This is a genomic window from Aquipseudomonas alcaligenes NBRC 14159 (assembly GCF_000467105.1).
In the GTDB taxonomy this organism is placed as follows: domain Bacteria; phylum Pseudomonadota; class Gammaproteobacteria; order Pseudomonadales; family Pseudomonadaceae; genus Aquipseudomonas; species Aquipseudomonas alcaligenes.
Map to the genome: position 1 here is coordinate 1 of NZ_BATI01000007.1, position 212,302 is coordinate 212,302.

A 212,302-nucleotide genomic window follows, 5' to 3' on the forward strand; every position below is an offset into this window, starting at 1 on the left:
ACCCTTCTGAGAAGACGCCTTCTATTCAGCCAGCGCAGCTTTCTGAAAGCGTAGCCGGGATGCAAAAAAGTCCTAGCGATGCGCAAAAAACTCCTAACCCTAGTTTTCGACCTCCTCTAGCGTGAATCCCATGCCGGGCCTCAAAACCGGCATGTGGCTTGGGCAAACATTCGTGCGAGGTGGGCAAAATGAAATTCGAAACCATCAAGGCCGCAGTGGCCAAGTTCGTGAAAGATGAAGATGGCCTGACTACCGTGGAGTACGCGGTGGCCGGTGGTCTGATCGTGGCGGCACTGGTAACGGCCTTTACTAACTTGGGAACGGCGGTTGGTACGGAAATTCAAGGCATTATTACTGTCCTTACTGCACCGTAGCTGTAGGCGCGGCAATGCACGCCTCGGCGCAGTTTTACATGGCCTTGATCTTGGTCTTCATGCTGGTAGTCGCTTCTGCATGGGACCTGCGTGGTCATCGCATCCCTAACTGGCTGGTCCTGCTGGGGATGCTGGTCGGACTGTCGCTGCAGACCATGGTTGCCGGGCTGCAAGGGCTCGGACAGGGGCTTCAGGGCGCCTTGGTCGGTTTCGCCATTTTCCTGCCTCTGCACATCGCCGGTGGCATGGCCGCCGGCGATGTGAAACTGATGGCCATGGCCGGCGCCTTTCTGGATCCCTTCAGTGCCGCACTGGCCAGTGTCTGCAGCCTGCTGTTCGGCAGCCTTGGCGGGCTGCTCATCGTCATCTGGCGTGGCCAGCTCGGCCGCTTCTTGGGGCGCTACCGTCTGATGCTTATCAGCCGCACCTACATAGCTCCCGAGCAGGGCGACGTGGCGGCTCAGGCATTTCCCTATGCACTGGCGGTGCTCTGCGGAACATCGACGGTTCTCCTGGTGGGAGGAAGCTGATCATGTATGCCGTCAGCGACAGCGATGCCTACCCCAGCGAGCGGGAAGCGGTGCAGAAACTGGCGCCGCAGCCCAAGAACATCCAGGAGACCGGGCTGAGCGAGAATTTTCTTGGCGACCTGCTGTGCAAGCATCTGCACGACACCGGCGTTCTCGATCTGTCGCGCCTGGCCGAGCGGATGGCCCTGACCGGGGCGGTGGTGGAGGAGGTCTTGCAGTTCCTGCGCAAACACGGCCGGGTCGAGGTCCTCGGCCAGGCCGGTGGGCAGGCACTGCGCTACGGCCTCACCGAGCGTGGCCGCACGGCCGCGCGGGATGCCCTGGCGCGCAGCGGCTACCTGGGCGCCACGCCTTTTCCGGTCAGCGCCTATCGTTCGCTGCTGAAGATCCAGACCATCCACCACGGGCGTATCAGCGCCCGCGACATGCGCTCGGCCTTCGGCGGAGTGGTGCTGCCGGAGGGCATGCTTGATCAGCTGGGCGTCGCCCTGAACTCGGGGCGGGCCATCATGATTTACGGGCCGGCGGGCACCGGCAAGACCTACATCAGCAGTCGTCTGATCCGCCTGTTCGCCGAGGCGATCTGGGTGCCCTACGCCATCGCCATCAACGAGTCGGTGGTGGAGGTCTACGACCCGCAGGTGCACCAGGGATTGGACGAAGAACGGCAGAACCCGCTGCTGCTCGACGAGGGCATCGACCGCCGCCTGCGCTGCTGCAAGAGGCCGATCGTGATCACCGGCGGCGAGCTCAGCATGGAGCAGCTGGACATTCGCTACGACCCCTACAGCCGTCAGTACCAGGCGCCGCTGCAGCTCAAGGCCAGCAACGGCCTGTTCATCATCGACGACATGGGGCGCCAGCGCATGGCGCCGGGCGACCTGCTCAATCGCTGGATAGTGCCGATGGAGGAGAAGCGCGACTTCCTCAATCTCGGCGGTGGGCGGCACTGCGAGCTGCCCTTCGACCTGGTGCTGGTGTTCTCCACCAACCTCAACCCGCTGGAGCTGGCCGACGAGGCCTTCCTCCGGCGCATCGGCTACAAGCTGCACTTCAACTACCTCAAGGCGGACGACTACGAGCGCATCTGGCGCCAGGAGTGCGAACGTCTGGGGCTGGCCTATGACCCCGTGCTGCTGCGCTATGTGTTGCAGGGGCTGTACGAGAGCGAAGGCATGCCGCTGGTGCCCTGTCATCCGCGCGATCTGCTGAGCATGGCGCTGGATCGTCAGCGCTATCTGGGTGGATCGGGACCGCTATCCCCGCTCGAGCTGGCGTGGGCCTGGCAGAACTACTTCGTCCAGCTCGATTTCAATGGATAGGGAGACGCGGACATGAGCGTACGAACCCTGAGTTTGGTCGTTCTATCGCTGGTGCTGGGGCTAGGGGCGGCCTGGATGGCTAACAACTGGCTGAACCGCAAGCTGAGCGCCAGTACCGACAGCAACATGCAGGGCGTGGTGGTGGCCGCAGTGGAGATTCCCTTCGGCACCATGATCGAGGCCCAGCACGTGACCCTGATCGCGATGCCCAAGGGCACGGCGCCGGACGACAGCTTCGACAGCGCGGAGAAGGCGGTCGGCAAGATCGCCACCTTCCCGCTGCTGCGTGGCGACATCCTGCGTGGCGCCCGTCTGGCCGAGCACCTGGGCGGCAGCACGCTGGCCTCGCTGATCGCCTCCGAGAAGAGGGCGATCTCGGTGCGGGTGGACGATGTGGTGGGTGTCGCCGGCTTCCTGCTGCCGGGCAACCGGGTCGACGTACTGGCCACCAAGCGTCTCGGCAACAGCAACAACGACGCCGAGTCCAAGACCATCCTCGAGGACCTGCGGGTGCTGGCCGTCGACCAGACCTCCAGCACCGACAAGACCCAGCCGGTGGTGGTGCGTGCCGTGACCCTGGAGATGACGCCGGAAGAGGCGGAGGTCCTGGTCAAGGCGATGACCGAAGGGCGCCTGCAACTGGCCCTGCGCAATCCCCTGGATGATCAGAAGAAACCCAAGGAGCCAGTGCCCGTCGCGGAAAAAAAGCCGCTACCGGCTCCTGAACCGCCGAAGCCCGTGGTCCGGCGCTCCAGTGGCGGTACCGGAGTGACCATCATCCGGGGTACGGAAGTGAATGTGGCGAAGGTGCAGCTCTAGCCGGAGCTGTCGTGATTCGTTCGAACCTGCCTGGCTGGATGGCCGAGGAGAGGGACATGCAAAGCATTCGAGTGATGGGTTCCGCGTTGCTGCTGGGGCTGTGCCTGCTGCTGCCGAGGATCCTGCTGGCCGAGCCCGAGCCATCGGTAACTCCGGTGGCTGCGAGCAACACCGGCAATATCCAGGTGCCCATCTACAAGTCGCGCGTGCTCAGTACGCGGGCAGCGGTCAAGCGCATCTCGGTGGGCAACCCGGAGATCGCCGACATCCTTATCACCAGCCCGCGCCAGCTTTACCTGCTGGGGCGCTCGCTGGGCAGCACCAACGTGCTGCTGTGGGACGGCAACAACAAGCTGATCGACAGCCTGGACCTCGAAGTGGTGCATGACCTCAGTGGCCTGAAGGGCAAGCTGCACCAGCTGATGCCCAACGAGACCATCGAGGTGTTCAGCGCGCAGGGCTCGCTGGTGCTGCGCGGCCAGGTCAGTAGCGCGGCGGTGATGGATACGGCGGTCAAGGTGGCCAAGAGCTACGTGGCCCAGACCGCCAGCGTGGTGCAGGGCGAGGGCGAGGAGGCCAAGGCCGGCCCCACCAAGTCCCTGGACATCATCAACCTGCTCACCGTGGGCGGCAGCCAGCAGGTCATGCTCGAGGTCAAGGTGGCGGAGATGCAGCGCAACCTGGTCAAGCGCCTCGGTGTGCGTTTCCTGGCCATAGGTTCTTCGGGTAACTGGGACCTGGGCGGATTCAACAACGGCTCTTCGCTGCTGGACGATGGTCTGGTCAGCGGTGGCAAGGGGCTGTTGGCGCAGTTCGCCTCCGGCAGCTTCCTCTTCGACATGGTGCTTGAAGCTGCCAAGGAAGATGGTTCGGCCAAGGTGCTGGCCGAGCCGACGCTGGTCACCCTGACCGGGCAGCAGGCCGAGTTCATCTCCGGCGGCGAGTTCCCGATTCCGATCACCGAGGACGACGGCATCACCATCGAGTACAAGGAATTCGGCGTCGGCGTACGCTTCCTGCCGGTGGTGCTGGATGCCGGGCGCATCAACCTCAACCTGAATGTCGAGGTCAGCGAGATCTCCAACGTCAACTCGCTGCTGCTCGATACCGGGCTGGACAGCGTGCTGGGCGATGGCGTGGCGCAGTTCATCCCCTCCCTGACCAAGCGCAGCGCCCAGTCCACGGTCGAGCTCGGCGACGGGCAGACCATCGCCATCGCCGGCCTGATCAACGAGACCACTCGCGACAACCTCAGCCGCTTCCCCGGGCTCGGCGACATCGCGGTACTCGGGCACCTGTTCCGCAGCCAGGAGTTCATCAAGGGTGAGACCGAGCTGGTGATCCTGGTGACACCGCACCTGGCCAAGCCGGTGGATGCCAACCTGGTCCGCCTGCCGACCGAGAACTTCGTCGAGCCGGCCGATCTGGATTTCTACCTGCTGGGCAAGACCAAGGGGGACCAGGCCGGGCGCCCCGTACCGGTCAGCCTCGGGGTAACCGGCAGCAGTTTCGGTCACGATCTCAGATAGGAGGCTCGCACATGAACAGCTGGATTGCCCTTGTTCTCCTCGCCCTGGCCCTGGGTGGTTGCATGACCTACGACGAGGGGCGCGTCGGTTCGCTCGGGCAGAGCGTCTACGCCACCCACTACGAGCAGATCGCCAACAAGGAGCTGGCCGCCAAGCCCGGCACCGAGCCACCTGCCGCAGGTGTCGACGGCCCTCTGACGGAAAAGGTGCTGGACGGCTATCGCGGCAAGACCGGCGACGCCCAGCAGGTCGGCCAGCCGATCCAGATCAACATCGGCCAGTAAGAGGAGCATCGCGATGAACGTCTTCTGCTCCTGTCGCTCCGGGGCGCTGCCCAGGCGCCAGGGCGGAGCCGTGGCCGCGCTGATCGTCATCGCGCTGGCGGCCATCATGCTGATGGCTGCGCTGGCACTGGATGGCAGCCACATGCTGCTCAACAAGACGCGCCTGCAGGGGGCTGTCGATGCTGCCGCGTTGAGCGGGGCCAAGACGCTGGGCGAGGTGAGCGGCACTCTCAACGCATCCACCCTGGCGCGCGATGCAGCCCTGCAGACCCTGAGCCTGAATGCTGCCGCCGCCGGCAATGGCGAGCTGGCCGATGCCATGGCCGATATCGGCGCGGGGTTTGCCAACGTGGAGATGGCTTCCAGCGTCTACGGGCCATTCTCCTTCCCCGGGCCCAGTGGCGCCCGCTATGTGCGCGTCAGTGTGCCGGAGTATCCCTTGGCGGGATTCTTCTGGGGCGTGGTGCAGGCCTTCCTGACTGATCCGGCGCAGGAAAAGTCGGTGGCCGCGGTGGCCACGGCCGGGCCCAGCCCGACCAGCCCCTGCGACCTGGCTCCGGTCATGGTCTGCGGGCAGTCGGTGCCCAACACCTTCTTCGGCTTCAGCTTCGGCGGCCTGCAGGTGCTCAAGTCGGCCACCAACAACAGCTCGGGTATAGGACCGGGCAACTTCCAGCTGCTGGACTTCGGCTCGGGCGGCAAGACGGTGCGCGAGCTCATGGCCGGTGGCGGCACCATCTGCCCGCTGGTCGGCGACAATGTGCAGACCAAGCCGGGCAATACCGTGGGGCCTTCCATCCAGGGGCTCAATACCCGTTTCGGCGAGTACGGTGGTGGCCTCAGCAGCACCAGCTACCCGCCGGACCTGATCACCAACTACAGCCAGGTCAGCGGCCAGGGAGCCCTCAGCCTGGATGGCAGCGGCACCATCGTCTATGGCAAGAGCAACGGCAAGGGTGGTGGTACCGAATCGGTCTCTGCCGATGCCAACGGCAACATCACCACCGGTGGTGGCACGGCTCTTTTCGACTACAACGACTGGCAGCAGCGCTCCGCCGAGTGCGTGGCGGGTAGCGGCAGTGGCTGCCAGGCCGGCGGGGTGTTCCAGCGGCGCATCCTGCGCGTGGTGATCGGCCAGTGCAGCGGCACAGACGGCGGCACCGCGAGCGTGCCGGTGCTGGGTTTCGGCTGCTTCTATGTGCTGCAGCCGGCCGAGCAGAAGGGCAACGAGTCGCAGATCTTCGGCCAGTTCGTGCGTGACTGCGAGGGTGACAGCGTGCCCGGCCCCAACCCGGTCGATGACCAGGGGCCGCAGATCATCCAGCTGTACAAGACCTATATCGACAACAGCCAGACGCCGAGTACCGACTCCTAGGAGGCGCCATGAGCAAGCAGCGAATGAATGCCTGCGGGCAGCGCGGCCTGGCCATGGTCGAGTTCGCCATCGCCTTGCCGTTGCTGGTGCTGATGCTGTTGGGGATCGCCGAGTTCGGTCGCCTGCTGTACCAGTACAACACCCTGCTGCAGGCCAGCCGCGATGCCGGCCGTTACGCCGCCGGGGAGGCCTGGAACGCGACGCTGGGCCAGGTGGAGCTGGGCAGCACGCTACAGACCAGGATCAAGAACGTGGCGCTCTATGGGGCGCCGAGCAACACGGGCAGCCCGGTGGTGGCGGGGCTGGATGCCGACGATGTGAGCGTTGTCGCTGTGGGCACCAATCATGTGCGGGTCAGCATCACCTACGTGTTCCAGCCGGCGATCGGCAATGCGCTGGTCAATCCGTTCGGCGCTGACATACCGCTGAACCTGACGCTGACTTCCAGCGTCGTGATGAGGGCTCTGTAATGAACGGCAGACGCATGCGAGGCCTGTACACGGTGGAGTTCGCCATAGTCGGACTGCTGCTGTTCATCCTGCTGTTCAGCGTCATCGAGCTGGGCCGCCTGTATTTCACCGTCAATACCCTGAACGAAACGGTACGGCGTGGCGCACGGCTGGCCGCGGTATGCGACATCAGCGATCCGGTGATCCTGCGCCGCGCCATCTTCAATGCGGCTGGGGACTCGGGGGCCAGCAGCCTGATCACCAATCTGGATACCGCCGACCTGACCCTCACCTACCTGGACGAGGATGGCAATCAGGTCGCGGCGCCGGCCGATACCACAGGCGCCGATGGCTTCCGGGCGATTCGCTATGTGCGCCTGCGCCTGGAGAATTTCACCTTCGACCTGATGATCCCCGTGCTGGGGCAGCAGATAACCCTGCCCGACTTCCAGGCGACGCTGCCGCGCGAGAGTCTCGGCCGGCATGCCGAGGCCGGTGTGGCGCCGGAGATCACACCATGCTGAAGAACCGAGACCAAGGCCCCCAGTTGCTGATCAGCAGCCGTGACCGGGCTGCCCTGGGGCGGATGCAGGAGATCTGCCAGCGCCTGCCGGGGCTGCAGGTGCTGACCAGACTGGTCAGCAACGGTCATACCGATCCGCTCTACGGCCTGGAGCAGATGCCGGACTTCCTGCTGCTCTGGGTCAGCCATCTGTGGCGCGAAGAGCTGTCGGCGCTGCTGCAGCGTCCTGCTTCCGAGCGTCCGCCACTGCTGGTCTGCGGCCCGCTGGAGCAGCAGGAGGGCATGCGCATGGCCATGCAGGCCGGTGCCCGTGATTTCCTGGCAGAACCGGTCGACGAGGCGGAGCTGCTGGGGGCCTTGCGGCGCATGATGCAGGAACGCCAGGTCGGCTCACCGAGCCAGAATGGCGGCCGGCTGGTGGCGGTGATGAATGCCAAGGGTGGCTCCGGCGCGACCATGCTGGCCTGCAATCTGGCCCATCAGCTGAGCGCTGAAGGAGCAAGCACGCTGCTGCTCGACCTGGACCTGCAGTTTGGTACCGTCGCCCACTGTCTGGACCTGGCGCCCAGCCACAGCCATGTGGAGGTGATGCAGCAGGTCGAGGATCTGGACAGCGTTGCCCTACGCGGCTTCTGCAGCCATTTCAGCCCGACCCTGCACGTTCTCGGCGGGCGCTCCAATGACCTGTGCCTGACCCAGGACCTGCGCATGGAGCAGCTGGAGTCCCTGCTGCACCTGGCGCGCAGCAGTTACGACTGGGTGGTGGTGGACCTGCCCAGGCAGATCGACCATCTCACCGGGGTGACGCTGGAACAGGCCGATCACTGCTTCATCCTGCTGCAGCAGAGCCTGAGCCACCTCAAGGATGCCAGCCGCCTGCTGCACATCCTGCACAACGACCTGGGCGTGCAGGACAACCGCCTGCACCTGGTGGTGAACCGCTACAGCAAGGTCTCGCCCATCACCCTGCAGGACATCACCGAGGCCCTGCGCTGCCGGAGCCTGCAGCGCCTGCCGAACGACTACGCCATTGTCAGCGAAAGCCAGAACAGCGGCGTTCCACTCGGGCTGCATGCGCCGCGCGCGCCCATCACGCAGGCAGTGAGGCAGCTTCGTCAGGAGCTGGCCGGTGCCGATGCCCAGGCGCAGGGGCTGTTGCAGCGCACCCTGGGCCGCTTGTTCAGGGGGTAAGCCATGCTCAGCGAATTTCGTAATCGCCTGCGCCAGCAGGCTGCCGGGGACAGCGAACAGGCCCGGGAACAGGCCACCGAAGGGCAGCCTGGAGTCATGGCTTGGGAGCACTCCGCTCCTGCCGAGGTCTACGAGACCCGCACCCAGCTCAACCCGGTGGAGTGCGAGTGGCGGGAAAAGATCTATCAGCAACTGCTCAAGGTGATGGACCTGTCGCTGCTCGATTCGCTCGAGCCCGCAGAGGCCGCCCGGCAGATCCGCGAGCTCTGCCAGCGCCTGCTGGACGAACATTCGGCGCCGGTCTCCACGCCCAGTCGCCAGCTGATCATCAAGCAGATCGGCGACGAGGTGCTGGGCCTCGGACCGTTGGAGCCGCTGCTGGCCGACCCCAGCGTTTCGGACATCCTGGTCAACGGCCATGCCTCGGTCTACGTTGAGCGCTTCGGCAAGCTGCAGCGTACCGACGTGCGTTTTCGCGACGACCAGCATCTGCTCAACATCATCGACCGCATCGTCTCCAACCTGGGCCGGCGCATCGACGAATCCTCGCCGCTGGTGGACGCGCGCCTGAAGGATGGTTCGCGGGTCAACGCCATCATCCCGCCGCTGGCCATCGATGGGCCGAGCATGTCGATCCGGCGTTTCGCCGTGGACCTGCTCAATACCGACAGCCTGGTGCAGATGGGCACGCTCACGCCGGCCATGGCGCTGATGATCAAGGCCATAGTGCGCGGCCGCCTGAATGTGCTGGTGTCGGGCGGTACCGGTACCGGCAAGACCACCATGCTCAACGTGCTGTCCAGCTTCATCCCGGACAACGAGCGCATCGTCACCATCGAGGACTCGGCTGAGCTGCAGCTGCAGCAGCCGCATGTGGTACGCCTGGAAACCCGGCCTCCGAACATCGAGGGACGTGGCGAGGTGAACCAGCGCGAGCTGGTGCGCAACAGCCTGCGCATGCGCCCTGACCGCATCGTCATCGGCGAGGTGCGCGGTGCCGAGGCGCTGGACATGCTGACGGCGATGAACACCGGCCACGACGGCTCGCTGACCACCATCCATGCCAACACCCCGCGCGATGCCCTGGGGCGGATCGAGAACATGGTGTCGATGACCGGCGCGACTTTCCCGATCAAGGCGCTGCGCCAGCAGATCGCCTCGGCCATCGACGTGGTGATCCAGCTGGAGCGTCAGGAGGATGGCAAGCGCCGCCTGGTCAGCGTGCAGGAGATCAACGGCATGGAGGGCGAGATGATCACCATGACCGAGATCTTCACCTTCGAGCGCCGGGGTATCGGCGAGCAGGGCGAGGTGCTTGGCGACTACCGCCCCAGCGGCATGGTGCCGACCTTCCGCGAAACCCTGGCCAAGCGCGGCATCGAGTTGCCGCTCAGCCTGTTCCGCCCGGACTGGATGGAGGCACTGCAGCCATGAGCCAGATACCCAGCGAGTACATCTTCGTCTTCCTCGGCATGGTCTTCGCTGCAGTATTCCTGCTCAGCCAGGGCGTGGTGGTGCCGGTGTTCGGCGAGGCCGGGCGCATGCGCAAGCGGATCCGTGGCCGGCTGCACCTGCTGGAGCGGGCCAACAGCCTGCCGAACATGCAGACGGTACTGCGGCAGAAATACCTCAAGCGGCTCTCGCCGCTGGAGGCGACCCTGGAGCAGATGCCACTGCTGGAGACCCTGGGGCAGCTGATCGAGCAGGCCGGGCATCACTACCGTGCCTACCGGGTGGTGCTGTTCGCCCTGTTGCTGGCTGGCGCCGTCGGGGCTGGCGTCTGGTTCATGCTCAAGCTCTGGTGGGCGGCGCTGATCCTGGGGGCGATGGCCTCCTGCATTCCCTTCCTGAAGATTTCCAGCGACCGCGGCAAGCGCTTCGCCGCCTTCGAGGAGGGCCTGCCGGATGCGCTGGACGCCATTTGCCGTGCGCTGCGCGCCGGCCACCCATTCGCCGAGGCGCTGCGCCTGGTGGCCGAGGAGCACAAGGGGCCGGTGGCCCAGGAGTTCGGCCTGACCTTCGCCGACATCAACTACGGCAATGATGTGCGCCGGGCCATGCTCGGGCTACTTGAGCGGGTGCCGAGCATGACGGTGATGATGCTGGTCACCTCGATCCTCATCCACCGCGAGACCGGCGGCAACCTGACCGAGGTGCTAGAGCGCATCAGCAGCGTGATCCGCGGGCGCTTTCGCTTTCAACGCAAGGTCAAGACGCTCTCTGCCGAGGGACGGATGTCCGCCTGGGTACTGGTCTCCGTCCCCTTCGTGCTGACCGGCCTGATCGCAGTCACCACGCCCAGCTACATGCCGATGCTGATCAACGATCCCTTCGGTCGCGAGCTGATCGTCGCTGCATTCATCGCCATGTTGCTGGGCATCTTCTGGATTCGCCGGATCATTCGCATCGAGGTCTAGTCATGGACTATCTGCTGGGGCTGATAAACCGTGTGGTGGGCAACGAGGAGCTGGCCAGGCTGCTGTTTGTGGCTGCGATCGGGCTCAGCGTGGTGTTGCTGGTCGCTACGGTGTTGATGCTGCTGACCGGGCTGCAGGATCCGGTGCAGCGCCGTCTCAGCCTGATCAAGCGGGGCCACACCGGAGCAGCTGCCAGTTATGGCACGCCGAACGGCCTGCAGCTGTTGCTGGAGCAGGTCGGCCAGCGCTTCGTCAGTAGCGAAAAGCGTGAGCGCTCGCCGATGCGCAGCCTGCTGATCCATGCCGGTTACAGGTCTCCCTCGGCCGTGCAGGTGTACTGGGCAATCCGCCTGTTGCTGCCGATGCTGTTATTGGGTGGCACGCTGCTGGCGATGCCCTTTGTTCCCAAGCTCTCCTCGAACATGGCCATTCTATGGGTTGCTGCCTCGGTGGGTGTCGGCTGGTTGTTGCCGGCGATCTATGTCGATAAACGCAAGGAGGCGCGCACGCACAGGTTGCGTGTCGCGTTTCCCGATGCGCTGGACCTGATGGTGGTCTGTGTCGAGTCGGGCTTGGCCCTGCCGCAAGCCATGGAGCGGGTAGCCGAGGAGATGTTCGTCAGCCAGCCGCTGCTGGCCGAGGAACTGGCGCTGGTGAACAGCGAGATACGCGCCGGTATTCCGAGTACCCAGGCGCTCAAGCACCTGGCCGAGCGTACCGGCCTGGAGGATGTGCAAGGGCTGGTCAGCCTGCTCGGGCAGAGCATCCGCTTCGGCTCCAGTGTCGCCGATACGCTTCGCGTCTATTCGGAGGAGTTTCGTGACCGGAGGAGCCAGGCCGCCGAGGAGCAGGCGGCGAAGGTGGGAACCAAGCTGATGTTCCCGCTGACCTTCTGCCTCTGGCCGAGCTTCTTTCTAGTCGCAATAGGCCCCGTGATCGTCGGGATACTCAGAACTTTCGGGAAGCTATGACATGAACAGGAACGCTCTTGTTTTGCTGTTGCCGTTGGTATTGGCCGGCTGCCAGACCACAGGGCCGGTGCTTGGCGGGTTTCAGCCGAAATCCGTCTACGGTGGCAAGGATTCCGTCCTGTACCAGGTACAGGAGCAGGCCGACTCGCCCGATCAGGCTATGCGCATGGGTGAAGCGGCCTATCGCGGGGGCGCGCTGGACCAGGCGCTGTACCAGTATCTGCGTGTCCTGGAGTTGGACCCCGGACGCTATGAGGCGCTGGTGTGGATCGGGCGCATTCACCGCGAGCGCGGTAACAATCATCTGGCCGAGCTGGCCTTCACCGATGTGCTGCAGAGCCAGCCGGAGAACCCTCAGGCACTTGCAGAGATGGGTTTGCTGCAACTGGCCATGCGCCGCCCCGACAGCGCGCGTGAGCTACTTGGCAAAGCCATGGCAGCTGACCAGCAGCGTCTGGGGGGCGCTGGCGAGAGTTTGAGGGTGGATAGCGCTTCGCCACTCAAGGTGTACAACGGGCTGGGCGTGTTGGCAGACCTGAACAACGATTTCGAGCGCGCTTCACAGTTTTACGCACTGGCCCAGCAGATCGACCCGCGCTCGGCGCTGGTAGCCAACAGCCAGGCCTACTCCTTTTATCTGGCCGGCAAATGGCATGAAGCGGAGATGCAGTACCGTCGCGGCATCAGCTTCGATAGCCGCTATGAGCCATTGTGGCGTAACTATGGCCTGCTACTGGCTCGTACGGGTCGATACGAGGAGGCCCTGTCGGCCTTCGAGCAGGTCGAGGGGCGCGCCGAGGCGAGTAATGATGTGGGTTATATCTGCCTGATCGAAGGCAAACTGGACGTAGCCGAGCAGTTCTTTCGCAGTGCTATCGACCAATCGCCGGCACACTTCGAGATGGCCTGGGAGAACCTGCGGCGCGTGGAGCAGATCCGTCGGTTGCGTCAGGAGGGGGTAGGGCGGGAAGACTCCGCAGCTGTCGAAGCCTTCGCCGTAGTGCCCAGCGGGAAGCTGCAGGCCTCGCCCTGAAAAGCCCTGTGTTTGTCAGGCCTGATTGAGGCCGTCAGTCAGTGCCTTTGCCGGCACCAGTTTGACTGCTTTCTTCGCCGCGATCTGGATCGCCTTGCCGGTGGCCGGGTTGCGGCCGGTACGGGCCGGGCGTTCGTTGACCTTGAGCTTGCCGATGCCCGGCAGGCTGATCTCGCCATCGTTCTCCAGGGCATCGGCAACGATTTCACCGAGCTGGTCGAGCAGGGCGCGCACGTCGCTCTTCTGCAGGTCGCAGGCTTCGGCGAGGTCGGAAATCAGCTGGTCTTTGGTGATGGCCATGGGGCGCTCCGGTCGGTGTGTGTGGGCGGGCAAGCTAGCACAAAACGCCGTAACTCTCTGCGTCTGTCATTCGATGCACAGGCGGACCTGTCGCTGCTGCTGGTCGAGGCATTCGCGCGGCGCCGACTGCGTGTCGAGAAAGAGCGTGAGCAGGTAGAGCGCGAGACTGCAGAACAGCACCAGCGCAATGAGCAAGCTCGCGCGCAGAGGGTTGGGAAGCGGCGGGGCTCTCAGCAGCAGGGGCGATGTCAGCAGGAGGCTGGCTACCCCCAGGCTCCACAACTCGTCACGGCTCGGCGACAGGAGTAGCTGCCCATGTCGATCATCCGGATACAGCAGCCACTGGACGATGGCCGCCATGGCCATGGCGCAGCCCATACTCAGGCCTGCAGGGCGTACGAAACGCAGGCCGGCCAGCCAGGCCAGAGCGAGCAGCGTCCAGGCCAGCAGCAACAGATAAAGGCCATATTCGCCTCCCATGCCGCCCAGCAATGTGCCGCCGTTGTCGCGTACCGGCAGGCGCAGGGCGCCGCCCAGCATAGCCAGGCCGGCTGCCGTCGACAGGCATATCAGGCTGGTTAGATTGCCGAGCCCGCGAGTCAGTGATGAAGGCATTGCGATCCTTTAATCGGAAAGGGGGGCAGATTAGAGCACTGTTGGGCTCTCGCTGGCGCCAAGGTGTTCGCAAGATGACCTGACTCCCCAGTTGCCCGGCGCTGGCTATGCTTAGTGCAAACAACAACATTGGTAATGTGTGGAGTCCCATCATGTTGCGTCTATTTGCCGACCTCGGTTTTCGCTGGAAGATTGCCCTGCCAATCCTGCTGCTTGCTGGTCTGCTGGTGCTCATCGGCAGCCTCGGCGTCCAGGGTATCGGTCAGGTGGCCGACTCCAGCACTCGCCTGACCAATCGCTATCTGCCGGCTATCAGCCTGCTGTTGAACGCGGATCGGGACCTCTACCAGGCCTTCGTGGCCGAGCGCAGCCTGCTCGACGAAGCGGCTGGCGAGTTTGCCCAGAGCCTGCGCGACTCCCATGCGGAGAACCTGCAGCAGGCCTACGAGCGCGTGCACAAGTATGCCGATATGCAGCCGGGTGCCGAGGCCAAGGCCCTGGTGGCCAAGTTCGACGCAGGCTTTGCGCAATGGAAGAGCACCTCCGACAAGGTGCTGGCGCTGACTGAATCGGACCCCGCTGCAGCGTCTGCGCTCAGTTATGGCGACAGCGAGGCGCAGTTCGAGGCGATGCGCGATGCCATCGACAAGCTCGGTGAGATGGAGGACAACGAAGCCAATGCCGAAGGCAAGGCAGCTATGGCCCTAGGTGAGGAGCGCAGCTGACAACAGGGGCTGATCATCGCCATCGGCTTGCTGATCTGTACCGTGCTGGTACTGGGCTTCCCGCTGCTGGTGACCCGCCCCCTGCACAATCTGCTGAACCGCATCGAGCAGATCGCCGAGGGTGATGGCGATCTGCGCGTGCGCCTGGAAGTGCTTTCGCGCGACGAGCTGGGCAAGCTCAGCGACGCCTTCAATCGTTTCCTCGACAAGCTGCAGCCGTTGATTCGCGAGGTTGGTCGGGTGACGGGCGAAGTCGCCGAATCGGCGCAGACGTTGGCCGGCATGGCGGCGGCCAACGACCGACTTATCACCAGTGAGCATGCGGCGGTCGACCAGGTCAGCACCGCCGCCACCGAGATGAGCGCAGCCGTGCACGAGGTGGCGCGCAATGCGCAGAACGCCGCCGATGCGGCGCGCAGTGCCGAGGTGCAGTCGCGTGAGGGCGCCGAGGTGGTAGGGGCTACCATCCATGCCATCCGCCAGCTGGCCCATGAGGTGGAGAGTGCCTCCGACACCATCCAGACCCTGGAGCAGGAAACGGCCAACATCGGTGCCGTTCTGGCGGTGATCAAGGGGATCGCCGAGCAGACCAACCTGCTGGCACTTAACGCTGCCATCGAAGCAGCGCGCGCCGGCGAGCAGGGGCGCGGCTTTGCCGTGGTGGCCGACGAGGTGCGGGCGCTGGCCGCGCGCACCCAGGATTCCACCAAGGACATCCAGCAGATGATCGAGCGCCTGCAGGGTGGCGTGCAGAATGCGGTCAAGGCCATGCATGTCGGCAGCGAAAAAGCGCGCTTCAGCGTCGAGCGGGCTGCCGGCGTGGACGGCGCGCTGTCTGCCACCGGTGACTCGGTGGCACGGATCAACGATATGGCCGCGCAGATCGCCACCGCCTGCGAGGAGCAGAGCAGCGTGACCGAGGAGATCGCACGCAACATCAGCGACATCCGCGACCTCTCCAACGAGGCGGCCCAGACCTCCGAACAAAGCACTCAGGCCAGTGCCCGCCTGTCCGAGCTGTCGCATGGCCTGGCCCAGCTGGTGGGCCGTTTCCGTGTGTAAGTGATTGAAGCGGTTGTAACTTCCCGGTTTACCAGTACAATGGCGCGGCCCGTCGTTCGACGGGCTTCGTTATGGTGGTCCCATCGGTCCCCCCGCAACGATTACCCGTCAACCTGGTCAGGTCCGGAAGGAAGCAGCCATAGCGGGAACATCGTGTGCCGGGGTGTGGCTGGTGGGGCCGCCTCCAAATCTCCATGAATGCCGACGATCCTTGCCTTGGTCACCCAGGTGATCCAAAAGGTGATCCATCGCTGCGCTTCTGCAAATCAGTGCTGTCCTCTACCGCTCCTTCTCGGGCTTAGCGGAAATCCCGGCTGCGTACATCCAGGCCCTCGAGCAGTGGCGTGAGGTCGTGCAGGCGCCCGGCGATGACGTGGCGTACGCCGCTCTTTTCTTCCAGATGGCCGTCCACCTGCATCAGTTGTGCGCTGACCAGCACCCGGCGCTGACGCTCGGCCAGTTCGTGGCGGACCACTACGTTGACCATGCCATGTTCGTCCTCGAGTGTGACGAAGGTGATGCCGCTGGCGGTCTGCGGACGCTGACGGCCTCTGACCAGGCCGGCGATCTTGACCAGGCGGCCGTTGCCGATCTGCAGCAGCTCCGCCGCGCTGCGGCAGCGGCGTGACTGCAGCTCCGCGCGCAGCAGGCTGAGCGGGTGCGGGCCGAGTGTCGTGCCGCTGGTGGCGTAGTCGCCGAGTACATCTTCGCCGATGCTGGGCGCTGGCAGCTGCACGGCGATTTCGGCCTCCGCTGGCAGGCTCGCGAACAGTGGCGCCTGTTCCTCCACGCCGGCTACCGCCCAGCGCGCCTGGTGGCGGTTGCCGGCCAGGCCCTGCAGGGCTCCGGCATCTGCGAGCAGGGCGCGGCAGCGCGAATCCAGGCCGGCGCGCAGGCACAGGTCGGCGATATCGGAGAAGGGCTGCTGCTGCCGTGCAGCCATCAGGCGCTGCATATCTGCCTGGTGCAGCCCGCGGATCAGGCGCAGACCCAGGCGGATGGCGGGTTGTGCTCCCGCGGCTGGCTCCAGGCTGCAGTCCCAGGTGCTGTGCCGCACATCCAGCGGGCGCACTTCGACAGCATGGCGGCGAGCGTCCTGCAGCAGCTGGTCGGGGCTGTAGAAACCCATCGGCCAGCTGTTGATCAGGGCGCAGGCGAAGGCGGCGGGCTCATGGCACTTCAACCAGCTGCTGGCGTAAGTCAGCAGGGCGAAGCTGGCGGCATGTGATTCGGGGAAACCGTAGTCGCCGAAGCCCTTGATCTGCTCGAAGATGCGCGCGGCAAACTCGGGGCTGTAGCCACGTTCCAGCATGCCCTGGGTGAGTTTTTGCCGGTGCGGCTCCAGGCCGCCGCGGCGCTTCCACGCGGCCATGCAGCGGCGCAGGTCGTCCGCTTCGCCTGGCGTGTAGCCGGCGGCAACCACCGCCAGCTCCATGACCTGTTCCTGAAACAGGGGAATGCCCAGGGTGCGCTCGAATACGGGCTTGAGTTCAGCGCTGGGGTAGGTGACCGCTTCTTCATGATTGCGGCGTCGCAGATAGGGATGAACCATGTCGCCCTGGATCGGGCCGGGGCGGACGATGGCTACCTCGATGACCAGGTCGTAGTAACACTGCGGGCGCAGGCGCGGCAGCATGGCCATCTGTGCGCGTGATTCGATCTGGAACACGCCGATGGTGTCGGCGCGGCTGATCATCTGGTAGGTGGCCCGGTCTTCCTGGGGTAGCGTCGCCAGGGTCCAGCGCTGGCCGCGGTAGTGGGCGATCAGGTCGAAGCAGCGGCGCAGGGCGGTGAGCATGCCCAGAGCCAGCACATCGACCTTGAGCAGGCCGACTTCGTCCAGGTCGTCCTTGTCCCACTGGATCACCGTGCGCTCGGCCATGGCGGCGTTCTCCACCGGCACCAGCTCGCACAGCGGCTGCTCGGAGATGACGAAGCCGCCGGGGTGCTGCGACAGGTGGCGGGGAAAGCCGATCAGCGCCTCGGTCAGCGCCAGGACCCGACGCAGCGCGGGGCTGTCCGGGTCGAAGCCGGCCTCGCGCAGGCGCTCGGGCGGTGGCAAGCGATCGGTCCAGCGGCCACAGCAGTCGGCCAGGGCACCTTGCTGCTGCGCCGGCAGGCCGAGGGCTTTGGCCACGTCACGGATGGCGCCGGCGCCATGATAGGTGTTGACCACGGCGGTGAGGGCAGCGCGGTCGCGGCCATAGCGGCGGAACACGTACTGGATGACCTCCTCGCGGCGCTCGTGCTCGAAATCCACGTCGATGTCCGGCGGCTCGTTGCGCTCGCGCGACAGGAAGCGCTCGAACAGCAGGTTGCTGCGACTGGGGTCGAGCTCGGTGATGCCGAGCACGAAGCACACCGCCGAGTTGGCCGCAGAACCCCGGCCCTGGCAGAGGATGTGCTGGCTACGGGCGTAGGCGACGATGTCGTGCACGGTGAGGAAGTAGCTCTCGTAGCCCAGTTCGGCGATCAGCTGCAGCTCTTTCTCCAGCTGATCGCGCACCTTCTGTGTCGCTCCATCCGGCCAGCGCTTGCGCATGCCTTGCTCGACCAGGTGGCGCAGCCAGCTGGTCGGCGTCTCGCCCTTGGGCACCACTTCATGCGGGTACTGGTAGCGCAGTTCGCTCAGGTCGAAATGGCAGCGCTCGGCGATCTGCAGGCTTTCTTCGAGCAGCTGCGGCGGGTACAGCGTGCACAGCTCCGCCACAGTACGCAGATGGCGCTCGCCGTTGCTGAATAGATGCTGGCCGGCCTCGGCCACGCACAGGTGATGGCGGATGGCGGTCATGCAGTCCTGCAGGGCGCGGCGGCCACGGGCGTGCATATGCACATCGCCGCAGGCCACGGCGGGAATGCCGGTTTGCTCGGCCAGTGCCAGTAACTCGGCCAGGCGCCCGGCATCGTCCGGGCCGCGGTGTAGCTCCACGCCCAGCCACAGGCGCTGGGGGAGCAGCGTGTGCAGCCAGCGGCCGTCCTGTGCGTTCCGTTGCTCGGGCAGCCACAGCGCCAGCAGGCCCTCCAGCGGCGCCGACAGGTCCTCGCGCAGCAGGCGATAGCTGCCCTTGTCGGCACGCCGGCGGGCGCGGGTGATCAGCTGGCACAGGCGCTGGTAACCGGCCAGGTTCTCCACCAGCAGAACCAGCTTGGGGCCGTTGTCGATGCGCAGCTCGCAGCCGACGATCAGCGGCAAACCGCTTTCCTTGGCCGCCTGCCAGGCGCGCACGATGCCGGCCAGGCTGCATTCGTCGGTGATCGCCAGGGCGCGGTAGCCCAGGCGCCGGGCGCGCTCGAACAGCTCCTGGGCGCTGGAGGCACCGCGCTGGAAGCTGAAGTTGGACAGGCAGTGCAGCTCGGCATAAGCGCTCATGCGAACCACCCGTGCAGCTGGAACGGCTCGTCCGTGCCGACGCTGCGGAACACCCAGGCGCGCTGGCCGTTGCGGGTTTCCACCAGATAGTAGTCGCGGCGCAGATCGCCGCCGTCCCACCAGCCGGATTCGATGCGCTCCGGGCCGGCGAGGATGCGCGCCAGTGGTTCGCGCAGCGGCTGTGGCTCGTGCAGCAGCCAGCCCGGACGCGGCCGATCGGCGAGAGGCATGGCCTTGCCGGGGAAGGGGCGCCAGGCGCATTCGGGGCGTGGGTCGGCGTGGGCGTTGAGGCCGTGCAGGGCGTCGTCGCCGAGACGGGCGCGCAGGCGTTCGCGCAGCTGCTCCCAGCTCTGCTTCTGCTGGGGGCGTGGATCGAACAGCTCACGGCATTCGGGGACGAAGGCCGGCAGGTCGCGGGCCGTCAGCGCCAGGGCCAGCACCGGCGCGGGCAGTTGCAGCTGCTCCAGGCGCACGCGGGTCAGCTCGAAGAGCAGGCCGGCGTCGCGTTCGGCGGCGAGCAGGCCGACCTTGAGCTCGGTGGCCACGCCGCTGCGGTGCTCCAGGGCCAGGCTGAAGCGCTGCACACCACCGTCGCGGCTGGCCAGGTAGGCCGCCAGGTCGCCCAGGGCGCGGCGCAGCGGAAACAGCAGGGCCTGATGCGAGGCGACCTCGAAGTTCAGCTCGATGCGCGTGCTGAACTCGTCCGGCGGCAGGTAGAAGTCCAGCCCCAGCGGGCGGTGGCCGAGCAACTGGTCCAGGTGCTCCAGCAGCTTGGGTGGAAAGCGCCTGGCCAGGCCTTCGCGCGGCAACTCCAGCACCTGGCTCAGCTGGCGCAGGCCCATGCGTGTCAGGGCACCGACCATCTCACCGGGCAGGCCGGCGCGGTTGATCGGTAGCTGAGCGATGGCCTGGGGCAGTTCCCGCTCGCCGACGGCCAGCTCGGCGTGGGCATTGGCCAGGGCGCGCGCGGCGGCCGGATTGGGTGCTAGGACGATGCGATGGCGATAGCCCAGGGCATCCAGCTCCGTGCGCAGCCGTTGCTCCAGGCGGGGCCAGGGGCCGAGCAGGGCCAGGCTGGAATGCACCTCCAGCAGCAGGGCGCGCGGATAGTGCAGGCTGACCTGCGAGCTGAAGCGGTAGGCCCAGGCGGCGAGGAACTGCTGGCAGCGCTCCACGGCGGCCAGGTCGTAGTCGGCAGTGGCGAAATCGCGACTGAGCAACTGGGCGGCGTTCAGCGCCATGCCGGGGCGCAGGCCGAGTTCACGCGCCGCCGGGTTGAGCGCCTGCAGCACGCGGCGATTGGCCGGCCCGCTGAGCAGTACCAGCGGGGCCTGCGGGTCGTCGCGCTGGCGCAGTGCGTGGTCCAGCGCCAGTTGCGGCAGGAGAATGCAGGCCCAGCGCATCTCGGCCTCAGAGTGCGATGGCGCGCGCCGGCGCCAGGCCGCCGCGGCATTTGAGCACGCGCACTTGCGCCGGCCCTTCCAGCAGCAGGCGCAGGGCGGCAGGCGAGGGGTTATGCGCGGCACTGGCCGGGCGATAGGCGAAGCCCAGGGTCTGGCCGGTTTCGGCGGCTACCTGCAGGCGGCGCAGGGCGCGGTCGCTGGCGTGTTCCGGCCAGCACAGTACGGCGCCACAGCTGCCGGAGCGCAGGCACTGCTCGGCGGCCCACAGGGCGTCTTCCTCATTGGCGTGCACGATCTCCAGGCAGTGCAGGTCGATACCAGCCAGCTGCCAGGCCGGCGCGTAGGGCAGGAAGGGTGGGGCGATCAGAAGCAGACGCTCGCCGGCCTGGCTCAGCCGTGCCAGGGTCGGCCACAACAGCTGCAGCTCGCCCAGGCCGGGCCTGGGCAGGAGAATTTCGCTGAGCGCCGCCTCTGGCCAGCCGCCACTGGGCAGAGAGGCATCCAAGCGGCTATGGCCACTGGGTTGCGAGCTGCTTGGCGTTTTCTGGGCTTGTCCCTTCCAGACGCGGCGCTCGTCGAGCAGGCGATCGAGGGCGATGACCGATGCATTCATGAGTGGCACCGGTAATGAAGGACTGAGAGGGTTGGCATGGTTGGGGCCGCTAAAATACTGTATATAAAAACAGTATTTGATAAGTCGCACCTCTACAAGTCCACTCCGATGAGGGGTGCTGTCCACGGCGGATGCAATTTGCCTGGTGCTCCGCTAGGATTAGCCACTTCCGCTTTCCCAGCCGCGACGGTTTTTCATGAGTTATCAGGTTCTTGCACGTAAATGGCGCCCGCGCAGCTTCCGCGAGATGGTTGGCCAGACCCATGTGCTCAAGGCCCTGATCAACGCCCTGGACAGCCAGCGCCTGCACCACGCCTACCTGTTCACCGGTACCCGCGGCGTGGGCAAGACCACCATCGCGCGGATCATCGCCAAGTGCCTGAACTGCGAAACCGGCATCAGCTCCACGCCTTGTGGCACCTGCTCGGTCTGCCGCGAGATCGACGAGGGCCGCTTCGTCGACCTGATCGAAGTGGACGCCGCGAGCCGCACCAAGGTCGAGGACACCCGCGAGCTGCTGGAGAACGTGCAGTACGCACCGAGCCGCGGGCGCTACAAGGTCTACCTGATCGACGAAGTGCACATGCTCTCCACACACTCGTTCAACGCGCTGCTCAAGACCCTTGAAGAGCCGCCACCCCACGTCAAATTCCTGCTCGCCACCACCGACCCGCAGAAGCTGCCGGTGACCATCCTCTCGCGCTGCCTGCAGTTCTCCCTGAAGAACATGCCGCCGGAGCGAGTGGTCGAGCACCTGACCCATGTACTGACCGCCGAGAGCATTCCGTTCGAGGAAGACGCCCTGTGGCTGCTCGGCCGCGCCGCCGACGGCTCGATGCGCGACGCCATGAGCCTGACCGACCAGGCCATCGCCTTCGGTGAGGGCAAGGTGCTGGCCGCCGATGTGCGCTCGATGCTCGGCACCCTCGATCACGGCCAGGTCTACGGCGTGCTGCATGCACTGCTGGAAGGCGATGCCCGTGCGCTGCTCGAAGCGGTGCGCCACCTGGCCGAGCAAGGCCCGGACTGGAATGGCGTGCTCTCGGAAATGCTCAACGTGCTGCACCGCGTGGCCATCGCCCAGGCGCTGCCGGAAGCGGTGGACAACGGCCAGGGCGACCGCGACAAGGTACTCGCGCTGGCCCAGGCGCTACCGGCCGAGGACGTGCAGTTCTACTACCAGATGGGCCTGATCGGCCGCCGCGACCTGCCGCTGGCGCCGGACCCGCGCGGCGGCTTCGAGATGGTGCTGCTGCGCATGCTGGCGTTCCGCCCGGCGGATGCCGACGGGGCGCCGAGGTCACCTTTAAAGGATCTGGGGATCAGCAAGGCCACCGCTGATTCCAGCCAGACCCCGGTGGCCGGTGTGGCCCCCGTGGCTGCGCCGGCCGCTATCGTTGCTCCGGTTGTGGCGCAACCTGCGCCAGTGGCCGAGCCTGTGGCGGCTCCGGCTCCGGCTCCGGCTCCGGCTCCGGCTCCGAGTGAAGTTGCCACTTCTGCAGCCGCACCGACCGTGGTTGCTGCACCTGCACCTGCACCTGTCGAACTGCCTGCGCCAGTGGTCGAGGCAGCGCCGGTCGATCTGCCCTGGGAAGCGCCCGCAACACAATCGCCCGTACAGGTTGCCGAGCCGGTCGCGCAGGTTGCTGCAAGCGTTCCGGAAGCCACTGCCGCTGTGCAGCCCGAGCCGGCACCGGTTGCCTCGGCCCCGAGCGCTGCGGCAGCGCCGGTCGAGGAGGGCGATGACGATGAGCCGCCGCCCGGTGACTACGACTACTACGAGGCCGATGCCGACAGCCTCGATTACGACTTCGACGCGCCCGCGGCGGCGCCGGTCGAGCCCGAGCCGCTGCCGGCAGCGCAGCCGGCCACCGGCCTGGCCGCCGAGTGGCTGGACCTGTTTCCGCGCCTGGGCCTGTCCGGTATGACCGGCAGTATCGGCGCCAACTGCACCCTGGTCGAGGCCAACGGTGACGACTGGCTGCTGCACCTGGACCCGGCGCACAGTGCGCTGTTCAATGCCACCCAGCAGCGCCGGTTGAACGAGGCGCTCAATCAGCACCTGGGGCGCAGCCTGAACCTGCGCATCGAGCTGCTGCGTCCCGGGCAGGAAACTCCGGCCCAGGCCGCCGCTCGCAAGCGCGCCGAGCGTCAGCGCCTGGCCGAGCAGTCGATCCACGACGACCCGCTGGTGCAGCAGATGATTCAACAGTTCGGGGCGAGCATTCGTCCCGACTCCATCGAACCCCTGACTCCCTGAGTCGATTAGCCGAGGAACACCATCATGATGAAAGGCGGCATGGCAGGCCTGATGAAACAGGCGCAGCAGATGCAGGAAAAAATGCAGAAGATGCAGGAAGAGCTGGCCAACGCCGAAGTCACCGGCCAGTCCGGCGCCGGCCTGGTGAGCGTGGTGATGACCGGTCGCCACGACGTCAAGCGCATCACCCTGGACGACAGTCTGATGCAGGAAGACAAGGAAGTGCTGGAAGACCTGATCGCCGCGGCGGTGAACGATGCCGTGCGCAAGGTCGAGCAGAACAGCCAGGAGAAGATGTCCGGCATGACCGCAGGTATGCAGCTGCCCCCCGGCTTCAAAATGCCGTTCTAAACCGGGCCGCCCAGTCGACGCACATGGCTGCGTTGCTCAAAGGCGCGGGCATCCTCATTTACGTCAGTAAACTCCGGTGCCCACGCCTTCTCGCGCCTTGCCCTGCACGCCGCCTGAACGCCCCCTTACTCCGTGCTGCTCCTTTCTCATAGCGACACTTATCCATGAGCTTCAGCCCCCTGATCCGCCAACTGATCGATTCGCTGCGTCTTCTCCCCGGTGTCGGGCAGAAGACCGCGCAGCGCATGGCGCTGCAGTTGCTGGAGCGCGACCGTAGTGGCGGCATGCGCCTGTCGCAGGCGCTGGCGGCGGCGATGGAGGGGGTGGGGCACTGCAAGCGTTGCCGCACCCTGAGCGAGGACGAGCTGTGCCCGCAGTGCAGCGACCCGCGCCGCGACGACGCGCTGCTGTGCGTGGTCGAGGGGCCGCTGGACGTGTTCGCGGTGGAGCAGACCGGCTATCGCGGGCGCTACTTCGTGCTCAAGGGCCATCTCTCCCCGCTGGACGGCCTGGGCCCGGAAGCCATCGGCATTCCCGAGCTGCTGGCGCATATCGGCGCCAGCCAGTACGGCGAAGTGATCCTCGCCACCAACCCGACGGTGGAAGGCGAGGCCACCGCCCACTACATCGCGCAGATGTTGGGCGGCAAGGGCATCGTCCTGTCGCGCATCGCCCATGGCGTGCCGCTGGGGGGCGAGCTGGAGCTGGTGGACGGCGGCACCCTGGCCCATGCCCTGGCCGGGCGCCGGCCGATCTCCGGCTGATTCAGCCGCGCGCCAGTCTCTGCAGCGCGGTGTCATCCATCTCGTAGGCGATCCATTTCCGTACCGGGCGCCCGCCCAGGCGCTGGTAGAAGCTTTCCGCGCGCGTATTGCCGGCCAGAACGTCCCAGTGCAGGCGTCCGGCGCCTTGTCCGAGGGCCCAGTTCGCCAGCTCCACCAGCAACCGCCGGCCCAGCCCTGACGAGCGCTGGGCGGGGCGCACGTACAGCTCCTTGAGCCGGGCCGTGGGTCGCAGGTCGTAGGTGAACGGAATCAGCAGCGCCAGCGCATAACCGAGCAGCTCGCCCTCGGCCTCGGCGACGAACACCTGGCACTGTGCGGCGGGGCCGAAGGCGCGCTGGCGCAGCGCCTGTTCGTCCACGGCGAACTCCGTCAGGTAGTCCTCGAACGCCGCCAGTTCGCGCATCAGTTCCAGCAGCATGGGCACGTCCGCTAAGCCAGCGGCACGTACCCGCACGGGGCTCAGCATGCGCAGCTGACGCTCTGCGGTTGGGCATCGCCGCCGACTAGGCTCAGGCCCTCGTCGAGCCAGCCGGTGACGCCGCCGATCATCTCCTTCACCGCGTAGCCGAGGTTGGCCAGGCGCACGGCGGCGCGGTGCACGCCGTTGCAGTGCGGGCCGGCGCAATAGACGACGAACAGGGTGTTGCGCGGGAACTCGGCCATGCGCTCGGCGCTCATCAGGCGGTGCGGCAGGTTGAGCGCGCCCGGTACGTGGCCGGCGGCGTAGGCGGCCTCGCCGCGCACGTCGAGCAGGACGAAGTCGACCTGGCCCTCCTGCTGGCTGTGGTGGACGTCCGAGCAATCGGTCTCGAAGCTCAGGCGCTGGCTGAAGTGCATCAGGGCAACGGCGGAAGGGGCGGCGGGGAACTGACTGACCAGGCTCATGGTGGAACTCCTCGTGGTGGGGGATGGCGCCACTGTATGAGTCGCCGCCACTCGGCTACAGTGGCGGCTCGGACAGCTATCGGAAATTTTCCGCCAATGCGCAACGACCCCGGCCTGGTGGCCATCCTCGCCTACGACGGCCTGTGCACCTTCGAATTCGGCATCGCCGTGGAGATCTTCGGCCTGGCGCGGCCGGAGTTCGATTTCCCCTGGTATCGCCATCGCATCGTCGGCCTCGACGAGGGGCCGATGCGCGCCATGGGTGGCATCCGGGTGCTGGCCGATGCCGGCCTGGAAGTCCTGGCCGAGGCGCGCACCATCGTCATTCCCGGCTGGCGCGACCGTGCCGAGCTGCCGCCGCCGGCGTTGCTGGATGCCCTGCGCGAGGCCCACGGGCGCGGCGCGCGACTGCTGTCGATCTGCTCCGGGGTATTCGTGCTGGCGGCCAGCGGTTTGCTCGATGGCCAGCGCGCCACCACCCACTGGCGCTACACGGATGAACTGGCGCAGCGCTACCCGGCCATCGAAGTGGACCCGCAGGTGCTGTATGTCGACGCCGGCCAGCTGATCACCTCGGCCGGCAGCGCCGCCGGCATCGATGCCTGCCTGCACCTGGTGGCGCGCGACTTCGGCAACCAGGTGGCCAACCGCGTGGCCCAGCGCCTGGTAATGGCGCCGCAGCGGGCCGGCGGCCAGGCCCAGTTCATTCCCGCACCGGTGGCGCATTCGGCGCGCCACGATCTGTCCGGCCTGCTGGAGTGGGTGCGCCAGCGCCTCGACCAGCCGCTGGAGGTCAGCCAGCTGGCGGCGCGGGTGGCGATGAGCGAGCGTACCTTCCTGCGCCGCTTCGGCGCGGCCACCGGCATGACGCCCAAGGCCTGGCTGCAGCACGAGCGCCTGGCCCGTGCCCGCGAGCTGCTGGAGAGTAGCGGGCAGAGCGTCGAGCGCATCGCCGAGCAGTGTGGCTATCGCACCGTGGAGAGCTTCCGCATCGCCTTCCGCAACCACCTGGGATTGCCGCCGAGTGCCTATCGCGAGCGTTTCGGCAAGCACGGCAAAAAAGCGCAGACGACGCTGGCGGAAAACACTTGAGAAGCATTACCATTCGCGCCATCTCAACGCCCAGTAGCAGACGTTTTCCATGGCGCTCAGCGCGGCCTCTCAGCAGCAAGCCCTTCAACAGCTCTATGTCGACCATCACGGCTGGTTGCACGGCTGGCTGCGCCAACGCATGGGCTGCGCACAGAACGCCGCCGACCTGGCCCAGGACACCTTCCTGCGCCTGCTGAGCAAGGAGCGCGATCTCACGCCGCTGCGCGATCCGCGCGCCTACCTGTCGACCATCGCCCACTCGCTGCTGGTCAACCACTGGCGGCGCCTGGCCATCGAGCGCGCCTACCTGGAATCCCTGGCCCTGCAGCCGGAGCAGTACGCGCCGTCGCCGGAGCAGCGCGAGCTGATCATGGCCACCCTGCTGCAGATCGACGCCATGCTGCGCCGCCTGCCGGGCAAGGTGCGCGACGCCTTCCTCATGGCCCAGCTGGATGGCCTGACCTACGCGCAGATCGCCGTGAAGCTCGACGTGTCCGAGCGCATGGTGAAGAAGTACATGGCCCAGGCCATGCTCCACTGCCTGACCCCGGCGCAGGACTGAGCCATGGCCGGCAGCGCTTCCCCGATCGACTTCGTCGTGCTGCAGCAGGCCGCCGACTGGTTCGCCCTGCTGCGTGACGAGCGCGTCAGCGAGCTGGACCGCCAGGCCTGGCAACGTTGGTTGGACGCCCAGCCGCAGCATCGCCAGGCCTGGCAGCGGGTGGAGAGCGTCAGCGGTCAGTTCGAGCGTCTGCCGCAGCGCCAGGCGGCGCGTTCGGCCCTGCAGGCGCGCGGAGTGGACCGGCGCCAGGCGCTCAAGGTGCTGTCGATCATCGGTGGCGGCAGCCTGCTGGCGCTGACCGGCCGCACGCTGCCCTGGCAGCAGTGGCAGGCCAACCAGCGCACGGCGGTGGGCGAGGTGCTCGGCAGCCAGCTGGCCGATGGCAGCCGTCTGTGGCTGAACACCGACAGCGCGCTGGACGTGGACTTCACCGCCGAACTGCGGCGCCTGGCGCTGTATCGCGGCGAGGTGCTGGTCGAGGCGGCCGACGATGCCCGTCCGTTGTGGCTGGAAACCGCCCATGGGCGCCTGCGGGTGCAGGGCGGGCGTTTCGCCGTGCGCCAGCAGGACGATGGCTACCTGGTCTCGACCCAGGTCGGCGCGCTGGAGATTCTCGGTGCACGCCGGCAGAGCCTGGTGGCGGGGCAGCAGGCCTATTTCGATGCCCAGTGGGTGGACCGCCCGGCGCCGCTGCGCCAGGGCCAGCAGGCCTGGACCCACGGCATTCTGCAGGCCGACGACATGCCGCTGGGCCAGTTCATCGCCGAGCTGTCGCGCTATCAGCACGGCCACCTGGGCTGTGATCCGCAGGTGGCCGATCTGCGCCTGGTCGGCGCCTTCCCACTGGCCGAGCCGGAGCGCATCTATGCCGCCCTGGAGGCCAGCCTGCCGGTGCGCGTGGTGCGCCGGCTGCCCTGGTGGATCAGCATCGAGCCACGCAACGCCGCTGCGGTTTGAGTGCAGGCGAAAATATTTTTCATTTGCGGTTCCCCTTTTTTCATCTCGCCTGGCTCCAGGGGCAGAAGGGCGATTTCGCCCGGCCATTGTTTACGAGACCCAGGGGATTTCCATGCGTAGCACCATCAACCGTCCGGCTCCTCAGACCCTGCGCCGCGCCATTCGCGCCGCCGTGCTGGCCATGCCGCTGGCCGCCCTGCAGCCGGCCCTGATTGGCCAGGCCCATGCCGCCGAAGCCGAGCAGAACCTGCGCAGCTACGCCATTGCGGCCGGTCCGCTGTCCAGCGCCCTGAGCCAGTTCGCCGGCGAGGCGGAGATACTCCTGGCGGTCGATGGCCAGCTCACCGCCGGCAAGCAGAGCCAGGGCCTGCAGGGCCAGTATTCGGTGGGCGAGGGCCTGGCCAAGCTGCTGCAAGGCAGCGGCCTGCAGCTGGTGCGCGATGCCAGCGGCGGCTATTCGTTGAGCGCGGCGGGTGAGGGCGGTGCCAGCCTGTCGCTGGAAACCACCGAGGTCGAAGGCTTCGCCCTGGGCAACGCGCTGGGCAGCATGGACGGCTACAACGCCACCCACAGCAGCGTGGCGACCAAGACCAGCAAGGAGCTGGTGAAGACCTCGCAGAGCGTGTCCGTGGTGACTGCCGCGCAGATCGAGGAGCAGGGCTCGCGCACCGTCGCCGAGGCCACCCGCTACACCGCCGGCGTGCTCACCAACCCCTACGGCAACACTCACCGCTACGACTATCTGGCCATGCGCGGGATCAACGACGGTTCGGTGGACAACATCATCATCGACGGCCTGAAGTCCATGGGCGATCCCGGCTCGTTCACCAGCCTGCAGATCGACCCGTACTTCATCGAGCGCATCGACGTACTCAAGGGCCCGTCCTCGGTGCTCTACGGTCGCAGCAACCCGGGCGGCCTGGCGGCGCTGACCACCAAGCGTCCGGAGTTCGAGCAGGCCGCGCGCATCGACGTGTCCTACGGCAGCCACGACTACAAGCAGACCGCCTTCGACGTCACCGGCCCGCTCAACGACAACATCGCCTACCGCCTGGTCGGCCTGGCCAAGGACGCCGACGTGCAGGTCGACCATGTCGAGGAGACCCGCTACGCGCTGATGCCCAGCCTGATGCTCAACCTGGGCGAAGACACGCTGCTCAACCTCTACGCCTACCTGCAGCACGACCCGAACGGCGGCTACCACGGCAGCGTCCCGGCCTCCGGCACCCTGCACAAGCGCAATGGCGAGCGTATCTCCGGCAGCTTCTTCGAGGGCGATCCGAGCGTCGAGGAGTTCACCCGCACCCAGCAGATGCTCGGCTACGAGCTGGAGCACCGCTTCAACGACATCTGGAGCGCGCGGCAGAACTTCCGCTACCTGGACGCCAGCAGCGACAACAGCCAGGTGTGGGGCAACGGCTACCTGAGCGCCACCAGCAACGAGCTGGTCCGCGGCTTCAGCGGCGGCGAGGAGAACCTGCACGCCTGGATCGTCGACAACATGCTGCAGGCCGAATTCGCCACCGGCGCGGCGCAGCACACGGTCGTCACCGGCCTGGACTACCAGTACTCGAAGAACAAGGTGCGCTACGACCGCGACTACACCAGCGTCGGCCCGATCGACGTGTTCGACCCGGTCTACGACAACAACGACCTGGCCGATCTGGCCACCGTCAGCGATGCCCTGCGCCGGCAGAAACAGGCCGGCCTCTACGTGCAGGACCTGATCGAACTGGGCGGCTGGAACTTCACCGCCGGCCTGCGTCAGGACTGGTACGACGTGTCCATCGACGACTACCAGCAGGGCACCAAGGACGCCAACACTGGCGACAAGCTCAGCGGTCACCTCGGCGTGCTCTACGCCTTCGAAAACGGCCTGTCGCCGTACCTGAGCTACTCCACCTCGTTCAACCCGACCTCCAACTACTCCGATGGTGCGCAGATTCTCAAGCCGACCACCGGCGAGCAGTGGGAAGCCGGCCTGAAGTTCCAGCCGCCGGGCACCGACGACCTGTACACCATCTCCTTCTTCACCATCGAGATGGAAAACCTGTTCGCTAAGGAAAACAGCTTCACCGACAGCTACGAATACAAGGGCGTCGGCGGCATCGACTCCAAGGGCGTGGAGCTGGAGGCCCGCGTGCAGGTGACCGACAACCTGCAACTGATGGGCAGCTACACCTACAACGACGTGGAATACAGCAAGTCCTACTTCATCTTCGCCGACTCCAGCTACACCACTGTGGTAGATGCCAAGGGCAACACGCCGTACCAGACCCCCGAGCAGATGGCCAGCCTGTGGGCCGACTACGGCTTCAAGGACGGCCTGCTGGCCGGCCTGAGTATCGGCGCCGGCGCGCGCTACGTGGGCGAGAGCGAGGGCAGCGACCTCAACGACTTCCAGGTGCCGTCCTACACCCTGTTCGATGCGTCGGTCAGCTATGACCTGGCCAACGTCGGCCTGCAGGGCACCTCGGTACGGGTCAACGCCAACAACCTCACCGACGATTACTACGTGGCCTCCTGCTACTCGGCCACCGCCTGCTACCTGGGCGAGGAACGCACCGTGGTGGCCACCGTCACCCAGAAGTTCTGATGCGCTGAAACGGCCGCCGTCTCGTGAGGGACGGCGGCTTTCTGCTGTTTGCGAGACGGGAACACATCATGCGCAACATCCTGGTTCTGCTGCACCGCTACCTGGGCCTGGCCACGGCGATCTTCCTCGCCCTGGCCGGTCTGACCGGCAGCGTGCTGGCCTTCCACCACGAGCTGGACGAGTGGCTCAACCCGCAGTTCTATCAGACCGACCACGCCGCCACGGCGCGCATGGACGGGCCGAGCCTGATCGAGCGGCTGGAGGCCGAGCACCCGCAGCGCCTGGTCTGGTACATGGAACAGCCGGACGAGCCCGGCCACTCGGCGCTGCTGGCCACCGTGCCGCGTACCGATCCGGCCAGCGGCCAGTCTTATCCGCTGGCGCCGCGGGTGTTCTACCTCGATCCGGCGAATGGCGCGGTGCTGGGCGAGCGGGAGTGGGGCGCGTGCTGCTTTTCGAAAGAAAACCTGGTGCCCTTCATCCTCGAGTTCCACTACAACCTCAGCCTGCCGGGCAACTGGGGCATCTGGCTGATGGGCATCATCGCCATCCTCTGGACCATCGATTGCCTGGTCTCGCTGTGGCTGACCCTGCCGCGTGGCCGGCCGTTCTGGCGCAAGTGGGACAAGGCCTGGAAGATCAAGCGCCAGCGTCTCAACCATGACCTGCACCGTGCCGGCGGCCTGTGGCTATGGCTGCTGCTGACGCCGGTGGCGGTGAGCAGCGTGGCCATGAACCTGCCGGCCGAGGTGTTCAAACCGGTGGTGTCGCTGTTCTCCGAGGTGCCGCTGAGCACCTACGAGGCGCGCGGGCGACTGGCCAAGGAAGAACTCGGCGAGCTGAAGCTGGATTACCGCCAGGCCTATGCGCTGGCGCGGGAGGAGGGGGATCGCCTGGGCTTGCACGCGCCGATCACCGAGCTGTACTACAGCTTCGAGTACAACTTCTTCGGTGCCGGTTTCGGCGACCATGCCAGCGACGAGGGCAACGCCTGGGTCTTCTTGCATGGCGAGGACGGTCGTGTGATCGGCCGCGAGATCCCCGGTGTCGGTACCCTGGGCGAGCGCTTCTACCAGCTGCAGCTGCCGATCCACGGCGGGCGCATCCTCGGCTTCCCCGGGCGGGTGTTGATCGCCGTGCTGGGGCTGGCCATCGCCGTGCTCAGCGTCACCGGCGTGGTCATCTGGTGGCGCAAGCAGCGTGCCCGGCAGTTCGCCTCGCAGCGTGTTGAGCGTGGACTGGCTGAGCGGGGATAATCCGCCCGCGCCCGTGGTCATAGCCGGCGCCCCGCAACTCTCCCCGGAACTCCCTGTGCGCCTGCTGCCCTTTCGACTGAGTACCCTGCTGCTGGCGCTGGCCCTGCCGGCCGGCGCCAACACCTGTCCGCCTGGCCAGGTGCAGGTCTGCCTCTATGGCTGCCTGTGCGTGCCGGAGTACGCCCAGGTGCAGGAACAGGCGCTGGAGCTGGCGGCCAGCAACCTGCAGGGCTGGATTCTGCAGTCGCGCCAGCAATTGCTGGCCGCCGGCAGCGCACCGATGCCGGCGGCGATCCACCAGCAGCTGCTGGCCTGGTATCCGGCCGAACTGCTGGATACCGTGCGCTACCGGGTGGGCGGCGGCGAGCAGCTGGATGCCGCCAGCACCCTGTTGCAGAACCCGGACATCCAGGCCGTAACCCTGGTCGATCTGATCGTGTTCCGCGAGGCCGAAGCCGCCGCGCTGGATGTCGCCCTCTGGGCCCACGAACTGCACCATGTGCAGCAATACCGTGCGTGGGGCGTGGAAGGCTTTGCCCGCCGCTACACGCGGGACTTCGAGGCGGTCGAGGGGCCGGCCTATGACCTGCAGGTGCGGGTCTCGCGCGCACTGCGAGAACAGACGGGCTATTGAAAACCAAGCAAGCGCTAGGTTAGTGTGGCGGGAAACAACAACCGGGAGCCACCCGCATGTCCGCCCTTCAGGAATACTTCGACCCCTCACATCAGCTGGTACGCGACTCGGTGCGCCGTTTCATCGAACGCGAGGTGTTGCCGCACATCGCCGACTGGGAGGAAGCCGAGGAGTTCCCCCGCGAGCTGTACCGCAAGGCCGGCGCCGCCGGGATTCTCGGCATCGGCTACCCGGAGCAGTTTGGCGGCAGCCATGAGGGCGACCTGTTCGCCAAGGTGGCGGCCAGCGAGGAGCTGATGCGTTCCGGTTCCGGCGGTTTGGTCGCCGGCCTCGGTTCGCTGGATATCGGCTTGCCGCCGGTGCTCAAGTGGGCCAAGCCGGCGCTGCGCGACCGCGTGGTGCCCGAGGTGCTGGCTGGCGAGAAGATCATGGCGCTGGCGGTGACCGAGCCTTCCGGCGGTTCCGACGTGGCCAACCTGAAGACCCGTGCCGTACGTGACGGCGATTACTACCGCGTCACCGGTAGCAAGACCTTCATCACCAGCGGCGTGCGTGCCGACTACTACACGGTGGCCGTGCGCACCGGCGGCGAGGGCTTTGGCGGCGTCAGCCTGCTGCTGATCGAGAAGGGCACCCCCGGCTTCACCGTTGGCCGCTCGCTGAAGAAGATGGGCTGGCGCTCCTCGGATACCGCCGAGCTGTTCTTCGACGACTGCAAGGTGCCGGTGGAGAACCTGATCGGTGCCGAGAACATGGGCTTCGCCTGCATCATGGCCAACTTCCAGAGCGAGCGCCTGAGCCTGGCACTGATGGCCAACATGACCTCGCAGATGGCCCTGGAAGAGGCCATGAGCTGGGCGCGCGGGCGCGAGGCCTTTGGCAAGCCGATCGGCAAGTTCCAGGTACTCAAGCACCGCCTGGCCGAGATGGCCACCCAGCTGGAAGTGTCCCGCGAGTTCACCTACCGCCAGGCGGCGAAGATGGCCGTCGGCAAGAGCGTGATCAAGGAAATCTCCATGGCCAAGAACTTCGCCACCGACGTGGCTGACCGCATCACCTACGACGCGGTGCAGATTCTCGGCGGCATGGGTTACATGCGCGAAAGCCTGGTGGAGCGCCTGTACCGCGACAACCGCATCCTTTCCATTGGCGGCGGTTCGCGGGAGATCATGAACGAGATCATCAGCAAGCAGCTGGGGCTCTAGCGCGGCACTGACAGGCCGGGGGCGGCATTAGCGTCTATCGTTGCAGGCAGACTCCTTCGCCGAGAGCCGCCCATGCGCGTGATGATTGTGGACGACGACCCCTGGCTGGCCGATCTGCTCAAACAACTGGTGCTCAATGCCCGCCCGGCTGCAGCCGTGGACTGTTTCGGTGATGCCGAGCATGCGCTCGATGCCTGGCAACGCAGCCGCTATCAGTTGGTGTTGGCCGACTGGAACCTGCCGGATGATTCGGGGCTCAGCTTGCTGCGGCGCATTCGCCAGCACGATGGGGATACTCCGCTGGTGATGATCACCGGCCGCTCGGACCGCGAGAGCGTGCTGGCGGTGCGGCCGCTGGCGATCAGCGCCTACATCACCAAGCCCTTCGACGTCCCCAAGGTACTGGCCTGCATCGAACACTTGCTGCCGGCCGATGGCACGCAGCCGGCGGCGCTAGCTTCCCAGGAGGACCTGCTGGCCTACCTGGGACACCTCTCGGCGACTGATCTCGACTTGCCGCTGCTGGCCAGGGTCAGGGACCAGCTGAAGCAGTTATGCCAGGGCGTACCGCTGGATTTTCGCGAGCTTGGCGAGGCGTGGCAGCACGATCCGGCGCTCTGTGCCTATCTGATCGCGGCCGCCAACAGTGCGGCGTATGGCGTGGCTGGCCAGGTCTGTGTCGGACTGCCCGACGCACTCAAGCGCCTGGGTGGGCGCACCAGCCTGAATCTGGCCGTGGCCCTGGCGCTGCGGCAGGCCTGCACGGAGGACGACACACTGCCATCGCTGCTGCTGCGTGAACATCTGGAGGCTGCGGAACGCCTGGCCGACCAGGTAGTGGCCCTGGCACGCCAGGCCGGCATCGACCCTGCGCCGTTGCAGGTCGCCGCGCTGCTGCATCGCATGGGCGAGCTCTGCGTGCTGTTGCAGAGCCAGAGGTGGGCCAGCCAGGGCCATGCCCTGGATGATCGTGTGCTGGGGCGGGCCATTGGCGATTTTGCCAGGCCGTTCGCCATCGCCCTGAAAAGCCAGTGGGGCCTGCCGATAGCGTTACGCGAGCTGATCGGCGCGATTTATGCGCTGCCGCAGGTCCAGTTCCGCCGTGAGCAGGTGCTGATGCGTCTGGCGGCGGCATTGTGCAATGGTGAGCCGCCGGCTACCGTAGAACGGCTCAGGCGCCTGGCCGGATTGGGGTGAACCCATGTGCGCGGAGCTGGTCTAGTCTGAGTAGGTAGTCAGAAAAGGACTTCCGGGGAGGCCGAATGGCCGAACACCTGTTCAATGCAGCGCCGGTGATATTGATCGTCGACGACCAGCCGAGCGACGTGCTGATGCTCAGCGAGGCGGTACGTGACCTCGGCGAGGTGCATGTGGCCAGCGATGGTCGCATGGCGCTGGAGGTGGCGCGTTTCTGCAGGCCGGATCTGGTGCTGCTGGATATCCAGATGCCGCAGATGAACGGCTTCGAGATCTGCCGGGCGATGAAGGCCGACCCCAAGCTGTGCGATGCCGCCATCCTGTTCGTCACCTCGCACACGCAGAGCGAGAACGAAATCAAGGCGCTCGAATACGGCGGTGTGGACTTCATCCAGAAGCCGCTGAACCTGCCGGTGGCGCGTGCCCATGTGCGTGCGCACCTCAACCTGCGGGCCGAGGCGAAGAAGCTGGCCTACTACGATGCCCTGACCGGCCTGCCCAACCGCGTGCTGCTGCAGGATCGTGCCGAGCAGGCGCTGCAGAAGGCGCAGCGCGGCCAGGGGCGGGTGGCCATGCTGCTGCTCGACCTGGACAACTTCAAGAGCATCAATGACTCGGTGGGCCACTCGGTCGGCGATGCCGTGCTCAAGGAGCTGGCCTGGCGTCTGAGCGATAGCTCGCGGGCAATCGATACGGTGAGCCGCCAGGGCGGCGACGAATTCGTCATCCTGCTGCCGGATGTGCAGCGCTTCGAGGCCATCGGTGACTGCGTGGAGCGCCTGCTGGCAACCATCGCCCAGCCGATCGAGGTGGATGGCAATGCCTATCGGCTTTCGGCCAGTATCGGCATCGGCGTGTTTCCCGACGACAGTGCGGACCTGGAGGCGCTGTATCGCCACGCCGATGCGGCCATGTACCAGGCCAAGCAGGATGGCCGTAATCGCTACCGCTTCTTCTCGCAGAACATCGAGAGCAGCACGCGCGCTCGTCATCTGCTCGAGAACCACATGCGCAGCGCCCTGGAGCAGGGCGTGTTCGAGGTCTTTTACCAGACCAAGTTCGACGCCCGGCGCAGCCGGATCTGTGGCATGGAGGCGCTGATCCGCTGGCGCAGCGGTGATGGCACGCTGGTGTCGCCGGCCGAGTTCATTCCCCTGGCCGAGGAGACCGGGCTGATCGTGCCCATCGGCAAATACGTGCTGCTGCGCGCCTGTGCCGATGCGGGCGAGCTGCAGCGCCTGGGCTTGCCGGTCTGCGTCAGCGTGAATATCTCCGCGGTGCAGTTTCGCGAGGAGAGCTTCCTGGGCATGGTCAAGGGCATCCTGGCGCAGACCGCTTTGCCGCCCAGCCTGCTGGAGCTGGAGATCACCGAGGGCGTGCTCGCCCATGACATCGCCGCGGCCAGCGCCACCCTGGGCGAACTCAAGGCGATGGGCGTGCGTATCGCCATCGATGACTTCGGCACCGGCTATTCCAGCCTGTCCTACCTCAAGCGCCTGCCGATCGATGTACTGAAGATCGATCAGAGCTTCGTGCGTGACATGCTCGGCGACCGCAGCGACGCCGCCATCATCGAGGCGATAGTGCGCCTGGGCCAGGCGCTCGATCTCGAACTGATCGCCGAGGGCGTGGAGACCCAGGCCCAGGTCGACCGCCTGCTGGAGCTGGGCTGCGAGCTGATGCAGGGCTACCTCTACTGCCGTCCCATGCCGTTCGCCCAGCTCAGCCTGTTCCTCGAGGCGGATGCGGCAAGCCGCAGCGGGCAGCTTTCCACCTAGGAGGTTCGCGTTGCACAGCCTCTGGGTTGCACCTTCGCCACGCCTGCGCGTCATCCTCACCCTGCTGGGCGGCACCTTGCTTACGGTACTGGCGGCCGATGTGCTGCAGCGCGCCAATCGCCAGCAGGCCAGCGAGGCACTGGAGGCCGCCACGCTGCGCACTGCCGATCGGGTGATCGAGCGCTTTCGCCTCTATCAGTACGGCCTGCGCGGTGTGCGCGGCGCGGTGCTGGCCAGCGGCGAGCATGGCATCAGCCGCGAGCTGTTCCTGCGCTACAGCAAGACGCGCTCGATAGCCGAGGAGTTTCCCGGTGCGCGGGGCTTCGGTTTCGTGCGCCGTGTACCCGTCGCCCAGCAGCAGGCCTTCCTCGATCAGGCCCGGCGTGACGGCAAGCCGGATTTTGCGATTCGCCAGCTGTCGCCACACCCGGGCGAGCGTTTCGTCATCCAGTACATCGAGCCGCTCGCTGGCAACCAGGCTGCTATCGGGCTGGATATCGCCTCGGAAGACAATCGGCGTGAGGCCGCACTGGCGGCCATGCGCAGCGGCGAGGCGCGCCTGACCCGGCCCATCACCCTGGTCCAGGCTGCCGGCAAGCCGCTGCAGTCGTTCCTCATCCTCCTGCCCATCTACCGCGATGCGCAGACGCCCGCCAGCCCGCAGGAGCGCGAGCTGCAGCTCTTCGGCTGGAGTTACGCGCCGCTGCTGACCGAGGAGGTGCTGCAGGGCCTGGAACTGGACAGCGAGCGCCTGCACCTGCGCCTGCACGACATCACCGATAGTGGGCGGCATGAGGCTTTCTACGAGAGTCGCAGCCCCTCCGAGGCGGCGCCGGAGATCATGCGCCACAGCCTGCAGCGCGATATCTATGGCCGCCGCTGGCAGATCGAGCTGGTGGCCTATCCGGCATTCATCAAACAGTTGCACCAGACCACGCCACAGCAGGTGGCGCTGATCGGCGCCGTCCTGACGCTGCTGCTGGCAGCGCTGGTCGGGGTGCTCGGGGTCAGCCGGCAGCGACGTCTGCAGATCCTCCAGGAGCAGGCGCGCCTGGCCGCCATCGTCGAGAGTTCCAGCGACGGCATCATCGGCCAGGCCCTGGACGGTCGAATCCTCAGCTGGAATCAGGGCGCGCAGCGGATCTTCGGCCACAGCGCCGAACAGGCGCTGGGCCGCACCTTCGCCGAGCTGACGCTGCCCGCCGAGCGCAGCGCCGAGGAGGCCGACAACCTGCGGCGGGTCGCCGGTGGCGAGTCGATCCATGATTTCGACGTGCGCCTGCTAAACCGCGACGCTCGCTGGCTGGACCTCTCCGTTTCCTCCTCGCCGATTCGCGATGAGCGCGGCGCGGTGGTCGGCGTATCGAAGACGGTACGCGACATTTCCGCGCAGAAGGTCGCCGAGGCGCAGATCCTGCAGCTCAATGCCAGCCTGGAGGGGCAGGTGGCCGAGCGCACGCGGGCGCTCAACGAGCTCAATGTGCTGCTGGGCAACGTGCTCAACTCGGCCTCGCAGGTGGCGATCATCGCCACCGACCCGCAGGGCCTGATCACCGTGTTCAATCGTGGTGCCGAACGTCTGCTCGGCTACAGCGCTCGGGAAATGGTGGGCCAGCAGACGCCGGCGTCGATCCACCTGCCGGAGGAGATCGCTGCGCATGGCGCCGAGCTGAGCCAGCGCTATGCGCAGCGCATCGAAGGCTTTCGCGCCTTCGTGCATGTGCCCGAGCAGGAGGGGGTGGAAACCCGCGAGTGGACCTATGTGCGCAAGGACGGCTCGCGCTTCCCGGTCACCCTGGTGGTCACCGCGATGCGCGATGATGATGGCGAGCTGCTCGGCTACCTGGGCATCGCCCTCGACATCACCCAGCGCAAGGCCGCCGAGCAGCGCCTGGCCGAGAGCCTGGAAACCACCCGCGCGGTGCTCGATACGGCGGTCAACCCGGTGCTCACCTTCGATGAGCAGGGGCGGATTCTGAGCGGTAATCCGGCGGCGCTGACGGCGTTCGATTACAGCGCCGAGGCGCTGCTGAAGCGCAATATCGACGAGCTTCTGGGCGCGCAGTCGCGCGCGGCTTTCGCCAGTCTGGTCGAGGGTTACATCAAGGATGCCGGGCCGGGGGGGCAGCATGTCCTGGAACTCTGGGGGCTGCGCGGCGACGGAAGCGAATTCCCCATCCAGCTCTCCATTGGCGCCATGCAGGCCGCCGGCAGGCGGCGCCTGGTCTGCGTCATCACCGATCTGACCCAGCAGCTGGCGCTGCGCCGCGAGGCCCTGGCGGTACGTGACCAGCTGCTGCTGGCCGCCGAAGTCGCGGAGCTGGGCATCTGGAGCTGGACCCTGGCGGACAATCGCCTGCACTGGAATGCGCGCATGTTCGAGCTCTACGACCAGCCGGCAACCCTGGGCGAGCGCGGGCTGCTGGCCTACGGGCACTGGCGTGAGCGGGTCCACCCCGACGATTTCCAGGCCACCGAGGCCAAGCTGCAGGCCGCCGTGGCCGGTGAGGCGGTCTATGACCCGGTCTTCCGGATCCTCCGGCCGGATGGCCAGGTGCTGTACATCCAGGCCGGGGCCCAGGTAGAGCGCGATGCCGAGGGCAACCCGCTGAAGGTCACCGGGATCAACCGCGACATAACCGCCCAGCTCGAACTGGAGTCGCGCCTGCGCGAGGCCAAGGAGCAGGCCGACGCCGCCAGTGCGGCCAAGAGCGCCTTCCTGGCCAACATGAGCCACGAGATCCGCACGCCGATGAACGCGGTGCTCGGCATGCTCCAGCTGGTCCAGGCCACCGAGCTCAATCCGCGCCAGCTGGACTATGTGCAGAAGGCCCACGGCGCGGCGCAGTCGCTCCTCGGCCTGCTCAACGACATCCTCGACTATTCGAAGATCGAGGCCGGCAAGCTGCAGCTCGACCTGCATCGCTTCGAGCTCGAGCCCCTGCTGCGCGACCTGGCCGTGGTGCTGGCCGGCAACCAGGGGCAGAAGGATATCGAGGTGATGTTCGACCTGGATGCCGAACTGCCCAGCGCGCTGGTCGGTGACAGCCTGCGGCTGCAGCAGGTGCTGATCAACCTGGCCGGCAATGCCCTCAAGTTCACCCAGCAGGGCCAGGTGGTGGTCAGCCTGCGCCAGCTGCGGCGCGATGCCCAGCGGGTCGCCCTGCGCGTGGCGGTGAGCGATACCGGCATCGGCATCAGCCCCGAGCAGCTGACCCGTATCTTCGACGGCTTCACCCAGGCCGAGGCCTCGACCACCCGGCGTTTCGGCGGTACCGGCCTGGGCCTGGTGATCTGCAAGCGCCTGATCGAGCTGATGGGCGGCGAGCTGCGGGTGGAGAGCCAGGTCGGCGAGGGCAGCCGCTTCTGGTTCGATATCGAGCTGGAAGTGGCCGAGCAGGCCAGCCTGCGTTCGGCCTGCAACGCGCTGGACGCCAACCTGCGCCTGCTGATCGCCGATGACAACGCGGTAGCCGGTGAACTGTTGCTGCGCACCGCCCACTCGCTGGGCTGGCAGGCCGAGTGGGTGGCGGGCGGGCAGCAGGCCCTGGCACGCATTGATGAGTCGATCAGGCAGGGACAGCCTTTCGACATGGTCCTGATGGACTGGCGCATGCCGGACCTGGATGGCCTCTCGGCCGCACAGCTGATCGGCGAGCGCGCCAGCGACGGGGCCATGCCACTGGTGGTGATGATCACCGCGCATGGCCGTGAGGTGCTCGCCGACCGTTATCAGGAGGGACGGGCGCCGTTCTCCGGTTTCCTCACCAAGCCGGTCACCCCGCAGCAGCTGGCCGCCGCCGTGCAGCGCGCGCTGGACGGCCAGCAGGCCGTCGCAGCCGTGGCACCGCGGGATCCGTCACAGCGCCTTGCGGGCCTGCGCCTGCTGGTGGTGGAGGACAACATGCTCAATCGCCAGGTGGCTGCCGAGCTGCTGGCCGGCGAGGGGGCCGAGGTCAGCCTGGCCGAGGGCGGACTGGAGGGCGTCGAGAAGGTGCGCCGCGAACAGCCGCCCTTCGATGCGGTGCTGATGGATATCCAGATGCCGGATATCGATGGCCTGGAGGCCACCCGGCGTATTCGCCAGCTCGCGGGCGGGCTCGACCTGCCGATCATCGCCATGACCGCCAATGCGGCCAAGACCGACCGCGAGGCCTGTCTGGCGGCGGGCATGAACGATCACGTGGGCAAACCCATCGACCTGCAGCAGCTGGTGGCCACCCTGCTGCAGTGGACCGGTCGCGGCGCAGCGCTGGCCCCGGCGCAACAGGAAGGCAGGGTGGCCGGGCTGGTCGAGGAGGAGCGTTCGATCCTGGCGCGCTTCGGCGGCAATCTCGACCTGCTGCGCAGGATGTTGCACAACTTCCAGCCGGAGCTGAGCCGGCAGCTGGAGCGTCTGCTCGAGCTGGCCGAGCGAGGCGAGCTGCAGGGCGTCCTGCTGGTCTTGCATACCCTCAAGGGCAGTGCCGGCACCATGGGCGCCAGTGCCTTTGCCGCGCGAGTGGCGGTGCTGGAGCGACAGCTCAAGCAGGCCGGGGCCGAGGAGGCGGTGGAGCTGCTGGGGCAGCTGGACTGGGCCGAGCTGCCGGTGCTGCTGCAACAGAGCGTCGTTGCGCTGCAACAGCTGTTCGCGCCCGCCAGTGAGATCCGCTCGGCAATGCCGGAGCCGATGGCCGCCGCGAACTGGTGGCAGGAGCTGCGCGAGTTGTGCGGTCTGCTCGAACGTGGTGACCTGCAGGCCATCGAGCGGGCCGAGGCCCTCGACATGCAGGTGCCGGCGGCACTGCGGCAGGCCTTTGCGCCATTTCGCCAGGCCGTCGAAGCGCTAGACTTCACTCAAGCCCTGACACTGGGGCGTGATCTGCTCAACCAGGCCCCGGGAGGCTGATGTGGAGACATGGCTCGATGAGCGTCTGGGGCGCCCGAAACTGCTGCTGGTGGACGACCAGCCCATGAACATCCGGGTGCTGCACCAGCTGTTTCGCTACGAGTGCGACGTACACATGGCCACCGGTGGCGAGCAGGCCATCGAGGTATGCAAGGCGCTGCTGCCGGACCTGATCCTGCTGGATGTGGTGATGGAGGGCATGGACGGCCACGAGGTATGCCGGCGCCTGAAGGCCGATCCGCTGACCCAGGACATCCCGATCATCTTCCTCAGCGCCAATGGCGAGGAGGACGACGAGGCCATCGGTCTGGAGCTGGGCGCGGTGGACTACATCGGCAAACCGTTCAACCCGATGATCGTGCGGGCACGGGTCAAGACCCACCTGACGCTCAAACGGCAAGGGGACTACCTGCGCTCCATGGCCATGCTCGACGGCCTCACCGGCGTCGCCAACCGACGCAAGCTGGAGGCTCATCTGGAGGCGGCCTGGAGCCAGGCCTGCCGGGACAACGGTCCGCTGTCGCTGATCATGATCGATGTCGACTACTTCAAGAAGTACAACGACCATTACGGCCACCAGCGCGGTGACCAGTGCCTGCGCCGTCTGGCCATGGCGCTCGCCGCCACGCTGAACCGCCCCTATGACCTGCTGGCGCGTTATGGCGGCGAGGAGTTCGCCTGCCTGCTGCCGGATACCGACCTGGCCGGGGCCGAGCGGGTGGCGCAGAAGATGCTGGCGGCGGTCGCCGAGCTGCGCATCGAGCACCTTGCTTCGGACGTCGGCCCGCAGGTCAGCCTGTCGCTGGGCGTTGCCACGGTGCGGGCCTCAGCCAGGCTGACGCCTCAGGAGTTGCTGCGTTGCGCCGACGAGCAGCTGTATCTGGCAAAGGCAGGCGGTCGGGCGCGCGCATGCGCGCGATTTTATGAGGAGGATGCTGCGCAGATCAGCGCTCGCTGAGTTCGAAGGCGGTCAGGGTAAAAGTTGGGATGCCGGCATCCTGCAGTTTCTGTGAGCCGCCCAGTTCGGGCAGGTCGATGATTGCTGCGGCCTCGTGCACGTGTGCACCGAGGCGTCGCACCAGGCGGGCGGCGGCCAGCAGGGTGCCGCCGGTGGCGATCAGGTCATCGAAGATCAGCACTCTGTCACCTTCGCACAGGCTGTCACTGTGGACCTCCAGCAGGGCCTCGCCATACTCGGTCTGGTAGCTCTCGGAGAGGACGTCGGCCGGCAGCTTGCCCTGCTTGCGGAACAGAATCAGCGGCTTGTTCAGCTCGTAGGCGATCACCGAACCGATCAGGAAGCCGCGTGCGTCCATGGCCGCCACGTGGCTGAAGTCGGCCTCGACGTAGCGCTGGATGAAGCTGTCGGCGACCATGCGCTGGGCGCGTGGCGACTGGAACAGCGGGGTGATGTCGCGGAACACCACACCCGGCTTGGGGAAGTCCGAGACCGGACGGATCAGCGACTTGATGTCGAATTCGTCGAAGATCATCGTCCAGCCTCAGTCAGCCATGCTGCCGCCGGCCAGGGCGCACAGCTCGATGGGGTCTAGGATATGCACTTCCTTGCCTTCGGCGTTGATCAGACCGTTCTGCTGGAAGCGGGTGAACACCCGCGAGACGGTTTCCACGGCCAGGCCCAGGTAATTGCCGAGCTCATTGCGCGACATGGACAGGCGGAACTGATTGGCGGAGAAGCCGCGGGCGCGGAAGCGTGCGGAGAGGTTGACCAGGAAGGTGGCGATGCGCTCGGCGGCGGTCTTCTTGGAGAGCAGCATCATCTGCTGGTCGTCGCGGATCTCCCGGCTCATGACCCGCATCAGCTGACGGCGCAGCTGGGGAAGTTGCACGGACAGCTCGTCCAGGCGCTCGAAGGGAATCTCGCAGACCGAAGTGGTCTCCAGGGCCTGGGCAGACACCGGATACAGCTGGCTATCCACGCCCGACAGACCCACCAGTTCGCTGGGCAGGTGGAAGCCGGTGATCTGCTCTTCGCCAGCATCGCTCAGGGTAAAGGTCTTCAGGGCGCCGGCGCGCACGGCGAACACCGAGTCGAAGGCATCGCCCTGGCGAAACAGAAACTCGCCTTTCTTCAGCGGGCGGCCGCGCTTGACGATGCGGTCCAGCGCGTCCATGTCTTCGAGGTTCAGCGACAGGGGCAGGCACAAGGCGGCGAGGCTGCAGTCCTTGCAATGGGCCTGGTGCTGGCTGTGCACCTTGATGAACTCTGACATCGGCTAACCCCTGGTTGGCGAATCACACATAAAGTCGAAGGTTAACCCATTGGCGGGCGCCTGGGCCAGCATGGCGGCGTTTGCCTGACCGTTTGCTCAAGTTATCTCATCACTGCCCGATAGCCTGGCAGTCATACACGGAGAGGAACTCCATGCTGCGCCTGGATGTGAATGCATTGAGCGAGCGTCTGGCGCTGGGTGTACAGCGCCAGGCCTCGAGGGCCGAAGGCGAGGTGCCCGGCGAACAGGAGGTGCGCGACGGTCTGCGCGTCACCCTGTCCGAGCTGGGGCGGGTGCGTGCCACGGCGAAGAATGACGATATCGACGAGGCTGACCTGCCGGACAACATCAAGGAGATCCTCAAGCTGATCCGGGCCCTGCGTCAGCAGATCGCCGAGAAGCAGGCCGAGCTGCAGGCGCTGATGGCCGCGTCAGGCGTGGATCCACAGCTCCAGCAGATGCGCGTGGAGGCCCTGCGTAGCGAGCTTTCCTCGCTGCAGGGCGCCCTCAGCACGGCACAGGCCAGCCTGGTCGATGCGCTCAAGGACAAACGCCTGAGTGACGACCAGCGTATGCAGGCGGCCAGCCTGGCGATGGCCTGAGACGCCCGGCGCGTCGGTGAAAGGGTGCGGGTAAGTACGGTGACCTCGCCATCTTCACTGGCACTCGCCCTCTGACTCGGAGCACGACAGCGTCAACCGTGCCTGCCTAGATCACCCGCGAGAAACGCTGCTGGTTCTGCTGTTCCAGGTAGTGATCGAACAGCATGCACACGGAACGCACCAGCAGGCGTCCGGCCGGACGTACCTCGATGCCCCGCTCGCCAAGCTCGATCAGTCCGTCACGATCCAGCTGCTGCAGTTGCGGCCAGATGGCCGAGAAGTAGCTGCGGAAGTCGATGGCGAAGCGCTGTTCGATATCGCCGAAGTCCAGCTGGAACTGACAGATCAGCGCCTGGATCACGGCACGACGGATGCGGTCGTCGGCGTTGCAGTGCAGCCCGCGCTGGGTGGCCAGCTGGCCGTTGGCCAGGCTCTGCTGGTAGTTGGCCAGGTCGCTGCTGTTCTGGCTGTAGAGGTCGCCAACCTGGCTGATGGCGGATACGCCGAGCCCGATCAGGTCGCAGTGGCCGTGCGTGGTGTAGCCCTGGAAGTTGCGCTGCAGGGTGCCGTCTTCCTGGGCCATGGCCAGTTCGTCATCGGGCAGGGCGAAGTGGTCCATGCCGATGTAGCGATAGCCGGCGGCGGTGAGCTGCTCGATGCTGCGCTGCAGCATTTCCAGCTTCTGTGCCGGGCTGGGCAGGTCGCTTTCGTTGATGCGCCGCTGCGGCATGAAACGCTCGGGCAGGTGGGCATAGTTGAACACCGAAAGGCGATCCGGTTGCAGCGCGATTACCTCGGCCACGGTGCGGGCGAAGCTCTCCGGATTCTGCAGCGGCAGGCCGTAGATCAGGTCGATGTTCACTGAGCGATATTGCAGGGTGTGCGCGGCTTCGACGATGGCGCGGGTCTGTTCCAGGGTCTGCAGACGGTTGATCGCGCGCTGCACGTTGGGATCGAGGTCCTGTACGCCGAGACTGACGCGATTGAAGCCCAGTTCACGCAGCAGGCCCATGGTCGACCAGTCGGCCTCGCGCGGATCGATCTCGATGCCGTAGTCGCCGCTGTCGTCATCCAGCAGATGGAAATGCTTGCGCAGGTGCTCCATCAGCCGGCGCAGTTCGTCGTGGCTGAGGAACGTCGGGGTACCGCCGCCGAAGTGCAGCTGCTCGACGACCTGACCTGGATCGAGGTGCCGGGCGATCATCTCGATCTCCTGCTCCAGACGCTCCAGATAGGGCAGGGCGCTGCCGCGATCCTTGGTGATCACCTTGTTGCAGGCGCAGTAGTAGCAGATGTTGGCGCAGAACGGCACGTGCACGTACAGCGACAGTGGGCGCTTGGCCTTGCGGCTGTCACGCAGGGCGTGCAGCAGGTCGAAAGAGCCGACTTCGCCGTGGAATTGCACGGCGGTGGGGTATGAGGTGTAGCGCGGGCCCGGTCGGTCGTGGCGGCGGATCAGGTCGGCGTCCCAGTGGATGGCATCGAGCATCGGGGAAATCCCTGGAGTGGCGAGTGGTGCCAGTCTAGGGAGAGCCCGAGGGGAGCCTCTTGATTTGTATCAATGGCCCATCAGCCAGTGCTGATGCGGGCCGGGCAATGTCCAGATGCCGAACAGGATCACCAGCAGGCCGCCGGCGACGCGTACGCCGCGACGGCGCAGCAGCGCGGTGAGGCGCTCGGCGGCCATGCCGGTGGCCAGCAGCACCGGCCAGGTGCCCAGGCCGAAGGCCAGCATCAGCAGCGCGCTTTCGCCCGGCGAGCCCTGGCTGGAGGCCCACAGCAGCGTGCTGTAGACCAGGCCGCAGGGCAGCCAGCCCCACACGGCGCCGAGCAGCAGCGCACGCGGCAGGCTGCTGACCGGCATCAGGCGGCTGGCGAGCGGTTGCAGGTGACGCCAGAGGTGGCGGCCTACGGCCTCGATGTGCGTCAGGCCGCTCCACCAGCCGGCCAGGTACAGGCCCATGGCAATCAGCAGCAGGCCGGCCAGCACGCGCAGGAGCATGGCCGCCGGGCTGCTGGCCACGGCCCAGCCGGCCAGACCGATGAGCAGGCCGGCGGCGGCATAGCTGAGGATGCGTCCGAGGTTGTAGGCCAGCAGCAGGCGCAGGCGCCGCGCACGTTGCTCGGGCGGGATGGCCAGGGTCAGCGCGCCCATCAGCCCGCCACACATGCCCAGGCAGTGACCGCCGCCGAGCAGGCCGAGGATCAGTGCGGACAGAAGCGGGGCGACGAGCTCAGGCACGCGGTTCGTCCCCGGGCTGCTCGGCCTTGTCGGCTTCGGCGATGCCGGCCTTGTGCTGGGGATCTTCGTCGTCGAACAGGATGCTGTGGGCCGGGCTGTCCAGATCGTCGTACTGGCCATTGTCCACCGCCCAGAAGAACAGCCAGATGGCGAAGCCGACCAGGCCGACGGCGATGGGGATCAGGAAGTAGATGGCGGACATGACTCGGGCTCCTAGGCGTTTTTCACTCGGGCCAGGCGCAGTGCATTGAGCACCACCAGCAGTGAGCTGGCCGACATGCCGAGCGCGGCCCACAGCGGGGTGACCCAGCCGAGCGCGGCGAACGGCAGTACCAGGCCATTGTACAGAGTGGCCCAGGTCAGGTTCTCGATGATGATGCGGCGAGTGCGGCGGGCCAGCGCAAAGGCCTCGACCAGGCTGCCCAGGCGGTTGGACAGCAACACCGCATCGGCGCTGGTCTTGGCCAGGTCGGTAGCACTGCCCATGGCCACGCTGATGTCGGCACCGGCCAGCACCGGCACGTCGTTGACCCCGTCGCCCAGCATCAGCACACGGCGGCCCTGGGCGTGCAGGTCTTCGAGTACCGCCAGCTTGGCGTCCGGGGTGAGGCCGCCACGGGCATCGTCGATACCGAGCTGGCGCGCCACCTCGACGACCATCGGCGAGCTGTCGCCAGACAGCAGGAGGATGTCCCAGCCTTCGGCGCGGCAGGCGGCAATCAACGCTGGTGCGTCTGCCCGCAACTGGTCGCCGAGGACGAACCAGGCCAGCGGGCCGCGTTCGTCACCGAGCAATAGCCATTGGCCGTGCTCGCCGGGAATGTTCGGTGCCGGGTGCCCGGCGAGGGCCGCGACATAGGCAGGCTGGCCGATACGCAGGCGGCGCCCGTCGACCACGCCCTCAAGGCCCTGGCCTGGTTCGCTGGCGAGCTGCTCGGCGCCCTTGCTGCTGTGGCCGAAGGCGCGGGCGATGGGATGTTCTGAGCCGTGTTCGAGGGTGGCGGCCAGGGCCAGGCAGGCATCAGCATCCAGCTCGCGCAGGGTTTCGATGCGCTCCAGGGTCAGGCGTCCCTCGCTGAGGGTGCCGGTCTTGTCGAAGATCACCGTGTCGATCTGCTTCAGGCCTTCCAGCACATGGCCACGGGTCAGCAGCAGGCCGAGCTTGTGCAGGCTGCCGGTGGCGGTGGTCAGCGCAGTCGGCGTGGCCAGCGAAAGGGCGCAGGGGCAGGTGGCGACCAGCAGGGCGAGGACGATCCAGAAGGTGCGTTGCGGGTCTATCTGCCACCAGATCAGGCCAACCATGGCGGCAAAGGCCAGCACCACCAGCAGGAACCATTGCGCCACTCGATCGGCCAGCTCGGCCATGCGCGGCTTGTCGGCCTGGGCGCGCTCCAGCAGGCGCACGATGGACGATAGCCGGGTGTTTTCGCCCAGGGCCTCGATTTCCACGGTTAGCGGCCCCTCGACGTTGAGGGTGCCGGCGATCACCGTATCGCCTTCGCCGCGCGGCAGTGGCAGGTACTCGCCGGTGAGCAACGACTCGTCGACGCTCGACTGCCCGGCGACGATGCGACCGTCCGCCGGCAGTTGCGCGCCGGGCGGTACCAGTACGCGGTCGCCGATGGCCAGTTCGCGCAGCAGCACGCGTTGGCTCTGGCCGTTTGCGCTCAGGCGCAGGCAGGAAGGCGGGAGCAGGCTGACCAGCTGTGCGGTGGCCGCCGCCGTGCGCTCGCGGGCACGGCGTTCCAGATAGCGGCCGGCCAGCAGGAACAGGGCGAACATGCCCACGGCATCGAAATACAGTTCGCCGACGCCGGTGATGGTGGACCAGATGCCGGCTACGTAGGCGCCGCCGATGGCCAGCGACACGGAGACGTCCATGGTCAGGTGGCGCGTGCGCAGGTCGCGCAGGGCGCCGCGGAAGAACTGGCCGCAGCAGTAGAAGACGATGGGCGTGGTGAGGAACAGGCTGGTCCAGCGCAGGATCTTGTCCAGCTCCGGCGACAGGTCGACGTTGAACTCCGGCCAGGTGGCCATGGCCGCCATCATCACCTGCATCCATAGCAGGCCGGCGACGCCGATCTGGCGCATGGCCTTGCGGTTTTCCTCGGCCAGGCGCGCACTGGCGTCGTCTTCCTGCCAGGGATGGCCGGCATAGCCGATGCGGCGCAGCTCGGCAAGCAGCTGGCTGAGCGGGATCTGGCTGTCGGACCAGCGTACCTGCAGGCGCTGGTTGGACAGGTTGAGGCTGGCATCGACCACGCCGGGCAGGCCGCGCAGGTGTTTCTCGATCAGCCAGCCGCAGGCCGCGCAGCTGATGCCCTCGATCAGCAGGCGAGTCTCGCTGACTTCACCCTGGTGTTCGACGAAGCCCTGTTGCACCTCGTCGCGGTCATACAGTGCCAGCTCGTCCGGCAGCGCCTTGGGCAGCGCCTGCGGGTTGATGGCGTTGTCACTGCGGTGCCGGTAGTAGCTTTCCAGCCCGCCGGCGACGATGGCCTCGGCCACCGCCTGGCAGCCCGGGCAGCAGAAGGCCCGCGTCTGCTCCAGAACGCGGGCCTCGAAGCGACTGCCGGCAGGCACCGGCAGGCCGCAGTGATAACAGGGCAGGGGACTGCTCAAGAGATTACTCGCCGAGGTGGATGCGCTGGCCGCTGGCCAGTTGCTCTTCCTCGAACAGGCGCCAGTCCTTGCCGCCTTCCTGGCCGATCAGCTCGACGAAGCGGCGCCCCTCGACGGCATCCAGCAGGTTGCCGCTGTAGCTGCCATCGGCCTGGGCCTGCATCACCACGCGGCGGTCGCGCTCCGGCTGGGTCGGCGAGATCAGGTTGAGTACCAGCTGCGGCGGGTTGCTGAACCCCTGCAGCTGCAACTGCACGGTGCCCTTGTCGTTATCCAGCACCAGGTCGGCCTTGAGCTGCAGGCGCGCGGCCAGATCCTCGCGCTCCAGCGAGGTGTTGATGCCTTTGCCGACGTCGTAGTAGTTGTCTGACAGCAGGCCCGGCGGGTTGTTGGTGGCAATCACCAGCATGCTGGTCCCCAGCACCACGGACAGGCCGAGGATGCCGAGGATGAACCAGACCCAGACTTCTTTGTACCAGGGGTTGACCGGGGTTTGTTGCGACGACATTGCTTGACCTTGTTCAGCGCACGCTCGGGCCGATGAATCGGCTGTCGGCATCGTTCTCGATAGTGGGATCTTCCAAGGCCTGGACCTTGAACAGAATTTCATTGGCGCTGGACGGCAGCTTCTCCGGTGCGATGGACAGTTCCACCGGAATCGACAGCACCTCGCCGGCAGCAGCCCTGACCTCGTGCTTGCCTTCGTACTCGAGACCGTCGATGCCTTCGACGGAGATCAGGTAGGTCAGGTCGCGCTGGGCCTTGTTCATCAGTTTCACGGTGTAGACGTTCTCGACATGACCCTGCTCGTTCTCGCGGAACAGCACACGGTCCTTGAGCACGTCGACTTCGACCAGCGAGCGATTGAAAACGGCCCAGCCGAACAGGCTGATCATGGCCACCAGGGCGAGCGCGTAGCCTATCAGGCGCGGACGCATCAGGTGGGTCTTCTGCCCGGAAAGATTGTGTTCGGTTGTGTAGCTGATCAGGCCCTTGGGGTAACCCATCTTGTCCATGATCGCGTCGCAGGCGTCGACGCAGGCGGCGCAACCGATGCATTCGATCTGCAGGCCGTCACGGATGTCGATGCCGGTCGGGCAGACCTGTACGCACATGGTGCAGTCGATGCAGTCGCCCAGACCTTCGGCCTTGTAGTCGGCGGTTTTCTTGCGTGGGCCACGGCTCTCGCCACGACGCGGATCGTAGGAGACGATCAGGGTGTCCTTGTCGAACATCACGCTCTGGAAGCGTGCGTAGGGGCACATGTAGATGCACACCTGCTCGCGCAGCCAGCCGGCGTTGCCATAGGTGGCCAGGGTGAAGAAGCCGACCCAGAAGTAGGCCCAGCCGTCAGCCGTGCCACTGAGCAGGCTAGGCAGCAGATCGCGGATGGGCGAGAAGTAGCCGACGAAGGTCAGGCCGGTGACCAGGCCGATCAGCAGCCACAGGCTGTGCTTGGCAGCCTTGCGCAGCAGCTTGTTGGCGCTCATCGGCGCCTTGTCCAGCTTCATGCGCTGGTTGCGGTCACCCTCGGTGACTTTCTCGCACCACATGAAGATCCAGGTCCATACGCTCTGTGGGCAGGTATAGCCACACCAGACGCGGCCGGCGAACACGGTGATGAAGAACAGGCCGAAGGCACAGATGATCAGCAGCCAGGACAGCAGGGCGAAATCCTGCGGCCAGAAGGTGGCGCCGAAGATGAAGAATTTGCGTTCCGGCAGGTTCCACCAGACGGCCTGGCGGTCATTCCAGCTGAGCCAGACGGTGCCGAAGTAGAGCAGGAAGAGGAAAGCACCACCGCCGAGCCGCAGGTTGCGGAACAGGCCGGTGAAGGCGCGGGTGTAGATTTTTTCGCGGCTGGCGTAGAGGTCGACGGATTCGCCGCCTTTCGCCGGGGGAGGGGTGATGTTTCGGACTGGAATCTGTTCGCTCATCAGGGTCGTACCACGGCTGGGGTGAGTGCTCCCGCGATACTTGCCGGGGGAGTCAGAATTTCACATGCACTATGGTACGCCTGATCGAGCGTCGCCCGGGTGCGACCAGCGGTCGCGTCCCAGGCGGGTGGAGCCTTACTGCTCGGCTGCTGCCTCGGCCTTGCCCTGGGACAGGCTGTACACATAGGCGGCCAGCAGGTGCACCTTGTCTTCGCTACCCACGTACGGCAGCTGGGCGGGCATGTTGCCGCTGCGGCCGTAACGAATGGTCTGCTGCAGCTGAGCGTAGCTGCTGCCGTAGATGAAGGCGCTCGGGTTGGTCAGGTTCGGCGCGCCCATGCTCGGGGTGCCTTTGCCGTCCGCACCGTGGCAGGCGAAGCAGGTGCTGGAGAAGACCTTCTTGCCGGCTTCGATGTCGGCGGTCACGCCTTCCGGCAGCTTGCGGCCACCCAGTTCGGTCAGCACGTAGGCGGCAACGTTGCGCACGCCGTCTTCGCCGATGGCCGGGCCTTGCGGCGGCATCATGCCGTGACGACCACCGATGATGGTCTGCTTGATGTCGGCCGGCGAACCGCCCCAGCGCCATTCCTTGTCGGTCAGGTTGGGGAAGCCGTAGGCGCCCTTGGCGTCGGAACCGTGGCAGACCGAGCAGTTGGAAGCGAACAGACGACCACCCATTTTCAGGGCCTGCTCGTCCTTGGCCACTTCTTCGATCGGCAGCTTGGCGTATTTGGCGTAGATGGGCGCGTATTCCTTATCGGCACGGACCATCTCCTTTTCCCACTGGTGGACACCGGTCCAGCCCGACTGGCCACTGGCGAACGGCTGGCCGTCGCCGGCTTCGTTGTAGCCCGGCAGCAGACCTTTCCAGTTGCCCAGACCCGGGTACAGAACCAGATAGCCGAGGGCGAAGATGATGGTGCCGATGAACAGCAGGAACCACCACTTCGGCAGAGGGTTGTCGAACTCTTCGATACCGTCGAAGGAGTGGCCGACGGTTTCGTCGGTGGCGTCAGGGCGCTGGCCCTTGCGCACACCGAAGATCAGCCAGGTGAGCGCGGCAATGGTACCGAGGCTCAGAACGCTGACGTAGATACTCCAGAACGAAGTCATTCTTTATTGCTCCCAGAAGCTTGCTCGTCACGCTTGTTGGCCGGGATGTCGTCGGCAAACGGCAAATTGGCCGCCTCGTCGAAGCTCGACTTGCGCTTGCTGTTGTAAGCCCAGAGCACCACACCGATGAAGGCGATGAAGACTACTGCCGTGCCTATGCCACGGATCATCCCGATATCCATCATGCGTTACCGTTTGTTCTTGATTGCGGTACCAAGACCTTGCAGGTACGCGACCAGCGCGTCCATTTCGGTCTTGCCCTTGACGGCCTCGCGAGCGCCGGCGATGTCTTCGTCGGTGTAGGGCACGCCGAGAGTGCGCTGAGCAGCCATCTTGGCGGCGGTGTCCTTGCCGTCGAGCTTGTTCTCAACCAGCCACGGGTAGGCCGGCATCTTCGATTCCGGTACCACGTTGCGCGGGTTATACAGGTGGGCGCGGTGCCAGTCGTCCGAGTAGCGGCCGCCGACGCGAGCCAGATCCGGGCCGGTACGCTTGGAGCCCCACAGGAAGGGGTGGTCCCAGACGCTTTCGCCGGCGACGGAGTAGTGGCCGTAGCGCTCGGTTTCGGCACGGAACGGACGGATCATCTGCGAGTGGCAGCCGACGCAGCCCTCGCGGATGTAGATGTCACGGCCTTCCAGCTCCAGCGCGGTGCGCGGCTTCATGCCTTCCACCGGGGTGTTGGTGACGTCCTGGAAGAACAGCGGGACGATCTGGGTCAGGCCGCCGATGCTGACGGCCAGGACCATGCCGATCGCCAGCAGACCGATGTTCTTCTCGAAAATTTCGTGCTTGCTACCGGCCATCAGTGAGCAACCTCTGCAGGAATCAGGGCGGCGGCGTCGTACTTGCTCTTGTCAGCGGCACGCACGGTACGCCAGGTGTTGTAGGCCATCAGCAACATGCCGGTGACGAAGAAGGCACCGCCGAGGGCGCGAACCATGAAGCCGAGATGGCTGGCTTCCAGGGCTTCGACGAAGGAGTAGGTGAGGGTGCCGTCTTCGTTGACTGCACGCCACATCAGACCCTGGGTGATGCCGTTGACCCACATGGAGGCGATGTACAGCACAGTACCGATGGTAGCCAGCCAGAAGTGGGCGTTGATCAGGCCGACACTGTGCATCTGCTCGCGACCGAAGACCTTCGGAATCAGGTGGTACAGCGAACCGATGGAGATCATCGCGACCCAGCCGAGGGCGCCGGCATGTACGTGGCCGATGGTCCAGTCGGTGTAGTGGGACAGGGCGTTGACGGTCTTGATGGCCATCATCGGGCCTTCGAAGGTGGACATGCCGTAGAAGGCCAGGGATACCACCAGGAAGCGCAGGATGGGGTCGGAGCGCAGCTTATGCCAAGCGCCGGACAGGCTCATCATGCCGTTGATCATGCCACCCCAGCTCGGGGCCAGGAGGATGACGGACATGGCCATGCCGAGGGACTGGGCCCAGTCCGGCAGGGCGGTGTAGTGCAGGTGGTGCGGACCGGCCCAGATGTACAGGGTGATCAGCGCCCAGAAGTGCACGATGGACAGGCGGTACGAGTAGATCGGACGCTCGGCCTGCTTGGGTACGAAGTAGTACATCATGCCCAGGAAGCCGGTGGTCAGGAAGAAGCCTACCGCGTTGTGGCCGTACCACCACTGCACCATGGCGTCAGTGGCGCCGGCATACATGGAGTAGGACTTGAACAGGGTGACCGGCATTTCCATGCTGTTGACGATGTGCAGCATGGCGGTGACCAGGATGAAGGCACCGAAGAACCAGTTGCCGACATAGATGTGCTTGGTCTTGCGCTTGACGATGGTGCCGAAGAACACCAGCAGGTAGCTGATCCAGACAACTGCCAGCAGGATGTCGATCGGCCACTCCAGCTCAGCGTACTCCTTGGAGGAGGTGTAGCCCAGCGGCAGGGTGATCACTGCCAGCACGATGACGGCTTGCCAACCCCAGAAGGTGAAGGCGGCCAGACTGTCGGAGATCAGGCGAGTCTGACAGGTGCGCTGAACCACGTAGTAGGACGTGGCGAACAGGGCGCAACCGCCAAAGGCGAAGATCACCGCGTTGGTGTGCAGCGGGCGCAGACGGCCGAAGCTGGTCCACGGCAGGTTCAGATTGAGTTCTGGCCACACAAGCTGTGCGGCGATGAACACTCCGAGACCCATCCCGATGACCCCCCAGATTACCGTCATAACGGCGAACTGGCGGACCACCTTATAGTTATAAGCAGTCTGACTGATTGCTGTGCTCATGCTAGGGGTACCACGGTTAAGGGAGTTTTATAGGCCGAAAAAGCGGCGGCAAGTATGGAGAAACGAGGTATCCATTGCAACGCCGGGATGCCTGCGCAATCAAGGTTCTAGCGGCCTCGGAAGGCATTTTTGAACCGGTCGATTGGCTCTCCTGTACCCGTGGTAACCCTGCTCGAAAGAGGGGATTGCCTAGAGATTGTTACCGGGTACGACTTTTGGGCAGCTTAGACCAACTCCCGCAAGGTGGTATGCAAGCGGTCAGAATGGGTGCGACATCGGGTCGCATTGGTCAGGGGCGGCGGGTGCCGGGGAGGCGCCCGCCGTGAGGCTCATTCGCTAGCCAGGGTCTCCTCGTTGGCCGGCTGCTTCTGCGACAGGCTGTAGACGTAGGCTGCCAGCAGGTGGACCTTGTCTTCGCTGCCGACATACTGCAGCTGCGCCGGCATGTGGCCGTTGCGGCCGTAGCGGATGGTCTGCTGCAGCTGAGCGAAGCTGCTGCCGTAGATGAAGGCGCTCGGGTTGGTCAGGTTCGGCGCGCCCATGCTCGGGGTGCCCTTGCCGTCGGCGCCATGGCAGGCGAAGCAGGTGCTGGCGAAGATCTTCTGGCCGGCGCCGATGTCGGCGGTCTCGCCTTCCGGCAGCTTGCGCCCGGCCAGTTCGGTCAGCACATACGCAGCGGCATTGCGGACGCCTTCCTCGCCGATCATCGCGGCTTGTGGCGGCATCATGCCGGTGCGGCCGCCTGCGATGGTCTGCTTGATCGAGGCGGCATCGCCACCCCAGCGCCATTCCTTGTCGGTCAGGTTGGGGAAGCCGTAGGCGCCCTTGGCGTCGGAGCCGTGGCAGACCGAGCAGTTGGAGGCGAACAGGCGACCGCCCATCTTCAGTGCGCGCTCATCCTTGGCGACGTCTTCCACCGGCATCTTGGCGTAGCTGGCATAGATCGGGCCGTATTCGGCGTCGGCCTTGTCCATTTCGCGCTGCCATTGCTTGACCTGGGTCCAACCGCCTTCGTAGCCCGGCAGTTTGCCGGCGAAGTTGCCCAGGCCCGGGTACAGCAGCAGATAGGCGCCGGCGAAGATCAGGGTGCCGAGGAACAGCATGAACCACCAGCGCGGCAGGGGGTTGTCGTATTCCTCGATGCCATCGAAGGCATGCCCCAGGGTCTGGTCGGTCGGGCCCGGCTGTTCGCCGCTGCGGGTGGCGAAAATCAGCCACAGCAGGGCGAGCAGGCTGCCCAGGGTGAGCAGGGTGATGTACCAGCTCCAGAAAGTGGTCATGTCCTAATTACCTCTTGTTCTTGACGCTGGTGCCGAGCACCTGCAGGTAAGCCACCAGTGCTTCCATCTCGGTCTTGCCCTTCACGGCGGCCTGGGCGCCAGTGATGTCCTCGTCGGAGTAGGGCACGCCGAGGGTGCGCAGAGCCGTCATCTTGGCCGCAGTATCCTTGCCGTCGAGGCTGTGCTCGACCAGCCACGGGTAGGCCGGCATCTTCGATTCCGGTACCACGTTGCGCGGGTTGTACAGGTGGGCGCGGTGCCAGTCGTCCGAGTAGCGGCCGCCAACGCGAGCCAGGTCCGGGCCGGTACGCTTGGAGCCCCACAGGAAGGGGTGATCCCAGACGCTTTCGCCGGCGACGGAGTAGTGGCCATAGCGCTCGGTTTCGGCACGGAACGGGCGGATCATCTGCGAGTGGCAGCCGACGCAGCCTTCACGGATGTAGATGTCACGGCCTTCCAGTTGCAGGGCGGTGTAGGGCTTCATGCCTTTGACCGGCTCGTTGACCACGTCCTGGAAGAACAGCGGAACGATCTGGGTCAGGCCGCCGATACTCACAGCCAGGACCATGGCGATGGCCAGCAGGCCGACGTTCTTCTCGAGTATTTCGTGTTTGCTGCTCATCAGTGGGCGACCTCTGCTGGGATCAGGGCTTCGCGGTCATATTCGGCCGGTTTGGCGGCGCGTACGGTCAGCCAGGTGTTCCAGGCCATCAGGAACATGCCGAACAGGAAGATGGCCCCGCCCAGTACCCGTACCACGAAGCCGATATGGCTGGCTTCCAGGGCTTCGACGAAGGAGTAGGTGAGGGTGCCGTCGTCGTTCACGGCGCGCCACATCAGGCCCTGGGTGATGCCGTTGACCCACATGGAGGCGATGTACAGCACAGTGCCGATGGTGGCCAGCCAGAAGTGCGAGTTGATCAGGCCGATGCTGTGCATCTGCTCGCGACCGAAGACCTTCGGGATCAGGTGGTACAGCGAACCGATGGAGATCATCGCAACCCAGCCGAGGGCGCCGGCATGTACGTGGCCGATGGTCCAGTCGGTGTAGTGGGACAGGGCGTTGACGGTCTTGATGGCCATCATCGGGCCTTCGAAGGTGGACATGCCGTAGAAGGCCAGGGATACCACCAGGAAGCGCAGGATGGGGTCGGAGCGCAGCTTATGCCAGGCGCCGGACAGGGTCATCATGCCGTTGATCATGCCGCCCCAGGAGGGAGCCAGCAGTACCAGGGACATCACCATGCCGAGGGACTGAGCCCAGTCCGGCAGGGCGGTGTAGTGCAGGTGGTGCGGACCGGCCCAGATGTACAGTGTTATCAGCGCCCAGAAGTGCACGATGGACAGACGATAGGAATACACCGGGCGTCCGGCCTGCTTGGGCACGAAGTAGTACATCATCCCCAGGAAGCCGGCAGTCAGGAAGAAGCCCACGGCGTTGTGGCCGTACCACCACTGCACCATGGCGTCGGTGGCACCGGCGTACAGCGAGTAGGACTTGGTCAGGCTGACCGGCAGTTCCAGGTTGTTGACGATGTGCAGCATGGCCACGGTCAGGATGAAGCCGCCGAAGAACCAGTTGCCCACGTAGATGTGCTTGGTCTTGCGCTTCATCAGGGTGCCGAAGAACACCAGTGCGTAGGCTACCCAGACGATGGTGATCAGGATGTCGATCGGCCATTCCAGCTCGGCGTATTCCTTGGAGCTGGTCCAGCCCAGCGGCAGGCTGATGGCGGCGAGGACGATCACCAGCTGCCAGCCCCAGAAGGTGAAGGCGGCGAGCTTGTCGGAGATCAGGCGGGTCTGGCAGGTACGCTGCAGCGAGTAGTAGCTGGTGGCGAACAGTGCGCAACCGCCAAAGGCGAAGATCACCGCATTGGTGTGCAGCGGGCGGAGCCGGCCGAAGCTGGTCCACGGCAGGTTGAAGTTCAGTTCGGGCCAGGCCAGCTGGGCGGCGATGAACACGCCGAGCCCCATCCCGACTATGCCCCAAACCACCGTCATAATGGCGAACTGGCGGACAACCTTATAGTTGTAGGCCGCAGTGCTGGTTGTGTTCATGTGTTGGGCTTCCATCCACGGTTATGAAAAGCAGGGCAAGCATGGGTAATGGCACGATGATGGTTATTGACGAGGATCAATGTCGCGCGCGGGGATGGCTGTGGAATGGGGCGGACGGAATGTCGCAGGCCACCCTGATCCTCGCTCACGGGGCCGGGGCGCCGATGGACAGCGAGTTCATGCAGGGCATGGCCGAGCGGCTGGCGGCGCGCGGGGTGAGCGTGTTGCGCTTCGAGTTTCCCTACATGGCGGCGAGGCGTGCGGGAGGCGGCAAGCGCCCGCCCAATCCGCAGGCACAGCTGCTGGATTGCTGGCGGGATGTCTACCGGCAGGTGCGGGGGATGGTCGAGGGGCCGCTGGCGATCGGTGGCAAGTCCATGGGCGGGCGCATGGCCAGCCTGCTGGTCGATGAGCTGGGCGCCGATGCGCTGGTTTGCCTGGGTTACCCCTTCTACGCCGCCGGCAAGCCGGAGAAGCCGAGGGTGGCGCACTTGGCCGGATTGCAAGCGCGTAGCCTGATCGTTCAGGGCGAGCGCGATGCGCTGGGCAATCGCGAGACGGTCAGCGGCTACAGCCTGGCGCCCGGCATCACGCTTGAGTGGCTGGCGGCAGCCGACCACGATCTCAAGCCGCTCAAGGCGTCAGGCCTGACTCACGCGCAGCACCTGCAGCAGGCTGCGGAGCGGGTGGCTGCCTTCCTACGCAACTGAGGTTGCGGCGGGCACTAAAAAGGCCGGCGATGGCCGGCCTTTTTAGTGAGTCACCCGCTTAGCGATTGAAGCGTTCCACCAGGGAATACTGATCCTGGGCGGTGGTGGTCAGCGCCTCGCTGAGCTGGGCGGTGCTCTGCGCTTCGCCCGCCGTCTGGTCGGCGAGCTGGGCGATGGTGCTGATGTTCTGGTTGATCTCGTCGGCTACCGCGCTCTGTTCCTCCGCCGCTGCGGCGATCTGGTTGGCCATGTCGCTGATATTGGCTACCGCATCGCTGATGCCGGCCAGGGCCTGGTCGGCCTGCAGTACGCGTTCCACGCCCTGGTCAGCCTGCTTGCGGCCGATCTCCATGGTCAGCACCGCTTCCTCGGCGGTGCGCTGCAGCTTGGCGATCAGCGCGTGGATCTGGCCGGTGGATTCGGCCGTACGTTGCGCCAGCGAGCGCACCTCGTCGGCGACCACGGCGAAGCCACGGCCCATTTCACCTGCGCGCGCGGCTTCGATGGCGGCATTGAGGGCGAGCAGGTTGGTCTGGTCGGCGATGCCCTTGATCACATCCACCACGCCGCCGATCTCGTTGCTGTCCTGCGCCAGGCGCGACACGGTCTCGCCGGTCTCGCTGACCGACAGCGACAGGCGCTGGATGGCCTCCCGGGTCTCGGCGGCGACGTTGCGCCCTTCGCCGGTCAGGCGGTTGGCTTCCTGGGTGGCGATGGCGGTGCGCGCCACATTGCTCGCCACCTCCAGGGTGGTGGCCGCCATCTCGTTGATCGCGGTGGCCACCTGCTCGGTTTCCACGCGCTGGCGCTCCAGGCCTGCCGAGCTGCTGTGGGCCAGGTTGTCGGCCTGGCGGGCCTGGCTGGTCAGGCGTTCGGCGGTGTCCTGCAGGCGCGTCAGGCAGGTTTTCAGGCGCGCCTCCTGGCTGAGCATGGCCATCTCCAGGCGCGCCTCGGCGCCGCGGCTGTCGGTATACATCTGGGCGATCAGCGGGTCCGAGGTGGTCTGCTCGGCCAGGCGCAGCAGGCGCTTGACTCCGCGGTTCTGCCAGCCCAGGCCGGCCAGGCCCAGCGGCACCGAGAGCAGGGCGGCGAGCAGGAAGCCCCAGGTCGAGCCGATCCAGTGGCCGATGAGGAAGCCGATCTGGCTGATCAGGATGAACGGCAGCCAGGCCTGCAGTAGCGGCAGCCAGCGGTCGGTGCTGGGGATAGCCGGTTTGCCGGCGTTGATCCGCGCGTACAGCGCTTCGGCGCGGCGCACCTGTTCGGCGCTCGGTTTGACCCGCACCGACTCGTAACCGACTACCTGGCCCTTGTCCAGAATGGGCGTGACGTAGGCATTGACCCAGTAGTGGTCACCGTTCTTGCTGCGGTTCTTCACCACGCCCATCCAGGGGCGACCTTTCTTGAGGGTCTGCCACATGTGATCGAAGACGGCAGGCGGCACGTCGGGGTGGCGCACGATGTTGTGCGGCGCTCGTATCAGCTCTTCGCGCTCGAAACCGCTGATCTCGATGAAGGCCTGATTGCAGTAGGTGATCTGGCCTTTCACATCAGTGGTGGAAATCAGGCGCTGCTGCGCAGGAAAGGTGCGTTCGCGCTGGGTAACGGGCTGGTTGTTTCGCATGCGTGTCGCTTCTTGATCCTGTGGCTAGTCCCCGGCAGATCGGCCGGAGCAGGGGAAAGTTTAGCCGGAGTCACGCGCTTGCGGGGAGAAGAAGTTGTCCGCCTGGATAGGAAAATATCAGCGCGCAACTTTCGGCATTTTGTCGGAAGTTATAAGGAATAATGAAACCAATATTATCGAGTTAGGTCGGATGTCACTTTTTATTCATCTTGAATGATGGGTCAGGTCTATTAAGGATATCTGTATTGTTTGGTTATTTTGACGTCATAAAAATGGCGTTATGGTGTTTTTTGTTACCTTTGTGGTCTTCTTATTCCGTGTTTTGTCCAGAAAAAATTAGGTGTTACTTTCTATTTTTTCGCCTGTATGCTGCATTCCAGAGCATCTGCTCCATCGTGGTGCCAAAAAAATGGCATTTGTGATCACGGTCACGCGTTACTCTCGGTAACTAGGTTACTGTTTTAAAAAGAATAACTTTCTAATTGTCGTGCGAGGAACTTATTTACCTCACATGGCATCTGTTTTGCTCCCTGCCAAGTTGAACTTTCGGCCATGGCTTGTGCCGAAGCGGAAGTTGTTTTGCAGCGGTAGTAGAGAACCGTGGAGTTCGTAGTCCCAGTAGTCGGTCTCGCGAAGTGTGCCGGTCAGCCGTGTGGCGGCCGTCTCGATCAACGCAAGGAGGAGATCGCTCGATGCGCATCAGCATTTTTGGATTGGGTTATGTAGGGGCCGTCTGTGCAGGATGCCTGTCGGCCAGGGGCCATCAGATCATCGGCGTGGACGTGCAGCCACTGAAGATCGAACTGATCAACAGCGGCAAGTCGCCGATTGTCGAACCGGGGCTGGAGGATTTGCTGCGCAAGGGTGTCAGCAGCGGCAACCTGCGCGGCACGCTGGATGTGCGCGAGGCCGTGCTGGAGACTGACATCTCCTTCCTCGCGCCGCCGACGCCGAGCAAGCGCAACGGTGATCTCGATGTGTCCTACATCGAAGAAGTGTGCCAGCAGATCGGTCGGGTCCTGCCCGAGAAGAGCACCCGCCACACCGTGGTGGTGCGCAGCACCGTGCTGCCGGGCACCTTGCGCAACGTGGTGATCCCGACCCTGGAAAAATACTCCGGGCTGGTCGCGGGCAAGGATTTCGGCGTGGCAGTGAACCCCGAGTTCCTGCGCGAGAGCACCGCGATCAAGGACTACGACTTCCCGGCCATGACCGTGATCGGCGAGCTGGACCAGACTTCCGGCGACCTGCTGGAGGCCATCTACAGCGAGCTGGACGCACCGATCATCCGCAAGACCGTCGAGGTCGCCGAGATGATCAAGTACACCTGCAACGTCTGGCATGCCACCAAGATCACCTTCGCCAACGAGATCGGCAACATCGCCAAGGCGGTGGGCGTCGATGGTCGCGAGGTGATGGAAGTGATCTGCCAGGATCACAAGCTCAACCTGTCCAAGTACTACATGCGCCCGGGTTTCGCCTTCGGCGGCTCCTGCCTGCCCAAGGACGTGCGCGCCCTGAACTACCGCGCCACCCAGCTGGACGTCGACTCGCCGCTGATCAGCTCGCTGATGCCCAGCAACGAGGCGCAGGTGCGCAACGCCTACAACCTGATCGCCAGCCAGGACAAGCGCAAGATCGCGCTGCTCGGCCTGAGCTTCAAGGCAGGTACCGATGATCTGCGCGAAAGCCCGCTGGTCGAGCTCGCCGAGATGCTGATCGGCAAGGGCTTTGACCTGAAGATCTTCGACCGCAACGTCGAGTACGCCCGCGTCCACGGTGCCAACCGCGACTACATCGAGTCGAAGATCCCGCACGTTTCCTCGCTGCTGCGCGCCGACCTCAACCAGGTGGTGGCCGACGCCGACGTGATCGTGCTCGGCAACGGTGACGAGCTGTTCGAAACCGTGGTGCAGCAGCTCCCTCCGGGCAAGAAGCTGATCGATCTGGTGGGCTTCATGCGCCAGTGCAGCGACGAGGTCAAGGAAGGCCTCTGCTGGTAGCCCAGGCTACCGCTGGAACTGTGCACAGGGCGTAGAACAACAACAACAGCGCCCCCGTTGCAGAGCTGTAACCTAACGGGGTTGGCGAAAAATGGATGATCTCAAAGGGCGCCTGTTGCAGAGCGCCGGGTGGCTTTTTTACCTTGCGATATTGGGCGGCATGGCCTTGCTGCTGCCGCATAGCGTGTTCGATCCGCAATCCACGGACTTCCTCCTGCTGCTCGGGGTCGTGGGGATCTGGCGCTATTCGATGGGGGCCATCCACTATGTGCGTGGGGTGATCTTCCTCTATCTGGTGTACCCCTATTACCGGCGCAAGGCCCGCAAGCTCGGGGCCTCGGCCGATCCTTCGCATGTGTTTCTGATGGTCACCAGCTTCCGCATCGATGCGCTGACCACAGCCGCGGTGTATCGCTCGGTGATTCAGGAAGCCATCGACTGCGGCTACCCGAGCACCGTGGTCTGCTCCATCGTCGAACTCTCCGACGAGCTGCTGGTGAAGAACCTGTGGGCTGCGCTGGCGCCGCCGGAGCGGGTCAAGCTGAACTTCGTGCGGATTCCCGGTACCGGTAAGCGCGACGGTCTGGCGCAGGGCTTCCGCGCCATCTCGCGGGCGCATCCGGACGAGAGTGCGGTGGTCGCGGTGATTGACGGCGACACGGTGCTGAGCGCCGGCGTGGTGCGCAAGACGGTTCCCTACTTCAAGCTGTTCGACAACCTGGGTGGGCTCACCACCAACGAGTTCTGCGAGGTACGCGGCGGCTACATCATGGAGGAGTGGCACAAGCTGCGTTTCGCCCAGCGCCACATCAACATGTGTTCCATGGCCCTGTCCAAGCGGGTGCTGACGCTGACCGGGCGCATGTCGGTATTCCGCGCCCAGGTGGTCACCGATGCCGGCTTCATCGCCGATGTGGAGAGCGATCACCTCGAACACTGGCGCCTGGGGCGCTTCAAGTTCCTCACCGGCGACGACAAGTCCAGCTGGTACAGCCTGATGCGCCTGGGCTACGACACCTTCTACGTGCCGGATGCGGCGATCAACACGGTCGAGCACCCGCCGGAGAAGAGCTTCATCAAGGCCAGTCGCAAGCTGATGTTCCGCTGGTACGGCAACAACCTGCGGCAGAACTCGCGGGCGTTGGGGCTCGGCCCCGGCCATCTGGGTCTGTTCACTAGCGTGGTGCTGCTCGATCAGCGGGTGTCCATGTGGACCAGTCTGCTCGGCCCGGCCGTGGCCATCGTGGCGAGCATCAAGTACGGCTTCGCCTACCTGCTCATCTACATGCTGTGGATCGGTCTCACCCGCCTGGTGCTGACCCTGCTGCTGCTGGCCTCCGGGCACCGCATCGGGCCGGCTTACCCACTGATCCTTTATTACAACCAGATCGTCGGCGCACTGGTGAAGGTCTACGTGTTCTTCCGCCTCGACCAGCAGTCCTGGACCCGCCAGAAGACCAAGCTCGATCGCGGCCTGGGCGGCTTCCAGACGTGGTTCAACACCTGGTCGTCGCGCGCCATGACCTTTTCGGCTGCCAGCGTTTTCGCCGCCACCCTGATGTGGGTGGTCTGACCCGGCCCCATTCAATTTGCAGTTTGCACAAGGAACGAAGATGAACGCAGTGATCAGCCCGAACAGTAACGTGGTTCACGAAGCCGAAGCCCAGCGCCAGTACGCGCGCCTCAAGCTGCCGGCGAAGATTCGCTATCGCACCCCGCAGGGCCAGGAACTGGAGGCGCAGCTGCTCGACCTGTCGGTGGGCGGTTTCGGCTTCCAGCCAGGCAATACGCTGCTCAGCGAGGGCCAGCGTTTTCACGGCAAGCTGATGTTCGAAGTCGAAGGCATCGGCTTCGCCATGGACGTGCAGTTCCAGGTCCGCTCGCTGGTCGACGGCAAGCGCGCCGGCTGCGAGTTCCACGAACTGCGCCCGCGCGAGATCGCGGCGCTGCGCTACCTGATCAGCTCTTTCCTCAGTGGCGAGCTGGTCAATGTCGGCGACCTGATCAGCACCCTGCAGCGCGAAAATTTCACCAAGCCGCGCAAGGGCAAGGGTGACGACAAGATGAGCCTGGCCGCCAGGATCAAGGCGCTTGGCCTGAGCTTGAGCATCTTCCTGGTCGGTGTGGCCGCCAGCAGCTATGTGCTGTACCAGCTGTACGACGTGTACTTCATCACCCATGCCGATTCCGCCCAGGTCTCGGTCCCGGGGCAGCAGGTGTCCATGCCGCGCGAGGGCACGGTACAGAGCCTGGTGAAGGTCGGTGACACGGTCGCCAAGGGCGCCCCGGTGGGCACGTTCTCGTCCAGCGCGCTGGACGTGCTGAAGAATGTGCTGAAACCGGAAGAGATGGCTCCTGACAATCTGCAGCGGCTGTTCGACAAGAGCTTCCAGGGCACCCTGACCAGCCCCTGCGACTGCCGGGTGGTGGCGCAGTTGGTCGGCGACGGTCAGGTAGCGGCCAAGGGCGCTGCGGTGTTCATGATGGCGCCGGTCGATGCCGTGGCCACAGTCGAGGCGCGCTTCCCCTATCGCGCCTTCGACGAGCTGCAGCCGGGCAGCCCGGTGAACTTCCTTGTGGCCGGCGAGAGCGAGCCGCGCAGCGGGCGCATCAGCACCCTGGCGCTGCAGGATGGCGGCCTGGCCTCGGATATCCGCGTCGCCATTCAGCCTGACCAGCCGCTGGCCACCGAGCTGGCCAAGCGTCCGGTGGACGTGCGCATCCAGCCGCTGGGCGGGCTGTTCGACAGCGTGGCGGCCGGCAAATGAAGCGCAGCGGCCTGGCCCTAGCGCTGGCGGCTGCACTGGGCGGCTGCACCCAGCTGCCGGACCTGCAGCTGGCCAAGCATGCGCAGACGGGTGGCGACCTGGCCACCGCCGAGGCCAACTTCCGCCCCCTGGCCGAGCAGGGCTTTGTCGAGGCGCAGATCGGCCTGGCCGATGTCCTGGTGCAGAGCCCCGAGGCGCAACGCCAGGCCCAGGGCGAGGCGCTCTATCGCCAGGCGGCCGATGTCTCGCCGCTGGCGCGCAGCAAGCTCGGCAAGTGGCTGGCGGCCAAGGAGCAGGCCAGCGTGGCCGAGCAGCAGGAAGCCGAGCGCCTGCTGTTGCAGGCCATCGAGGACGGCGATCAGAGTGCGCTGCTGGCGCTGCTGCGTCTGCAGCTGCAGGACCCGCAGCGCCTGGCCAGCGGCGAGCTCGAAGCGCAACTGCGCGGCTGGCAGGCACGCGGCATGCCGCAGGCGCGGCTCGGCTGGATCCTGCTGTACCGCGCGCGCGGCGACTATGCCGCGCACCTGGCGGAGATCCGCCGGGATTGCGAGGCCTGGCTGAGCGAAGTCAGCGAGTGCTACGTCGAGCTGGTCAGCGTGTACCGCCTGGAGGGCGCGCAAGAGCCGCTGCAGGCGCTGCTGGGACGGCTGCGCGCGGACTATGCCGCCGGCCTGGTGACACCGATACGGGTGAAAACCGTCGCCGCAGCGCTGGTGGCCGAGGGGCAGGGCGAGCCGCAGCCGGAGCTGGCGCGCGAGCTTTATGAAGAAATCGCCCCGCAGTGGCCGGATGCCTGGGTCAGCCTGGCGGATCTGCTCAGGCGCTTCCCGCAACTGGGCGATGGCCAGCAGGCCGTGGCCTACCTGGAGCAGGGCCTGGCGGCCGGCTCCTCCAAGGCGGCGCTGAGCCTTGGTCACCTTTACCTGAACGGCCAGCTGGTGCCTGCCGAGCCGCGCAAGGCCGAACAGTATCTGTTGCAGGCCGCGGCCGAGCAGAACAAGGCGCACATGCTGCTGGGCAAGCTGTATCGCGGTGGTCAGCTGGGGCGCATCGACCCGCAGAAGGCGCTGGACCATCTGCTGCTCGCCGCCCGCGCCGGCGAACCCGGTGCCGATGCGGCGCTGGCCCAGCTGTTCGGCGAAGGTCGCGGCATTCGGATCAATCCGGTTTACGCCTATGGCTTCGCCCTGCTGGCCAAGGAGCAGGGTTCGGCCCAGGGCGACGTCTGGCTCGAGCGCATGGCACCGCGCCTACAGCCCGCCGATCTGCAGCGGGCCCGCGAGATGGCGGCGCAGGAGCGGGCGGCCAGGGCGGGTGAGCGCATCAGCCAGGGCAACCACAAGGACAAGGCACAGGAAGTACTATGACCCTCAATAAAGCTGTTACCACCTTCCTGATCGCCACCGGTGCGCTGAGTGCGCCCGGCCTGCGCGCGGAGGAGGGCGCGCGTTTCGACTACGGCGTCAACTTCAAGCTCACCGCCCAGTCCACCGAGGATCTCGACCTGGGCACCCGCGATGAAGGCGACTTCAACGGCCTCGGCTTCGGCGTGCGGCCCTGGCTGCTGGCGCAGCGTGGTGACTGGTCGGGCTATGTGCTCGGCGAGGCATTCGCCGCCACCGATGTGCTGGAGTCCTCGCAGGTCGCCGGCGACGACATCGATGCCGGCGATACCCGCGAGCGCGATGACAGTTTCCTCGCCCTGCACGAGTTCTGGGTCGACTACGGCGGCCTCACCGCCTATCCGCAGGAGTCGTTGCGTTTCGGTCGTCAACGCATCCGTGCCGATGACGGTCTGTGGTGGGACACCAATATCGAGGCGCTGCGCTGGAACTTCGAGACCACCTTGCTCGACGCCCATATCGGCGTGGCCGAGCGCTTCAGCGACTACCGCACCGACCTCGACGACCTGGCGCCGCAGGACGAGGATCGTCAGCACTTCATGGGCGACATCTCCACGCAGTGGCGTCCCGAGCATTGGGCTGGGCTCAAGCTGCATCACAGCCGCGATGACGGCAGCCTGGCCGGGGTGGGCGAGCGGGTCGATGAGCTGAGCAAAACCTACAAGGGTGACATCACCTGGCTCGGCGCCGAGCTCAATGGCGACTTCTTCAATCCGCGCAGCAGCGCGCCGCTCAACTACTGGGTGGCGCTCACCGGCATGCAGGGCGACGCCGAAATGCTGCAGACCAGCAGCGCCAGCGGTGAGCGGCGCGCCCTCGGCAGCCGCGATCAGGACCTGGATGGCTGGGCCATCGACCTCGGCCTGCGCTGGAACATCGATGAGCACTGGCGCCTCGGTGGCACCCTGGCGCGCGCCAGTGGCGGCGGCGATGCCGACGACTCCGAACAGTTTCTGCAGACCGATCTGCAGAGCAACCGCGCGCGCTTCACCGGCACCCGCTCCAGCGTGCACCGTTTCGGCGAGGCCTACCGCGGTGAGCTAAACAACCTGCAGGCGGCCTCGCTGTTCGGCAGCTGGATTCTCGACAAGAAGTACGACGCCAGCATCGTCTATCACCGCTTCTGGCGGGTGGACGAGGACCTCGACAGTGCCAGTGGTCTGAGCGTCGGACTGGAGCCGGGCGACAAGGACCTGGGCCAGGAAGTCGACCTGGTGCTGACCCGCTACTTCGACCGCGCCGAACTGGGCGTGGTGGAGGCCGACTCGGCGCTGGTACGCCTGCGTGGCGGCCTGTTCCTGCCCGGCGATGCGTTCCCCAGCGGCACCGACTCGACCATGCACCGGGTCATGCTCGACCTGATCTGGCGCTACTGAGGAGGGCGGCATGATGCACAGCAAACGCATGATCACCCTCGGTCTCTGCGCCAGCCTGTTGGCTGGCCAGGCCCTGGCGGTGAATACCGATGTAACGCCCAAGTCCTACCGGGTCAGCAGCGCGCCGGTCGAGCCGCTGCAACTGGATGCGCCGAAGCTCCCCGACCTGACGCCGTTCACCCCGGCGGCGGTAGAGGCGAGGATCGAGCGCAAGCCGGCAGCCCGTGTCAGCGTCCGACGCATGATCGGTCTCGACCAGCTCAGCGAGTTCACCGGCGGCGACGAACGCCTGCGTGAGTGGGTGGTGCGCCAGGGCGGCATGCCCGAGGCGATCCTGGTGGAGGACGGCTACATCACGCCGGCCGGCCTGGCCAAGGCGCTCGGTGCCGAGCAGCTGCGCGAAACGGCGCCGGGGGTCTACCTGTTGCGCCGGCCGCTGGTGGTGATGCCGGGCGCGACCCTGCATATCGATCAGGCGACCAAGGATTTCCGCCTCTCCAGTGATCGCGGCGCCTTCATCATCAACGACGGCAAGCTGTTCATCACCGATAGCCGGGTTACCGCCTGGCGCGAGAAGGAAGACCGCCAGGACTGGTTCGAGAAGAAGGGGCGCTTCCGTCCTTTCATCAACGCCTGGGGCGGTACCGAGACCTACGTGGTCGGCTCGACCATCTCCAGCCTCGGCTACACCGAGAGCAAGTCCTACGGCTTCTCGATATCCCAGTACAGCCCGTCGATGCACCCGAAGATGCAGCGTGGCCACCCTACCGGCTGGCTGCTCAACTCGCTGTGGGACGACATGTGGTACGGCTTCTACTGCTACGAGGCCGACGACGTGGTGATCCGCGGCAATACCTACCGCAACAACCTGGTCTACGGCATCGACCCGCACGACCGCTCGCGGCGCCTGATCATCGCCGAGAACACTGCCTACGGCACGGTGCAGAAGCACGGCATCATCGTCTCGCGCGAGGTCAACGACAGCTGGATCTTCAACAACCGCTCCTACGAGAACAACCTCTCCGGCATCGTCATTGACCGCAGCAGCGTGAACAACGTCATCGCCTACAACGAGACGTATCGCAACAAGTCCGACGGCGTGACCATCTACGAGAGCAGCAACAACCTGCTGTGGGGCAACAAGGCCTTCAACAATGAGCGCCACGGCATCCGTGTGCGCAACAGCATGAACGTGCGCCTGTACGAAAACCTGCTGGTCGGCAACGGCAAGCTGGGGGTCTACGGCCACGTCAAGGACCTCAGCAACACCGACCGCGACATCCTGCTCGACCCCTTCGAAACCAACATCTCCATGCTCATCGTCGGCGGCAAGCTGGTGGCCAATGCCTCCGGCCCGCTGGGCGTGGATTCGCCGCTGAGCCTGGAGCTGTACCGGGTGGAGATGCTGTCGCCGACCAAGAGCTCCGGCATCGTCCTGCCCGGCATTCTCGGCCCGCATCAGGACAAGATCCTCGACCTGCTGGTACGCCAGAACAAACCGGTACTGATCGATTACCTCGGCAAGGAGGAGGCCGTACGATGAACCTGTTTCCTCGCGCTCGCGGCAGCATGGCACTGGGCCTGCTGCTGACCGCATCGACTGTCGTGGCGGCGGACTTCCCGCGATACGACATTGAACCAGTAGATAAGCTCTGCCCGGCGGCGGCCAACCCGGCCAGCTACACCACCAAGGAGCTTGATTTCCACAGCTTGCTCATCGATGGCCAGGATGGGTGGCTGTTCCGTACCAAGAACGATCTGCGCACCGATATCGGCACGAGTCCTTATGGCTACGCCCAGCTGAAACGCCTGCGTGACGAGCTCAACGCACGAGGGGTGGAGCTGCTGGTGGTGTTCCAGCCCACCAAGGGCCTGGTCAACCGGAGCAAGCTTACGCCGCAGTGGCAGGCCCAATACGACTGGGAAGCTGCTCGTGCCAATTACATCAAGACCATTGGCGAGCTCCGCAAGCTTGGAATTTGGGCCGCAGACTATTCGCCCCTGTTCGATGAGAAGGATGAGCAGCAGGCGTTCTTCTTCAGGGACGATAACCACTGGACACCCAGTGGCGCCGAGAAGACCGCCAAGCTGACCGCCGAGGTGCTGAAGCAGATTCCGGCCTACGCCAGCCTGCAGAAGAAGGAGTTTGTCACCAAGCGCGTCGGCATGCTGCGCAGCATGGGTGGTTCAAGCACGGCGGCGGGCAAGATCTGTGGCAATGACTATGGCTTCGAGTACGTAGATCGTTTCGCCACCGAGCCCGCAGAGGAAAGTTCCGGCGACAGTCTGTTTGGAGAGGAGTCGACTCCGGAGGTTGTGCTCGTAGGCACCAGCAACAGCGGCGAGAAGTACAACTTCGTGGGCTATCTGGAGCAATACAGCGGCGTTCAGGTGATGAACATGGCCGTGACGGGTGGCGGCTATGACAGCGCCATGCTGCAACTGCTGGCCAGCGAGGAGTTTCAGGCCAAGCCGCCGAAGGTGCTCATCTGGGAGTTCGCTCCGCATTACGACATGTCGCTGCGCGACTTCTACCGCCAGGCCGTGCCGATGGTCGACAACGGCTGCGTCGGCCAGCCCGCGCTGCTCAGTGGCAAGGTCAAGCTGCAGCCCGGCACCAACCAGATCCTGCTCAACGGCACTAGCGGCCTGAAGGAGCTGCGCAGCGCCGATCACATGATCGACCTGCGGTTCAGCGACCCCACTGTGCGCGAGGCCAAGAGCACCCTCTGGTATTTCAGCGGGCGCAAGGAGGGCTACAAGCTGGAGCAGAGCGACCGCGTGGATACCGGCGGCCGCTACCTGTTCGAGCTGCGCGACGATGGCGACTGGGCCGACCTGACCCTGATGAGCCTGGAAGTCGACGCCCCCGAAAACATGCCCGCAGGTCTCAGCGTCGAGGCCACCGTGTGCCAGCGCCGCGACGCTGGCCGACCCCAACTGGCGGTCGGCCGATGAGCGCCCCGAACACCCCGACCCCTCCGGCTGCGGCCGGGGCGCGGCCGTGCCGCCTTACCTGGAGAAACTAGGATGGTTTTCTCGTCGAACGTGTTTCTGTTCCTGTTCCTGCCGATCTTCCTCGGCCTGTATTACCTGTGTGGCAATCGCTACCGCAATCTGCTGCTGCTGGTTGCCAGCTACGTGTTCTATGCCTGGTGGCGCGTGGACTTCCTGCTGCTGTTCGCCGCGGTCACCCTGTTCAACTACTGGATCGGTCTGCGCATCGGTGCCCATGGCATCAGGACCCGGTCTGCGCAGCGCTGGCTGATGCTCGGGGTGGTGGTCGACCTGGGGGTACTCGGCTACTTCAAGTACGCCAATTTCGGCGTGGAAAGCTTCAACGCCATCATCGCGTCGTTTGGCATGGACCCCTTCGTGGTCACCCACATCCTGCTGCCGATCGGGATCTCCTTCTATATCTTCGAGTCGATCAGCTACATCATCGATGTCTACCGTGGCGACACTCCGGCCACCCGCAATCTGATCGATTTCGCCGCCTTCGTGGCGATCTTCCCGCACCTGATTGCCGGGCCGGTGCTGCGTTTCCGCGACCTGGTGGATCAGTTCAACCACCGTACCCACACCCTCGACAAGTTCGCCGAAGGCTGCACGCGCTTCATGCAGGGCTTCATCATGAAGGTGTTCATCGCCGACAGCGTGGCGCCCATCGCCGATCACTGCTTCGCGCTGGAGAATCCCAGCACCGCCGACGCCTGGCTCGGTGCGCTGGCCTACACGGCGCAGCTGTACTTCGACTTTGCCGGCTACAGCAGCATGGCCATCGGCCTCGGGCTGATGATGGGCTTCCGCTTCATGGAGAACTTCAACCAGCCCTACATCAGCCAGTCGATCACCGAGTTCTGGCGGCGCTGGCACATCAGCCTGTCCACCTGGTTGCGCGACTATCTGTACATCAGCCTGGGCGGCAACCGCGGCAGTACTTTCAAGACCTACCGCAACCTGTTCCTCACCATGCTGCTCGGCGGTCTGTGGCATGGCGCCAACTGGACCTTCGTGATCTGGGGCGCCTGGCACGGCATCTGGCTGGCCATCGAGCGTGCCCTCGGCGTGGATGCCGCGCCACGACGCCTGTTGCCCTGGCGCCTGGCCTTCACCTTCCTGCTGGTCATGCTCGGCTGGGTGATCTTCCGCGCCGAGAACGTCGAAGTGGCCTGGCGCATGTACACCGCCATGTTCAGTTTCGCCGACTGGCGCCTGTCCGAGCTGACCGTCGCCCAGCTCACCAGCCTGCAAGTCGCCACGCTGCTGCTGGCCTATGCCGTGGTGCTGTTCAACGGCCTGCGCCAGTTCTATGGCAACCCGCTGGCGGCCAAGGCCCCGTCGGCAGCTGCCGGCGCCGCTGCCGACGCGGGCATGGCCGTGCCCTTCAGTACCACGGCCTTGCTGGTGCGGGCCTTCTGGCTGGCGCTGTTCCTGGTGTCGGTGTTGAAGCTGTCGGCGCAGAGCTTCTCTCCCTTCCTGTACTTCCAGTTCTGAGGAGGCCGACCCATGAAACTCAGTCTCAATCTGTTCTACAGCCTGGCCTTCATCCTGCTGATGCTGCTATTGGCGCTGGCATCCGTACCGGCCGCACTGAGCTTCTCGGCGGCAGCGCAGACGCCCTGGCTCAACGGCAAGCTGGCCCTGGCCTTCGAGAAGCATTACGACAAGGGTTTTCCGCTCAAGGAGCTGGGCACCAACGCCTGGGCCGCGCTGGAGTACGGCCTGTTCGGCGAGGGCCGTCCCGGTGTGGTGGTCGGTCGCCAGGACTGGCTGTTCACCGATGAGGAGTTCAAGCCCGCCGTCAGTGCCAGCCAACTGGACGACAACTGGCGTCTGATCGCCGGCGTGCAGCAGGAACTGCAGCGCCGTGGTATCGACCTGCAGCTGGTGCTGCTGCCGGCCAAGGCACGCCTGTACCCGGAATACCTGGCCGAGCAGCAGCCCGTGCTCCAGCAGCAGGAGCTCTATGCCCAGGCCCGGCAGCGCATGCAGGGGCTCGGGCTGCAGGGGCCGGACCTGCTGGCTGCGCTGCAGGCCGCCAAGGGCCGCGAGGCGGTGTTCCTGCGCACCGATACCCACTGGACGCCCTATGGCGCGGCGGTGGTGGCCCAGGCCGTGGCCGAACATCTGCGCCGCGGTGGCCAATGGCAGGGCGGCGAGCTGAGCTACAGCACCCAGGTCAAGGGCCGCGAGACGCACAAGGGCGACCTGCTCAGCTACCTGCCGCTGGAACCTTATTTCGCCGCGATGCAGCCGCCGGCCGAGGAGCTCGAGCAGCGCAGCACCGAGCCATCCGCTGAGGCCGCTGACGATCTGTTCGGCGACAGCACGCCGCAGCTGGCGCTGGTCGGTACCAGCTACAGCGCCAACGCCAAGTGGAACTTCCTCGGCGCACTGCGTCAGAGCCTGGGTAGCGATCTGTACAACTACGCCGAGAACGGCCACGGCCCGCTGGTGCCGATGTTGCGCCTGCTGGCCAAGGGCGAGGCGGAAACCGCCGGCCTGCGCCTGGTGCTCTGGGAGGTTCCCGAGCGCTATCTGATGATGCCCAGCGATCTGTCGGAGTTCGACCCGCAGTGGCTGGCCCAGCTGCGGGCCGGTTCGGGTGGTGTCGATCGCCTGGCCATCCAGGGAACCGCGGATTCCATCGCGGCCCACAACCACTAAGGACGACCATCATGAAAAACTCCCCGATCCGCGCGCTGACCCTGGCCATGAGCTGCCTGGGCCTGCTGGCTACCTCTGTCGCTTCCCAGGCCAACGAGGGTGGCCTGTACGGGCCCACCGCGCCCGCCGGCTCGGCCTTCGTGCGGACCTACAATGCCGGCTCCAGCGAGCTGGACCTGAGCCTGGGCCCGGTCAGCATCAAGGATGTCGCGCCGCAGGGCTCCAGCGACTTCAAGTTCCTCCCGGCTGGCAGCTACAGTGCCAGTGCCGCCGGACAGAGCCTGCCGGTGACGCTCAAGTCCGATCAGTACTACACCCTGGTACAGCTGCCCGGCGGCAAGCTGAGCCTGGTCGAGGACCCGGCCTTCAAGAACCGCCAGAAGGCCCTGGTCCGCCTGCAGAACCTGTCCGACACCCCGGTCAGCCTGAAGACCGCCGACGGCAAGACCGAAGTGATTCAGGCGGTGGCCGGCCAAGGGCGCGGCGAGCGCGAGATCAACCCGGTCAAGGTGCGTCTGGCGCTGTTTGCCGGCGAGCGCAAGGTGGGCGATCTCAGCCCGCTGGTTCTGGAGCGCGGCCAGGTGGCGGCGCTGTACGTCACCGGCAGTGGTGCCAGCCTGACGCCGGTGTGGGTGCAGCGCCCGGCGGGCGCCGAGTGATGCGCGCCCCGCGAGGCTGCCGGTCGCTGTCTGCCGCGGTGCTGAGCGCACTGCTGGCAGGCTGCTCGCCGGCGCCGGAAAGCGCAGCAGGTCCGGCGCTGGTGGCGCCGAGCGGCTACTACCGCGCGGCCCCGGCCGCCCAGGGCAAACCGCGCGAGTGCGAGGCGCCGCCGCCGGCCTATACCGGCGTGCTGGATTTCCCCAGCAAGTACGAAGGTTCGGACAAGGCGCGCGACAAGCTCAATCCGGCGGCCGAGCGACGCTATCTCAAGCTGACCGGTGACATGCGCGAGATGGAGAAGGGCGTCAACGTCATGGTCGGCCGCTACTTCAAGTACGGGCGACCGCAGGAAGTGGCCTGTGCCATGAGCTGGCTGGCCAGCTGGGCCGAGACCGACGCGCTGCTCAGCGAGGAGTACAACCATACCGGCATGTCGGTGCGCAAATGGACGCTCGGCAGCCTGGCCGGCGCCTACCTGCGCCTCAAGTTCTCCGCCTCGCAGCCCTTGGCCGCGCATGCCGAGCAGGCGCAGCAGGTCGAGCGCTGGCTCGGCCAGCTGGCCGACCGCGTGGTGGCGGACTGGAACGCCTATCCCAAGGAACGCAGCAACAACCACAACTACTGGGCTGCCTGGTCGGTGATGGCCAGCGCCGTGATTCTCGACCGCCGCGACCTGTTCGACTGGGCGGTGGGGCAGTACCGCCACGGCATGGCTCAGGTCACCGCCGACGGCTACCTGCCGCGCGAACTGGTGCGTGAGACCCGCGCGCTGTCCTACCACAACTACAGCATCGGCCCGCTGCTGATGGTGTCCGCGTTTGCCCAGGCCAACGGCCTGGACCTGCGCGAAGAGAACGACGGCGCCATGCGCCGCCTGGTCCGCACCCTGGAGGCGGGCCTGCACGACCCGAAGCTATTCCAAGAAAAGACCGGCTATCCGCAGGAGGCCGTAGGCCTGCAGCAGAACAGCCGGTTCGCCTGGCTGGAGCCCTACTGCGTGTTGTATCCGTGCTCGCAGAGCACGGACGCGTGGCGGCGCTCCCTTGAGCCGCTGAGCAACTATCGGCTCGGCGGTGACATGACCCAGCTGTTTTCCGGGCAACTGCCTTGAGGTTGGTCCTGATGTACGCGCTTCCTCGTGGGGCGTGGCAACAGATTTAAACGGATATTGAATGGAGACAAACCACATGATCCCGGTGATTCTTTCTGGCGGTAGCGGCTCGCGCCTCTGGCCCTTGTCGCGCAAGTTGTATCCCAAGCAGTTCCTCGCCCTTACCGGCGAACACTCGCTGTTCCAGCAAACCCTGCAGCGCCTGGCCTTCGAGGGCATGCAGAAGCCCGTGGTGGTGTGCAACCTGGAGCACCGCTTCATCGTCAACGAGCAACTGGCGCAGATCGGCCTGGGCGCCCAGGCCATGCTGCTCGAACCCTTCGGTCGCAACACCGCGCCGGCCGTGGCCATGGCGGCCCTGCAACTGCTCGGCGAAGGACGCGACGAGCTGATGCTGATCCTCCCGGCCGACCACGTGATCGACGACGAGCTGGCCCTGCGCAAGGCGCTGGAGCTGGCGCGGGTGGCGGCCGAGGAGGGCGAGATGGTGCTGTTCGGCATTCCCGCCAACAGCCCCGAGACCGGCTTCGGCTATATCAAGGCGGCGCGTGGCGAGGACGGTGACGACCTGGTGCCCGGCGCCTACCGCGTCATGCAGTTCGTCGAGAAGCCCGATGCCATGCGCGCCGCCGAGTTCGTGCGCAGCGGCGGCTATTACTGGAACAGCGGCATGTTCCTGTTCCGCGCCAGCCGCTACCTGGACGAGCTGCGCGCCCATGAGCCGGACATCTACGACACCTGCGTGCTGGCCCTGGAGCGCAGCAAACTGGCCGGTGGTGCGCTGACCATCGACGCCGGCACCTTCGAGTGCTGCCCGGACAACTCCATCGACTACGCGGTGATGGAGAAGACCTCGCGCGCCTGCGTGGTACCGCTGGCCGCTGGCTGGAACGACGTGGGCTCCTGGTCCTCGCTGTGGGATGTGCACGAGAAGAACAGCGATGGCAACGTGCTCAAGGGCGACGTGGTCACCCATGGCAGCCACAACAGCTTCGTGCATGCCACGTCCAAGCTGGTGACCCTGGTCGGCATGGACGACGTGGTGGTGGTGGAAACCAAGGACGCGGTGATGATCGCCCGCAAGGACGCCGTGCAGGACGTCAAGAAGCTGGTCAACAGCCTGGACGCCAAGGGCCGCCAGGAGACCCAGAGCCACTGCGCCGTGTACCGCCCCTGGGGCAGCTACGACTCGGTCGACAACGGCGTGCGTCACCAGGTCAAGCACATCACCGTCAAGCCCGGCGCTCAGCTGTCGCTGCAGATGCATCATCACCGCGCCGAGCACTGGATCGTGGTGTCCGGCACGGCCCAGGTGACCTGCGACGACAAGGTGTTCCTGCTCACCGAGAACCAGTCCACCTACATCCCGATCGCCTCGGTGCACCGCCTGGCCAACCCCGGCAAGATCCCCCTGGAGATCATCGAGGTGCAGTCCGGCAGCTACCTGGGCGAGGACGACATCGAGCGTCTGGAGGATGTCTATGGCCGCACACCGGGCAAACCGGTATCGGTCGACTGAAAGCACGGGGGGGCGGCCATTGAGCCGCCCCTTGCGTTTTGCGCCCGTCGGGGCGCGCCGGGGCTTTCCGAGTCCGCTATCATGCGCGGCCTGAGGAGAAGCACCGATGAATACCCTACTGTTGCACTGCCGTCCCGGTTTCGAGGGCGAGGTCTGCGCCGAGATCAGCGACCAGGCCGCGCGCCTGGGCGTGGCCGGCTATGCCAAGGCCAAGCCGAACAGTGCCCATGCCGAATTCACCTGCCTGGAGCCCGGCGGCGCCGAACGCCTGATGCAGGGCCAGCGTTTCAACCGGCTGATTTTTCCGCGCCAGTGGGCCCGCGGCGATTACCTGCAGCTGCCGGAAACCGATCGCATCAGCGTGCTGCTGCAGGCCCTGGCCAGCTACCCGGTATGCGGCAGCCTGTGGCTGGAGGTCTTCGATACCAACGACGGTAAGGAGCTGTCGAACTTCTGCAAGAAGTTCGAGGGGCCACTGCGCAAGGCGCTGGAGAAGGCCGGGCGGCTGGTGGAGGACGCGAGCAAGCCGCGTCTGCTGCTGACCTTCAAGAGTGGCCGCGAGGTGTTTCTCGGCATGGCCGAGGCCGACAACCAGGCGCCCTGGCCGATGGGTATCCCGCGCCTGAAGTTCCCGCGCGAGGCGCCGAGCCGCTCCACCCTCAAGCTGGAGGAGGCCTGGCACTTCTTCATCCCGCGCGAGCAGTGGGACGCGCGCCTGTCCGACGAGATGACCGGCGTTGACCTTGGCGCGGCCCCTGGCGGCTGGACCTACCAACTGGTTCGCCGTGGCATGCTGGTCACCGCCATCGACAACGGGCCGATGGCCGAGAGCCTGATGGACACCGGCCTGGTGACCCACCTGATGGTCGACGGCTTCACCTGGAAGCCCAAGCAGCCGGTGGACTGGATGGTCTGCGACATCGTCGAGAAGCCGGCGCGCACCGCGGCGATGGTCGAGGAGTGGATCGGTGGGGGCCACTGTCGCGAGGCGGTGGTCAACCTGAAACTGCCGATGAAGCAGCGCTACGCCGAGGTGTGCAAGCTGCTGCAGCGTCTGCAAGACGCCTTCGCGGAGCGGCGCATCAAGGTCGCCATCGCCTGCAAGCAGCTCTACCACGACCGCGAGGAAGTGACCTGCCATCTGCGCCGCCTCTAGGGCCGTGCATCAGGCCCACAGCCTTCAACCGTCGCCCGTTTTTGGAGTAACCCCATGTCCCTGCAACCCGACGCCATTCTCGACGCCAGCGGGCTCAACTGCCCCGAGCCGGTGATGATGCTGCACAACAAGGTGCGCGACCTGCCGGCCGGCGGTCTGCTCAAGGTGATCGCCACCGACCCCTCGACCAAGCGCGACATCCCCAAGTTCTGCATGTTTCTCGGCCATGAGCTGGTGGAGCAGGGCGAGGATGGCGGCACTTACCTGTACTGGATCCGCAAGAAGGCCGACTGAACCGTGCCGTACTACTTCGCTTACGGCTCCAACATGAACCCCGCGCGCATGCAGGCACGCGGGCTGCGCGTCGAGGGCGCCATGGCGGCGCGGCTGCCGGGCTATGCGCTGAGTTTCGACAAGCGCGCTCATGATCACCCCGGCCGGGCCTACGCCAATATCCGTCATCAGCGCGACGCCGTGGTGGAGGGCGTGCTCTACCGCCTGGCGGATGAGCGCGAGATATTCAAGATGGATGTCTTCGAAGGCACGCCGATCTTTTACAGCCGCGAGCGCATGGCGCTGCACACCGAGCAGGGCCAGATCGCGGCCTGGCTGTACGTGGCCAATCCGCGCTGGCGCAGCGAGGGCCTGGCCCCAAGTCGCACCTACCTGGCGCACCTGCTGGCCGGTCGCCCCTACCTGTCCGAGCCCTACTGGGCGGCGCTGGCCGCCACCCCCGCGCTCGACGACTGAGCCTCGCTCCTACGCGCGAATATGCCGCCGCGCGCTGCGCGCCAGGCGGATGCCGAGCAGCACGGCCGCGCAGGTCAGGCCCGCCACCAGGCCCTGCCACAGGCCGCTCGGCCCGGAGGGCTGGCCCAGCCAGTCGGACAGGCCCAGCGTATAACCCACCGGCAGGCCGATGCCCCAGTAGGCGAGCAGGGTGATCAGCATGGTCGCGCGGGTGTCCTGGTAGCCGCGCAGAGCGCCGGCGGCGGTGACCTGCACGGCGTCGGAGAACTGGAACAGCGCGGAATACACCAGCAGAGTGGCGGCCATGACGATCACTTCCGGATCGGGGCTGTAGATGCGCGCAATCGGCTCGCGCAGCAACATCACCAGGCTCGCCGACAGGCAGGCATAGGTCAGCGCGGTGCCCATCGCCACGCCCGCGGCGAAGCGCGCGTCACGCGGCGCGCTGCGCCCCAGTGACTGGCCCACGCGCACGGTAGCGGCCATGGCCAGCGAGTAGGGAATCATGAAGATCATCGAGCTGAAGTTCAGCGCGATCTGGTGCCCGGCCACCACGGTGGCGCCAAGGCCGCCGATCAGCAGGGCGATCACCGAGAAAATGCTCGACTCGGCGAAGATCGACACGCCGATCGGCAGGCCGACGGAGAGCAGGCGGCGGATCACCGGCCACTGCGGCCAGTCGAACTGCAGGAACAGGCCGCTGGCGCGGTAGGCCGGGGCCCAGCGTACCCACCAGAGCATGCCCAGCAGGCTGCACCACATGACGATGCCGGTGGCCCAGCCGCAACCGACGCCGCCCAGCGCCGGCAGGCCCAGCTTGCCGTAGATCAGCACGTAGTTGAGCGGGATGTTCAGCAGCAGGCCGCAGATGCCCAGCACCATGCTCGGCCGGGTGCGGCCCAGGCCGTCGCTGAAGCAGCGCAGCACCTGGTACAGCACGGTGGCCGGGAAGCCGCAAGCGACGCCGCGCAGGTAGCCCATGGCCAGGGCGCTGAGTTCGGCATCCACGCCCATCAGGCGCAGTACCGGTTCGGCGTTCCACAGCAGCACCGCACACAGCATGCCGATGGCCAGCGCCAGCCACAGGGCCTGGCGCACCAGCGGTCCGTTCTCGGCCTCCTTGCCGGCGCCGAAGCGCTGCGCCACCTTGGCCGTGGTGGCCAGCAGGGTGCCGTTCATCAGCAGGAACACCGGCACCCACAGCGAGTTGCCCAGCGCCACGCCGGCCAGGTCGCGGGCGCTCACGCGGCCGGCCATCACGGTGTCGACGAAGCCCATCGAGGTGTAGGCGAGCTGCGCGATGATGATCGGCGTGGCCAGCGCCAGCAGGGCGCGGATTTCGGCCAGGGTACGGGCCGAGCGGGAGAGGGCGAGCATGGTGGATCCGGCGGGAGATGCAGAAAGGCGCGTTAGTCTAGCCCTGTCCGCCTGGTCAGAAAAGCTCGGCTTACCCGGCAGGTGGCTCTGCGCCTAGAATGGGCGCTTGCTACAGGAGCACCTCATGCAGATTGTCGCCGACGAAAACATCCCCCTGCTCGATGAATTCTTTGCCGGTTTCGGCACCCTTCATCGCCACCCCGGCCGCGCCATCGACCGTGCCGCCCTGGGCGACGCCGAGGTGTTGCTGGTGCGCTCGGTGACCCGCGTCGACCGCGCGCTGCTGGAAGGCAGCAAGGTGCGCTTCGTTGGTACCTGCACCATCGGCACCGACCACCTGGACCTTGACTACTTCGCCGCGGCCGGCATCGCCTGGTCCAGCGCGCCGGGCTGCAACGCCCGTGGCGTGGTCGATTACGTACTGGGTTGCCTGCTGGCGCTGGGCGAACGGACCGGGCGCCGGCTGCCAGAACTGACCTACGGCGTGGTCGGTGCCGGCCAGGTCGGCGGTCGTCTGGTCGAGGTGCTACGCGGCCTGGGCTGGGACGTGCAGGTCTGCGATCCGCCGCGCCAGGCGGCCGAGGGCGGCGACTTCGTCGAGCTGGCGGAGATCCTGCGCGAGTGCGATGTGCTCAGCCTGCATACGCCGCTGGACGCCGGTACCCGCCACCTGATCGGCACCGAGCAGCTGCGCGCGCTCAAGCCGGGCGCCTGGTTGATCAATGCCAGCCGCGGCGCGGTGCTCGACAATGCAGCGCTCAAGGCGCACCTGCGCAGCGGTGCCGATCTGCAGGTGGCGCTCGATGTGTGGGAAGGCGAGCCGCAGGCCGATCCGGAACTGGCCGCGCTGTGCCAGATCGCCACTCCGCACATTGCCGGCTACAGCCTGGACGGCAAGTTGCGCGGCACGGCGCAGATCTACCAGGCCTACTGCCAGGCCATGGGCCTGGCCGAGCAGGTGCAGCTGGACGAACTGCTGCCGCCGGCCTGGCTCGGTGCGCTGTCGCTGCACGAAGACGCCGCCATCGACTGGGCGCTGGCCACCCTGTGCCGCGCGGTATACGACCCGCGGCGCGACGATGCGGATTTCCGCCGCAGCCTGGTCGGCGATGCGGCGCAGCGCAAGGCGGCCTTCGATCAGTTGCGCAAGCATTACCCACATCGCCGCGAAATCGACGGCCTGCAGGTGCGCCTGGACGGTGATGCGCCGCATCTGGCGGCGCTGGTCGGAGCGCTGGGCTGCCGGGTGCTCTAGCCGGCCTGGCGCTTCTGCAGGCTCTGCTCCAGTTCGCGGCAGGCCTGCAGGATCATCTGCTCGGTGATGGGGATTTCCCGCCCCTCGGCATCGATGATGGCGCCGCCGACCGGCTGCTGCGGGTTGAAGGGCAGAATACGCGCCTGGTTGGGCTGTTGAATGGGTTGCATGGCGGCCTCCTAGTCTGACGATGGGCGCAGTCTAGGGCGGCCAGATGAAGGCGCGGTGACAGAGCCGCGCGAGCTGAATTGAAGGGCGTGGCCGCTGCCGCGCCGCTGGGGAGTGGTTATGAGCGTTTTCCATCTGGGCCTGATCATCAATCCGCTGGCCGGCCTCGGCGGCCCGGCGGCGCTCAAGGGCAGCGACGGCGTGGCCGCCGAGGCTCTGGCGCGGGGCGCCGAACCGCGCGCGGCGGAGCGCACGCGCATTGCCCTGGAGTGCTTGCGACCGGTGGCCGAGCGCCTGCAGTTCATCACCTTTCCCGGGCCCATGGGGGCGGACCTGCTGGCGGAGCTGGGCTATGCCCACCGCGTGCTTGGCAGCCTGGGCCAGGGGCCGACCACGGCGGCGGACACCCAGGCCGCGGTGCGTGAGCTACAGGATGCCGGCTGCGCGCTGATCCTGTTCGCCGGTGGCGACGGCACGGCGCGCGACGTGTGCAGTGCGGTGCGCGAGGAGCAGCCGGTGCTGGGCATTCCGGCCGGGGTGAAAATCCATTCCGCGGTCTATGCCATCAGCCCGCGCGCCGCCGGGCTGATGGCCCTGCGCCTGATCGAGGGCGGCTTGGTGCGCCTGTCCAGTGGCGAGGTGCGCGACATCGATGAAGCCGCCCTGCGCGACGGCAAGGTGGGCTCACGGCATTACGGCGAGATGTGCGTGCCTGTCGAGGGCGAGTTCATGCAGCACGTCAAGCAGGGCGGCATGGAGTCCGAGGAGCTGGTGCTGGTGGACCTGGCCGACTGGCTGGCCGAGAGCTGGGAGGAGGGCGTGCGCTACGTCTTCGGCCCCGGCTCGACCCTGCATGGCCTGGCGCAGAATCTGGGGCTGGAGACCACCTTGCTGGGCGTGGATGTGATCGAGAGCGGCCAGGTGATTGCCCGTGACGTGACCGAGGCGCAGCTGTTCGCGCTGATCGACGGTCATCCGGCGCGCCTGCTGGTCACCGCCATTGGCGGCCAGGGCCATATCATCGGTCGCGGCAACCAGCAGATCAGCCCGCGCGTGCTGCGTGCCATCGGCCTGGAGCACCTGCGGGTGATCGCCACCAAGCGCAAGCTCGGCACGCTCGAAGGCCGCCCGCTGCGGGTGGACAGTGGCGATCCAGCGCTGGACGAGGCCTTCCCCGACGCGGTACGGGTGTGGTCGGGGTATCGGGAAGAGCTGCTGTACCCATTGGCATGAAACTGCGCGACAAGGACGTTCGACGATGAAGACTTTCAACAGGCTGTGCTGGCTGGCGTTCGTTGTGGCCGCACCGCTACAGGCGCAACCGAGCACCGCGGATTTCTGCATGTTCCAGGTGGGGCACGGCAGCCGTATCGAGCGTGGGGCGAGCGTGCCGGTCCCGGATCTGCTCGAACAGATGATCGTGCTGGGCAACACCGCCAATCCGGTGTTCATCGAGTACTCGGGTGGGCAGTGGCATCTCGATCACGCCCAGCGCCTGGTGCCTGAGCAGGGCAGTGCGCGGCTGGCGACCCCGGAGAACAACTTCGCCGTGGCCCCGGACGGCGCGATATGGAATGCATCGCTCGGCCGTCTGCATGTGCGCAGGCCGAGTGACGAGATATTCCAACCCGTTGCGCTGTCCGGCCGCCCCGTCATCCTGCCGGACCGCGCGCCCATCGCCTGGTCGACCCTGTATCAGGCGCCGGTGGTCGCGGGGCAGGAGGGGCTTTACCTGCTGCGTGGCGATCGCCTGGCGCCCCTGGTGCAGAGCCCGAGTGCAGGGCTGGGGCGTATCGTGTTTCTGCGCGACTTGCCGCACTTCAGGGCGCTGGCCATTGGCGACAGCGAGGATCGGTTCTTCCTGCTGGATGCCACAGGCCATCTGCGGCAGATGGGCCAGGTCGATGCCGATGATGGCTCGTGGTGGCGCAGTCGCGTGGCGGAGTTGCGCGAGCAGCAGGGTCTGCTGCTGTCCACCGACGATGAAAGCTACCTGGTGCCGATGCAGCTGCAGAATGGAAACTATGTGCCACAGCAGATGCGCCGGCAGAAGCCTGTGGTGCTTAGCCTGGGTGGGCATCCGGATCGCTCCGATACCGGGCGCTATTTCCCCTCCCTGGATCGCGTCCTGGCCTTCGGCCGCCTGGATGGTTTTTCGCCGTTCCGTCCAGGGGCCGCGCTGCAGCAGATGAGCGTCGATGGCTGGCAGCGCGTGCCGGACGGTGAGGAGGCCGTTCTCGGTAACGATCCTTACCTGCAGGAGCTGCCCAGTCGCCGGCAGTTGCTGATCAACGCCCTGGATCGCCTGTACCTGTACAGCCCGGAGTCTGGTTTGCGTGCCATACCGGACTCGGGCTCGCGAGATATCGGCAGCTATGGCCTGGCCACCGAGCTGGTCGAGCTGGACAGGGTGCTGGTGCGCGCGCCTTTTGGTTTGTACGAGCTGACGCGCGCTGGGCGGCTGAAACTGGTTGCGCCTATCGAAGCACTGGCAAACATGACGATCACCAATCTGGTGGCGCTGCCGGGGGCGCGCGCAGCCCTGCTGCTGACCGAGCAGGCGGCATTCGTCTACACGGCCGATGGCCGCTTGCAGCCGCTGCATGGCAGCTCCGCGCCGGAGTTTTCCCGTTCCAATGATATGGCCTTCGGTATTGCCGGGCGTAACCTGGCGATCTTCCAGGCCAACAATGGCCATTTCGCGGTGGCTGCGCGCGAGTCGGGTCACTGCCCGCAGGAGTAAATCTGCATGCGTCATGCTTTCTATCTGTTGCTGGTCGCCTGGCTGGGCTGGAGTACCTCGCTGCAGGCCGCGACCATCGACTCCGCAAAGCTGGTTCAGGCCGCACGCAGCCAGGTCGGTGTGACCCTGGGCTACGACCCGGTCTATCGCCGGCTCGACTACCCGGGCGGTGACGTGCCGCTCGCCACCGGCGTGTGCACCGATGTGCTGATCCGTGCCTTGCGCCAGCAGGGGCTGGACCTGCAGAAGAGCGTGCATGAGGACATGCGCGCGCACTTCTCCGCCTACCCGCGCAACTGGGGGCTGCAGCGCCCGGACCGCAATATCGACCACCGCCGCGTGCCCAACCTGATGACCTGGTTCAAGCGCCAGGGCCTGGCCCTCAAGGTCAGCGACAAACCGGCGGACTACCAGGCTGGCGATATCGTTACCTGGGACCTGGGGCGCGGCCTCACGCATATCGGCATCGTGTCCGATCGCACCAGCCCGGCGGGCGTACCACTGGTGCTGCATAACATCGGGCGTGGCACGCAGGAGGAGGACATCCTGTTCGGCTTCGCCATCACCGGTCACTATCGCTTCGTCCGATGAGTTAGCATCGCGGCAGGCTTTCCGGAGGTCGCGATGGCTCTACCACCCCATATCCAGGCCGGCGAGCGTGTGGTGCTGTTCGACGGTGTGTGCCGGCTGTGCAATGGCTGGGCGAAGTTCCTGATCCGCCACGACCGCGAGCGGCGCTTTCGCCTGTGCTCGGTGCAGTCCGCCGAAGGGCAGGCGATCCTCGCCTGGTTTGGCCTGCCCACCGATGCGTTCGAGACCATGGCCTATGTCGAGGGCGAGGCGCTGTTCGTGCGTTCCGACGCCGTGCTGCGCATCGTCGCCCAGCTGCCCGGCGCCTGGCGCTGGCTGGCCTGGCCGCGCATCCTGCCGCGCGCCTTGCGCGACTGGTGCTACGACCGCATCGCGCTGAACCGCTATCGCCTGTTCGGTCGCTATGACAGCTGCCTGCTGCCGGACCCGGACCACCAGGGCCGTTTCCTCGACAGCGCCGAGCCGCGCTCATGAGCCTGCTGTCCGCGAGCCGGCGTGAGGCGCTGAGCCTGGCCTGGCGCTTTGTCGCGCCCTATCGCGGGCGGGTGATCGGCGCCTTGCTGGCGCTGATGTTCACCGCCGCCATCACCCTGTCCATGGGCCAGGGCATCCGCCTGCTGGTGGACCAGGGCCTGGCCACCCAGTCGCAGGCCGCGCTGAACCACTCCATCGGCCTGTTCTTCGTGCTGGTGCTGGCCCTGGCGGTCGGCACCTTCAGTCGCTTCTACCTGGTCAGCTGGCTTGGCGAGCGGGTGGTGGCCGATATCCGCCGCCGCGTGTTCGACCACCTGATCGACCTGCACCCCGGCTTCTACGAGAGCAACCGCGCCTCGGAGATCCAGTCGCGGCTGACCACCGACACCACGCTGCTGCAGACGGTGATCGGCTCCTCGCTGTCGATGGCCCTGCGCAACGGCATCATGCTGATCGGCGGGGTGATCCTGCTGTTCGTCACCAATGCCAAGCTCAGCGCCATCGTGGTCTGCTCGCTACCGCTGGTGGTGGCACCGATCCTGATCTTCGGCCGCCGCGTGCGCGCGCTCTCGCGGCAGACCCAGGACCGCGTCGCCGACGTCGGCAGCTACATCGGCGAGACGCTGGGCCAGATCAAGACGGTGCAGGCCTACAACCACCAGAACCAGGACCGCCAGCGTTTCGCCGGCACCGTGGAGGCGGCCTTTGCCACCGCCGGCAAACGCATCCGCCAGCGCGCCTGGCTGATCACCGTGGTCATCGTCCTGGTGCTCGGCGCCGTCGGCGCCATGCTCTGGGTCGGCGGCATGGACGTAATCGCCGGGCGCATCAGCGGCGGCGACCTGGCTGCTTTCGTGTTCTACAGCCTGATCGTCGGCATGGCCTTTGGCGCCATCAGCGAGGTGATCGGCGAGCTGCAGAGCGCGGCGGGTGCCGCCGAGCGCATCGCCGAGCTTTTGCGCACGCGCAACCTGATCACCACACCTGCGCAGGGCCAACAGTTGCGTCTACCCGCGCGGGTCAGCGGCGCGCTGCAGCTGCGCGGCGTGCATTTCAGCTACCCGAGCCGGCCGGAGCATCCGGCCATCGATGGCATCGACCTGGCAGTACGGCCTGGCGAGACCCTGGCGCTGGTCGGCCCCTCCGGTGCCGGCAAGTCGACCCTGTTCGACCTGCTGTTGCGCTTCTTCGACCCGCAGCAGGGCGAGATCCTGGTCGAGGGCCTGCCGATCCAGCGGCTCGATCCGGCCGACCTGCGCCGCTGCTTCGCTCTGGTATCGCAAAACCCGGCGCTGTTCTACGGCTGCGTGGCCGACAACCTGCGCTATGGCCGCCCCGACGCCAGCGATGCCGAAGTCGAGGCGGCGGCGCGCGCCGCCCATGCCCACGAATTCATCGAGCGCCTGCCGCAGGGCTACCAGACCCACCTGGGCGAGGCCGGGCTGGGGCTCTCCGGCGGCCAACGCCAGCGCCTGGCGATCGCCCGCGCGCTGCTCAGTGACGCGCCGATCCTGCTGCTGGACGAGGCCACCAGCGCGCTGGACGCCGAGAGCGAGCACCTGATCCAGCAGGCCCTGCCGGAGCTGATGCGCGGGCGCACCACCCTGGTGATCGCCCATCGCCTGGCCACGGTGAAGAATGCCGACCGCATCGCGGTGATCGACCGCGGCCGCCTGCAGGCCATCGGCAGCCATGCCGAGCTGGTGCTGAGCAACCCGCTGTATGCCCGGCTGGCCGAGCTGCAATTCAATACCGAGCGCCGTGAGCGCGACTGAGGAGTGGGCGTGGAAAAGGATTTCGGGGTGGTGGTGCTGGGTGGCTATGGCAACTTCGGCCAGGTCATCGTGCGTAGGCTCAGCGGCATTGCCGGCATGCGCGTCTGGGTGGCCGGTCGCGACCGCGCCAAGGCCGAGGCGCTGGCCGCGCAGAGCGGCAGCCAGGCGCTGCCACTGGACATGAACGCCGCGGACCTGGTCGAGCGCCTGCGTGCCACTGGAGCGCAGATGGTGATCTCCACCGCAGGGCCGTTCCAGGGCCAGGACTACCGGGTCGCCCGCGCCGCCATCGAGGCCGGCATGCACTATGCCGACCTGGCCGATGCGCGGGCCTTCGTTTGCGGCATCGGCGAGCTGGATGAAGCAGCGCGGGCCGCCGGGGTGCTGGTCTGCGGCGGTGCCAGCTCGGTGCCGGCGCTGGCCGGGGCGGTGATCGATGAGCTGCTGCCGCGCTTCTCGCGGCTGGACAGCATCTGGCATGGCATCAGCTCTTCGGAGAAGGCTCCGGGCGCTTCGACTCTGGCGGCGGTGCTCGACTATTGCGGCAAGCCGTTCCGGCAATGGCGCGATGGCCAGTGGCAAACCGTATACGGCTGGCAGGACCTGGCCCGCCACGACTTCCCCGCACCGCTCGGCCCGCGCTGGGTGGCCAACTGCGATATCCCCGATCTCGAACTGTTTGCGGCGCGCTATGCCGGCGTGCGCAGCGTGCGCTTCTCTGCCGGTGTCGGCCTGCGCATCACCCAGTTCGGCACCTGGGTGCTGTCCTGGCTGGTGCGTGGCGGCCTGCTGCGCAGCGCCGTGCCGCTGACCCGGTTCCTGCATCGCCGCGCCGTGTCGGTGGAGCCTTTCGGCGACGGCCGCAGCGGCATGTTCGTGCGACTCGAGGGGCAGGACCCGCAGGGGCAGCCGCTACGCCTGTGCTGGGAACTGCTGGCCGAGCACAACGACGGCCCCAATATTCCCTGCATGGCGGCCGTGGCCCTGGCGCGCAAGCTGGCTGCGGGCACCCTGCAGGCACGCGGCGCCATGCCCTGCCTGGGGCTGCTGACACGAGACGAGTACCTGGCCGAGTTGCAGGGGCTGGCGATCAGCAGCGCGCTGCGCCCGCTCTGATCAGGCGTGCTTGCGAGGGCGGATGGTCAATGCCGCTCCCGCCGAGGCGAGGATGATCGCGCCAATGGCCAGCCACTGCGTGGCGCCCAGGCGCTCGCTGAGGTAGATCAGGCCGGAGAGGGCGGCGATGGCCGGCTCCATGCTCATCAACACGCTGAAGGTGCGCGCCGGCATGCGCGTCAGGGCGACCATCTCCAGGCTGTAGGGTAGTGCCGACGACATCACTGCCACGGCCAGCGCCACCGGCAGCAGGTCGAGGGAGAAAAGGTCGCTGCCGACCGACCACAGGCCTACCGGGAACACCAGCATGGCCGCCACCAGGGTGCCGAAGGCCACGGTCTGCGCGCCATGGGCGGCGCCGGCGCGCTGGCCGAAGAGGATGTACGACGCCCAGCAGACACCCGCACCCAGGGCCAGGGCCATGCCCAGCGGGTCGAGGTGGTCGTTGGCGGACGTGTCCGGCAGCAGCAGCCAGAGGCCAAGCGCGGCCAGGGCGATCCAGACAAAGTCCAGCAACCGCCGCGAGCCGAACAGCGCCAGGGCCAGTGGGCCGGTGAACTCCAGGGCCACGGCGATGCCCAGCGGGATGGTCTTCAGCGACATGTAGAACAGCAGGTTCATCGCCCCCAGCGACAGGCCGTAGCCGAGCAGCGAGCGCCACGCGGCGAAGTTCGGGCGGGCGCGCCAGGGCCGCATCACGATGCACAGGATCAGCGCGGCCAGGCTCAGGCGCAGCGCGGTGGTGCCCTCGGGGCCGATCAGCGGGAACAGGCTCTTGGCCAGGGAAGCGCCACTCTGGATCGAGGTCATGGCGATGATCAGCAGGGCGATGGGCAGGAGCAGGGTGGAGCGGGACATGGCGCGTTCCGAATGATGCGGCAATAAAAAAACCGGCCACTGGGGCCGGTTTCTGCAACTCAGCCTAGCTTAGCGGTATTCGCACAGGTAGGCGGTGTCCACCGCTACCTTCAGCTGGAACTTGCTGTTGCCCGGCACGGTGAACTGGCTGCCGGCGGCGAAGGTTTCCCAGTTGTCGCTGCCCGGCAGCTTGACGGTCAGGGCGCCGGCAACCACGTGCATCACTTCCAGCTGCGCGGTGCCAAACTCGTATTCGCCGGGGGCCATCACGCCGATGGTGGCCGGGCCTTCGGCCATGGCGAAGCCGATGGATTTGACGGTGCCGTCGAAGTATTCGTTGACCTTGAACATGGCGGGCTCCTCGGAAAGGGTCAAAAAAGGCCCGCCAGTATGCCCAAGGCTGCGATTGGCGTCAGCCCTCAGGGGGCAAATATCACCGGCAGCAGCCTGGCCGTGTTGCGCGCGTCTTCCAGGGCGCGGTGCTGTTGGCCCTGGAACTGCAGGCCGGTCAGCTGCAGGGCCGCGTTGAGGCCGACGGCGCGCTTGAGCTGGCGGCTTTCGGCGAAACGCTGCTTGAGGTTGTGATGGGCGATGTCCTGCAGGCAGCTGCGCAGACCATGACGCTGCCACTCCTGGAGCAACTGGCGGCGATCGTAGTCGCCCCAGCTACCCCAGCCCACCAGGTGGGGCAGGTGCGGCTGCAGCCAGCGCTCGAACTGCGGCCAGATCTGGGCGAGCGGCTGGGCGGCGTCGACCTGCGACTGGCCGATGTGGGTCAGCTCGCGGCAGAAGTCGGTCAGGTAGGGGCGCCGCAGCGGGCGCACGAAGCGCTGGAAGTGTTCCAGCTCATGGCCATCGGCGGCGACCAGGCTGGCGCCAATCTCGATGATTTCCATGTCTTCGATTGGCCAGCCGCCTTCTTCGGTGGTGGCTTCCAGGTCGATGATCAGCCATTGGCGCATCCGGGCCTCCTTAGCTCGCAGCCATTATGGCGTGCCTTGCACAGTTTTGCCGTTCAGCTGTGCTGGCCGGCGGCACCCCGTTCCGGGCTATGCTTGGACCTCAGTGAGTGAGGAGGTGTGCATGGCAAAGGTGGCATTTATCGGCCTGGGCGTGATGGGCTTTCCCATGGCCGGGCATCTGGCCTGCGAGGGGCATGAGGTCTGCGTGTACAACCGCACGCCGGGCAAGACCCAGCTGTGGCAGGACGAGTTCGCCGGCGAGTCGGCGCCAACCCCGCGCGAGGCGGCCCAGGGTGCCGAGTTCGTGATGACCTGCGTCGGTAACGACGATGATCTGCGCAGTGTGCTGCTGGGTCCGGATGGCGCCTTCGCCGGCATGGCGCCGGGCAGCGTGCTGGTCGACCACACCACAGCCTCGGCCAACGTCGCCCGCGAGCTGGCGGTGATTGCCGCCGAGCGCGAGCTGGGCTTCCTCGATGCGCCGGTATCCGGCGGGCAGGCCGGTGCCGAAAACGGCATGCTGACCGTGATGGTTGGCGGCGATGAAAGCTTCTACAAGCGTGCCGAGCCGGTGATCGACGCCTACGCCAAGATGATTAAGCTGATGGGCCCGGTGGGCAGTGGCCAGCTGACCAAGATGGTCAACCAGATCTGCATCGGTGGCCTGGTCCAGGGCCTCGCCGAGGCGCTGCACTTCGCTCAGTGCGCAGGGCTCGATGGCCAGGCGGCGATGGAGGTGATCAGCAAGGGTGCGGCGCAGTCCTGGCAGCTGGAGAACCGTCACCAGACCATGCTGGCCGGCAAGTTCGACTTGGGCTTCGCCGTGGACTGGATGCGCAAGGACCTGTCGATCCTGCTGGAGGAGGCCCGCCGCAACGGCGCGCAGCTACCGGTTACGGCGCTGGTCGACCAGTTCTACTCCGATGTGCAGGCCATGGGCGGTGGCCGCTGGGATACTTCCAGCCTGATCGCCCGTCTCAAGCAGCGCAGCTGATGGCGCTCGGCCCGTTCGGAGCCGGGCGGGCTAGCTTCAGGCGCGGAAGATGAAGTAAACCGCGCCGAGCAGGCACAGGCCGGCCCACAGGTAGTCCAGCTTCAGCGGCTGGTGCATCACGTAGACGCTGAACGGCACGAATACCGCCAGGGTGATGACTTCCTGCATGATTTTCAGCTGGCCGACCGACAGTTCGGTGTAACCGATGCGGTTGGCCGGCACCATGATCATGTATTCGAAGAAGGCGATGCCCCAGCTGATCAGCGCGGCAATGAACCAGGGCTTGGCATTCAGTGTCTTCAGATGCCCGTACCAGGCGAAGGTCATGAAGATGTTGGAGAGGGTCAGCAGGGCGGCGGTTTGCATCCAGACCGGCATGGCGGCGTTCTCTTCAGGATGGAGCCGCCAGACTAAAAGACGCGCTGTCGACGGCCAAGCCCTGGCTGAACGATGGAAGCTGAGGCGCGCAGGCGTTAAGATCGCGCCCGCCCAGCGCTTGAGAGGTCTTCATGGAGTGTCGTGCCGGCTGCGGTGCCTGCTGCATCGCGCCCTCCATCAGTTCACCGATTCCCGGTCTGCCCAACGGCAAGGCTGCCGGTGAGCGCTGTCCGCATCTTACCGCCGAGTTTCTCTGCGCCATCTTCGGCCGCCCCGAGCGGCCAAGCGTGTGTTCGGGCTTTGCCGCGGCGGAGTATGTCTGCGGCTCAAGCCGCGAGGAGGCGATCCGCTTGATCGGCTGGCTGGAGCAGGTCACGGCCTGAGCGATTTCCGGTCCGGCGGCGCTGCCGGCGGGCCTTTTCCCACCAAGGAGCAATGATGATTGCGTTGAGTCGAATAGCCGCCGTCTGCGGCCTCAGCCTGCTGGCAAGCGGCCTGGCCCACGCCGAAGACTGGAAGCTGGCCAAGGACGAGAATGGCATCAAGATCTACCTGAGCGAGGTGCAGGGCTCGAAGTACAAGGCCTATCGCGGCGTGACCACGATCAACGCCGATGTCGCGACGCTGCGCACCCTGCAGGAGGACGTCAAGGGTTCCTGCCAGTGGATTCACGCCTGTGCCGAGCAGAGCCTGCTCAAGCACGAGGGTATGCAGAGCTGGGTCTATACCCGCTTCGATATGCCCTGGCCGGTCGAGGCGCGTGACTCGATCCTGCATGTGGTGTCGGAGCAGGGCGCCGATGGCAGCCTGACCCGCAAGCTGGATGGCCAGCCGCAGTACCTGCCGCTGGACAAGGACCATACACGGGTCGCCAGCCTGCAGGGGTTCTGGCGTTTCGTGCCGCAGGGTGATGGCAAGGTCGAGGTCACCTACCAGGTGCACACCGAGCCGGGTGGCAGCGTGCCGTCCTGGCTGGCCAACAGCTTCGTAGTCGATGCGCCGTTCAATACGCTGAGCGGTTTGCGCACCCTGGCCGAGAAGCGCTGAGGCCATGTGGAAATAAAAAAGGCTGCCAATGGCAGCCTTTTTTCTTGTCCGCAAAACTTACTTGCGGTCCTCCAGCTTGACGTAGTCGCGCTTGTCGTAGCCGGTGTACAGCTGGCGCGGACGGCCAATCTTGTACGGGCTGGAGAGCATTTCCTTCCAGTGCGAGATCCAGCCGACGGTACGCGACAGGGCGAAGATCACGGTGAACATGCTGGTCGGGATGCCGATGGCCTTGAGGATGATGCCCGAGTAGAAGTCCACGTTCGGGTACAGGTTGCGTTCCTTGAAGTACGGATCGGTGAGGGCGATCTCTTCCAGGCGCATGGCCAGCTGCAGCTGCGGGTCGTTGGTGATGCCCAGCTCGCTCAGCACTTCGTCGCAGGTCTTCTTCATCACGGTGGCGCGCGGGTCGCGGTTCTTGTACACGCGGTGACCGAAGCCCATCAGCTTGAACGGATCGTTCTTGTCCTTGGCCTTGGCGATGAACTTGTCGATGTTCTCGACGCTGCCGATCTCGTCCAGCATGGTCAGCACGGCTTCGTTGGCGCCGCCGTGTGCCGGGCCCCAGAGTGCAGCGATACCCGCGGCGATACAGGCGAACGGGTTGGCACCCGAAGAGCCGGCCAGGCGCACGGTGGAGGTGGAGGCGTTCTGCTCATGGTCGGCGTGCAGGACGAAGATGCGGTCCATTGCCTTGGCCAGCACCGGGCTGATCGGTTTGATCTCGCACGGGGTGTTGAACATCATGTGCAGGAAGTTTTCCGCGTAGTTCAGGTCGTTACGCGGGTACATCATGGGCTGGCCCATGGAGTACTTGTAAGCCATGGCGGCGATGGTCGGCATCTTTGCGATCAGGCGCATGGCCGACACTTCGCGGTGCTGGGCGTTATTGATGTCCAGCGAGTCGTGGTAGAAGGCGGAGAGGGCGCCGACTACGCCGCACATGATGGCCATCGGGTGGGCATCGCGGCGGAAGCCGTTGAAGAAGCTCTTCAGCTGCTCGTGAACCATGGTGTGGTTCTTGATGACGCTGACGAACTTGGCCTTCTGCTCGGCGGTCGGCAGTTCGCCGTTCAGCAGCAGGTAGCAGGTTTCCAGGTAGTCGGATTTCTCGGCCAGCTGCTCGATGGGGTAGCCGCGGTGCAGCAGGATGCCGGCGTCACCGTCGATGTAGGTGATCTTCGACTCGCAAGAGGCGGTCGACATAAAGCCAGGATCAAAGGTGAAGCGACCCGTGGCGGTCAGGCCCCTCACGTCGACAACATCGGGACCTACGGTGCCGGTCAGTACGGGCAGCTCTACGGGGGCATTGCCCTCGATGATCAACTGCGCTTTTTTGTCAGCCATGTGCGGCCTCCTGTTTATGCTTGGAATCATCAGACAGCCCCCCACGCAGGGCCCGGGACACTATAGAGACATAAATCTGAAAGTCAATTTACTGAAACCCAGACGGCAGACGGGTTTCAGCCCTTTTTCAGGGCGCGGGGAGGGGCCTAATACGTCATTTATTAAGGCCGCGCAATCCGCTTTTGGGTGTGGGGTCTTGCGTTGTCATTAGTAACCTAACTGTCTATACTCTGCGCCCGGCCGTCAGAGGCTTTAGAGCCTTTAATAAGGCGGCTGGCACTCCCTTGGTGAGGGGTACCTGACCAGTGCACTTCCCGACAACTTGCCCTGTTTGTTAGGGGCCTCTAGTGTGAAAAAAGCCGTGAATAGCCAACGACCTGTAAACCTAGATCTCAGGACCATAAAACTCCCGATCACAGCTTATACGTCCATTCTGCACCGGGTATCCGGTGTCATCCTCTTCCTGGGTATCATCGTGATGCTGTTTGCTCTCGATAAATCCCTGGCTTCCGAGGAAGGCTTTGCAGAAGTCAAGGCGTGTCTGACCAGTCCGCTGGCCAAGCTGATTGTCTGGGGTCTGCTGTCCGCCCTGCTGTATCACCTGGTGGCCGGCGTACGCCACCTGATCATGGACATGGGTGTCGGCGAGTCGCTGGAAGGCGGCAAGCTGGGCTCGAAGATCGTCATCGCCGTGTCGGCTGTGATCATCGTTCTGGTGGGGGTGTGGATATGGTAACCAACGTAACCAACTTCTCGCGCTCTGGCCTCTACGACTGGATGGCTCAGCGCGTTTCTGCGGTTGTTCTCGCGGCTTATTTCATCTTCCTGATCGGCTACATGGTAGCCAATCCAGGTCTGGGCTACGCCGAATGGCACGGCCTTTTCTCCCACAATGCGATGCGCATCTTCAGCCTGCTGGCGCTGGTTGCGCTGATCGTGCACGCCTGGGTCGGCATGTGGACCATCACTACCGACTACCTGACCCCCATGGCCATCGGCCGTTGGGCGACCGGCGTGCGTTTCCTCGTCCAGGCGGCTTGCGGCGTTCTTCAGTTCGTCGTGTTCGTCTGGGGTGTGCAGATCCTGTGGGGTTTCTGATTCATGTCTAGCATTCGTACTCTTTCCTATGACGCCATCATCGTCGGTGGCGGTGGTGCAGGCATGCGTGCCGCACTGCAACTGGCTCAGGGCGGTCACAAGACTGCCGTGGTGACCAAGGTCTTCCCGACCCGTTCGCACACTGTGTCCGCTCAGGGCGGCATCACCTGCGCCATCGCTTCGGCCGACCCGAACGACGATTGGCGCTGGCACATGTACGACACCGTCAAGGGCTCCGACTACATCGGTGACCAGGACGCGATCGAATACATGTGCTCCGTCGGTCCGGAAGCCGTGTTCGAGCTCGAGCACATGGGCTTGCCGTTCTCCCGTACCGAGCAGGGCCGCATCTACCAGCGCCCGTTCGGTGGCCAGTCCAAGGGCCCGGACAATCCGACCCAGGCAGCCCGTACCTGTGCTGCGGCCGACCGTACCGGTCACGCCCTGCTGCACACCCTGTACCAGGCCAACCTGAAGGCTGGCACCTCGTTCCTCAACGAGTGGTACGCCGTTGACCTGGTGAAGAACCAGGATGGCGCCATCGTCGGCATCATCGCTATCTGCATCGAGACCGGCGAGACCGTCTACATCCGTTCCAAGGCCGTGGTTCTGGCCACTGGTGGTGCCGGCCGTATCTACGCCTCCACCACCAACGCCCTGATCAACACCGGTGACGGCGTGGGCATGGCCCTGCGCGCTGGCGTGCCGGTGCAGGACATCGAAATGTGGCAGTTCCACCCGACCGGCATCGCCGGCGCCGGTGTACTGGTGACCGAAGGCTGCCGCGGTGAAGGTGGCTACCTGATCAACGCCCACGGCGAGCGCTTCATGGAGCGTTACGCGCCGAACGCCAAAGACCTGGCTGGCCGCGACGTGGTCGCCCGCTCCATGGTCAAGGAAGTGATCGCCGGCAACGGCTGTGGCCCGGACAAGGACCACGTGCTGCTGAAGCTCGACCACCTCGGCGAAGACGTGCTGCACAGCCGTCTGCCGGGCATCTGCGAACTGTCGAAGACCTTCGCACACGTCGACCCGGTCGTCGCTCCGGTTCCGGTGATTCCGACCTGCCACTACATGATGGGCGGCGTGGCCACCAACATCCATGGTCAGGCCATCACCCAGGACGCCAACGGCAACGACAAGATCATCGAAGGCCTGTTCGCCGTAGGTGAAGTCGCTTGCGTATCGGTGCACGGTGCCAATCGTCTGGGCGGCAACTCGCTGCTCGACCTGGTGGTATTCGGCCGCGCCGCTGGTCTGCACCTGGAAAAAGCGCTGAAAGAAGGCGTGGAAGTCCGTGGTGCCAGCGAAACCGACATCGAGGCTTCGCTCAAGCGCCTGTCCGGCGTCAACGAGCGCAGCAGTGGTGAAGACGTGGCTCCGCTGCGTAAAGAACTGCAGCAGTGCATGCAGAACTACTTCGGTGTATTCCGTACCGGCGAATACATGAAGAAGGGCATCTCTCAGCTGGCCGATCTGCGTGAGCGTATCGCCAACGTAAAGATCGCCGACAAGAGCCAGGCCTTCAACACCGCGCGCATCGAAGCGCTGGAGCTGCAGAACCTGCTGGAAGTGGCCGAGGCCACTGCCATCGCCGCCGATACCCGTACCGAGTCCCGTGGTGCTCACGCCCGCGAAGACTTCGAGGATCGCGACGACGAGAACTGGCTGTGCCACTCGCTGTACTTCCCGGGTGAGAAACGTGTCTCCAAGCGCGCTGTCAACTTCGCGCCAAAGACCGTTCCTGCTTTTGAACCCAAAGTACGTACTTATTAAGGGTGGCTGCCATGTCTCTTGGTAAAACTTTGCAAGTCAGCGTTTATCGCTACAACCCGGAAAAAGACGCTGCGCCGTTCATGCAGGATTTCCAGGTGCAGATCGACGGCAAGGACCTGATGGTTCTCGACGTGCTGGCCCTGATCAAGGAGCAGGACGAAGGTTTCTCCTACCGTCGCTCCTGCCGTGAAGGCGTTTGCGGCTCCGATGGCATGAACATCAGCGGCAAGAACGGCCTGGCCTGCATCACCCCGATCTCCACCGTGGTGAAGGGTGACAAGCTGGTGATTCGTCCGCTGCCGGGTCTGCCGGTCATTCGTGACCTGGTCGTCGATATGAGCATCTTCTACAAGCAGTACGAGAAGGTGCAGCCGTTCCTGCAGAATGATACGCCGGCTCCGGCCATCGAGCGTCTGCAGAGCCCGGAAGAGCGTGAGAAGCTGGACGGTCTGTACGAGTGCATCCTGTGCGCTTGCTGCTCGACCAGCTGCCCGTCCTTCTGGTGGAACCCGGACAAGTTCCTCGGTCCCGCCGCGTTGCTGCAGGCCTATCGCTTCCTGGCCGACAGCCGTGACACCAAGACCGCCGAGCGTCTGGCGTCCCTGGATGACCCGTTCAGCGTGTTCCGCTGCCGCGGCATCATGAACTGCGTCAACGTCTGCCCGAAAGGCCTGAACCCAACCAAGGCCATCGGTCACGTGCGCAACATGCTGCTGCAGAGCGGTACCTGATCCACAGCTTCACGCAACACCTGCGTCGGCGGAACGATTCGTCGGCGCAGTAAAGCCAGACCCCCAGCTCACAAAGCCGGGGGTCTTATTTGAAAGAAAATGACGACCAGCAGGGGCATCCGGGCTGGTACCCGGACTATCTGCGGGATCCGTAGTGGCTTACCAGGTCGCTGCTCTAGGACTATGAATGGCCCAGCTACGGCTTCTACGCCGGTGGTGTCCCCTTACCGAGGGTGACCAAGCATGCAAGAAAGCGTGATGCAGCGCATGTGGGACAGCGCCCACCTATCCGGTGGCAACGCGGCCTACGTGGAAGAGCTCTACGAGCTCTACCTGCACGATCCCAACGCTGTGCCCGAAGAGTGGCGCACCTACTTCCAGAAACTGCCGGCCGATGGCAATGCCGCGACCGACGTTTCGCACTCCACTGTCCGCGATCATTTCGTGCTGCTGGCGAAGAACCAGCGCCGCGCTCAACCGGTTTCCGCCGGGAGCGTCAGCAGTGAGCACGAGAAGAAGCAGGTGGAAGTCCTGCGCCTGATCCAGGCATACCGCATGCGCGGCCATCAGGCCTCGACGCTCGACCCGCTGGGGTTGTGGCAGCGTCCTGCGCCGGCCGATCTGGCAGTCCATCACTATGGCCTGACCAATGCCGACCTCGACACCACCTTCCGTACCGGTGAGCTTTACATCGGCAAGGAGGAAGCGACTCTAAGGGAAATCCACGAAGCGCTGCAGCAGACATATTGTCGCACCATCGGCGCCGAGTTCACCCACATCGTCGATTCCGAGCAGCGCAAGTGGTTCCAGCAGCGTCTGGAGAGCGTGCGCGGCCGTCCGGCCTATTCGCCGGAAGTACAGGCGCACCTGCTTGAGCGCCTGACTGCCGCCGAGGGCCTGGAAAAGTACCTGGGCACCAAGTACCCGGGCACCAAGCGTTTCGGCCTGGAGGGTGGTGAGAGCCTGATCCCGCTGCTGGACGAGATCATCCAGCGCTGCGGCTCCTACGGTACCCAGGAAATCGTCATCGGCATGGCCCACCGCGGCCGTCTGAACGTGCTGGTCAACACCTTCGGCAAGAACCCGCGCGACCTGTTCGACGAGTTCGAAGGCAAGCAGGTCGCAGGCCTGTCGTCCGGTGACGTGAAGTACCACCAGGGCTTCTCGTCCAACGTCATGACTCCGGGTGGCGAAGTGCACCTGGCGCTGGCGTTCAACCCGTCGCACCTGGAGATCGTCTCTCCGGTGGTCGAAGGGTCCGTGCGCGCTCGTCAGGATCGTCGCCAGGACACCACCGGCGACAAGGTACTGCCGATTTCCATCCACGGTGACGCGGCGTTCGCCGGTCAGGGCGTGGTCATGGAAACCTTCCAGATGTCGCAGACCCGTGCCTACAAGACCGGCGGCACCATCCACATCGTGATCAACAACCAGGTCGGCTTCACCACCAGCCGCCCCGAGGACTCGCGCTCCACCGAGTACTGCACCGATGTGGCGAAGATGATCCAGGCGCCGATCTTCCATGTGAATGGCGACGACCCGGAAGCAGTGCTGTTCGTCACCCAGCTGGCCGTCGACTACCGCATGCAGTTCAAGCGTGACGTGGTCATCGACCTGGTCTGCTACCGTCGTCGCGGCCACAACGAGGCCGACGAGCCGAGCGGCACCCAGCCGCTGATGTACCAGCAGATCGCCAAGCAGCGCACCACCCGCGAGCTGTACGCCGACAGCCTGATCCAGGCCGGTCGTATTGCCGAGGAGGCGGTCAAGGCCAAGATCGAGGACTACCGCAGCGCGCTGGACAACGGCCAGCACGTGGTCAAGAGCCTGGTCAAGGAGCCGAACAAGGAGCTGTTCGTCGACTGGCGCCCCTACCTGGGCCACACCTGGACCGCTCGCCATGACACCCGCTTCGAGCTGAAGACCCTGCAGGAACTGGCCGGCAAGCTGCTGGAAATTCCGGAAGGCTTCGTGCTGCAACGTCAGGTCGCCAAGGTGCTGGAAGACCGCGCCAAGATGACCGCCGGCGCCATGCCGATCAACTGGGGCTACGCCGAGAACCTGGCCTACGCCACCCTGCTGTTCGAAGGCCACCCGGTACGCATGACCGGTCAGGACGTCGGCCGCGGCACCTTCTCGCACCGCCATGCGGCGCTGCACAACCAGAAGGATGCCAGCACCTACCTGCCGCTGCAGAATCTGTTCGAGGGCCAGCCGAAGTTCCAGCTGTTCGACTCCTTCCTTTCGGAAGAAGCGGTACTGGCCTTCGAGTACGGCTATGCCACCACCATGCCGAACGCGCTGGTGATCTGGGAAGCACAGTTCGGCGACTTCGCCAACGGCGCCCAGGTGGTGTTCGACCAGTTCATCTCCAGCGGTGAGCACAAGTGGGGTCGCCTGTGCGGTCTGACCATGCTGCTGCCGCACGGCTACGAAGGGCAGGGCCCGGAGCACAGCTCCGCGCGCCTGGAGCGCTTCCTGCAGCTGTGCGCCGAGCACAACATGCAGGTCTGCATGCCGACTACCCCGGCGCAGATCTACCACCTGCTGCGTCGCCAGGTCATTCGCCCGCTGCGCAAGCCGCTGGTGGTGCTGTCGCCCAAGTCGCTGCTGCGCCACCCGTTGGCGATCTCGACCCTGGAAGAACTGGCCGAAGGCTCGTTCCAGACCGTTATCGGCGAGATCGATCCGATCGAGGCGAAGAAGGTCGAGCGCGTCGTCCTGTGCAGCGGCAAGGTTTACTACGACCTGCTGGCCAAGCGTCGTGCCGAGAAGCGTGACGACATCGCCATCGTGCGCATCGAACAACTCTACCCGTTCCCCGAAGACGATCTGGCCGAGGCTCTGGCGCCGTACAAGAACCTCAAGCACATCGTCTGGTGTCAGGAAGAGCCGATGAACCAGGGCGCCTGGTACTGCAGTCAGCACCACATGCGTCGCGTTGCCTCGGCGCACAAGAAGGAGCTGTTCCTGCAGTACGCCGGTCGCGACGCCTCGGCGGCCCCGGCCTGTGGCTATGCCTCGATGCACGCCGAACAGCAGGAAAAACTGCTGAACGACGCCTTTACTGTCTAACGCCCTCGCGCATCGGGGTGACGGCATGGGTCGTCGCCCCCTGAAGAAACGAATTTAAGGAAACACACACAATGGCTATCGAGATCAAAGCCCCAACCTTCCCGGAATCGGTCGCCGACGGCACCGTGGCCACCTGGCACAAGAAGCCGGGCGACGCGGTCAAGCGCGATGAGCTGATCGTCGACATCGAAACCGACAAGGTGGTGATGGAAGTACTCGCCGAAGCCGACGGCGTTCTCGCCGAAATCGTCAAGAACGAGGGTGATACCGTCCTGTCCGGCGAGCTGCTGGGTAAGCTGGGTGCCGCCGGCGCTGCTGTCGCTGCCGCCCCGGCCGCTGCTGCGCCTGCCGCCGCCGCTGCTGCCGCTCCGGCTGCCGCTGCCGCCGCCAGCGATGACGCCATCCTGTCGCCTGCCGCGCGCAAGATTGCCGAGGAGGGCGGTATCGACCCGAACGCCATCGTCGGTACCGGCAAAGGCGGTCGCGTGACCAAGGAAGACGCCGTTGCTGCCGTCGCCGCCAAGAGCGCCGCTCCGGCCGCCGCGGCCAAACCGGCTGCGCCGGCTGCCGAGGCTCCGGTGTTCGCCGCCGGCGATCGCGTCGAGAAGCGCGTACCGATGACCCGTCTGCGTGCCAAGGTTGCCGAGCGCCTGGTCGAAGCACAGTCCACCATGGCCATGCTGACCACCTTCAACGAAGTGGACATGCATGAAGTCATGGCCCTGCGTTCGAAGTACAAGGACCTGTTCGAGAAGACCCACAACGGCGTGCGCCTGGGCTTCATGTCCTTCTTCGTCAAGGCTGCGGTCGAGGCGCTGAAGCGCTTCCCGGCGGTCAACGCCTCGATCGATGGCAACGACATCGTCTACCACGGCTATCAGGACATCGGCGTGGCCGTGTCCAGCGACCGTGGCCTGGTGGTTCCGGTGCTGCGCAACGCCGAGCTGATGAGTCTGGCCGAAGTCGAGAACGGCATCGCCACCTTCGGCAAGAAGGCCCGCGACGGCAAGTTGTCGATCGAAGAGATGACCGGTGGCACCTTCACCATCACCAACGGCGGCACCTTCGGTTCGATGATGTCGACCCCGATCGTCAACCCGCCGCAGGCCGCGATCCTCGGCATGCACAACATCATCCAGCGCCCGGTGGCCATCAACGGCCAGGTCGTGATCCGCCCGATGATGTACCTGGCGCTGTCCTACGATCACCGTCTGATCGATGGCAAGGAAGCGGTGAGCTTCCTCGTCACCATCAAGAACCTGCTGGAAGACCCGGCTCGCCTGCTGCTGGACATCTGATCCCGGAGCTGCGCAACAAGGCGGTTCTCACAAGGAACCGCCCGGTTTTATTCGAGAAGGAATGAGTTATGACCCAGAAATTCGACGTGGTAGTGATTGGCGCGGGCCCAGGGGGCTACGTGGCCGCCATCAAGGCCGCGCAACTCGGTCTGAAGACCGCCTGCATCGAGAAGTACCAGGACAAGGACGGCAAGGTCGCCCTGGGCGGCACCTGCCTGAACGTCGGCTGCATTCCGTCGAAGGCGCTGCTGGACAGCTCCTACAAGTACCACGAGGCCCACGAAGGCTTCAAAGTCCATGGCATCGAGGCCAAGGGCGTCACCATCGACGTACCGCAGATGGTCGCGCGCAAGAACACTATCATCAAGAACCTGACTGGCGGCGTTGCCGGCCTGTTCAAGTCCAATGGCGTCACCCTGCTGGAAGGCCACGGCAAGCTGCTGGCCGGCAAGAAGGTTGAAGTCACCGCTCTGGACGGCTCCGTCCAGGTGGTCGAGGCCGAGAATGTAATCCTTGCCTCCGGCTCGCGTCCGGTGGACATTCCGCCGGCTCCGGTCGACCAAGACGTGATCGTCGACTCCACCGGCGCCCTGGAATTCCAGGCCGTGCCGAAGAAGCTGGGCGTGATCGGTGCCGGCGTCATCGGTCTGGAGCTGGGCTCCGTCTGGGCCCGCCTGGGTGCCGAAGTGACCGTGCTGGAGGCCATGGACAAGTTCCTCGCCGCCGCCGACGAGCAGATCTCCAAGGAAGCCCTGAAGATCCTCAGCAAGCAGGGTCTGGACATCCGTCTGGGCGCCCGCGTGACCGGCAGCGAAGTGAAGAAGAAGCAGGTGACTGTGACCTTCACCGACGCCACCGGCGAGCAGAAGCTGACCTTCGACAAGCTGATCGTCGCCGTCGGCCGTCGCCCGGTGACCACCAACCTGCTGGCCGCCGACAGCGGCGTGACCCTGGACGAGCGTGGCTTCATCTTCGTCAACGACCAGTGCGAAACCAGCGTACCGGGCGTCTACGCCATCGGTGACGTGGTGCGTGGCGCGATGCTCGCGCACAAGGCCTCGGAAGAGGGCGTGATGGTTGCCGAGCGCATCAAGGGCCACAAGGCGCAGATGAACTACGACCTGGTCCCGTCGGTGATCTACACCCACCCGGAAATCGCCTGGGTCGGCAAGACCGAGCAGCAGCTCAAGGCCGAAGGCGTCGAGATCAACGTCGGTACCTTCCCGTTCGCTGCCAGCGGTCGTGCCATGGCCGCCAACGACACCGCCGGTCTGGTCAAGGTCATCGCCGATGCCAAGACCGACCGCGTGCTGGGCGTACACGTGATTGGCCCGAGCGCGGCCGAGCTGGTCCAGCAGGGCGCCATCGGCATGGAGTTCGGCACCAGTGCCGAAGACCTGGGCATGATGGTGTTCTCGCACCCGACGCTGTCCGAAGCGCTGCACGAAGCGGCTCTGGCGGTGAATGGTCACGCCATCCACATCGCCAATCGCAAGAAGCGTTAATGCGTGCGGGCGCTTGCGCCCAAACCAGAAAAACCACGGCGGGCGGCCCGTGGCGGCTTGCAAGAGTCTGTCGCAGGAATGCCCGTCGGACTGCTAACCAGTGCAGTCACAGGTGGCGCGGTGCCATGAGCGCAGCGCCGAAATGCGCAATACCTAAACGAAGAACGGTAGATAAGCATGAATCTTCACGAGTATCAGGGTAAGCAGCTGTTCGCTGAATACGGCCTGCCGGTATCCACTGGCTATGCCGTTGACACCCCGGAAGAAGCGGCTGCGGCCTGCGAAAAGATCGGTGGCAGCGAGTGGGTTGTCAAAGCCCAGGTGCACGCCGGTGGCCGCGGTAAAGCGGGCGGCGTCAAGCTGGTCAAGAACAAGGAAGACGCCAAGGCGTTCGCCGCCCAGTGGTTGGGCAAGCGTCTGGTGACCTACCAGACAGACGCCAATGGCCAGCCGGTCAGCAAGATTCTGGTTGAGTCCTGCACCGACATCGACAAGGAGCTGTACCTCGGCGCCGTCGTCGACCGTTCCAGCCGCCGTATCGTGTTCATGGCCTCCACCGAAGGTGGCGTGGACATCGAGAAAGTTGCCCACGAAACTCCCGAGAAGATCCTCAAGGCCACCATCGACCCGCTGGTCGGTGCGCAGCCGTACCAGGGCCGCGAGCTGGCCTTCCAGCTGGGCCTGCAGGGCGACCAGATCAAGCAGTTCACCCACATCTTCGTGGGCCTGGCCAAGCTGTTCCAGGACTACGACCTGGCGCTGCTGGAAGTGAACCCGCTGGTGATCAAGAAGGACGGCAACCTGCACTGCCTGGATGCCAAGATCAACATCGACTCCAACGCCATGTACCGTCAGCCCAAGCTGCGCGCCATGCACGACCCGTCCCAGGACGACGCGCGTGAAGCCCATGCGCAGAAGTGGGAACTGAACTACGTCGCGCTGGAAGGCAACATCGGTTGCATGGTCAACGGTGCTGGCCTGGCCATGGGCACCATGGACATCGTCAACCTGCACGGCGGCAAGCCGGCCAACTTCCTCGACGTCGGCGGCGGCGCGACCAAAGAACGCGTGACCGAAGCCTTCAAGATCATCCTGTCCGACAGCAACGTCGCTGCCGTACTGGTGAACATCTTCGGCGGCATCGTGCGCTGCGACATGATCGCCGAAGGCATCATCGGCGCCGTGAAAGAAGTCGGCGTGAAAGTGCCGGTCGTGGTCCGTCTGGAAGGTAACAATGCCGAGCTGGGCGCCAAGGTCCTGGCCGACAGTGGTCTGAACATCATCGCGGCTACCAGCCTCACCGACGCTGCCCAGCAGGTCGTCAAAGCCGCGGAGGGCAAGTAATGAGCGTCCTGATCAATAAAGACACCAAAGTCATCTGCCAGGGCTTCACCGGCTCGCAGGGCACTTTCCACAGCGAACAAGCCATCGCCTACGGCACCAAGATGGTTGGCGGCGTAACTCCGGGCAAGGGTGGCACCACCCACCTGGGCCTGCCGGTGTTCAACACCGTCAAGGAAGCTGTCGAAGCCACCGGCGCCGATGCGTCCGTGATCTACGTTCCGGCTCCGTTCTGCAAGGACTCGATCCTGGAAGCGGCCAACGGCGGCATCAAGCTGATCGTGTGCATCACCGAAGGCATCCCGACCCTCGACATGCTGGACGCCAAGGTCAAGTGCGACGAGCTGGGCGTACGCCTGATCGGCCCGAACTGCCCGGGCGTCATCACTCCCGGTGAGTGCAAGATCGGCATCATGCCGGGTCACATCCACCTGCCGGGCAAGGTAGGTATCGTGTCGCGTTCCGGCACCCTGACCTATGAAGCCGTGAAGCAGACCACCGACGCCGGCTTTGGCCAATCCACCTGCGTGGGCATCGGCGGCGACCCGATCCCGGGCTCCAACTTCATCGACATCCTGAAGCTGTTCCAGGAAGACCCGAAGACCGAAGCGATCGTCATGATCGGTGAGATCGGCGGTAGCGCTGAAGAAGAAGCCGCAGCCTACATCAAGGCCAACGTGACCAAGCCGGTGGTGTCCTACATCGCCGGTGTCACCGCACCGCCCGGCAAGCGCATGGGCCACGCCGGTGCCATCATCTCCGGTGGCAAGGGCACTGCGGACGAGAAGTTCGCCGCCCTGCAGGACGCTGGTGTCAAAACCGTGCGTTCCCTGGCCGACATCGGCAAGGCCCTGGCCGAGCTGACCGGTTGGGAAGTCAAGAAGGCCTGAGGCTGACTTGATACGAAAAGGCCGCCTTCGGGCGGCCTTTTCATTTCTGCCCGGACAGTCAGAAAGTTGTGTCCTGGCGACACTTTGTTCTGTCCAATCGACGCGCCGACCATCGTTCGAAGCGGTGTGTCGGACAAATCGTTAGTATTGCAACTATCTCCCGCCAAACCCCACAAGGGTAGGGCCGGGGTCTAGTGGTCGTTCGCCAATCGCGGACGGCGACGTTTCCCAATCCAGCGGAAACCCTGCCGTTTTCTATGAATTTCTGCCTGTGGTACTTCCTGCTATGACTCGCCTTAAAAGCCTCGACCTCCTGGCCCTTGGCTTCATGACTTTTGCCCTGTTCCTGGGCGCCGGTAACATCATCTTCCCGCCCAGCGCCGGCATGGCCGCTGGAGCCAATGTCTGGTCCGCCGCGTTCGGTTTCCTGATCACCGGTGTCGGCCTGCCGCTGCTTACCGTGGTCGCGCTGGCGCGTGTTGGTGGCGGCATGCCCGAACTGACCGCACCGCTCGGTCGGCGTGCCGGCACGCTGCTGGCGGTGGCCGTTTACCTGGCCATCGGCCCGCTGTTCGCCACTCCGCGTACCGCCGTGGTGTCCTTCGAAATGGGCGTGGCGCCTTTTGCCGGCAACGAGCCGCTGGCGCTGGGCCTGTACACGCTGGCCTACTTTGCCGCCGTGCTGTTCCTCGCCCTGAATCCGGGCAAGCTGGTCGACAGCATCGGCAAGTTCATCACCCCGGTGCTGCTGGCTGCTTTGCTGGTACTCGGTGGTGCGGCCTTGCTGGCTCCGGCCGGCGAGATCGGCCAGAGCACCGAAGCCTATGAGGCAATGCCTTTCGTGCAGGGTTTCCTGCAGGGCTACCTGACCATGGATACCCTGGGTGCGCTGGTATTCGGCATCGTCATCGCCACCGCGATCAAGGATCGTGGCGTGCGTGACAGTGCACTGATCACCCGCTATTCGGTGATCGCTGGCATCATCGCCGCGATTGGCCTGTCGCTGGTCTACCTGGCGCTGTTCTACCTCGGTGCCACCAGCCAGGGCATCGCCGGTGATGCGCAGAACGGCGTGCAGATCCTCACCACCTATGTCGAGCACACCTTCGGCATCTACGGCAGCCTGCTGCTGGCGGTGGTCATCACCCTGGCCTGCCTGACCACGGCGGTGGGGCTGCTGACCGCCTGTGGCGAGTACTTCAGCAAGCTGCTGCCGGTGTCCTATCGCGCCGTGGTGCTGACCTTCGGTGTGTTCAGCCTGCTGGTGGCCAACCAGGGCCTGACCCAGCTGATCAGCGTGTCGGTGCCGGTGCTGGTCGGTCTCTATCCGCTGGCCATCGTGCTGGTCGCGCTGAGCCTGCTGGACGGGTTCTGGCGCTCGTCACCGCGCGTGTTCGTGCCGGTGATGGCGGTGACGCTGGTGTTCGGCCTGGTCGATGCGTTCAATGCCGCCGGTTTCAAGGGCCTGGTGCCGGGCGTGTTTGCCCACCTGCCGCTGGCTGCCGAAGGCCTTGGCTGGTTGCTGCCGGTGGCGCTGACCCTGCTGGTCGCGGTGGTTTTCGACCGGCTGCGCGGCGCGCCGGCGATTCAGACCGCGTGATTTGGTTCGGGGCCGTGCAAGGCGGCCCCGGAGCCTCTGCAACGCGCCTTTTGGCGCGCTGCACCTGTTCTTTGGCGCATCTGGCACCTTCTGCCGATTGCCGCCCAACCTGACGTGCCGGACAATCTGCGGGAATCTTTCAGCAGTCCGCTCGCCATGTCGCAAACCATTTTCTTCGCCCATGCCAATGGCTTCCCCTCGGCCACCTACGGCAAGCTGTTCAGTGCGCTGGAGCCGGATTACCGGATACGGCACCTGGAACAGCACGGTCATGACCCGCGCTTCCCGGTGGACGACAACTGGAACAACCTGGTGGACGAGCTGATCCTGCACGTGGAGCAGGGTAGCGAGCCGGTCTGGGGTGTCGGCCATTCGCTCGGCGGCGTGCTGCATTACCACGCGGCGCTGCGTCGCCCCGAGCTGTATCGCGGTGTGGTGATGCTCGACTCGCCGCTGCTCACCGGTGTCGACCGCCTGGTGATCCGCGCCGCCAAGCGCTTCGGCTTTATCGACCGGATCACCCCGGCGGGCCGAACGGTCGGGCGTCGCGAGGCATTCGGTGACGTTCGCGAGGCGCGTGACTATTTCGCCGGCAAGACGCTGTTCAGCCGTTTCGACCCCGAATGCCTGGACGCCTACGTGCGTCATGGCTTGCGCGAGGAGGGCCAGGGGCAGGAGAGGCGTCTGCGCCTGCGCTTCGATCCGGCCACCGAGATCAGCATCTACCGCAGCGTGCCGCATACCGTGCCGGGCCGGCCACAACAACTGGCCGTACCACTCGCCGTGGTGCGTGGCCGGCACAGCAAGGTGGTGCTGCCGCATCATGCACGGCAGGTCAGTCGTGTGCCCAAGGGTGAGTATCTGAGCCTGCCCGGTGGCCACATGTTTCCGCTGGAGCGTCCGCAGGATACGGCCCATCTGCTGCGTGAGCTGTTCGGTCGCTGGCAGGGGCAGGGCAAGGAGCACTCGGCATGACGTTCAAGGTGGAAGAAACCCGTTTCAGCCTGCCACACGTGGAACTGGCGGCACATCTGTTCGGTCCGGAAGATGGCATGCCGGTCATTGCCCTGCATGGCTGGCTGGACAATGCCATGACCTTCGCCCGCCTGGCGCCGAAGCTGGAAGGGCTACGCATCGTTGCCCTGGATTTCCCCGGCCATGGCCATTCCGGGCACTACGCCGGCAACTCCAGCTACAGCATGTGGGAGTATCTGGAGGACGTGCTGCTGGTGGCCGAACAGCTCGGCTGGCAGCGCTTTTCCCTGCTCGGTCATTCCCTCGGCGGCATCATCTCCACCTTGCTGGCGGCTGCGGTGCCGGAGCGGATCGAACGTCTGGCGCTGATCGACGGCCTGGTGCCCTACACGGCCGAGGCCGACAGCGCGCCCAAGCGCCTGGGTGAGGCGCTGCGCGCGCGCCTGGCGGTACGTGACAAGCAGAAACCGGTCTACCCGGACCTGGATACGGCCGTGCAGGCACGCATGCGTGGCGTTGTCGCGGTCAGCCGCGAGGCTGCCGAGCTGCTGGCCCAGCGTGGCCTGGAACCGGTGCCGGGTGGTTACACCTGGCGCACTGATATCCGCCTGACCCTGCCCTCGGTGATGCGCCTGACCTTCGCCCATGTCGAGCAGTTCGTCCGCGCCGTGCAGTGCCCGGTCAGCCTGGTCCTCGCCGAAGGCGGGCAGATGAGTGTCGAGCCACGCCTCAGGAGCCTGATCGAGCAGACGAGCTTCGCGACCCATATCCTGCCAGGCGGACACCACCTGCATCTCAACGACGAGAACGGTGCGCAGCAGGTTGCAGACTGTTTCAATCCATTCTTCCGTCGCGCTTGACGCGGCCCTGGCAACTGCCGAGGCTGTGCGCATCGCTTCGGAGGTTGCCATGATCGAGCTGTACACCGCCGCCACGCCCAACGGCCACAAGATATCCATCGCCCTCGAAGAGCTCGGGCTGCCCTATGAGGTGCATGCGCTGTCCTTCGACAGGCAGGAACAGAAAGCCCCGGAGTTCCTGCGCATCAACCCCAACGGGCGCATCCCGGCCATCGTCGATGACGGTTTCGCCGTGTTCGAGTCGGGAGCCATCCTGCTGTACCTGGCGGAGAAAACCGGCCAGTTGCTGCCCAGCGATCCCAAGGGGCGCTCGCTGGCCATCCAGTGGTTAATGTTCCAGATGGGAGGAGTGGGGCCGATGCAGGGACAGGCCAATGTGTTCTTCCGCTACTTCCCGGAGAAGCTGCAGGGCGCCATCGACCGCTACCAGCACGAGACCCGACGCCTGTATGAGGTGCTCGATCGGCGCCTGGGTGAGGCCGAGTACCTGGCCGGCGACTACGGCATCGCCGATATCGCCACCTATCCCTGGGTGCGCATCCACGACTGGGCCGGCGTGGCCATCGACGGCCTGGAGCACCTCCAGCGCTGGATGGACGCCATTGCCGTGCGCCCGGCCGTGCAACGCGGGCTGCAGGTGCCGGTCAGGCCCCAGGATGACGCCAAGCTGGTGAAAACCGCGCAAGGCATGCTGACACGCTAAGGAGGCGCATGCGTCACCATCTTCTCTTTTGTCTGAGCCTGGTCTGTGCGCCCCTGCTGGCGGCTGAACCGGCAGGTAGCCAGGATCTGGAGGTACTGCCACGCCTGGCGCGCTCCGTGATCGTCGACTACCGCGACACCCCCGCTGCCGAACGCCGCTACCCGCAGGATTCGCTGCGCCGCATCAGCGGCCAGCTGGTTGCGCGTGAAGTTCTCGTCGAGGGCCGTCTGCGTGCGCTCACCTATCAGTTGCCGGAAGAGCACGGGCCTCGCGAGGCCCTGCAGATTGCTCGCCAGCATTTGCAGGAGCAGGGCGCGCAACTGTTGTTCTGGTGCGAGGGGCGCGACTGCGGTTCCAGCAGCCTGTGGGCCAACCAGATCTTCGGCAGCGCCAAGCTCTATGGCCCCGAGGAGCAGCAGAGCTACCTGCTGCTGCGCCTGGCCGAGCCGCAGGACAGCCTGCTGGCGCTGTACGGCATCGTCCGCGGCAATCGCCGCGCCTACCTGCATGTGGAGCAGCTGGATGCAGGCGCGCCGTTGCCGACGTTGCTGCCGACCGCCGGCACCCTGCTGCGTCAGTTGCGCCGCGACGGCCAACTGCAGCTGGCGATTGTCGATGCACCGAACGATGATTGGAGTGCCTTGCTGGTGCAGACGCTGCGGCTCGACAGCACGTTGCGTCTGGGGCTTTCCGGAATCCATGCCGATGCCTGGCGTACGGCTTTGCAGCAACAGGGCGCGGCAGCCACGCGCCTGCAGCTGCAGGGCAGCGAAGGCAAGGGCCTGACTTTGCAGCCACTGCGCTGAATGCTGATTGACCCCGGACCCGCGTGTCCGGTTTGCCTGGGGATGCATGACCATGCTGAACAATGATCGTCTGCTGGTGCAGATTCTGCTGCTGGCGTTGCTGGGCGCCTGCGCCTGGGTGCTGGCGCCTTTCTTCTCGGCGCTTTTCTGGGCCGCGGTGCTGGCCTTCGCCAGCTGGCCGCTGATGCGCCTGCTGAGCCGCGCCATGAATGGCCGGGCCAACACCGCCGCGGCCATCCTCACGGCCGGCTGGATGGTCCTGGTGGCGGTGCCGCTGGTCTGGCTCGGGTTCAACCTGGCTGACCACATCCGCGATGCCACCGCGCTGTTCAAGGATTTCCAGGTCGACGGCCTGCCCGATCCGCCGACTTGGCTGGGTGGTCTGCCGCTGGTGGGCGAGCGTCTGGTCGGTCTGTGGAATCGTATCGACGAGGAGGGGGTTGCCCTGCTGGAGGCGGTGCGGCCGTATCTGGGGCAGGTGGGCAACTGGCTGCTGGCGCGCAGCGCCCAGATCGGTGGCGGCATGCTGGAGCTGGCCCTGAGCCTGGTGCTGGTGTTCTTCTTCTACCGCGATGGCCCGCGCATGGCGTCCTTCGTGCAAAGCCTGCTGGGGCGCCTGATCGGTGACCGCGCCGGGCATTACCTGGAGCTGGTGGCCGGCACCGTGCAGCGGGTGGTCAACGGCGTGATCGGTACCGCGGCGGCCCAGGCCGTGCTGGCACTGATCGGCTTCTACATCGCCGGGGTGCCGGGAGCGCTGGTGCTGGGCATCATCACCTTCGTGCTCAGCCTGATTCCCATGGGCCCGCCGCTGGTGTGGATTCCCGCCACCGCCTGGCTGGTCAGCCAGGAGCATTACGGCATGGCGGTGTTCCTCGGCATCTGGGGCATGTTCGTCATCAGCGGGGTGGACAACGTCCTCAAACCCTACCTGATCAGCCGTGGCGGCAACCTGCCGCTGGTAGTGGTGCTGCTCGGCGTGTTCGGCGGCATCCTGGCGTTCGGCTTCATGGGCCTGTTCTTGGGCCCAACCCTGCTGGCCGTGGCCTTCAGCCTGCTCGGCGACTGGGTCAACAGCACGCCACAGGATGCCGAGCGCAAGGACGGGGCATAGTTGGCATCCTGTGCAGAATTCTGCCCACCACCCTTGGTGGGCATGCGGGGCAGTGATAGCCTTGCCCGCCTCAAACCGTGATCTAACGGTCCGCAGAGGCCGCAGGCGGTTCAGGGAAGACAGACCAACACTACACAAGGGATAGACCCTCCATGAAGAAATCTGCAGGTATCGTTGTAGGCGCAGTTGTTGCCGTCGCCGCCATTGGCGTGGGCGGCGCCTGGTACACCGGCAACCAGTTGCCCTCGGTGCTGGACGAGTCGATCAAGCAGGCCAATGCCGATATGGCCAAGACCCTGCCGGCGCTGGGCCTGGATGCGTCCATCGAGTTGCTCTCGCTGGATCGCCAGTTCTTCAGCAGCAACGCGCGCTATCGCATCACCTTCAACGGCTCGCTCGACGGCGAAGCGCCGCAGCAGTTCGAACTGGTGATCAACGACCGTATCGAACACGGTCCTTTCCCGCTGTCGCGCCTCAAGGCGTTCAAGCTGCTGCCGGTCATGGCCACCAGCAATTACGCCCTGGAAACCAGCCCAGCCCTGGAACAATGGTTTGCCGCCAGCCACGGCAAATCGCCGGTGGAAGGCCAGGCCAGCCTGGGTTACGACCGTTCCGTGTCCGGCAACCTGCGTCTGAACCCGGTCCAGGTAGCCCTGGATGAAGACAGCAACCTGGATTTCAGCGGCCTGAACATCGACTTCGACAGCTCGGCCGAAGCCAAGCAGATCGAAGCCAGCGGCCTGATGGACAGCCTCAAGGTCAGCACCAAGCTGAGTGACAGTCCGGAAGCGCTGAGCATCGAGTTCAAGGGCCTGACCCTGAACAGCCAGACCGAGAAGGGCAGCAGCGACTTCTACCTGGGCCGCAACGAAGTCAAGCTGCAGACCGCTCAGCTGGTGATCGGCGCCAACGCCCCGATCCTGGCCAAGGACATTTCCCAGCTCGACGAGACCAGCGAAGCCGACGGCAAGCTGGCCGCCCGTTCCACCTACAAGATCGGCATGGTCAGCTACCAGGGCCAGGACATCGGTGGCATGGACATGGTCTCCAGCGTGAAGAACATCGATGCGGCGGCCCTGCAATCGCTGCTGGCGCTGTACAGCGACATCATCAAGAGCACCGGCCAGCTGCAGCAGGCCAGCCTGGAAGCCGAGGACGATCTGCCGCAACTGTCCGAGGCGCAAAAGGCCCAGCTGATGGTGGACCTGGAGAAACTGCTGGCCGCCAATCCGGGGATCGCCCTGGAGAAGCTGGCGTTCAAGACCGCCAACGGTGAAAGCAGCGTGAGCCTGGCCCTGGACTTCGCCAAGCCCGAGTCCTTCGAACTGCCGGCCCCGGAGCTGGCCAAGCAGCTGATCACCCAGCTGGACGCCAAGGTCGCCGTTTCCAAGGCGATGATGAGCGACGTGATCGGCTTGCAAGCGACCTTCGCCGGCGAAACCGACAAGGAAGCGGTTGCCCAGCAGGCGTCGATGATGACCGAGATGGCCAGCGGCATGGCGCTGTCCACCGAGCTGGCCAAGCTGGAGGGTGACAACATCGTCACCAGCCTGCATTACGCCGACGACAAGGTGGACTTCAACGGCAAGCAGATGAGCGTCGAGGAATTCGTCGCTATGGCCTTCGCCAGCGGCGCCGGTCTGGGCATGGGTGGCGCTGCCATGGGTGCAGAAGACCCGGCCATGCAGGAGCTGCAACTGGAGGAGGAAAGCGTCGAGGAACAGGTTCCCGTCGAATAACCTCGTGCAGTCATGCAAAAGGCCCGCAGCGATGCGGGCCTTTTTTTTTGCGCGGTCATTTCGGTCCGCGATCTTTACGCATTCTTTATGCGCAGCGCTCCAAGGCCAATCGCTCCTTTACGCGCCTCGGCAGAACAATGCCGGCAAGGCGGTACAGACCGCATAACGGAGCACACACATGAGCATTCTTGACGGGGTGTCCCTGGGCCTGGTCCTGGGGCTTTTCATTTATTTGCTGGTTGCGCTGCTGCGCGCCGGACGGCAGAGCTAGGAGGCCCCATGCAAGTCCAAGACTACTGGCTGATTCTGGCCTTCTTCGCGCTGGTGCTGGTGCCGGCACCTTTCCTCGGGCGCTATTTCTTCAACGCCATGGAAGGCAAGCGCAACTTGCTAAGCCCCGTACTGCAACCGCCGGAGCGCCTGTGCTACCGGGTGTCCGGGGTCGACCCCGAGCGTGAGCAGGACTGGAAGACCTACAGTCTGGCGCTGCTGGCCTTCAGTGCGGTCAGCCTGGTGGTGCTGTTCACCATCCTCATGCTGCAGCACCTGCTGCCGCTCAATCCGCAGCAACTGCCGGGCCTGGAGTGGACCCTGGCGTTCAACACTGCGGTGAGTTTCGTCACCAATACCAACTGGCAGGCCTATAGCGGTGAGGCGGCGCTGAGTTACTTCAGCCAGATGATCGGCCTGGGCGTGCAGAACTTCGTCAGCCCGGCCGTCGGCCTGGCCATCTTGGTGGCCTTCGCCCGTGGCATTGCGCGCAAGTCCAGCGGCGGCATCGGCAACTTCTGGGTTGATGTGACCCGCGCCGTGCTCTATGTGCTGCTGCCGTTCTGCGTGCTGCTGGCCATCTTCCTGGTCTGGCAGGGCGTGCCGCAGACCTTCATGGATTACGTGCAGGCCAAGACCCTGCTGGGCGCCGACCAGAGCATCCCGCTCGGCCCGGCCGCCAGTCAGATCGCCATCAAGCAGCTGGGCACCAACGGTGGTGGATTCTTCGGCGTCAACTCGGCGCACCCCTTCGAGAACCCGACCGCCTGGGCCAACCTGTTCGAGGTGGCGTCGATCATCCTGATCCCGGCCGCCCTGGTGTTCACCTTCGGCCATTACGTCAAGGACCTGCGTCAGAGCCGCGCCATCCTGGCCAGCATGCTGATCCTGTTCGTCACCAGCCTTGGCGTCACCCTGTGGGCCGAATACCAGCCGAACCCCGCCCTGGCGGCGCTGCCGATCGAACAGGCCGGCTCGCTGGAGGGCAAGGAAGCGCGCTTCGGCACCATCGCCTCGGCACTCTGGGCGGTGACCACCACGGCGGCCTCCAATGGTTCGGTCAGCGCCATGCACGACAGCTTCAGCGCCATCGGCGGCATGCTGCCGATGTTCAACATGATGCTTGGCGAGGTGATTTTCGGCGGCGTCGGCGCCGGCCTGTACGGCATGCTGCTGTTCGTCCTGATTGCCGTGTTCCTCGCAGGGCTGATGATCGGCCGCACTCCGGAATACCTGGGTAAGAAGCTGGAGGCCAAGGAAGTCCGCTTGCTGGTCGCCACCCTGCTGGTGATGCCGGTCGGTGTGCTGGTGTTCTGCGCCCTGGCGGTGAGCCTGGACGGCCCGGCGGCTTCCATCACCAACCCGGGCGCCCACGGCTTCAGCCAGGCGCTGTATGCCTACACCTCGGGTACCGCCAACAACGGTTCGGCCTTCGCCGGTTTTGGCGCCAATACGCCATTCCACAACCTGATGATCGGGCTGGCCATGCTGCTCGGGCGTTTCGGCTACATCCTGCCGATCCTGGCCATTGCCGGCAGCCTGGCGGCGAAGAAGCGTGCGCCGGTGGACGGCAACAGCTTCCCGACCCACGGCCCGCTGTTTGTCACCCTGCTGGTACTGACCATCCTGCTGGTCGGTGGCCTGACCTTCCTGCCGGCGCTGGCCCTGGGCCCACTGGCCGAACACCTGGCGTTCTAACGGAGAACCATGATGAATGCCCCTGTAAAGGCGCAACAAGGCGCCAAGACCCCCAAAAACCAGGCCAAGACCAGTTTCGCCGCGCTGTGGAAACCGGCTTTGAAGCAGGCCTTTGTCAAGCTCGACCCGCGCCAGCTGCTGCGTTCGCCGGTGATGCTGGTGGTGGAGATCACCGCCGTTCTTACCACGGTGCTGTGCTTCGTGCCTAACCCCGCCGTCTCGACCGGCCTGGCCGTGCAGATCGCCCTGTGGCTGTGGTTTACCGTGCTCTTCGCCAACTTCGCCGAAGCCCTGGCCGAAGGCCGTGGCAAGGCCCGCGCCGATAGCCTCAAGGCTGGCAGCCAGGGGCTGACCGCGCGGCGCAAGGTCGGTGATGAGCAGTACCAGGTGGTTGCCGCCAGCCAGCTGCGCCGCGGCGATATCGTGCGCGTCGAGGCCGGCGAGCTGATCCCCGGCGATGGCGAGGTGATCGAGGGCATTGCCGCAGTCAACGAGGCGGCCATCACCGGTGAATCCGCGCCGGTGATCCGTGAGTCCGGCGGCGACCGCTCGGCAGTCACCGGCAACACCCGCGTGGTGTCGGACTGGCTGCTGGTGAAGATCACCGCCAACCCGGGCGAGTCGACCCTGGATCGCATGATCGCCCTGGTCGAGGGTGCCAAGCGGCAGAAGACCCCCAACGAGGTGGCGCTGGACATCCTGCTGATCGGCCTGACCCTGATCTTCCTGCTGGTGGTGGCCACCCTGCAGCCGTTTGCCCGCTATGCCGACGGCGACCTGCCGCTCGTATACCTGGCCGCACTGCTGGTGACGCTGATTCCCACCACCATCGGCGGGTTGCTCTCGGCCATCGGCATCGCCGGCATGGACCGCCTGGTGCGCCTCAATGTGATCGCCAAGTCCGGCCGCGCGGTGGAGGCCGCGGGGGATGTGCATGTGCTGCTGCTGGACAAGACCGGCACCATCACCTTCGGCAACCGCCGTTGCAGCGCGGTGATCAAGGCCCCTGGTATCAACGGCAAGGAGCTGGGTGAAGCGGCACTGCTGGCTTCCCTGGCTGACGATACCCCGGAAGGTAAATCCATCGTCGAGTACCTGCGTCCACTGACCACGCTGCGAGAGCCGGCGCGCAGCGAAGTCAAGGCTATCGCCTTCAGCGCCGAGACTCGCCTGTCCGGCGTCGACTGGAACGGTCACAGCTATCGCAAGGGCGCGGTGGATGCCGTGCTGCTCTACCTCGGCCTGAGCCGCGAGGAGATGCCGGCGCCGCTGGCCCGCGAAGTGGAGAAGATCGCCCAGAGCGGCGGCACGCCGCTGCTGGTAGCCGGCGACGGCCAACTGCTAGGCGCCATTCACCTCAAGGACGTGGTCAAGCCGGGCATTCGCGAGCGCTTCGCCGAGCTGCGTAGCCTGGGCATCCGCACCGTGATGGTGACCGGCGACAACCCGCTGACTGCCGCCGCTATCGCCGCCGAGGCTGGCGTGGATGACCTGATCGCCGAGGCTACGCCGGAGAAGAAGCTGCAGCGCATCCGTGCCGAGCAGGCCGAAGGCAAGATGGTCGCCATGTGCGGCGACGGCGCCAACGATGCCCCGGCGCTGGCCCAGGCCGACGTCGGCCTGGCGATGAACGACGGCACCCAGGCCGCCCGCGAGGCCGCCAACCTGGTCGACCTGGACTCGGACCCGACCAAGCTGCTCGACGTGGTGCAGGTGGGCAAGGCGCTGCTGGTCACCCGTGGCGCGCTGACTACCTTCTCGGTGGCCAACGACGTGGCCAAGTACTTCGCCATCCTCCCGGCGCTGTTCGCCGGTATCTACCCGCAGCTCGGCGCGCTCAACCTGATGCAACTGCACAGCCCGCAGAGCGCCATCCTCTCGGCCATCGTGTTCAACGCGCTGATCATCATCGCGCTGATCCCCCTGGCCCTGCGCGGGGTGCGGGTCAAGGCCCCGGACGCCGCCAGCCTGCTACGGCGCAACCTGCTGATCTACGGCCTGGGCGGCATCCTCGCACCCTTCGTCGGGATCAAGGTTATCGACGCGCTGCTGGTGGCGGTGGGGCTGGTGCAGTGATTTTCCTCCCCTCTCCCGCTTGCGGGAGAGGGGCCGGGGGAGAGGGTAATGGCACACAGAAGCCCTCTCCCTAACCCTCTCCCATAAATGGGAGAGGGGACTGATTCGGTGTAAACCTGAAGATTCGGAGAACCATCATGCTTAAACAATTCCGCCCGGCCATCGCCATGCTGGGCCTGATGACCCTGGTGACCGGCGTGGCTTATCCGCTGGCGGTCACCGGCGTGGCCCAGCTGGCCTTCCCCGAGCAGGCCAACGGCAGCCTGGTGCGCGATGCTCAGGGCGAGGTGCGCGGCAGTACGCTGCTGGCACAGAACTTCGAGGGCGACCAGTGGTTCCAGCCGCGGCCTTCCGTCGCCGCTTTCGCCACCGTGGCCAGCGGCGCCAGCAATCTGGCACCGAGCAACCCGGCCCTGGCCGAACGCATCGCCCAGGACGCCCAGCACCTGGTCGGCGAGGGCGTCGCGCCAGTGCCGATGCAACTGGTCACCACCTCCGGCAGCGGTCTCGACCCGCATCTGTCGCCGGCAGCCGCGCGCTGGCAGATCGCCCGCGTCGCCGCGGCTCGCGGCATCCCGGCAAATAACCTGGAACGCCTGGTCGAGCAGCACACCGAGCGGCCCCTGGTGGGCCCTGCCGTGGTCAACGTGCTGGCGCTGAACCTGGCGCTGGCGGACAATCGCGCCCCTATTCGTCATGAGAACACCCCATGAGTGATGCGTTGCGCGCCGATGCGCTGCTGGCCGAGATGCCCCGCGAGGGACGTGGCCGGCTCAAGGTCTTCCTCGGCGCGGCGCCCGGTGTGGGCAAGACCTTCGCCATGCTGCAGGCGGCCCAGGCGCAGCAGCGTCAGGGCATCGACCTGCGCGTCGGCGTGGCCGAAACCCACGGCCGTGCGGAAACCGAGGCCATGCTCACCGGCCTGCCACAACAGCCGTTGCGGCACCTGGAATATCGCGGCGTAGCGCTGGCCGAGATGGACCTCGATGGCCTGCTGGCCAATCCGCCCAAGCTGGTACTGGTCGACGAGCTGGCTCACAGCAATGCACCGGGCAGCCGCCATGCCAAGCGCTGGCAGGATGTGCAGGAGCTGCTCGACGCCGGTATCGACGTCTACACCACGGTCAACGTCCAGCACCTGGAGGCACTCAACGACCAGGTGCGCGACATCACCGGTGTGCAGGTCCGCGAAACCTTGCCCGACTGGGTGCTGCAGGAAGCCGATGAAATCCTGCTGGTCGACCTGCCGCCGCGCGAGCTGCTGGAGCGCCTGCGCGAGGGCAAGGTGTACGTACCGGAGCAGGCGCGCGCCGCGATCGACGCCTTCTTCAGCCAGACCAACCTCACCGCGCTGCGTGAGCTGGCCATGCAGACGGCGGCGGCCCGGGTCGACGCCGACCTCAACCGGCGTTACCGCCAGCAGGGCCAGGAAGCGCCGAGCGTGCGTGGCCGCCTGCTGCTCGGTATCGAGGGCGATGCCCAGGCCGAGCGTCTGGTGCGCCACGCCAGCCGGGTGGCGGAGCGGCGTCATCTGCCCTGGTCGGTGGTGCATGTGGACACCGGCGCGGAGCGTGACGAGGAACGTCTGGGCAACCTGCAGGCCGCCCAGCAGCTGGCCGAACGCCTGGGCGGCGAGGTGGTGCTGTTGCGCGGCAGTTCGGTGGCCGACACCCTGATCGAGCATGCGCGCGAGCGTCGCGCCAGCCTGATTCTGGTCGGTCGCAGTCGGCAGCGATTGCGCCGGCGCTGGCGTTTCGGACGTGGCCTGGCCGAGCGTCTGCTGAGCCTGGGCGAGGGCCTGGAAATCAGCGTGCTGGACACCGAAGCCGAGCGTGCCCAGGGCAGTTCGCGTGCCCGTGCGGCACTGCCGTGGCGCGACTATCTGCTGGCACCGCTGGCTGCAGTACTGGCCTCCGGCCTGGCCCTGGGGCTGTCGCGGCTACTGGAGTTGCCGAACATCTCGCTGATCTTCCTCGCCGCCGTGCTGGTGGTGGCGGTGCGCAGCTCCCTGGGCCCGGCGCTGCTGTGTGCCGGGCTGTCGTTCCTGGCCTACAACCTGCTGTTCATCGAACCGCTGCTGTCGCTGAAGATTGCCCGCCAGGAGGATGTGCTGACCCTGGTGTTCTTCCTGCTGATGGCGGCGCTCACCGGCAACCTGGCGACCCGCCAGCGCCGACAGCTGCAGAGCTTGCGCCGGACCCAGGCGGAGACCACGGCGCTGCTGGAGCTGTCGCGCAAGCTGACGGCGGCCACTGACCGCCAGGCCGTGTTGAGCGCGGCTATGCAGCAGTTCGCTCTGTGGTCCGACGTCGAAGTCAGCCTGCTGTCCCGTAGCCGGGATGGCATCTGGAAGGTCGAGGCCGGCGTGCAGCGCCTGCTCAACGAGCAGGAGCGTGCTGCTGCCGACTGGTCCTGGCAGCACGGCCAGCCGGCCGGCCTGGGCAGCGGCACGCTGCCGAACGGCCGCTGGTGGTGGTGGCCGCTGGCAGGCGAAGAGGGCCCACTGGCTCTGCTCGGCATCGCACCCAAGGACGAGCGCCCGCTCAGCCCGGAACGCCGCCGGTTGATCGCCGCCCTCGGCCAGCCGCTGGCTCAGGCGCTGGAGCGTGCGCAGCTGGCCGAGGACCTGGAAGCGGCGCGCCTGCACGGGCAGACCGAGGAACTGCGCAGCGCATTGCTGGCCTCGGTGTCGCACGACCTGCGCACGCCGCTGACCGCCATGCGTGGCTCGATTGACAGCCTGCTGGCACTGGGCGAGCAGATTCCCCTGAGCGACCGGCGCGAGCTGCTCGAGGGCACACGTGACGAGGCCGAGCGCCTCGACCGTTACATCCAGAACCTGCTGGACATGACCCGGCTCGGCCACGGTGGTCTCAAGCTCGCGCGTGACTGGGTGGCGCCGGCAGACATAGTCGCCAGTGCGGTGCAGCGCTTGCGTCCGGTGCTGGCGCCGCTGCAGCTGGAACTGCTGGTGCCGCAGCAACTGCCGTTGCTCTATGTACACGCGGCGCTGATCGAGCAGGCGCTGGTCAATGTGCTGGAGAACGCCGCGCGTTTCTCGCCCGCTCAGGGGCGCCTGCAGCTGGCCGTGGAGGCCGACCAGGACGAGCTGCGTATCCTCGTGGCCGACCAGGGGCCGGGCATTCCCGAGGCAGAACGGGAAAAGATCTTCGATATGTTTTATACCGCCGCCAGGGGCGACCGCGGCGGGCAGGGCACCGGCCTGGGGCTGGCGATCTGCCAGGGCATGGTTGGCGCCCACGGTGGCCGGGTGACGGTGGGCGAAGGGCTGGATGGCCGCGGCGCCTGCCTGACCCTGCATCTGCCGCTGCATCCGCAACCCCAGCTGGAAGACGAATCCGCATGAGTGGCCATGGCGCAACCCTTCTGGTGATCGATGACGAGGCGCAGATTCGCAAGTTCCTGCGTATCAGCCTCAGCGCGCAGGGCTACCAGGTGGTGGAGGCCGGCACCGGTCGCGACGGCCTGGCGCAGGCTGCCCTGACAAAGCCGGACCTGGTGGTGCTGGACCTTGGCCTGCCGGATATGGACGGCAAGGACGTGCTCGCCGAGCTGCGCGAATGGTCGCAGGTGCCGGTGCTGGTACTCTCGGTGCGGGCCAGCGAGGGCGAGAAGGTGCTGGCGCTGGATGGTGGCGCCAATGATTACGTGACCAAGCCCTTCGCCATCCAGGAATTCCTTGCGCGGGTGCGCGTACTGCTGCGTCAGGCCGGAGCCGGCGAGCCGGAGGCGGCGCGCATAGCGAGCGGCCCGCTGTGTGTGGATTTCGCCTACCGGCGGGTCACTCTGGACGATGTCGAGGTTGCGCTGACGCGCAAGGAGTACGCGGTGCTGGCCATGCTCGCCCGCCACATCGGCCGGGTGGTGACCCAGCAGCAGCTGCTCAAGGACATCTGGGGGCCGACCCACGTCGAGGACAGCCACTACCTGCGCGTGGTGGTAGGGCACCTGCGGCAGAAGCTCGGCGATGATCCGGCCGCCCCCCGCTTCATCGTTACCGAGGCCGGCGTCGGTTACCGCCTACGCGAGCTGTAGTCCGCGCTGGCTGAGCGGTGCGTCAGCCGTGTTCGCGCTCGTACTTGTCGAGGGTGTCGTTGGCGATCTGCCGGCCGAGCATGATCAGCTCCGGCGCTTTGTGGAACTCGAAGAAGCGGCACACGCGCTTGGGTACGTTGATCAGGATGTCCGGCGGATAGCCGGCGATCTTGTACTGGGCCAGCGAAGTCTGCATGGCCTCGAAGCTCTGGTTGACCAGCTCCAGCAGCGAGGCCGGGCCGACGTTGCCGAGCACCTGCGAGCTGCTGGCCGACTTGGGCGCGCTGTCTTCGTGATCCTTGGGCGGCTTCGGCTCGATCCAGGGGTTGTCCGTCTCGGTGAGCAAACGTTCGCCTTCTTCCTCGTCCGTATCGCGGCGGAGGAAGGGCAGACGGGCGCTGAGCGAGCCCATCAGCTGGTCGATCTTGCCCTTGAACGCCGCCGGCCGCTCTATTACCGGCAGGCTGTACTGTTTCTGGTTCAACGAGTTGAGGTTGACCGCGACGATCAGGTCGCAGTGGCTGGACACCACCGGCACGATGGGCAGCGGATTGAGCAGGCCGCCGTCGACCAGCATGCGCGAGCCCTGGGTGACCGGTGTGAACAGGCTGGGAATGGCCGCCGAAGCGCGCATGGCCTTGTGCAGGCAGCCTTCCTGGAACCAGATTTCCTGCTGGTTGGTCAGGTCGGTGGCGACGGCGGTGTAGGGAATGGCGAGTTGTTCGATGTCGATCTCGCCAACGATCTCGTGGATCTTGCCGAACACCTTCTCGCCACGGATGGCGCCCAGGCGGAAACTGACGTCGAGCAGGCGCAGCACATCCAGGTAGTCCAGGCTCTCGGTCCACTCGCGATATTCGTCGAGCTTGCCAGCGGCATAGATACCGCCTACCACGGCGCCCATGGAACAGCCGGCGATGCAGCCGATCTCGTAGCCGCGCGCCTCCAGCGCCTCGATCACGCCGATATGGGCATAACCGCGAGCCCCGCCCGAGCCCAGTACCAGGGCCACTTTCTTGTTCATTGGCAAATCCCCCACAGAAGCGTCGAACATACCCGCGCAGAGCGGTTGCGCCAAGGACGGCTTTGCTAGAATCGGCTGCGCCGGGCACTTTGCCCGCACGTGGGTATCCAAGCCGTACACCCGTTTCCCAGGAGAGAGAAGATGACGAGAATCGCCACCCTGGCCCTGTTGGCCCTGGTCCTCAGCGGTTGCGCCGCCAAGACCGCCTACCGTGACAGTTGCGCCAACCAGCTGGATGCCGCCTGGCGCGAGCTGGACCTGGCCAAGGCCGAAGGCTTCGCGGGGACCGTGAGCTACTCCAAGGCACTGACGCTGCTGACCGGCGCCAAGACCTCGCAGCAGTTCGAGGGTTACCAGAGCTGCACGCGCAATGCCGAGAAAGCGCGCTTCTACATCCGCGAATCGCGTGCCGGGCGCTGAAGATGTTGCTCGATTTCGCTCAGCTGAGCGTGCTGGAGGCCTACCGCTGGCTGGCTGCGACCGTCACGCCGCGGCCCATCGCCTGGGTCTCGACGCGCTCGCCCGAGGGCGTCGACAACCTGGCGCCGTTCAGCTTCTTCCAGGTGATCAGTGATCAGCCGCCGACCCTGATGATCAACGTCGGCAGCCGTGACGACGGCAGCCTCAAGGACAGCCTGCGCAATGCGCGTGATACCGGCGAGCTGGTGATCCAGCTGGTGCCCTTTGCCCTGGCCGAGGCGATGAACGCCACGGCCGCGCTGCTCGGTCCGCAAGTCAGCGAGTTCGAGCAGTGCGGCATCGCCCGCGAGGCTTCGTTGCGCGTGGCACCGCCGCGAGTGGCCGCTGCACCGGTGGTGTTCGAGTGTCGGGTGGCGGAGATCCAGCCCTATCCGCGGCAGGCGCCGAACTGCCACCTGATCTTCGCCGAAGTCTTGCTGGCACATATCGATGAGGCGGTTCTGGATGGCGAAGGGCGTATCGACCCGGCTCGCCTCGACCTGGTCGGCCGCCTCGGTGGCAGCGGTTATACCCGCACGCGCGATATTTTCCGCATGCAACGGCCATCCTGATCCGTCGCACAGTTTCGTCAGCAACTGTTTCATGGCGCTTTGCCGGGCCGGTGTCGCCCAGTAGCATCGGCAGACTGGAACAGGAGCGAATGATGCGGACGAAACTGGATGCGGTACTGCACGAGGTCAACCAGGTGCTGCTGGGCAAGGAGCCGCAGGTGCGCCTGGCGCTGACCTGCTTGCTGGCGCGTGGTCACCTGCTGATCGAGGACCTGCCCGGCATGGGCAAGACCACCCTGAGCCAGGCCCTGGCGCGGGTGCTGGGGTTGTCCTACCAGCGCATCCAGTTCACCTCCGACCTGCTGCCCGGCGACATTCTTGGCACCTCGGTATTCGACAAGGACAGCGGCCAGTTCGTTTTCCACCCCGGGCCGATCTTTGCCGAGCTGGTGCTGGCCGACGAAATCAACCGAGCCACGCCGAAGAGCCAGAGCTCGTTGCTGGAGGCCATGGAGGAGGGCCAGGTGACCATCGAGGGGGCCACCCGCCCGCTGCCGGAGCCTTTCTTCGTGATTGCCACACAGAACCCGGTCAGTTCCGGCGGCACTTTTGCCCTGCCGGAATCGCAGCTGGACCGTTTCCTCATGCGCCTCTCGCTGGGCTATCCGGCCCGGGCCGCCGAGCGCGCGTTGCTGCTCGGCGAAGCCCGTCGTGATCTGTTGCCGCGTCTCGAACCGATCCTCGATCATGCCGAGCTCGCGGCGATCCAGGCCCTGATTCCGCAGGTACGCACCAGCGACGCCCTGGTTGACTATGTGCTGCGCCTGGTCGAGGCCACGCGCAGCGAGGCGCAGTTCGCCTGGGGGCTGTCGCCGCGGGCCAGTCTGGCGCTGCTGGCGGCGGCGCGCGCCTGGGCGTTCCTGGCCAACCGTGACTATGTGATTCCCGAGGATGTGCAGGCGGTGCTGCCCGCGGTGGTCGGTCACCGCCTGCGCGAGCGCGCCGATCCGGCCGGCCATGGTGGTGGCGCATTGGTGCAGTGGCTGCTGCGCGAAGTCTCGGCGGTGTGATGTTGCCGCTCTCGCTCAAAGCGCGCTGGCGGCGCTGGGTGGTCAGGCGAATTCCCGCAGCAGCCCAGGTGCAGCTGAACCAGCGGCGCATCTTCATCATGCCCAACCGGGTCGGCGCTGCTTTTGTGCTGGTGCTGCTGCTGATGCTGCTGGCCGGCATCAACTACGAGAACAGCCTCGCCTACGGTCTGACCTTTCTGCTCGCCGCCGTGTTCGTGGTGGCAATCCTGCACACCTATCGCAACTTTGCCGGCCTGATCCTCAAGGCCGGTGCCAGCGGTGCCGTGTTCGTCGGCGAACAGGCGCGCTTCAGGGTGCGCCTGGAAAGCGATGGCCGAGCCCACATGGCCATCGGTATTGGTTGGCCACCGCAGCCGCTGCAGACAATGGATGTACCGGCGCAAGGGCAGCGCGAATGCGAGCTGACTCAACCCGCGTTGCAGCGCGGCTGGCTGCGGCCTGAACGCCTGCGGGTGGAAAGCCATTTCCCGCTGGGCATCCTGGTGGCCTGGAGCTGGGTCGACCTGGACCAGTCGGTACTGGTCTATCCGCGACCGCTGCAGGGCGAACTGCCGCTGAGTGACGGCGGCTCACTCGACGAGGAAGACGAAGGCCAGCGCGCAACCGGCCAGGGTGCCGATGATTACCAGGGGCTGCGCAGCTACCAGCCCGGTGACTCGAAACGGCGCCTGCACTGGAAGGCGTTCTCGCGCGGCCAGGGCCTGCTGGTCAAGGACTTCGCCGCGCTCGCCGGGCGCGACCTGTGGCTGGATTTCCAGGCGCTTGGCGGTGATGCCGAGGAGCGTCTGTCGCGCCTGTGCTACTGGGTACTGCAGCTGGACGCCCGCCAGCAGGCCTATGGCCTGCGTCTGCCCGGCTGCGAGCTGGCGCCGGATCATGGCGACGCCCATCGCGAAGCCTGCCTGCGTGCCCTGGCACTCTACGGAGTTCGCACATGAGCTTCACCGCCGCCCGGCCGATCGCGGCCCGACCGATTCCGCGCATCGCGCTGACCTGGCTGCTGGTCGCGCAGGTGCTGGTGATACTGCCGCACCTGCTGCACCTGCCGCTGTGGATCATCGGTTTGTGGCTGCTGTGCGCGGGCTGGCGGATCCAGGTTTTTCGCATGCGTGCGCGTTATCCGTCGCGCCTGGAGCGAGCGGCATTGATGCTCGGTACGGCGGCGGCGGTGTTCTTCTCGCGGGGTAGCCTGGTCGGCCTGGACGGCGGTGTGCTGCTGCTGGTCGCCGCCTTCATCCTGAAGCTGGTGGAGTTGCGCAGCCGGCGCGATGCGCTGCTGCTTATCTTCCTCGGCTTCTTCGTGGTGGTGACCGGCTACCTGTTCGATGACGGCCCTCTGGCCGCTCTTTACAGCCTGCTACCGGTCACGGCGCTGCTGGCGGCGCTGATCGGCATGCAGCACAGCGGCATGGCCGAACGCCCGGCGGCCACGCTGAAGCTGGCCGGCGCGATGATGCTGCAGGCGGTGCCGCTGATGCTGTTGCTGTTTCTGTTCTTTCCGCGACTGGGGCCGTTGTGGAGTCTGCCCAACTCCTCCAAAGGCCTGACAGGGTTGTCGGACAGCATGACTCCAGGAGATGTCGCCGAGCTGAGCCGATCTTCCGCCTTGGCATTCAGGGTCAGCTTCGAGGGCGACATGCCTCCCCAGTCTCAGCTTTATTGGAGAGCACTCACGCTGGAGGCGTTCGACGGACGACGCTGGTCGCAGTCCAGCGCTGCGCGGTTGCCGATGTCTCCCAGTTGGCAGAAGGTCGGCTCCCCGATCAGCTACAGCATCGTGATGCAGCCCAGTGGCCAGAGCTGGCTATTCGCGCTTGATACAGCCGAAAGCGCCTTGTCCGGTGTCAGGCAGATGAGTGATTTCCGCCTCGAAAACAACAGGCCGGTTTTTCAGAATCTGCTCTATCAGGTGCAATCCTGGCCTGCCGCAATTAGGCAGCTGGATCTGCCCGCCGACGTCGCACAACGCACCTTGCAGCTTCCAGAGGAGGGTGACCCACGGAGTCGGTCATGGGCCCGGCAGCTCAGGCAAGAGAATGCCGATCCACAGTCCCTCGTTTCAGCGATGTTGAGGCATTTCGCGGATGAACCCTATGGCTATACGCTGAAACCACCGCCAGTGGGGCGCAACAGCATTGATGACTTCCTTTTTCGCACGCGCAAAGGCTTCTGTGCGCACTATGCAGGCGCCATGGTTTTTGTTCTTCGCGCGGCGGGCATACCCTCGCGGGTAGTAGCCGGTTATCAGGGTGGCGAGCTTAATCAGGACGGCAACTATCTTTCTGTACGGCAGCTCGATGCCCATGCATGGGTCGAATACTGGGTGGAGGGGAGAGGCTGGATCAGTGTCGACCCAACTTTCCAAGTTGCTCCTGAGCGTATCGAATTGGGTGCCGATGAAGCCTTTGCCGACGATGACGGCTTCCTAGAAGATTCACCTTTCTCTCCGCTGCATTACCGCGATCTCGCGTGGCTCAACGAGTTACGGTTCGGATGGGATAATCTCAACTACAACTGGCAACGCTGGGTTCTGGGCTACAAGAGCGAGCAGCAATTGCAGTTACTGCAACGCTGGTTCGGGACCCTCGAGTGGAGTCGTCTAGCTCTGGCGCTGGTAGGTGGGGGCGGTTTCCTGCTGGGCCTGCTGGCACTCTGGCTGTTCAAGCCCTGGCAGCGCGAGCACGATCCCCAGCAACGCCTGCTGCGGCGTTACGAGGCATTGCTGCTGCGTCATGGCGTACGGCGCGACAAGGGCGAGGGTGTGCGGGCCTTTGCCGAGCGCGCGGCGCAGCGATTGCCGCAGCAGGCGCAGGCGATCGATGCCTTTGCCCGGGCCTTCGAGGCCCAGCGCTATGCCGGTCAGCCGGCATCCCCTGAACAACTGCGTGAGCTGCTGCGCCGCCTGCGCCGGGCATTGCCCTGGCGTGCCAGGCCCACCGCGGTGGCTGATGATCGGTAATCTCGTCGCTGAATCGGCTTTCCGTCGCACCGTGCTTTTCTCTAAGCTTCAGTCAGCATGACAGGAGATTGCGCATGACCTTCGCTGAACTGATCCACGCGGTGCATACCCACCCCCAACATGTCGTTGTACCTGGGCTGTGGGGGCAGGGGCGCGCCACCTTTGGTGGCCTGGTGGCCGCCATGCTTTACGAGGCCATGCGTCTCAAGGTGCCGGCCGGGCGGCCGGTGCGCTCGCTGTCGGTGACGTTCGTCGGGCCACTACTGATGGGCGAGCCCGCGGCTTTCGAGGTGGAAGTGCTGCGTGAGGGCAAGTCGGTCAGTCAGGTGGTCGGTCGCGCCGTGCAGAACGGTGCGGTGGTGGCCATGGCCCAGGGCAGCTTCGGTGCGTCGCGGCAGTCGGCGGTACGGGTCGAGGCCGAACCGGCGCCCGCCATGAAGGCGGTCGAGGATTGCCAGGAGCTGCCTTATGCGGCGGGCATCACCCCGGAGTTCACCCGCTTCCTGGCCATGCGCTGGGGCGAGGGCGGCATACCCTTCAGCAGCACGCCGGCACGGCATATGGGCGGTTGGGTGCGCCTGCGCAGCGACGTCAGTTATGACAAGGTGACCGAAGCCCACCTGCTGGCACTGGTCGACGCCTGGCCGCCGGCGGTGCTGTCACACCTGAGCAAGCCGGCCCCCGGCAGTTCGCTGACCTGGACCATCGAATTCGTCCATCCAATCCCCAGCCTGACCACCCACGACTGGTGCCTGTACCGTGCCGAGATCGAGCATGCCCTCGATGGCTATGGCCATATCGCGGCGCGCCTGTGGACGGCCGATGGCCAGCTGCTGGCGCTCAGCCGGCAGACCACCACGGTTTTCGACTAGATCACCGGTAGCCCGAAGAAAGCCCTGGCGCAGGCTGTGCTGTGCGCTGCCAGCGTTTCCTGGCTCTCGCCACGGTGCAGCGCCACTTCGCGCAGCACCTCGGTGAGGAAGGCCGGCTCGTTATGCCCGCTCTTCGGTTTGGGCCGCAGGCTGCGTGGCAGCAGATAGGGCGCATCGCTCTCCAGCATCAGGCGACCGGCCGGAATGTCACGCAGCAGCGGGTGCAGGTGAGTGCCCCGGCGCTCGTCACAGACCCAGCCGGTGATGCCGATGTGCAGGTCGAGGTCCAGATAGCCGTACAGCGTTGCCTTGTCGCCAGTGAAACAGTGGACCACTGCCGCCGGCAGGCGGTCGCGGAACTGGCGCAGGATGCCGATGAGGCGCTCGCCGGCCTCGCGCTCGTGCAGGAACACCGGCAGCTGTAGCGCCACGGCCAGTTCCAGCTGTTCTTCCAGCGCCTTTTCCTGCAGCGGACGCGGCGAGAAGTCGCGGTTGAAATCCAGCCCGCATTCACCCACCGCGCGCACCGGCGCCTCGTCCAGCAGTGCGTGCAGCTGCCGCGCGCTGTCGGCATTCCACTGGCTGGCGTCATGCGGATGCACACCTGCCGTACTGAACAGCTGCAGACCGCTGTCGTCCAGTTCATGGCAGAAGGTCAGCGCCCGCTCGCTTTCCTCCAGGCTGGTGCCGGTCAGCACCAGCTGGCACACGCCGGCCGCTCTGGCGCGTTCGAGTACTACTTCGCGTTCCCGCGCCAGGCTGGGGTGGGTCAGGTTGACGCCGATGTCGATGAGTTGCATGGTGCTACCTCGCAATCCGAGCGGGGCAGCATAGCAGAGCCTTGCTTGCCGTAATAAAGCAAGTAAATACAGGTAGTTATGTATGCTTGTTAACGTTTATTACCAGCTCGGGCTGGCCGTTTGAGCGCCGCTGTGCCAACCTCCGCGCCCCCTGCGATGGAACCATCTGTCGCCCGGTCGGGCCAAGCCGTGCCCCGTTCCAGCCCGGAGGCCCGATGACGCGAGCGCTGCTGTTCCTGCTCTGCCTGTTGGCAATGCTGCCGGCCCACGCGCGGCTGAGTGCGCTGGGCGGCAACCTGCCGCACACCGGCAGCCAGCGTGACCTGGCGGAGATTCGCAAGAGCGGCGAGCTGCGCGTGCTGGTCAACCAGAGTCGCCACAGCTCGGGCGAGATCAAGGGCCAGGCCATCGGTATCGAGTACCAGCGCCTGCGCGCATTCGGCCAGTACCTCAATCGCAATGCCCGCGATGGTCACGAGCTGCGTCTGAAGATCATTCCCAAGCCCAAGGACCAGCTGGTCGCCGCGCTACAGAAAGGCGAGGGCGACCTGGTCGCACCCGGCGAGTTGCTCGATGCGCACCCGGGGCTCGGGATCAGCCCCAGTGCAGCCCTGCGCAGCGACGTGGCCCTGGTGGTGGTGGGCAATCGACGCAATCGCCACTACAAGCGCCTGGAGGATATGTCCGGGCGCAGCCTGACGCTGCCGGTGGGCAGTGCCGTCAGTGACGCCCTGCGCGAGGTCAACCAGCAGCTGGCACAGCAAGGCAAGCCACCGATCGTGGTGGAGTGGGCCGATGCCAGCCTGGCCGTGGAGGATGTGCTGGAGATGGTACAGGCCGGCATCTACCCCTGGACGGCAGTGGAGCTGCCGATTGCCGAGCGCTGGCAGAAGGTCATGCCGGGACTGCGTATCGAGCGCCATCTGAGTATCGGGGCCAAGGGCGACATGAGCTGGTTCGTGCGTCGCGAGTCGCCGATGCTGCGCGCCAGCATCGATCGATTCATCGCCGGTTACCGTACGCCGAGCGATCAGGACTCCGCTTTCCAGCGCTTCTACAGGCGCTCCTACAAAGTGCGCAACCCGCTGTCGCGGATCGAGCGGCAGCGCCTGGAGAAGGTGCGTGGTGTGCTGCAGAAGCACGGCGAGAAGCAGGAGCTGGACTGGCTGCAGCTGGCCGCCGTGGCCTACAAGGAGTCCACCCTCAACCCGGCGGCGCGTGGCGCCTCGGGCGCCACCGGGCTGATGCAGATCACCCCGGCGGCGGCGCGCAGCGTTGGTGTCGGCAATATCCAGGCGCTGGACAACAATGTACTGGCCGCGACCCGTTACATGGCGCGTATTCGCCGCGAGTTCTTCGCCAGCCGGCAGATTGGCGAGAGTGAGCGCATGGCCTTTGTCCTGGCGGCCTACAACATGGGGCCGCAGCGCGTGCAGAGCCTGCGGGCCGAGGCGCGCAGGCGCGGTCTGAATCCCAACCAGTGGTTCTTTCAGGTCGAGCGCGTGGCCATGGAGCAGCTGGGCATGGGCGTGGTCAGCTATGTCAACGCGGTGAACAAGTACTACCTTGCCTATGACCGCGAGCGTTTCCTGCTGGAGCCGCAGAAGCGCAAGCTGAGCGCCAAGAAATAATCTAAAATATCGATTTTTATTAGCGCATAAATGCGCTTTTATCATCGTTAAATTCGAATAGTATGTGCCTCACCAACCCCAACAACTCCTCCACAAGGAACTGGCACATGAACAAGCTGATCTCCACCCTGATGTCCACCAACGCCGGCTACGGCATCACCCTGCTGCGTATCGTCACCGGCCTGACCTTCGCCGCCCACGGCGCGCAGAAACTCTTCGGCTGGTTCGGTGGCTACGGCCTGGAGGGTGTCGCGCAGTGGATGGAAAGCATCGGCATCACCCCTGGCTACCTGATGGCCGCACTGGCCGGTAGCGCCGAGTTCTTCGGTGGCCTGGCGCTGGTGGTCGGCCTGCTGGTGCGCCCGGCGGCTGTTTCCCTGCTGGTGTCCATGGTGGTGGCCGCGGTGACCGTGCACTGGGCCAACGGCTTCTTCATCACCAACAACGGCTTCGAGTACGCCATGATCCTCGGCCTGATCAGTGCCGTGCTGATCATCGAAGGTGCCGGCAAGCTGTCGCTGGACCGCGCCATCGCCCGCTGATCCACTGCTTAGACAGAAAGGCCCGCCGTTGCGGGCCTTTTTGCGTTCAGAGTTTCTTTTCCCGGCTCTTCACCAGCTGCTCCGCCGCGTCCAGACGCAGGCGCTCGCGCTCGTCGAAACGTTCCTCGGCGAGACTGGCGATGGCGGCCTGGCGATCCTCTTCGCTGAGGCCGCTGTTAGCCTCGATGCGCGCCTTCTCCTGGCGGTAGGCGTCCAGCCGTTGCTGCCACTGCTGACGGCGCTGATCGAGCGCTTCCAGGCGCGCGGTGGCTTCGGCGCCAACCAGTTGCAGACGCAGCTGGCGGATCTGTTCCGGGGCGGCACCCTGCGCCTGCAGGGCCGCGGTCTGCTGGCGCAGCTCGGCTTGCAGCTGCGGCACCAGCATCTCCTGCATGTCCTCCGGTAGCGTGGCGCGCAGGCGATCCATGGCCTCGGCCTTCTGCTGCTCGTTCAGCGACTGGTCGTGGCGGATCGCCAGGCGTTGCAGGGTGAACTGGTTGTAGGCTTCCTCCTGGGCAAAGAAGGCCTGGTGCGCTTCAGGGCTGAAAATGCTCGCGCGCAGGTTTTGCACGGCCTGCTCGCGCTGGCGCATGGACTCCAGGCTGGCCATCTGCGGCAGGTCCTTTTCCAGCTGGATCAAATGGCGCTTGTAGTCCAGGTACTGCTCCAGCAATGCCAGGGCCTGGCTCTCGGCTGGCTCATCCAGCTGACTGCGGATATAGGCCTGCAGGCGCGCGATACTGGTCTGGATACGCTCTTCGCCGTAGGCGCTGAGGAAGTAATCGAAGATGCGCCGGATATCCATGCTGATCAGCAGGTTGCCGGCATCATCGAGACGGAACTGGCCGTCCACTGCAGTGCCGGCGAAAGAGGGCGGCAAGCTGCTCAAGGCGGCGCTCTCGGCGGCTGCGGGCGTTGCTTCGACTGGCGCCAACGGGGCAGCGGTAGCCGGGACGGTCATCTGTCCGGGTAGTGACTGTGCAGTGGGCTGCGGGGTTGGAGCGAGGGGGTTGAAATACAGGGTCACGGCGACGCCTGCCCCGATCAGCAGGGGCACGGCCAATAGCAGCGGCTTGTTCACGGCGAGACTCGGCGGGGAGAGAACATCGGGGCCCGGGCGGGCCCCGATCCTTGGCTCAGAGGCCGGCCAGCTTCAGGCGGTTGGCCTGCTGGCGGTACACGGTGACCGGATCGGTCTCGAACAGGCTGGTCAGGCCGAAGACCTGGTTAACCTCGTCGAGGTGGTTCATCCGGTAGTTGTCGCGAATAACCTTGCCCAGGTGCGAGCTGCAACGGCCGACCAGGCCATCGTTGGCTTCGTCGAAGGTCAGCGAGCTGGCGCCCATCAGCAGGTCGCTGACGTCGAGGATGTTGGTCAGCGGGCTGGTGCCACTCCAGGAGTAGTAGCTGACGCCATTGACCTTGTAGGCGCCCTCGCCACAGGCGCTGGTCGGAATGCCCTGCGGGTACTTGGCATTGAACACCGCAGCGCCCTGGCTGTTCAGCGACTCGAGGGCGCCCAGTGCATTCTGCGGTGTGGTGCTGGGGCTGCCGGAGAGGAAGTTGATCAGCGTGCCCAGGCCGTTGACGATACCGGCGACCAGAGCCTCGCCAGCCGAGCCCGGCGGAATCTGGCGGAGGAAGTCGGCGGTGTCGGAGCCCTTGTGCGGGGCGCCGACGCTGGTGACCGAGGCCACCAGATCCGGGCGGATGGCGGCGACGTAACGTACGGTCGGGCCGCCATGGCTGTGGCCGATCAGATTGACCTTGCCCTTGCCGCTGATGGCGGCGATTTCTTCCACCTGATCGAGCAGCTCTTCGCCGCGCAGCTCGGAGGTGTTCAGCTGGCTGACTTCGGTGATGTAGACACTGGCACCGTCCGAGCGCAGGGAGGAGGGGATGCCGTACCAGTAGTCGACGCCGAGGATGCTGTCGAAGCCCAGCATGCCGTGGGTCAGGACGATCGGATACTTGGTCTTGGTGTAGCCGGTGGAGCCGAACAGGCCGGCGTCAGCCTGGCCGGACAGCAGCAGGCTGCTACCGACACAGAGGGCGAGCAGGGTCTTCTTATTATTCATCTGGTGCTCTCGAACGGTGGAAAGGCAGTGAATCCGTCCTTGCGTCAGCCATCCGCTTCCCTCCTGGAGACGGTACTTCAGCTGGCCTGGAGTGGCATGATCTGTGCCAGTTTCGACAAAATTAGAGCGAGCGCTCTAAACGGGTGTTTGCGGCGCGACCCTCATTTCAGCGGGACCTGGGCGGCAGCGGGGCTTGTTACCGAGAGAAACAGCCGGTGCGATTTTGCGGCTACGGCTGGCCGAGCGGCCAGCGCTGCAGGGACAGGTACTGGCCACCCGCCGACTGGTAGAGGTGCAGCTGGTCGACGTGCCAGGCAAAGCTGGGCGGTGTGCGTAACTCGGCAGGCCGGCTGTCGTGGGCCAGGGTCAGGTGCGGGCGATAGGGGCGTGGCTCCAGCGATAAGCCATCGAGCTGCAACTGCTGCTGCAGTGCGCTGGCCAGTTTCAGCAGGGCCTGCGGCGGTTGGCTGGGCGCCAGGTGCAGCAGCCCCTCGGGCCAGCAGTCGAGGCGGTCCAGGTGCAGGTCGAAGGCCAGATCGGCCAGCGCCAGCCGTGGCGGAACTCGCTGCAACTGCTGCAGACGGCTCTCCGGCACCTGGCCGAGAAAGGCCAGCGTTACATGCAGGTTGGCGGTGGGCACCGGTCTGCCGGCGAAGTGCTGGTCCTGTCGCCAGGCATCGATCTGGGCGGCGATTCCGCTAGGACAGGGCAGGGCGAAGAACAGTCGCAGCATGGTCTCACCTTGACAGCATTGGGCGGCATTTTTAGGATCACACCCGATAGCGCCGATTTAAGAGCAACTTGCGGGGCGCTGCCCGGTTGGGCAAATACCGCTAAAGCGCTGGCCGGTGTCGCCTCCCACCGCAGTCCGGCGGGACTATGAGGCCGAGACTGTATCTATGAGCTGTCCGCGTACCCACCTGCATTTCTCCCCCCTGCCGCGCATCGCGGTCAATCGCCATCCGCATGTTCTGCTGGTTGGCAGCCATCAGCCGCGCCTGCTCAAGAGTCTGGAAGGTTGGCCCAAGCAGTGGCCGGGGGCGCGCAATTTCCTGATCCGTTTCGCCGATGCCCAGGCAAAGACGCTGGCAGACCTGCCAGCCGATGCCTTTGACCTGGTGGTGGTGGGCGCCGAGGCGCGGCCGCTGGACAGCGAGCTGGTTGGCCAGCTGATCCGCGTGGCGCGCCAGGGCTTGATCAGCCTGCGCTGACCTGCGGGTACTCGATGGCGGTGATGTAGAACGCCTGCTCGCCACCGGGCGTGTGCACCCGCACCTCGGCATCCAGCGCCTTGCCCACCAGGGCCCGGGCCAGCGGCGAGTCGATGCTGATCAAGCCCTGCTTGAGGTCCAGCTCGTCAGGCCCGACGATGCGGTAGCGCGATTCGGCGCCGTCATCGTCTTCCAGGGTCACCCAGGCGCCGAAGTAGACCTTGTTCGGGTCGGCCGGGCGGGCATCCACCACCTTGAGGTTCTCCAGGCGCTTGGTCAGGAAACGCACGCGGCTGTCGATCTCGCGCAGCATCTTCTTGCCGTAGATGTATTCGGCGTTCTCCGAACGATCACCAAGGGCCGCCGCCTCGCTGACCGCCTGGGTCACCTGGGGGCGGCGCACGTGCCACAGCTCGTGCAGCTCGGCGCGCAGACGCGCCTCGCCTTCGGGGGTGATCAGCGGCGTGCCGGCGGTACGGGGGGGACGATAACGGCTCATGGTGCTCGCGAGGTCTTGAGGGAGAGCGATTCTAGCAAGCTCAGACTTCGCGCAGCACCGTCAGCGGCGAGGCGTTCAACGCCCGTCGCGTGCCCCAGACACCCGCACCCCCGACTAGCAGGGCGCCGATCAGCGGCAACAGCAGCAGCCAGGGATGCGGCTGCCACTGCAACTCCAGCGCATAGCGGTACAGCAGGAAGCTCGCCAGCTCGCAGCCGACCGCCGCCAGCAATCCGCTGCCGGCGCCCAGCAGGCCGAACTCGGCACGCCGTGCGCGCAGCAGCAGGCGCCGCTCCGCACCCAGCGCGCGCAGCAGGGCGCCCTGACGCAGGCGCTCGTCGAGGGTCGCCTGCAGGCCGGCGAACAGCACCGCCAGGCCGGCCGCGAGGACGAACAGCAGCACGTACTCCACCGCCAGGCTGACCTGGGCCATGATGCTGCGCAGCTGCTCCAGCAGGGCCTCGACCTGCAGCAGGGTGACGGCGGGGAACTGGCGCGACAGCTCCACCAGCTGCTTCTCGCTGTGCGGCGGCAGGTAGAAGCTGGTCAGGTAGGTGGCCGGCAGATCCTGCAAAGTGCCCGGCTCGAAGATCATGTAGAAGTTGGGCTGGAAACTGTCCCACTCCACCTGGCGCAGGCTGCTGACCCGCGCCTTGCGCTCCAGGCCACCAACACTGAAGTTCAGTTCGTCGCCCAGTTTCAGGCCGAGGCTCTCGGCCAGCTCGGACTCCACCGAGACGCCGGGCAGATCACTCTGTGGCAGGTCATTCCACCACTGGCCATCGACCAGCACGTTGCCCGCAGGAAGGTTCGCCGCCCAGGTCAGGCTGAGGTCGCGCTGGATGGCGCGTTCCCCCTGGCTGTCCTTGCTGACGATGCCCTGCACCGGCTCGCCGTTGATCAGAGTCAGGCGCCCGGCAACGATCGGGTAGAGCGGTGCCGGATGCGGTGACAGCCCGGCCAGGCGCGCGGCGAAGGCTTCGCGCTCTTCTGGCAGGACGTTGAGCGCGAAGTGGTTGGGTGATTCCGCGGGCAGCTGGTCCTGCCAGGTATCCAGCAGTTCGCCACGCAGCAGGGCGATCAGCGCCATGGCCAGCAGGATCAGGCCGAAGGCCAGCGACTGGCCGGCAGCCGCCAGCGGATGGCGCAGCAACTGGCCGAGGCCGAGGCGCCAGGGCAGGGAGGCGCGCGCGAGCAGGCGGCGCAGGGCGTTCAGGCCGAATAGCAGCGCGCCGCCGAGCAGCAGGGTGGCGAGCAGGCCGCCGCCGAGCAGACCCAGCGTCAGTTTAAGGTCCAGGCTCAGGCGCCACATGATCAGACCCAGGGCCAGCAATGCGGCGCCATATACCAGCCAGCTGCTGGGGGGCACGGGCAGCAGGTCGCGGCGCAGTACGCGCAGCGGCGGCACGCGCCCCAGGGCGGCCAGCGGTGGCAAGGCAAAGCCCGCAAGGGCTACCAGTCCAGTAGCCATTCCAGCGATTGCCGGCAGCAGGCCGCCCGGCGGCACGCCCGGGGGCAGCAGGCCTTGCAGCAATTTGAACAGCACCAGCTGGCCTATCCAGCCAAGCAGGGCGCCAGCGAGGCACGCCAACAGCCCGAGCATGGCCAGCTGCAGGCCAAAGAGACTCAGTGCTTCGCGGCGCGACAGTCCCAGGCAGCGCAGCAGCGCACTGGCGTCGAAACGACGGGCGGCGAAGCGCGCGGCAGACAGCGCCACCGCGACGCCAGCCAGCAGCACGGCAGCCAGGCTGGCCAGATTCAGGTAGCGCTCGGCGCGGCCCAGGGCGCCACCGATCTGGCGGTTACCATCGCGCGCGTCCTCCAGGCGCTGGTGAGCGGCCAGGTCTTTCTCGGTCGCTTCGCGATAACGCGCCAGCGTTTCGCTATCGCCACGCCAGAGGTCGCGGTAGCGTACCCGGCTGCCCGGCTGCACCACGCCGGTGGAGGCCAGGTCTTCAAGGTTGATCAGCACGCGCGGCGTGAGGCTGTAGAAGTCGCCGGCGCGATCCGGCTCGTAGGTCAGCACCCGGGTCAGGCGCAACTGGCGGTTGCCGACCTCGATGCTCTGGCCGATCCGCAGATCCAGCGCGGCAAACAGGCGGGCCTCGGCCCAGGCTTCACCGGGACGCGGCCCGCCGCCAGGCTGTTCGGCGGCGTAAGGCTCGGCGGCACTTTTCAGTTCGCCGCGCAGCGGATAGCCGCCGCTGGCGGCCTTGATACTGGCCAGCTGAATGCTCTGCTCGCCGGCAATCACACTGGCGAACTCGACCACCTGGGCATGCTCCAGCCCCAGCTGTGTGCCGGCCTCGATCTGCTCGGGCAGGGCGGCGGCGCTACCGCTCAGCACCAGGTCGGCGCCGAGGAACTCGGTGGCGCGCAACAGCATGGCGCCGTTGAGGCGCGCGCCGAAGTAGCCGATGGCCGTGCTGGCGGCCACGGCTACCAGCAGGGCAAAGAACAGCACGCGCAGCTCGCCGGCTCGGGCGTCGCGCAGCAACTGGCGCCAGGCAAGAACGAACAGGCGGGCGCGCATCAGGGTTCCACGCTGTCGATCAGGCGCCCGGCTTCCAGGCGGATCAGGCGCCGGCAACGATGCGCCAGGCGCTCGTCATGGGTGACCAGTACCAGCGTGGTGCCGCGCTCCTTGTTCAGCTCGAACAGCAGATCGCTGATGCGCTCGCCGGTGTGGCTGTCGAGGTTGCCGGTCGGCTCGTCGGCGAAGAGTATCGCCGGCTCGGCAGCGAAGGCGCGGGCAATGGCCACACGCTGCTGCTCGCCGCCCGAGAGCTGGCGCGGGTAGTGGCTGAAGCGCTGACCCAGGCCGACTCGCTCCAGCAGCGTTGCGGCACGCTGGCGGGCGTCGCTGCGTCCTTCCAGCTCCAGCGGCAGCATGACGTTTTCCAGGGCGTTGAGGTTGTCCAGCAGCTGGAATGACTGGAACACGAAACCGACATGCTCGGCGCGCACCCGCGCGCGGCGGTCCTCGTCCAGTGCCTGCAGCGCGTGGCCCGCCAGTTCGACCTCGCCGGAGCTGGGCAGGTCGAGCCCTGCGAGCAGGCCCAGCAGCGTGGATTTGCCGGAGCCGGAACTGCCAACGATGGCCAGGCTGTCGCCTTTCGCCAGATCCAGCGACAGGTCGTGGAGGATGGCCAGCTCACCTTCCGTGCTGGGGACCACTTTGCTAAGGTGCCGCGCATTAAGAATGCTTGCGCTCATGGAGAATCCGATGCGTGCGTTGTGGGTGAGCGGTGCACTGACACTGCTGATGTGGGCACAGGGCGCACTGGCCGGCACCGTCCTGGTGGTCGGGGATAGTATCAGCGCCGCTTTGGGGGTGGATACCCGCCAGGGTTGGGTCGCACTGCTGCAGAAACGCCTGCAGGACGGCGGTTTCGAGCATCGTGTAGTCAATGCTTCGATCAGTGGCGATACCAGCTCGGGCGGCGCCGCGCGGCTGCCGGCGCTGCTTGCGCAGCATCAGCCGGAGCTGGTGATCATCGAGTTGGGCGGCAACGATGGCCTGCGTGGCCAGCCGCTGGTGCAATTGCAACAAAATCTTGCGCGGATGATCGACGCCTCCCGCGCGGCGGAGGCCGAAGTGCTGCTGTTGGGCATGCGTCTGCCGCCCAACTACGGTCAGCGCTACACCCAGGCGTTCGCCAATGTTTATGCGGACCTGGCCGCGGGCAAGCAGGTGGCCCTGGTGCCGTTTCTGCTCGAGGGGGTCGGTGGTGTCCCGGGGATGATGCAGGCAGACGGCATCCACCCAACGGCAGCGGCTCAGCCGATCATGCTGGAGAACGTCTGGCCGACGCTGGAGCCGCTGCTCTGAGCCTTCCCCGCCTGCGGGCTTTCGGCTATCGTGGCGCCCCCGCCCTGGAGCCGTGAATGCCGCGTCCCGCCTGGTCCCTGTACGCCTACCAACTGATCGTGCCCGACGAACAGCTTGACCTGTTCGCCTGCCGTGAGGCCAAGGTGCATCTGGTTGCGCGCCAGTTGGAGCTGGGCGGATTCGCCGATCGCACCCTGTGTGGCGGCTTGCTGCCTGCGCTACCGGTGATGCGTGATGTGGACAGGGCCGGCCTGCGCGACAGGCGACTGTGTGCCTACTGTCGCGAGATCCTCGAGGCGCAGCGTCGCGGTGAACGGCCGCTGTGGGCCGAAACCTGAGCTCTCCCGGCGCGCGTGCCGCCGGTGTACAATCCCGAGTCTTTCCATCAGCCATTCTTGCCAAGGATTTACGGATGTTGTCGCTCGCCCGCTCCCTGAGCCTCGCCAGCCTGATCGTGGCCGGCCCTGCTGCCGCCCTCGAACTGCCTCTGCCGCCTCCGGGCGAAGATATCGTCGGTCAGATCCAGGTGATCAAGGCCAAGTACGAAGACACCTTCGCCGATATCGCCACGGCCAACGACCTGGGTTATCTGGAAATGGTGGCGGCCAACCCGGGGGTTGACGCCTGGCTGCCGGGCGAGGGCGCCGAGATCATCCTGCCGACCCGCTATATCCTGCCGCCGGGCCCACGTGAAGGTATCGTCATCAACCTGGCCGAGTACCGCATGTACTACTTCCCGAAAGGGCAGAACGTTGTGCACACCTTCCCGCTGGGTATCGGTCGCGAAGGCTGGGGTTCGCCCATTGCCCACACCACCATCACCGCCAAGACGCCGAACCCGGGCTGGACGCCGCCAGCGTCCATTCGCGCCGAGCACGCTGCCGATGGCGATCCGCTGCCGGCCTACGTACCGCCGGGCCCGAACAACCCGCTGGGGCCGTTCAAGTTCACCCTGGGTACTCCTGGCTACCTGATCCATGGCTCGAACAAGAAGTTCGGCATCGGCATGCGGGTCAGCCACGGTTGCTTCCGCATGCTCAACAACAATGTGCTGGAGCTGGCCAAGATGGCGCCGGTGGGGACTTCCGTGCGCATCGTCAATGAGCCGTACAAGTTCGGCGTCAGCGGCGGCAAGATTTACCTTGAGGCCCATGAGCCGCTGAGTGACAGCGGCGAGCCGTCTGTTGTCGACAAGCACACCGCCGTGATCAATGCCCTGCTGAAGAACGAGCAGCTTGCCGGCAGCATGCGCCTGGACTGGGACATGGTGCGCGAGGTGGTAGCCTCCGAAGATGGCATGCCGATCGAGATCGCCGTGCCTCAGGAGGCGGTGGCCAACCACGAGGCCGCTCCGCTGGAGATGTAAGTCTCTCGATGTCGCAGAGCCCGCCCGCAGCAATGCCGGCGGGCTTTTTGTTGGTCTGAGCAAATCGCGGGCATTAAAAAAGCCGCCCCGGCGAACCGGGGCGGCTTCTTCAAAGCCTTGGCAAGGATTACTTGCGGCTGGCTTTTTCCAGCATGCGCAGAGCGCGCTCGTTGGCTTCGTCAGCGGTCTGCTGAGCCTTCTGAGCAGCGGCCAGAGCCTCGTCAGCCTTACGGTAGGCTTCGTCGGCACGAGCTTGAGCGCGGGCAGCGGCGTCTTCGGTAGCGGTCAGACGGGCTTCGGTTTCTTTGGATACGCTGCTGCAACCGGTGGCCAGAACGGCGGCCAGAGCCAGAGCAGAGAATTTCAGAACGTTGTTCATCGTGTTCCTCTTAAGGTGGACTTTCCATGAAAAGCAATTTCCCGAGCGTGGGAAATTAGCCGGGCTACATACTACCCGTTACTTTTAGTAAGTAAACTGGCCTCGCGCAAGGGAAGCAAAAAAAACTTTTCTCCGATCTGTATTGGTCCTTTTTTGTTTAAAAAACATACAGTTCTGGCGTTTGCAGGGCCTCCCCCTGAACTTTCGGGTGGAGTTGCAATTGGTACTCTGGTGCATTTCTGACGCATGGTCGCAGCAGGCCGAGCTTGATAAGATTGCCCGCGCCAGATTTGGCAGGAAGCAAACTCAGACAACGTCAAGGAAGTACCGATGTCCAAACTCATCAAATGGGGTCTGCTGGCCATTCTGGCTGTTGCAATACTGATCAAGGTTTCGCTGTGGCTTTCGGTGCGCTCGATCATGAACGACGCCATTGCCCAGGCCTCGCCCTTCATGACGCTGAGCTATCAGGGCATCACTTCCTCATTTGACGGCAAGGTGGGCGTTGAGGGCATCAAGGTCGAGGTGCCGATGCTCAATGATGAATTTCGTATCAGGCATGCCGAACTCAAGTTCAAGAGCCTGGGGGAGCTGCTCTCATTTAAGGAGCGCCTGGCCGAGGGCAAGTTCCCGGAGCAGATGTCAGTCAGCCTGAAGGGCTTGGAAGTGGATGTGCATGGCGCCTTCATGGAGATGGTCCAGCAGGAGCCGGAGGAAGCGGATCTGGCAAGCGCCTGGTCCAGTGTCGCTTGCGGAAGCTCTCGGCAGATGGGTGTGGACGATCTGCTGGAGATGGGGTACCGGACGCTGGAGACCGACGTGGAGTTTTCCTACCTGTTCCAGCCCGGAGCTCAAACCCTGGCACTTAATCTGACCGCCGACGTACGCGACTTGGGTGACTACCGCCTGAATCTGTCGCTGGCCAACATGTCGGAAAAACCAGGCGATCTGCGAGTAAATCCGCCTCGCATGTCGGCGCTGGTAGTCGAGGTCAATGACAACCAGTACCAGCGCAAGATCGTTAGCTACTGCGCCGGCAAGCTAGGCCAGTCGGACGAGCAGTACCTGGAAACCTCGATCAAGCATCTGGATCAATCCCTGCGCGCGCAGCGTATTGCTCTGGCGCCTGAGGTGCTGAGTGCGCTGAAGGATTACTACAAGGACCCGCAATCGCTGCGTATCGAGCTGCGTCCGACTGAGGGTGCGACCCTGGATGGGTTGCAGTTCTTCGAAGCGAAGGACGTTGTGGCCATGTTGCGCCCGGTGGTCCTGATCAACCAGCAAGTAGTTGAACCTCTCGCCTTCTCCTGGGTCGATCCCAAGGCTGCTCCCGTATCCCATGCCGATGAGTTGGTGCGCGCGGAGGGCGAGGACGCCGTAGCCAAGGATCCACGCTACGATTTCGTCGATGTGCGAAGCCTGCCCGATCATGCCGGTAAACGGCTACAGTTCATTACCTATGAAGGCACTTACTATCAGGGCGTGCTGCACAAGGTCGAGAATGGCAAAGTGTTCCTGACGGTGCAGATGGGCACCGGTTCTGCCGAGATGTTTCTTCGGCTGGAAAAGATCGATAAGGTAAGGGTGTTGTTTTGATGCCTGTTGAGGAGATGAAATGAGCGAGGGTGTGTCCATCCACCATGACCAGGCGGGTCATCAGTTCGAGGCCGTGATCGACGGTCACCGCGCCTATCTGGCCTACATGGATCTGGGCAAGCAGACGCTCGACATCTATCGCACCTTCGTACCGAATCCGCTGCGCGGACGTGGCATCGCCGCGGCGCTGACCGAGCAGGCGCTGGAGTATGCCGAGGCCATGGGCTACACGGTGATTCCCTCATGCTCCTATGTGGAGCGCTACTTGGAGCGCCGCCAGCGGCAGCAGCCCAGGTACTGAGCGTGAGCAAAGAAAAACGCCGGGCAATGCCCGGCGTTTTCGTTTCTGCCTGTCCTCAGCCGCGCTGGCGCTTGGGCAGTACGTCCTTGAGCTTGGCGTGCATGCTGCGCAGGGTCTTCTCGGTAGTGTCCCAGTCGATGCAGGCATCGGTGATGGAGACGCCGTACTTGAGGTCGCAGAGGTTCTTCGGAATCGCCTGGCTGCCCCAGCCCAGATGGCTTTCCACCATCAGACCAACGATGGAGCTGTTGCCTTCGAGGATCTGGTTGGCGACGTTTTCCATGACCAGCGGCTGCAGTGCTGGATCCTTGTTGGAGTTGGCGTGGCTGCAGTCGACCATGATGTTCGGGCGAATCTTGGCCTTGGTCAGTTCCTGCTCGCAGATGGCGACGCTGACCGAGTCATAGTTGGGCTTGCCGTTGCCGCCGCGCAGTACCACATGGCCGTAGGCGTTGCCCTTGGTGGTGACGATGGAGACGCCACCTTCCTGGTTGATGCCGAGGAAGCGGTGCGGGCTGGAGACCGACTGCAGGGCGTTGATCGCTACGGTCAGGCCGCCGTCGGTGCCGTTCTTGAAGCCCACGGCGGACGACAGGCCGGAGGCCATCTCGCGGTGGGTCTGGGATTCGGTGGTACGGGCGCCGATGGCCGACCAACTGATCAGGTCCTGCAGGTATTGCGGGGAGATCGGGTCGAGTGCCTCGGTGGCGGTCGGCAGGCCCATCTCGGCCAGGTCGCGCAGCAGCTGGCGACCGATGTGCAGGCCATCCTGAATCTTGAACGAGTCATCCAGGTAGGGATCGTTGATCAGGCCTTTCCAGCCGACCGTGGTGCGCGGTTTTTCGAAGTACACGCGCATGACCAGGAACAGGCTGTCGGAAACCTCGGCTGCCAGCACCTTGAGGCGCTCGGCATACTCGTGGGCTGCCTTGATGTCGTGGATCGAGCAGGGGCCGACCACCACGAACAGACGGTGGTCCTTGCCGTCGAGAATGTCGCGTACCACCTGGCGGCCATGGGCCACGGTGCGCTGAGCGGCTTCGGTGAGGGGGATTTCGCGCTTGAGCTGCGCCGGGGTGATCAGGGTTTCGTTGGACGAAACGTTGAGATCGTCAATCGGTAAATCAGCCATCGTGGTACTCGTCAGGTCACGGGAGCCGAGCGCCTCTTCAGGCGAAATCATGGGGCGCAGCGGGGGAAGGGAACCTTAACGCGTTCCAGGCCGCCTAGACAATGGGCGGAACCGGCCGGTATCAGTGTATCTGCGTGCTGGGAAACTCGGCCGCGTGCAGGGCAATCCATTCGCGTGCGACCGTCTCGACCTCCAGTACGGTGCCCAGCTCCTGTTCGCGCTGGTGGCGGTAGTGCTCGATCTGGCAGACCTGCTCGACCATGCGCGCACGGAACAGGGTGTCTTCGTCGATGAAGGCGATGCCCACCAGGTAGCTGTCTTCCTGCTGCTTGCGGCACCAGGCCACCACGCCCGGATAGCGAGCCTGCTCGCCGAGCAGCGGGATGCGCAGCTCGACGGCGGTACCTTTGCGAAATCCCTTGCTGGAATTGCACGCCACACCGCCCAGGCTGATATTGTTCAGCCTCTGTCGCGGCAGGAACGCATGTTTGCGCTGGACCAGTTCCACTGGCATGTCGCTGGGGTGACGCAGGAAACGACGCATGGTGAATACTCCGGATGCCATTCATTTGACATCACTCGTGGACAGTATAGTGCCCAGCCTGGAATTGACCGACTTCGACGCCGACCGCCGGTTGCTGGAGCTGCCGGGGCGCTCCCTGCTGATATTCACCAGCACAGGTTGTGCCAGCTGCCGGTGGGCACGGCGCGAACTGCCGCAGATGGCACTTGGCGTCGATCGCCTGTGCTGGGTGGATGCCGCCGAGAATGGCGGCCTGGTTCAGCGCTATGGCGTTTTTCACTTGCCCAGCCTATTTCTGATCGAAGAAGGCCAATTCCTTGGCGCTCTGCATGCGCCGCTGCGTCTGGCCGAACTGACTGACGCGCTGAGCCAGGCGCGACGTCGACTACCTGAGGAGCTTCCCTGATGCAGCGCTTGCGCATTGGCATTATTGGCACCGGTGCTATTGGTGGTTTCTATGGCCTGATGCTGGCAAAGGCCGGGCATGATGTGCACTTTCTGCTGCGCAGCGAGTACCAGGCGGTAGTTGCCAATGGTCTGCGCCTGAACAGCGCAGTGTATGGCCAGTTGCACCTGCAATCGGTTCAGGCCTGGGGGGATCCGGCTGAGATGCCACCCTGTGACTGGTTGTTGGTGGGGGCCAAGACCACCAGCAATGCGCAGTTGGCGCCCGTCATCACCCGACTGTCGCGGCCGGGGACCAGGGTGGTGCTGTTGCAGAATGGCCTGGCCGTGGAAGAGCAGCTGCGCCCCTTGCTGCCGGACAACCTGCACCTGCTCGGCGGGCTCTGTTTCATCTGCACGCATCGCGCCGCACCCGGTGTGATCGAGCACCAGGCTCTGGGGGCGGTGAATCTGGGCTATCACTCCGGACCGGCAGGCGCAGGCGAGAGCCTGGCGATCGTGGAGGAGGGTGCCGAGCTGTTTCGTTCGGCAGGTCTGGAGTCCGTCGCCATGGCCGATCTGCAACAGGCGCGCTGGCAAAAGCTGGTGTGGAACGTGCCGTATAACGGCCTGTCGGTGCTGCTTGGCGCCGGCACCACGCGCCTGATGGCCAATGCCGATAGCCGCGCGCTGATCCTCGAGTTGATGCGCGAGGTGGTGCAGGGAGCCGCAGCCTGTGGGCAAGTGTTGCCAGAAGACTACCCGGAGAAACTGCTGGCCACGACTGACCGCATGCCGGACTACCTGCCCAGCATGTACCACGATTTCCAGCACAAGCGCCCGCTGGAGCTGCAGGCCATCTATGCCGCGCCACTGGCTGCGGCTGCCGCGGCGGGCTGCGAACTGCCGAAGATGCGTATGCTGCACCAGGCCCTGCGTTTTCTGGATGCCGGCTGAGCACTGCTAAGCTCAGCACTGGGCCCTAGCAGGAAGTCAGGGAGGCGACCATGCTGCGCTCCATTCTCTATGCCACCGATTTGGGGCTTTATGCGCCTTATGTGCTGCAGCACGCCCTGTCGCTGGCCAAGGCCTTCGGCGCCGAGCTGCACGTGGTCCACGCAGTCGAGCCCATGGGGTTGTTCGCCGAGTCGGTGCTGCAGACCTACGTGGACGAGAAGACCCTGCAGGAATTGCGCAGCAAGGGCCTGTCCCGGGTGATGGCGAGCATCGAATTGCGTGTGTTGGAGGGCTTTCGCGACGAGATGGGCGAGGCCCAGCAGGACATGCAGATGATCCGTAGCGTGCGAGTGGCGCAGGGCGATCCGCCGCAGGTGATTCTCGACGAGGCGCGGAAACTCGGTGCCGATCTGCTGGTCGTAGGCAGTCACAGCCATGGCGCGGCACAGGAAATTCCGCTGGGGAGGACGGCGGCTCGCCTGCTGCAACTGTCGGAAACGCCGGTCTATCTGGTGCCCATGTTGCAGCACCGCTAGCGGCGCTTATCGCCAGCGGTTAGACGAACGGCATGCACAGCTCAGAAAATCGTCTAGTTTTATCTCTGAACCGTTAATATGGTTATATCGCTGCATTGGCAAATTCGCGCAGCGTCTATCTGCTTTGAGGGACATTTATGAAGCTGCAGCAACTGCGCTACATCTGGGAAGTGGCGCATCATGACCTCAACGTCTCTGCCACTGCGCAGAGCCTCTATACCTCGCAGCCTGGCATCAGCAAGCAGATCCGCCTTCTGGAAGACGAGCTGGGCGTCGAGGTGTTTGCCCGCAGTGGCAAGCACCTGACCCGCGTGACCCCCGCCGGCGAGCGCATCATCACCACGGCCGGCGAGATCCTGCGCAAGGTCGAAAGCATCAAGCAGATTGCCCAGGAATTCTCCAACGAGAAGAAGGGCACTCTGTCGATCGCCACCACCCACACCCAGGCGCGCTATGCGCTGCCGCCGGTGATCAGTGGCTTCATCAAGCAGTACCCGGAAGTGGCGCTGCACATGCACCAGGGTTCGCCAACCCAGATCGCCGAGATGGCAGCTGACGGCACCGTGGACTTCGCCATTGCCACCGAGGGTATGGAACTGTTCAACGATCTGGTGATGATGCCCTGCTATCGCTGGAATCGCTGCGTGATCGTGCCGCAGGGGCACCCGCTGACCAAGTTGCCGAAACTGACCCTGGAAGCACTGGCCGAGCACCCGATCGTCACCTACGTGTTCGGCTTCACCGGCCGCTCCAAGCTGGACGAAGCCTTCAATCACCGCGGGCTATCGCCCAAGGTGGTGTTCACCGCCGCCGACGCCGACGTGATCAAGACCTATGTGCGTCTGGGGCTGGGCGTCGGCATCGTGGCGCGCATGGCCGTCGATACCAAGCTCGACAGCGACCTGGTGATCCTCGATGCCAGCGAACTGTTCGAAGCCAGCATCACCAAGATCGGTTTCCGCCGCGGCACCTTCCTGCGTGGCTTCATGTGCGACTTCATCGAGAAATTCGCCCCGCACCTGACCCGTGACGTATTGGCCAAGGCCGTGCAGTGCCACACCAAGGCCGAGCTGGACGAGCTGTTCGAAGGCGTGGACCTGCCTGTTCACTGAGTAACAGGACAAGAAAAAGCCCGGCGCTTGCCGGGCTTTTTTCGTTCAGGCCTTGGCAATCACGTTGCCGGCGTGTAGGCCGCACTCTTTCTGGGTTTCTTCTTCCCACCACCAGCGCCCCTCGCGCTCGTGCTGGTTCGGCAGCACAGGACGGGTGCAGGGCTCGCAGCCGATGCTGATGAAGCCACGTTCGTGCAGGCTGTTGTAGGGCAGTTCCAGCATGCGGATATAGGCCCAGACTTCCTCGCTGCTCATCTGTGCCAGCGGGTTGAACTTGTACAGCGGCTGCTCTGGTGAGGAGAAGGCGGCATCCAGTTCGAGCACGGCGACCTGGCTGCGAGTGCCCGGGCTCTGATCGCGGCGCTGCCCGGTGGCCCAGGCCTTGACCGTGGCCAGCTTGCGCTTGAGCGGCTCGATCTTGCGAATGCCGCAGCACTCGCCATGGCCATCCTTGTAGAAACTGAACAGGCCTTTCTCGCGCACCAGATCCTGCAGCTTCTGGGCATCCGGGCTCATCACCTCGATCGCGATGCCGTAGTGCTCGCGCACCTGCTCAATGAAGCGGTATGTCTCCGGGTGCAGCCTGCCGGTATCGAGGGTGAACACCTTGACCTGCTTGTTGAGTTTCCAGGCCATGTCCAGCAGCACCACATCCTCGGCGCCGCTGAAGGAGATCCACAGCTCGTCGCCGAAGTGTTCGAAGGCGAGCTTGAGAATGTCCTGAGGGGATTTGTTGGCATAGGCCGCTGCCAGTTCGGCAACGTTGAAGGTTTGGCTCATCGGGCGGGCTTCCTGGTGATCGGCGCTCGGGCGCTCTGTGGAGGGAATGTTAACAAGAAAGCTTTTATGCGCCTAAATAACCAAATCGGAGTCTTACTGCTACTTTCGGATATAAAAGGCGCGTTGCGCCCGCCCTGGTGAATCGCTAGAGTGCCGGCTTTCTTCATTCAGACCGTTAGGAGTCTCCCGTGGAAATCGCCTGCCTCGACCTCGAAGGTGTACTGGTTCCGGAAATCTGGATCGCCTTCGCCGAAAAAACCGGTATCGAAGCGCTCAAGGCGACTACCCGCGACATTCCCGACTACGACGTGCTGATGAAGCAGCGTCTGCGCATCCTCGACGAGCACGGCCTGAAGCTGAAGGACATTCAGGAAGTGATCGCCACCCTGAAGCCGCTGGAAGGCGCCGTCGAGTTCGTCGACTGGCTGCGTGAGCGTTTCCAGGTGGTGATCCTCTCCGACACTTTCTACGAGTTCTCCCAGCCGCTGATGCGCCAGCTGGGCTTCCCGACCCTGCTGTGCCACAAGCTGATCACCGACGAAACCGATCGCGTGGTGGGCTACCAGCTGCGCCAGAAGGACCCCAAGCGTCAGTCGGTGATTGCCTTCAAGAGCCTGTACTATCGCGTGATTGCCGCCGGCGACTCCTACAACGACACCACCATGCTCGCCGAGGCCCACGCCGGCATCCTGTTCCACGCCCCGGACAACGTGATCCGCGAGTTCCCGCAGTTCCCGGCGGTGCACACCTATGAAGACCTCAAGCGCGAGTTCCTCAAGGCGTCCAATCGCGAGCTGAGCCTGTAAGCTTCGCCGCCATGAAAAAGGCCCGCATCTGCGGGCCTTTTTTGTGGGCGCTCGTTGGGATCAGAGCGCTTCGAGGGTCTGCAGCAACACCTTCACCTTGGTGATGGACTCCTGGTGCTCGGCCTGCCAATCCGAATCCGCCACGATGCCGCCACCGCCCCAGCAGCTGACGGTGCCGTCCTTGATCAGCAGACTGCGAATGGCGATGGAGCTGTCCAGCTCGCCACGCACGTCCAGGTAGAGCAGGGATCCGCAGTAGATGGCGCGGCGCGTTGGCTCCAGCTCGTCGATAATCTGCATGGCGCGGATCTTCGGTGCGCCGGTGATCGAACCGCCGGGGAAGCTGCCGGCGATCAGGTCGAGGGCATCGTGGTCCTCGGCCAGCTCGCCGGTCACCGCGCTGACCAGGTGATGCACGTTGGGGTAGCTCTCCAGGGCGAACAGCTCCGGTACGCGGACCGAGCCGGTCTTGCAGCTGCGGCCCAGGTCGTTGCGCAGCAGGTCGACGATCATCAGATTCTCGGCACGATCCTTGGCGCTGCCGACCAGCTCATCGGCATTGGCCTGGTCGTCCGCAGTGCTGGTGCCGCGCGGGCGGGTGCCCTTGATCGGTCGCGTTTCCACGCGCCCCTGGCTGACCTGCAGGAAACGCTCTGGTGACAGGCTGAGAATGGCGTCACTGCCTTCCAGCGCCTGGAAGCCCGCAAAGGGTGTGGGGCAGGCGGCTCGCAGCGCCTGGTAGGCGCTCCAGGCATCGCCCTGGCAGGGCGCCTGGAAGCGCTGGGCGAAGTTGACCTGGTAGCAGTCGCCCGCCTGGATATAGGCCTGGATGCGCTCGATGGCGTGACGATAGTCATCCTGGCTCTGGTCGGCCCGGAAAGCCTGGCGCAGGGAGAAGGGCGGGCATGGCGCTGCGTGGCCGGCCTCGAACAGTTGAATCAGGCGCTCCCGCTCCGATTCGGCCAACGCGGGATGGAACAGCAGTTGGCTGGTCTGCCGCTGATGATCGCTGACCAGCGCCCAGGCATACAGGCCGAAGCGTGCGTCCGGCAGCTGCAGGTCGTCAGCAGCCTGTTCGGGGAGTCGCTCGAGGCGCCGGCCGAAGTCATAGGACAGGTAGCCGATCAGGCCGCCGGTGAACGGCAGCTCACAGCCATCCGGCGCCTCGGCGCGGCCCAGCTGATCAAGGCCGGCACGCAGGCGCTGGAAGAAGCGGGTACCGCTCTCGTGGGCTTCTGCTGCGTAGGTTGCCAGCGGCCATGCGCTCAGCAGGTCATAGCGGCCGCGCTCGGCCTGCGGCCGTCCGGCGTCCAGCAGCACGGCGCCTGGCGCATGGCGTACCAGGGCGAAGTAGCTGGCGGGATCTGGCCGATAAGGCAGCGAGTGGACGCGGCAGAGGCTCATGCTAAGGGTTGGGGTGGGTGGGCTTGCTATTGTAGGAGGGCGGGCGGAAATGAAAAAGCCCGGCATCGCCGGGCCTTTTCAGCGAGCCTGCGCTCAGACTTCCTTGGGTTTGACGTGGCCGAACAGCTGTTGGGAGAAGCGCACGCGCTCTTCCACGCTTTCGGTGACGCCATTTTTCGCCAACTCGGCCAAGTGGGCCTCCACCGCATGGGCGCGATGGGTCAGGCCGCAATCGTTGGCAATCTGGATGTTCAGGCCGGGGCGGGCGTTGAGTTCGAGAATCAGCGGGCCCTTGTCGACGTCCAGCACCATGTCCACGCCGATGTAGCCGAGGCCGCACAGCTCGTAGCAGCCCGCGGCCAGCTTCATGAAGCCATCCCAGTTGGGCAGTTGCACGCCGTCCACCGCATTCGTGGTGTCAGGGTGCTTGCTGATCTTGTTGTTCAGCCAGGTGCCCTTGAGGGTGATGCCGGTCGCCAGGTCCACACCCACACCGATCGCGCCCTGGTGCAGGTTGGCCTTGCCGTTGGACTGGCGGGTGGGCAGGCGCAGCATGGCCATGACCGGGTAGCCCATCAGCACGATGATGCGGATGTCCGGCACGCCTTCGTAGCTGATGCTCTTGAAGATCGGGTCCGGGGTGACCCGGTACTCGATCAGTGCGCGGTCGCGGTGGCCGCCCAGGAAATAGAGGCCGGTGAGGATGCTGGAGAGCTGGTGCTCGATGTCTTCCTGGCTGACGATCTTGCCGGAGACGGTCTTGTAGCGGCCCTCAAACTTGTCGGTGATGACCAGGATGCCGTCACCGCCGGCGCCTTGTGCGGGCTTGATCACAAAGTCGTTGCGGTCGCCGATGATCTCGGAGAACTTCTCGATCTCCTTCTCCGTGGAGATGATGCCGTACATCTCCGGCACATGAATGCCGGCGGCGATGGCGCGCTCCTTGGTGATGATCTTGTCGTCGACGATCGGGTACAGGTGCCGCTTGTTGTACTTCAGCACATAGTCCGCGTTGCGTCGGTTGATACCCATGATGCCTTTGGCTTCAAGGGCCTTCCACGTCTTCCACAGGCCGATCATGGGTTCAATCCTTCAGGAAGGCTTTGAAGCGGAACAGTTCGGTGAGGAGGTAGCCGCGGTAGCGACCCATCGCCAGCATGAAGCCCACCATGATCAGCAGCACGGCCGGGAAGGTGAAGATGAAGTAGGTCAGCTCCGGAATGGTCATCAGCAGGTGCGCCAGGGTAGCAGCGAACAGGGTGCCGACGGCCACCTTGAAGGCATGGCTGCCGCCACGCTCTTCCCAGGTGATGGACAGGCGCTCGATGGTCATGGTCAGGATCACCATCGGGAACAGCGCGACCGAGAGACCGCGCTCCAGGCCGAGCTTGTGGCTGAACAGGCTGATCACGGCGATCAGCACCACCACGAAGGTCAGCACCACCGAAAGTCGCGGCAACATCTGCAGCTTGAGGTGCTCCAGGTAGGAGCGTAGTGACAGGCCGAGGGCGGTGATGATGGTGAACAGCACGATGCCGAAGCCCAGCTGGGTCTCGCGGAAGGCCAGGGCGATCAGCACCGGGGTGAAGGTGCCGAGGGTCTGCAGGCCGCCGAGGTTGCGCAGGATCAGGATCACCAGCACACCGATCGGGATCATGATCATGATCTGGTAGGTCTGCTGGGTCTGCAGCGGCAGGCCGTACAGCGAGTACTCGAGGAAATCGACGTCGGTGTTCTCGTCGGTCAGCTTGGCCAGGCGGATGGCGTTCATCTCGCTGTTGTTCAGGGTGAAGCTGACTTGCGGCTTCTTGCCGCCTTCGATGCTCACCAGCGGCTCGTCACCGGTCCACCACACCACGCGGTCGCTCGGCAGGCCCTGCTCGCCGCTTTCCGGGTTGAAGTACAGCCAGTTCTCGCCATTGAAGCTGCGCAGCCAGAGTTCCGGGCTCTGCTGAGCGTCGGCGACCAGGCGAATGGTGTGCACGCGCTCCATCGGCACGTGAGCAATGGACAGCAGCAGGTCGATTACCTTCGCCTTGTTGGCCGTGGAGGCGTCGCCACCGAGCAGCAGCTTGACGTTGTCATCGTTGACGTTGTTGACGCGCTTGATGGTCTCGCTGATGAAGGTCTGCACATCCGCCGAGTGCTGGCGGATGGGGGCGAGCAGGGCTTCGGCGGCGATCTTCTCGGCGCCTTCCACCGCGATGCTGTCGCGGAAGATCGGGCCCTTGGCCTTGGCCGGCTCGCCGCTGTAACGCTTGGTCAGCACCAGGCGGTAATAGAGAGTCTGGTTGCCGTTGGCGCGACGAGCCGACCAGGTCAGCTTGCGGTTGCCATCGACGCGGTTGACGCTCACGCCGTAGTTGTTGGAGATGAAGCTCTCGTTGAGGCTGACATAGTCCTGGTTCAGCGGCGGTACGAACATCTGCACCTTCACCGGTTCACGCGGACTGGCCTGGAACTCGACCTTGGCGTCGATGTTCCACAGGTCATCGGTTTCGTCTTCGGTCACCGGAATGCCAAGAACGAAGATCTGATAGGCCGTGACCAGAACGCCCACTGTCACCAGGAGGGTGATAAGGACTTTCAGATGCAGGGTAAGAGAGCGCATGTGAGTTACTCGGCAGAGTTTGCGTCAGGGGTGCAGCCAGGTTTACCAGCGGCATATTTAAGACTGGGATCGACCACGGCATCCAGGCGCTTGAGTGCCTCGGAGCCAATCAGCAGCGGGAATTGGAATGCGCTGCGGTCGGTCAGGTTCACTTCGATGGTACGCAGGGCCTTGCCCATGCATACCTGCAGTTCGATCACCGGGCGGGCGGTGTAGGTCTTGCCCTCTTCAGGGTCGAAATCGCCAGCCCGGCGCTTGATCTTGCTGATGCGGGCCAGCGGCCGCTCGATCGGGTGTGCGTGGGCGTCGTCGATAGCCAGATAGAAGCGTACCCAGGTCTCGCCGTCACGTTTGAAGCGTTCGATATCGCGTGCGCTGAGCGAGGCGGTTTTGGCACCGGTATCCAGTTTGGCGGCGACTTCGAGGTCGAGATCGGACAGGCTGACGTATTCGTTCAGACCATAGACGGTCTTTTCCGCGGCGAGACTCAGGCCGGGCAGCAGGCTGAAGCTGAAGAGGAGGGCGAAAGGCTTGAGTCGCATAAATCCTTTGATATTCGCGTCGTCGGGGCGGCGGCGGGGCGCTGCAGCCGGCGGGTGAAGTCTAGCAGGCGTGGCGGCGGCTCCGGGCCGACGCTTGCGGGCGGCATTCTAACATGGGGTTTTTCTGCTGCGACAGCGGCTTATAGGCGTTTCTGCAGGTTGATTGCACGGTTGCGAGACTTTTTCTCCCTAGGGCGGATTGTCGACAATCTGGTTTTTCGTGATTGACATGATCGGGTTTGAAGCCTAGTTTTGCCGCTATCGAAACTCATTGTGTTGACAATAATGCTCGACGCTCTCGACGTCACCAGCAACGAACAGCATGACTCGGAAACGCTTGCCGAGCACGTGTTTCGCCGCATCCAGGCGGCCATCGTGCAGGGCGAGATACCGCCAGGCAGCAAGATCTCCGAGCCGGAGCTGGCGCGCACCTACGGCATTAGTCGCGGCCCGCTGCGCGAGGCCATCCACCGCCTCGAAGGGCAGAAGCTGCTGGTGCGCGTACCCCATGTCGGCGCGCGAGTGGTTTCACTCAGCCATGCCGAGCTGATCGAACTGTACGAGATTCGCGAATCGCTGGAGGGCATGGCCTGTCGCCTGGCCGCCGAGCGCATGAGCCAGGCCGAGATCGACGAGCTGCGTCGGGTGCTGGAGCTGCACGAGCAGGATGCTGCCTTCAAGGCGGGCGTCGGCTACTACCAGCAGGAAGGCGATTTCGACTTCCACTACCGGATCATCCAGGGCAGCGGCAATCAGACCCTGGCGCAGATGCTCTGTGGCGAGCTGTACCAACTGGTGCGCATGTATCGCCTGCAGTTCTCCGCCACGCCGAACCGCCCACACCAGGCGTTCGCCGAACACCACCGCATTCTCGATGCCATCGCCGAACGTGACGGCGAACTGGCCGAACTGCTGATGCGCCGTCACATCGGTGCATCCAAGCGCAATATCGAGCGCCACTACCAGGAAGCGCTCGCCAACCCGTCCAAAACACGAGGTGAGTCATGAGTGCAAGAACCCCCGGCCAGCGCTTCCGCGATGCCATCGCTGCCGAGCAGCCGCTGCAGGTGATCGGCGCGATCAACGCCAACCATGCGCTGCTGGCCAAGCGTGCCGGCTTCCAGGCCATCTACCTGTCCGGTGGCGGTGTCGCCGCCGGCTCCTTGGGGCTGCCGGATCTGGGCATCAACACCCTGGATGACGTGCTCACCGACGTGCGCCGCATCACCGATGTCTGCGACCTGCCGCTGCTGGTGGATATCGACACCGGCTTCGGCCCCAGCGCCTTCAACATCGAGCGCACCATCAAGAACCTGATCAAGGCCGGTGCCGCCGCCGCGCATATCGAGGACCAGGTCGGCGCCAAGCGCTGTGGCCACCGCCCGGGCAAGGAAATCGTCTCCTGCGAGGAGATGGTCGACCGCGTGCGTGCTGCTGCCGATGCTAAGACCGACCCCAACTTCTTCCTGATCGCCCGCACCGACGCCATCCAGGCCGAGGGCGTGGATGCTGCCATCGAGCGCTGCCAGCGCTACGTGGAGGCGGGCGCCGACGGCATCTTCGCCGAGGCCGCCTATGACCTGCCGACCTACAAGCGCTTCGTCGATGCGCTGAAGGTACCGGTCCTAGCCAACATCACCGAGTTCGGCGCTACGCCGCTGTTCACCCGTGACGAGCTGGCCTCGGTCGGCGTGGCCATTCAGCTATATCCGTTGTCGGCCTTCCGGGCCGCCAACAAGGCGGCGGAAGCCGTCTACACCTCGATCCGCCAGAACGGCCATCAGAAAGACGTCATCGAGCTGATGCAGACTCGTGCCGAGCTGTATGACCGCATCGGCTACCACGCCTTCGAGCAGAAGCTCGACGCCCTGTTCGCCGCCGGCAAGAAGTGACCGGAACGCAGGTCGCACGCGGCCTGCCACAACAACAAGCCGTACCACCGGATTCAGACTGAGGAGACCGCGATGAGCGCTTCCGTAGACACCACCACGCCCGGCTTCAAGCCGAAGAAGTCCGTTGCCCTGAGCGGCACCGCCGCCGGCAACACCGCCCTGTGCACCGTCGGCCGTACCGGCAACGACCTGCACTACCGTGGCTATGACGTGCTCGACTTCGCCAACCGCTGCGAGTTCGAGGAAATCGCTCACCTGCTGGTGCATGGCAAGTTGCCCAACGTCGCCGAACTGAGCGCCTACAAGGCCAAACTCAAGGCCTTGCGCGGCATTCCGGCCGCCCTCAAGGCGTCCCTGGAGCAGCTGCCGCCCTCGGCCCATCCGATGGACGTGATGCGCACCGCCGTGTCCGTGCTCGGTTGCGTGTCGCCGGAGAAGGACGACCACAACCACCCGGGTGCTCGTGACATCGCCGACAAGCTGATGGCCTCGCTGGGTTCGGCGCTGCTGTACTGGTACCACTTCAGCCACAACGGCAGGCGCATCGAGGTGGAAACCGACGATGACTCCATCGGCGGCCACTTCCTCCACCTGCTGCATGGCGAGAAGCCGCGTGAGTCCTGGGTGCGCGCCATGCACACCTCGCTCAACCTGTATGCCGAGCATGAGTTCAATGCCTCCACCTTCACCTCGCGGGTGATCGCCGGTACTGGTTCCGACATGTACTCCTGCATCGCTGGCGCCATCGGCGCGCTGCGCGGTCCGAAACACGGCGGCGCCAACGAAGTGGCCTTCGAGATCCAGAAGCGCTACGACAACCCGGACGAGGCTGAGGCCGACATCCGCGCCCGTGTCGAGAAAAAGGAAGTGGTGATCGGCTTCGGTCACCCGGTCTACACCGTCAGCGACCCACGCAACAAGGTGATCAAGGAAGTGGCGCGCGAGCTGTCGCTCGAGCAGTCCAACACCAAGATGTTCGACATCGCCGAGCGCCTGGAGAGCGTGATGTGGGAAATCAAGAAGATGTTCCCCAACCTCGACTGGTTCAGCGCCGTCAGCTACCACATGATGGGCGTGCCCACCGCCATGTTCACCCCGTTGTTCGTCATCGCCCGCACTTCGGGCTGGTCTTCGCACGTCATCGAGCAGCGTATCGACGGCAAGATCATCCGTCCGAGCGCCAACTACACCGGTCCTGAGGACCTCAAGTTCGTGCCGCTGAAGGACCGCAAATAATGAGCAGCGCGATGAACACCCAGTACCGCAAGCACCTGGCCGGTACCTCGCTGGACTACTTCGACACTCGCGAGGCGGTCGATGCCATCGCGCCGGGCGCCTACGCCAAGCTGCCGTACACCTCGCGTGTACTGGCCGAGCAGCTGGTACGTCGCTGCGAGCCGGAGCTGCTGACCGATGCGCTCAAGCAGCTGATCGAGCGCAAGCGCGACCTCGACTTCCCCTGGTACCCGGCCCGTGTGGTCTGCCACGACATCCTCGGCCAGACCGCGCTGGTCGACCTCGCCGGCCTGCGTGATGCGATTGCCGAGAAGGGCGGCGATCCGTCCAAGGTCAACCCGGTGGTTCCGACCCAGCTGATCGTCGACCACTCGCTGGCCGTGGAATTCGGTGGCTTTGATCCGGATGCGTTCGAGAAGAACCGTGCCGTCGAGGAGCGCCGCAACGAGGACCGTTTCCACTTTATTGAGTGGACCAAGACCGCGTTTAAGAACGTCGATGTGATCCCGGCCGGCAACGGCATCATGCACCAGATCAATCTGGAGAAGATGAGCCCGGTGATCCAGGCGCGCGGTGGCGTGGCCTTCCCCGATACCTGCGTCGGTACCGACTCGCACACCCCGCACGTCGATGCGCTGGGCGTGATAGCCATTGGTGTGGGCGGCCTGGAAGCGGAAACCGTGATGCTCGGTCTGCCGTCGATGATGCGTCTGCCCGATATCGTCGGCGTCAAGCTGACCGGCAAGCGCCAGCCTGGTATCACCGCTACCGACATCGTCCTGGCTCTGACCGAGTTCCTGCGCAAAGAGCGCGTGGTCGGCGCCTATGTCGAGTTCTTCGGCGAGGGTGCGGACAGCCTGTCGATCGGCGACCGCGCCACCATCTCCAACATGTGCCCGGAGTACGGTGCCACCGCGGCGATGTTCTACATCGACCAGCAGACCATCGATTACCTCAAGCTGACCGGTCGCGAGCCGGAGCAGGTGGCGCTGGTCGAGAACTACGCCAAGCTTACCGGTCTCTGGGCCGATGCCCTGGTGACCGCCGAGTACGAGCGGGTACTGAGCTTCGATCTGTCCACCGTGGTACGCAACATGGCCGGCCCGAGCAACCCGCACAAGCGTCTGCCGACCTCGGCGCTGCACGAGCGCGGCATTGCCGACGAAGCCAAGCTGGCCGCAGCCAAGGCCGAGGAGGCCGAAGGCCTGCTGCCTGATGGCGCGGTGATCATCGCTGCCATCACCAGCTGCACCAACACCTCCAACCCTCGTAATGTGGTGGCCGCCGGCCTGTTGGCGAAGAAGGCCAACGAGCTGGGCCTGGTGCGCAAGCCCTGGGTCAAGACCTCGTTCGCTCCGGGTTCTAAAGTTGCCAAGCTGTATCTGGAAGAAGCCGGCCTGCTGACCGAACTGGAAAAGCTCGGCTTTGGCATCGTCGCTTACGCCTGCACCACCTGTAACGGTATGTCCGGTGCACTGGATCCGGTGATCCAGCAGGAAATCATCGACCGCGACCTCTACGCCACCGCCGTGCTTTCCGGCAACCGCAACTTCGACGGCCGTATCCACCCCTACGCCAAGCAAGCTTTCCTCGCTTCGCCGCCGCTGGTGGTCGCCTACGCTATCGCCGGTACCGTGCGCTTCGATATCGAGCAGGACGTGCTGGGTGCCGACAAGAACGGCAACCCGATTACCCTGAAGGACCTGTGGCCGAGCGATGAGGAAATCGACGCCATCGTCGCCTCCAGCGTGAAGCCTGAGCAGTTCAAGCAGATCTACATCCCGATGTTCGATCTGGGCACCGTGCAGGAGGCCGAAAGTCCGCTGTACGACTGGCGTCCGATGTCCACCTACATCCGCCGTCCGCCGTACTGGGAAGGCGCGCTGGCCGGAGAGCGCACGCTCAAGGGCATGCTGCCGCTGGCGATCCTGCCGGACAACATCACCACCGACCACCTGTCGCCGTCCAACGCCATCCTGCTGGATTCGGCTGCCGGTGAGTACCTGGCGAAAATGGGCCTGCCGGAGGAGGACTTCAACTCCTACGCCACCCACCGCGGCGACCACCTGACCGCCCAGCGCGCCACCTTCGCCAACCCGCAGCTGGTCAACGAAATGGCCGTGGTCGACGGTGTGGTGAAGAAGGGTTCGCTGGCCCGCGTCGAGCCGGAAGGCAAGGTGATGCGCATGTGGGAAGCCATCGAAACCTACATGAACCGCAAGCAGAACCTGATCATCGTCGCCGGCGCCGACTACGGCCAGGGCAGCTCGCGTGACTGGGCCGCCAAGGGCGTGCGCCTGGCCGGCGTGGAAGTGATCGTCGCCGAAGGCTTCGAACGCATCCACCGCACCAACCTGGTGGGCATGGGCGTGCTGCCGGTCGAGTTCAAGCCGGGCACCACTCGTCTGACCCTGGCACTGGATGGCACCGAGACCTATGACATCGAAGGCGAAGTCTCGCCGCGCTGCGACCTGACCCTGGTGGTCAATCGCCGCAACGGTGAGGTGGTTCGGGTGCCGGTGACCTGCCGCCTGGACACCGCTGCCGAAGTGCATGTGTACAAGGCCGGCGGTGTGCTGCAGCGTTTCGCCCAGGACTTCCTCGAGTCGTCCGCCGGCTGAGGCCGGCACTCACGCCCTCTCCCTCTGGGAGAGGGCTGGGGCGGCCGGCGTACCGGTGAGGGTGGTCAACTCCCTCATCCGCCCTTCGGGCACCTTCTCCCTGGGGGAGAAGGGGACTCCAGCCTGTAGCCCGGATGTAATCCGGGGTGACCCGTTTCCCGGATTGCATCCGGGCTACTTCCATCAAGCCAGGACCTCATCATGGCTCACGTACCCCAGATCAAGATTCCCGCCACCTACATGCGTGGCGGTACCAGCAAGGGCGTGTTCTTCCGTTTGCAGGACTTGCCGCAGAGCTGCCAGGCCCCGGGCGCTGCCCGCGACAAGCTGTTTATGCGGGTGATCGGCAGCCCCGATCCGTACAGCGCGCACATCGACGGCATGGGCGGCGCGACGTCCTCGACCTCCAAGTGCGTGATCCTGTCGAAAAGCAGCCAGCCCGAGCATGACGTCGATTACCTCTACGGCCAGGTCTCCATCGACAAGGCCTTCGTCGACTGGAGCGGCAATTGCGGCAATCTGTCCACCGCCGCCGGTGCCTTCGCCATCCATGCCGGGTTGGTCGATCCGTCGCGCATTCCGGATAACGGCGTGTGCGTGGTGCGTATCTGGCAGGCCAATATCCACAAGACCATCATTGCTCACGTGCCAGTCAGTAATGGCCAGGTGCAGGAAACCGGCGACTTTGAGCTGGACGGGGTGACCTTTCCGGCGGCGGAGATCGTGCTGGAGTTCCTCGATCCGTCCGACGATGGCGAGGAGGGCGGCTCGATGTTCCCTACCGGCAACCTGGTCGATGACCTGGAAGTACCGGGCGTCGGCACCTTCAAGGCGACCATGATCAGCGCCGGCATCCCCACCGTGTTCGTCAATGCCGAGGACATCGGCTACCAGGGCACCGAACTGCGCGAGGCCATCAATGGCGATCCGGTGCAGCTGGCGCGCTTCGAGCAGATCCGCGTGGCCGGCGCCCTGCGCATGGGCCTGATCAAGACGGCCGAAGAGGCTACTACTCGCCAGCACACACCGAAGATCGCCTTCGTGAGCAAGCCCAAGAGCTACCAGGCCTCCAGCGGCAAGCGCATCGAGGCGAACGAGGTCGACCTGCTGGTACGGGCGCTGTCCATGGGCAAGCTGCACCACGCCATGATGGGCACCTGCGCGGTGGCCATCGGCACGGCGGCGGCGGTGCCCGGTACCCTGGTCAACCTGGCGGCGGGCGGCGGCGAGCGCGAGGCGGTGCGCTTCGGTCATCCGTCCGGCACCCTGCGGGTCGGCGCCCAGGCCAGGCAGGTTGACGGTCAGTGGACGGTGACCAAGGCGATCATGTCGCGCTCGGCGCGCATCCTGATGGAAGGCTGGGTGCGGGTGCCGGGCGACGCTTTCTGAGGCGTGGTCAGCGGTTGTTGACGCCCAGCATCAGGCCGCCGGCGCCGACGAAGAAGGCGCCGGCGCCCTTGTTCAGGCGGCTGATGCCCTTGCGGCTGCGTACCAGGCGACGGATCTGCATGCCGAACAGGGCGTAGGTGAAGGTGGCGACGCAGAGTTCGGCCAATAGGTAGGTGCTGCCCAGGTAGAGAAACTGCTCGGCCGCCGGCTGATCCGGCTTGATGAACTGCGGGAAGATCGCGGCGAACAGCAGGATGGCCTTGGGGTTGCTGATGCCGATCAGGAATTCGTTGAGCATCAGGCGGGCTATCGGAGCCTTCACCGGCTGGCGTTGCAGTGGCTCCTCGTCGCTCAGCTGCAGGCCGCTGAAGCTGGTGCTGCGCCAGGTCTTGATGCCCAGGTAGACCAGGTAGGCGGCGCCGACCCACTTGATGATGGTGAAGGCGGTTTCCGAGGCCAGCAGCATGGCGCCCAGGCCGACGGCGGAGATGAACAGGAAGATGGCGAAAGCTGCCAGCCGGCCGAAGGTGGCCAGCAGGGCGGCACGGAAGCCGTAGTTGATGCCGTTGTTAAGGGCGCAGAAGTTGTTTGGCCCGGGGCCGAGCGAGATGAGTGCGGCAATCGGTGCGAACAGAACTGCATCCATCAGGGTCATGGCGGCCACCGGGCGGCTAAAGGTTATTTGAGGCGGCGTTCGACGCCTTTTTCCACCAGGATCTTGGCGGAAATCTCTTCCACCGAGAAGTGGGTGGAGTTGATGAACGGCAGGCCCTCGCGGCGGAACAGGTTTTCCACCTCACGCACCTCGAACTCGCACTGCGCATAGCTGGCGTAGCGGCTGTTGGGTTTGCGCTCGTGACGGATGGCGGTGAGCCGGTCCGGGTCGATGGTCAGGCCGAACAGTTTGTGTTTGTAGGGCTTGAGCGCGGCGGGCAGCTGTAGGCGCTCCATGTCTTCTTCGGTCAGCGGATAGTTGGCGGCGCGGATACCGAACTGCATGGCCATGTACAGGCAGGTGGGCGTCTTGCCGCAGCGCGATACGCCGACCAGGATCAGGTCGGCCTTGTCGTAGTAGTGGGTGCGGGCGCCGTCATCGTTGTCGAGGGCGAAGTTGACCGCCTCGATGCGCTCCATGTAGTTGCTGTTGCTGGCAATGGAGTGCGACTTGCCGACCGAGTAGGAGGAATGCTCGCTGAGTTCGGCCTCCAGCGGAGCCAGGAAGGTCGAAAAGATGTCGATCATGAAGCCTTCGGACTGGGCCAGGACGTCGCGAATCTCCTGGTTGACCACGGTGTCGAAGATGATCGGCCGGGCGCCGTCCTTCTCCGCAGCATGGTTGATTTGCTGTACCATGGCCCGCGCCTTGTCGACGCTGTCTATGTAGGGGCGTGTGAGCTTGGTAAAGCTGATGGCCTCGAATTGCGCCAGCAGGCTTTGCCCCAGAGTTTCCGCGGTGATGCCTGTGCCGTCGGAAATGAAGAATGCGGTGCGTTTCATTGATGGCGGAGGCCTTAAGTCAGGAACGATTCTTGGCTATGATAGGCCCCCTTTGCCGGGCCCGTACTGGTCGGCATTGTGACTTATTTCCTTGAGGCAAAGCCAGGTAGCGGCGGCGCTGCACCGGCTCTGCCACGTACAGTGGAGAGTTCACCTTGGTAGAGTACGTCGTTTCCCTCGATAAGCTCGGCGTCCACGATGTGGAGCATGTAGGGGGCAAGAATGCATCCCTGGGCGAGATGATCAGCAACCTCGCCGGTGCAGGCGTATCGGTTCCCGGCGGCTTTGCCACCACCGCCCAGGCCTACCGTGACTTCCTCGAACAGAGCGGCCTGAACGACCGTATTCATGCCGCGCTCGACGCCCTCGACGTCGACGATGTCAACGCCCTGGCCAAGACCGGCGCGCAGATTCGCCAGTGGGTGATGGACGCCGAGTTCCCCGAGCGTCTCGATCGTGAAATCCGCCAGGCCTTCGCCGAAATGGCTGCCGGCAACGACAACATGGCCGTTGCGGTGCGCTCCTCGGCGACCGCCGAAGACCTGCCGGATGCCTCCTTCGCCGGCCAGCAGGAGACTTTCCTCAACATTCGCGGCGTGGACAACGTGATCCGCGCGGCCAAGGAAGTCTTCGCCTCGCTGTTCAATGACCGTGCCATCGCCTACCGCGTACACCAGGGCTTCGATCACAAGCTGGTCGCCCTGTCCGCCGGTGTGCAGCGCATGGTGCGTTCGGAAACCGGTACCGCCGGCGTACTGTTCACCCTGGATACCGAGTCCGGCTTCCGCGACGTGGTATTCATCACTGGCGCCTACGGCCTCGGCGAGACCGTGGTGCAGGGCGCGGTTAACCCCGACGAATTCTACGTGCACAAGCAGACCCTGGAAGCCGGCCGTCCGGCCATCCTGCGTCGCAACCTGGGCAGCAAAGCGATCAAGATGGTCTATGGCGACGAAGCCAAGGCCGGCCGCTCGGTCAAGACCGTCGACGTGGACCGCGCTGATCGCGCGCGCTTCTGCATCAGCGACGCCGAAGTCACCGAGCTGGCCAAGCAGGCGCTGATCATCGAGAAACACTACGGCCGCCCGATGGACATCGAGTGGGCCAAGGATGGCGACGACGGCAAGCTGTACATCGTCCAGGCCCGCCCGGAAACCGTTAAAAGCCGTACCACCGCCAACGTCATGGAGCGCTACCTGCTGAAAGAGAAGGGTACCGTTCTGGTTGAAGGTCGTGCCATCGGTCAGCGCATTGGTGCCGGCAAGGTACGGGTGATCCACGACGTGTCCGAGATGGACAAGGTGCAAGCGGGCGACGTACTGGTTTCCGACATGACCGACCCGGACTGGGAACCGGTGATGAAGCGCGCCAGCGCCATCGTGACCAACCGCGGCGGGCGTACCTGTCACGCGGCGATCATCGCTCGCGAGCTGGGCATTCCGGCCGTGGTCGGTTGCGGCAACGCCACCCAGGTGCTGCAGGATGGCCAAGGCGTGACCGTGTCCTGCGCCGAGGGCGACACCGGCTTCATCTTCGAAGGTGAGCTGGGCTTCGATATCCGCAAGAACTCGGTCGATGCCATGCCCGACCTGCCGTTCAAGATCATGATGAACGTCGGCAACCCGGACCGTGCCTTCGACTTCGCCCAGCTGCCCAACGAGGGCGTGGGCCTGGCCCGCCTGGAATTCATCATCAACCGCATGATCGGCGTGCACCCCAAGGCGCTGCTGAACTTCGCCGGCCTGCCGGCCGAGATCAAGGACAGCGTCGAGAAGCGCATCGCCGGCTACGACGATCCGGTCGGCTTCTACGTCGAGAAGCTGGTCGAGGGCATCAGCACACTGGCCGCGGCCTTCTGGCCGAAGAAGGTCATCGTGCGCCTGTCGGACTTCAAGTCCAACGAATACGCCAACCTGATCGGCGGCAAGCTCTACGAGCCGGAAGAAGAGAACCCGATGCTCGGCTTCCGCGGCGCCTCGCGCTACATCAGCGAGAGCTTCCGTGACTGCTTCGAGCTGGAATGCCGCGCGCTGAAGAAGGTGCGCAACGAGATGGGCCTGACCAACGTCGAGATCATGGTGCCCTTCGTGCGCACCCTGGGCGAGGCGTCGCAGGTGGTCGAACTGCTCGCCAGCAATGGCCTGGCCCGTGGCCAGAACGGCCTGCGCGTCATCATGATGTGCGAGCTGCCGTCCAACGCGCTGCTGGCCGACGAATTCCTCGAGTTCTTCGACGGCTTCTCCATCGGCTCCAACGACCTGACCCAGCTGACTTTGGGCCTGGATCGTGACTCCGGCATCGTCGCCCACCTGTTCGACGAGCGTAATCCGGCGGTCAAGAAGCTGCTGAGCAACGCCATCCAGGCGTGTAACAAGGCCGGCAAGTACATCGGTATCTGCGGTCAGGGCCCTTCGGACCACCCGGATCTGGCTCGCTGGCTGATGGAGCAGGGCATCGAGAGCGTGTCGCTGAACCCGGACTCGGTGCTGGACACCTGGTTCTTCCTCGCCGAGGGCCAGCAAGGCTGAAGTTGAATATCGCGGAAAGGGCGGGAGCGATCCCGCCTTTTTTGTGAGCGGTGATCCATGCGGGATGCCTCGGGCATCCGATAAATCTGTGTGCAAGAGCAGTATGCAAAGCAGTAGTGAGTTATTTCCCGTCGCCCTGGTCAGCGCCGAGTTGCGCGGTGATCTGAGCGAGGACGTCTATCGCCTGAAACCCGGCAACTCGCCGGATTTCACCGTCGAACTGGCCGTCACCCGCCTTGGCCTGGCCGGCCAGGAAAACCGCGGCGTGCCGGTAATCCTGCTGCACGGCAGCTTCTCCAACCGGCGCTTCTGGTATTCGCCGCGGGGTATCGGGCTCGGCCCGCACCTGGCGCGCGCCGGCTTCGACGTGTGGATCGCCGAAATGCGTGGTCACGGCCTGTCGCCGCGCAACCAGGCCTACAAGCACAACAGCGTGGCTGACTATGCCCGCTACGACCTGCCAGCCATCGCCGCCTTCGTTCGCGAGCAGACCGCTCAGGCGCCGCACTGGGTTGGCCACTCGCTGGGCGGCACGACGCTGGCGGCCGCGCTAGGTGGCGGCTACCTGGGGGCCGAGGAAGCTTCCTCGGCGGCGCTGTTCGGCACGCAGATCAGCCGCATCTACTGGCCGCTCAAGGTGCCGCCGGTGGAGTGGGGCAGTCGCCTGCTGCTCAAGGGCTTCCACCATATCTCCGGCGCACGCTTCAAGCGTGGCCCCGAGGACGAGCCGATCGGCCTGGCACTGGAGAGCCTGCGCTGGCATCGGCTGTTCGGCCGCTTCGGCGACGCCGAGCGCGACTGGTGGGCCGGCATGGCCGATGTACAGGTGCCGCTGCTGGCGGTGAGCGCCGCCGGTGACCAGCAGGATCCCACTTGGGCCTGTCGCAAGCTTTACGAGCAGTTCATCGCGGCGCCGCGGCATTTTCTGCTGCTGGGCAAGGAGCAGGGCTTCAGCAGTGACTTCGGTCATGTCGAGATGCTGGTCAGCAAGGAGGCGCAGGGCGAAGTCTGGCCGCTGGTCGAGCACTGGTTGCGGGAGCTGCAGCTGCCGCCTGAAAAGCAGCAGGATTGAGGTTCCAAGCGCTCTGGCATGCGGCTAAGATGTGACGAAATTCGCCGAGCTGGTCACGATTAGTCATGTTCGTAGCCTTGGAGCGCCTGATCAATCTGCAGGATGGCTATCGGTCCACATTTCGGGTCGCCGGCCTTGATCTTCTGCTGTTGGTGGTCGATGGTCGGCCATTGCTGCTGGAGAACCGCTGCCCACACCGCGATGCGCCGTTGCACAGCGCTTCGCTGAACGGCCAGGTACTGCGCTGCGCGCGCCATGGCTTCGAGTTCGACCTGCGCAGCGGTGAGCCGCTGAGCGCCAGGTGTGCGGCACTGAAGATGTTCGACCCGGCCTATGACGGCGACCGTATCGGTATCGATGTCTGAGTCTCAACCCACAGGAGTTTTCCCATGCAATACGTCACCCCCGATCTGTGCGACGCCTACCCGGAGCTGGTGCAGGTGGTCGAGCCGATGTTCGCCAACTTCGGCGGCCGCGACTCCTTCGGCGGCGAGATCGTCACCGTCAAGTGCCATGAGGATAACTCGCTGGTCAAATCCCAGGCCGACCAGCCGGGCAAAGGCAAGGTGCTGGTGGTCGATGGCGGCGGCTCGCTGCGCCGTGCGCTGCTGGGCGACATGATTGCCGAGAAGGCCGCCAAGAACGGCTGGGAAGGCATGGTGATCTATGGCTGCGTGCGCGACGTCGACGTGCTGGCGCAGACCGATCTGGGCGTACAGGCCCTGGCCAGCCACCCGATGAAGACCGACAAGCGCAACATTGGCGATCTCAACGTGGCCGTGACCTTCGGCGGCGTGACCTTCCAGCCGGGCCACTACGTGTATGCCGACAACAACGGCATCATCGTTTCCCCCGAGCCGCTGAAGATGCCGGAATAAGGCCTGGCGCACGCAGGGATGTACGAGAAAGACAATCTGCATTGGGGACTGGTGCACGCCTTCGTCCTCGACGGACGAGGTGGCGCCCGCAGCCTGGAGTGGGAGCAGCTGGAAGGGCTGCAGCTGGCAGAGCAGGAAAGCCTGTGGCTGCACTGGGACCGCGGTCACCCGCAGACCCACGGCTGGTTGCGCGAGCACAGCGGCCTCAGCGACTTCAGCTGCGACCTGCTGCTGGAGGAGAACACCCGGCCGCGCCTGCTGACCCTGCCGGAACACGAACTGCTGCTGTTCCTGCGCGGTGTCAATCTCAACCCGGGCGCCGAGCCCGAGGACATGGTTTCGGTGCGCATCTTCGCCGATGCGAGCCGGGTCATTTCCCTGCGTCAGCGCCCCCTGCGCGCCACCGAAGAGCTGATCGCCCTGCTGGAAAAGGGGCAGGGGCCGCGCGATGGCGCCGAGCTGGTGCTGCAGCTCGCACATCATCTGACCGACAGGGTCGACGGCCTGATCGAGGAGCTCTCCGAGCAACTCGAAGGCCAGGAAGAGCGCCTCGACAGCGATGCGCGCTTCATGCCCGACCATGGCCTGGTGCTGCACGTTCGTCGCCGCGCCGCCGGGTTGCGCCGCTTCCTGGCGCCGCAGCGCGACATCTTCGCCCAGCTGACGCGCAACGGTTTCGGTGATGGCAATCAGTGGAACGAGCTGAACAACCGCCTGACCCGTTACCTGGAAGAGCTGGAGATGGTCCGCGAGCGGGTAGGGCTGGTGCTGGAGTCCGAGCACCGGCGGATGAACGAGAAGATGAACCGCGCCATGTACCTGCTTGGCGTCACCACGGTGTTCTTCCTGCCCATGAGCTTCCTGACCGGCCTGCTCGGCATCAATGTCGGCGGCATACCGGGGGCGGACAGCGAATATGGCTTCCTGCTGATCTGCGCCATCCTGGCCAGTGTCGGCGCCCTGCAATGGTGGCTTTTCCGTCGCTGGCGCTGGCTCTAGATGTGACTTGTTCCCAAGGTGTCACGTCTAGGCAACAAATCCGTGCGAGGTACGCATGTACGATCCCTTTGAAGAATCTCTGCGCGACCTGCTGAAGTCGTCGTCCGCAGAGCACGACGACGATGCGACCCTAGGCCGCGTCCTCAAGACCGCCAATCGCCAGGTCGGCGTGGGCGATCTGTTCGTGCTGCTCGGTCGTGGCCTGGAAGCGGCGATGATCGCCCTCAACAATGGTTCCGCGCACCTGACTCCGGTATCCCGTCGTACCCGCTCTGCAGACAAGGCTGACTGAATATGGAATTCGATCCCTGGACTCAAAGTCTCGTTAACGCCATGAGCTCGGTATGGGCTCCGATTGCAGGCTTCATTCCGCGCCTGTTCGGCTCGCTGGTGGTGGTACTGCTCGGCTTCGTGGTGGCCAAGCTACTCGATACCCTGCTGTCCAAGCTGCTCGCCAAGCTCGGCCTGGATCGCCTGATGGCGGGTACCGGCCTGAACAAGATGCTGTCCCGCGTGGGCATCCAGGTCCCGGTGTCGACGCTGATCGGCAAGATCATCTACTGGTTCGTGCTGCTGATCTTCCTGGTCACCGCCGCCGAGTCGCTGGGGCTGGACCGGGTCTCCGCCACCCTCGATCTGCTCGCGCTGTACCTGCCCAAGGTACTGGGCGCCGCCGCCATCTTGCTGATCGGCGTACTGCTGGCGCAGCTGGTCAGCGGCATCGTGCGCGGCGCTGCCGAAGGCGTCGGCCTGGATTACGCCGCCGGCCTCGGCCGCATCGGCCAGGGGCTGGTGATCATCATCAGCATCTCGGTGGCCATCGGCCAACTGGAGGTGAAGACCGATCTGCTGAACAACGTGATCGCCATCGTGCTGATCTCCGTCGGCCTGGCCATGGCCCTGGCACTGGGCCTGGGCAGCCGCGAGATCGCCGGGCAGATCCTGGCGGGCATTTATGTGCGCGAGCTCTACGAGGTCGGGCAACAAGTGAAACTCGGCGATGTCGAAGGGCAGATCGAGGAGATCGGCACGGTGAAGACCGTCCTGCTCACCGAAGACGGTGAACTGGTTTCGGTAGCCAACCGCACCCTGCTCGAACAGCGCGTCAGCAGCCGCTGACGCGCCAATCCCTGCTAATGTATGCGACCAGCGCGCCCGCGTTGCGCTCTGGCGCTGTCATTTACCTGACTGGCACGAGTCGTTTTGAACAAGGCCCAATCGCTTCCTACTCGGTATGACCCGCGCGAGCTCTCGGATGAAGAGCTGGTGCAGCGCGCTCATGTCGAGCTGTTCCATGTTACCCGGGCATATGAAGAACTGATGCGGCGTTACCAGCGCACACTGTTCAACGTGTGTGCCCGTTACCTGGGCAATGAGCGCGATGCCGACGATGTTTGCCAGGAAGTGATGCTGAAAGTTCTATATGGGCTGAAGAACTTCGAGGGCAAGTCGAAGTTCAAGACATGGCTATATAGCATCACTTATAACGAGTGCATTACCCAGTACCGCAAGGAGCGCCGCAAGCGGCGCCTGCTCGATGCGCTCAGTCTCGACCCGCTGGAGGAAGCCTCGGACGAGAAGGCGCCGAAGCTGGAGGAGAAGGGCGGACTGGATCGCTGGCTGGTGCATGTCAATCCCATCGATCGGGAAATCCTGGTGCTGCGCTTCGTCGCGGAACTGGAGTTCCAGGAAATTGCCGACATCATGCACATGGGCCTGAGCGCGACCAAGATGCGTTATAAGCGCGCACTTGACCGTTTGCGCGAAAAATTTGGCGGCGCCCTCGAAACTTAATCTGCGACAAACAATCTCACGCACGGCTTTGGGTATTTTTGTTACAATGCCGGCCAAGTTGTTTCCTGCTGCCTGGCGGGTCAGCTATTAATCGTTAAATGATGGGGATTTACGGATGAAACTGAAAAATACCTTGGGCGCTGTCATCGGTTCGCTGATCGCAGCCACCTCGCTGAACGTGCTGGCCCAAGGCCAAGGCGCTGTTGAAGTTGAAGGCTTCGCCAAGAAAGAATTCTTCGACAGCTCTCGCGACTTCAAGAACAACGGCAACCTGTTCGGTGGCTCTGTCGGCTACTACCTGACCGACGATGTCGAGCTGCGTCTGAGCTACGACGAAGTGCACAACGCGCGTGCCGAGGACGGCCGCAACATCAAGGGCTCCAACACCGCCCTGGATGCCCTGTACCACTTCAACAACGCCGGTGACGCGCTGCGTCCCTACGTTTCCGCCGGTTTCTCCGACCAGAGCCTCGGCCAGAACGGCCGTGGTGAGCGTAACGGTTCCACCTTCGCCAATCTGGGCGGCGGTGCCAAGTACTACTTCACCGAGAACTTCTACGCCCGTGCCGGCGTTGAAGCTCAGTACAACATCGACCAGGGCGACACCGAGTGGGCCCCGAGCGTCGGTATCGGCCTGAACTTCGGTGGTTCCTCCGCTCCGGCCCCGGCTCCGGTTGTCGAGCCGGCCCCGGTTGTCGAAGAAGCTCCGGTCACTCCCGAGCCGGCCGAGACCGTGCGCGTCGAGCTGGACGTGAAGTTCGACTTCGACAAGTCCAAGGTCAAGGAAGAAAGCTACGGTGACATCAAGAACCTGGCTGACTTCATGAACCAGTACCCGCAGACCAGCACCACCGTTGAAGGCCACACCGACTCCGTCGGTACCGACGCCTACAACCAGAAGCTGTCCGAGCGTCGTGCCAACGCCGTTCGTGAAGTACTGGTCAACCAGTACGGCGTAGGTGCTGAGCGCGTAGGTTCGGTTGGCTATGGCGAGTCCCGCCCGGTTGCTGACAACGCCACCGAAGCCGGTCGCGCGGTCAACCGTCGCGTAGAAGCCGAAGTGGAAGCCCAGGCCAAGTAATCTGGCACTGAGCGTTGCAGAAAACCCGGCCTAGGCCGGGTTTTTTGTGAGCGACTTCATAGTGATTGTAAGGCCGCTGCAGCCTGATTAGACTGCGCGGCAACTCAGCCCCTCGCAGTTCCAAGGATTGCCATGATCAAGAAATGTCTGTTCCCGGCGGCCGGATACGGCACCCGTTTTCTGCCTGCCACCAAGGCCATGCCCAAGGAAATGCTGCCGGTGGTCAACAAGCCGTTGATCCAGTACGGCGTAGAGGAAGCCCTGGAAGCCGGCCTGCGCGAAATCGCCATGGTCACCGGCCGCGGCAAGCGCGCCCTGGAAGACCACTTCGACATCAGCTACGAGCTGGAACACCAGATTCAGGGCACCGACAAGGAAAAGTACCTGGTCGGCATCCGTCGCCTGATCGATGAGTGCAGCTTCTCCTACACCCGCCAGGTCGAGATGAAGGGCCTGGGCCACGCCATTCTCAGTGGTCGCCCGCTGATCGGTGACGAGCCGTTCGCCGTGGTACTGGCTGACGACCTGTGCTTCAACCTCGGTGGCGACGGCGTGCTGCAGCAGATGGTCAAGCTGTACAACCAGTTCCGCTGCTCCATCGTCGCCATCCAGGAAGTGCCGCCGGAAGAAACCTCCAAGTACGGCGTGATCGCCGGTGAGCTGATCCGTGACGACATCTACCGCGTGAACAGCATGGTCGAGAAGCCGAAGCCGGAAGACGCACCGTCGAACCTGGCCATTATCGGCCGTTACATCCTCACTCCGGACATCTTCGACCTGATCGAGAACACCGAGCCGGGCAAGGGTGGCGAGATCCAGATCACCGATGCGCTGATGAAGCAGGCCCAGGATGGCTGCGTGATCGCCTACAAGTTCAAGGGCAAGCGTTTCGACTGCGGCGGCGCCGAAGGCTACATCGACGCCACCAACTTCTGCTTCGAGAACCTGTACAAGACCGGCAAGGCCTACTGAGGCTGCCGCGTTGTCACGAAGCCACCTGCGGGTGGCTTCGTCGTTTCAGGGGATCGGCATTGCCTCCGAGCCAGGCCCCAGCGGCTGGCCATAGCTGAACTCGACATAGTTGCCGGCAGGGTCGCGCAGGCCGCAGTAGTAGCCGACCGGGTAGGGTTCGTCGCGCGGCGCCCAGATCAGGCAGCCGGCCTGTGCCGCCTGCTCGGCGATGCGCTTGACCGCCGCACGACTCTCGACCGCGAAGCCGAAGTGGCTGTAGTCGTCGGCGGCCAGCTGACGATCGTTACCGCCGGGCATGATGACGAAGATGAACTCATGCTCTTTGCCGGGCTCGGCCATCCAGACGACCTTCGAGCCCTTGCCGGCGCGTTCGTGGATCACCCGCATGCCGCAGAAGCGCTGGTAGAAGTCGATACAGGCGCTCAGGTCCGGCACATGCAGGGCGATATGGGTGAGAGTAGGGCGCATGGCAAATCCTCCTCGTGGAGGTTCAGCATACACGCCGGGCATCTCCGGTATGCTTGGGGTCTGTAAGGAGAATTACCCATGTCTCATGACTTCGACCTGTTCGTGATCGGTGCCGGCTCCGGCGGCGTTCGTGCGGCACGCTTCGCCGCCGGTTTCGGTGCCCGCGTGGCGGTGGCCGAGAGCCGCTACCTGGGCGGTACCTGCGTCAATGTCGGCTGCGTGCCGAAGAAGCTGCTGGTCTACGGTGCCCACTTCACCGAGGACTTCGAGCAGGCCGCCGGTTTCGGCTGGAATCTGGGTGAGGCGAATTTCGACTGGCCCACGCTGATCGCCAACAAGAACCGTGAAATCCAGCGCCTCAACGGCATCTACCGCAATCTGCTGGTCAACAGCGGCGTTAGCCTGCTGGAAGGCCATGCGCGCATCCTCGGCCCGCACCGGGTCGAAGTGAACGGTCAGGCCTACAGTGCCGGGCACATCCTGATTGCCACCGGGGGCTGGCCGCAGCTGCCGGACATACCCGGCAAGGAGCTGGCGATCAGCTCCAACGAGGCGTTCCACCTGCAGCAGCTGCCGCGCCGCGTACTGGTGGTCGGCGGCGGCTACATTGCCGTCGAGTTCGCCTCGATCTTCCAGGGCCTGGGCGCACAAACCTCGTTGCTCTATCGCGGCGAGATGTTCCTGCGCGGTTTCGACGGCGCAGTGCGCCGCCACCTCAGGGAAGAGCTGGACAAGAAGGGGCTCGATCTGCAGTTCAACAGCGACATTGAGCGCATTGAACGGCTGGCCGACGGCAGCCTACTGGCCACCCTGCGCGATGGCCGCGAGCTGGCAACCGACTGCGTGTTCTACGCCACGGGCCGGCGGCCGATGCTGGATAACCTGGGGCTGGAAAACACCGCGGTCGAACTGGACGAGCGCGGCTTCATCCGCGTCGACGAGCAGTACCAGACCGGCGAACCGTCCATCCTGGCGCTGGGCGATGTGATCGGCCGGGTCCAGCTGACCCCCGTGGCGCTGGCCGAGGGCATGGCGGTGGCGCGGCGGCTGTTCCGTCCCGAGGAATACCGGTCGGTGGACTATCGCAACATCCCCACTGCCGTGTTCAGTCTGCCCAACATCGCCACCGTCGGCCTCAGCGAGGAGCAGGCACGCGCCGAGGGTTTCCAGGTGAAGATCTTCGAGAGTCGCTTCCGCCCGATGAAGCTGACCCTCACCGATAGCCAGGAGCGCACGCTGATGAAGCTGGTGGTCGATGCCGACAGCGATCGCGTGCTCGGCTGCCACATGGTCGGTCCGGAGGCCGGCGAGATCATCCAGGGCCTGGCCGTTGCCATCAAGGCCGGGGCGACCAAGCAGATCTTCGACGAGACCCTGGGCATCCACCCCACGGCTGCGGAAGAGTTCGTCACGCTGCGCACGCCGGTGGGAGGCTGAAGCCGCCATGGATCGCCTGTTCTACCTGGCCGACCTGTTTGGCGTGGCGGTATTCGCCATCACCGGCGCGCTGATGGCCGGCCGCAAGTCCATGGACCTGTTCGGCGTGCTGGTCATCGCCATCGTCACCGCCCTGGGCGGCGGCACCCTGCGTGACCTCATTCTCGACAACCACCCGGTGAGCTGGATTCGCAACGACACCTATATCTGGGTGGCGTCGCTGGCCGCGGTCGGCACCGTGCTCTGGGTACGCATGACGCAGCCGATTCACGAGCGCGGCCTGCTGATCGCCGATGCCTTCGGCCTGGCCGTTTTCACCGTGATCGGTACCGAGGTGGCGCTGCAGCACAACATGCCGCACAGCACCGCGCTGATCATGGGAGTGATGACCGGCGTGGCCGGCGGTGTGATGCGCGATGTGATCTGCAATGAGATCCCGCTGATCTTTCAGAAGGAGATCTACGCCACCGCCTGCCTGCTGGGTTCGCTGGTATTCATCGGCATGCGCGAGCTGGGTACGCCTCACTGGCTGGACACCGGCGTGGCGATGCTCTGCGTGCTGCTGGCGCGTCTGGCGGCGATTCGCTGGCATCTGGCGTTGCCACGTTTCCACCTGCTCAACCGTGACTGAAACGGACAGGTACACATGACTCAAGGACACGAACTGGTCGAAGGCCGCTTGCCACCGCTGGACAAGCTCATCGCCTGCCATGAATGCGATCTGCTGATGCATCATCCGCATGTCGGCGAAGAGCAGAAGGCCAGCTGCCCGCGTTGCGGCTACGAGATGCTGGTGCACCGTTCGCACATGCGCAAACGCGCACTGGCGCTGGTGATCACGGCGCTGATCCTGTTCGTCCCGGCCAACTTCCTGCCGATCATGAGCCTGGGCCTGCTCGGCCAGAGCGCGGTGGACACGGTATGGAGCGCGGTGGTCGGGCTGTACCACTCGGGTATGCAGGGCGTGGCCGCGGTGGTGTTCATGTGCAGCATGCTGGTGCCATTGCTCAAGCTGCTCTGTCAGCTGTTCGTGCTGCTGGCCATGCCCAGGCCGGCCTGGCGCATGCTGGCGTGTCGCTGCTACCGCTTCTATCACCACATGCGCGAGTGGGGGATGCTGGAGGTCTACCTGTTCGGCATCCTGGTCTCCATCGTCAAGCTGGTCGACCTCGCCGAGCTGCACCTGGGCGTGGGACTGGCCTGTTTCGTCGCGCTGATGCTGGCGCAGGTCTGGCTGGAGGTGACCATGTCGCAACATCAGGTCTGGGATGCTCTCAGCGAGGAGGACGAGCATGCGCGCACTTGATGCCGGCATCATCGTCTGCGACGAATGCCACAAGCTTGAATACCTGCGCGAAGACGAGGTGCAGCACTGCACCCGCTGTGGCGCGCGGCTGCACGCCCGGCGTCCGGACAGCATCGCGCGCACCTGGGCGCTGCTGATCACTGCGGCCATCCTCTACATACCGGCCAACCTGCTACCGATCATGACCGTCAGCATGCTGGGCAAGGGTATGCCCGCCACCATCATGGAGGGCGTGGTCGAGCTGGTGCAGGCCGACATGCTGCCGATTGCACTGGTGGTGTTCGTCGCCAGCATCCTGGTGCCGACCTTCAAACTGATCGGCATCGCCCTGCTGCTGTATTCGGTGCAGCGCCATCAGCCGATGTCGGCGCGGCAGCGCATCCTGATGTATCGCTTCATCGAATGGATCGGCCGCTGGTCGATGCTGGATATCTTCGTCATCGCCATCCTGGTGGCCCTGGTGAACTTCGGCAACCTGGCCAGCATCGAGGCCGGGGTGGGCGCGTCGGCCTTCTGTATGGTGGTGATCCTGACCATGCTCGCCGCCGTGACCTTCGATCCACGGCTGATCTGGGACAACACCTTCGTCGAGGAAGACGAAGAAAGCACCGCCAAAAAAATCCCCGCGGACAGGAGCTGATCCGCGGGGAGCGCAATGGCCGACAAAGGGCAGGGTCGGCCCAGGAGGAAAGGGTGAGCAGGCGGGTAACACCCGCGCTCATGGCTCAGGCGCTGGGCTGCCAACCTCCGCCGAGCGCCTTGTAGATGGCGACGATGCCGCGGTACAGCTCGATCTCGGCCTGGGCCTGGGCGTCCTCGGCGGCCAGGCGCTCACGCTCGGCGTCGAGCAGCACGAGGAAGTCCTCGGTGCCTTCGCGGTAGCGAATCGCCGCCTGCTCGGCCGCCGCGCGGCTGGCCTCGACCTGGCGCACCAGCGAGACCAGGCGCTGCTGGCGCTTGGCGTAATCGCTGAAGGCGTTTTCCGACTCTTCCAGGGCCAGCAGCACCTGCTGCTCGTAGCTGGCCAGGGCGCCATCGGCGTCGGCCTCGGCACCGCGCAGGCGGGCGCGCACGCTGCCCAGATCAAAGGCCGCCCAACTGATGGTCGGTGCCACGCCCCAGGCGTTGGCCGCCGCCGCGCCCAGTTGCGAGCCGCGCCCGGCGGTGAAGCCGAGGAAGCCGCTCAGGCTGACCCGCGGGAACAGGTCGGCGGTGGCCACGCCGACATTGGCGGTGGCGGCAGCTAGTTGACGCTCAGCGACGCGCACATCCGGACGGCGGCGCAGCAGCTCGGCGGGGTCGCCAATCGGCAGCGCCTTGGCGATCACTGGCAGCGGCCGCGGCGACAGGTCGACGCTCAGCTGTTCCGGGCGCTGGCCAAGCAGGGTGGCGATGCGGTGACGGGCCCGCGCCTCATCCGCCTGCAGTTGCGGCAGGCTGGCCTCGGTGGCGGCCAGACGGGCGTCGGCGCGCAGCACATCCAGCTCACTGCCGATGCCGGCGTCGCGCAGCTGCTCGGTGAGGGCACGCGACTGGCTCTGGTTCTTCAGGTTGTCGCGGGCGATGCGCTCCCTGAGTTGCGCACCGCGCAGGTTGCCGTAGGCGTCCACCAGCTCGGCGATCAGGCTGACCTGCAGCTGGTACAGCTCGGCCTCGGCGGCTTCGCTCTGTGCCTCGCTGGCCTCGATGCTGCGCTCGATACGGCCGAACAGGTCGAGTTCCCAGGCCATGTCCAGGCCCAGGTCGTAGCGCTCCTGGCGGATGCGCTCCTCGCTGGTCGGCGGTTGCTGGGCCTTGCCGAACTCGCCGCTGGCGCGGCTGGTGATCACCGGCATCTGGTCGTTGCCGACATCGTCACGGATGGCACGGGCAGCGCGCAGGCGGGCGAAGGCCACACGCAGCTCGCGGTTTTCCTCGAGCGACTGCTGGACCAGCTGGCTCAGGGTCGGGTCGTCGAACTGCTGCCACCAGGCCGATTCGAAGTCGGTGCGGTCGTAATCGCCGGCCTCCAGCGCGGTGATCCGCGCCGGCTGGGTTTCCGGCGCCTGATAGTCCGGGCCGACGGCGCAGGCGCTGACGGCGAGGGCCAGCAGGGCGGGAATAAAAGGCTTCATGCATGCACCTCCTGCAGGCGAGCAGCTTTCCTCGCTTCGCGCTTCTCCACAAAGGCGCGGATCAGCACGTAGAACACCGGGGTCAGCAGCAGGCCGAAGAAGGTCACACCGATCATCCCGCTGAATACCGCCACGCCCATGGCATGGCGCATCTCGGCGCCGGCGCCGGACGACAGCACCAGAGGCACCACGCCCATGATGAAGGCGATGGAGGTCATCAGGATCGGGCGCAGACGCAGGCGGCAGGCTTCCAGCACCGCGGCCATGCGGTCGAGGCCTTCTTCCTGTTTCTCCTTGGCGAACTCGACGATGAGGATGGCGTTCTTGCACGCCAGGCCCACCAGCACGATCAAGCCGATCTGGGTGAACACGTTGTTGTCGCCGCCGGCCAGGATCACCCCGACGATGGCGGAGAACAGCACGGTCGGCACGATCAGGATCACCGCCAGCGGCAGGCTCCAGCTTTCGTACTGGGCGGCCAGCACCAGGAAGGCCAGCAGCACGCAGAGCGGGAAGATGAAGATCGCGGTGTTGCCGGCGAGGATCTGCTGGTAGGTCAGCTCGGTCCATTCGTAGGTCATGCCGTTGGGCAGCTCCTCATCGAGCAGCTTGGCAATCGCCGCCTCGGCCTGGCCGGAGCTGTAGCCGGGCGCTGCCGCACCGTTGATCTCGGCGGTTAGGAAGCCGTTGTAGTGCATCACCCGGTCCGGGCCCGACGCACTGTCGACCTTGACGAAGGTGGACAGCGGGATCATCTCGCCACGGTTGTTGCGCACTTTCAGCTGGCCGATCTGCTCCGGCTCCAGGCGGAACTGCTGGTCGGCCTGGACGTTGACCTGGTAGGTGCGGCCGAAACGGTTGAAGTCGTTGGCATACAGCGAGCCCAGGTACACCTGCATGGTGTCGAAGATGTCGCTGATGGCCACGCCGTGGGTCTTGGCCTTCTCGCGGTCGATGTTGGCATCGATCTGCGGCACGTTGACCTGGTAGCTGGTGAACACCGACATCGGGTCCAGTTCCGGCAGCGCACGGGCCTTGGCCAGGATGTTCTGGGTCTGTTTGTACAACTCCTCATAACCCAAGCTGCCGCGATCCTCCACCTGCAGGCGGAAGCCACCGATGGTGCCGAGACCCTGCACGGGCGGCGGCGGGAAGATGGCGATATAGGCGTCCTGGATACCTGCGAACTGGGCATTCAGCTCGGCGGCGATCGCCCCGGCAGACATGCTCGGGTCCTTGCGCTCGTCGAACGGCTTGAGCGGGGTGAACACGATGCCGCTGTTCGGACTGTTGGTGAAACCGTTGATCGACAGGCCCGGGAAGGCCACGGTGTTCTCCACGCCCGGGTGCTTGCTGGCGATTTCCGACATGCGCTTGATCACATCCTCGGTACGGTCGAGGGTGGCGGCGTCGGGCAGCTGGGCGAAGGCCACCAGGTACTGCTTGTCCTGCTGCGGCACGAAACCGGTCGGGGTGCTGGAGAAACCCAGGTAGCCGAGCACCAGCAGGCCACCATAGACCAGCAGGGCAATCGAGCTGCCGCGCAGCACGCGCTTGACGGTGCCGACGTAGCCATGGCTGGCGCGGTCGAAGAAGCGGTTGAACGGGTTGAACAGCCAACCGCCGAACAGCTTGTCCAGCACCTTGGAGAAGCGGTCCTTCGGCGCGTGGTGATCCTTCAGCAGCACGGCGGCCAGGGCCGGCGACAGGGTCAGCGAGTTGAACGCCGAGATCACCGTGGAGATGGCGATGGTCAGGGCGAACTGCTGGTAGAACTGTCCGGTGAGGCCGGAGATGAATGCGGTCGGCACAAATACGGCGCACAGCACGAGTGCAGTGGCGACGATCGGGCCGGTCACTTCCTTCATGGCCTGTCGGGTGGCTTCCACCGGCGACTTGCCGAGACCGATGTTCCTCTCGACGTTCTCCACCACCACGATGGCGTCGTCCACCACGATGCCGATGGCCAGCACCAGGCCGAACAGCGACAGGGCGTTGAGCGAAAAGCCGAACAGGTGCATCACGGCGAAGGTACCGATCAGCGACACCGGCACGGCGGCCAGCGGGATGATCGAGGCGCGCCAGGTCTGCAGGAACAGCACCACCACCAGCACCACCAGCACGATGGCTTCGAGCAGGGTATGCACCACTGCCTCGATGGAACCGCGCACGAAAATGGTCGGGTCGTAGACGATCTCGTAGTCCACGCCCTGCGGGAAGCTCTGCTTCAATTCGGCCATGCGCGCACGCACCGAGTCGGAGATCTCGATGGCATTCGAGCCGGGGCGCTGGAATACCGGGATGGCCACGGCCGGCTGGTTGTTCAGCAGCGAGCGCAGGGCGTACTGGCTGGAACCCAGTTCGATCCGGGCGATGTCCTTGAGGCGGGTGATCTCACCGTCGTCGCCGGCGCGGATGATGATGTTCTCGAACTCTTCCTCGCTGACCAGGCGGCCCTGGGTGTTGATCGACAGCTGGAAGCTGTTGCCGGCGTCCGAGGGCGGCGCGCCGAGGGCGCCGGCGGCGACCTGGCGGTTCTGCTCGCGGATCGCGGCGACCACGTCTGAGGCGGTGAGGTTGCGCGAGGCCACCTTGTTCGGGTCGAGCCACACGCGCAGAGAGTAGTTGCCCATGCCGAACAGCTGCACGTCACCCACGCCGTCCAGACGCGCCAGCTCGTCCTTGACGTTGAGCGCGGCGTAGTTGGACAGGTAGAGCATGTCGTAGCGCTGATCCGGCGAGGTCAGGTGCACCACCATGGTCAGGTCGGGGGAGGCCTTGTCCACGGTCACGCCGAGGCGCTGCACCTCGGTGGGCAGGGTCGGCATGGTGCGGGTCACGCGGTTCTGCACCTGCACCTGGGCGTTGTCCAGGTCGGTGCCGAGGGCGAAGGTGATGGTCAGGGTCAGCTTGCCGTCGGCAGTGGACTGCGACGACATGTAGAGCATGCCTTCCACGCCGGTGATGGCCTGTTCCAGCGGCGAGGCGACGGTCTCGCCGATCACCTTGGGGTTGGCGCCGGGGAAGTTGGCGCGCACCACCACGGTGGGTGGCACCACTTCCGGGTATTCGCTGATCGGCAGCTGGAACAGCGAGATCGCACCGGCGATCAGTACCAGCAGGGACAGCACGGCGGCGAAGATCGGCCGCTTGATGAAGAACTGGGAGAAGTTCATGGGGTTCTACCTCAGCCGCGCGGCGCGTTGCTGGACTTGGCTTGCTGCTCGGCTACGCGCGGGGCGTCGCGGCCATCCACGGCCTGGCGCAGGCGCGCCAGCTGGGCGAGGGTGGCTTCGTCGGCCATCGGCACGGCCTGCGGATCGACGGTGGCGCCGGGCATGGCGCGCTGCAGGCCGTTGACCACGATCTTCTCGCCCTTGGAAAGGCCCTGGCGGACGATGCGCAGGCCTTCCAGCTTCGGGCCGAGCTCGATGGCGCGGTACTGCACGGCGTTGTCCTTGTCGAGGACCAGGACGAACTTCTTGCCTAGGTCGGTACCGACCGCTTCGTCCTTGATCAGCGCGGCCGGGTAGGTGCCGCTGCCGACCAGCTTGAGGCGGGCGTAGAGACCGGGGGTGAAGCGGCCGTCGCGGTTGTCGAACACGGCGCGACCACGGATGGTGCCGGTGCGCGGGTTGACCTGGTTGTCGAGGAAGTCCAGCTGGCCCTCGTGTGGGTGGCCGGCTTCGCTGGACAGGCCGAGGTACACCGGGCTGGCGCCGCGGGCATCGCTGCCGGCCTGGCGCGCCAGCTCGATGTACTTGAGGAATACGCGCTCGTCGGCGTCGAAGTAGGCGTAGACCTTGTCGGTGGAAACCACGGTGGTCAGCAGCGACTGGCCGGCACCGACCAGGTTGCCCTCGGTGATCTCGGCGCGGCTGACGCGGCCATCGATCGGCGAGGTGATGCGGGTGAAGCTGAGGTTGAGCAGCGCGTTGTCCAGCTCGGCCTGGGTCGCGGCGACGGCGGCCTGGGCCTCGGTGGCAGCACTGGCGCGCGCATCGGCCAGCTCGGCGGAGATGGCGTTGCTCTGGCGCAGGCGCTCGCCGCGGCGGGCTTCGTTGGCGGCGCGGGTCTGGCTGGCGCGGGCCTGTTGCAGCTGGGCCTGCAGGCGCTTGACTTCGGCCTGGAACGGGCGCGGGTCAATCTGGAACAGCAGGTCGCCTTTCTTCACCAGGCTGCCTTCGTCGAAGGCCACCTTGTCGATGTAGCCGGAGACGCGTGGGCGCACCTCGACCGACTCGGGCGCCTCCAGGCGTCCGGTGAACTCGTCCCACTCATTGATCGGCTGTTCGATCACCTCGGCCACGCTGACCTTGGCCGCCGGCATCTGCTGGCTCGCTTCCTCGCCCTTGCCGCAGGCGCTCAGTACCAGGGCCGTGGTGATGGCCAGGGGCAGGCGCCAGGAGAGATTGAATGACTGTTCCATGCTTGACTCCGCCAGTCGGATTTGTGAATGGGCGGAGTCTGCGCGGCGGAGTTTGAAGGCACGAATCGAACCATCCGAAGATGACTATCACGCGGAATGATGATTCATTCATTCGCGTTGATAATTGACGCAGCGCCCGTGCCAGAGCGCCAGCAGGATCAGTTGAGGCTGTCCGGATCGCCGCAGAACATCTGGATGCGCGAGCGCAGCCAGCGCTCGGCCGGGTCGTTGTCCTGGGCGCCACGCCAGGCCATGTGCAGCTCGAAGGTGCGCGACGGCAGCGGCAGGTCCTCGGCGCGCAGGCCGCCGGCGGCGGTGAGCGCGGCGGCCGTGTAGTCCGGTACGGTGGCAACTATGTCGGTGCCGGCCAGCAAGGTGCCGAGACCGTTGAACTGCGGCACGGCCAATACCACCCGGCGCTTGCGCTCGAGCTTTTCCAGTTCCTCGTCGATGAAACCGGTAAGGTCGCCGGCGAAGGACACCAGGGCATGCGGGCGGGCACAGAAGTCATCCAGGCTGATTGCCCCAGGCACGCTGTCGGCACGCAGCAGCTTTGGTTTGCTGCGGCGCAGCACCTTGCGCTTGGCATTGGCCGGCAGCTCCTCGGTGTAGCCGACGCCCACCGAGATCTCCCCGGAAGCCAGCAGCCCCGGCATCAACAGGTAGTTGGCGCGGCGCACCACCAGCACCACGCCGGGCGCCTCGGCGCGCAGGCGGCGCAGCAACGGCGGCAGCAGGGCAAACTCGACATCGTCGGACAGGCCGATGCGGAACACCTGGTTGCTGGTGGCGGGGTCGAAGTCGGTGGCACGGCTGACGGCGGTGGAGATGGAGTCCAGCGCCGGGGAGAGCAGGGCGAAGATCTCGTTGGCCCGCGCAGTGGGCTCCATGCTGCGCCCGGTACGCACGAACAGCGGATCGTCGAACAGGCTGCGCAGGCGGGCGAGGGCGGCGCTGATCGCCGGTTGGCCGAGGAACAGCTTTTCCGCCGCGCGGGTCACGCTGCGTTCGTGCATCAGCGTCTCGAACACGATCAGCAGGTTCAGGTCGACACGGCGCAGGTCGTTGCGGTTCATGCTCAGCTTCCATCCGGGAATCCGTGAAAGGTGCGGGCGCGGCGCGCCGACGTCAAGCCCGGCGCTGAACCGGAAGCGCTGGCGGATCATCGCTATTTATGGTGACTATCGATAGTGGCGGGTAGTCTTGCCGGAAAAGCCCGTATAGAGTCCGTGGCCATAGAGATATGAAGGCGAGGTGTGTGATGTCCCGCATGATCCGTTTCCACCAGTTCGGCGATGCCAGCGTGCTGCGTCTGGAGGATGTGCCGACCCCGAAACCGGGGCACGACGAGGTGCTGGTGCGTACCCAGGCGCTCGGTGTGGGCTGGCGCGACGTGCTGTGGCGGCAGAACCTGGCGCCCGACCAGGCCGCGCAGCTGCCCGCTGGCGTTGGCTTCGAGCTGGCCGGAGTGGTCGAGGCCGTCGGTCCCGGCGTCGAGGATCTCGCTCCCGGCATGGCGGTGGCCAGCTTTCCGTCCTTCAGTCCCAACCAGTATCCGGCCTGGGGCGACCTGGTGCTGATGCCGCGCCGTGCCCTGGCCCGCTATCCGGATGTGCTCAGCCCGGCCGAAGCTGCCGTGCACTACACCCCCTACATGCTTGCGTACTTTGCCCTGGTCGAGCTGGCCGAGGTGCAGCCGGGCCAGCGCGTGCTGATCACCGAGGCGGCCCACTGCCTGGCGCCGCAGGCGGTGCAGATGGCCAAAGCACTGGGCGCCGTGGTCATCGCCGCGACCAGCGAGGGTGATACCCGGGCCTATCTGCGTGAACTGGGCGCCGACAAGGTGATCGACACCGAGGAGCAGGACTTGGTGCTGGAGGTGGAACGTTTCACCGACGGCAAAGGCGTCGAGGTGGTGCTGGACCAGTGCGCCGGGCCACAGATGAAGCTGCTCGGCGATGTCGCGGCCACCCGCGGCAAGCTGATCCTGTATGGCGTCAACGGCGGCAACGATGCGGCGTTCCCGGCCTGCGCGGCGTTCAAGAAGCACCTGCAGTTCTTCCGCCATTGCGTACTGGACTTCACCGGCCAACCCGAACTGGGTCTGGAACGCGACGAGGCGGCAGTGCAGCGTGCCCTGCAGCGGATCAACCAGATGACCGCCGACCGCCTGCTCAAGCCGAGCATCGCCAAGTCGTTTGCCTTCGAGGACTTCATCGCCGCCAACCAGTTCATGGAGACCTGCCCGGCGGGCGGGCGGGTGGTGATGACGCTGGAATCCTGAGTCTGGTACTCCTGGCAGAACGCCGCCTGCGGGCGGCGTTTTCATTTATCGGGAGAACTCCTGCTCAGAATGCTTGAATTGATAAGGATTATCATTAAGATGCGCATCACGTCGAAGCCGAGGATCGGGCTATGGGGATGCTGCAAAGTTGGGACGAGCAGGGCGTCACGTCGCTGCGCTTGGCCGCTCACACCAGGGATCATGGGCTGGAGAGCCTGTACGCCGCTCACCGCCGAGTGCTGATCGACGCTGCCCAGGGCGTGCTCGGCTGCCGCGCGCGTGCCGAGGATGTGGTGCACGACGCCTTCCTCAAGCTGTGGGAGAGCGGCGAGCGCCATGCCATCGAAGACCCGCTGCGCTACCTGTTCCGCATGGTGCGCAACCTGGCCATCGACCGCCTGCGCCGGCAGAACCTGGAAGGCCGCTACAGTGCCGACGAGGAGCTGCTCGACGAGCTGCCCGCACCGCAGTCCGGCCCCGAGCAGCGCGCCATCGGCCAGCTGGAGTGGCAGCGTCTGCAGCACGCACTGGGCGAGTTGCCCGAGCGTACCCGTACCGTATTCACCATGAGCCAGCTGGAAGGCTACAGCCAGCGCGAGGTAGCCAGCCATCTCAGCGCCTCGCCAACCCTGGTGCATTTCCTCCTGCGTGACGCCCTGAGTCACTGCCGCAGCCGCCTCGAACCCGAGGCGGCCTGATTTCCGCCGTTCTGGATCTGCCATGAAACTGCTCAAGCTGCTGTTCCGCGACAACCGCCTGCCGCTCTCCGGCATCGTTCTGCTCAGCCTGTGCAGTGCGATGCTCAGCGTCGGCGTGATCGCCTTCATCAACCTCAAGCTGATCCGCATCGACGGCGCGCTGGCGACCACGCTACTGAGCTTCCTCGGCCTGCTGGCGGCGCTGCTGCTGTGTTCCGGAGCAGGGCAGGTGGCCCTGCACACCCTGGGGCACCGCTTCGTCTACCGCCTGCGCCGCAGCCTGGTGCGGCGCGTGCTGGACACCGATATCGAGCGCCTGGAGCAGATCGGCGGCGCTCGCATCCTCGCCAGCCTGTCCAGTGACATCCGCAACATCACCATTGCCTTCGTCTACCTGCCGGAGCTGACCTACGGCCTGATCCTCAGCATCGCCGCCTTCACCTACCTGGCCTGGCTGTCGCCAGCGCTGTTCGCTGTCACCGCTGGCTGGCTTGGCCTGACCCTGCTGGTGGGCTGGTTCTTCGTCGGCAAGGTCAACCAGCACATCCGCCTGCTGCGCGAGGCCGAGGACCATCTGTATCAGGACTATCAGGCGATCATCGACGGCCGCAAGGAGCTGGCGCTCAACCGCGACCGCGCGCGCCTGCTGTATGACGAGGAGTTCGACCGCGACGCCCGCGCCTACCGCGACAACGTCACCCGCGCCGACATCTTCAACGGCCTGGCCGGCAACTGGGCCAACGCCATGGTGCTGGGTAGCATCGGCCTGGTGTTCTTCTGCGCCAGCGGCCTGGGCTGGGCCTCCGGCGAGGTGGCCGCGACCTTTGCCCTGACCGTGCTGTTCCTGCGCGCGCCCATGGTTGCCACCGTCGCCGCACTGCCCAGCCTGCTGGCCGCGCGCATCTCGCTGGACAAGCTGGAGACCCTCGAGTTGGCGCCGGAAACCGCCGAAATCGCCGCGGTCGAAAGCCTCGGCGAATGGCAGAGCCTGCAGCTGGCCGGTGTCGAATACCGTTATCCGGGCGAGGGAGACGAGGCCGGCTTCGATGTCGGCCCCATCGACCTGGAGCTGCGTCGTGGCGAACTGGTGTTTCTGGTGGGCGGCAACGGCAGCGGCAAGTCGACCCTGGCGCGCCTGCTCACCGGGCTGCATCGCCCGGCCGCCGGTGAGATAAAGCTGGATGGCCGCGTGCTGCAACCCCATGAGTGGCAGGCGTATCGCCAGCTGTTCGCCAGCGTCTACACCGACTTCCACCTGTTCGCCCGCCTGCTCGGCCCGGCCGGTGCCGAAGTCGAGGAGTCGCTGGTCGGGCAATGGCTGGAGCGCCTGCGTCTACGTCACAAGGTGCGCTTCGCCAAGGGGCGACTGGCTGACACGCGCTTCTCCCAAGGCCAGCGCAAGCGTCTGGCGCTGATGCTGGCGATGCTGGAAGGGCGCGACATCCTCATCCTCGACGAATGGGCCGCCGACCAGGACCCGCTGTTCCGCCGTCTGTTCTACCGCGAGCTGCTGCCGCAGCTGAAGGCCGCCGGCAAGACCGTCCTGGCCATCACCCATGACGACCACTACTTCGACCAGGCCGACCGTCTGCTGAAGATGGATGGCGGTCGCCTCAGCGAACTCACCGGCGAAGCCCGCGACCGCGCCACCCAGGACGCGGTGCGCGAGATCGGCGGCTCAATCCCGGCCTGAACGCATGTGTCTCGGCCCTCAGCAATGGGGGTGAGAGCACTGTCATGTCCGCGAAATCGAATTAAGTGAAAATTATTCGCATCTTTGTGCGTCTTTAAAACGTGCCACTTTGAACGAGGGATACCCCATGAGCCTGGACAACCCGCAAACCATCTTCCTGGTCGTGGTCAACGACGAGCAGCAGTACGCCATCTGGCCGGCCTACAAGGCCGTGCCGGCCGGCTGGAAGGAAGACGGCGTGCGCGGCGACAAGGCGACCTGCCTGGCGTACATCGCCAGCGTCTGGACCGACATGCGTCCGCGCAGCCTGCGCGAGGCCATGGACGCCTGATGCAGCTGTTCTGCCTGGCTCATGCCGGCGCCAGCGCCATGCCCTACGCACGCTGGCGCAAGCGCCTGCCGCGTTGGCTGGAAGTCTGCCCGCTGGAGTTGCCAGGTCGCGGCGCCCGCGAGGGTGAGCCGCTGTGCCAGGACCTGCCGGCGCTGCTGGCCGACCTGAGGCAGGCCTGGTCGCGCGAATGCAGCGGTCCGTACCTGCTGTGGGGGCACAGCCTGGGCGCAATGCTCGCCTTCGAGCTGGCCCAGGCGCTGATCGGCGAGGGGCATGAGGCGCCGCTGGCGTTGTTCGCCTCGGCCTCGCGTGCGCCCTCGCGACGCCTGCAGGCGCCGCGCATGACCACACGCAGCGATGGCGAGCTGTTCGCCGGCCTCGATGGCTTCGCCCGCTTGCCACGCGAGCTGCTGGCCGACCCGCTGTTCCGTCGCGAACTGTTGCCGGTGCTGCGCAGCGACTTTGCCCTGGCCGAGAGCTACCGCTACCAGCGCCGTGCGCCTTTGCCCTGCGCCCTGCATGTGCTGGGCGCGCGGCGCGACTGCCTGAGCGAGGACGACCTGCGCGCCTGGCGCCGCGAAACCTCCGGCACCTTCACCCTGGAATGGCTGGATGGCGATCACGCCTACCTGCGCCCCCAGGAAGAAGAACTGCTGTCCCTGATCGAATTCCATGCCTCGCGCCTGCTGCGGCGCGAGGCGGCTGGCGTGCCACTGGGCGCCTAGCCACTCTTTGCGAGGTTCTGCCATGAACGCACCTGTCCCGAGCATCATTGCCCTGCAATGGGCGCCGCTGTCCTTCGCCCAGCAGCGGCTGTGGTTCTTCAGCCGCCTGGAAAGCGGCAGCAGCGCCTACAACATCGGCGGCTTGCTGCGTTTCGACGGGGCGCTGGACCTGGACAGCCTGCGTCATGGCCTGGACCAGGTGTATTCACGCCACGCCGCGCTGCGCACCGTATTCCGTGAACAGGATGGCCTGGCCCAGCAGGCCGTGCTGCCGGCCGGCCCGATGCCGCTGGAGATCATCGACCTGTCGCTGGGTAGCGAACGCGTCGAGGCATTGGCTCGCGACTTTATAGAGGCCGACTACGACCTGACCCGTGGCCCGCTGGTGCGCTGCGTCTTGTATCGGCTCGGCGAAAACAGCCACGCCCTGGCCGTGGGCATGCACCACATCATCTCCGACGCCTGGTCGGTGCGGGTGATGGTCGAGGAGATGGCCGAGTTCTATCGTGCCCGCCAGCAGAACCGCCAGCCGTTCATGACCCCGCAACCGCTGCAATACAGCGAATATGCCGTGGGCCAGCGCGAGTGGCTGGATAGCGAGGCCGGCACCCGGCAAATGACCTTCTGGCGCGAGCGCCTGGGCGGCGAGCAGCCGCCACTGAGCCTGACCCCGGACTTCCCGCACAACGCCCAGGCCGCACGCCGTGCCGCCTACCGCACGCTGCAGGTCGAGCCGGCGCTGGTGGCGCGTCTCAGCGACCTGGCCAAGGCCAATGGCGCAACCCTGTTCACCGTGTTGCTGGCGGCCCTGCAGCTGCAGCTGGCGCGCCTGTCCGGCCAGCGCGAAGTACGCATCGGCGTGCCGGTGGCGGGCCGCGCCAAGGGCTTCGAGCGCCTGGTCGGTTTCTTCGTCAACACCCTGGTGCTCAAGGCCGAGCCGCGCCCCGAGCTGTCGGTAGCCAAGTGGCTGGAGCAGACCCGCGCCGGCCTGAAAGAGGCCCAGGCCCATCAGGAGATGCCCTTCGAGCGTCTGGTGGAAGAACTCGCGCCGAGCCGCAGCCTCGGCCAGCAGCCGCTGTTCCAGGTGGCCTTCAACTACCGGCGCCAGCACCCGCTGGCGGCCAACTGGCTGCCGGGCATCGAGACCGCGCTGGACGAGGTGCCGTCCAGCCAGATTCCCTTTGACCTGGCCCTGGACGCGGTGCGCGACAAGGGCGACCAGTTGTCGATCAATTTCGCCTACGCCGTCGACCTGTTCACCGAAAGCAGCATCGAACGTCTGATCGGCGGCTTCCTTGAGGTGCTCGACGGCTTCGCCGCCTCGCCGCAGGCCGCGCTGGGCGAGCTGGAGCTGGTCAGCAGTGGTGAGCGTCGCTTGCTGGCCGACTGGAATAGTCCGCGCCAGTCCTTCGATGCCGCGCGCCTGCTGCCTGGGCTGATCGCCGAGCAGGCACGTCTGCGCCCCGAGGCCATTACCCTGGTGCATGGTGCCGAGCGTATTTCGTTCTCCGAACTGGAGGACCGCGCCAATCGCCTGGCCCAGCTGCTGGCCGCCCGTGGCGTGCGTCCGGAGTCCCGCGTCGGTGTGTCGCTGGAGCGCGGCAACGGGATGATTATCGCCATGCTGGCGGTGCTGAAATCCGGCGGTGCCTTTGTGCCGCTGGATCCGGACTATCCACGCGAGCGCCTGTCCTACATGGTCGAGGACTCTGGGCTGAACTGGCTGATCACCAGCTCCGATCTGGCCGAGCGTCTGCCGCTGGGTGAGGGCGTCGAGCCGCTGTATCTGGATCAGCTGGATCTGTCTGCGTTTGATTCGTCAGCGCCTGCGGTACAGCTGCATCCGCTGAATCTGGCTTACCTGATCTACACCTCCGGTTCCACCGGCCAGCCGAAAGGCGTGGCGGTGAACCACCTCGGCCTGAGCATGCATGTGCAGACCATCGGCCAGCGCTACGGCATGACCCCGGATGATGTCGAGCTGCACTTCGCCTCGATCAGCTTCGACGGCGCCCTGGAGCGCTGGACGGTGCCCTTGGCCTTCGGCAGCCGCCTGGTGATCCGTGACCAGGAACTGTGGAGCGCGGAGAAGACCTGCCAGGTGATCGCCGCCGAAGGCGTGACCATTTCCTGCCTACCGCCGAGCTATGCCCAGCAGCTGCTGGACTGGGTCGAATCGCAAGGCCTGCATCTGCCGGTCCGCTCCTGGACCCTGGGTGGTGAAGCCTTTACCCGCGAAACCTACGAGCGCCTGCAGAAGGTGCTGCAGCCGCAACGGATCATCAACGGCTATGGCCCGACCGAGACGGTGGTGACCCCGCTGATCTGGGAAGCCTATCCGGGCGACAGTTTCGAGGCGGCCTACGCCCCCATCGGCAATCCGGTCGGCCCACGCAGCCTGTATGTGCTGGATGCCGATCTGAACCTGCTGCCCATCGGTGTGGCGGGGGAGCTGTATATCGGCGGTGAAGTCGGCCTGGCCCGCGGCTACTTCCAGCGTCCGGAGCTGACTGCCGAGCGCTTCCTGCCTGACCCGTTCGGCGCCGCCGGCGAGCGCATGTACCGCACCGGCGACCTGGTGCGCTGGCGCGAAGACGGTACCCTGGATTACCTGGGTCGCGTCGACCATCAGGTGAAGATCCGTGGCTTCCGCATCGAGCTGGGCGAGATCGAGAGCCAGCTGCTGGCACTCGATGGCGTGCAGGAAGCGGCGGTCATCGCCCGTGAGACGCCGACCGGCAAGCAGCTGGTGGGCTATGTGGTAGCCAAACACCCCTCTCCCTCCGCGAGAGGGGACGGGGGTGAGGGAGATTCCGAGCTACACGGTGAATCCCTCACCGGTACGCCGGCCGGCCCAGCCCTCTCCGAGAGGGAGCTGCGCACAGAGCTTGCCAAAGTCCTGCCGGACTATATGGTCCCCGCGCAGATCATCGCCCTGGAAAAACTGCCGCTGACCCCGGCCGGCAAGCTGGATCGCGCCGCGCTGCCGGAACCGACCTGGCAGAGCCAGGACTACGAGGCCCCGCAAACCGATAACGAGCGCATCCTCGCCGCCATCTGGGCCGACGTACTGGGTGTGGAGCGGGTAGGGCGCCAGGATCATTTCTTCGAGCTGGGGGGCGATTCCATCGTCGCCTTGCAGGTGGTCAGTCGTGCACGCCAGCAGGGACTGGGCCTGACGCCCAAGGACCTGTTCCAGCAGCAGACCCTGGCACAGCTGGCCGGAGTCGCCCGCCTTGTGGCCGCCCCGCTGGCCGAGCAGGGGCCGGTGACCGGCACCGCACCGTTGCTGCCGATCCAGGCCCGTCTGTTGGCACGTGAAGGCCTGGCGCCGTGCAACCAGTACCTGCTGCTGGAGCTGGCCGAGCCGCTGTCGGCCGGCCAGCTGGAACAGGCGCTGCAAGCCCTGGTTCAGCATCACGACGCCCTGCGGCTGCGCTTTGAACCGCGTGATGGTCAGTGGCGCCAGGTACATGCCGCCGAAATAGCGGGTCCTCTGCTGCAACGGGTCGAACTGGCTATCAGCGAAGACCCGCAGCCGCACTACGATGCCGCCCAGCGCAGCATCGACCCGGCCAGCGCCGCACAACTGCGCGGTCTCTATCTCACCCAGCCAGGCCAGGCTGATCGCCTGCTGCTGTCCATACACCATCTGGTGGTCGATGGCGTGTCCTGGCGCGTACTGCTGGAAGACCTGCAGCGTGCCTGCCTGCAACTGGCCAGCGGCCTGGCAGTGCAGCTGCCGGCCAAGACCAGCGCCTTCAAGACCTGGGGCGAGCGCCTGGCGGGCTGGAAAGCCGAGGCCCAATTGCCGTACTGGCAGGCCCAGCAGGTTGCCGGTGGCGAGCTGCCGTTACTGAGCCAGGAATCCGGCAGCGAAGGCACTCGCGAGCGCATCGAGCTGAGCCTGGATGCCGCCTTCACCCGCGAGCTGCTGCAGGCCGGCCAGCGGGCCTATCGCCTGCGTGCCGACGAACTGCTGCTGACTGCCCTCAGCCGCGTGCTCTGCGCCTGGAGCGAGCAGCCGGCGCTGACCCTGCACCTGGAGAGCCATGGCCGCGCGCCGCTGTTCGAGGATATCGACCTGTCGCGCAGCGTCGGCTGGTTCACCAGCCTCTACCCCATGCGCCTGCAGCCCGAGACCGAGATGGCTGCCAGCCTCAAGGCGATCAAGGAGCAGCTGCGCGCCGTGCCCGATCTGGGCCTGGGCTTTGGTCTACTGGCCCAGCAAGGCCAATTGACCGAGCGCGCCCCGCAACTGCTGTTCAACTACCTGGGCCAGTTCGAAGAGGGCGAGGGCGGCTTGCGTCTGCGCGAAGGCGGCCTGTGGCGCGAAGCCGATGCGCCCATGGATGCTCCATTGGTCATCAACGCCGAGCAGCGTGGCGGTGCCCTGCAGCTGCACATCGACTTCAACCCTGCGCAGCTGGCGCGCACCACCCTGGAGGGCCTGGTCGCACGCCTGCAGGATGAGTTGCACAGCATCGCCCAGCATTGTGCCAAGGTCTCGCCACGGCTGACGCCCAGCGATGTGCCGCTGGCCGGTCTGAGTCAGGTCGAGCTGGATGCACTGGCCGGCGTGGAAGACATCCACCCGCTGTCGCCGCTGCAGCAGGGCCTGCTGTTCCACAGCCAGCTGGAAGGTGCCGGCAGCTATGTCAGCCAGTTGCTGCTGCCGTTCACCGGCCTCGATCCGCAGCGTCTGCAGAATGCCTGGCGCCAGGTGCTGGCGCGCCACGGTGTGCTGCGCAGCCGCTTCCTGCTGGGCGAGCGCCCGCTGCAACTGGTGCAGGCCGAGGTCGAGCTGGACTGGCAGGATCTCGACTGGCGCGGCGTTGCCGATTTCGAGGCGCAGCTGCAGGCCTTCTGCAGCGCCGAGCGTGAGCGCGGCTTTGCCCTCGACCAGGCGCCGCTACTGCGCCTGGCGCTGATCCAGCGCGGCGCCGGCGACTTCGTGCTGGTCTGGACCCTGCACCACCTGCTGCTGGACGGCTGGAGCAACGGCCTGCTGTTCGCCGAAGTCCTGGCCCTCTACCACGGCGACCGCCTGCCGGCGCCGGGCGGCCAGTTCCGTGACTATATCCACTGGCTCGATGGCCAGGATGCGGCGACCGAGCAAGCCTTCTGGCGTGAACAGCTGGCCCCGCTGGAGGGCGCCACCCGCATCGCCGGCTGCCTACCGTGCCGCACACCGGGGCAGGGCCATGCTCGTCATCCGCTGCCACTCGATAGCGCCACCGAACAACGGATTCGCAGCTTCGCCCAACGTCACGGCCTGACCCTCAACACCCTGGTACAGGCCGCCTGGGCCTTGCTGCTGGCGCGCCTGACCGGCAAGCGCAGCCTGTGCTTCGGCGCCACCGTGGCCGGACGCCCCACCGAGCTGGCCGGCAGCGAGCAGATGCTTGGCCTGTTTATCAACAGCCTTCCCGTTGCCGTGCAACTGCCGGCCGAGCAGCTGCTGGGCGACTGGCTGGCCGCGCTGCAGGTGCAGAACCTGCAGCTGCGCGAGCACGAGCACAGCCCGCTGCACGATATCCAGCGCTGGGTCGGCAGCGCCGGCGAGGCGCTGTTCGACAGCCTGTTGGTATTCGAGAACTACCCGCTGGGCGAGGCCCTCAAGCAGGCCGAGCGTGGCGAGCTGCGCTTGGGCCTGCCGCAGAGCCACGAGTTCACCCATTACCCGATGACCCTGGCCGTGCTGCCGGGCAGCCGCCTGGAGCTGTTGCTGGCCTACGACCGTGCGCATTTCGATGCCGACGGCATCGCCCAGGTCGAGGCGTTGCTGCGCCAGGCCCTGGCGCAGGTCTGCGGCGACCCAGCGCGTGCGCTGGGCAGCCTGCAACTGAGTTCCGCCGATGAGCAGGCACGTCTGGCCCAGTGGAACACTCCGCGCCAGGCCTTCGATGCCGCACGCCTGCTGCCCGCGCTGATCGCCGAACAGGCCCGCCTGCGTCCTGAGGCCATCGCCCTGGTGCATGGCGGTGAGCGGATTGCCTTCGCCGAGCTGGAGTCTCGCTCCAACCAACTGGCCAATCTTTTGGTTTCCCACGGCGTACAGCCGGAGTCGCGTGTCGGCGTCTCGCTGGAACGCGGCAACGCGATGATCGTGGCCATGCTGGCGGTGCTGAAATCCGGTGGTGCTTTTGTGCCGCTCGATCCGGACTATCCGCGTGAGCGCCTCAACTACATGGTCGAGGACTCGGGCCTGCAGTGGCTGATCACCTCGTCCGATCTGACCGAGCGCCTGCCGCTGTCCTCTTCGGTTGAACCGCTGTATCTGGATCAGCTGGATCTGTCCGCGTTTGATTCGTCAGCGCCTGAGGTACAGCTCCATCCGCTGAATCTGGCCTACCTGATCTACACCTCCGGCTCCACCGGCCAGCCCAAGGGCGTGGCGGTGAATCACCTCGGTCTGACCATGCATGTGCAGACCATCGGCCAGCGCTACGGCATGACCCCGGATGATGTGGAGCTGCATTTCGCCTCGATCAGCTTCGACGGGGCCCTGGAGCGCTGGACGGTGCCGCTGGCCTTCGGCAGCCGCCTGGTGATTCGCGATCAGGAACTGTGGAGTGCGGAGAAGACCTGCCAGGTGATTGCCGACGAAGGCGTGACCATTTCCTGCCTGCCGCCGAGCTATGCCCAGCAGCTATTGGATTGGGTCGAATCGCAAGGCCTGCAACTGCCGGTGCGCTCCTGGACCCTGGGTGGCGAGGCCTTTACCCGCGAAACCTACGAGCGCCTGCAGAAAGTGCTGCAGCCGCAGCGCATCATCAACGGCTACGGCCCGACCGAGACGGTGGTGACCCCGCTGATCTGGGAAGCCTTCCCCGGCGACTCCTTCGAGGCGGCCTATGCGCCCATCGGCAACCCGGTCGGCCCGCGCAGCCTCTATGTGCTGGATGCCGAGCTGAATCTGCTGCCCATCGGCGTGGCCGGTGAGCTGTATATCGGCGGTGAAGTCGGCCTGGCCCGTGGCTACTTCCAGCGTCCCGAGTTGACCGCCGAGCGCTTCCTGCCTGATCCGTTCGGCGCCGCTGGTGAGCGCATGTACCGCACCGGCGACCTGGTGCGCTGGCGTGCGGATGGCACCCTGGATTACCTCGGTCGCGTCGATCATCAGGTGAAGATCCGTGGCTTCCGTATCGAACTGGGCGAGATCGAGAGCCAGCTGTTGGCCCTCGAAGGCGCACAGGAAGCGGCGGTGATCGCCCGCGAGACGCCAACCGGCAAACAGCTGGTGGGCTATGTCGTACTGAAACACCCCTCTCCCTCCGGGAGAGGGGACGGGGGTGAGGGAGATTCCGAGCTGCACGCTGAGTTTGAGTTGCACACCGAGCCCCTCACCGGTACGCCGGCCGCCCCAGCCCTCTCCCAAGGGGAGAGGGAGCTAAGAGCCGAGCTGGCCAAGGTACTTCCGGACTATATGGTCCCCGCGCAGATCATCGCCCTGGAAAAACTGCCGCTGACCCCGGCCGGCAAGCTGGATCGCGCTGCGCTGCCGGAACCGACCTGGCAAAGCCATGACTACGAAGCCCCGCAGACCGATAACGAACGCATCCTTGCCGCCATCTGGGCCGAGGTGCTGGGTGCGGAGCGGGTAGGGCGCCAGGACCATTTCTTCGAGCTGGGCGGCGACTCCATCGTCGCGCTCAAGGTGGTCAGCCGCATCCGCCAGCAGGGCCTGCAGTTGCCGCTCAAGGCGCTGTTCGAGCAGAGCCGCCTGGCCGACTGTGCGGCTGCCCTGCAACGCGAAGCCGTCGATGCACCGGTGCTGCGCGCGCTGCCGCGGGGCGGCGACCTGCCGCTCTCGCATGCCCAGCATCGCCTGTGGTTCCTCAACCGTCTGGACCCGAGCAACGGCGCCTACCACATGCCGGCAGGCCTCGACCTGCAGGGGCGTCTGGACCGCCAGGCGCTGCAGGCCGCTTTCGACCAGTTGGAAGCGCGCCACGAGGCGCTGCGTACGCGCTTTGTCGAGGTGGGTGGCGAGGCGCGCCAGCGCATTCTGGCGCCGCAGGGCCAGCGCATCGACTGGTTCGACCTGCGTGAACTGCCGGCCAGTGAGCGTGAAATCGAGGCGCGCGATTATGCGCAGAAGCTGCTCACGCGCCCGTTCAACCTGGCTTCCGAGCCGCTACTGCGGGTGAGCGTGCTGCGCCTGGCCGATCAGGAGTACCGCCTGCTGCTGGTCCAGCACCACATCGTCTCCGATGGCTGGTCGATGCAGCGTTTCATCGGCGAGTTCGCCGCCGCCTACGCGGCGTTCGCCGAGGGTCGTACCGCGCAGTTCGCGCCGCTGCCGCTGCAGTACGCCGACTATGCCCAGTGGCAGCGCGACTGGCTGCAGTCCAGCGAGGCCACGCGCCAACTGGATTACTGGAAGGCGCGCCTGGGTGAACACCAGCCGCTGCTGGAGTTGCCCACCGACCATCCACGCCCGGCTCAGGGGGCGCGCCAGGGCCTGCGTTGGCGCTTCGAGCTGTCGCCGTTGCTCACCGCGCAACTGCGCGCTTTGGCCCAGCGTGAGGGAAGCACACTGTTCGGCCTGTTGTTGGCGGCCTGGCAGACCTTGCTGCACCGCTACAGCGGCCAGGAAGATATCCGCGTCGGCGTACCGGTGGCCGGGCGTAGCCTGGCGGAAATGGACGGCGTGCTCGGTTGCTTCATCAACACCCTGGTGCTGCGCGGCGAGCCGGCGGGGCTTAAACCCTTCCGCGAGCTGCTCGGCGAACTGGCCCAGGCCAGCCGTGATGCCCTGGCCAACCAGGAATTACCCTTCGACCAGTTGGTGGAGGCCCTGCAACCGACCCGCAGCCTGAGTCATCACCCGCTGTTCCAAGTGGCATTCAACCATCAGCAGGTGGACTTCAGCGCCCTCGGCTGCCTGCCGGGCCTGCGCGTGCAACCGCATGACCCGGGCGCCGCCGGCGCGCAGTTCGACCTGGCGCTGGATACCGAGGAGGCGGCCGATGGCAGCCTCAGCGGTTTCGTCAGCTACGCCGCCGAGCTGTTCGAGGCGCGCACCGTCGCCCGCCTGGCACGGCATTTTGTTCGGCTGCTGGAAGGCATCTGCGCCGACCCGAGTCAGCCCATCGGCCTGCTGCCGTTGCTGGAGGAAGACGAGCAGGCGCAGCTCGCCACCTGGAACGACACGGCCAAGGACTACGGGCCGCAGGTCAACCTCAGTGAGCGCATCAGCCAGCAGGCCGCGCGCACGCCGCAGGCACCGGCCCTGGTGTTCGGCGAACAAACGCTGAGCTACGTCGAGCTGGAGCAACGTATCAACCAGCTGGCCAACCGTCTGCGCAGCCTTGGCGTGCAGCGCGGCAGTCTGGTCGGTATCAGCCTGGAGCGCTCGCTGGAGCTGGTGATCGGCCTGCATGCCATCGTCCGCGCCGGCGGTGCTTACGTGCCGCTCGACCCGGAATACCCGCTGGAACGCCTGGCCTATCTGCTGGAGGATTCCGGCGTCGACCTGCTGTTGTCGCACAGCGCGCTGGTCGAGCGCCTGCCGCTGCCGGCCGGGCTCAAGGCCCTGGGCCTGGATCGCGAAGACTGCAGTGCCGAGCCGGTCACGCCGCCGGCAGTCAGCCTGCAGGGCAACGATCTGGCCTACGTCATCTACACCTCCGGCTCCACCGGCAAGCCCAAGGGCGCCGGCAACAGCCACGAGGCCCTGGCCAACCGCATTCTGTGGATGCAGGAGGCCTATCAGCTGGGCGCTGGCGACGTGGTGCTGCAGAAAACTCCGTTCAGCTTCGACGTCTCGGTGTGGGAGTTCTTCTGGCCGCTGGTCACCGGCGCCTGCCTGGCGGTGGCCGCGCCGGGCGACCATCGCGACCCGCAGAAGCTGGTAGAGCTGATCCAGCGCCACAAGGTCAGTACGCTGCACTTCGTACCCTCCATGCTGCAGGCCTTCCTCCTGCATCCGGACGTGGAGCAGTGCCAGAGCCTGACCCGCGTCATCTGCAGCGGCGAGGCGCTGCCGGCGGAGCTGCAGGTGCGCACTTTCCAGCGCCTGCCACAGGCTGGCCTGTACAACCTGTACGGTCCGACCGAAGCGGCTATCGACGTCAGCCACTGGACGTGCGTGGAGGAGGGGCGCCACGCCGTGCCAATCGGCCGGCCGATCGCCAACCTGCGCCTGCATATCCTCGATGCCCAGCTCAACCCGGTGCCGCAGGGTGTGCCCGGCGAGCTGTACATCGCCGGCATCGGCCTGGCGCGCGGCTACCACCGCCGTCCAGAACTGACCGCCGAGCGCTTCCTGCCCGATCCGTTCAGCCGCGAGGGCGGACGCATGTACCGCACCGGCGACCTGGTGCGCTGGCGTGCCGACGGCGCCATCGACTATCTGGGGCGCATCGACCATCAGGTGAAGATCCGCGGCTTCCGCGTCGAACTGGGCGAGATCGAAGCCCAGCTCGGTGCCCAGCCGGGCGTCGCCGAGGCCGTGGTGGTAGCCCGCGACAGCCAGATCGGCAAGCAGCTGGTCGGCTACCTGGTGGCCGATCCGCTGCCGGCGGATGAGTCCGCCTGGCTGGCCGGGATCAAGGCCGCGCTCAAGGTCGAGCTGCCCGAGCATATGGTGCCGTCGATCCTGATGCGCCTCGACCGTATGCCGCTGTCGCCCAACGGCAAGCTGGAGCGTCGTGCGCTGCCCGAGCCGGTGTGGCAGGCGCGGGTTTACCGGGCGCCACAGGGCGAACGGGAGATCGCCCTGGCGGCTATCTGGCAGGAGGTGCTGGAGGTCGCCCAGGTCGGCCTCGACGACAACTTCTTCGAACTCGGCGGGCATTCACTGCTGGCTACCCAGGCCGTGGCCCTGCTGCGCCAGCGCCTGGGGCTGGAACTGCCGCTGCGCGCCTTCTTCGAGGCGGAGAACCTGGCGGCCCTTGCCGCCAACCTCGATGGTCAGGCTCCGGCCGCTGCCGAGGAAGAAGACCAAGACCTGCGCGACATGGCCGCGCTGCTCGACGAACTGGAGGCCCTGTGACCGCGCCCATCGACAAGGCCGCCCTGGCGCGGCGTTTCCTCGCCTTAGGGCCAGCAGAACAGAAGCGTTTCCTCGAACTGCTGGCCAGCAAGGGCATACGCTTCGACCGTCTGCCGCTGGTGCCGGCAACCCGTGGCGAGCATCTGCCAGCCTCGCATGCCCAGCAGCGCCTGTGGCTGGTGGCCCAGCTGGAGCCGGACAGCAGCGCCTACCACATGGTCGGCGCCTTCGCGCTGGAGGGGGAGTTGGATCGCGCCGCGCTGTTGGCGGCTCTGGAGTTGATTGTCGAGCGCCATGAGGCGCTGCGTACACGCTTCTACGAGCATGCGGGCCAGCTGTGCCAGCGTATCGATCCTCCGGGCCCGCTGACACTGGAGGAACGCGATCTGCGCGGCGAGACCGAAGCCGTGCAGACCCTGGCCGATGCCCATGCGGCACGAGCCTTCGACCTGGTCGCAGGGCCGCTGCTGCGCGTGCAGCTGCTGCGTCTGGACGAGCAGCGCTGGCGCTTGCAGATCGTCTGCCACCACATCGTCTCCGACGGCTGGTCGATCGGCGTGTTCGCCGAGGAACTGGGCCGCGCCTATGCCGCGCTGCGCCAGGGGCAGGCGCCGCAACTGGCCGAGCTGCCGATCCAGTACGCCGACTACGCCCAGTGGCAGCGCGCCTGGCTGGAGGCCGGTGAGCGCGAGCGCCAGCTCGGCTACTGGCGTGAACGCTTAGGCCAAGAGCAACCGGTGCTGGCCTTGCCCTACAAACTGGATGCGAGTGGCCAGCGGCACGCCGCGCGCCAGGCTGTCGCGGTGCCGCCAGCCCTGGCCGAGCGCCTGCGCCACCTGGCCCAGAAGGAGGGCGCGACCCTATTCATGCTGCTGCTGGCCGCCTTCCAGCTGCTCTTGGCGCGCTACAGCAACCAGCGTGATATCCGCGTCGGCGTGCCGGTAGCCAATCGCCAGCGCGCCGAGACCGCGCCGCTGGTGGGCTTCTTCGTCAATACCCAGGTGCTGCGCGCCGAGTTCGATGCCGGCATGAGTTTCCGTAAGCTGCTGGCCGAGGTGCGCCGCCACGCCCTGGATGCCCAGGATCAGCAGGATCTGCCGTTCGACCAGCTGGTGGAAGCCCTGGCGCCCGAGCGCAGCCTGGGCCAGACACCGCTGTTCCAGGTGCTGTTCAACCACCAGAAGCGCGACCTCGGCGCCCTGCAGCTGCCCGGCCTGCGCCTGGAACCGCTGGCCCAGGGCGTGCCGCACGCACTGTTCGACCTGGCTCTGGACAGTCTGGAAGACAGCGCTGGCCAGCTGCGCCTGACCCTGACCTGGGCCCGTGAGCGCCTCGACGATGCGCAGATGCAGCAAATGGCTACGCACCTGCTGGGCCTGCTGGAACAGGTCAGCGCCGCACCGGATCGGCCGCTGGTACAGCTGGAGCTGCTGGATGTCGACGACCGGGTGCGCCTGGCCGAATGGAACACCCCGCGCCAGGGCTTCGATGCGGCGCGTCTGCTGCCCGAGCTGATCGCCGAGCAGGCGCGTCTGCGTCCTGAGGCCATCGCCTTGGTGCATGGTGGTGAGCGCATTGCCTTCGCCGAGCTGGAAGCTCGCGCCAATCGCCTGGCCAATCTGCTGGTGGCCCAAGGCGTGCAGCCCGAGTCCCGCGTCGGCGTGTCGCTGGAACGCGGCAACGGGATGATCGTAGCCATGCTGGCGGTGCTGAAGTCCGGTGGGGCCTTTGTGCCGCTGGATCCGGATTACCCGCGTGAGCGCCTCAGCTACATGGTCGAGGACTCGGGGCTGCAGTGGCTGCTCACCAGCTCTGACCTAGCCGAGCGCCTGCCGCTGGGCGAGAGCGTCGAGCCGCTATATCTGGATCAGCTGGATCTGAGCGCCTTTGAAGCTTCGCCGCCAGCGGTACAGCTGCATCCGCTCAATCTGGCCTACCTGATCTACACCTCCGGCTCCACCGGCCAGCCCAAGGGCGTGGCGGTGAACCACCTTGGCCTGACCATGCATGTGCAGACCATTGGCCAGCGCTACGGGATGACACCGGACGATGTGGAACTGCACTTCGCTTCGATCAGCTTCGACGGCGCCCTGGAGCGCTGGACCGTACCGCTGGCCTTCGGCAGCCGCCTGGTTATTCGCGACCAGGAACTGTGGAGCGCGGAGAAAACCTGCCAGGTCATCGCCGATGAAGGCGTGACCATCTCCTGCCTGCCGCCGAGCTATGCCCAGCAGCTGCTGGACTGGGTCGAGTCGCAGAATCTGAAACTGCCGGTACGTTCCTGGACGCTGGGTGGCGAAGCCTTTACCCGCGAGACCTATGAGCGCCTGCAGAAAGTGTTGCAGCCCCAGCGCATCATCAACGGCTACGGCCCAACCGAGACGGTGGTAACCCCGCTGATCTGGGAAGCCTATCCGGGCGACAGTTTCGAAGCCGCCTACGCCCCCATCGGCAACCCGGTTGGCCCGCGCAGCCTGTACGTCCTCGATGCCGAACTGAACCTGCTGCCCATCGGCGTGGCCGGCGAGCTGTATATCGGTGGTGAAGTCGGCCTGGCCCGTGGCTACTTCCAGCGCCCCGAGCTGACCGCCGAGCGCTTCCTGCCCGATCCGTTCGGCGCAGCCGGCGAGCGCATGTACCGCACCGGCGACCTGGTGCGCTGGCGTGCGGATGGCACCCTGGATTACCTCGGTCGCGTCGATCATCAGGTGAAGATTCGCGGCTTCCGTATCGAACTGGGCGAGATCGAGAGCCAGTTGCTGGCCCTTGAAGGCGTACAGGAGGCGGCGGTGATCGCCCGCGAGACACCGACCGGCAAGCAGCTGGTGGGTTATGTCGTCGCTCGCGACAACACTGATACCCATGCTCTACGCGGCGAGCTGGCCAAGGTACTGCCGGACTATATGGTCCCCGCGCAGATCATCGCCCTGGAAAAACTGCCGCTGACCCCGGCCGGCAAGCTGGATCGCGCCGCGCTGCCGGAACCGACCTGGCAGAGCCAGGACTACGAGGCCCCGCAAACCGATAACGAGCGCATCCTCGCCGCCATCTGGGCCGACGTGCTGGGTGTGCAGCGGGTAGGGCGCCAGGATCACTTCTTCGAGCTGGGCGGCGACTCCATCGTCGCCTTGCAGGTGGTCAGCCGCGTGCGCCAACAGGGGCTGCAACTGGCGCCGCGCGAGCTGTTCCAGTTCCCGCGCCTGGCCGAGCTGGCCCACGCGGCCCGCGCTGCCGGTGAGGAAATCGCGCAGGAACCGGTCACCGGCGAACTGCCGCTGGCGCCGATCCAGGCGCATTTCTTCGCTATGAATCAGGCGGAGCCGGCGCACTGGAACCAGGCGCTGAATCTGGAGCTGCTGCGTCCGCTTGATCCGATCCTGCTGGAGCAGGCGCTGCAGGCACTGGTGGCGCATCACGATGGACTGCGCCTGCGTTTCGAGCAGCGCGACGGTCGCTGGACCCAGCACTACGGCGAGATACAAGCCGATCAGATGCTGCTCTGGCAGCGCGAAGCGGCTGACGACGCGCAGGCCGAAGTGCTTTGCAACGAGGCCCAGCGCAGCCTGGACCTGGCCCAAGGGCCACTGCTGCGCGGCCTGCACCTGCGCCAGGCGGGCAAGGCGGACCGCCTGTTGCTCGCCGTCCATCACCTGGTGGTGGACGGGGTGTCCTGGCGCATCCTGCTGGAAGACCTGTTGGCGACCTACCGCCAGCTGGAAGCAGGGCAAACCGTGCGCCTGCCGGGCAAGAGCCTGTCCTACAAAGGCTGGAGCGAATCCCTGCAGCAGTGGGCGCGCTGTGCGGCGGCGCAGGTCGAGCTGGATGCCTGGTGCAGCCGCCTGAGCGGCCCGGCGCTGGCCCTGCCACGCGAACTCGAAGGCATCAGCGTCAGTCATGGCGACAAGCGCGAAGTGCGCTTGGCCTTCGACGATGGCGAGACCAAGCGCCTGCTGCAGGCTCCGGCGCAGCTGGGCGTGCGTATCGATGCGTTGTTGCTTACCGCGCTGACACGCGCCCTGTGCCGTTGGAGCGGCCACTCCGGCCTGCGGGTCAACCTCGAAGGCCACGGCCGCGATGCGCTGGCCGGCGACCATGATCTGACGCGCACGGTCGGCTGGTTCACCAGCCTGTATCCGTTGCAGCTACCGCACCTGGATGATCCGCAGCTGCAACTGCAGCGCGTGCAGCAGCAGCTGGAGCAGATCGAGCATGGCGGGCAGGGCTATGGCGTGCTGCGTTGGCTGGGCGATACGCAGGCGCAGGCTTCTCTTGCCGAGCTGCCGACCGCCGAAGTGATCTTCAACTACCTCGGCCAGTATCAGGCCGGCGCGGCGGCGGACTGGTTCCGTCCGGCCACCGGCGGTGGCGCGGCGGTGGCGGCCGACAACCCGCTGGCGGCGCGTCTGGCGGTCAACGGCCAGGTATTCGATGGCCAACTGCAGCTGTCCTGGGAGTACGCGGCCAATCAGTATCGCGGCGAAACCATCGAATCCCTGGCTGCGGACTATCGCCGGGAGCTGCTTGGCCTGCTGGAGCTGGCGCGCGGCCAGGCCGTGCAGGGCCCGTCGCCCTTGCTGCGCCTGACCCGTCAGCAGGCAGATAAAACCCCGCTGTTCTGCCCGCACCCTGTCACCGGGCGGGTCACCGGCTACCAGCCGCTGGCCGCACGTCTGGACGGCGTTCGCGAAGTGTTCGGCCTGCAGTGCCGCAGCTTCCTCGACCCGGCCTGGCGCGATGCTTCGCTGGCCGAGATGGCCGATGCCTACCTGGCCGCGCTGCTCCAGCAGCAGCCGCAGGGTCCGTATCACCTGGTCGGCTGGTCGCTGGGCGGCAGCCTGGCCCTGGAGCTGGCGGCGCGGCTGGAGGCAAGAGGCGCGGAGGTGGCCTTACTCGGCCTGCTCGACTGCTATGTGCCGGGCACCGAGATCGCTGGCGACGACGCCCGCCATCCGCAGGCGCGAGCCAAGCTGGTCGAGCATCTGCAGCTGTTGGCGCCGGAGCTTCCCGCCAAGGCCTGGGATGGCCTGTTCGAACGGCTGCTACAGCTGGAGCCGCTGGACTGGCCGCAGGTCGCCAACGCCTGGTTCGCCGGCCAGGCGCTGGACGGCATGACCCGCCAGAGCCTGGAAGAGCTGCTGTTCGCCTGGGCGCTGGAGCAGCATATGCGCCGCTTGTGTGCCGGCTACGCACTTCCCAAGGTGAAGGCGCGCCCGCACTGCTGGTGGGCGGCGCAGCCGGCCGGACGCGCGGCGCTGCTGGAGCGTGGCCTGGAGCAGGTGCAGGGCAGCGCAGCCAGCCATCGCCTGGTGGATACCGATCACCAGGGCATCGTCCGCCATCCGCAGGTGCTGGCCGAGCTTGCATCCTTGCTGGGCTGAAAACGAAAAGTGTCAGGGGCTCGTAAATTTTCTGCCGGCCCGTACGTCTAGTACAGGCAAGTTACACAAATGCGAATCCTTCTAATTTGATTTCATTGGGGAGTATTGATGGAACAGCAAGCGAAGAGCCTGGCCCGAATACCGTTCGCCAAGGCGCGTCTGCCGTTGGCCATGGCCTGCGCACTGGGTGCATTCAGCATGGGACTGCAGGCTGAAGAAGCGATCCAGCTGGAAACCACCAATATCAGTGGCGAACTGGACAGCCCGGTCGGCGAGGACCAGGGCTATGTGGCCAAGAACAGCCGCAGCGCCACCAAGATCAATACTCCGCTCAGTGAAACCCCGCGCTCGGTCTCGGTTGTCACCGAAGAGCAGATGAAGGACCGCAACGTCCAGACCATCAGCGAGGCGCTGCGCTACTCCGGTGGCGTGCAGGCCGGTTTCTACGGCGAGGACAACAAGCAGGACTGGTTCATCATCCGCGGCTTCAAGCAGGCCAACAACGGCCTGTTCATGGACGGCTCGCGCATCTATTCCAGCGCTTTCTACAGCTGGCAGATCGATCCCTACATGCTCGAACGCATCGAGGTGCTCAAGGGTGCGGCCTCGGTGCTGTACGGCCAGACGCCGCCCGGCGGCCTGATCAACCTGCAGAGCAAGCGCCCGACCGCCGACGCCCGTAACGAATTGGGCGTGCAGTTCGGCAGCTTCGACCGCAAGCAGATCAATGCCGATGTCGGCGGCAAGCTGGATGAAGAAGGCAATCTGCTGTACCGCGTGGTGGCCCTGAGCCGCGATACCGGTACCCAGGTCGATGACGTCGATGCCGCGCGCATCCTGCTGGCCCCCTCGATGACCATCAACTTCAACGAGGACACTTCGCTGACGCTGCTGGCCAGCATGCAGAAGGATCGTTCCGATCCCCAGCTGCAGTTCCTGCCGTCCAGCGGCACCATCGAGCACAACCCGAACGGCAAGATCGACACCGACACCGCCGTGGGCGACCCGAGCTACGAGACCTTCGAGCGCGACCAGTACACCCTGGGCTACGAGCTGAACCACCGTCTGAACGACAACTGGGACTTCCAGCAGAACCTGCGCTACGGCCACATGGAGCTGGAACTGCGCCAGCTGTTCTACTACGGCAACCTCACCGATCGCGTGATCAACCGTGGCCTGACCTACAACGACGGCAAGGCCGACAACCTGTCGGTGGACAACCGCCTGCTAGGCAACTGGTTCGGCGACCGCTGGGAGAACACCCTGCTGCTGGGTGCCGACTACCAGCAGCTGAAGATCAACGACCGCAGCCCCAACGGCTACCCGAACTTTGGCGTAATTCCCCCGCTGGATATCTTCAATCCAAGCAACAATGCACCTCTTTTCGGCTTTGTCCCGGTCGGTAATGACGCCCCTATTGGTGATTTCGCCGTTGAGGACAAGGATACCCGCGCCGACCAGATGGGCTACTACCTGCAGGAGCAGTTCAAGTACGACAACTGGGTGTTCCTGCTCGGCGGTCGCTACGACACCTCGCGCACCGACTTCGACAACCGCACCACGGGCGCCAGCCACAACGTGCGTGACGAGGACTTCACCTGGAGCGGTGGTGTGGCCTATGTGTTCGACAACGGCCTGACGCCCTACATCAGCTACTCCGAGTTCTTCCTGCCGGTTACCGACATTAATCGTGTCACCGGTAAGCCGTTCGAACCGCAGGAAGGCGATCAAAAGGAAATCGGCATCAAGTACCAGCCGGAAGGTCTGGATGCGATGTTTACCGCTGCCGCCTTTGAACTGACTCAGGAAAACGTCACTAAAAACCGCAATGGAGTTCCCACACAGTTGGGCGAGGTTCGTAGCCGTGGCATTGAGCTGGAAGCCCAGGCCAATGTCACCGAGAACATCAGCCTGATCGCCAGCTACACCAAGCTGGACCCAGAGACCACCAAGAGCACCGTCGAGGCGGAGAAGGGCAAAAAGCCGGCCAACGTCGCCGACGAAATGGCTTCGCTGTGGGGCAAGTACCAGTTCATCGGTGGCGCGCTGGACGGCCTGGAATTCGGTGCCGGCGCACGCCACACCAGCTCCAGCTATGGCGACAACACCGAGACCCTGGAAGTGCCGTCCTACACCCTGCTGGACGCCATGATCAGCTATCGCATCCAGGACGTGCGCCTGCAGCTCAACGCCAACAACCTGACCGACAAAGAGTACGTCACCGCCTGTGACTACTACTGCTGGTACGGCAACCGTCGCAACGTCATCGCCAGTGTGAGTTATGACTTCTAATCCGCTGCAACAACTGCCGCTGCCCACCGGGCAGCGCCTGCTCGGTCGTGACGACGGCGCCAGCCTGGCCCTGCACCTGGACGAGCGCGCGCTGCTACGCGCCCGTCGTCAGGATGGGCTGCTGGTACCGTTGGAGCTGGCTGCCGAGGAGCAGGCCGAGGCGCTGTGGGCGCTGGCCTACTGGTGCTTCGCCAACGACACCCAGCTGCAGGCCGTGCACCTGCAGCTGGACTCGGTCGAGCCGGCCCTGCTGGCCAGCGGTCTGCTGATTGCCGAGGGCAGCGAGCTGCGCATCGAACGCTCGTCGTTCTGGCAGCTGCCGGGCCCTTTCCTGCGCACTGCCGGCAGTGCCGGCTACCCGCAGCAGATGGTCATGCACCCGACGGGCCGTCGTCACCCTCGCCGCGCGCCCAAGCCGGTGGGCGAGGTCTACCGGCGTTTCGATGCCACGCTGGGCGCCTGGATCTCCCTGCGCACCCTGGACATCGACGAGGACCTGGAGCGCTTCAACCGCTGGCAGAACAGTGCCCGCGTGGCGGCGTTCTGGCAGGAGGAGGGCGATCTGGCCAAGCATCGCCGTTACCTCGAGGAGCTGGCTTGCGACCCACGTGTGCTGACCCTGATCGGTTGTTTCGACGACCAACCCTTCGCCTACTACGAGGCCTATTGGGCCAAGGAAGACCGCATCGCGCCGTTCTACGAGGTTGGCGACTACGATCGGGGCATCCACATGCTGGTGGGTGAGGAGAGTCATCGCGGTCCGCACAAGGTGGCGAGCTGGCTGAGCGCACTGACCCACTACCTGTTTCTCGATGACCCACGCACTCAGCGTGTGGTTGCCGAACCCCGCGCGGACAACGCCCGGATGATCGGCCACATGCAGGCGCAGGGTTATCACAAGGCCAAGGAGTTCGATTTCCCGCACAAGCGCGCTGCACTCATGGTGCAGTCGCGCGAAGTGTTCTTCGAACGTTGCCACCTGGCATGAGCAACAAGGCTCGCGGCAATCTGCCGCGAGACCACAGAACAACAGAGCCGCGCCCGAGCGCGGCCGTGAACCACTGATGAGGTTGGGCAGGCGGATGCCTACTGCGTCCGCCCCAGACACGAGCCACTCCACAGGATCGGGGCCTGACATGAGCATAGAAACACTGGAATACGACGTCATCGGACTGGGCTTCGGGCCCGCCAACCTGGCCATCGCGGTGGCCCTGGAAGAAGATCGCCGCGTGCGTGAGAACGGCCTGCGCTATTGCTTCCTGGAGAAGAAACAGGCTTTCGAGTGGCATGGCGGCATGCTGCTGGACGACAGTCGCATGCAGATTTCCTTCCTCAAGGACCTCGCGACGCTGCGCAATCCGTCCAGCCGCTACACCTTCGTCAATTACCTGCATCAGAAGCGCCGTCTGGAAGCCTTCATCAACATCAGCACCTTCACTCCCTCGCGCCTGGAGTACAACGACTACCTGGGCTGGGCCGCCGGTCACTTTGCCGACCGCGTGCACTACGGCGAGGAAGTGATTGCCGTCGAGCCGGTCATGGACGGTGGTGAGGTCAGTCGGGTCAAGGTGATCTCGCGCCTGGCCGATGGCCGCACCCGCGCACGCATCACCCGCAACCTGGTGGTCAGCATCGGCGGTGAGCCGGCGGTGCCGGAAATGTTCCGCACGCTGCGCGAGGATGGCCGGGTGATCCACTCGGCCCAATACCTGGAGCGTATCCAGGGTGTGGCCGAGCCACGCCGGATCGCCGTGATCGGCTCCGGGCAGAGTGCCGCGGAGATCTTCACCGATCTGTGCGGGTGCTTCCCGACCGCCGAGGTGAGCATGGTGATGCGCAGCCAGGCCATGCGTCCGGCCGACGACAGCCCCTTCGTCAACGAGATCTTCGATCCGGCCTACACCGACGTGGTCTTCGGCCAGGCGCCGGAAGAGCGTGAAGCCTTCCTGCAGGCCAATGCCCAGACCAACTATTCGGTGGTCAACCTGGACCTGATCGAGAGCATCTACCATCGCCTGTACCAGCAGAAAGTCACCGGCCATGCGCCGCACAGCCTGCTGCCGCAGCGCAGCATCGAGGCAGTGCAGGCCGGGGCCGAAGGTGTGCGCCTGACCCTGCAGGGCCCGGAAGGCCGCGAAGATCGTCTGTTCGACGCGGTGGTTCTGGCCACCGGCTACCGCCGTGATGGCTACAAGCGCCTGCTTGGCGGCCTGCAGGCGCACCTTGGCGAGGGCGTGGAACGCGATTATCGTCTGTGCTGCCAACCGCAGATGAGCGCCGGCATCTACCTGCAGGGCTGCTGCGAGGCCAGTCACGGTCTGAGCGACACGCTGCTGTCGGTACTTGCCATTCGCTCGCAGGAAGTGGTCGACGCCCTGCTGGACAACAGTCGTCGCCGCCAATCGACAGGAGTCGCCAGCGCATGTGCCTGACCCAGGCGGGGGGCCGATGATCCCGGCCATTGCCCCGCTGTTCCAAGGGCCTTTCGCCCATTACCGCGATGTCCTTACCCTTGCGGATGACCCACGCCCGGCACTGTCCGGGCGTGAGTTTGTCAGCGCCGGACGTCTGGAAGAGCAGATGCTGCGCTTCGCCCCGGAGCATGCCGAGGGTGACCGGCGGGCGCTGCTGTCACTGTGGTCGAAGTACTATTTCCTGCGCCTGATCCCGCCGGTACTGGCTGCCGGCCTGATCCTCAACTGGCGCCTGCCGCTGGCGTTCGACGAAATCCAGGTGGTGGTCGGTGCCGACGGTCTGCCCGAGGCCTTCAAGCTGCCGCACGCCGGCGAACGCTGGAGCGCGGCGCCGGCCAACGGTTTCGAACGTTTCTCGGGGCTGCTGGACGACAATCTACTGCCCTTCATCGACGGCCTGCGCGCCCATCGCAAGATTGCCGCCCGGGTGCTGTGGAGTAACGCCGGCAATTACTTCGAGTGGTTCATGTCGACGCTCGGCGGCCTGCCGTTCCCCAAGCCGGTGTTGGCCCAGGGCTTCGAGATACTGGAAAGCAAGCTGCGCCCGGATGGCAGCCGCAACCCGCTATTCGAGCCGGTCAGCTACGTGCCGCAGGGCGAGGGCTGCGCGCCCTGGCGCCAGCGCAAGCTGTGCTGCATCCGCAACGAGCTGGGCATGGCGATGTGCGACAACTGCCCGCTGCTGGAAGAGCCGCCGGCAGAAGGTGTGGCCGTACTGGATTGATCGGGTACGCGAGTTAAAAGGCAGCCCGGACGCAATCCGGGATGCAGGCGACTCGCTTGCCGGATTGCATCCGGGCTACAGACATCGGGCGCGATAGCGCCCGGTGTCTTCAGCGCCGATACAGGCACAGCATGAAGTAGGCGCCACCCAGCAGTGAGGCCAGCAGCCCAGCCGGCAACTGCGCGGGGAACAGCAGGGTGCGTCCCAGCCAGTCCGCCGCCACCATCACCAGAGCACCGAGCAGCGCCGCACCGAGTAATTGCGGTACGGCGCGGGCCAGGCCGAGCAGGCGCGCCAGGTGCGGCGCCAGCAGGCCGATAAAACTCAGCGGCCCGACGATCAGCGTGGCGCCGGCGGTCAGCAGTGCCGCCAGCAGAAGCAGCACCAGGCGGCCACGGCCCAGCGGCACCCCCAGGGCGCGTGGCGTACCTTCACCCAACGGCAGCAGCTCCAGCCAGCGGCCGAAGGGCAGGGCAGCAGCCAGCAGAACCAGGCTGCAGACCAGGACCCACAGCGCCATCTGCGGACCGACGAAATAGGTGGAGCCGGACATCCAGCTGAGCAGGTTCTGCCCGCGCGGGTCACCGCCCGCCAGCAGGATGACCTGCAGGGCATCGAACAGCGCGGTGATGCTGATGCCGATCAGTAGCACCTTCTCCGGAGCGAACCCGGAGCGGCGCGACAGGCCGAGCAGCAGGAGCAGAGTCAGTCCGGCGCCCAGGCCGCCCAGTGCCAGCTGCGCCAGCGGGCCGGAGAAGGGCAGCAGGAATAACAGGGCGATCAGGCCCAACGCGGCACCGGCGCTGATGCCGAGCACCTCGGGGCTGGACATGGGGTTGCCGGTCAGGCGCTGGATCATGCAGCCGGCCAGCGCCAGCATGCAGCCCGCGGATGCTGCGGCCATTACCCGTGGCCAGCGCCAGTCGAGCAGCGCGGCATCGTCGAGGTTCCAGCTCCATCCTTCCAGTCCGCGCCCCAGGCCCAGTGCCAGGACGATGCCGGTGGCCAATGCCAGCAGCAGTGGCAGCAGGCGCCGGGCCGGGAACGGATGGCGAGCGAAGCTGTGCTCGGCAGCGCTCTGGGGCTGGCCGCCGGGCAGGTGCAGGCGCGGCAGCAGCCAGAGCAGTAGCGGCGCGCCGAGCAGGGCGGTGGCGGCACCGGTCGGCACCAGCTCGGCCAGGTTGCCGGCCAGGCGCTGGATGCCCAGGTCGGTGACGCACAGCAGCAGGCCACCGAGCAGCGGCGCCCAGATCAGGCGCTGGGCAAAGCTGCGCGCGCCGAGCAGGCGCACCAGGGCAGGCGCAGCCAGACCAATGAAGCCGATCACGCCGACCACGCTGACCACACAGGCGGCCAGGTACACGGACAGGGTCAGGCTGACGATGCGCAGAAAGCGCAGCGGCACACCCAGGCTCTTCACCCCGCTGTCGTCCAGTTCCAGCAGGGCCAGCGGGCGCAGCAGCGGCAGCAGGAGCAGCAGGCCGACGGCCAGGCGTGGCAACAGGAACTGCACGCCGCTCCAGCTGTTCTGGCTGAGCGAGCCGGAGCCCCAGATAAATACGGCATTCAGATCCTGCTGCTGGACCAGCATCAGGGTGACGTTCAGTGCGCTCAGGTAGAGGGTCACCACCAGGCCGGCGAGGATCAGCGTCAGCGGCGCCAGGGCGCGGCGCCAGGCCAGGGCGAACACCAGCAGGGATGCCAGGCCGCCACCGGCCAGGGCCATCCACTCGCGGCCGTAGTCCAGCGCCCAGGGCGCCCACAGCGTGGCGACCAGCAGGCCGAGTTGGGCGCCGCTGGATACGCCCAACGTGGTTGGCGAGGCCAACGGGTTACGCAACACCTGCTGCATCAGGGTGCCGGCCAGGGCCAGCACGGCGCCGCAGAGCAGAGCCATGCACAGGCGCGGCAGCCAGCTGAAATGCAGGATCAGCTGCGCCATATCGCCCTCGGCAGGGCTGGTCATGGCTGCCAGCCACTCGCCAAGGGGCAGGCGTCGGCCGAGATCGCTCAGCGCCAGGCCAAAGGACAGGACCAGAAGCAGGCCACACAGCCAGCCAGGGTGGCGGGAGAAACCGAAGCGCGCGCGGGTGGGCAGCGGCCCCTGGGCCAGCAGGTCGGTCATGGCGCGATCTCCGGCGCCAGGCGCGCCTCCAGCAGGTTGGCAAAACGCTCGGCGGCCATCAGGCCGTTGAAACTCCATACCGGCGGCAGGCCATACAGGCGCTGCTCACGCACGGCCGGCAGCTGCTGCCACAGGGCACTGGCTGCCAGGCCCTCGGCGGTGCCGGGCGGCATCGGCTCCAGGTAGAGCAGGGCGGCGCCGGGTTCTTCGGCCAGGCGCTCGATGCCCTGCTGGCTGAAGCCCCAGTAGTTGGTCGGGCCGCTCCAGGCGTTGCACAGGCCGACCCGATCCAGCACGCCCTGGTAGATGCTCTGCTTACCGAACAGGCGCACATGACGTTCGTCGAGGAAGGTCAGCACATAGAAAGGCGGCAATGCCCGCGAGGCCAGGCGCTGTTTGACCCGCGCCATCGTGGCGTCGATGCGCGCGATCATCGCCTCGCCCTGCGCCACACGACCGAGCAGTTCGGCCAGCTCGCGGGTCACCCGCTGAGCACCGATATAGGCCTCGGCTTCCGGGGTGTAGATGGCCAGCATATGCACCGGCGCGATGCGCTCCAGCTGCGGCCGGCTGGTGGCGAACTGTGGGGTGATCAGGATCATGTCGGGTTTGAGCTGGCTGAGCAACTCCAGGTTCGGCTCCACCCGCAGGCCCAGATCGACCACCGAGGTCGGCAGCTCGGGGGCTTGTACCCAGCGCCGATAACCTTCGGTCTGGGCCACCGCGATCGGTGCCACGCCCAGGCCCAGCAGGGTTTCGGTCAGGCCCCAGTCGATCACCGCGATGCGCGGCTGACGGGCATCGGCCTGGGCCAGGCCCGCCAGCAGGACGAGCGCACAGAACAGCCAGCGCATCAGACCACCACGGCGATGGGTTGCTGGCCCTGCGGATGGCTGAGCACCTGCATGGGCAGGCCATAGATGGCCTCCAGATTGCTATCCGTCATCAGTTCGGCCGGGCTGCCGTCCAGGAGCAGGCGACCGCTGTGCAGGGCGATCAGGCGGTCGCAGTAACGTGCCGCCATATTGATGTCGTGCAGCACCACGATGACGCTCAGGCCGAGCTGCTGGCTGAGTTTGTGCACCAGGCCCAGCACATCGACCTGGTGGGCAATGTCCAGCGCCGAGGTCGGCTCGTCCAACAGCAGGAAGCGGCTGTTCTGCGCCAGCAGCATGGCTAGCCACACACGCTGGCGCTCGCCGCCAGAGAGGCTGTCGACCATGCGCTCGGCGAAGCGTGCGGTATCGGTGAGTTCCAGGGCCTCGCGCACCTTGGCGTGGTCCTCGGCGCCGAAGCGGCCTAGCAGGCCATGCCAGGGGTAGCGGCCGAAGCCGACCAGCTCGCGCACCGTCAGGCTCTCGGCGGCCGGCAACTGCTGCGGTAGGTAGGCGACCTGGCGGGCAAAATCGCGGTCCTTCCAGGCATCCAGCGGCTGGTTATCCAGCAGTATGCGACCGGCGCTGGCCGGCTGCTGGCGCGCCAGCATCTTCAGCAGGGTGGATTTTCCGGAGCCGTTGTGGCCGATCAGGCCGACCATCTGGCCCTGGGGGATGTCGAGCGACAGCGGATGCAGGAGCGTGCGCTCCGCCAGGCTGAAGCTGACCGCATCGAGTCGGAACATGGACAATCCTTGGCGAGCCGGACATGCGCGAAGGCGGCGACTTTAGCCAAAATGATAATCCCATGCAAACGCAATAGATTCGCTTGTACCTTGCGACGACTGCCATAAGACGGATTCTGCGATTCACGTAAGCTGAAGAGGAGCCGGAATGACAGGGGAGTGGAGCG

At 65.5% G+C, this 212,302-nt stretch carries 182 protein-coding genes, 1 other RNA gene and 1 pseudogene; 128 read left to right on the top strand and 56 right to left on the bottom strand.

The features are described 5' to 3' along the window. Positions 1-188: 188 nt before the first annotated feature. From PA6_RS04575 to PA6_RS04640, 14 genes are read left to right on the top strand one after another with little or no spacing between them, the layout of a single operon-like run. Positions 189-374, top strand: coding sequence for a Flp family type IVb pilin (locus PA6_RS04575; RefSeq protein WP_021699708.1), 186 nt, complete (start codon positions 189-191; stop codon positions 372-374). A 14-nt stretch (positions 375-388) separates the two neighbouring features. Beyond that, positions 389-904, top strand: a complete 516-nt coding sequence (locus PA6_RS04580; protein ID WP_021699709.1) for a prepilin peptidase — start codon at positions 389-391, stop codon at positions 902-904. A gap of 2 nt (positions 905-906) precedes the next feature. Beyond that, the gene (locus PA6_RS04585; protein WP_021699710.1) at positions 907-2,226 is read left to right on the top strand and encodes an ATP-binding protein; all 1,320 of its coding nucleotides are present in this window, start codon (positions 907-909) and stop codon (positions 2,224-2,226) included. Positions 2,227-2,238: 12 nt separating this feature from the next. Next, entirely contained in the window at positions 2,239-3,045 is an 807-nt protein-coding gene (cpaB, locus tag PA6_RS04590) for a Flp pilus assembly protein CpaB (RefSeq protein WP_021699711.1), read from the top strand. A gap of 56 nt (positions 3,046-3,101) precedes the next feature. Beyond that, positions 3,102-4,574, top strand: coding sequence for a type II and III secretion system protein family protein (locus PA6_RS04595; RefSeq protein ID WP_021699712.1), 1,473 nt, complete (start codon positions 3,102-3,104; stop codon positions 4,572-4,574). 11 nt (positions 4,575-4,585) lie between these two features. Then, a complete protein-coding gene (locus tag PA6_RS04600) occupies positions 4,586-4,858 on the top strand; it encodes a hypothetical protein (protein ID WP_021699713.1) in 273 nt (90 codons plus the stop codon). Between the two features lie 13 nt (positions 4,859-4,871). Further along, positions 4,872-6,233: a pilus assembly protein TadG-related protein gene (locus PA6_RS04605; RefSeq protein ID WP_021699714.1), complete on the top strand. Its 1,362-nt coding sequence runs from the start codon at positions 4,872-4,874 to the stop codon at positions 6,231-6,233. 8 nt (positions 6,234-6,241) lie between these two features. Further along, a complete protein-coding gene (locus PA6_RS04610; RefSeq protein WP_021699715.1) occupies positions 6,242-6,703 on the top strand; it encodes a TadE/TadG family type IV pilus assembly protein in 462 nt (153 codons plus the stop codon). Further along, on the top strand, positions 6,703-7,206 hold the full coding sequence (locus PA6_RS04615) for a TadE/TadG family type IV pilus assembly protein (protein WP_021699716.1): 504 nt from the start codon (positions 6,703-6,705) through the stop codon (positions 7,204-7,206). The genes PA6_RS04610 and PA6_RS04615 overlap by 1 nt, the downstream gene beginning before the upstream one ends. Next, positions 7,200-8,396: an AAA family ATPase gene (locus PA6_RS04620; protein WP_043216290.1), complete on the top strand. Its 1,197-nt coding sequence runs from the start codon at positions 7,200-7,202 to the stop codon at positions 8,394-8,396. The genes PA6_RS04615 and PA6_RS04620 overlap by 7 nt, the downstream gene beginning before the upstream one ends. A 3-nt stretch (positions 8,397-8,399) precedes the next feature. Continuing rightward, positions 8,400-9,830, top strand: a complete 1,431-nt coding sequence (locus tag PA6_RS04625; protein ID WP_021699718.1) for a CpaF family protein — start codon at positions 8,400-8,402, stop codon at positions 9,828-9,830. After that, the gene (locus PA6_RS04630) at positions 9,827-10,813 is read left to right on the top strand and encodes a type II secretion system F family protein (protein WP_021699719.1); all 987 of its coding nucleotides are present in this window, start codon (positions 9,827-9,829) and stop codon (positions 10,811-10,813) included. Before PA6_RS04625 ends, PA6_RS04630 begins: the two co-directional genes overlap by 4 nt. A gap of 2 nt (positions 10,814-10,815) precedes the next feature. Then, entirely contained in the window at positions 10,816-11,784 is a 969-nt protein-coding gene (locus PA6_RS04635; protein ID WP_021699720.1) for a type II secretion system F family protein, read from the top strand. 1 nt (position 11,785) lies between these two features. Next, positions 11,786-12,817, top strand: a complete 1,032-nt coding sequence (locus PA6_RS04640) for a tetratricopeptide repeat protein (protein ID WP_043216292.1) — start codon at positions 11,786-11,788, stop codon at positions 12,815-12,817. Between the two features lie 15 nt (positions 12,818-12,832). Here the strand turns inward: PA6_RS04640 and PA6_RS04645 are convergent, their stop codons facing one another. Together PA6_RS04645 and PA6_RS04650 are read right to left on the bottom strand one after the other, a co-directional pair. After that, entirely contained in the window at positions 12,833-13,117 is a 285-nt protein-coding gene (locus PA6_RS04645; RefSeq protein WP_021699722.1) for an HU family DNA-binding protein, read from the bottom strand. Positions 13,118-13,183: 66 nt separating this feature from the next. Beyond that, on the bottom strand, positions 13,184-13,732 hold the full coding sequence (locus tag PA6_RS04650) for a hypothetical protein (protein WP_021699723.1): 549 nt from the start codon (positions 13,730-13,732) through the stop codon (positions 13,184-13,186). Between the two features lie 152 nt (positions 13,733-13,884). Between PA6_RS04650 and PA6_RS24740 the strand changes: the two are divergent. Both PA6_RS24740 and ffs read left to right on the top strand, forming a co-directional pair. Then, positions 13,885-15,519 (top strand): annotated as a pseudogene (locus tag PA6_RS24740) (methyl-accepting chemotaxis protein). Between the two features lie 81 nt (positions 15,520-15,600). Continuing rightward, an RNA gene (gene ffs, locus PA6_RS22660) (signal recognition particle sRNA small type) lies at positions 15,601-15,697 on the top strand. A 120-nt stretch (positions 15,698-15,817) separates the two neighbouring features. Here ffs and PA6_RS04660 read toward each other — a convergent pair. Genes PA6_RS04660 through imuA form a run of 3 tightly spaced genes read right to left on the bottom strand, consistent with a single transcriptional unit; the run spans position 15,818 to position 20,905 of the window. Further along, positions 15,818-18,889 carry an error-prone DNA polymerase gene (locus PA6_RS04660; RefSeq protein ID WP_021699726.1) on the bottom strand — a complete coding sequence of 1,024 codons (3,072 nt, stop codon included), beginning with the start codon at positions 18,887-18,889 and terminating at the stop codon, positions 15,818-15,820. Next, a complete protein-coding gene (locus PA6_RS04665; RefSeq protein WP_021699727.1) occupies positions 18,886-20,292 on the bottom strand; it encodes a Y-family DNA polymerase in 1,407 nt (468 codons plus the stop codon). The genes PA6_RS04660 and PA6_RS04665 overlap by 4 nt, the downstream gene beginning before the upstream one ends. Before the next feature lie 7 nt (positions 20,293-20,299). Beyond that, positions 20,300-20,905, bottom strand: a complete 606-nt coding sequence (gene imuA / locus PA6_RS04670; protein WP_021699728.1) for a translesion DNA synthesis-associated protein ImuA — start codon at positions 20,903-20,905, stop codon at positions 20,300-20,302. Between the two features lie 196 nt (positions 20,906-21,101). On the opposite strand from imuA, the gene dnaX reads away from it, so the two are divergent. From dnaX to recR, 3 genes are all read left to right on the top strand, one after another. Further along, positions 21,102-23,165: a DNA polymerase III subunit gamma/tau gene (dnaX, locus tag PA6_RS04675; protein WP_021699729.1), complete on the top strand. Its 2,064-nt coding sequence runs from the start codon at positions 21,102-21,104 to the stop codon at positions 23,163-23,165. A gap of 24 nt (positions 23,166-23,189) precedes the next feature. After that, the gene (locus PA6_RS04680) at positions 23,190-23,516 is read left to right on the top strand and encodes a YbaB/EbfC family nucleoid-associated protein (protein ID WP_003460931.1); all 327 of its coding nucleotides are present in this window, start codon (positions 23,190-23,192) and stop codon (positions 23,514-23,516) included. 164 nt (positions 23,517-23,680) lie between these two features. Then, on the top strand, positions 23,681-24,280 hold the full coding sequence (gene recR, locus PA6_RS04685) for a recombination mediator RecR (RefSeq protein WP_021699730.1): 600 nt from the start codon (positions 23,681-23,683) through the stop codon (positions 24,278-24,280). 1 nt (position 24,281) lies between these two features. Here the strand turns inward: recR and PA6_RS04690 are convergent, their stop codons facing one another. Beyond that, positions 24,282-24,719 carry a GNAT family N-acetyltransferase gene (locus PA6_RS04690; RefSeq protein ID WP_255209912.1) on the bottom strand — a complete coding sequence of 146 codons (438 nt, stop codon included), beginning with the start codon at positions 24,717-24,719 and terminating at the stop codon, positions 24,282-24,284. A gap of 41 nt (positions 24,720-24,760) precedes the next feature. Then, entirely contained in the window at positions 24,761-25,186 is a 426-nt protein-coding gene (locus PA6_RS04695) for a rhodanese-like domain-containing protein (RefSeq protein WP_021699732.1), read from the bottom strand. Between the two features lie 96 nt (positions 25,187-25,282). Between PA6_RS04695 and ftrA the strand changes: the two genes are divergently transcribed. The 11 genes from ftrA (at position 25,283) to PA6_RS04750 (ending at position 42,309) form a co-directional block, all read left to right on the top strand. Then, positions 25,283-26,278 carry a transcriptional regulator FtrA gene (gene ftrA, locus PA6_RS04700; RefSeq protein WP_021699733.1) on the top strand — a complete coding sequence of 332 codons (996 nt, stop codon included), beginning with the start codon at positions 25,283-25,285 and terminating at the stop codon, positions 26,276-26,278. Between the two features lie 49 nt (positions 26,279-26,327). Further along, the gene (locus PA6_RS04705) at positions 26,328-26,840 is read left to right on the top strand and encodes a sigma-70 family RNA polymerase sigma factor (protein ID WP_021699734.1); all 513 of its coding nucleotides are present in this window, start codon (positions 26,328-26,330) and stop codon (positions 26,838-26,840) included. A gap of 3 nt (positions 26,841-26,843) precedes the next feature. Continuing rightward, entirely contained in the window at positions 26,844-27,797 is a 954-nt protein-coding gene (locus PA6_RS04710) for a FecR domain-containing protein (RefSeq protein WP_021699735.1), read from the top strand. A 112-nt stretch (positions 27,798-27,909) separates the two neighbouring features. Further along, positions 27,910-30,393 (top strand): TonB-dependent siderophore receptor, encoded by a 2,484-nt coding sequence (locus PA6_RS04715; protein ID WP_021699736.1) that lies wholly within the window; start codon positions 27,910-27,912, stop codon positions 30,391-30,393. A gap of 68 nt (positions 30,394-30,461) precedes the next feature. After that, complete coding sequence (locus PA6_RS04720) at positions 30,462-31,649, top strand: PepSY-associated TM helix domain-containing protein (RefSeq protein ID WP_021699737.1); 1,188 nt, start codon at positions 30,462-30,464, stop codon at positions 31,647-31,649. Positions 31,650-31,704: 55 nt separating this feature from the next. Beyond that, positions 31,705-32,283: an eCIS core domain-containing protein gene (locus PA6_RS04725; protein WP_021699738.1), complete on the top strand. Its 579-nt coding sequence runs from the start codon at positions 31,705-31,707 to the stop codon at positions 32,281-32,283. Positions 32,284-32,339: 56 nt separating this feature from the next. Then, positions 32,340-33,488, top strand: a complete 1,149-nt coding sequence (locus PA6_RS04730) for an acyl-CoA dehydrogenase family protein (protein ID WP_021699739.1) — start codon at positions 32,340-32,342, stop codon at positions 33,486-33,488. A 72-nt stretch (positions 33,489-33,560) separates the two neighbouring features. Next, positions 33,561-34,685, top strand: a complete 1,125-nt coding sequence (locus PA6_RS04735; protein ID WP_021699740.1) for a response regulator — start codon at positions 33,561-33,563, stop codon at positions 34,683-34,685. Between the two features lie 65 nt (positions 34,686-34,750). Continuing rightward, on the top strand, positions 34,751-36,463 hold the full coding sequence (locus PA6_RS04740; protein WP_021699741.1) for a two-component system response regulator: 1,713 nt from the start codon (positions 34,751-34,753) through the stop codon (positions 36,461-36,463). Positions 36,464-36,473: 10 nt separating this feature from the next. Continuing rightward, the gene (locus PA6_RS04745; protein WP_021699742.1) at positions 36,474-41,351 is read left to right on the top strand and encodes a PAS domain S-box protein; all 4,878 of its coding nucleotides are present in this window, start codon (positions 36,474-36,476) and stop codon (positions 41,349-41,351) included. Position 41,352: 1 nt separating this feature from the next. After that, a complete protein-coding gene (locus tag PA6_RS04750) occupies positions 41,353-42,309 on the top strand; it encodes a diguanylate cyclase domain-containing protein (RefSeq protein WP_021699743.1) in 957 nt (318 codons plus the stop codon). On the opposite strand, the gene PA6_RS04755 is transcribed toward PA6_RS04750, so the two are convergent. Then, entirely contained in the window at positions 42,296-42,844 is a 549-nt protein-coding gene (locus PA6_RS04755) for an adenine phosphoribosyltransferase (RefSeq protein WP_021699744.1), read from the bottom strand. The two genes, PA6_RS04750 and PA6_RS04755, sit on opposite strands and share 14 nt — an antisense overlap. Before the next feature lie 9 nt (positions 42,845-42,853). Continuing rightward, positions 42,854-43,585, bottom strand: coding sequence for a fumarate/nitrate reduction transcriptional regulator Fnr (gene fnr / locus PA6_RS04760; protein ID WP_021699745.1), 732 nt, complete (start codon positions 43,583-43,585; stop codon positions 42,854-42,856). Between the two features lie 152 nt (positions 43,586-43,737). Here fnr and PA6_RS04765 point away from each other — a divergent pair, with 152 nt between their 5' ends. After that, the gene (locus tag PA6_RS04765) at positions 43,738-44,187 is read left to right on the top strand and encodes a hypothetical protein (protein ID WP_021699746.1); all 450 of its coding nucleotides are present in this window, start codon (positions 43,738-43,740) and stop codon (positions 44,185-44,187) included. A 106-nt stretch (positions 44,188-44,293) separates the two neighbouring features. Here the strand turns inward: PA6_RS04765 and hemN are convergent, their stop codons facing one another. The 13 genes from hemN to ccoN (PA6_RS04830) all read right to left on the bottom strand — a co-directional run bounded on the left by hemN (position 44,294) and on the right by ccoN (PA6_RS04830) (position 57,690). Further along, positions 44,294-45,676 (bottom strand): oxygen-independent coproporphyrinogen III oxidase, encoded by a 1,383-nt coding sequence (gene hemN, locus PA6_RS04770; protein ID WP_021699747.1) that lies wholly within the window; start codon positions 45,674-45,676, stop codon positions 44,294-44,296. Positions 45,677-45,745: 69 nt separating this feature from the next. Continuing rightward, positions 45,746-46,429 (bottom strand): sulfite exporter TauE/SafE family protein, encoded by a 684-nt coding sequence (locus tag PA6_RS04775; RefSeq protein WP_021699748.1) that lies wholly within the window; start codon positions 46,427-46,429, stop codon positions 45,746-45,748. Further along, the gene (gene ccoS, locus PA6_RS04780) at positions 46,422-46,631 is read right to left on the bottom strand and encodes a cbb3-type cytochrome oxidase assembly protein CcoS (protein WP_021699749.1); all 210 of its coding nucleotides are present in this window, start codon (positions 46,629-46,631) and stop codon (positions 46,422-46,424) included. Before ccoS ends, PA6_RS04775 begins: the two co-directional genes overlap by 8 nt. A gap of 11 nt (positions 46,632-46,642) precedes the next feature. Further along, positions 46,643-49,051, bottom strand: a complete 2,409-nt coding sequence (locus PA6_RS04785; RefSeq protein ID WP_021699750.1) for a heavy metal translocating P-type ATPase — start codon at positions 49,049-49,051, stop codon at positions 46,643-46,645. Positions 49,052-49,055: 4 nt separating this feature from the next. Further along, the gene (locus PA6_RS04790; protein ID WP_021699751.1) at positions 49,056-49,559 is read right to left on the bottom strand and encodes a FixH family protein; all 504 of its coding nucleotides are present in this window, start codon (positions 49,557-49,559) and stop codon (positions 49,056-49,058) included. 13 nt (positions 49,560-49,572) lie between these two features. Beyond that, the gene (ccoG, locus tag PA6_RS04795; RefSeq protein ID WP_021699752.1) at positions 49,573-50,988 is read right to left on the bottom strand and encodes a cytochrome c oxidase accessory protein CcoG; all 1,416 of its coding nucleotides are present in this window, start codon (positions 50,986-50,988) and stop codon (positions 49,573-49,575) included. Positions 50,989-51,123: 135 nt separating this feature from the next. Then, on the bottom strand, positions 51,124-52,101 hold the full coding sequence (gene ccoP, locus PA6_RS04800) for a cytochrome-c oxidase, cbb3-type subunit III (RefSeq protein ID WP_021699753.1): 978 nt from the start codon (positions 52,099-52,101) through the stop codon (positions 51,124-51,126). Beyond that, positions 52,098-52,283, bottom strand: coding sequence for a CcoQ/FixQ family Cbb3-type cytochrome c oxidase assembly chaperone (locus tag PA6_RS04805; protein WP_043216308.1), 186 nt, complete (start codon positions 52,281-52,283; stop codon positions 52,098-52,100). Before PA6_RS04805 ends, ccoP (PA6_RS04800) begins: the two co-directional genes overlap by 4 nt. A gap of 6 nt (positions 52,284-52,289) precedes the next feature. Next, entirely contained in the window at positions 52,290-52,907 is a 618-nt protein-coding gene (ccoO, locus tag PA6_RS04810; RefSeq protein ID WP_021699755.1) for a cytochrome-c oxidase, cbb3-type subunit II, read from the bottom strand. Beyond that, entirely contained in the window at positions 52,907-54,349 is a 1,443-nt protein-coding gene (gene ccoN, locus PA6_RS04815; protein ID WP_021699756.1) for a cytochrome-c oxidase, cbb3-type subunit I, read from the bottom strand. The genes ccoO (PA6_RS04810) and ccoN (PA6_RS04815) overlap by 1 nt, the downstream gene beginning before the upstream one ends. A gap of 329 nt (positions 54,350-54,678) precedes the next feature. Beyond that, positions 54,679-55,629, bottom strand: coding sequence for a cytochrome-c oxidase, cbb3-type subunit III (ccoP, locus tag PA6_RS04820; RefSeq protein ID WP_021699757.1), 951 nt, complete (start codon positions 55,627-55,629; stop codon positions 54,679-54,681). 7 nt (positions 55,630-55,636) lie between these two features. Then, positions 55,637-56,251 (bottom strand): cytochrome-c oxidase, cbb3-type subunit II, encoded by a 615-nt coding sequence (gene ccoO, locus PA6_RS04825; RefSeq protein WP_021699758.1) that lies wholly within the window; start codon positions 56,249-56,251, stop codon positions 55,637-55,639. Further along, the gene (ccoN, locus tag PA6_RS04830; RefSeq protein WP_021699759.1) at positions 56,251-57,690 is read right to left on the bottom strand and encodes a cytochrome-c oxidase, cbb3-type subunit I; all 1,440 of its coding nucleotides are present in this window, start codon (positions 57,688-57,690) and stop codon (positions 56,251-56,253) included. Before ccoN (PA6_RS04830) ends, ccoO (PA6_RS04825) begins: the two co-directional genes overlap by 1 nt. Before the next feature lie 41 nt (positions 57,691-57,731). Here ccoN (PA6_RS04830) and PA6_RS04835 point away from each other — a divergent pair, with 41 nt between their 5' ends. Beyond that, positions 57,732-58,400: an alpha/beta family hydrolase gene (locus PA6_RS04835; protein WP_081693938.1), complete on the top strand. Its 669-nt coding sequence runs from the start codon at positions 57,732-57,734 to the stop codon at positions 58,398-58,400. A gap of 58 nt (positions 58,401-58,458) precedes the next feature. On the opposite strand, the gene PA6_RS04840 is transcribed toward PA6_RS04835, so the two are convergent. Next, entirely contained in the window at positions 58,459-60,024 is a 1,566-nt protein-coding gene (locus tag PA6_RS04840) for a methyl-accepting chemotaxis protein (protein ID WP_021699761.1), read from the bottom strand. A gap of 692 nt (positions 60,025-60,716) precedes the next feature. Between PA6_RS04840 and PA6_RS04845 the strand changes: the two genes are divergently transcribed. The 15 genes from PA6_RS04845 to PA6_RS04915 all read left to right on the top strand — a co-directional run bounded on the left by PA6_RS04845 (position 60,717) and on the right by PA6_RS04915 (position 78,440). After that, complete coding sequence (locus PA6_RS04845) at positions 60,717-62,027, top strand: nucleotide sugar dehydrogenase (protein WP_021699762.1); 1,311 nt, start codon at positions 60,717-60,719, stop codon at positions 62,025-62,027. 91 nt (positions 62,028-62,118) lie between these two features. Then, the gene (locus PA6_RS04850) at positions 62,119-63,600 is read left to right on the top strand and encodes a glycosyltransferase family 2 protein (protein ID WP_021699763.1); all 1,482 of its coding nucleotides are present in this window, start codon (positions 62,119-62,121) and stop codon (positions 63,598-63,600) included. 40 nt (positions 63,601-63,640) lie between these two features. Further along, the gene (locus PA6_RS04855; protein ID WP_021699764.1) at positions 63,641-64,795 is read left to right on the top strand and encodes a PilZ domain-containing protein; all 1,155 of its coding nucleotides are present in this window, start codon (positions 63,641-63,643) and stop codon (positions 64,793-64,795) included. After that, on the top strand, positions 64,792-66,162 hold the full coding sequence (locus PA6_RS04860; protein ID WP_021699765.1) for a tetratricopeptide repeat protein: 1,371 nt from the start codon (positions 64,792-64,794) through the stop codon (positions 66,160-66,162). The genes PA6_RS04855 and PA6_RS04860 overlap by 4 nt, the downstream gene beginning before the upstream one ends. After that, positions 66,159-67,574, top strand: coding sequence for an alginate export family protein (locus PA6_RS04865; RefSeq protein ID WP_021699766.1), 1,416 nt, complete (start codon positions 66,159-66,161; stop codon positions 67,572-67,574). The genes PA6_RS04860 and PA6_RS04865 overlap by 4 nt, the downstream gene beginning before the upstream one ends. 10 nt (positions 67,575-67,584) lie before the next feature. Beyond that, complete coding sequence (algG, locus tag PA6_RS04870; protein WP_021699767.1) at positions 67,585-69,117, top strand: mannuronan 5-epimerase AlgG; 1,533 nt, start codon at positions 67,585-67,587, stop codon at positions 69,115-69,117. Then, the gene (locus tag PA6_RS04875; RefSeq protein WP_021699768.1) at positions 69,114-70,532 is read left to right on the top strand and encodes an alginate O-acetyltransferase; all 1,419 of its coding nucleotides are present in this window, start codon (positions 69,114-69,116) and stop codon (positions 70,530-70,532) included. The genes algG and PA6_RS04875 overlap by 4 nt, the downstream gene beginning before the upstream one ends. A 72-nt stretch (positions 70,533-70,604) precedes the next feature. Further along, a complete protein-coding gene (locus PA6_RS04880) occupies positions 70,605-72,071 on the top strand; it encodes an MBOAT family O-acyltransferase (RefSeq protein WP_021699769.1) in 1,467 nt (488 codons plus the stop codon). 12 nt (positions 72,072-72,083) lie between these two features. Beyond that, the gene (locus tag PA6_RS04885) at positions 72,084-73,244 is read left to right on the top strand and encodes an alginate O-acetyltransferase (RefSeq protein ID WP_021699770.1); all 1,161 of its coding nucleotides are present in this window, start codon (positions 72,084-72,086) and stop codon (positions 73,242-73,244) included. A gap of 11 nt (positions 73,245-73,255) precedes the next feature. Further along, on the top strand, positions 73,256-73,903 hold the full coding sequence (locus PA6_RS04890; RefSeq protein WP_021699771.1) for an alginate O-acetyltransferase AlgF: 648 nt from the start codon (positions 73,256-73,258) through the stop codon (positions 73,901-73,903). Beyond that, a complete protein-coding gene (locus tag PA6_RS04895; protein ID WP_043216297.1) occupies positions 73,903-75,015 on the top strand; it encodes a mannuronate-specific alginate lyase in 1,113 nt (370 codons plus the stop codon). The genes PA6_RS04890 and PA6_RS04895 overlap by 1 nt, the downstream gene beginning before the upstream one ends. Before the next feature lie 76 nt (positions 75,016-75,091). Beyond that, entirely contained in the window at positions 75,092-76,534 is a 1,443-nt protein-coding gene (locus PA6_RS04900; protein WP_043216298.1) for a mannose-1-phosphate guanylyltransferase/mannose-6-phosphate isomerase, read from the top strand. 106 nt (positions 76,535-76,640) lie between these two features. Beyond that, positions 76,641-77,690, top strand: a complete 1,050-nt coding sequence (rlmM, locus tag PA6_RS04905) for a 23S rRNA (cytidine(2498)-2'-O)-methyltransferase RlmM (RefSeq protein ID WP_021699774.1) — start codon at positions 76,641-76,643, stop codon at positions 77,688-77,690. 54 nt (positions 77,691-77,744) lie between these two features. Further along, positions 77,745-77,984, top strand: coding sequence for a sulfurtransferase TusA (tusA, locus tag PA6_RS04910; protein WP_021699775.1), 240 nt, complete (start codon positions 77,745-77,747; stop codon positions 77,982-77,984). Positions 77,985-77,987: 3 nt separating this feature from the next. Continuing rightward, on the top strand, positions 77,988-78,440 hold the full coding sequence (locus tag PA6_RS04915; RefSeq protein WP_021699776.1) for a gamma-glutamylcyclotransferase family protein: 453 nt from the start codon (positions 77,988-77,990) through the stop codon (positions 78,438-78,440). 9 nt (positions 78,441-78,449) lie between these two features. Here the strand turns inward: PA6_RS04915 and PA6_RS04920 are convergent, their stop codons facing one another. After that, positions 78,450-79,817 carry an MATE family efflux transporter gene (locus PA6_RS04920; protein ID WP_021699777.1) on the bottom strand — a complete coding sequence of 456 codons (1,368 nt, stop codon included), beginning with the start codon at positions 79,815-79,817 and terminating at the stop codon, positions 78,450-78,452. A gap of 124 nt (positions 79,818-79,941) precedes the next feature. Between PA6_RS04920 and pdxB the strand changes: the two genes are divergently transcribed. Next, positions 79,942-81,072, top strand: a complete 1,131-nt coding sequence (gene pdxB, locus PA6_RS04925) for a 4-phosphoerythronate dehydrogenase PdxB (protein ID WP_021699778.1) — start codon at positions 79,942-79,944, stop codon at positions 81,070-81,072. Here pdxB and PA6_RS23825 read toward each other — a convergent pair. Next, entirely contained in the window at positions 81,069-81,242 is a 174-nt protein-coding gene (locus tag PA6_RS23825; protein WP_021699779.1) for a PA1571 family protein, read from the bottom strand. The two genes, pdxB and PA6_RS23825, sit on opposite strands and share 4 nt — an antisense overlap. Positions 81,243-81,360: 118 nt before the next feature. On the opposite strand from PA6_RS23825, the gene PA6_RS04930 reads away from it, so the two are divergent. From PA6_RS04930 to PA6_RS04955, 6 genes are read left to right on the top strand one after another with little or no spacing between them, the layout of a single operon-like run. Further along, a complete protein-coding gene (locus PA6_RS04930) occupies positions 81,361-82,473 on the top strand; it encodes an ATP-NAD kinase family protein (RefSeq protein WP_021699780.1) in 1,113 nt (370 codons plus the stop codon). Between the two features lie 25 nt (positions 82,474-82,498). Continuing rightward, positions 82,499-83,983 carry a hypothetical protein gene (locus PA6_RS04935; RefSeq protein WP_021699781.1) on the top strand — a complete coding sequence of 495 codons (1,485 nt, stop codon included), beginning with the start codon at positions 82,499-82,501 and terminating at the stop codon, positions 83,981-83,983. Positions 83,984-83,989: 6 nt separating this feature from the next. Beyond that, complete coding sequence (locus tag PA6_RS04940) at positions 83,990-84,574, top strand: DUF1287 domain-containing protein (RefSeq protein ID WP_021699782.1); 585 nt, start codon at positions 83,990-83,992, stop codon at positions 84,572-84,574. 33 nt (positions 84,575-84,607) lie between these two features. After that, positions 84,608-85,048, top strand: a complete 441-nt coding sequence (locus PA6_RS04945) for a thiol-disulfide oxidoreductase DCC family protein (RefSeq protein ID WP_021699783.1) — start codon at positions 84,608-84,610, stop codon at positions 85,046-85,048. Continuing rightward, entirely contained in the window at positions 85,045-86,823 is a 1,779-nt protein-coding gene (locus PA6_RS04950) for an ABC transporter transmembrane domain-containing protein (RefSeq protein WP_021699784.1), read from the top strand. Before PA6_RS04945 ends, PA6_RS04950 begins: the two co-directional genes overlap by 4 nt. Before the next feature lie 9 nt (positions 86,824-86,832). Next, complete coding sequence (locus PA6_RS04955; protein WP_021699785.1) at positions 86,833-87,939, top strand: saccharopine dehydrogenase family protein; 1,107 nt, start codon at positions 86,833-86,835, stop codon at positions 87,937-87,939. Here the strand turns inward: PA6_RS04955 and rhtA are convergent, their stop codons facing one another. The 3 genes from rhtA to PA6_RS04970 all read right to left on the bottom strand — a co-directional run bounded on the left by rhtA (position 87,940) and on the right by PA6_RS04970 (position 89,759). Continuing rightward, the gene (rhtA, locus tag PA6_RS04960; RefSeq protein ID WP_021699786.1) at positions 87,940-88,797 is read right to left on the bottom strand and encodes a threonine/homoserine exporter RhtA; all 858 of its coding nucleotides are present in this window, start codon (positions 88,795-88,797) and stop codon (positions 87,940-87,942) included. Between the two features lie 69 nt (positions 88,798-88,866). After that, complete coding sequence (ppnP, locus tag PA6_RS04965; protein ID WP_021699787.1) at positions 88,867-89,148, bottom strand: pyrimidine/purine nucleoside phosphorylase; 282 nt, start codon at positions 89,146-89,148, stop codon at positions 88,867-88,869. Between the two features lie 68 nt (positions 89,149-89,216). Then, positions 89,217-89,759: an exonuclease domain-containing protein gene (locus tag PA6_RS04970; protein ID WP_021699788.1), complete on the bottom strand. Its 543-nt coding sequence runs from the start codon at positions 89,757-89,759 to the stop codon at positions 89,217-89,219. A 121-nt stretch (positions 89,760-89,880) separates the two neighbouring features. Here PA6_RS04970 and PA6_RS04975 point away from each other — a divergent pair, with 121 nt between their 5' ends. Next, positions 89,881-90,753 (top strand): NAD(P)-dependent oxidoreductase, encoded by an 873-nt coding sequence (locus PA6_RS04975; protein ID WP_021699789.1) that lies wholly within the window; start codon positions 89,881-89,883, stop codon positions 90,751-90,753. Between the two features lie 36 nt (positions 90,754-90,789). Here PA6_RS04975 and PA6_RS04980 read toward each other — a convergent pair whose 3' ends face one another. Continuing rightward, positions 90,790-91,131, bottom strand: coding sequence for a DMT family protein (locus tag PA6_RS04980; RefSeq protein WP_021699790.1), 342 nt, complete (start codon positions 91,129-91,131; stop codon positions 90,790-90,792). A 131-nt stretch (positions 91,132-91,262) separates the two neighbouring features. On the opposite strand from PA6_RS04980, the gene PA6_RS04985 reads away from it, so the two are divergent. Together PA6_RS04985 and PA6_RS04990 are read left to right on the top strand one after the other, a co-directional pair. Beyond that, positions 91,263-91,514, top strand: a complete 252-nt coding sequence (locus PA6_RS04985; protein ID WP_021699791.1) for a YkgJ family cysteine cluster protein — start codon at positions 91,263-91,265, stop codon at positions 91,512-91,514. Between the two features lie 55 nt (positions 91,515-91,569). Beyond that, positions 91,570-92,178, top strand: coding sequence for an START domain-containing protein (locus PA6_RS04990; protein ID WP_021699792.1), 609 nt, complete (start codon positions 91,570-91,572; stop codon positions 92,176-92,178). Positions 92,179-92,235: 57 nt separating this feature from the next. On the opposite strand, the gene gltA is transcribed toward PA6_RS04990, so the two are convergent. Beyond that, positions 92,236-93,525: a citrate synthase gene (gene gltA / locus PA6_RS04995; RefSeq protein WP_021699793.1), complete on the bottom strand. Its 1,290-nt coding sequence runs from the start codon at positions 93,523-93,525 to the stop codon at positions 92,236-92,238. 349 nt (positions 93,526-93,874) lie between these two features. Here gltA and sdhC point away from each other — a divergent pair, with 349 nt between their 5' ends. From sdhC to PA6_RS05100, 22 genes are all read left to right on the top strand, one after another. Next, complete coding sequence (sdhC, locus tag PA6_RS05000; RefSeq protein ID WP_169920005.1) at positions 93,875-94,261, top strand: succinate dehydrogenase, cytochrome b556 subunit; 387 nt, start codon at positions 93,875-93,877, stop codon at positions 94,259-94,261. Continuing rightward, complete coding sequence (sdhD, locus tag PA6_RS05005; protein WP_021699795.1) at positions 94,255-94,623, top strand: succinate dehydrogenase, hydrophobic membrane anchor protein; 369 nt, start codon at positions 94,255-94,257, stop codon at positions 94,621-94,623. Before sdhC ends, sdhD begins: the two co-directional genes overlap by 7 nt. A gap of 3 nt (positions 94,624-94,626) precedes the next feature. Next, positions 94,627-96,399, top strand: a complete 1,773-nt coding sequence (gene sdhA / locus PA6_RS05010) for a succinate dehydrogenase flavoprotein subunit (protein ID WP_021699796.1) — start codon at positions 94,627-94,629, stop codon at positions 96,397-96,399. An 11-nt stretch (positions 96,400-96,410) separates the two neighbouring features. Further along, positions 96,411-97,130: a succinate dehydrogenase iron-sulfur subunit gene (locus PA6_RS05015; RefSeq protein WP_021699797.1), complete on the top strand. Its 720-nt coding sequence runs from the start codon at positions 96,411-96,413 to the stop codon at positions 97,128-97,130. A 243-nt stretch (positions 97,131-97,373) separates the two neighbouring features. Then, positions 97,374-100,205 carry a 2-oxoglutarate dehydrogenase E1 component gene (locus tag PA6_RS05020; RefSeq protein WP_021699798.1) on the top strand — a complete coding sequence of 944 codons (2,832 nt, stop codon included), beginning with the start codon at positions 97,374-97,376 and terminating at the stop codon, positions 100,203-100,205. 71 nt (positions 100,206-100,276) lie between these two features. After that, entirely contained in the window at positions 100,277-101,503 is a 1,227-nt protein-coding gene (odhB, locus tag PA6_RS05025; protein ID WP_021699799.1) for a 2-oxoglutarate dehydrogenase complex dihydrolipoyllysine-residue succinyltransferase, read from the top strand. Positions 101,504-101,571: 68 nt separating this feature from the next. Then, entirely contained in the window at positions 101,572-103,008 is a 1,437-nt protein-coding gene (gene lpdA / locus PA6_RS05030) for a dihydrolipoyl dehydrogenase (RefSeq protein ID WP_021699800.1), read from the top strand. Positions 103,009-103,185: 177 nt separating this feature from the next. Beyond that, positions 103,186-104,352: an ADP-forming succinate--CoA ligase subunit beta gene (gene sucC / locus PA6_RS05035; protein ID WP_021699801.1), complete on the top strand. Its 1,167-nt coding sequence runs from the start codon at positions 103,186-103,188 to the stop codon at positions 104,350-104,352. After that, the gene (sucD, locus tag PA6_RS05040; protein WP_021699802.1) at positions 104,352-105,239 is read left to right on the top strand and encodes a succinate--CoA ligase subunit alpha; all 888 of its coding nucleotides are present in this window, start codon (positions 104,352-104,354) and stop codon (positions 105,237-105,239) included. Before sucC ends, sucD begins: the two co-directional genes overlap by 1 nt. A 286-nt stretch (positions 105,240-105,525) precedes the next feature. After that, entirely contained in the window at positions 105,526-106,839 is a 1,314-nt protein-coding gene (gene brnQ, locus PA6_RS05045) for a branched-chain amino acid transport system II carrier protein (RefSeq protein ID WP_021699803.1), read from the top strand. A 156-nt stretch (positions 106,840-106,995) separates the two neighbouring features. Then, positions 106,996-107,814, top strand: a complete 819-nt coding sequence (locus PA6_RS05050) for an alpha/beta fold hydrolase (protein ID WP_021699804.1) — start codon at positions 106,996-106,998, stop codon at positions 107,812-107,814. Continuing rightward, a complete protein-coding gene (locus tag PA6_RS05055) occupies positions 107,811-108,674 on the top strand; it encodes an alpha/beta hydrolase (RefSeq protein WP_021699805.1) in 864 nt (287 codons plus the stop codon). The genes PA6_RS05050 and PA6_RS05055 overlap by 4 nt, the downstream gene beginning before the upstream one ends. Before the next feature lie 49 nt (positions 108,675-108,723). Continuing rightward, positions 108,724-109,377: a glutathione S-transferase family protein gene (locus tag PA6_RS05060; RefSeq protein WP_021699806.1), complete on the top strand. Its 654-nt coding sequence runs from the start codon at positions 108,724-108,726 to the stop codon at positions 109,375-109,377. 8 nt (positions 109,378-109,385) lie between these two features. Further along, positions 109,386-110,183 (top strand): DUF4892 domain-containing protein, encoded by a 798-nt coding sequence (locus tag PA6_RS05065; protein WP_021699807.1) that lies wholly within the window; start codon positions 109,386-109,388, stop codon positions 110,181-110,183. A 52-nt stretch (positions 110,184-110,235) separates the two neighbouring features. Beyond that, positions 110,236-111,297 (top strand): AI-2E family transporter, encoded by a 1,062-nt coding sequence (locus tag PA6_RS05070; RefSeq protein WP_021699808.1) that lies wholly within the window; start codon positions 110,236-110,238, stop codon positions 111,295-111,297. Positions 111,298-111,449: 152 nt separating this feature from the next. Continuing rightward, entirely contained in the window at positions 111,450-113,036 is a 1,587-nt protein-coding gene (locus PA6_RS05075) for a YdgA family protein (RefSeq protein ID WP_021699809.1), read from the top strand. A 178-nt stretch (positions 113,037-113,214) separates the two neighbouring features. Further along, positions 113,215-113,307 carry a potassium-transporting ATPase subunit F gene (locus tag PA6_RS22665; protein ID WP_081693939.1) on the top strand — a complete coding sequence of 31 codons (93 nt, stop codon included), beginning with the start codon at positions 113,215-113,217 and terminating at the stop codon, positions 113,305-113,307. A gap of 8 nt (positions 113,308-113,315) precedes the next feature. After that, positions 113,316-115,004, top strand: coding sequence for a potassium-transporting ATPase subunit KdpA (gene kdpA, locus PA6_RS05080; RefSeq protein WP_021699810.1), 1,689 nt, complete (start codon positions 113,316-113,318; stop codon positions 115,002-115,004). A 9-nt stretch (positions 115,005-115,013) separates the two neighbouring features. After that, positions 115,014-117,080, top strand: coding sequence for a potassium-transporting ATPase subunit KdpB (gene kdpB, locus PA6_RS05085; RefSeq protein ID WP_370453077.1), 2,067 nt, complete (start codon positions 115,014-115,016; stop codon positions 117,078-117,080). 137 nt (positions 117,081-117,217) lie between these two features. Continuing rightward, positions 117,218-117,793, top strand: coding sequence for a potassium-transporting ATPase subunit KdpC (gene kdpC, locus PA6_RS05090; protein WP_021699812.1), 576 nt, complete (start codon positions 117,218-117,220; stop codon positions 117,791-117,793). Further along, the gene (locus PA6_RS05095) at positions 117,790-120,447 is read left to right on the top strand and encodes a sensor histidine kinase (protein ID WP_021699813.1); all 2,658 of its coding nucleotides are present in this window, start codon (positions 117,790-117,792) and stop codon (positions 120,445-120,447) included. Before kdpC ends, PA6_RS05095 begins: the two co-directional genes overlap by 4 nt. Continuing rightward, positions 120,444-121,136: a response regulator gene (locus tag PA6_RS05100; RefSeq protein ID WP_021699814.1), complete on the top strand. Its 693-nt coding sequence runs from the start codon at positions 120,444-120,446 to the stop codon at positions 121,134-121,136. The genes PA6_RS05095 and PA6_RS05100 overlap by 4 nt, the downstream gene beginning before the upstream one ends. A gap of 22 nt (positions 121,137-121,158) precedes the next feature. Here the strand turns inward: PA6_RS05100 and PA6_RS05105 are convergent, their stop codons facing one another. Further along, positions 121,159-122,160 carry a patatin-like phospholipase family protein gene (locus PA6_RS05105; RefSeq protein ID WP_021699815.1) on the bottom strand — a complete coding sequence of 334 codons (1,002 nt, stop codon included), beginning with the start codon at positions 122,158-122,160 and terminating at the stop codon, positions 121,159-121,161. 141 nt (positions 122,161-122,301) lie between these two features. On the opposite strand from PA6_RS05105, the gene PA6_RS05110 reads away from it, so the two are divergent. The 6 genes from PA6_RS05110 (at position 122,302) to PA6_RS05135 (ending at position 128,053) form a co-directional block, all read left to right on the top strand. Then, positions 122,302-122,580, top strand: a complete 279-nt coding sequence (locus PA6_RS05110) for a hypothetical protein (RefSeq protein ID WP_021699816.1) — start codon at positions 122,302-122,304, stop codon at positions 122,578-122,580. A 2-nt stretch (positions 122,581-122,582) separates the two neighbouring features. Further along, positions 122,583-123,191 (top strand): flavin reductase family protein, encoded by a 609-nt coding sequence (locus PA6_RS05115; protein ID WP_021699817.1) that lies wholly within the window; start codon positions 122,583-122,585, stop codon positions 123,189-123,191. Between the two features lie 92 nt (positions 123,192-123,283). After that, positions 123,284-124,201: an AAA family ATPase gene (locus PA6_RS05120; RefSeq protein ID WP_021699818.1), complete on the top strand. Its 918-nt coding sequence runs from the start codon at positions 123,284-123,286 to the stop codon at positions 124,199-124,201. Further along, positions 124,201-125,160, top strand: coding sequence for a DUF58 domain-containing protein (locus tag PA6_RS05125; RefSeq protein ID WP_021699819.1), 960 nt, complete (start codon positions 124,201-124,203; stop codon positions 125,158-125,160). Before PA6_RS05120 ends, PA6_RS05125 begins: the two co-directional genes overlap by 1 nt. Continuing rightward, positions 125,157-127,181 carry a transglutaminase TgpA family protein gene (locus PA6_RS05130; RefSeq protein ID WP_021699820.1) on the top strand — a complete coding sequence of 675 codons (2,025 nt, stop codon included), beginning with the start codon at positions 125,157-125,159 and terminating at the stop codon, positions 127,179-127,181. The genes PA6_RS05125 and PA6_RS05130 overlap by 4 nt, the downstream gene beginning before the upstream one ends. Positions 127,182-127,255: 74 nt before the next feature. Then, positions 127,256-128,053 (top strand): acyl-CoA thioesterase, encoded by a 798-nt coding sequence (locus PA6_RS05135; protein ID WP_021699821.1) that lies wholly within the window; start codon positions 127,256-127,258, stop codon positions 128,051-128,053. Here PA6_RS05135 and PA6_RS05140 read toward each other — a convergent pair. Next, positions 128,050-128,853, bottom strand: coding sequence for a TatD family hydrolase (locus PA6_RS05140; protein WP_021699822.1), 804 nt, complete (start codon positions 128,851-128,853; stop codon positions 128,050-128,052). The two genes, PA6_RS05135 and PA6_RS05140, sit on opposite strands and share 4 nt — an antisense overlap. Before the next feature lie 215 nt (positions 128,854-129,068). Between PA6_RS05140 and PA6_RS05145 the strand changes: the two genes are divergently transcribed. Both PA6_RS05145 and PA6_RS05150 read left to right on the top strand, forming a co-directional pair. Next, positions 129,069-130,484 carry an MltF family protein gene (locus PA6_RS05145; protein WP_021699823.1) on the top strand — a complete coding sequence of 472 codons (1,416 nt, stop codon included), beginning with the start codon at positions 129,069-129,071 and terminating at the stop codon, positions 130,482-130,484. A gap of 107 nt (positions 130,485-130,591) precedes the next feature. Then, positions 130,592-131,026, top strand: a complete 435-nt coding sequence (locus PA6_RS05150; protein ID WP_021699824.1) for a DoxX family protein — start codon at positions 130,592-130,594, stop codon at positions 131,024-131,026. Positions 131,027-131,072: 46 nt separating this feature from the next. Here PA6_RS05150 and PA6_RS05155 read toward each other — a convergent pair whose 3' ends face one another. The 3 genes from PA6_RS05155 to thpR form a co-directional block, all read right to left on the bottom strand. Further along, entirely contained in the window at positions 131,073-132,107 is a 1,035-nt protein-coding gene (locus tag PA6_RS05155; protein WP_021699825.1) for a lipase secretion chaperone, read from the bottom strand. Between the two features lie 55 nt (positions 132,108-132,162). Continuing rightward, a complete protein-coding gene (locus PA6_RS05160) occupies positions 132,163-133,104 on the bottom strand; it encodes a triacylglycerol lipase (RefSeq protein ID WP_021699826.1) in 942 nt (313 codons plus the stop codon). Between the two features lie 229 nt (positions 133,105-133,333). Beyond that, positions 133,334-133,837: an RNA 2',3'-cyclic phosphodiesterase gene (thpR, locus tag PA6_RS05165; RefSeq protein WP_021699827.1), complete on the bottom strand. Its 504-nt coding sequence runs from the start codon at positions 133,835-133,837 to the stop codon at positions 133,334-133,336. 166 nt (positions 133,838-134,003) lie between these two features. Here thpR and PA6_RS05170 point away from each other — a divergent pair, with 166 nt between their 5' ends. Next, a complete protein-coding gene (locus PA6_RS05170; RefSeq protein WP_021699828.1) occupies positions 134,004-134,315 on the top strand; it encodes a hypothetical protein in 312 nt (103 codons plus the stop codon). Here PA6_RS05170 and greB read toward each other — a convergent pair. Genes greB through PA6_RS05185 form a run of 3 tightly spaced genes read right to left on the bottom strand, consistent with a single transcriptional unit; the run spans position 134,302 to position 138,030 of the window. Continuing rightward, positions 134,302-134,814 (bottom strand): transcription elongation factor GreB, encoded by a 513-nt coding sequence (gene greB, locus PA6_RS05175; RefSeq protein ID WP_021699829.1) that lies wholly within the window; start codon positions 134,812-134,814, stop codon positions 134,302-134,304. The genes PA6_RS05170 and greB overlap by 14 nt on opposite strands. A gap of 40 nt (positions 134,815-134,854) precedes the next feature. Further along, positions 134,855-137,347, bottom strand: coding sequence for an ABC transporter permease (locus tag PA6_RS05180; protein ID WP_021699830.1), 2,493 nt, complete (start codon positions 137,345-137,347; stop codon positions 134,855-134,857). After that, complete coding sequence (locus tag PA6_RS05185; protein ID WP_021699831.1) at positions 137,347-138,030, bottom strand: ABC transporter ATP-binding protein; 684 nt, start codon at positions 138,028-138,030, stop codon at positions 137,347-137,349. The genes PA6_RS05180 and PA6_RS05185 overlap by 1 nt, the downstream gene beginning before the upstream one ends. Before the next feature lie 10 nt (positions 138,031-138,040). On the opposite strand from PA6_RS05185, the gene PA6_RS05190 reads away from it, so the two are divergent. The 3 genes from PA6_RS05190 (at position 138,041) to PA6_RS05200 (ending at position 140,012) form a co-directional block, all read left to right on the top strand. Further along, complete coding sequence (locus PA6_RS05190; RefSeq protein WP_043216302.1) at positions 138,041-138,646, top strand: arylesterase; 606 nt, start codon at positions 138,041-138,043, stop codon at positions 138,644-138,646. Positions 138,647-138,702: 56 nt separating this feature from the next. After that, positions 138,703-138,984 carry a hypothetical protein gene (locus PA6_RS05195; protein WP_021699833.1) on the top strand — a complete coding sequence of 94 codons (282 nt, stop codon included), beginning with the start codon at positions 138,703-138,705 and terminating at the stop codon, positions 138,982-138,984. Between the two features lie 74 nt (positions 138,985-139,058). Continuing rightward, on the top strand, positions 139,059-140,012 hold the full coding sequence (locus tag PA6_RS05200) for a L,D-transpeptidase family protein (RefSeq protein ID WP_021699834.1): 954 nt from the start codon (positions 139,059-139,061) through the stop codon (positions 140,010-140,012). Positions 140,013-140,139: 127 nt separating this feature from the next. Here PA6_RS05200 and oprI read toward each other — a convergent pair whose 3' ends face one another. Continuing rightward, positions 140,140-140,391 carry an outer membrane lipoprotei OprI gene (gene oprI, locus PA6_RS05205; RefSeq protein WP_003448337.1) on the bottom strand — a complete coding sequence of 84 codons (252 nt, stop codon included), beginning with the start codon at positions 140,389-140,391 and terminating at the stop codon, positions 140,140-140,142. 330 nt (positions 140,392-140,721) lie between these two features. On the opposite strand from oprI, the gene PA6_RS05210 reads away from it, so the two are divergent. Both PA6_RS05210 and PA6_RS05215 read left to right on the top strand, forming a co-directional pair. Continuing rightward, the gene (locus PA6_RS05210; protein ID WP_021699835.1) at positions 140,722-141,987 is read left to right on the top strand and encodes a hypothetical protein; all 1,266 of its coding nucleotides are present in this window, start codon (positions 140,722-140,724) and stop codon (positions 141,985-141,987) included. Between the two features lie 19 nt (positions 141,988-142,006). Then, a complete protein-coding gene (locus PA6_RS05215) occupies positions 142,007-142,288 on the top strand; it encodes a GNAT family N-acetyltransferase (protein WP_021699836.1) in 282 nt (93 codons plus the stop codon). A gap of 55 nt (positions 142,289-142,343) precedes the next feature. Here PA6_RS05215 and PA6_RS05220 read toward each other — a convergent pair whose 3' ends face one another. Then, positions 142,344-143,420: a 3-deoxy-7-phosphoheptulonate synthase gene (locus PA6_RS05220; protein ID WP_021699837.1), complete on the bottom strand. Its 1,077-nt coding sequence runs from the start codon at positions 143,418-143,420 to the stop codon at positions 142,344-142,346. Between the two features lie 121 nt (positions 143,421-143,541). Beyond that, complete coding sequence (locus PA6_RS05225; protein ID WP_021699838.1) at positions 143,542-143,964, bottom strand: PilZ domain-containing protein; 423 nt, start codon at positions 143,962-143,964, stop codon at positions 143,542-143,544. Here PA6_RS05225 and PA6_RS05230 point away from each other — a divergent pair. From PA6_RS05230 to cysB, 4 genes are all read left to right on the top strand, one after another. Further along, positions 143,963-144,349, top strand: a complete 387-nt coding sequence (locus PA6_RS05230; protein WP_021699839.1) for a thioredoxin family protein — start codon at positions 143,963-143,965, stop codon at positions 144,347-144,349. The two genes, PA6_RS05225 and PA6_RS05230, sit on opposite strands and share 2 nt — an antisense overlap. Continuing rightward, entirely contained in the window at positions 144,349-145,284 is a 936-nt protein-coding gene (locus PA6_RS05235; protein WP_021699840.1) for a putative 2-dehydropantoate 2-reductase, read from the top strand. Before PA6_RS05230 ends, PA6_RS05235 begins: the two co-directional genes overlap by 1 nt. A gap of 50 nt (positions 145,285-145,334) precedes the next feature. After that, positions 145,335-145,820 carry a universal stress protein gene (locus PA6_RS05240; RefSeq protein ID WP_021699841.1) on the top strand — a complete coding sequence of 162 codons (486 nt, stop codon included), beginning with the start codon at positions 145,335-145,337 and terminating at the stop codon, positions 145,818-145,820. A gap of 137 nt (positions 145,821-145,957) precedes the next feature. Then, positions 145,958-146,932 (top strand): HTH-type transcriptional regulator CysB, encoded by a 975-nt coding sequence (gene cysB, locus PA6_RS05245; RefSeq protein WP_021699842.1) that lies wholly within the window; start codon positions 145,958-145,960, stop codon positions 146,930-146,932. A 45-nt stretch (positions 146,933-146,977) separates the two neighbouring features. Here the strand turns inward: cysB and PA6_RS05250 are convergent, their stop codons facing one another. Further along, positions 146,978-147,760, bottom strand: a complete 783-nt coding sequence (locus PA6_RS05250; protein ID WP_255209914.1) for a phosphoadenylyl-sulfate reductase — start codon at positions 147,758-147,760, stop codon at positions 146,978-146,980. 140 nt (positions 147,761-147,900) lie between these two features. Here PA6_RS05250 and thrH point away from each other — a divergent pair, with 140 nt between their 5' ends. Then, positions 147,901-148,518, top strand: coding sequence for a bifunctional phosphoserine phosphatase/homoserine phosphotransferase ThrH (thrH, locus tag PA6_RS05255; protein ID WP_021699844.1), 618 nt, complete (start codon positions 147,901-147,903; stop codon positions 148,516-148,518). A gap of 60 nt (positions 148,519-148,578) precedes the next feature. On the opposite strand, the gene pabB is transcribed toward thrH, so the two are convergent. The 4 genes from pabB to rloA all read right to left on the bottom strand — a co-directional run bounded on the left by pabB (position 148,579) and on the right by rloA (position 153,075). Beyond that, the gene (pabB, locus tag PA6_RS05260) at positions 148,579-149,922 is read right to left on the bottom strand and encodes an aminodeoxychorismate synthase component I (protein WP_021699845.1); all 1,344 of its coding nucleotides are present in this window, start codon (positions 149,920-149,922) and stop codon (positions 148,579-148,581) included. A 93-nt stretch (positions 149,923-150,015) separates the two neighbouring features. Continuing rightward, positions 150,016-151,002 (bottom strand): alpha-L-glutamate ligase-like protein, encoded by a 987-nt coding sequence (locus tag PA6_RS05265; RefSeq protein ID WP_021699846.1) that lies wholly within the window; start codon positions 151,000-151,002, stop codon positions 150,016-150,018. A gap of 4 nt (positions 151,003-151,006) precedes the next feature. Then, complete coding sequence (rloB, locus tag PA6_RS05270) at positions 151,007-152,533, bottom strand: osmotic stress tolerance membrane protein RloB (RefSeq protein ID WP_021699847.1); 1,527 nt, start codon at positions 152,531-152,533, stop codon at positions 151,007-151,009. A 5-nt stretch (positions 152,534-152,538) separates the two neighbouring features. Then, positions 152,539-153,075 (bottom strand): retropepsin-like aspartic peptidase RloA, encoded by a 537-nt coding sequence (gene rloA / locus PA6_RS05275; RefSeq protein ID WP_021699848.1) that lies wholly within the window; start codon positions 153,073-153,075, stop codon positions 152,539-152,541. 285 nt (positions 153,076-153,360) lie between these two features. Here rloA and PA6_RS05280 point away from each other — a divergent pair, with 285 nt between their 5' ends. The 5 genes from PA6_RS05280 to prpF all read left to right on the top strand — a co-directional run bounded on the left by PA6_RS05280 (position 153,361) and on the right by prpF (position 160,213). Then, positions 153,361-154,083, top strand: a complete 723-nt coding sequence (locus PA6_RS05280) for a GntR family transcriptional regulator (protein ID WP_021699849.1) — start codon at positions 153,361-153,363, stop codon at positions 154,081-154,083. Continuing rightward, a complete protein-coding gene (prpB, locus tag PA6_RS05285; protein WP_021699850.1) occupies positions 154,080-154,967 on the top strand; it encodes a methylisocitrate lyase in 888 nt (295 codons plus the stop codon). Before PA6_RS05280 ends, prpB begins: the two co-directional genes overlap by 4 nt. A 72-nt stretch (positions 154,968-155,039) precedes the next feature. Continuing rightward, positions 155,040-156,203, top strand: coding sequence for a bifunctional 2-methylcitrate synthase/citrate synthase (gene prpC, locus PA6_RS05290; protein ID WP_021699851.1), 1,164 nt, complete (start codon positions 155,040-155,042; stop codon positions 156,201-156,203). Between the two features lie 11 nt (positions 156,204-156,214). Then, a complete protein-coding gene (gene acnD, locus PA6_RS05295) occupies positions 156,215-158,824 on the top strand; it encodes a Fe/S-dependent 2-methylisocitrate dehydratase AcnD (protein ID WP_043216315.1) in 2,610 nt (869 codons plus the stop codon). Between the two features lie 201 nt (positions 158,825-159,025). Then, entirely contained in the window at positions 159,026-160,213 is a 1,188-nt protein-coding gene (prpF, locus tag PA6_RS05300; RefSeq protein ID WP_021699853.1) for a 2-methylaconitate cis-trans isomerase PrpF, read from the top strand. A gap of 7 nt (positions 160,214-160,220) precedes the next feature. Here prpF and PA6_RS05305 read toward each other — a convergent pair whose 3' ends face one another. Together PA6_RS05305 and ppsR are read right to left on the bottom strand one after the other, a co-directional pair. Then, on the bottom strand, positions 160,221-160,868 hold the full coding sequence (locus PA6_RS05305) for a LysE family translocator (protein WP_021699854.1): 648 nt from the start codon (positions 160,866-160,868) through the stop codon (positions 160,221-160,223). Between the two features lie 23 nt (positions 160,869-160,891). Beyond that, on the bottom strand, positions 160,892-161,710 hold the full coding sequence (gene ppsR, locus PA6_RS05310) for a posphoenolpyruvate synthetase regulatory kinase/phosphorylase PpsR (RefSeq protein ID WP_021699855.1): 819 nt from the start codon (positions 161,708-161,710) through the stop codon (positions 160,892-160,894). Positions 161,711-161,865: 155 nt separating this feature from the next. On the opposite strand from ppsR, the gene ppsA reads away from it, so the two are divergent. The 10 genes from ppsA (at position 161,866) to galU (ending at position 171,034) form a co-directional block, all read left to right on the top strand. Then, positions 161,866-164,238 carry a phosphoenolpyruvate synthase gene (gene ppsA / locus PA6_RS05315; protein WP_021699856.1) on the top strand — a complete coding sequence of 791 codons (2,373 nt, stop codon included), beginning with the start codon at positions 161,866-161,868 and terminating at the stop codon, positions 164,236-164,238. 103 nt (positions 164,239-164,341) lie between these two features. Next, the gene (locus PA6_RS05320; RefSeq protein ID WP_021699857.1) at positions 164,342-165,310 is read left to right on the top strand and encodes an alpha/beta fold hydrolase; all 969 of its coding nucleotides are present in this window, start codon (positions 164,342-164,344) and stop codon (positions 165,308-165,310) included. Positions 165,311-165,375: 65 nt separating this feature from the next. Further along, the gene (locus tag PA6_RS05325) at positions 165,376-165,675 is read left to right on the top strand and encodes a Rieske (2Fe-2S) protein (protein ID WP_021699858.1); all 300 of its coding nucleotides are present in this window, start codon (positions 165,376-165,378) and stop codon (positions 165,673-165,675) included. Between the two features lie 24 nt (positions 165,676-165,699). Continuing rightward, positions 165,700-166,188, top strand: coding sequence for a ribonuclease E activity regulator RraA (rraA, locus tag PA6_RS05330; RefSeq protein WP_021699859.1), 489 nt, complete (start codon positions 165,700-165,702; stop codon positions 166,186-166,188). An 18-nt stretch (positions 166,189-166,206) separates the two neighbouring features. After that, the gene (locus tag PA6_RS05335) at positions 166,207-167,187 is read left to right on the top strand and encodes a zinc transporter ZntB (protein ID WP_021699860.1); all 981 of its coding nucleotides are present in this window, start codon (positions 166,207-166,209) and stop codon (positions 167,185-167,187) included. A 55-nt stretch (positions 167,188-167,242) separates the two neighbouring features. Then, entirely contained in the window at positions 167,243-167,479 is a 237-nt protein-coding gene (locus tag PA6_RS05340) for a hypothetical protein (protein WP_021699861.1), read from the top strand. A 2-nt stretch (positions 167,480-167,481) separates the two neighbouring features. Beyond that, positions 167,482-168,306: a mechanosensitive ion channel family protein gene (locus PA6_RS05345; RefSeq protein WP_021699862.1), complete on the top strand. Its 825-nt coding sequence runs from the start codon at positions 167,482-167,484 to the stop codon at positions 168,304-168,306. Positions 168,307-168,390: 84 nt separating this feature from the next. Next, on the top strand, positions 168,391-168,981 hold the full coding sequence (gene sigX, locus PA6_RS05350) for an RNA polymerase sigma factor SigX (RefSeq protein ID WP_021699863.1): 591 nt from the start codon (positions 168,391-168,393) through the stop codon (positions 168,979-168,981). Positions 168,982-169,096: 115 nt separating this feature from the next. After that, positions 169,097-170,062, top strand: coding sequence for an OmpA family protein (locus PA6_RS05355; protein WP_021699864.1), 966 nt, complete (start codon positions 169,097-169,099; stop codon positions 170,060-170,062). A gap of 132 nt (positions 170,063-170,194) precedes the next feature. Further along, complete coding sequence (gene galU, locus PA6_RS05360) at positions 170,195-171,034, top strand: UTP--glucose-1-phosphate uridylyltransferase GalU (RefSeq protein WP_021699865.1); 840 nt, start codon at positions 170,195-170,197, stop codon at positions 171,032-171,034. Between the two features lie 45 nt (positions 171,035-171,079). Here galU and PA6_RS05365 read toward each other — a convergent pair whose 3' ends face one another. After that, positions 171,080-171,502 (bottom strand): VOC family protein, encoded by a 423-nt coding sequence (locus tag PA6_RS05365; RefSeq protein ID WP_021699866.1) that lies wholly within the window; start codon positions 171,500-171,502, stop codon positions 171,080-171,082. A 78-nt stretch (positions 171,503-171,580) separates the two neighbouring features. Here PA6_RS05365 and gorA point away from each other — a divergent pair, with 78 nt between their 5' ends. From gorA to PA6_RS05385, 4 genes are read left to right on the top strand one after another with little or no spacing between them, the layout of a single operon-like run. After that, positions 171,581-172,939, top strand: a complete 1,359-nt coding sequence (gene gorA, locus PA6_RS05370) for a glutathione-disulfide reductase (RefSeq protein WP_021699867.1) — start codon at positions 171,581-171,583, stop codon at positions 172,937-172,939. 7 nt (positions 172,940-172,946) lie between these two features. After that, complete coding sequence (locus PA6_RS05375) at positions 172,947-173,570, top strand: trimeric intracellular cation channel family protein (protein ID WP_021699868.1); 624 nt, start codon at positions 172,947-172,949, stop codon at positions 173,568-173,570. 15 nt (positions 173,571-173,585) lie between these two features. Then, a complete protein-coding gene (locus tag PA6_RS05380) occupies positions 173,586-174,245 on the top strand; it encodes a paraquat-inducible protein A (RefSeq protein ID WP_021699869.1) in 660 nt (219 codons plus the stop codon). Beyond that, a complete protein-coding gene (locus PA6_RS05385) occupies positions 174,232-174,885 on the top strand; it encodes a paraquat-inducible protein A (protein ID WP_021699870.1) in 654 nt (217 codons plus the stop codon). Before PA6_RS05380 ends, PA6_RS05385 begins: the two co-directional genes overlap by 14 nt. 85 nt (positions 174,886-174,970) lie before the next feature. On the opposite strand, the gene PA6_RS05390 is transcribed toward PA6_RS05385, so the two are convergent. The 4 genes from PA6_RS05390 to PA6_RS05405 all read right to left on the bottom strand — a co-directional run bounded on the left by PA6_RS05390 (position 174,971) and on the right by PA6_RS05405 (position 181,864). Further along, the gene (locus PA6_RS05390) at positions 174,971-176,359 is read right to left on the bottom strand and encodes an efflux transporter outer membrane subunit (protein WP_021699871.1); all 1,389 of its coding nucleotides are present in this window, start codon (positions 176,357-176,359) and stop codon (positions 174,971-174,973) included. Continuing rightward, the gene (locus tag PA6_RS05395; RefSeq protein WP_021699872.1) at positions 176,356-179,535 is read right to left on the bottom strand and encodes an efflux RND transporter permease subunit; all 3,180 of its coding nucleotides are present in this window, start codon (positions 179,533-179,535) and stop codon (positions 176,356-176,358) included. The genes PA6_RS05390 and PA6_RS05395 overlap by 4 nt, the downstream gene beginning before the upstream one ends. Before the next feature lie 11 nt (positions 179,536-179,546). Further along, complete coding sequence (gene mexE, locus PA6_RS05400) at positions 179,547-180,788, bottom strand: multidrug efflux RND transporter periplasmic adaptor subunit MexE (RefSeq protein WP_021699873.1); 1,242 nt, start codon at positions 180,786-180,788, stop codon at positions 179,547-179,549. A gap of 158 nt (positions 180,789-180,946) precedes the next feature. Continuing rightward, entirely contained in the window at positions 180,947-181,864 is a 918-nt protein-coding gene (locus PA6_RS05405; protein ID WP_021699874.1) for a LysR family transcriptional regulator, read from the bottom strand. 185 nt (positions 181,865-182,049) lie between these two features. On the opposite strand from PA6_RS05405, the gene PA6_RS05410 reads away from it, so the two are divergent. The 11 genes from PA6_RS05410 to fhuF all read left to right on the top strand — a co-directional run bounded on the left by PA6_RS05410 (position 182,050) and on the right by fhuF (position 208,389). Beyond that, complete coding sequence (locus PA6_RS05410) at positions 182,050-183,072, top strand: zinc-dependent alcohol dehydrogenase family protein (RefSeq protein ID WP_021699875.1); 1,023 nt, start codon at positions 182,050-182,052, stop codon at positions 183,070-183,072. 131 nt (positions 183,073-183,203) lie between these two features. Beyond that, positions 183,204-183,770, top strand: coding sequence for a sigma-70 family RNA polymerase sigma factor (locus PA6_RS05415; RefSeq protein ID WP_021699876.1), 567 nt, complete (start codon positions 183,204-183,206; stop codon positions 183,768-183,770). A gap of 22 nt (positions 183,771-183,792) precedes the next feature. After that, positions 183,793-185,463, top strand: a complete 1,671-nt coding sequence (locus PA6_RS05420; RefSeq protein WP_021699877.1) for a multidrug ABC transporter permease/ATP-binding protein — start codon at positions 183,793-183,795, stop codon at positions 185,461-185,463. Positions 185,464-185,590: 127 nt separating this feature from the next. Further along, positions 185,591-185,794 carry an MbtH family protein gene (locus PA6_RS05425; protein ID WP_021699878.1) on the top strand — a complete coding sequence of 68 codons (204 nt, stop codon included), beginning with the start codon at positions 185,591-185,593 and terminating at the stop codon, positions 185,792-185,794. Further along, the gene (locus tag PA6_RS05430; RefSeq protein ID WP_021699879.1) at positions 185,794-186,519 is read left to right on the top strand and encodes a thioesterase II family protein; all 726 of its coding nucleotides are present in this window, start codon (positions 185,794-185,796) and stop codon (positions 186,517-186,519) included. The genes PA6_RS05425 and PA6_RS05430 overlap by 1 nt, the downstream gene beginning before the upstream one ends. A 22-nt stretch (positions 186,520-186,541) precedes the next feature. After that, positions 186,542-197,521 carry a non-ribosomal peptide synthetase gene (locus PA6_RS05435; RefSeq protein ID WP_021699880.1) on the top strand — a complete coding sequence of 3,660 codons (10,980 nt, stop codon included), beginning with the start codon at positions 186,542-186,544 and terminating at the stop codon, positions 197,519-197,521. Beyond that, positions 197,518-202,899 carry a non-ribosomal peptide synthetase gene (locus tag PA6_RS05440; protein ID WP_021699881.1) on the top strand — a complete coding sequence of 1,794 codons (5,382 nt, stop codon included), beginning with the start codon at positions 197,518-197,520 and terminating at the stop codon, positions 202,897-202,899. The genes PA6_RS05435 and PA6_RS05440 overlap by 4 nt, the downstream gene beginning before the upstream one ends. A 108-nt stretch (positions 202,900-203,007) precedes the next feature. Further along, the gene (locus PA6_RS05445; RefSeq protein WP_021699882.1) at positions 203,008-205,191 is read left to right on the top strand and encodes a TonB-dependent siderophore receptor; all 2,184 of its coding nucleotides are present in this window, start codon (positions 203,008-203,010) and stop codon (positions 205,189-205,191) included. Beyond that, positions 205,181-206,179, top strand: a complete 999-nt coding sequence (locus PA6_RS05450) for a GNAT family N-acetyltransferase (protein ID WP_021699883.1) — start codon at positions 205,181-205,183, stop codon at positions 206,177-206,179. The genes PA6_RS05445 and PA6_RS05450 overlap by 11 nt, the downstream gene beginning before the upstream one ends. 148 nt (positions 206,180-206,327) lie before the next feature. Next, positions 206,328-207,623, top strand: a complete 1,296-nt coding sequence (locus PA6_RS05455; RefSeq protein ID WP_021699884.1) for a lysine N(6)-hydroxylase/L-ornithine N(5)-oxygenase family protein — start codon at positions 206,328-206,330, stop codon at positions 207,621-207,623. A gap of 16 nt (positions 207,624-207,639) precedes the next feature. Beyond that, the gene (gene fhuF, locus PA6_RS05460) at positions 207,640-208,389 is read left to right on the top strand and encodes a siderophore-iron reductase FhuF (protein ID WP_021699885.1); all 750 of its coding nucleotides are present in this window, start codon (positions 207,640-207,642) and stop codon (positions 208,387-208,389) included. 109 nt (positions 208,390-208,498) lie between these two features. On the opposite strand, the gene fhuB is transcribed toward fhuF, so the two are convergent. Genes fhuB through PA6_RS05475 form a run of 3 tightly spaced genes read right to left on the bottom strand, consistent with a single transcriptional unit; the run spans position 208,499 to position 212,135 of the window. Beyond that, positions 208,499-210,514, bottom strand: a complete 2,016-nt coding sequence (fhuB, locus tag PA6_RS05465) for a Fe(3+)-hydroxamate ABC transporter permease FhuB (RefSeq protein WP_021699886.1) — start codon at positions 210,512-210,514, stop codon at positions 208,499-208,501. Beyond that, positions 210,511-211,368 (bottom strand): ABC transporter substrate-binding protein, encoded by an 858-nt coding sequence (locus tag PA6_RS05470; protein ID WP_021699887.1) that lies wholly within the window; start codon positions 211,366-211,368, stop codon positions 210,511-210,513. The genes fhuB and PA6_RS05470 overlap by 4 nt, the downstream gene beginning before the upstream one ends. Next, complete coding sequence (locus tag PA6_RS05475; RefSeq protein WP_021699888.1) at positions 211,368-212,135, bottom strand: ATP-binding cassette domain-containing protein; 768 nt, start codon at positions 212,133-212,135, stop codon at positions 211,368-211,370. Before PA6_RS05475 ends, PA6_RS05470 begins: the two co-directional genes overlap by 1 nt. Between the last annotated feature and the right edge of the window lie 167 nt (positions 212,136-212,302).

Coding starts and splice junctions, on each gene's coding strand:
- PA6_RS04575 (WP_021699708.1), top strand. CDS start 189: ATGAAATTCGAAACCATCAAGGCCGCAGTGGCCAAGTTCGTGAAAGAT.
- PA6_RS04580 (WP_021699709.1), top strand. CDS start 389: ATGCACGCCTCGGCGCAGTTTTACATGGCCTTGATCTTGGTCTTCATG.
- PA6_RS04585 (WP_021699710.1), top strand. CDS start 907: ATGTATGCCGTCAGCGACAGCGATGCCTACCCCAGCGAGCGGGAAGCG.
- cpaB (WP_021699711.1), top strand. CDS start 2,239: ATGAGCGTACGAACCCTGAGTTTGGTCGTTCTATCGCTGGTGCTGGGG.
- PA6_RS04595 (WP_021699712.1), top strand. CDS start 3,102: ATGCAAAGCATTCGAGTGATGGGTTCCGCGTTGCTGCTGGGGCTGTGC.
- PA6_RS04600 (WP_021699713.1), top strand. CDS start 4,586: ATGAACAGCTGGATTGCCCTTGTTCTCCTCGCCCTGGCCCTGGGTGGT.
- PA6_RS04605 (WP_021699714.1), top strand. CDS start 4,872: ATGAACGTCTTCTGCTCCTGTCGCTCCGGGGCGCTGCCCAGGCGCCAG.
- PA6_RS04610 (WP_021699715.1), top strand. CDS start 6,242: ATGAGCAAGCAGCGAATGAATGCCTGCGGGCAGCGCGGCCTGGCCATG.
- PA6_RS04615 (WP_021699716.1), top strand. CDS start 6,703: ATGAACGGCAGACGCATGCGAGGCCTGTACACGGTGGAGTTCGCCATA.
- PA6_RS04620 (WP_043216290.1), top strand. CDS start 7,200: ATGCTGAAGAACCGAGACCAAGGCCCCCAGTTGCTGATCAGCAGCCGT.
- PA6_RS04625 (WP_021699718.1), top strand. CDS start 8,400: ATGCTCAGCGAATTTCGTAATCGCCTGCGCCAGCAGGCTGCCGGGGAC.
- PA6_RS04630 (WP_021699719.1), top strand. CDS start 9,827: ATGAGCCAGATACCCAGCGAGTACATCTTCGTCTTCCTCGGCATGGTC.
- PA6_RS04635 (WP_021699720.1), top strand. CDS start 10,816: ATGGACTATCTGCTGGGGCTGATAAACCGTGTGGTGGGCAACGAGGAG.
- PA6_RS04640 (WP_043216292.1), top strand. CDS start 11,786: ATGAACAGGAACGCTCTTGTTTTGCTGTTGCCGTTGGTATTGGCCGGC.
- PA6_RS04645 (WP_021699722.1), bottom strand. CDS start 13,117: ATGGCCATCACCAAAGACCAGCTGATTTCCGACCTCGCCGAAGCCTGC.
- PA6_RS04650 (WP_021699723.1), bottom strand. CDS start 13,732: ATGCCTTCATCACTGACTCGCGGGCTCGGCAATCTAACCAGCCTGATA.
- PA6_RS04660 (WP_021699726.1), bottom strand. CDS start 18,889: ATGAGCGCTTATGCCGAGCTGCACTGCCTGTCCAACTTCAGCTTCCAG.
- PA6_RS04665 (WP_021699727.1), bottom strand. CDS start 20,292: ATGCGCTGGGCCTGCATTCTCCTGCCGCAACTGGCGCTGGACCACGCA.
- imuA (WP_021699728.1), bottom strand. CDS start 20,905: ATGAATGCATCGGTCATCGCCCTCGATCGCCTGCTCGACGAGCGCCGC.
- dnaX (WP_021699729.1), top strand. CDS start 21,102: ATGAGTTATCAGGTTCTTGCACGTAAATGGCGCCCGCGCAGCTTCCGC.
- PA6_RS04680 (WP_003460931.1), top strand. CDS start 23,190: ATGATGAAAGGCGGCATGGCAGGCCTGATGAAACAGGCGCAGCAGATG.
- recR (WP_021699730.1), top strand. CDS start 23,681: ATGAGCTTCAGCCCCCTGATCCGCCAACTGATCGATTCGCTGCGTCTT.
- PA6_RS04690 (WP_255209912.1), bottom strand. CDS start 24,719: ATGCTGCTGGAACTGATGCGCGAACTGGCGGCGTTCGAGGACTACCTG.
- PA6_RS04695 (WP_021699732.1), bottom strand. CDS start 25,186: ATGAGCCTGGTCAGTCAGTTCCCCGCCGCCCCTTCCGCCGTTGCCCTG.
- ftrA (WP_021699733.1), top strand. CDS start 25,283: ATGCGCAACGACCCCGGCCTGGTGGCCATCCTCGCCTACGACGGCCTG.
- PA6_RS04705 (WP_021699734.1), top strand. CDS start 26,328: ATGGCGCTCAGCGCGGCCTCTCAGCAGCAAGCCCTTCAACAGCTCTAT.
- PA6_RS04710 (WP_021699735.1), top strand. CDS start 26,844: ATGGCCGGCAGCGCTTCCCCGATCGACTTCGTCGTGCTGCAGCAGGCC.
- PA6_RS04715 (WP_021699736.1), top strand. CDS start 27,910: ATGCGTAGCACCATCAACCGTCCGGCTCCTCAGACCCTGCGCCGCGCC.
- PA6_RS04720 (WP_021699737.1), top strand. CDS start 30,462: ATGCGCAACATCCTGGTTCTGCTGCACCGCTACCTGGGCCTGGCCACG.
- PA6_RS04730 (WP_021699739.1), top strand. CDS start 32,340: ATGTCCGCCCTTCAGGAATACTTCGACCCCTCACATCAGCTGGTACGC.
- PA6_RS04735 (WP_021699740.1), top strand. CDS start 33,561: ATGCGCGTGATGATTGTGGACGACGACCCCTGGCTGGCCGATCTGCTC.
- PA6_RS04740 (WP_021699741.1), top strand. CDS start 34,751: ATGGCCGAACACCTGTTCAATGCAGCGCCGGTGATATTGATCGTCGAC.
- PA6_RS04755 (WP_021699744.1), bottom strand. CDS start 42,844: ATGATCTTCGACGAATTCGACATCAAGTCGCTGATCCGTCCGGTCTCG.
- fnr (WP_021699745.1), bottom strand. CDS start 43,585: ATGTCAGAGTTCATCAAGGTGCACAGCCAGCACCAGGCCCATTGCAAG.
- PA6_RS04765 (WP_021699746.1), top strand. CDS start 43,738: ATGCTGCGCCTGGATGTGAATGCATTGAGCGAGCGTCTGGCGCTGGGT.
- hemN (WP_021699747.1), bottom strand. CDS start 45,676: ATGCTCGATGCCATCCACTGGGACGCCGACCTGATCCGCCGCCACGAC.
- ccoS (WP_021699749.1), bottom strand. CDS start 46,631: ATGTCCGCCATCTACTTCCTGATCCCCATCGCCGTCGGCCTGGTCGGC.
- PA6_RS04790 (WP_021699751.1), bottom strand. CDS start 49,559: ATGTCGTCGCAACAAACCCCGGTCAACCCCTGGTACAAAGAAGTCTGG.
- ccoG (WP_021699752.1), bottom strand. CDS start 50,988: ATGAGCGAACAGATTCCAGTCCGAAACATCACCCCTCCCCCGGCGAAA.
- ccoP (WP_021699753.1), bottom strand. CDS start 52,101: ATGACTTCGTTCTGGAGTATCTACGTCAGCGTTCTGAGCCTCGGTACC.
- PA6_RS04805 (WP_043216308.1), bottom strand. CDS start 52,283: ATGGATATCGGGATGATCCGTGGCATAGGCACGGCAGTAGTCTTCATC.
- ccoO (WP_021699755.1), bottom strand. CDS start 52,907: ATGGCCGGTAGCAAGCACGAAATTTTCGAGAAGAACATCGGTCTGCTG.
- ccoN (WP_021699756.1), bottom strand. CDS start 54,349: ATGAGCACAGCAATCAGTCAGACTGCTTATAACTATAAGGTGGTCCGC.
- ccoP (WP_021699757.1), bottom strand. CDS start 55,629: ATGACCACTTTCTGGAGCTGGTACATCACCCTGCTCACCCTGGGCAGC.
- ccoO (WP_021699758.1), bottom strand. CDS start 56,251: ATGAGCAGCAAACACGAAATACTCGAGAAGAACGTCGGCCTGCTGGCC.
- ccoN (WP_021699759.1), bottom strand. CDS start 57,690: ATGAACACAACCAGCACTGCGGCCTACAACTATAAGGTTGTCCGCCAG.
- PA6_RS04835 (WP_081693938.1), top strand. CDS start 57,732: ATGGGTAATGGCACGATGATGGTTATTGACGAGGATCAATGTCGCGCG.
- PA6_RS04840 (WP_021699761.1), bottom strand. CDS start 60,024: ATGCGAAACAACCAGCCCGTTACCCAGCGCGAACGCACCTTTCCTGCG.
- PA6_RS04845 (WP_021699762.1), top strand. CDS start 60,717: ATGCGCATCAGCATTTTTGGATTGGGTTATGTAGGGGCCGTCTGTGCA.
- PA6_RS04850 (WP_021699763.1), top strand. CDS start 62,119: ATGGATGATCTCAAAGGGCGCCTGTTGCAGAGCGCCGGGTGGCTTTTT.
- PA6_RS04855 (WP_021699764.1), top strand. CDS start 63,641: ATGAACGCAGTGATCAGCCCGAACAGTAACGTGGTTCACGAAGCCGAA.
- PA6_RS04860 (WP_021699765.1), top strand. CDS start 64,792: ATGAAGCGCAGCGGCCTGGCCCTAGCGCTGGCGGCTGCACTGGGCGGC.
- PA6_RS04865 (WP_021699766.1), top strand. CDS start 66,159: ATGACCCTCAATAAAGCTGTTACCACCTTCCTGATCGCCACCGGTGCG.
- algG (WP_021699767.1), top strand. CDS start 67,585: ATGATGCACAGCAAACGCATGATCACCCTCGGTCTCTGCGCCAGCCTG.
- PA6_RS04875 (WP_021699768.1), top strand. CDS start 69,114: ATGAACCTGTTTCCTCGCGCTCGCGGCAGCATGGCACTGGGCCTGCTG.
- PA6_RS04880 (WP_021699769.1), top strand. CDS start 70,605: ATGGTTTTCTCGTCGAACGTGTTTCTGTTCCTGTTCCTGCCGATCTTC.
- PA6_RS04885 (WP_021699770.1), top strand. CDS start 72,084: ATGAAACTCAGTCTCAATCTGTTCTACAGCCTGGCCTTCATCCTGCTG.
- PA6_RS04890 (WP_021699771.1), top strand. CDS start 73,256: ATGAAAAACTCCCCGATCCGCGCGCTGACCCTGGCCATGAGCTGCCTG.
- PA6_RS04895 (WP_043216297.1), top strand. CDS start 73,903: ATGCGCGCCCCGCGAGGCTGCCGGTCGCTGTCTGCCGCGGTGCTGAGC.
- PA6_RS04900 (WP_043216298.1), top strand. CDS start 75,092: ATGATCCCGGTGATTCTTTCTGGCGGTAGCGGCTCGCGCCTCTGGCCC.
- rlmM (WP_021699774.1), top strand. CDS start 76,641: ATGAATACCCTACTGTTGCACTGCCGTCCCGGTTTCGAGGGCGAGGTC.
- tusA (WP_021699775.1), top strand. CDS start 77,745: ATGTCCCTGCAACCCGACGCCATTCTCGACGCCAGCGGGCTCAACTGC.
- PA6_RS04920 (WP_021699777.1), bottom strand. CDS start 79,817: ATGCTCGCCCTCTCCCGCTCGGCCCGTACCCTGGCCGAAATCCGCGCC.
- pdxB (WP_021699778.1), top strand. CDS start 79,942: ATGCAGATTGTCGCCGACGAAAACATCCCCCTGCTCGATGAATTCTTT.
- PA6_RS23825 (WP_021699779.1), bottom strand. CDS start 81,242: ATGCAACCCATTCAACAGCCCAACCAGGCGCGTATTCTGCCCTTCAAC.
- PA6_RS04930 (WP_021699780.1), top strand. CDS start 81,361: ATGAGCGTTTTCCATCTGGGCCTGATCATCAATCCGCTGGCCGGCCTC.
- PA6_RS04935 (WP_021699781.1), top strand. CDS start 82,499: ATGAAGACTTTCAACAGGCTGTGCTGGCTGGCGTTCGTTGTGGCCGCA.
- PA6_RS04940 (WP_021699782.1), top strand. CDS start 83,990: ATGCGTCATGCTTTCTATCTGTTGCTGGTCGCCTGGCTGGGCTGGAGT.
- PA6_RS04945 (WP_021699783.1), top strand. CDS start 84,608: ATGGCTCTACCACCCCATATCCAGGCCGGCGAGCGTGTGGTGCTGTTC.
- PA6_RS04950 (WP_021699784.1), top strand. CDS start 85,045: ATGAGCCTGCTGTCCGCGAGCCGGCGTGAGGCGCTGAGCCTGGCCTGG.
- rhtA (WP_021699786.1), bottom strand. CDS start 88,797: ATGTCCCGCTCCACCCTGCTCCTGCCCATCGCCCTGCTGATCATCGCC.
- ppnP (WP_021699787.1), bottom strand. CDS start 89,148: ATGTTCAAGGTCAACGAATACTTCGACGGCACCGTCAAATCCATCGGC.
- PA6_RS04970 (WP_021699788.1), bottom strand. CDS start 89,759: ATGCGCCAATGGCTGATCATCGACCTGGAAGCCACCACCGAAGAAGGC.
- PA6_RS04975 (WP_021699789.1), top strand. CDS start 89,881: ATGGCAAAGGTGGCATTTATCGGCCTGGGCGTGATGGGCTTTCCCATG.
- PA6_RS04980 (WP_021699790.1), bottom strand. CDS start 91,131: ATGCCGGTCTGGATGCAAACCGCCGCCCTGCTGACCCTCTCCAACATC.
- PA6_RS04985 (WP_021699791.1), top strand. CDS start 91,263: ATGGAGTGTCGTGCCGGCTGCGGTGCCTGCTGCATCGCGCCCTCCATC.
- PA6_RS04990 (WP_021699792.1), top strand. CDS start 91,570: ATGATTGCGTTGAGTCGAATAGCCGCCGTCTGCGGCCTCAGCCTGCTG.
- gltA (WP_021699793.1), bottom strand. CDS start 93,525: ATGGCTGACAAAAAAGCGCAGTTGATCATCGAGGGCAATGCCCCCGTA.
- sdhD (WP_021699795.1), top strand. CDS start 94,255: ATGGTAACCAACGTAACCAACTTCTCGCGCTCTGGCCTCTACGACTGG.
- sdhA (WP_021699796.1), top strand. CDS start 94,627: ATGTCTAGCATTCGTACTCTTTCCTATGACGCCATCATCGTCGGTGGC.
- PA6_RS05015 (WP_021699797.1), top strand. CDS start 96,411: ATGTCTCTTGGTAAAACTTTGCAAGTCAGCGTTTATCGCTACAACCCG.
- PA6_RS05020 (WP_021699798.1), top strand. CDS start 97,374: ATGCAAGAAAGCGTGATGCAGCGCATGTGGGACAGCGCCCACCTATCC.
- odhB (WP_021699799.1), top strand. CDS start 100,277: ATGGCTATCGAGATCAAAGCCCCAACCTTCCCGGAATCGGTCGCCGAC.
- lpdA (WP_021699800.1), top strand. CDS start 101,572: ATGACCCAGAAATTCGACGTGGTAGTGATTGGCGCGGGCCCAGGGGGC.
- sucC (WP_021699801.1), top strand. CDS start 103,186: ATGAATCTTCACGAGTATCAGGGTAAGCAGCTGTTCGCTGAATACGGC.
- sucD (WP_021699802.1), top strand. CDS start 104,352: ATGAGCGTCCTGATCAATAAAGACACCAAAGTCATCTGCCAGGGCTTC.
- brnQ (WP_021699803.1), top strand. CDS start 105,526: ATGACTCGCCTTAAAAGCCTCGACCTCCTGGCCCTTGGCTTCATGACT.
- PA6_RS05050 (WP_021699804.1), top strand. CDS start 106,996: ATGTCGCAAACCATTTTCTTCGCCCATGCCAATGGCTTCCCCTCGGCC.
- PA6_RS05055 (WP_021699805.1), top strand. CDS start 107,811: ATGACGTTCAAGGTGGAAGAAACCCGTTTCAGCCTGCCACACGTGGAA.
- PA6_RS05060 (WP_021699806.1), top strand. CDS start 108,724: ATGATCGAGCTGTACACCGCCGCCACGCCCAACGGCCACAAGATATCC.
- PA6_RS05065 (WP_021699807.1), top strand. CDS start 109,386: ATGCGTCACCATCTTCTCTTTTGTCTGAGCCTGGTCTGTGCGCCCCTG.
- PA6_RS05070 (WP_021699808.1), top strand. CDS start 110,236: ATGCTGAACAATGATCGTCTGCTGGTGCAGATTCTGCTGCTGGCGTTG.
- PA6_RS05075 (WP_021699809.1), top strand. CDS start 111,450: ATGAAGAAATCTGCAGGTATCGTTGTAGGCGCAGTTGTTGCCGTCGCC.
- PA6_RS22665 (WP_081693939.1), top strand. CDS start 113,215: ATGAGCATTCTTGACGGGGTGTCCCTGGGCCTGGTCCTGGGGCTTTTC.
- kdpA (WP_021699810.1), top strand. CDS start 113,316: ATGCAAGTCCAAGACTACTGGCTGATTCTGGCCTTCTTCGCGCTGGTG.
- kdpB (WP_370453077.1), top strand. CDS start 115,014: ATGATGAATGCCCCTGTAAAGGCGCAACAAGGCGCCAAGACCCCCAAA.
- kdpC (WP_021699812.1), top strand. CDS start 117,218: ATGCTTAAACAATTCCGCCCGGCCATCGCCATGCTGGGCCTGATGACC.
- PA6_RS05095 (WP_021699813.1), top strand. CDS start 117,790: ATGAGTGATGCGTTGCGCGCCGATGCGCTGCTGGCCGAGATGCCCCGC.
- PA6_RS05100 (WP_021699814.1), top strand. CDS start 120,444: ATGAGTGGCCATGGCGCAACCCTTCTGGTGATCGATGACGAGGCGCAG.
- PA6_RS05105 (WP_021699815.1), bottom strand. CDS start 122,160: ATGAACAAGAAAGTGGCCCTGGTACTGGGCTCGGGCGGGGCTCGCGGT.
- PA6_RS05110 (WP_021699816.1), top strand. CDS start 122,302: ATGACGAGAATCGCCACCCTGGCCCTGTTGGCCCTGGTCCTCAGCGGT.
- PA6_RS05115 (WP_021699817.1), top strand. CDS start 122,583: ATGTTGCTCGATTTCGCTCAGCTGAGCGTGCTGGAGGCCTACCGCTGG.
- PA6_RS05120 (WP_021699818.1), top strand. CDS start 123,284: ATGCGGACGAAACTGGATGCGGTACTGCACGAGGTCAACCAGGTGCTG.
- PA6_RS05125 (WP_021699819.1), top strand. CDS start 124,201: ATGTTGCCGCTCTCGCTCAAAGCGCGCTGGCGGCGCTGGGTGGTCAGG.
- PA6_RS05130 (WP_021699820.1), top strand. CDS start 125,157: ATGAGCTTCACCGCCGCCCGGCCGATCGCGGCCCGACCGATTCCGCGC.
- PA6_RS05135 (WP_021699821.1), top strand. CDS start 127,256: ATGACCTTCGCTGAACTGATCCACGCGGTGCATACCCACCCCCAACAT.
- PA6_RS05140 (WP_021699822.1), bottom strand. CDS start 128,853: ATGCAACTCATCGACATCGGCGTCAACCTGACCCACCCCAGCCTGGCG.
- PA6_RS05145 (WP_021699823.1), top strand. CDS start 129,069: ATGACGCGAGCGCTGCTGTTCCTGCTCTGCCTGTTGGCAATGCTGCCG.
- PA6_RS05150 (WP_021699824.1), top strand. CDS start 130,592: ATGAACAAGCTGATCTCCACCCTGATGTCCACCAACGCCGGCTACGGC.
- PA6_RS05160 (WP_021699826.1), bottom strand. CDS start 133,104: ATGAATAATAAGAAGACCCTGCTCGCCCTCTGTGTCGGTAGCAGCCTG.
- thpR (WP_021699827.1), bottom strand. CDS start 133,837: ATGCTGCGACTGTTCTTCGCCCTGCCCTGTCCTAGCGGAATCGCCGCC.
- PA6_RS05170 (WP_021699828.1), top strand. CDS start 134,004: ATGAGCTGTCCGCGTACCCACCTGCATTTCTCCCCCCTGCCGCGCATC.
- greB (WP_021699829.1), bottom strand. CDS start 134,814: ATGAGCCGTTATCGTCCCCCCCGTACCGCCGGCACGCCGCTGATCACC.
- PA6_RS05180 (WP_021699830.1), bottom strand. CDS start 137,347: ATGCGCGCCCGCCTGTTCGTTCTTGCCTGGCGCCAGTTGCTGCGCGAC.
- PA6_RS05185 (WP_021699831.1), bottom strand. CDS start 138,030: ATGAGCGCAAGCATTCTTAATGCGCGGCACCTTAGCAAAGTGGTCCCC.
- PA6_RS05190 (WP_043216302.1), top strand. CDS start 138,041: ATGCGTGCGTTGTGGGTGAGCGGTGCACTGACACTGCTGATGTGGGCA.
- PA6_RS05195 (WP_021699833.1), top strand. CDS start 138,703: ATGCCGCGTCCCGCCTGGTCCCTGTACGCCTACCAACTGATCGTGCCC.
- PA6_RS05200 (WP_021699834.1), top strand. CDS start 139,059: ATGTTGTCGCTCGCCCGCTCCCTGAGCCTCGCCAGCCTGATCGTGGCC.
- oprI (WP_003448337.1), bottom strand. CDS start 140,391: ATGAACAACGTTCTGAAATTCTCTGCTCTGGCTCTGGCCGCCGTTCTG.
- PA6_RS05210 (WP_021699835.1), top strand. CDS start 140,722: ATGTCCAAACTCATCAAATGGGGTCTGCTGGCCATTCTGGCTGTTGCA.
- PA6_RS05215 (WP_021699836.1), top strand. CDS start 142,007: ATGAGCGAGGGTGTGTCCATCCACCATGACCAGGCGGGTCATCAGTTC.
- PA6_RS05220 (WP_021699837.1), bottom strand. CDS start 143,420: ATGGCTGATTTACCGATTGACGATCTCAACGTTTCGTCCAACGAAACC.
- PA6_RS05230 (WP_021699839.1), top strand. CDS start 143,963: ATGGTGAATACTCCGGATGCCATTCATTTGACATCACTCGTGGACAGT.
- PA6_RS05225 (WP_021699838.1), bottom strand. CDS start 143,964: ATGCGTCGTTTCCTGCGTCACCCCAGCGACATGCCAGTGGAACTGGTC.
- PA6_RS05235 (WP_021699840.1), top strand. CDS start 144,349: ATGCAGCGCTTGCGCATTGGCATTATTGGCACCGGTGCTATTGGTGGT.
- PA6_RS05240 (WP_021699841.1), top strand. CDS start 145,335: ATGCTGCGCTCCATTCTCTATGCCACCGATTTGGGGCTTTATGCGCCT.
- cysB (WP_021699842.1), top strand. CDS start 145,958: ATGAAGCTGCAGCAACTGCGCTACATCTGGGAAGTGGCGCATCATGAC.
- pabB (WP_021699845.1), bottom strand. CDS start 149,922: ATGAGCCTCTGCCGCGTCCACTCGCTGCCTTATCGGCCAGATCCCGCC.
- PA6_RS05265 (WP_021699846.1), bottom strand. CDS start 151,002: ATGATCGGCCTGTGGAAGACGTGGAAGGCCCTTGAAGCCAAAGGCATC.
- rloB (WP_021699847.1), bottom strand. CDS start 152,533: ATGCGCTCTCTTACCCTGCATCTGAAAGTCCTTATCACCCTCCTGGTG.
- rloA (WP_021699848.1), bottom strand. CDS start 153,075: ATGCGACTCAAGCCTTTCGCCCTCCTCTTCAGCTTCAGCCTGCTGCCC.
- PA6_RS05280 (WP_021699849.1), top strand. CDS start 153,361: ATGCTCGACGCTCTCGACGTCACCAGCAACGAACAGCATGACTCGGAA.
- prpB (WP_021699850.1), top strand. CDS start 154,080: ATGAGTGCAAGAACCCCCGGCCAGCGCTTCCGCGATGCCATCGCTGCC.
- prpC (WP_021699851.1), top strand. CDS start 155,040: ATGAGCGCTTCCGTAGACACCACCACGCCCGGCTTCAAGCCGAAGAAG.
- acnD (WP_043216315.1), top strand. CDS start 156,215: ATGAACACCCAGTACCGCAAGCACCTGGCCGGTACCTCGCTGGACTAC.
- prpF (WP_021699853.1), top strand. CDS start 159,026: ATGGCTCACGTACCCCAGATCAAGATTCCCGCCACCTACATGCGTGGC.
- PA6_RS05305 (WP_021699854.1), bottom strand. CDS start 160,868: ATGACCCTGATGGATGCAGTTCTGTTCGCACCGATTGCCGCACTCATC.
- ppsR (WP_021699855.1), bottom strand. CDS start 161,710: ATGAAACGCACCGCATTCTTCATTTCCGACGGCACAGGCATCACCGCG.
- PA6_RS05320 (WP_021699857.1), top strand. CDS start 164,342: ATGCAAAGCAGTAGTGAGTTATTTCCCGTCGCCCTGGTCAGCGCCGAG.
- PA6_RS05325 (WP_021699858.1), top strand. CDS start 165,376: ATGTTCGTAGCCTTGGAGCGCCTGATCAATCTGCAGGATGGCTATCGG.
- rraA (WP_021699859.1), top strand. CDS start 165,700: ATGCAATACGTCACCCCCGATCTGTGCGACGCCTACCCGGAGCTGGTG.
- PA6_RS05335 (WP_021699860.1), top strand. CDS start 166,207: ATGTACGAGAAAGACAATCTGCATTGGGGACTGGTGCACGCCTTCGTC.
- PA6_RS05340 (WP_021699861.1), top strand. CDS start 167,243: ATGTACGATCCCTTTGAAGAATCTCTGCGCGACCTGCTGAAGTCGTCG.
- PA6_RS05345 (WP_021699862.1), top strand. CDS start 167,482: ATGGAATTCGATCCCTGGACTCAAAGTCTCGTTAACGCCATGAGCTCG.
- PA6_RS05355 (WP_021699864.1), top strand. CDS start 169,097: ATGAAACTGAAAAATACCTTGGGCGCTGTCATCGGTTCGCTGATCGCA.
- galU (WP_021699865.1), top strand. CDS start 170,195: ATGATCAAGAAATGTCTGTTCCCGGCGGCCGGATACGGCACCCGTTTT.
- PA6_RS05365 (WP_021699866.1), bottom strand. CDS start 171,502: ATGCGCCCTACTCTCACCCATATCGCCCTGCATGTGCCGGACCTGAGC.
- gorA (WP_021699867.1), top strand. CDS start 171,581: ATGTCTCATGACTTCGACCTGTTCGTGATCGGTGCCGGCTCCGGCGGC.
- PA6_RS05375 (WP_021699868.1), top strand. CDS start 172,947: ATGGATCGCCTGTTCTACCTGGCCGACCTGTTTGGCGTGGCGGTATTC.
- PA6_RS05380 (WP_021699869.1), top strand. CDS start 173,586: ATGACTCAAGGACACGAACTGGTCGAAGGCCGCTTGCCACCGCTGGAC.
- PA6_RS05385 (WP_021699870.1), top strand. CDS start 174,232: ATGCGCGCACTTGATGCCGGCATCATCGTCTGCGACGAATGCCACAAG.
- PA6_RS05390 (WP_021699871.1), bottom strand. CDS start 176,359: ATGAAGCCTTTTATTCCCGCCCTGCTGGCCCTCGCCGTCAGCGCCTGC.
- PA6_RS05395 (WP_021699872.1), bottom strand. CDS start 179,535: ATGAACTTCTCCCAGTTCTTCATCAAGCGGCCGATCTTCGCCGCCGTG.
- mexE (WP_021699873.1), bottom strand. CDS start 180,788: ATGGAACAGTCATTCAATCTCTCCTGGCGCCTGCCCCTGGCCATCACC.
- PA6_RS05405 (WP_021699874.1), bottom strand. CDS start 181,864: ATGAACCGCAACGACCTGCGCCGTGTCGACCTGAACCTGCTGATCGTG.
- PA6_RS05410 (WP_021699875.1), top strand. CDS start 182,050: ATGTCCCGCATGATCCGTTTCCACCAGTTCGGCGATGCCAGCGTGCTG.
- PA6_RS05415 (WP_021699876.1), top strand. CDS start 183,204: ATGGGGATGCTGCAAAGTTGGGACGAGCAGGGCGTCACGTCGCTGCGC.
- PA6_RS05420 (WP_021699877.1), top strand. CDS start 183,793: ATGAAACTGCTCAAGCTGCTGTTCCGCGACAACCGCCTGCCGCTCTCC.
- PA6_RS05425 (WP_021699878.1), top strand. CDS start 185,591: ATGAGCCTGGACAACCCGCAAACCATCTTCCTGGTCGTGGTCAACGAC.
- PA6_RS05430 (WP_021699879.1), top strand. CDS start 185,794: ATGCAGCTGTTCTGCCTGGCTCATGCCGGCGCCAGCGCCATGCCCTAC.
- PA6_RS05435 (WP_021699880.1), top strand. CDS start 186,542: ATGAACGCACCTGTCCCGAGCATCATTGCCCTGCAATGGGCGCCGCTG.
- PA6_RS05445 (WP_021699882.1), top strand. CDS start 203,008: ATGGAACAGCAAGCGAAGAGCCTGGCCCGAATACCGTTCGCCAAGGCG.
- PA6_RS05450 (WP_021699883.1), top strand. CDS start 205,181: ATGACTTCTAATCCGCTGCAACAACTGCCGCTGCCCACCGGGCAGCGC.
- PA6_RS05455 (WP_021699884.1), top strand. CDS start 206,328: ATGAGCATAGAAACACTGGAATACGACGTCATCGGACTGGGCTTCGGG.
- fhuF (WP_021699885.1), top strand. CDS start 207,640: ATGATCCCGGCCATTGCCCCGCTGTTCCAAGGGCCTTTCGCCCATTAC.
- fhuB (WP_021699886.1), bottom strand. CDS start 210,514: ATGACCGACCTGCTGGCCCAGGGGCCGCTGCCCACCCGCGCGCGCTTC.
- PA6_RS05470 (WP_021699887.1), bottom strand. CDS start 211,368: ATGCGCTGGCTGTTCTGTGCGCTCGTCCTGCTGGCGGGCCTGGCCCAG.
- PA6_RS05475 (WP_021699888.1), bottom strand. CDS start 212,135: ATGTTCCGACTCGATGCGGTCAGCTTCAGCCTGGCGGAGCGCACGCTC.